Genomic DNA, 226,711 nt, shown 5'->3' on the forward strand with positions numbered 1-226,711 from the left:
CCGCGCCTTGCGGCGTCGTGATCGTCACCGCGTGGCCGGTGCGCGCGAGATGCGACACGACGCCCGCGCACGGCGCGACGAGCCGGCCCGCGAGCGGGTCGATGCCGATGCCGTCGCCGAACATCCCGCCGGAGAACACCGGATCGGGCACGTCGGCCAGTGCGACGATCGGCCCCGTCAACGGGCTGAGCAGGACGATCTGATCGTGGGTGGGGCTCTTCAACTGGGACTCCTCGGCGCGTCTCATCGGCTTTCTCGGCTATCAGTGCGTTTCGGTGACTTTGTTCAGGTGGCGCGGCGTATCGGGATTGCGGCCGCGCGCGACGGCGAGATCCGCCGCCATCACGTAGAACGAAAGAATGGCGGCGATCGGGTCGAGCGCCGGATGGGCGGACTGCGCGAGCGGCAGCACGGTGCCCTTTACGTCGGGCGTGCCGGGCGTGCCGGCGGGCGCCGCGAGCAGCACGGCGGCGCCGCGTGCGCGCATGTCGGCGGCGAGCTGCAGCAGCCCGGCCTGTTCCGGCCCGGGCGGCGCGAACACGAGCAGCGGATAGTCGCGGTCGATCAGCTCCATCGGGCCGTGGCGGACTTCGGCGCTCGAGAATGCCTCGGCCTGGATGCCGGACGTTTCCTTCAGCTTCAGCGCGGCTTCCTGCGCAATGGCGAGACCGAGGCCGCGGCCGATCACGATCATCCGCTCGACGCCCGCGAGCGCCGCGACGGCCGCCGACCAGTCGAGCCGGCCGGCCTGCGCGAGCACGTCGGGCAGGCCGCGCAATGCGGTGACGAGCGCGGCGTCGCGCTGCCAGTACGCGACGATCTGCGCGGACAGCGACAGCATCGCGATATAGCTCTTGGTCGCCGCGACCGACAATTCGGGGCCGGCCAGCAGCGGCAACTGGTGCTCGCACGCGTCGGCGAGCGGCGACGGCAGCACGTTCACGGCGGCGACCGTGCGCGCGCCGGCTTCGCGCAGCGCGGCCATCGTGTTGACGAGATCGGGGCTCTTGCCCGACTGGGAGAATGCGATCGCGAGCTGATCCTGCACCTTCAGCGGCGCCTGCTGCAGCGTCGCGACCGACATCGGCAGCGACGCGACCGGCACGCCGAGGCGGCTCATCGTCAGGCTCGCGAAATAGCTGGCGGCATGATCCGAGCTGCCGCGCGCGACCGTCAGCGCGACGGCCGGCGGGTGATCGAGCAATTGGCCGGCGAGCGCTTCGACGCGCGCGGTGTCGGCGAGTTGCGCGGCGACGACCTGGGCGGACTCGCGCGCTTCCTTAAGCATATTCGACAATCGATTCTCCTTCGACGTAGGTCGCGGTGAGGTTCAGGTCGCGATCGAACACCGCGAGGTCGGCCCATGCGCCGAGCTCGAGGCGGCCGCGATCGGCGATGCCGAGGTAGTCGGCCGCGTAGCGCGACATCCGGTTCGACACGTCGGCGATCGGCAGGCCGAGCGACACGAGGTTGCGTAGCGCCTGGTCCATCGTCAGCGTGCTGCCGGCGAGCGTGCCGTCGGCGAGCCGCACGCCGCCGAGGCATTTCGTCACGTGCTGGCTGCCGAGCCGGTATTCGCCGTCGGGCATGCCGGTGGCGGACGTGCTGTCGGTCACGACGTACAGGCGCGGAATCGCGCGCAGCGCGGCGCGAATCGCGCCCGGATGGACGTGCAGCAGATCGGGAATGATTTCCGCGTATTCGGCATGCGCGAGCGCCGCGCCGACGAGGCCCGGGTTGCGGTGATGCAGCGGCGACATCGCGTTGAACAGGTGCGTGAAACCGCACGCGCCGTGCTTGAGCGCGGCGACCGCGTCGTCGTAGGTCGCGAGCGAATGGCCGAGCTGCACGCGCACGCCGCGCGCGGCCATCTCGCCGATGATCTCGATGTGGCCCGCGATTTCCGGCGCGAGCGTGACGACGCGGATCGGCGCGATCGACAGGTACTTCAGCACTTCGTCGAGCACGGCCGACACGGCCGCGTCGGGCTGCGCGCCGAGCTTGCCGGGGTTGATGTACGGCCCCTCGAGATGCACGCCGAGCACCCGTGCGCCGCCCGGCGTGCGCGTGCGCGCGACGGTGCCGAGATTCGCGACGACCTCCATCAGCTCGTCGCGCGGCGCGGTCATCGTCGTCGCGAGCAGGCTCGTCGTGCCGAATTGCGCATGCGTGCGGGCGATCGTTTCGATCGCGTCGCCGCCTTCCATCACGTCGGCGCCGCCGCCGCCATGCACGTGCAGGTCGATGAAGCCGGGCAGGATGTACGGCGCGTCGTTCGTCGCGGGATCGACGGGCGTGCCGTCGAGCGTGGTGATGCGGCCGTTCTCGCTATCGAGCGAGCCGTGAATCCAGCCGTCGGGGGTGAGGATGTTGCCAGTCAGCATGACGTGTCTCTTGATGATCGGGTGACGCGGGCATCCGCGTCGCGATTGGCCAATTCGTTGCGATTCATTGCGCGCGATTGCGTTCCATCGCGATCGCGCGAGGTGCGCAGGCAGTCGCGCGCGTCAGCGTTTCAGTTCGGCGACGAAGTCGTAGTAGTCATCGCGGCAATACGTTTCGGTCACTTCGATCGCGCGCTGGTCGACGCCGTAGCCGATGCGCGTGATCACGAGGAGCGCCGAGCCCGGCTTCACCGCCATCCATTTCGCGATCGCGTGCGTCGCGTTGGCCGCGCGAAAGTGCTGCAGCGCGCGCACGACGGTCATGCCGCGCGCCTCGAGGTATTCGTACAGCGACGCGCCGAGCACCTGCGGATCGGGCACCACCGCGGCCGGCAGCGTCGAATGCTCGACCGCCATCACGATGCCGTCCGCGCGGCGCAGCCGTTCGAGCCGCGCGACCGTCGCGCCGGGCGCGAGGCCGAGATGCGTAAGCTCGTCGCGGCTCGCGGCGCGCAGCGTGCGCGACAGCCACACCGAATCGGGCACGAAGCCGCGCTGCCGCATCTTCGCGGTGAAGCCGACGAGACGCGACAGCGGATCGGCGACGCGCGGCGTGATGAAGCTGCCCGCGCCGCGCGCCCGCTTGATCAGGCCTTGCTCGACCAGCAGCGCGAGCGCACGACGCGCGGTGATCCGCGATACGCCGACCGACACCGACAGCAGCCGCTCCGACGGCAGCGCCTCGCCGGCCCGCCACGCGCCGGCGTGGATCGCGCTCGCCAGATTGCGGGCGAGCTGCAGATAGAGCGGCGTGTCGTCGAGGGGATCGGGCGCCAGTTCGGCCCAGCCGGTTTCCATGTGCCTCCGCGTGTCGGACGACGATCTCGGACCGTCAAAAGTGAATGCATTATATAACCACAATAATACCAGTCAACGAACTGGTATTAGCGCCGCGGAAACCGCCGAAAGCCTTGCACGGCAAGCGTTTTAGTAGCGGGAAAGCCTTTGTTTACAATGCGGTGCGGGATAGGGATTTACCCGAAGTGGTATGCAAGGGGACAGTTCGAAGGAGGGATTTGCTGCGTTTTTGGGCTGCGGGATCAGACCAGGATAGAACCACTTAGCGCGACTGGTATGCATCGCGCGGCGGGGGATGCGATCATGGCACCACACGTTACCGCTCACGCCGGACGAACGGGCCAGGATCGGAATGGAAGCGGCAGCGCCGAGGGTGGGGGCTGCCTATGCCGATTACTGATAACTCATCGTGAAAGTGGCAAGACCATTCGCACTGCCCGGCCCGACCTTTCCACCCTCGCCGGCATAACGGGCTTTCAGCGGGATATTCACCGTGCCGTTGCCATACTCGCCGACATACCATTGATTCGGGTTGCCCTCCGCGCTCGAATCCGCGCCATATCTGACCACGCTGCCGTCACTACGCAAGATCTGGATCCCGACTCCGGTAGCAGTGGAATCGCTCGAGAGAGAAAGCATGTCGGACCGGTTCCCCGGATTGGTGGCATCCGTCAACGTGATGTAGGTCAGCGCCTTGCCGGGCATCCCGTTGATATGTCCGGCTCCGCTACACATCAACCGGATATTGAACGGCACGGCGCTCGACGTCGCACCGCCTTCCAGGCTTCTGCCAAAAACGGTGCCCAGCGACGCCTGAATGACGGGTGTTTCGACCTTGCACGTCGGCGCGATAGGCCGGACGACGATGGGCCTCGCCAGCTTGATGTCAATGAGGCGCTGGCCATATTCCGGGATTCTTACGGCACCGACTTGCCCTACACTGCCAATAGACGTAATTGCACCGATCTTGATCAATTCGACCTTGACCATGAACTGGGTATACAACACCGCCGGCCTCAACTTCACCGAGACCGGCCAATACGCGCCGGATGAAATGTCAGCCACGGAAACCCGCGCGCCAATGCTGGGAACATTGGTGGTGTACACGTTAGGCTGGCCACCTGCTGTTCCTGACAGCTTCCCCCACGGATCAAATTGAAGAGTGAAACCGTACAACAGTTTCGTGCACCCCATCTCATGGTTCCCCGGCTGTGAGAACGCCGTGTATATCACTGTCCCGTTAGGCGAGTTGGGATCGACCTGAACGCTTCCGGGCAGGCCGTCAACAGCGAGGGTATAGAAGCCGTTCTGGTCACTCGGCAACATCACTCCATTCTTTTTGACATAACAGCCATTCACTACCGCAGCCTCGCTCGCGCTGGAAAAAATCGCCGTCGCACACAGGAGGCCGCCCGCCACGATTCTGCCAAGCTGCGGGAGCCGGCGCCCGAATATTCGTTTCGTCATCAACATTTCGCATTCCTTTACTTAAGTCGATACAGGCTGCAATTCTTGTCACGCCCCTCTGCCGCTGCATATTGGACACCGGCCGAACGCTCTCCAGCGGATTGGCCTTCCAGCGGCGAAATCACCGTCCGCACACCGCATTCGTGGTCGTCCAGGCCTTGTCGCCCGATGCGCCGCCCGATAGCGAAACGCTCATCCGGCACTGGCCGTTCGTGCCGTCGCCCCACTTCACGCGGAAGTCGCCGGCTTCGCCCTTCATGCTGCGCACGATGATGCGTCCCGCCTGCGCAACGGTGCCGACTTCCTGCCCCGTCGCATCGAACACCTGCGCGCCGAACGGCAACGGCTCGCCGTCGGCCGTCTTGCCGCGGATGATCACCGAGCGCCCGCCGCCTTCGGCCTTGAACTTGAGCCGTGTGACCGCGCCCGCCGTCGGCACCGTGTATTGCGCCGTCGATTTGAGTTCGACGCTCAGCGGCAAGCCCTTCGGATCGAGTTCGATGTCGTTTCGCGAAAACGGCTGCAGGCTCGTGACGACGGCGTGCCCCCAACGGTCGATACGCAGGCCGCTGCCGTTCAGTACACGGGCGCCGCGCGCGCCCTGCGCCTCGACGATCGCGACGGTTTCGCCCAGTTGCGGCGCAAACGCAACGCCGCCGCTGTAGGCCACGACGCCGCCCGACAGGCCCGCGCCGACCTGGCTGTAGCCCGTTCCCTTCGATGCGCTGCCGGTGACGGTGGCCAACGGCGACGCGTACGACACGTTGCCGCCCACGCTGGACGTCGCGCGCCCCGGGCCGCCGCTCGTGTTGCTGCCGTTCAGCCCGTAGCTGAACGCATCGTCGACGCCGAGCGAGCCGGATACCGATTCCTGCACCTGCACGCTGCCGTCGGAGTCGCGCTGCAGCATGGTCGACGAATACGGCGCGCGGGGGCCGCTGCCGAGCGGCACGTTGAGCGTCAGCATCATGCGGTTGTCCCACCGGCCCCGCGTCGCGTCGAGCTGGCGCACCAGCGACACGTTGTAATTCAGTTGCTTGAAGTTGTTGCTGTAGCCGGCCTGGAACTGCGTATCCCGGCCGCTCCGATTCCAGTAATCCTGCGTCGAGCCGGACACGTAGAACGAGCCATACCCGCGCGGCAAATTCTGCGTGACGGTAAGTTGCAGCCGCCCGCGCTGCACGCCGGTCGTCATCATGTGATCGTTCATGCCGCGCCCGGCGAGATCCCGCAACGTCACCGCGTCCCGCATGCTCAGGTAGCCGCTGCTCGAATAACGATAGGCCGCCATCGTGAGGTTCGTGTCGGTCGGCACGAGCAGCTTGCTGTAGGTGATTCGCACACTCTGTCCGCTGCGGCTCGGCAGGCCCTTCAGGCTCGCGTTCGCCTGCGTGATATCGAAGCCGAACGCGCCGAACGACGTGTTGAGCGCGACGCCGGCCAGGGCCGATATATAGCCTTCGCTTGCCTGCACGCCGCCATAACCGGTGATCGCGTTCGTGAAACCGTGGAGCAGCGTGCCTTCGAACATCCACGGCTTGCTGTTGAGCATCTGGCTCCGGTACTGACCCACCGTTGCGCTGAAGCGCGTGTTGCCGACCCGCAGCGCGTTGACGGGCGCTGCATAGGGCACGCTCGACACATGCTTGCTGCCGTCGGCTTCGGTGACCTCCACCTGAAGATCGCCGCCATAGCCGGTCGGATACAGGTCGTCGATCTCGAACGGCCCCGCCGCGACGTTGGTTTCATAGATGGTGTTGCCGTTCTGGCGGATCCTCACCAACGCGTTGCTCTTCGCAATGCCGTGAATCGTCGGTGCGTAGCCACGCTGCGAGGCCGGATACATCCGTTCGTCCGATTCGATCTGCACGCCGCGAAAGCCGACGCTATCGAACAGCTTGCCGTTCGTGAAGGCTTCGCCCACGACGAGCTGGCTTTTCAGTTTCGCGATCGAGCGCTTCACGTTGGTCTGCACGCTCTGATACTGGGTGCCGCCGCTGAACGAGTTGTACGATACGTTGCCGTCGTGCCGGAAACGCCACGGACCGACATTGAGCCCGGCCGTCAGCCCGACATACCCTTGCGTCGATGCCGTGCCCGCCGCCACCGAGCGGTACGCATTCGCGTTGTATTTCAAGATGGCGGCCGGCACGCCTTCGTCCCAGTAGCGTGGATCGACGTACTCGCGCGGGTTGCGCAGCATCGAAGCCTGCGGCACGCTGATGTCGAGCCGCAGCTCGCCGTTGTCGAACTGCGCGGTCGCGTCCGGCACCAGCTCCGGCAAGGTCAGGCACGCACTGGCGTCGGCAGGGCCGTCGATCTGCGCGGCCGCCTGCTCCGGCAGCCTGGACAGATCCACGCCCATGCGCTCGAGCAGCGCGCGATCGAAGCACGGTTGGACGTTATCGCTTCGGCTACCGATCTGCTTGAGCGTCACCTCCGAGCGGCCGAGCCAATGCTGGTTCACGTAGATATCCGCACGGTAGACACCGGGCGACGCGATGTTGCCCTTGCTGTAGCGGCTGACGTCGACGCGCGGCGCGCCGGGTCGCTGCAAGAATAAATCGTTGAATTCCACTTCCGCCACCTGCATGGCGGCGCCATTGCTCGCGTACGCGCCGGAGCACGAGAACAACGCGGATGCAACCAGGCTGAACGGGCGTAGCGCGGTGGAAAATGAATCTCGATTGCTTCTTTGCATAGCGAAGGCCAGTTGAAATCTCCGCGACAAAACACGCCTGGACCGCCTGCTGCGGTCTGGCAAATCGAGTACAAGCGGAGGAAATGGAAGGAGCGTGAAACCGCCGTGGCGCGGTATCAGTCGTCCGGCGTCAGTTCGTGGCAGACGTGTTGTCCGGCTTCAACGCCGCATCGCCTTCGACGGAACCGCCCCAGTCGTTCAGCACGCTGTAAAACACTTTCGCGTCCGGCGCCGCAGGAAGGTCGCTCTTCAACGGGAAAACCTTGTTGCTCATCGGGGCCACCATGCCGGCTTCGTTCGTCGGGATGGTCTTGCCGCCGGATCTCGCTTCGATCGCCGAGAACGACACGTAGTACGGTGTCGGATTGCGCGCTTCGAGAAACGGACGGCCGTCCTTGTGCGTCAGCCGCCAGCCAATTTGCCGGGGTGCATCGTTGGCCGAGCCCTTGAGCCCCGCGGGACGGTAGAACAACTTGATCCGGGTGCGGAACGCGAGTTGCAGCTTGTTCGTGTCGGCCTGATCCGCACCGGGCTTGGGCGGCACTTCCAGGACGTTGAGCCAGAACACCGACTCCCTGTCCTGCGGCTGCGGCTCGCCGGTGAACACGACACGCAGCGTCTGGCCCTTGCCGGGATCGATGCGGGCAATCGGCGGCGTGACCGTGAACGGGGCGTCGATCGCCGACGGCGCGGCCTTGATGTCGCCCGTATCGATCCATGACTGCACCAGCGCGGGAGACTTGCCATCGTCGTTCGACAGCTTGATCGTGGCCTCGGCCTCGTTCGCGTCGTATACCAGCCGGGTTCCGCCGACGACAACGGATGCCCGTGCATTCAAGGCGCCTGCGAGCCCCAACACGACGCATCCACCGACGATTAACCGTCTTAAGGATTGCTTAGTTTGCATGACCGTTATCAACTGTTTCAAATTGGTAAATAGCGCGGGAAAGATGAGACAGGAGATACCTGTCTCATCCTTAGAGATCGATAGACGGTGAAACTGCTCCGCGCTTATTCGTAGGCCATCGTGTACATGACCTGCGTGTTCGCCGGACCCGCGCCCGCCGCGCCGGTCGCGTAGTACTGAGCGTAGTACTGCAACGTTGCGCTGCCATCGACGATCGACACCTTCTTGTCGCCCTGCGATGCATCGTCGGCGCCCGCCTTGATCGGGGAATGGTCCGCGTTCAGCAGTTGAACCTGGACATTCTGGGCGGCGTCGGCGCCCTGGAGGATCAGCGTGCCGATCTCCTGGTTGGTCGTCGGGCCCGACTCGAAGAACGTGTGAACGACGCCCGTCTTCGTCGAGCAGTTGGTCAGTGCGATGGTGAACGGCGTGCGGCCCGACACCTGACCTGCGGCCGACAGCGTGCTGACGGACACCGACGGGAGCGTGACCGTGAAGTCCTTGCCGCCACCGTTGCCGCTAACCGTGCAGGTTTGCGCGGAAATGTTGCCCTTGAACGTGATGGTGCCGTCGGGCGCGGCTTGCGAAACGCCGGGCGCCGCAATCGCGGCGGCGAACGTCGCAATGGCAAGACTTGCGCGGGTAAGCTTCATAAACAGACCTCATTATGTTGATAACGTTAAAAAACGAAGGGGAATATGCACCTGCAAAACAGGCCGCGCGGATGTTTATTGCGATGGCCTGCCGCGCCGCGTATTTCCACGATTATTGTGGCAATTCATTCCTTTCAATTCCATTAGACGGGTACGAAATAATCACCATCAAATGACAAATTTAATTCACCATTTGCACCGCTGACACGAATGGGACAGGTACCAAATACTTCAATTCGAATTGAAATTAATATTAGACATTCTGGATATCTCGCTATCCTTATTAGTTATTGACTTGACGCCGACCGCAGCCGGCGTGGTCTGACACGCGGGCCGCGTACAGACCGTCGCGCGCCGCCGATGCGGGAGAAGGCCAGATGGGCATCGCACGGACATAAGGCGCGCGGCATGACTCGTCAATGGAAATCGCATCCGGCATCCGCGTTCCGCTCAGGAGCGGCGGCCGATTCGTCAGGTAATGCGCGACAGAATGCCGCGCCCCCCCCCTTATTCCAGCCGAAGTGCGTTTCGACGCAATAAGGAAGCGTAGACAATCGCGCCGAGCACGGCGGTGAACGTCGTCGGGATAGAGCCCGTTGAGCCGACTGGTATGGATCGTGCGATGAGCGGCGCGCGAGGGGCAGCCCGCGCCGGAGGAATCAATGGAATTCGCGGCTCGACGTGCGCAAGCCGCCGAGCAACGGCGTCAGATCCTCGAAATGCTGCGCGACGAGGTGCCTCACGTCGCTGACGACCTGCCACACGCCGGACGCCGCGAGCAGCCGCGAATCGAGCGTTTCGCGGCGCTGCCGCGCGAGCAGCTCGGGCCGGACGATCACGTTCACGCAGCCCGTTTCGTCCTCGAGCGTCATGAACATCACGCCTTTCGCGGTGCCCGGCATCTGCCGTGCGATCACGAGCCCGCACGCGCGCGCGAGCCGGCCGTCGGGACGATCGCGCAACTCAGCCGCGGACGACAGGCGCTGCGCGCGCAGCGCCGGCCGTAGCAGCGCGACCGGGTGGCGGTTCAGCGTGAGGCCGGTGGTGTGATAGTCGGCGAGGATGTCGTCGGCTTCCGACGGCGCGCCGAGCGCGGGCTGCTCCGCCTCGTCGATCGGCGCGGCGGCCAGCAGGTCGCGCTCCGGCGCCGCGGCGACGGCCTGCCACAACGCATCGCGGCGATGGCCGGCGAGCGTCGCGAGCGCGTTCGCGGCGGCGAGCGCTTCGAGATCGCGGCGTTCGAGCTGCGCGCGGCGGGCGAGGCTGTTCACGGTGTCGAACGGGCCGGCGGCGCGGGCGGCTTCGATGCGCCGCGCGGCGGCTTCGCCAAGGCCGCGCACGAGCGACAGGCCGAGCCGCACGGCCGGTTGGCCATGTGGAGGCGGCTGATCGGGCAGCGCCTCGAGCGACGCTTCCCAGCCGCTTTGCGTGACGTCGATCGGCAGCACCTTCACGCGATGGCGCTTCGCATCCTGCACGAGTTGCGACGGCGGATAGAAGCCCATCGGCTGGCTGTTCAGCAGCGCGGCGAGAAAGATCGCGGGCTCGTGGCATTTGAGCCAGCTGCTCGCGTACGCGAGCTTCGCGAAGCTGGCCGCGTGGCTTTCGGGGAAACCGTATTCGCCGAAGCCCTTGATCTGCTCGAAGATCTGTTCGGCGAATTCGCGCGTGTAGTTGCGTTCGAGCATCCCGCTGATGATCTTGTCCTGATATTTCTCGAGATTGCCCTTGCGCTTCCATGCGGCCATCGCGCGACGCAAGTCATCCGCTTCGCCAGGCGTAAAACCCGCGGCGACGATCGCGATCTGCATGACCTGCTCCTGGAAGATCGGCACACCCAGCGTGCGAACGAGCACTTCCTTGAGCGCGTCGCTCGGATACGTGACCTCGCCCTCCTCTTCGCCGGCGACGATCCTGCGCCGCTTCAGGTACGGATGCACCGCGCCGCCCTGGATCGGGCCGGGCCGCACGATCGATACCTGGACGACGAGATCGTAGTAGTTGCGCGGCTTCAGCCGCGGCAGCATCGACATCTGCGCGCGCGATTCGATCTGGAACACGCCGACCGTATCGGCACGGCAGATCATGTCGTAGGTTTCCTTGTCATCCTGCGGAATGTGTTTCAGCGTGAACGGTTCGCCGTCCGGTTCCGGCGGCCCGCGCCACGCGGTGCGCAGGTCGAACGCGCGATGCAGCGCCGACAGCATGCCGAGCGCGAGCACGTCGACCTTCATCAGCCCGAGCGCCTCGAGATCGTCCTTGTCCCACTGGATCACGCGCCGCCCGTCCATCGCCGCGTTCTCGACCGGCACGAGCCGCGTGAGCTTGCCGCGGCTGATCACGAAGCCGCCCGAATGCTGCGACAGGTGACGCGGAAAATTGAGCAAGCGCCCCGCCAGTTCGGCCCATGCCTTGATCATGGGCGTCGCCGGATCGAGCCCGGTCGACGCGAATTGCTGCAGCAGATCGCGGCTGCCGTCGAACCAGCGATGCCCCTTCGCGACCCGATCGACCAGCATCGGATCGACGCCGAGCGCCTTGCCGGTTTCGCGCAGCACGCCACGCGGGCGATACGTCGAGACGGCGGCCGCGAGCGCGGCGCGGTCGTGCCCGTATTTTTCGTAGATGTGCTGGATCACCTCTTCCCGACGCTGATGTTCGAAGTCGACGTCGATGTCGGGCGGCTCGCCGCGCTTCTCGCTGATGAAGCGCTCGAACAGCATCGTGCTCTGATCGGGATCGACCTCGGTGATGCCGAGGCAATAGCAGACGACCGAATTCGCGGCCGAGCCGCGGCCCTGGCACAGGATATTCTGGCTGCGTGCGTATTTGACGATGTCGTAGACGGTCAGGAAGAACGGTTCGTAGCTCAGCTTCGCAATCAGGTCGAGTTCATGGCGGATCAGCTTCTCTACCTTTTCCGGGATGCCGTTCGGATAACGCACGGCCGCGCCCGCCCGGGTTTCCTGTTCCAGATAGCGCGTCGGCGTGAGCCCCTTCGGCACGATCTCGTCGGGATATTCGTAGCGCAGCTTGCCGAGATCGAAATCGCACGCATCGAGCATCGCGCAGGTTTCACCAATCTCTTGCGGCGAAAACAGCTTCGCTATCCGTCCACGCGCACGCAGATGCTGCTCCGCATTCGGCGCGAGCGCATACCCGCACTCGGCCACCGGCATGCCGATGCGAATCGCCGTCATCACGTCCTGCAACGCCTTGCACGAACGCCGGTGCATCGTCACGTCGCCGAGCGCGACGATCCGCACGCCGCGCCGTTTGCCGGCCGCACGAATCTCGTCGCGCTGCGCGCCGTCGAGCGCACGCTGCAACTGCACGAGCCCGAGCCGCGCGCGCTCGCCGAACGTCGCGCGAAACCAGGCGACCTGCGCATCGAGCACGTCCGCCCGCACTGGATACGTCGGCACGAGGATCGCGAAGCAGTCGGGCATCCCGCGCAAGTGGGCAAACTCCGCCGGCGGCGCCGACAGCATCCGCGACGTCAGCGTGTAAGTGCCCTTCGGCGCCGCCATCCGCCGCCATGAAATCAGCTCGGAGAGATTGCCGTACCCGTCGCGGTTCTGCGCGAGCAGCACGAGCCCGAACGCACCGGGACCCGGATCGTGGCCGGGCGCGACTTCGTCCGGCGTGACGTCGAAATACGAACCGACGACGAGCGGCAGCCCTTTCGCCGTCGCGGCGACATGCATGCGCGGCGCGCCGGCGAGCGAACATTCGTCGGTGATCGCGATCCCGCGATAGCCGAGTTCCGCCGCGCGCTCGACCAGTTCTTCCGCATGCGACGCGCCATGCAGGAACGAAAAATTCGAGCGGCAGAACAACTCCGCGTAATCGGGCAGCAAACTGAATTCCGCAACCATCTCCGCTCACCCGAACAAACCGTGCAAAAACCAGCGCGGGGCCGCCTGACTGCTCGTCCGCTCCTTGAATACCCAGTAGCACGCGCCCTCTTCGTCCTGCGCGACGTGGTAATCGCGTGCGATCAACTGCCCGTCGAACCACCCGGCTTCGATTCGCTCGGCCGACGACATCATCCGGAGCGGCGTATGGAATACCGGCCGCTCGCCGCGCATCAGCAGCGGCAACGGTTCGGCCAGCAACCACGCGGGACGCGGCGGCGCAGCGGGCGGACCGGCGACCGGCTTGCCCGCTTGCGCATCGAGCGGCAGCCAGCGGTTCGCGGCCTCGGGCCGGTAATCGGCGACGGGTGCCGCGCGCAGCACGTTGTCCGCGCCGAGCCGCGCGACCAGCAGTTCGAGCAACCGCTCGCGGGTTTCCCGCGTACCGCCCGGCTCCGGGAAAAGATCGTCGGCCGGCGGCGCGACCGATTCGACGCGCGTGGCCTTCAGCCGCACCGCGATCACCGCGGCCGGCAACTCGACGCGCGCGAGCCGCTCGCCGAGCAGCCGCATGAAATGCACCTCGTCGCGCACGGGTGCGGCGAACGCGAGCGCGAGCGGCGTCGGCGGCACGGCCTGACGGCCGCGCTCGTGCTCGAGATCGAACGTCATCGCGGCCAGCGACAGTTGCCGCGCGGCCAGCCAGCCGCATAGCTGCACGACGAGCCGCCGCGCGGCGAACAGCACGGCTTCCGCGTATTCGACGCGCTCCGCCAATTCGAGCCGCACGTCGAATACCGGCGGCACCGCCATCCACGCAAGCGGCTCGACCGCTTCACCGTATGCACGATCGAGCGCGGCCAGCAGCGCGGGACCGCAGCGCCGCTGCAGCCCCGCGCGCGGCAGGCGGCGCAGATCGGCGAGCGTGCGGCAGCCGAGACCGTCGAACCAGCCCGCATATGGGCGCGCATCGGGCAGCAGCACACAGGGCAGCCGGTCGAGCGTGCGGACGAGCGAGGCCTGGCGCGCGACACGCCGCCGGATGCGGGCGCGCGCCGACGTGCGCGCGAGCAGCCACGCGCCGCGCCCGGTCGGCGCGGCGGACAGGCGCACCGCATAGCCGAGCGCCGCGAGCGTCGCCCGCACCTGGCGGCACAGCGACGGCAGGCCGCCGAACAGGCGCAGGCTCGGGCCGACGTCGACGATCAGCGTGGCTTCGTCGTCGAGCGCGACGCACGGCGAGAAGCGCAGCAACGCGAGCGCGACCGCGCGCAGCGCATCGGCTTCGCGGGCGGGATCGCGTTCGACGAGCTGCGTCGCGGGTGCGAGCGTGAGCACGCCGCCGCGCTTCATGCCCGCACGTACGCCCTGCCGGCGCGCGGCCGCATCGGCGATCAGCACGACACCCTGCTCAAGCACCGCACAGCCGGCCTCGCTGCCCTCGCCAGCCGCTGCATCAGACGGCGGCGGGACGCACACGTCGAGCGGCAGGCGCGGCAGATGGATGCCGAGCAAGACGCGCATAGCGGCTCTCCACGATGGGTGACGGCAAATCGAGCACGAGCGGCTCGCTGCGCGCGGGCCCGCGACGCTTGACGATGTCGAGCGACACGCCGCCCGGCACCGGATGCAGCGCGACGCGCAGCACGGCCGGCGACGGTTGCCGCGCGACCGACAGCGGACGCAGCATCACGAACAGCGTGTCGCCCGTGCGCGCAGCCGCGAGATGCAGACGCCGCAGCGCATCGGGCCGCGCGTCCTGCCAGAGCAGCAGCGCGCCGCAACAGCCGGTCTTGAGCGCCTGCTCGGCGGCCCACAGCGCATCGGTGCGGCTGCCTGCGCGCAGCCACAGCAGCGCGTCGGCCGGCACGCCGAGACTGGCGAGCGCGGTGGCATGCGGCGCCTGCGGCGGCGCGACGAGCGCAAGCGGCCGCCGCGCGCTGACGGTGCGGGCGAGCGCGGGCGCGAGCAGCCGCATCTCGCCGCGGCCGGGCTGCGCGGCCAGTAGTTCGACGAGACCGCCGACCGGCCAGCCGCCGCCCGGCAACTCGGCGGACAGCGGCGCGAAGCCCGTTTCGACCGTGCGGGGACCGCCGCGCGCGAGCTGCGAGCCGCGCCAGAGGGACGGATGAAGGGATTCGGGAGTAATGGAGGATGCGAGCATGACGCCACCCACAACTGTATGGATATACAGTATATGGCAATGCGTCCGCGTCGCACAGTACTGGTACGAAACCGGTTTTCGTCGGAAGAAACCGGGGAAAAGCCGGCGCGCCCGTCATGACCCGCCGCGCCGGTTCGGGCGCAACGCGCCAGCCGCGTTGATCGCTTTACGTTATGCTGTCCGCCGACCCGATCCACACCATCGGAGGAGACTTGAAACGAACGATTCGTGCAATCGCATGCGCGACGGTCGCGCTGGCACTGCCGGGAGCAGCCTTCGCGCTGACCGACGGCAACGCGCAATACGACGACTGCATGCTCAATGCGCTACGTGAGAGCCGCAACGGCGCCGCCGCGCAGCTGATCCAGCGCTCGTGCGACGCGCTGTACCGCAACAACGCGATGCTGCTGCCGCGCGAACGGCGCTTTCACGAATGCGTCGTGCAGTCGCTGCCGGGTGTGCGCGACAACTACGCAATCCAGCAGATCATGTCGATCTGCTCGCGGCGCGGGGAGATGTGAGCGGGCGCTGACCTCCGGGCGGCCGCCAAGCGGCCGCGCCAATGAAAAAGGCCTGCGCGATGTGAACTGCACCCCAAAAGTTGGACACCCGTCCAACCTTTGGGGTGTTTTTCATGACGAAGTACAACGAGCAGTTCAAGCAACGCATCGTTGACGAGTATTTTTCCGGTGGAATTGGCATCCAGTCCCTGGCTGCCCGGCACGGCGTGGGGCGTACGGTGATCCGGCGCTGGGTGGCAAGTTACAGGGAGCATGGCAACGCGGGGTTGCGCAAGAAACACGTTTGCTACGATGCTGAGTTCAAGCTATCGGTACTGCAGCGCATGTGGCGAGACGAGTTGTCATACGGCCAGGTGTCGGCCTTGTTCGACATTCGTGGCGCGGGCTGCGTCGCCGGCTGGGAGCGCCTGTATCATGAGGGCGGTATCGATGCACTGTCCCCTCGCCGACGAGGGCGCCCCCGAAAGATGGCCACTTCACTTCCGCCCAAACCCACTGAAACCGGCTCACCGGATGAACGCACACGCGAGGAATTGCTCAAGGAAAACGAGTATCTGCGTGCGGAGGTGGCCTACCTAAAAAAGCTCGATGCGCTGCTGGCGAAGAAGCAGGCAGCGCAAAAGAAAAAGCGCAAATAGTGCGCGAGCTTAGGCAACACCATCCGGTAGCGGCACTTCTGAAGGCGGCCGGTCTGGCGCGCAGCACGTTCTATTACCAACTCGGGACGCTGAACGTTGGCGATCGCCATGCCGATCTCAAGGCGAGGATCCGGGCGGTGTTCGACCATCACAAGGGCCGCTACGGCTATCGACGCGTCACGGCTGCGATTCGGCAAACCGGGCATCTCGTCAACCACAAGGCTGTGCAGCGGCTGATGCAGCAATTGCAGCTGAAGTCCCTGCTGCGCCCGAAGAAATATCGTTCGTGGCGAGGTGAGGTCGGCAAAGTCGCGCCCAACCTGTTGCAACGTCAGTTCAGCGCCACGCAGGCCAACCAGAAGTGGGTAACGGATGTGACGGAATTCAACGTCGGCGGGCAGAAGCTGTATCTGTCGCCGGTAATGGATCTGTACAACGGCGAGATCGTGGCCTACCAGATGGACCGACGCCCAAGCTTCGAGCTGGTCAGCAGCATGCTGAAGAAGGCATTGGCCAAACTCAAACGCACGGACAGACCGTTATTGCATTCGGACCAAGGCTGGCAATACCGAATGCCGGCGTTTTGTCGGCAATTGAAGCGACGCAAGCTGACTCAAAGCATGTCGCGCAAGGGGAACTGCCTCGACAATGCTGCGATGGAAAGCTTCTTCGGCACGCTCAAGTCCGAGTGCTACAAGGGACATCGCTTCACTTGCGTGGAGCATTTGCGCGACACGCTCGAGCGCTACATCCACTACTACAACCACGAACGCATCAAGCTCAAGTTGAAAGGGCTGAGTCCCGTGCAATACAGGACTCAGCCCTTGGGCGCCTAGCCTTTAACTGTCCAACTTTGCGGGGTCAGTTCAATGCAGGCCTTTTCGTTCAGCGGTCCACCCGGTGAGCGGCGTTCAGAACGACGCGACCATCGAGCCCTTGAACTGCTTCTTGATGAATTCCTTCACTTCCGGCGACCGGTACGCCTTCACCAGCTTCTTCACCCACGGCTGATCCTTGTCCTTCGCGCGCACGGCGATCAGGTTCGCGTACGGGCTCGTCAGCGCTTCGAGCGCAATCGCGTCCTTGGTCGGCTGCAGGTTCGCAGCCAGTGCGTAGTTCGTGTTGATCACGGCCGCGTCGACGTCCGACAGCACGCGCGGCAGTTGCGCGGCGTCGAGTTCGGAGATCTTCAGCTTCTTCGGGTTCTCGGCGATGTCGAGCACCGTCGCGTTGTTGCCGCCCGTGCCGGCGCCCGCCTTCAGCTTGATCACGCCTTGCGTCTGCAGCAGCAGCAGCGCGCGGTTCTCGTTCGACGGATCGTTCGGCACCGCGAGCTTCGCGCCCTGCGGCAGATCCTTCAGCGACTTGAACTTCTTCGAATACACGCCGATCGGCGAGATGTAGGTCAGGCCCGCGCTGACGAGCTTGTAACCGCGCTGCTTCACCTGGCTGTCGAGGTAAGGCTGATGCTGGAAGCTGTTCGCGTCCAGGTCGCCCGAATCGAGCGCCGCGTTCGGCTGCACGTAGTCGTTGAACTCGATGACCTTCACGTTCAGGCCTTCCTTCTCCTTCGCGACCTTCTGCACGACTTGCCACACTTGCGCATCCGGGCCGGCGACCGTGCCGACCTTGATCACCTTGTCTTCGGCGTGCGCGCCTGCCGACAGCGTCAGCGCGGCGCCGGTGGCCAGCACGGAAAATACCTTCAGGAGACTGCGACGCTTCATCTGTTTCTCGCTTTCTTGCTTGACTGAAATGGGGCGCGATACGGGTATGCCCGGACTCGCACGAAGGGGCAAATGGTGTCACAGGATCGGCGGGAAGTGAAATACATCCCGCTCATATGGGTATGCACCAGCGCAGTGCCGGCGACCGCTGCACGACTCGGCCGTTAGTTGCGTTCCTGCCGCGACGCATCCCCCTCACGCGGCATGCGTCACACCGCCGCCAGCCCGTCGCCCGCCTTCGCGCTACCGAATGCCGGTTCGGCGGCCGTGCCACGGCCGCCCTGCGACGACGGGCCGCCGGCATTGCCGACCCGGAACGCGCCGACCGCGTCGCGCAGCCGCGCGGCCTGTTCCTGCAGCGACGCGGCCGCCGCCGCGGCTTCCTCGACCAGCGCCGCGTTCTGCTGCGTCACCTGGTCCATCTGCGTGACCGCGCGGCCGACCTGCGTGATGCCGCTCGCCTGCTCCTCGGACGCGGCCGCGATCTCGCCCATGATGTCGGTCACGCGCGCGACCGCCTGCAGGATCTCGCCCATCGTCGTGCCGGCCTGGCCGACCAGCGCCGAGCCGTTGCGCACGCGCTCGACCGAATCGACGATCAGCGCGCGAATCTCCTTCGCGGCCGTCGCGCTGCGTTGCGCGAGCGAGCGCACCTCGCCCGCGACCACCGCGAAGCCGCGGCCCTGCTCGCCCGCGCGCGCGGCCTCGACCGCCGCGTTCAGCGCGAGGATGTTGGTCTGGAACGCAATGCCCTCGATCACGCCGATGATGTCGGCGATCTTGCGCGAGCTGTCGTCGATCTCGCCCATCGTGCCGATCACGCGGTTCACGACGTCGCTGCCCGTGCGCGCGATGTCCGACGCGTTGTTCGCGAGCCCGCTCGCCTGTCGCGCGTTGTCGGCGTTCTGCTTCACCGTCGCGGTCAGTTGCTCCATGCTCGCGGCCGTTTCCTCGAGTGACGCGGCCTGCTCCTCGGTGCGCTGCGACAGGTCGTCGTTGCCGGCCGAGATCTGGCGGCTCGCCGACGCGATCGATTCGGCCGACTGGCGAATCCCGCCGATCGTCGCCTGCAGCCGCGCCTGCATGTCGTGCATCGCGGCCATCATGCTCGTGCGGTCGCCCGCGCGCACCGGCACCGGCTGCGTGAGGTCGCCCCGCGCGATGCGCGCCGCGAGCGCGGCCGCTTCGTCCGGCTCGCCGCCGAGGCTGCCGCGCACGTTGCGGATGATCACCAGCATCGCCGCGCTGATCACGAGGCCGATCACGAACACCACGGCCAGGTGGCCGAGCAGCGTCCGGTAGTAGACGGTGTCGATGTCCTTCAGGAACACGCCGCTCGAGATGTTCCAGTCCCACGGCGCGAACCGCGTGACGTAGCTGATCTTCGGCACGGCCGTCTCGCTGTGCGGCAGCCGCCCGCGATACTCGGCGAACCCGCTGCCGGTCGCCTTCGCCGCGTTCAGGATCGTCACGAACAGCGGCTTGCCGTCCGGATCGAGATAGTCGCCGACCTGCGTGTTGACGAGCTTCGGCAGCGTCGGATGCATCAGCACGACCGGCTTCGAATCCATCACGAACACGTAGCCCGAATCGCCGTAGCGCATCGCGGCGAGGCTCGCGAGCGCGTCGCGCTTCGCGTCGGCCTCGGGCAGCGTGCCGCTCTGCGCGAGCGCGTGATAGGCCTTCACGATGCCCGCCGCCGAATCGACGAGATTCGCGATGCCGGCCTTGCGTTCGGCGAGCATCGTCGCGCGCGTCTCGTAGGCGCTCCATGCGCCGACGCCCAGAAGACCGATCCATACCAGCGCAAGCGCGAGCCACAGCTTGCGGTTCAAACTCATTCTGCTCATCTGCGTGCCTCTGTCGATGTCGATGCCTCCGGCGCGCGAACGGCCTGCCGCGCGCAAACGGTTGCTCTTTCATTTACGGCAACGAGGCTTACATCTTGAATACGCGTGGCCGCGGCGAACCGGCGTTCGACTGGCAGCGCCACCAGCCGCCCGCCGCCCGCCGCCCGCCACGCGGCTCGCCGGCGCGACAGCCCGCATCCGCTGTGCTAAAAAGACCGGCTGGCCGGTGCGCGGCGCGCCGGCATCATCCCAGGGCCATCCATGTACGTCATCGACATCCACTACACCGCGTCGCTCGAGCGCATCGACGACGCGCTCGAACGCCACCGCGCGTATCTGCAGCCGCAATTCGACAAGGGCATTTTCATCGCGGCGGGGCCGAAAGTGCCGCGCGAAGGCGGCGTGATCCTCGCGGCCCGCATCGATCGCGACGAACTCGACGCGATCCTCGAGACCGACCCGTTCGTCACCGAGGGGCTCGCCACCTATCGCGTGACGGAATTCCGGATCACGCGCGCCGCCTCCGGCTTCAACGTGCCGGCGCTGCCGTAACGCGGCTGCGGCGCGATACGCGCGCATGCCGACGCGCCGCCCGGCGGGAGCGCATGCACACGACGAAGATAGAGGGAAAGCGTGGCGGCGCGAACGGCCGTCACGCAAAACGCCGGGCCGGGCGCCCGGCGGCTGCCGATCAGTCGACCAGCAGCTTAAGATCGTGGACCCACGGGGCCGGGCCCTGGCCGTCGCGCACGAACAGGCGCAGCTTGCCGTCGCGGTCGAACACGTAGCTCGCGGCCGTGTGATCCATCGTGTAGCTGCCGGGCGTCTTGCCGGGCACCTTCGCGTAATACACGCGGAAATCCTTCGTGACCTTCTTCAGCGCCGCTTCGTCGGCCGGCCGCAGGCCGATGAACGACGGATCGAACGCGGGCACGTACTGGCCGAGCAACGCCGGCGTGTCGCGCTCCGGATCGACGGTGACGAACAGCACCTGCACGCGCTTCGCGGCATCGGGCCCGAGCTGCTTCAGCGCTTCGGACAATTCGGCCATCGTGGTCGGGCACACGTCCGGGCAGTGCGTATAGCCGAAGAACATCACGACGGCCTTGCCCTTGAAATCGGCGAGCGTGCGGACCTTGCCGGTCGTATCGGGCAGCGAAAAGTCGCTGCCGAACTGCGTGTTGCCGGTGATGTCGAGATTCTGGAATTTCGGCGCGTTGTCGCATCCGGCAAGCAGCAGCGCTGCCGCGAATGCGCACGCGAGCATCCAGCCTTGGCGCGCGCGGCGCCCGAACCGTGATGGGAGCATTGCGTTCAAACCGTGCGGTTACACGCCGAGCAGCGGGCGTGCATAGTGATCGACGAGCAGCGCGACGAACAGCAGCGACAGATAGACGATCGAGTAGCGGAAGGCCTTGCGGGCGAGTTCGTCCGAATAGTCGCGATGGATCTTCCACGCATACGCGAGGAACACCGCGCCGAGCAGCACCGCGCTCGTCAGGTAGACGGCGCCGCTCATGCCGGAAATGAACGGCATCATCGTGACCGCGAACAGGATCACCGTGTACAGCAGGATGTGCAGCCGCGTGAACTGCTCGCCGTGCGTGACGGGCAGCATCGGCAGCCCGGCGTTCTCGTAATCCTTGCGGCGATAGAGCGCCAGCACCCAGAAATGCGGCGGCGTCCATACGAAGATGATCAGCACGAGGATCCACGCGTCGCCCGGCACCGCGCCGGTGACGGCGGCCCAGCCGAGCGCCGGCGGCATCGCACCCGACGCGCCGCCGATCACGATGTTCTGCGGCGTCATCGGCTTGAGCAGCAGCGTGTAGACCACCGCGTAGCCGACGAACGTCGCGATCGTCAGCCACATCGTCAGCGGATTCGTGAACGTATAGAGCGTCCAGGCGCCGACGCTGCCGAGCACGGCCGAGAACAGCAGGATCTGCGGCGTCGTGATCTCGCCGCGCGCGGACGGACGCCACGCGGTGCGGCGCATCATCGCGTCGATCTTCTGTTCGACGAGGCAGTTGATCGCGAACGCGGCGCCGGCCAGCAGCCAGATGCCGACCGTGCCGCCGATCAGCACATGCCACGGCACCATGCCCGGCGTCGCGAGGAACATGCCGATCACCGCGCAGAACACCGCGAGCTGCGTGACGCGCGGCTTCGTCAGCGCCATGTACTGGGAAAAGCGGCTACCGGGCGATTGGGAGAGGGTGCTTTGCATGGGGGCGGTCACGCCGGGGCGGCGTCGCGCGCAGGCTGCGCGACACGGCCGGGGCGGCTTGAAAGGATGCGAAAGTTTAACATGACGACGAGCAGCAGCAGGATCGCGGCCCCGCCGTTGTGCGCGACGGCGACGGGCAGCGGCCACTGCAGCACGATGTTGGTCAGCCCCGTCACGAACTGCAGCAGGACGACCAGCAGCACGCCGTTCGCGGGCCGCCGCAGCGACTCGAAGCGGCGCATTTTCAGCGCGAACGCAACCAGGTACGCGACCACGACGAACGCGAACGTGCGGTGCGTCCAGTGGATCGCCACCAGCGCGTCCTGCGTGATCGCGTCGCCGTCCTTCGTCATCCCGAGCGCGCGCCACAGGTGGAAGCCGTGCTGGAAGTCCATCGGCGGAATCCACTGGCCGTTGCAGGTCGGGAAGTCGGTGCACGCGAGCACCGCGTAATTGGTGCTCACCCAGCCGCCGAGCGCGATCTGCACGACGAGCAGCACGAGCGCCGCGAGCGCGGCCGCGCGGTAACGCCCGGCCTCCGGGTCATGCGACGGCAGCGGCGTCTGCCGCGCCGCAAGCCAGCCGAGCGTGCCGAGCAGCGTGAGGCCGAGCAGCAGGTGGATCGTGACAATCACCGGCTGCAGCTTCATCGTGACCGTCCATGCGCCGAACGCGCCCTGCACGAGAATCAGCAGCAGCAGGCTCGTCGGCCACCACGGCGACACGTGCAGCGGGCGGCGGCGCAGCCGCGCGGCCCACGCGATCACCACCTGCGCGATGATCAGCACGCCGATCGCCATCGCGAAATAGCGGTGGATCATCTCGATCCACGCCTTCGTCATGCTGACGGGCCCCGTCGGCATCGCCTGATGCGCGGCCGTGATCGCCGCGTGCGCGATGAACGGCGACGACGTGCCGTAGCAGCCGGGCCAGTCGGGGCAGCCGAGGCCCGAATCGGTCAGCCGCGTGAAGCCGCCGAACATCACGAGGTCGAGGGTCAGGAACGTGGTGATCCACACGAGCTTGCGGAACTTGTCGTCGTCGGCCTTCACCCACACGTACGACAGCGGCAGCAGCGCGATGCACAGGCCGATCAGGCCGAGTTGCAGTAGATACGACATCGGAATGGTGCCTCGTTCTCTCGCCTTAACCGATGCTCGACCACTTCAGCAGCTTCGTCACGTCCGACTTGATCTTGCTGGGATTCGGGTCTTTCGGGAAACGCATCATCAGGTTGCCGTTCGGGTCGACCAGGTAGAGGTGGTCGCTGTCCTTCGTGCCGGCGTCGGCGGGCAGCCACGCGGCCACCGCGGCCGGATCGGCGACGAGCCGGCGCGTGTCCGGATACGCGTCCAGCACCTTCTGCGGCACCGCGCCCGCATCGCTGCGCAGCCACACCATCGTGATCCGGTGCCGCTCGCCCGCCTGCGTGACGCGGATCTGCCGCATGAAATAGAGCTTCTTCGCGCACGCGTCGTCGCACGCACTGCGGTCGGTCATCACGAACAGCCAGACGCCGCGCAGCGACGACAGCGGTACCGTCTTGCCGGTTTCGTCGGTCACCTGCAGATCGGCCGGGATCGGGCGCTGCGGCTCGATCAGCGTGCCGTAGTTCGTCGATCCGCCCTTCGGCTTGATCACGTAATAGGTGAAGTACGACGCGATCATCGGCGCGGCGCACACGAGCCCCAGTAGCACGAGCATCCAGCGGCCGCGCTTGCGGGCCGCCTGCGACATCGGCGCGGCGGCCGGACCCTGACGGGAAGATTGCATGGACAAATCAGACCTCTCGAAACGAACCCGCGGCGCCGGCGCCGCGTCCTGGCACGACGCTCACGCGCCGGCCGACTTCTTCGCCGCACGCCGCGCGGCGTACAGGCCGAAGCCGAGCGCGGCGGCCGCCATCGCCCACCACTGAAACATGTAACCGTAATTGCGCTCGACGCCGGTCGTCGCCGCCGGCCAGTCGCGCACGAGCTTGTCGCCGTCGTCGCTCGTCTGCTGGATCACGAACGGCTGCAGCGGCAGCCCGGTTTCCTTCGCATACGCGGCGACGTCGAGGTTCTGCCGGATCTTCTGGTGCGCGGCCGACCCGCCTTCGCCGAGCTCGAACGCGCGCGACGCGTCGGCGCGCGCGATGCCGACGATCTCGACGTCGCCCGCCGGCGTCGCGAACGGCTCGATCGCCGTGCGATCGGCGATGTTGCGCGGCAGCCAGCCGCGATTCACGAGCACGACGCCGCCGCCCGTGAGTTTAAGCGGCATCACGACGTAAAAGCCCGGCTGGTCGTTATACGGCCGATTGTCGAGGAACACCGCCTGCTCCGGCATGAAACGGCCCTTTGCCCGCACGCGATGAAACTCGATCGACGCGAGCGGAACCGGCTGCGCGCCGATGTCGACGGGCGCCGCCTGCTCATAGCGCGCGATGCTCGCCTGCAGCGCTTCCTTCTGGTGCGCGCGGTCGCGCTGCCAGAAACCGAGACGGATCGTGACGGCGACGACGACGAGGATCAGCAGCGCGGGCAGCCAGCGAATCTTCATCGTGCGGCCCGCCCGGCACATCCGCGAAAACGAAGTGCGATAATTATCCTCTTCCTTTCGAATTGCCGTCGTCCGGTTCGTGTCATGCACATCCTCGTTCCCATCGCCTTCGTCCTCATCATTGCCAGCATGGGCTCGGCGCTCTACTTCATGATGCACGACCGCGGCCACACGAAACGCATGGTCTGGTCGCTCGCCACCCGCGTCGGGCTGTCGGTGTCGCTGTTCCTGCTCATCCTGTTCGCGAACTGGATGGGCTGGATCCATTCGACCGGCCTGCCGATCGGGCGTTGATGCCGTTGCCGCCGTGGCACGCCGTGACCGCTGTGACATTTAGCCGCACGGCCGCGCCACCAAGCAAAAGCGCCGCCTGACTGAGTCGCGGCGGCGCCGGGGCCGTGTCGCTCGCGGCTTCGCCGCCGCGCCCACGACACCAATGAAAACGGCCCGCGCATCGCTGCGCGGGCCGTTTTTCCATTTACAGCCAGTAGACGACGACGTACAGGCCGAGCCAGACGACGTCGACGAAGTGCCAGTACCACGCGGCGCCTTCGAATGCGAAGTGATGATCGGGCTTGAAGTGGCCGCGGATCATCCGCACCAGCACCACCGCGAGCATCGTGCCGCCGAGGAACACGTGGAAGCCGTGGAAGCCGGTCAGCAGGAAGAACGTCGAACCGTACACGCCGGAGTTCAGCGTCAGGTTCAGCTCGTTGTACGCGTGGTAGTACTCGAAGCCCTGCAGGAACAGGAAGCAGATCCCGAACACGAGCGTCGCGGCCAGCCATGCGATCGCCTTCTTGCGATGATCGTCGCGCAGCGCGTGGTGCGAGATCGTCAGCGTCACGCCCGACGACAGCAGGAACGCGGTGTTCAGCGTCGGGACCGGCCACGGGCCCATCGTCTTGAAGTGACCGGCGAGCGCGGCGGGGCCTTCGTTCGGCCACACGGCGGAGAAGTCCGGCCAGATCAGCTTGTAGTCGAGGCTGCCGAGCTGGTGCAGCGCGATTTCACGCGCATAGAACAGCGCGCCGAAGAACGCGCCGAAGAACATGACTTCCGAGAAGATGAACCAGCTCATGCTCCAGCGGTACGACTTGTCGACGTTCTTGCCGTAATGACCGCCTTCCGATTCGGCGATCGCGTCGCCGAACCAGTGATACAGCGTGAAGAGCAACCACAGCAGGCCGAGCAGCGCCGTGAACGGCGCCCAGTCGTGACCGTTGATCCACAGCGCTACCGAGCCGAGCATGACCAGCAGGCCGATGGCCGCGCTGATCGGATGCTGCGACGGATGCGGCACGAAATAGTACGGGGTCTGGTTTTGACCGCTCATGCTTGATTCTCCACTTCAGTCCAATTTGTGTACCGGAAACCGCTCCGGCTTTATTTCTTGCGCGGCGAGACCGCCACCGCTCGTTCCTGCACGCCGCGCCGTGGCGCCGCGCACTGCATTCTGTCTGGCCCCGGGCCGCTAGCCGCGCGCCCTCAACCCACCACCGCACGCACGATCAGGATCAGCACGCCGATGAACACGCCGGCCGCGATCAACGCGACGATCAGCACGTGCAGCGGATTGAGCTGCGTCGCGTCGGCCTCCAGGTCGCGCCGCTTGCGCACCCCGAAGAACGACCACAGCACCGCTTTCAGCGCCTGACCGAACGTTCCGCTCCGCTTGGTTTCCGTCATCGCCCCGTCTCCGTCATGCGTCCGGCTTCGCCGTACCCTGCGCCGCCGCCGTACTGCGCTGCGCCGGGGCCGGCGTGGCCGGGGTATTCAGCTCGAAGAACGTGTACGACAGCGTGATCGTCTTCACGTCCTTCGGCAATTTCGGGTCGATCACGAACACCACCGGCATCTTGCGCGACTCGTTCGCGGTCAGCGTCTGCTGCGTGAAGCAAAAGCACTCGATCTTCTTGAAGAACTCCGTCGCCTGCTTCGGCGCGTAGCTCGGAATCGCCTGCGCGACGACCGGCCGGCCCTGCCCGTTCGTCACGTCGTACACGATCGTCGTCAGTTCGCCCGGGTGCACGTCGAGGCTGTTGTGCTCCGGCTTGAACCCGAGCGGCCCGCGTGCGTTCGCATCGAACTCGACCGACACCGTGCGGCTGTAGTCGACCTGCGAGTTCTTCACCTCGCGCTCGCTGACATCGCGCTGCACCAGGTTGTTGATGCCGGTGATCTGGCAGATCGCCCGATACATCGGAATCAGCGCGAAGCCGAAACCGAACATCAGCCCGGCCACGACGAAGAGCTTCACCAGCATCGAACGATTGAACGCGCGATCCACGGCGCCCTCTTCCGGCTTCGACATACGACGACTTCCTCGCTACTGCGTCAGTTGCTGCATCAGTGGGTGGACAGCCACCACTGCTTGATCACGACACCCACGAAAAAAACGGCGGCGATGACGAGCAGGGTGAGGCCGAGCCGCTTGTTGCCCGCGCGGATCTGCTCGGGCGTTCGTCTTTCTTGTGGATTCCGGGTCATCTGAAACTTCGCTGAAACTTCAGTTTCGCGCCCGCCGCGCCTGCCTGCGCGGCAGGCAGCGGCGGAGCGCTCGGTAAAACTTATTCGACGTGCGGCGGTTGCTCGAACGTGTGGAACGGAGCCGGGCTCGGCACCGTCCACTCGAGGCCCGTCGCGCCGTCCCACGGCTTGTCCGACGCCTTTTCCAGCTCGCCGCCGCCACGGTAGGCCGGCAGCGCGACCGCGAACAGGAAGTACACCTGCGCGAGGCCGAAGCCGAATGCGCCGATCGTCGCCACCTGGTTGAAGTCCGTGAACTGCGCCGGGTAGTCCGCATAGCGGCGCGGCATGCCCGCGAGACCGACGAAGTGCATCGGGAAGAACGTCAGGTTGAAGAAGATCATCGACGCCCAGAAGTGGATCTTGCCGCGCGTCTCGTTGTACATCCAGCCCGTCCACTTCGGCGCCCAGTAGTACCAGCCCGAGAACAGCGCGAACAGCGAGCCGGCCACCAGCACGTAGTGGAAGTGCGCGACCACGAAGTAGGTGCCGTGATACTGGATGTCGAGCGGCGCCATCGCGAGCATCAGGCCCGTCAGGCCGCCGAACGTGAACACGAACAGGAAGCCGATCGCGAACAGCATCGGGGTTTCGAACGTCATCGAGCCGCGCCACATCGTCGCGAGCCAGTTGAACACCTTCACGCCCGTCGGCACCGCGATCAGCATCGTCGCGTACATGAAGAACAGCTGGCCGGTGACCGGCATGCCCGTGGCGAACATGTGGTGCGCCCAGACCATGAACGACAGGATCGCGATCGACGCCGTCGCGTACACCATCGAGCTATAGCCGAACAGCGTCTTGCGTGCGAACGCCGGGATCACCTGCGACACGATCCCGAACGCCGGCAGAATCATGATGTACACCTCGGGGTGGCCGAAGAACCAGAAGATGTGCTGGTACATCACCGGGTCGCCGCCGCCTGCCGCGTTGAAGAACGACGTGCCGAAGTGGCGGTCGAACAGCACCATCGTGATCGCGCCCGCCAGAACCGGCATCACGGCGATCAGCAGGTACGCGGTGATCAGCCACGTCCACGCGAACATCGGCATCTTCATCAGCGTCATGCCCGGTGCGCGCATGTTCAGGATCGTCACGACGATGTTGATCCCGCCCATGATCGACGACGCGCCCATGATGTGGACCGCGAAGATCGCGAAGTCCATGCCCGGGCCCATCTGCGTCGACAGCGGCGCGTACAGCGTCCAGCCGGCGGCCGTCGCGCCGCCCGGCGCGAAGAACGAGCCGACCAGCAGCACCGCCGCGACCGGCAGCAGCCAGAAGCTGAAGTTGTTCATCCGCGCGAACGCCATGTCGGATGCGCCGATCTGCAGCGGAATCATCCAGTTCGCGAAGCCGACGAACGCCGGCATGATCGCGCCGAACACCATGATCAGGCCGTGCATCGTCGTGAGTTCGTTGAAGAACTCAGGACGCATGATCTGCAGGCCCGGCTCGAACAGCTCGGCACGGATGCCGAGCGCCATCACGCCGCCCGACAGGAACATGATGAACGAGAACAGCAGGTACAGCGTACCGATGTCCTTGTGGTTGGTGGCGAACAGCCAGCGACGCCAGCCGTGCGGGGCTTCGTGCGCGTGGTCGTCGTGCGCGTGGTCCGCGGCTACGTCGTGCCCGATGCTAGACATGAGAATCTCCTAATGCGAATACGTCGACTAACTCAGCGACACGTCAAGCCGCCGGGCCGATCTCGACACGCCGGGCTTCCTTCGCGTCAGCCCCGCCCGTGATCGTTTCCGGCTTTTTGAGAATGATGTGGTCTTCCGCCACGCCTGCTGCCTTCAGCGCATCGCGCACGGCCTGCGCCCGATGCTTCGCCAGTTCGGCGTTCGCGTCGGCCGAGCCCGTCTTGTCGGTGAAGCCCGACAGCGCGAGCTTCGCGTCCGGATGCGCCTTCGCATAGTCGGCCGCGGCGGCGATCGCCGCTTTCGCGTCGGCCGGCAGCACGCTCTTGCCCGTCTCGAAGTAGATCGTCGACAGCGCGGCCGATGCCGCTGCCGCCGGCTGCTCGGCGCCCGACGCGGCTTGCGCCGGCGCGGAAGCCGCTTCAGCCGGTGCCGCTGCCGGTGCCGCTGCCGCGCCCGCCGTGTCTTCCGGCAGCTTGCCGTTGCGTGCGTCGGCCACTTGCTTCGGCTGCAGCAGGTCGTTCTTGTGGTTGCCCCACGAGTTGCGTTCGTACGTGACGACCGAAGCGATGTCGAGGTCCGACAGCGACGCCCACGACGGCATCGCGCCCTTGCCGTGCAGCACGCGCTCGACGTGCGCGGCGATCGGGCCGTTCACGATCGGGCTGCCGTCCATCGCCGGGAATGCGCCGAGGCCCTTGCCGTTCACCTGGTGGCAGGCCGCGCAGTTCGCCTTGTAGACTTCCTCGCCGTGCGCGACGAGTTCGGCCATCGTGTAGACCTTGTTCGGATCGACCGCGGCGCTCGCCAGCTTGGCCTTCTGCGCGGTGACCCACTTCGCGTAATCGTCGTCCGACAGGACTTCGACCACGACCGGCATGTACGCGTGTTCCTTGCCGCACAGCTCGGTACAGAAGCCGCGGAACGTGCCGACCTTGTCGGCCTTGAACCACGTGTCGCGCACGAAGCCGGGGATCGCATCCTGCTTCACGCCGAACGCGGGCACGTACCACGAGTGGACGACGTCGTTCGCGGTCGTGATGATGCGGATCTTCTTGTTGACCGGCACGACGAGCGGGTTGTCGACTTCCTGCAGATAGGTGTCGGTGATCGGCTTCTTGCCCATCACTTCGTCGCGCGGGGTGGTCAGCGTCGACAGGAAGCCGATGCCCTCGCCCGGGCCCTTCACGTAGTCGTAGCCCCACTTCCACTGGTAGCCGGTGACCTTGATCGTGAGATCGGCGTTCGTCGTGTCCTTCATCGCGACGACGGCCTTCGTCGCCGGCAGCGCCATCAGCACGACGATGACGAACGGCACGATCGTCCAGATGATCTCGACGGTCGTGCTTTCATGGAAATTGGCGGCCTTGTGGCCCTTGGATTTGCGGTGCGCGAAGATCGAATAGAACATCACGCCGAACACGCCGACGAAGATCACCGTACACAGGATCAGCATCATCGTGTGGAGATCGTAGAGCTCCTCGGCGATCTTCGTGACAGGCGGCTGAAAGTTGATCTCGTTGACACGGGGGCCGCCCGGGCTATCACCGACCGCCAGGGCCGCACCGGCAAAGAGCAATCCGCTGCATGCCAGCACGCCCGCGAGGGCTCGCTTGATTGTTTTCATAGCATCCTTACCCAAAATTTCCATTCAAACCCTCCCCCGTCGCAAGCCGCCGGCCTGTTCCGGCCATTGGCCGCGCCTCGTCAGCCGCAGCGCCTGAGCGACGCACGCAGCTCGTCGGCGAACTGCGCACGCTTGTACTGCGCGAGATGCTGCCCGATCACGACGGTCTGCCCGCGCGACACCAGCCGAATCGGATCGCGTGGCGTCGCACCCGGCTCGACCCGCACCCAGCGCGGGTTGAATTCGATCTGCGTGAGCCGCTCCGCATCCATCCGCTCGATCACGAGCCGGTGCGGAAACAGCCTGATGCGCTCGTAGTCGACCGCATGGCGAGCGTAGATCGCGAATGCGACACCCACCGCCAGCAACTCGATCCCGGTGAAGGGCATGACGAGCCAGGCCCCTCTCCACATCAGCAACGCCGCGATCGCCAGCGAGAAGCCCGCGAGCGACGCGTAAAACAGCACGAACTGGCGCGGCGACACCGAACAGTTGCGTTTCATGAGCCAGTCTTCGAGGACTGGTTCGCTGTCCGCCGTCTCCGCCAAAACGTTCGCTGCTTCCATCGCCGCCTCACGCGAATGGCATGCGATGCATGCCTGCATCGGACTCGCCGGCCCGTATTGCGGGGACCCCGGGACGACAAGCTGACGCATTATAGGCGGGTTCAATGGCATCCACAAGCAAGCGCCTATCGCCCGCCAAGCCAAGCGCGACAAGCTTTCCGGCCGTTTTAGCCGCCAATTCGACCCCGCTTTGCACCGCTAATTTCGGACATAACAAAACCCCTCTTTACCGCTTTATCGATTCTTCGGGCGCCCCTTGCCGATGTCCTCGATGCGCACGATCCCGTGCCCTTCGGCGGTCGTGCGCGGCACGGCCTTCCACGCGTGGCCGTAGATCACCTCGAACGTCAGCGGGATCGTGCCGTCCTCGCGCCGGCGCGCGTCCAGCGCGTCGCCGAGCGCCGCGCGAAAGCGCCGCGCCGCGTGCGGCGGCGCCGTGCGCGCGAACGGATAGGCGCCCCAGCGGCGCACGTCGGCCAGCAGGGAATCGGCGGATTTGTACGTGACGGTCAGCACTTCCTGGTCCATCACGGGAATCTCGAAGCCGCTTTCGACGAGCATGTCGCCGAGGTCGTGCATGTCGACGAAATCGATCACGCGCGCGGCGGGCGGCGCGATGCCGAGCGCGGCTTCGGCGTCCGCGCAGGCCGCGCGCAGCTCGCGCAGCGTGTCCGGGCCGAGCGTGCTGAACATCAGCAGCCCGTTCACGCGCAGCACGCGCTGCCATTCGGGGAAGACGGTATCGGGACGCGAATGCCAGTGGAGCGCGAGATTCGACCAGATCAGGTCGAACGCGCCGCCGGGAAACGGCAGCGCCGCGAAATCGGCCTGCGCGACGCGCGGGCCGCGCTGGCCCAGCGCCCGGCCGAGCGAGGCCGGCAGCCAGCGGCGCCAGGTGGTCTGCTCGACCTCGCGCTGACCGGCCCGCGCGAGCATCGCGCCGGACAGGTCCACGCCGAACACCGGCGCCTCCGGAAAGCGCGCGCGCAGCGCCGGCAGGTCGTCGCCCGGGCCGCAGCCCGCATCGAGCACGGCCGCGGGGCTCACCTTGATGTATTCGAGGCGCTCGTTCATCCGCTGCGCGATCTCGCGCGGCAGGAACGCAACCGCATCGAACGTGGCGGCACGGCGGTCGAAGATCCGCCGCACGCGCCTGGCGTCATTGGCCGGACGGCCGGTTGAAGTCGAAGCTGGGGACATGTCGGGCACACTGGCGAAGAGCCCGAAGTATACTCGCTCGCCTCGCAAGCTTCATTGAGGCGGCATGCCAGGAGTGTTGCGATGGTCCGCGGTTCCGCCGGGCGCACGATGCGCGTCGTTTTGTCGCAGGTTCGAACGCTGGTCGTGCGCGTTGCCGCGGTCACGTTGCCGAATCGCTGCGCGTTGTGCGGCAATTTGTCACACACCGTGATTTGCGGCGCCTGCGATGCCGCGTACTGGAACGAAGCGCGGCTGCGCTGCGACGTGTGCGCGCTGCCGCTCGGCGTCGGGCAGGCACGATCGCCCGCTGGCACACGCATGGGCACCGGCCGCGCGGCCGCGTACCGGTGCGACGCATGCCGCACCGCGCCGCCGCCGTTCGATGCGACGCTCGCGCTCGCCGATTACCGCGCGCCGCTCGACGGGCTCGCGCGCGGCCTGAAGTTTCACGCGCGGCTCGCGCTCGGCGGCGAATTCGCGGCCCGCCTCGCACGGCTGGTCGACGATACGCGCGGCGCGAGCGGCTTCGACCTCGTCGCGCCGGTGCCGCTGTCGCACCGGCGGCTCGTCGCGCGCGGCTACAACCAGGCGTGGGCGATCGCGCGTCCGCTGGCGCGCCGGCTCGGCGTGCCAGCGGACGCGGCCCTGCTCGCACGCGTCGCCGACACCGCGCCGCAATCGCGGCTCGATCGGCGCGCACGGCACGACAACGTGATGGCGGCGTTCGCGGTGGCAGGCGGCGTCGCCGGCCGCCACGTCGCGCTCGTCGACGACGTGATGACGTCCGGCGCGACGCTCGCGGCGGCCGCCCAGGCGCTGAAGGCGGCGGGCGCCGTGCGCGTGACGAATCTGGTTGCGCTGCGCACCGCCAAGGATTAATTAGATGGAAAGGCCGGCCGCCCGCGCGCGGCCGTCACGAACCGGCCGGCCGGATGCACGCGCGTTGCGCCGCTCCGGCCACCCCAGCCAAACCGAAACATGTTCAACGTCGTCCTCGTCGCTCCCGAAATTCCGCCGAACACCGGCAACGTGATCCGCCTGTGCGCGAACACCGGCGCGCACCTGCACCTGATCGAGCCGCTCGGCTTCCCGCTCGACGACGCGCGGATGCGCCGCGCCGGCCTCGACTATCACGAGTATGCGCAGATGCGCGTGCACCGCGACTGGGACGCGTTCGTTGCCGCCGAAGCGCCCGATCCCGCGCGGATGTTCGCGTTCACGACGCGCGGCTCGGGCCGCTTCCACGATCGTGCGTTCCTGCCCGGCGACTGGTTCGTGTTCGGCTCGGAAACGCGCGGCCTGCCCGCCGAGCTGCTCGACCGCTTCCCGAACGAACAGCGCGTGCGCCTGCCGATGCGGCCGGACAACCGCAGCCTGAACCTGTCGAACACGGTCGCGGTGGTCGTGTTCGAGGCGTGGCGCCAGGCCGGCTTCGAAGGCGGCGCGTGACGCTCGCTGGCGCAATCCGCGGCGCGGAGCGCGTCAGGTTCGCGCGAGCCGCGCGCGGTACAGGTCGTAGATGTCGGGGGAAAAGCACGCGAACACCACGCGTGCGAGATTCGGCGCCTGCGCGAGCATCTCGGCGACGGTGCCGACCGCGATGTCGACGGCGGCTTCGGCCGGATAGCGGTAGACGCCGCAACTGATCGCGGGAAACGCGATCGACGTCGCGGCCACTTCTTCGGCCAGCTCGATCGCGCGCCGGTAGCACGACGCGAGCAGCTCGGCCTCGCCGCGCGCGCCGCCATACCAGACCGGCCCGACCGCGTGGATCACGTAGCGCGCCGGCAACCCGTGGCCGCGCGTGAGCTTCGCGTCGCCGGTGTCGCAGCCGCCGAGCGTGCGGCACTCGGCGAGCAGGCCGGGGCCGGCCGCGCGGTGGATCGCGCCGTCGACGCCGCCCCCGCCGAGCAGCGAGCCGTTCGCGGCGTTGACGATCGCATCGACGTCGAGCGTCGTGATGTCGACGAGCTGTGCATCGAGCGTTGTGGAATGGATCTGCAGCATGACAACCTCGCGGAACGCGGGAGACCGTTCAAGCGTAGTCCGCTTTGGCGCCGCGCGCCCGGCCCAACCGTGCCGGGCGATCCGGTCGCGCGCGACGCCGACCGCGCCTATTCGGCGCGCGCGTCGCGGCGCAGCAGGCCGCTCACGGCGTCGCGCGGCGCGATGCCGTCGAACAGCACGCCGCATACGGCTTCCGTGATCGGCATTTCGATCGACTGCGCGCGCGCGAGCGCCAGCACGGCCTGCGCGCAGCGCACGCCTTCGGCCACGTGGCCGAGCGCGCCGAGGATGTCGTTCAGCGTGCGGCCGGCCGCCAGTTGCAGGCCGACCGTGCGGTTGCGCGACAGGTCGCCCGTCGCGGTCAGGATCAGGTCGCCGAGGCCCGTGAGCCCCGTGAAGGTTTCCGCGCGGCCGCCGAGCGCCACGCCGAGCCGCGACATTTCGGCGAGGCCGCGCGTGATCAGCGCGGCGCGCGCGTTCAGCCCGAGGCCGAGGCCGTCGGAAATGCCGGTCGCGATCGCCAGCACGTTCTTCACCGCGCCGCCGACCTCGACGCCGACCACGTCGTCGCCCGTGTAGATCCGCATCGCGCCGTGATGGAACGCGGCGAGCGTGCGCTCGCGGCATTCGGCCGACGCGCTCGCGACCGTCAACGCGACGGGCAGCGACTGGCCGACCTCGCGCGCGAAACTCGGGCCCGACAGCACGCCGTTGCTCCGCTGTTCGGGCAGCTCGGCCGCGATCACCTGATGCGGCAGCAGATGCGTGTCGGCCTCGAAGCCCTTGCAGACCCAGACGATGTGCGCGGGCACGCAGCCTGCATCGCGCATCGCGCGACACAGCGTGCGCAGCCCGGCTACCGGCGCGGCGATCACGCACAGCGCGTCGTGAGCGGCGCCGTGCGCGAGCGCGGCGCCGAGATCGGCGTCGTAGCGCAGCGCATCAGGCAGCGCGATGCCGTCCAGATAACGGGAATTTTCGTGCCGGGCCTGCAGCCCGGCGATGAGCGCGGCGTCGCGCGCCCACAGAAGCGTATCGTGCCGCGCGGCCAGATGGCCCGCGAGCGCGGTGCCCCAGGCACCGGCGCCGAGAACGGCTACTTTCATACCCAGCACCGGTCCGGAGTGAAACGTCAGTTCAGCGTCGTGCCGTTCGGCGCACCGTTCGCGCCTGCCGCGGCGCCGGCCTGCTGCTGAAGCTGCGCGAGACGCTGCTCGTACAGCGCCTGGAAGTTGATTTCGGCCAGGTGGATCGGCGGGAAGCCGGCACGCGTGATCGCGTCGGCGATGTTCGAGCGCAGGTACGGGAACAGGATCGTCGGGCACGCGATGCCGACGAGCGGGTCGAGCTGTTCGTCCGGAATGTTGCGGATGTCGAAAATGCCGGCCTGCTTCGCTTCGATCAGGAACGCGACCTTGTCCTTCACCTTCGCGGTGACGGTACCCGACACGATGACTTCGAACACGCTTTCCGCGAGGCGGTCGGCCTTGACGTCGACTTCGACTTCAACCGACGGCATGTCCTGCTCGAGGAAGATCGCCGGCGAATTCGGCTGCTCGAGCGACATATCCTTCAGGTAGACGCGCTGGATGTTGAAGAACGGTTGGTTTTCGACGTCGGACATGGTGTTTCCCTAAAAGTGGTGACGGGGCGGCCCGGCTGTTCGCCGGCCGCCACGGATGTATCGTGCGCGCCCAAGCCGCGGCGCGGCCGGCGGCCATTCTGCCCTAATCAGGCCGCTTGCAGAAGCGGCACGAGGCCGCCTTCGCGGTCGAGCTTCGACAGATCGTCGTAACCGCCGACGTGCGTGTCGCCGATATAGATCTGCGGGACCGTGCGGCGCCCCGTGCGCGTCATCATTTCCTCGCGGCGGGCCGGATCGCGATCGATCAGCACCTTTTCGATCTGCTCGACGCCGCGCAGCTTCAGCAGGCGCTCGGCCTGCATGCAATACGGACACACCTGCGTGCTGTACATCAAAACCTTGTTCACTTCGCCACTCCTTGTTTGACGACCGGCATCCCGGCCTGCTGCCAGGCGGCCACGCCGCCTTCGAGCACGTGCACCTCGGCGTAGCCCGCCGCCTCGACCTCGCGCGCCGCCTTCTGCGACTGCTGGCCGTTCTGGCAGACGAGCAGCACCGGGGTGCTCTTGTTCTTCGCGACCTGCGCAATTTTCGCGCCGATCTCGCCCGCGGCGACCTGACGCGCCGACGGCAGATGGCCGGCCGCGAAATCGGACGGCGCGCGCAGGTCGATCACGACCGCGTTGCGACGATTGATGAGCTGCGTCGCCTCCGCGGCCGACAAGCCGCCGCGGCCGCGGCGCAGCGCCGGCCATGCAAGCAGGCCGCCGGAAACCAGCAGGATCGCGATAAGGGCCAGGTTCGTGTAATTGGTAAAGAACGTCACGGAATGTCGCCGGAAAAGAGAAATCGGATGAGGACAATCCCGCCATTATAAAATAACCGTCTTGCGCGATGGCGGGCCCGAACCGGGCGCCGCGCGACGCGCCCCGCTTCCCTCTCACTACCGACCGCAAGATCCATGTACAAACTCGTTCTCATCCGCCACGGCGAATCGACGTGGAACAAGGAAAACCGCTTCACCGGCTGGGTCGACGTCGACCTGACCGAACAGGGTCGCAACGAAGCCTACCAGGCCGGCGAATTGCTCAAGGAGGCCGGCTACACGTTCGACATCGCGTACACGTCGGTGCTCAAGCGCGCGATCCGCACGCTGTGGCACGTGCAGGACAAGATGGACCTGATGTACCTGCCGGTCGTCCACTCGTGGCGCCTGAACGAGCGCCACTACGGCGCGCTGTCGGGCCTGAACAAGGCGGAAACGGCCGCGAAGTTCGGCGACGAGCAGGTGCTCGTGTGGCGCCGCAGCTACGACACGCCGCCGCCCGCGCTCGAGCCGACCGACGAACGCGCGCCGTTCGGCGACCCGCGCTATGCGAAGGTGCCGCGCGAGCAGCTGCCGCTCACCGAATGCCTGAAGGACACGGTCGCGCGCGTGCTGCCGCTGTGGAACGAGTCGATCGCGCCCGCGGTGCGCGCCGGCAAGCAGGTGCTGATCGCCGCGCACGGCAACTCGCTGCGCGCGCTGATCAAGTACCTCGACGGCATCTCGGACAGCGACATCGTCGGCCTGAACATCCCGAACGGCGTGCCGCTCGTGTATGAACTCGACGAGAACCTGAAGCCGATCACGCACTATTACCTCGGCGACCAGGAAGCGATCGCGCAGGCGCAGGCCGCCGTCGCGAAACAGGGCAAGGCGGGCTGACGCCCGTCGCGGCGGGCGGCCCGCGTCCCGGTGCGGCCGTCCGTCCGCGGTTCGGGCCGCGGCCCGCACGCCGCGCGAACCTTCGCGGCCCTGCCGCGGTCGAATCCGCTTTCGAACTCCGCTGCGCGCCCGGCGGCGCCCTGCCGGGCCCTCAGCGGCCGTTGCGGCGCTTTTCGCGCCGTTCCACTGAGTTATCGGACGAACAGTTATACTTGTCCGCTACATCCCCGCTACCGCCACGCGCTTCCCGACCGCACCCGACTCTCTATGCGAATGAATTTGAAGAACATCGGCCTGATTGCCGCGGGCCTCGCCACGGGCGTATTCGCCACGCTGCAGGTTTCCGCATCGGCCGAGCAGACCGCCACGGCGCCGCTTCCCCTCGACCAGCTCCGCCTGTTCGCGGAAGTATTCGGGCAGATCAAGCGCGAGTACGTCGAGCCGGTCGACGACAAGAAGCTGCTGACGGCCGCGATCAAGGGCATGGTGTCGAGCCTCGATCCGCACTCGTCGTTCCTCGACAAGACCGACTATGACGAGCTACAGGAGCAGACGAAGGGCCGTTTCGCGGGTCTCGGCATCGAGATCTCGCAGGAAGACGGCCTCGTCAAGGTGATCTCGCCGATCGAGGACACCCCCGCGTTCCGCGCCGGCATCCGTCCGGGCGACCTGATCACGCGCATCAACGACAAGCCGGTGCGCGGCATGACGCTCGACAAGGCCGTCAAGCAGATGCGCGGCGAGCCGGGCACCAAGGTCACGCTGACGATCTTCCGCAAGAGCGACGACCGCACGTTCCCGGTCACGGTCACGCGCGCGATCATCAAGGTCCAGAGCGTGAAGATGAAGATGCTCGATCCGGGCTACGCGTATATCCGCATCACGAGCTTCCAGGAGCGCACGACGCCCGATCTCGCGCAGAAGCTGCAGGACATCGCGCGCCAGCAGCCGAACCTGAAGGGCCTGATCCTCGACCTGCGCAACAACGGCGGCGGGCTGCTGCAGAGCGCGGTCGGCGTGGCCGGCGCGTTCCTGCCGCCCGACTCGGTCGTCGTGTCGACCAACGGCCAGATCCCCGATTCGAAGCAGGTCTACCGCGACACGTACGACAACTATCGCCTGCCGTCCTTCGACGGCGATCCGCTGAAGAACCTGCCGCCCGTCTTCAAGACCGTGCCGATGATCGTGCTGACGAACGCATATTCGGCGTCCGCGTCGGAAATCGTCGCCGGTGCGCTGCAGGATTCGAAGCGCGCGCAGATCATGGGCAAGACGACGTTCGGCAAGGGTTCGGTGCAGACGGTGCGCCCGATGACGGCCGACACCGCGCTGCGCCTGACCACCGCGTACTACTACACGCCGAGCGGCCGTTCGATCCAGAACAAGGGCATCACGCCGGACGTGCCGGTCGATCAGTACGCGGACGGCGATCCGGACGACGTGCTCGTGACGCGCGAGGTCGACTACACGAACCACCTCGCGAACACGCAGGATCCGAACGAGAAGAAGGAACAGGAAGAGCGCGAGCAGCGCCGGATGGATCAGCTGCGCGTGCTCGAAGAGCAGAACGACAAGAAGACGCCGGAGCAGCGCCAGAAGGATCGCGATCGCAAGCCGATCGAGTTCGGCAGCGCCGACGACTTCATGATGCAGCAGGCGCTCAACAAGCTCGAAGGCAAGCCGGTCCAGGAATCGAAGTCGCTGCTCGCCGAGAGCACGACGAAGAGCCCGGCCGCGAAGGCTGCCGCGAGCGCGAAGGCATCGGGCGCGAGCGCCGCGAAGCCGGCTTCCGCACCGAAGCCCGCCTCCGCGCCGAAGTAAGCGCCGGCCGGCATCCGACGGGCCATCGCGGGAAGACCGCGATGGCCCGTTTTTCATGCGCGCCTAAAATAACGAACGTCCGCCCGCCTCGCCCACGACTGCCCATGAACGACGATCAACTCCTTCGCTACTCCCGCCACATCCTCGTCGACGAAATCGGCATCGAGGCGCAGCAGCGCTTTCTTGACGCGCATGCGATCGTCGTCGGCGCGGGCGGCCTCGGCTCGCCCGCCGCGATGTACCTCGCGGCGTCGGGGGTCGGCACGCTCACGCTCGTCGACGCCGACACGGTCGACCTCACGAACCTGCAGCGGCAGATCCTGCACGTGACGGCATCGGTCGGGCGCAGCAAGGTCGAGTCGGGGCGCGACGCGCTGGCGCAACTGAATCCCGAGGTGAAGGTGAACGCGGTCGCGGCGCGCGTCGACGATGCATGGCTCGACGCGCACGTGCCGCACGCGAGCGTCGTGCTCGACTGCACCGACAACTTCGCGACGCGGCACGCGATCAACCGTGCGTGCGTCGCGCACGGCGTGCCGCTCGTGTCGGGCGCCGCGCTGCGCTTCGACGGCCAGATCAGCACGTTCGACTTCCGCGACGCGGCCGCGCCCTGCTATGCGTGCGTGTTCCCGGAAGACCAGCCGTTCGAGGAAGTCGCGTGCTCGACGATGGGCGTGTTCGCGCCGACCGTCGGGATCATCGGCGCGATGCAGGCGGCCGAGGCGCTGCGCGTGATCGGCGGCATCGGCAAGACGCTCAACGGGCGGCTGATGATGCTCGATTCGCTGCGGATGGAATGGACGACGATGAAAATCGCGCGCCAGGCCGATTGCCCCGTGTGCGGCGGGCGGCACTGACGCGCGCATCACGCATGCGCCGGACCGCGCTTGCGTGACACTTCGCTACAATTCGCGGCCAGCGGCGGCTGAACGCCCAAGCGCGCCCAGGCTTGCCTAGGCGGCCGCGTCCGCGCGCGGCTCGGCGACCGACAGCCGCTGCAGCGCCGCCTGCACTTCTTCCGGCTCGAACGCGGCCAGCACGTCGGCCGTCGGCTTTTCGAGCGCCTTCAGGTGCGCGCGCAGGATCTCCTGCTTCACGACGAGCAACTGGCTCGGATGCATCGAGAACTCGGTGAGCCCCATCCCGAGCAACAGGCGCGTGAGCGCCGGATCGCCCGCCATCTCCCCGCACACCGACACCGACACGCCCGCGCGCTTGGCCTCGCGCAACGTGTAAGCGATCAGGTGCAGCACCGCCGGATGCAGCGGATCGTACAGGTGCGCGACCGCGTTGTCGGCGCGATCGATCGCGAGCGTGTACTGGATCAGGTCGTTCGTGCCGATCGACAGGAAATCGAAGCGCTTCAGGAACAGCGGCAGCGCGATCGCCGCGGCCGGGATCTCGATCATCGCGCCGATGCGCACGTTCGGATCGTACGCGAGCCCCGCGTCGTCGAGCTGGCGCTTCGCCTCGCGGATCAGGTCGAGCGTCTGGTCGATTTCCTGCGCGTGCGCGAGCATCGGGATCAGGATCTTCACCTGGCCGAACGCGGACGCGCGCAGGATCGCGCGCAACTGCGTGAGGAACATCTGCGGCTCGGACAGGCTCCAGCGGATCGCGCGCAGCCCGAGCGCCGGGTTCGGCGCCGTTTCGTAGCCTTCGTCGAGCGCCTCGAGCGGTTTATCGGCGCCGACGTCGATCGTGCGGATCGTCACCGGCATGCCCTTCATCCACTCGACGGCCCGCTTGTACGCGGCGAACTGCTCCTCCTCTTCCGGCATCTCCTTCTGATGCATGAACAGGAACTCGGAGCGGAACAGGCCGACGCCGACCGCGCCGGCCTCGACGGCCGCCTTCGCGTCGTCGGGCAGCTCGATGTTCGCGTACAGGTCGATCTTCGTGCCGCACAACGTTTGCGTCGGCGAGAACTTCAGGCGCTGCAGCTTGCGTTGCTCCAGCAGCTTCTCGGACTGGCGGTACGAATATTCCTCGAGGACGATCGGCGCCGGATCGACGATCACGATGCCCGCGTCGCCGTCGACGATGATCAGGTCGTCCTGGCGGATCAGCGCACTCGCATGCTGGACGCCGACCGCGGCCGGAATGCCGAGGCTGCGCGCGACGATCGCGGTGTGCGACGTGCGCCCGCCGAGATCGGTGACGAACGCCTGGAACGACTGCGTCTTGAACTGCATCATGTCGGCCGGCGCGATGTCGTGCGCGACGACGATCATCTCGTTCGTGCCGTTCCTGGCCGCGCCGTCGAGCGCCTGCGACGCCGACGGCGCACCGGCGAGCGCCTTCAGCACGCGCTCGACCACCTGCTCGATGTCGGCCTTGCGCTCTCGCAGGTATTCGTCCTCGATGTCGTCGAAATGGCGCGTGAGCAGCTCGAGCTGCTCGGTCAGCGCCCATTCGACGTTGTAGCGGCGCGTGCGGATCAAGTCGATGGTTTCCTGCACGAGCATCTCGTCGCTCAGGATCATCGTGTGAACGTCGATGAAAGCGCCGACTTCGCTCGGGGTGTCGTCGGTCAGGTCGGCGCGCAGCGCTCCGAGCTCGCGACGCACGACGTCGAGCGCCGTGCGGAATCGCTCGACTTCGGCGTCGATCTGGTTGGCCTCGATCAGGTAATGGGCGACGTCGAGCGCCGCAGGCGCGATCAGATACGCTCGCCCGATCGCGATACCTCGTGAGACGGGAATGCCATGCAGCGTGAAGGACACGCGCACCTCCTCTGTACAAGTAAAGCCGCGGCACACTGCTGCGATGCGCTTATGACCCCGGTTAGCGATTATAAATTCCGCGACTCCCTGCTGACTGCATGCACCGCAGCATTGCGCATTTCGCATCAATGCTTCCGACGAAAAAAATGCCGCGAAACCCGCGGCATTCTCAGTCGAAACGGCAACGATCGCGCGCGGCGATCACTGACCTTCGCCGAACTTGTCGGCGATCAGCTTCAGCAGCGCGTCCATCGCTTCCCGCTCGTCGGGCCCTTCGGTCTCGATCGTCACGGTGCTGCCGATACCGGCCGCCAGCATCATCACGCCCATGATGCTCTTCGCGTTGATCTTGCGCCCGTTGCGTGTCATCCAGACTTCCGACTGGAAGTTGCCGGCCAGTTGCGTGAGCTTGGCCGATGCGCGCGCATGGAGCCCCAATTTATTGACGATGGTGGTTTCTTGTTGAAGCATGATTCTCGGTCGGGTCGGTCGGGACCGCCGGCGGCGCGCGCCGGCGGGTCGGTCTAAAACGGAAAACGGATGCTCAGTGCGATTCGCTCGGGGTGCGCGGCTGCGGTTCGGGCGGAATCGGCGCGCACTGGCCGCAGCCGGTTTCCGTCGGCGGCGGCGGCGTGCCCGACGACACCTCGTGCACGCCCTTCGCGCCGCCGGACAGCGCCTTGTCGACCAGCTTGTCGAGCGGCACGGTGCGATAGCAGACGGCCCGCACGAGCATCGGCAGGTTCACGCCGGCCAGCACGCGCACGTTGTCGAGCTTCGCGAGCTGGCCCGCGATGTTCGCGGGCGTCGCGCCGTACATGTCGGTCAGCACCACGACGCCGTTGTCTTCGCGCAGCCGCGCGAGTTCCGCGTGCGCAAACGCCATCACCTGGGCCGGATCGCTGTCGGCCATCACGTCGATGCAGCCGATGCGGGCGGGCACGCCGCCGTAGATGTGCGCGATGCAGTCGCGCAGCGCGGTGGCGAGCGGGGCGTGCGCGATGATCAGGATCCCGGCCATGTCAGATCGCTCCCGGCCGCCCCTGGCGGGCCGATACCCCGCGGCGGGGCAATGAGCGTAGCGAGTGTGGGGAACGTTTCATGTTCAGCCTTGCAACAGTGTCGGCCCGACCGCCGGGCCTTCGGTGCGCCGATCACGGCACCGGGCAAGCGGGCATTGTAGCAGGCCGGTCAAGCGGCTCCGGCGACGGGGGACCTGCGCGGCCGCCGCCGGGGTTGCACGGGCGGCGGCCTACGCGGCCGCACGCTCCAGCGCGTCGATGAACATCGCGGCGACGTCGAAGCCCGTCTGCTCCATGATCTCGCGGAAGCACGTCGGGCTCGTGACGTTCACCTCGGTCAGCCAGTCGCCGATCGCGTCGAGGCCGACCAGCAGCAGCCCGCGCGACGCGAGCACGGGCCCGAGCGTCGCGGCGATCTCGCGATCGCGCTCCGTCAGCGGCTGCGCGACGCCGAGGCCGCCCGCGGCGAGATTGCCGCGCACCTCGCTGCCCTGCGGAATCCGCGCGAGCGAATACGGCACCGGCTCGCCGCCGATCAGCAGGATGCGCTTGTCGCCGGCCTTGATCTCGGGAATGAACTTCTGCGCCATCACCGAGCGCGTGCCGTCGTGGCTCAGCATCTCGACGATCGAGCCGAGGTTCATGCCGTCTGGCTTCACGCGGAACACGCCCATCCCGCCCATCCCGTCGAGCGGCTTCAGGATCACGTCGCCGTGCTCGGCGTGGAACGCGCGCAGCCGTTTCGCGTCGCGCGTGACGAGCGTCGGCGCGACGAACTGTGGAAACTCGCCGATCGCGAGCTTCTCCGAGTGATCGCGGATCGACTGCGCCTTGTTGAACACGCGTGCCCCCGCGCGCTCGGCCAGCTCGAGCAGCCACGTCGACGTCACGTATTCCATGTCGAACGGCGGATCCTTGCGCATCAGCACCGCGCCGAACGATTCGAGACGGCGCGCGTCGACCGGGCCCGCGTCGAACCAGGTGTCGCGATGCAGGTCGTCCAGTTCGCCGACGAACGCGATGCGCCGCACGTCGGCCTCGACCGCCGAGCCCGTCCACGCGAGGTGGCGCGGCTCGCACGCGTACACCGCATGCCCGCGCCGGGCGGCCTCCGCCATCATCGCGTAGGTCGAATCCTTGTAGATCTTGAAATGCTCGAGCGGGTCGGCGATAAAAAGAATGTCCATGCGGGTCCTGTACGTAGCGAAGGTCCGTTACACCTGGATGGCTTCGGGGTCGGTCTTTTCCAGTTCGATCGACGACGCGATCAGCGACAGCCGCGCGACGACGCCGTACATGTAGAAACGGTTCGGCGGCGCGGCGCCCGGCTTGGCGCCTGCATCCGGCAGCGCGGTGTGCTCGAAGCCGAGCGGCACGTAGTGCATGCCGGGCGCGTTCAGGTTCTGGTCGCGCTCGCGGCCGCCGTGCGTGCGGTAGAAGCCGCCGACCACGTAGCGGTCGATCATGTACACGACCGGCTCGGCCACTTCGTCGCCAACGCGCTCGAACGTGTAGACGCCTTCCTGCACGATCACGTCGCGCACCGCGAGGCCGGCCTTCGATTCGGCCATCTGCGCGCGCTCGGCCTTCGTCATGCGGCCGATCTCGGCCGCGTCGTGCACGGTCATCACGCCACGGCCCGCGGTGCCCGCGTCGGCCTTCACGACGACGTACGGCTTCTCGCTGATCCCGTATTCGCGATACTTGCGCGCGATCTTCTTCAGCACGCCGTCGATCGCGTCGGCGAGCGCCTGCTCGCCTTCATGCGCCTGCCAGTCGACGCCTTCCACATGCGCGAAATACGGATTCACCATCCACGGATCGACGCCGACCATCTTCGCGAACTTCTTCGCGACGTCGTCGTAGCACGCGAAGTGCGTCGACTTGCGGCGCACGGCCCAGCCCGCGTGCAGCGGCGGCAGCAGGTATTGCTCGTGCAGGTTTTCCAGCACGGCCGGGATGCCGGCCGACAGGTCGTTGTTCAGCAGGATCGAGCACGGGTCGAAATTCTTCAGGCCGAGGCGGCGCTGCGAACGCTCGAGCGGTTCGAGCACGATCTTCTGGCCGTCGGCCAGCGTGATCGGCGTCATGTCGGTGATGCCGGGGTCGAGCGAGCCGAAGCGCACGTTCAGGCCGGCCTGGCGCATGATCGTCGCGAGACGCGCGACGTTTTCCAGATAGAACGCGTTGCGGGTCGGCAACTCGGGAATCACGAGCAGATTCTTCGCGTCCGGGCAGATCTTCTCGATCGCGGCCATCGCGGCCTGCACGGCGAGCGGCAGCACTTCGGACGGCAGATTGTTGAATGCGCCGGGAAACAGGTTCGCATCGACGGGCGCCAGCTTGAAGCCGGCATTGCGCAGGTCCACCGAACAATAGAACGGAGGGGTGTGTTCCTGCCATTCGAGCCTGAACCAGCGTTCGATCGCAGGCGTCGCGTCGAGGATCTTCTGCTCGAGTTCGAGCAGCGGACCGTTCAACGCGGTAACGAGGTGGGGAACCATGAATCACTCGCGAGCGGGAGAATGAAGATTGTAGAGCAATTGCCTTGCCCATTTGGGGATTGTTCCCGGCTTCACAAGGATTATGGAGGCAGTTTTCGGCTATTGACCCGATAGAGTGAAGGGTTATCCGCTACGGCAGCCCGTGACAGGAGAAAAAAAGCCCGCCGGTGAGGCGGGCCGAAGTCGCTGCGCTCATTCGGAGCGGGCGCCGTCGTCGCGGCGGCCCGCCGTTGATTCGTGTGACTTATTCCACGTGCTCGCCGTGCAGGATCACGTCGAGACCTTCGCGCTCTTCCTCTTCGGTCACGCGCAGGCCGATGGTCAGGTCGATCAGCTTCAGCAGCACGAAGCTCAGCACGCCGCTGTAGACCAGCGTGATCAGCACGCCCTTCGCCTGCAGCAGCAGGCTGCCGTCGAAACCGCCGATGTCCTTGACCGCGAATACCCCGGTCAGCAGCGCGCCGAGAATCCCGCCGATGCCGTGCACGCCGAACGCGTCGAGCGAATCGTCGTAGCCGAGCTTCGACTTGAGCCAGGTGGCCGACCAGAAGCAGATCACGCCCGCCGCGATGCCGATCACGAGCGCGCCCGCCACGCCGACGAAGCCGGCTGCCGGCGTGATCGCCACGAGACCCGCGACCGCGCCCGACACGATGCCGAGCACCGACGGCTTGCCCTTCGCGATCCACTCGGCGAACATCCAGCCGAGCGCCGCGCAGGCGGTCGCGACTTGCGTCGTCAGCATCGCGAAGCCGGCACGGCCGTCGGCCGCGACCGCCGAACCCGCGTTGAAACCGAACCAGCCGACCCACAGCATCGAGCCGCCGATCATCGTCAGCACCAGGTTGTGCGGCGCCATCGATTCACGGCCGTAGCCGACGCGCTTGCCGAGCACCAGGCACGACACGAGGCCCGCGATACCGGCGTTGATGTGCACCACCGTGCCGCCCGCGAAGTCGAGCACGCCGTCGGACGACAGCCAGCCGGTCGGCTCCCACACCATGTGCGCGATCGGCACATAGACGATCAGCGACCAGAGCGTCATGAACACGAGCATCGCCGAGAACTTCATCCGGTCGGCGAACGCGCCGCAGATCAGCGCCGGCGTGATGATCGCGAACGTCATCTGGTAGACGAAGTAGACCGATTCCGGAATCGTCGACGCGAGGTGGCTGACCGTCAGCGTCGTCGCCTTGTCGCCCTTCACGTAGGCCATGCCGTGCAGGAACACGCGCGACAGGCCGCCGATGAAGCCGTTGCCCGGCGTGAACGCGAGACTGTAGCCGACCACCGTCCACAGCACCGTGATCAGCGCGGTGATCGCGAAGCTCTGCATCACGGTCGCGAGCACGTTCTTCTTGCGGACCATGCCCGCGTAGAACAGCGCGAGGCCGGGGATCGTCATGAACAGCACGAGCGCGGTGGACGTCAGCATCCACGCGGTGTCGCCCGCGCTGATCTTCGACGAATCGACCGAGAACGGAGCCGTCGGTGCGGCCGGGGCGGCCGGCGCGGACGCGGCGGCGGCAGCCGAAGCGTCGGCCGCGCCCGAAGCCGGTGCGGCGGCGGATGCGTCGGCGGCCGGTGCGGAAGCGGCCGGGGCAGCCGGAGCTGCGGCAGCCGATGCGTCGGAAGCGGTGGCGGCGGAAGCGGTGGCGGCGGGCGCGGAACCAGCCGCGGCGGACGCCGCGTCGTCCGCGAGCGCGGAGCCGACGCCGGCCGCGATCAGCGAGCCTGCCATCAGCAGGGACATCAGAAGTTTGCGCATCTTGGGTTTCCTCTTGTCGCTTGTCTTGTCTGTTCTGTTACAGCGCGTCGGCGCCCGTCTCCCCGGTGCGAATCCGGATCACCTGTTCGATCGGCGTGACGAAGATCTTGCCGTCGCCGATCTTGCCCGTGCGCGCCGCCCGCTCGATCGCTTCCACCGCCTGGTCGACGAGATCGTCGGAGACGGCCGCCTCGATCTTCATCTTCGGCAGGAAATCGACCACGTATTCGGCGCCGCGGTACAGCTCGGTGTGCCCCTTCTGGCGCCCGAACCCTTTCACCTCCGTCACCGTGATGCCCGAGACGCCAAGCGCCGACAGCGCCTCGCGCGTCTCATCGAGCTTGAACGGCTTGATGATTGCGGTAATGAGTTTCATGAAGTCCTCTCGCTGGGTTGTCCCGTCGAATGAGTTGGAATGTTGTAACGGACTCTTCTCAGCAACTCGCATGCCATGTTGGTCCGAACACCGTCTCGAAGGGCTCCGGAACGGGGTCGCATCGCGCGGTGTAAGGCGCCAAAGCCCGGCCGAATGGCCAACATGGGCCGGTTTGCTGGCGCGGCGAAAGGATCGTTGCTAGAGTGCACGCACGTCCCGGATCGCCGGGCCATTCACCCATGCGGGCGCCATGCCCGGAATTCGCGCCCCGCGCGCACCATTTCCGGTCATGCGTGCATCATGGGCACGTACGCAACTGAAGATGCACATTTTTTGTGCAAGGAAGGGGAATCACATGAAGCAACCCAGCGACGTTTTCAACGATCTGCAGTCGCGCGTCAGCGATTTGCTGAAAAACTCGCCGGCCAAGGACGTCGAGCGCAACGTGAAGGCCATGCTGTCGCAAGGCTTCTCGAAGCTCGATCTCGTCACGCGCGAGGAATTCGACACCCAGGCACAGGTGCTCGCCCGCACCCGCGTGCGCCTCGAGGAACTCGAAAAGCGCGTCGCGGAGCTCGAGCAGAAGCTCGCCGCCCCGCAGGCCTGACGCCCCACCCGGCCGCGAGGGCCGGGCGCGGGCCGCCACGTGCGGCCTGCGCCCGCCACCTTCCTCCACGCTTCGTCGCCCGTCGTTCTTCGCCGTACCCTCCGCTCTTCGCCGTTCATCGTTCTTCGCAGCATCCTCCGCTCTTCGCAGTTCGTCGTTCGCAACACCTCGTTCTTTCCCCGCGCCACGCCGGCAAGCGCGCACCGATTTCTCCGATTCCCGCGGCGTGCGGCCCCGAACGGCCGTCGTCCGCCCGTCATGCAGGAGCCTCGCCATGTCGCTCGCCGTGGTGCGCAGTCGCGCGCCCGCCTCCGGCCGCGCGCCGGACGTCACCGTCGAAGTCCATCTCGCCAACGGATTGCCGTCGTTCTCGATCGTCGGGCTGCCCGATCTCGAAGTCCGCGAAAGCCGCGAGCGCGTGCGCGCCGCGCTGCAGAACTGCGGATTCGAATTCCCGGTGCGCCGCATCACCGTCAATCTCGCGCCGGCCGATCTGCCGAAGGAATCGGGCCGTTTCGACCTGCCGATCGCGCTCGGCATCCTTGCCGCGAACGGCCAGATCCCGGCCGACGCGCTGGCCGGCCGCGAATTCGCGGGCGAGCTGTCGCTGACGGGCGCGCTGCGGCCGATGCGCGGCGCGTTCGCGATGGCCTGCGGCGCCGCGCGGGACTGGCGCGCGGCACAATCCGGCGCTGGCAGCGCCGGCGGCCCGGGCCTTGATTTCCCCGGCCCGCGCGATTGCACCGCGACATCGCGGCCGCCGGAGCTGTACCTGCCGCTCGACAGCGCCGCCGAGGCCGCGCTCGTGCCGGGCGTGACCGTATTCGGTGCACGCGACCTGCCCGCACTGTGCGCGCACCTCGCCGATGCGCCGGACGGACGGCTCGCGCCGGTCGCGGCGCCCTGCCTCGACGGCCTGGCGGCGCCGGCCGCCCCTGACCTCGCGGACGTCGTCGGGCAGCGGGGCGCCCGGCGCGCGCTCGAAGTCGCGGCCGCGGGCGGCCATCACATGCTGATGGTCGGGCCGCCCGGGGCCGGCAAGTCGATGCTGGCCGCGCGCCTCGCGGGGCTGCTGCCGCCGCTCACCGACGACGAGGCGCTGACCTCGGCCGCGCTGCTGTCCGCGAGCCGGCTCGGCTTCTCGCCCGCGCAGTGGCGCCGCCGGCCATTCCGCGCGCCGCACCACTCGTCGAGCGCCGCCGCGCTGGTGGGCGGCCGGAATCCGCCGCAGCCGGGCGAAATCACGCTCGCGCACCTCGGCGTGCTGTTTCTGGACGAACTGCCGGAATTCGACCGGCACGTGCTGGAAATGCTGCGCGAGCCGCTGGAAGCCGGCCGCATCACGATCTCGCGCGCGGCCCAGCAGGCCGACTTCCCCGCCGCGTGCCAGTTGATCGCCGCGATGAACCCGTGCCCGTGCGGCTGGCACGGCGATCCGTCCGGGCGCTGCCGCTGCTCGCCGGACGTGGCCGCCCGCTATCTGCGCAAGCTGTCGGGGCCGCTGCTCGATCGCATCGACATCCAGATCGACCTGCCCGCGCTGTCGCCGGCCGAGCTCGCGACGCGCGCGACGGCGCCCGGCGAGCCGAGCGCGGCGGTGGCCGCCCGGGTCGCGCAGGCACGTGCGCTGCAGCTCGAGCGGCAGGGCAAGACGAATCACATGCTGAGCGGCCGCGAAACCGACGACCTGTGCCGGCCGACCGACGAAGGCGAGCGGTTGCTGCGCGAGGCCGGCGAGCGCTTCGGCTGGTCGGCGCGCGCGTATTTCCGCGTGCTGAAAGTCGCGCGGACGATCGCCGACCTAGCCGGCGACCCGCTGCCGACGGCCGCGCAGATCGCCGAGGCGATCCGCTACCGGCGCGCGTTGACGGCGCTGTGAGCGCGCGAGGAGGACAAAATCAGGCTGTCAAGACTTGACTTATGCACAATTTCGCGAATCCGGCCCCGGATCGCGGCTCGCCGCGACCTTTGCCGGAGGGAATTCGTATCCCGTTGTTTTAATTGATTTTTCTCAAACGGCGAGCGGGCGGCCAAACGGGCCGGAAGGCCGTCCGGCGCGGCTTTGCGAGAAATGCGCGCCACTTTTCAACAAAGTTATCCACATGCGCTGTGGATAGTCGAAAAAACCCTCGCAAAATCCGGCGATTAGCGTCGAAAGCTGCGAATGAACTTTCAGTTGTCGCAGCGTGTCTGAGCGCCCTCGCCGGCCGTCGTCAATCGAGTTTGAACGAGCCGAAAAACTGGTCGAGCTGCTCCTGCGCGAGCGGCCCGTCGGCGATCACGACGGCCTGATACGCGTGCCGGCCGCGCGCGGCGAGCCGCGCGATGATCGTCTTGCGGGCACGATCGCCGCCGGCGGCCGCGCCCGCGATGCGTAGCTCGACCCCGTTCACCGCGCCGCCGGCCGCGAGCGGCACCGGCACCGCCGCCGTCCGCGGCGCGCCGTCGAGGTTGCGCGACAGCCCGGCGCGCAGGAATTCGAGCGCCGCGCGGCGCGTGTCGTCGCGATCGTCGGGCAGCGTCAGCGTGCCGACCGCGAATACCGCGCCGTCGACGTGCGCGGCCTGCATCCGCATCGGCATCGACGTGCCGCCGAGCACCACCGGCTGCTCCTCGACGGTCGGCTTCGCCGGCAGGTCGATCGTGTAGCCCGCATCGTTGTGCAGCGTGCGCCAGTCGTACGACGGCGAGCACGCGGCCAGGGCGGCGCTCAGGCAGGCCAGCGCGGCGAAGTGTCGCAGTGGACGAAAAAGGGGGCGCAACGAATCGATGAATTCCTTCGGCATGGCGTGGATCGCGGCAGGCAAAAAGGGCATTATCCGCCGAACCCGAAAACCGGGATGCGGGGACGCCGCCGGTGGGCGCGCCGCATTCGCGCTAAAATGAGCGCCGAATTTCGACGTCCTTTTGTCGACGTCGTTTGCATCGATCCGCGTCATCGACTCCGAGAGCACCAGATGAACACCACGCCTTCCACCCGCCGCAGTGCCGGCCCCGTGCGCTACCTCGTCGCGGCGGCCGTCGTCGCGGCGATCGCCGTCGCCGGCTTCTTCGCGTTCAACGGCAAGTCCAGCGTGCCGGACGCGACCTTCACGCTGCTGTCGGGCCAGAAGGTCTCGACCGCCGGCGACCTGAAGGGCAAGGTCTATCTCGTGAACTTCTGGGCGACAAGCTGCGCGACCTGCATGCAGGAAATGCCGCAGATGGTCGATACCTACAATCGCTTCAAGGGTCAGGGGCTGGAATTCGTCGCGGTCGCGATGAACTACGATCCGCCGATGTACGTCGCGAACTACGCGCAGACGCGCCAGTTGCCGTTCAAGGTCGCGCTCGACGACGGCAGCGTCGCGAAGCAGTTCGGCAACGTGCAGCTCACGCCGACGACCTTCGTCGTCGACAAGGACGGCAAGATCCTGAAGCGCTACGTCGGCGCGCCGCAATTCGCAGAACTCGACGCGCTGCTCAAGAAGGCGCTCGACGGCAACGCGGCCTGAGCGCCGCACGCCGCCCACCGCACGGCAGGACTTGCAGGGCCGCACACCGCGCCTTGCTCCGCAAAACGGACCGCACCGCGGTCCGTTTGCTTTTCAGCGCTCGGTTTCGCCTTTCGCCGACAGCCCGTAGCGCTTCATCTTCTCGTACAGCGTCGCCTTGCCGACATGCAGCCGGTCGGCCGTCGCCGCGACCGCGCCGCCCGTCTGGTTCAGCGCCTCGGCGATCACCGCGCGCTCGAACTGCTCGATGCGCTCCTTCAGCGTCTGGTCGTTGCCGGCGGCGTCGCCCGCGCCCGTTTCCTGCGGCATGTCGGCCACGCCGAGCACGAAGCGGTCGGCTGCGTTGCGCAGCTCGCGCACGTTGCCCGGCCAGTCGCGCTGCATCAGGCTCGCGCGCTGCCGGTCGGTCAGCACCGGCGCGGGCCGCCCGTAGCGCACGGCCGCGTCGAGCATGAAGTGCTCGAACAGCGGCACGATGTCCTCGCGGCGCTCGGCAAGCGGCGGCAGCGCGATCGTCACGACGTTGAGCCGGTACAGCAGGTCGCGCCGGAACGTGCCGGCCGCGACGAGCTCGCTCATGTCGCCCTTCGCGGCCGCGACCACGCGGCAGTTCACGCGGATCGGCTGGTTCGAGCCGAGCCGCTCCAGCACGCCGTCCTGCAGCACGCGCAAGAGCTTCACCTGCAGCGCGAGCGGCATGCTTTCGATTTCGTCGAGGAACAACGTGCCGCCGGACGCGTATTCGAGCTTGCCGACGCGCCGCTTCGCCGCGCCGGTGAACGCGCCGGGCTCGTAGCCGAACATCTCCGACTCGAACATCGGCTCGGGCAGCGCGCCGCAATTGACCGCGATGAACGGCTTGTCGCGGCGCGGCGACAGCTCGTGCAGGCTGCGCGCGATCAGCTCCTTGCCGGCGCCCGTGTCGCCGTTGATCAGCACCGACGCGTCGGTCGGCGCGATGTTCGCGATCAACTTGCGCACCTGCTCGATCGCCGGGCTGCGGCCGATGATGCGCGGCGCGACGACGTTCTGCCCGGCCAGCTCGCGCCGCAGCGCGTGGTTCTCGAGCACGAGCTCGCGGCGCTCGAGCGCGCGGCGTACCGTCTCGATCAGGCGCTCGGCCGCGAACGGCTTCTCGATGAAGTCGTACGCGCCGTCGCGCATCGCCTGCACGGCCATCGAGATGTCGCCGTGCCCGGTGACGAGGATCACCGGCACGTCGGGCACGCGCTCGCGGCACTGCGCGAGCACGTCGAGCCCGCTGGCACCCGGCAGCCGGATGTCGCTGACGATCGCGCCGGCGGTATCCGCGACGATCGCCTTCTCGGCCGCCTCGGCCGACTCGAAGCCGGCGACGTCGAAGCCCGCCAGTTGAAGGCTCTGCACGCTCGCCCGGCGCACGAGCGCATCGTCTTCGATATAGATCACTTGCAGCCGGTTGGCCATCTTGGTCACTTGCTCCTGACAGGCCGCGCGGCGCCCGCGCGGCTCTCGTTGATGCCGGTCGTCGCCGACCGGGCCTGCATCCTGCCGCCCGTCCAGGCTAATGCGAGCCCGCCGGCTCGGACACGGAGTCCGGATGATGCGTGCGGGCGCGCCGCAGCGTCAAGACGAACAGCGCGCCGCCCGACGGGGCATTGCGGGCGGTCAGCGCGCCGCCCGCGTCGCTGGCGATCGACGACGAGATCGCGAGGCCGAGCCCGAGCCCGCGCCCCATTTCCTTGGTCGTGAAGAACGGCTCGAACAGGCGCGGCAGCAAATCGGGCGCAATGCCGGAGCCGTTGTCGCGCACCTCGACCGCGAGCGTCGCGGCCGACACCGCGATCGTCACCTCGATGGCCGGCGCCGCGACGCCGGCCACCGCGTCGAGCGCGTTGCCGAGCAGATTGATCAGCACCTGTTCGAGGCGCAGGTCCTCGCAGCGCGCGACGAGTTCGGGATAGTCGCGCGCCAGATCGAGCGGCGCATCCCGCGCGGGCGACACGGTGGCATCCTGCAGCGTCAGCGTGAGCGCGACGCCGCGCAGGCGCTCGTCGAGCAACGACAGCACGCTGCGCAGCGCACGCACGACGAGCGCCTGCTCGTTGCGCGGCTTCGCGCGGCCGACGAACAGTTTCAACTGGTTGGTGATCTTGCCCATCCGCTCGGTGAGCGCGGCGATCGCCTCGAGATTCTCGCGCGCGGCGGCCTGCTCGCCGCGATCGAGCAGCACGCGCGTGTTGTCCGAGAAGCTGCGCAGCGCCGCGAGCGGCTGGTTCAGTTCATGCGTGATGCCGGCCGCCATCTGGCCGAGCGCGGCGAGCTTGCTCGCCTGGATCAGTTCGTCGTGCGCGGCGCGCAGCTCCTGCTCCGCGCGGATCCGGTCGCCGACTTCCTTCTGCAACTGCTCGTTCGCTTCAGACAAATCGGCCGTACGCTCCTCGACGCGCCGGTTCAGCTCCGCGTACGCCTGCTGCAGCAGCGCGCGGCCACGGATCATCTCGCGCACGCGGGCGCGGCGCATCCGCCAGTAGAACGCGAGCAGCGCGACCGACACGAAGCCGAAGCCGGTGACGATCGTCGCGTTGCGCGCGTCGGCATCGATCGGCGCGATCGGCGCGAGCGTGACGAGCAGCCAGTCGGGCTCGCCGATCCGGCGCTTGCTGGCGAGAAAGCGCGGCGCGCGCCGGCCGGCGCCGAGGCGCACGATTTCCGCATCGGCGCCGAGCGTCTGCTCGACGCGCAGCGGCAGCGGCGTGACCGGTTGCTGCGCGTACTGGCGCGTTTCGTAGATCGATGCGGCGACGGGCCCCGTGAGCGGGCGCAGCGTGTGGTACTTCCATGCGGGCACCGACGACAGGAACACGACGCCGTGATCGTCCGCGACGACGAGCGGCTCCGACGCATCGGCGCCCTGGAACCATTCGAGATTGAGCTTCACGACGACGACGCCCGCGATCCTGCCGTCGCGCCACACCGGCTGCGAGATGTAGTAGCCGGGGTCGCGCGAGATCGTGCCGATCCCGAAGAAGCGGCCGACCCGGCCGTTCATCGCATCGACGAAATACGGGCGGAAACGGTATTCGATCCCGACGAAGCTGTCGGGCGCGCGCCAGTTGCTGGCGGCGACGCACAGGCCGTCCGCGCCGATCACGTAGGTGACGGTCGCGTGCGCGTGCTCGTTGAGGTCTTCGAGATAGCGGTTGACGCGCGCGGTGTAGTCGGCGCGCTTCGGCTCGGCGAGCAGATCCTGCACGTACGGATGGCTGCCGAGCAGATAAGGCAGCGATTCGTAGCGGTCGAGCGTGCTCTTGAGCGCGTTGGTGGTGCGATCGACGCGCACCGCGGCATTGCGCTGCAGCTCGGCGACGCCGCGCTGCCAGGTGATCGTCCACGTCAGCGCGCACGCCGCGGCGAGCGCGGCGGCGAGCACGACGAGGATGAGCAGGCGGCGCGTCACGGTCGAGGCTTCCTGACGATGCGGATCGCCTATTGTGTCATAGGGCTCCGCATCGATGCCCGGGCCGCCGCGCGGCGCGCCGCCCGCGGGCGACACCGCCGCCTGCTCGCTCATGCCGTCAGACGCCGGCCGTCGTCTCGGTCGGCGCGACTTCGCCGCCGCCCTTCAGCGCCTGGCGCAGCTTGTTGCGGTCGAGCTCCTTCTCCCACGCCGACACGACGACGGTCGCCACGCCGTTGCCGACGATGTTGGTCAGCGCGCGGCATTCGCTCATGAAGCGGTCGATGCCGAGGATCAGCACCATGCCCGACAGCGGGATCGTCGGCACGACGGCCAGCGTCGCGGCGAGCGTGATGAAGCCCGCGCCCGTCACGCCGCTCGCGCCCTTCGACGTGAGCATCGCGACGGCCAGCAGCGTGAGCTGCTGCATCCACGTCAACTCGATGTTGGTCGCCTGCGCGATGAACAGCACGGCCATCGTCATGTAGATGTTGGTGCCGTCGAGGTTGAACGAATAGCCGGTCGGCACGACGAGGCCGACGACCGAACGCGAGCAGCCGGCCTTCTCGAGCTTTTCCATCAGCTGCGGCAGCGCGGCTTCCGACGAGCTCGTGCCGAGCACGATCAGCAGCTCTTCCTTGATGTACGACACGAAGCGGATGATCGAGAAGCCGGTGAAGCGCGCGATCGCGCCGAGCACGACGAGCACGAACACGAGCGACGTCAGGTAGAACGTGCCGATCAGCTTGAGCAGCGGCACCAGCGAGCCGACGCCGTACTTGCCGATCGTGAACGCCATCGCGCCGAACGCGCCGATCGGCGCCAGCTTCGTGACGATGTGCACGATGCCGAACAGCACGCGCGTCAGGCCGTCGATGAAGTCGGTCACGACCTTGCCGCGCTCGCCGAGGTGCGCGAGCACGCTGCCGAACAGCAGCGCGATCAGCAGGATCTGCAGGATTTCACCCTGCGCGAACGCATCGACCATCGTGTTCGGGATGATGTGCATCAGGAAGTCGACCGTCGACTGCCCGTGCGCCTTCGCCGCGTACGACGCGACGGCCTTGCCGTCGAGCGTCGCCGGATCGATGTTGAAGCCGACGCCCGGACGCAGCAGGTGCGTGGCCGCGAGGCCGAGCAGCAGCGCGAAGGTCGACACGATCTCGAAGTACAGCAGCGCCTTGCCGCCGACGCGGCCGACCTTCTTCATGTCCTCCATGCCGGCGATGCCGGTGACGACCGTACAGAAGATGATCGGGCCGATCACCATCTTGATCAGCTTGATGAAGCCGTCGCCGAGCGGTTTCATGTCGGTGGCGATCGACGGGTAGTAGTGGCCGAGGATCACGCCGACGATGATGGCGAAGATCACCTGCACATAGAGCACTTTGTAGAAGGGTTTCTTCTTCACGATGGTTCCTGCTGAAGTAGATGAGCCGGTGGAAACGGCGTCACGCGCGCAGGGATGAATGAGAACGGGGGGGCAATCCCCCCCGAAGGCATTCGCCCGCGCGGCTGCCGTGCCGCAACAAGCGATGCCTCAGGACATCCGGAGGGGGAGGAAGGCATTGGTCATCGGTTGTCTCCTTGCTTGCTGTAGTAGTTCGGCCGGGGGATGGCCGTGCGTTTTATATCGCAAGGTCGATGCCAGGTTTCCGGAACCCCTCAAGCCGTTGTTTTCATTGTATTTCTCATAATGCGGCAGGCAAGGAAATCCGGTATTCCGGATTTCCGGAAAATATCCGTCCGGCGATCCGGACGGATCCATCGTTTCATCGGACGAATCAGTGCTGCACGGCCCGGCTCGCGAGCACGCCCGTCTGCGCGTAGAACTCCTGCCGCGCGAACGCGTCGCGCTCGCGGCGCGCGCGCTCGCCGCGATCCAGGAGCGAGCCGACGACGATCCCGACGAACGCGAGCGGCACCGACACGAGCGCCGGATTGTCGAGGAACACCGCCGCATGCGCGTGGTGCAGCACGTCGACCCACACCGACTTCGACAGCACCGTGAGCGCGACCGCCGACACGAGGCCGAGGCCGCCGCCGAGCACCGCGCCGCTTGTGGTCATCCCGCGCCAGAAGATCGACATCGCGAGCACCGGGAAATTGGCGCTCGCGGCCACCGCCGCGACGAGCCCGACCATGAACGCGACGTTCACGTGCTCGAACAGGATCGACAGCGCGATCGCGACGGCCGACAGCCCGATCGTCGCCGCGCGCGAAATGCGCATCTCCAGCCGCTCGTCGGGCTTGCCGCGCGCCCACATCTGCGCATAGAGATCGTGCGAGATCGTGGTCGCACCGGCGAGCGTCAGCCCGGCGACCACCGCGAGGATCGTCGCGAACGTGACGGCCGCGATGAATCCGTAGAACCAGTTGCCGCCCACCGCCTGCGCGAGCTTCACCGCGACCATGTTCGAGCCGCCGAGCAGGTCGTGCGTCAGGTTGAACGTGCCGTTCGCGCCGAGCCGGAAGAATTCCGGATGCTGCGCGAGCAGCACGATCGCCGAGAAGCCGATCACGAAGGTCAGCAGGTAGAAGTAGCCGATGAAGCCGGTCGCGTACAGCACCGACTTGCGCGCCTCCTTCGCGTTCGGCACCGTGAAGAAGCGCATCAGGATGTGCGGGAAGCCGGCCGTGCCGAACATCAGCGCGATGCCGAGCGACAGCGCGTTGGCCGGGTCGCGGATCAGCTTGCCGGGCCCCATGATCGACAGCGCGCCCGGATGCACGGCCACCGCGCGGCGGAACATCGCGTCGATGCTGAAGCCGAATTCGCCGAGCGCGAGCCACGCGAGCAGCGTCGCGCCGGCGAGCAGCAGCACGGCCTTGATCACCTGCACCCAGGTGGTCGCGGTCATTCCGCCGAAGAATACGTAGACGACCATCAGCACGCCGACGATCAGCTCGGCCGTGCCGTACGACAGCCCGAACAGCAACTGGATCAGCTTGCCCGCGCCGACCATCTGCACGACGAGGTACAGCACGACGATCGTCAGCGCGTTCGCGGACGTCAGCAGCCGGATCGGCCGCTGCGCGAAGCGATACGCGACGACGTCGACGAACGTGAACCTGCCGAGGTTGCGCAGCGGCTCGGCGATCAGGAACATCACGAACGGCCAGCCGACCAGGAAGCCGATCGAGTAGATCAGCCCGTCGAAGCCGAACATGAACACCATCCCCGACAGCCCGAGGAACGACGCGGCCGACATGTAGTCGCCCGCGATCGCGAGCCCGTTCTGCAGCCCGGTGATGCCGCCGCCGGCCGTGTAGAAATCGCGCGTCGAGCGCGTGCGGCGCGCGGCCCAGCGCGTGAGCGCGAGCGTCGCGAACACGAACGCGAAGAACATCGCGATCGCGACCGGGTTCAGCTCGACTTTGTCTGGCATCGGGCCGGCGACGCCGGTCGCATGGGCGGTGGAGGCAACGAGAACGGCCAGCGCGACGGGCGCGCTCGAAATGAATCGCATGTCGGCCTCCGTCACGGACGCTGCAGGATCGCGTCGACGCGGCGGTCGAACGCACGGTTCGCGCGCAGCACGTAGCACGCGGTCAGGCCGATCGCGATCAGGATGATCGCGACGCCCGCGGCGATCCCGACCGTCGTCGTCGCGCCGCGGTACAGCGGCGCGGCGAGCACGTGCGGCGCGAGCGCGACGAGCAGGATGAAGCCGTAGTACGTGGCGATCATCAGCGCGGTGAGCGTGAAGCTGAAGCGGCGCCGTGCGCGCACGAGCTGCTGGTAGTCGCGGCGCGCCGTGACCGATTCGATGACGGAAAGCTCCATGTTGTCTCCTGTCGACCGGAGTTGGCGCTTTAGCGCTTACTCCGGTCCCATGCTTCGCGGTCGACCGGAGTTGGCGCTTTAGCGCTTACTCCAGTCCCATGCTTCGCGGTCGAACTGAGTTGGCGCTTCAGCGCCTACTCAGGTCCCCGCAGGGCAAGTCGCCTCGTCGTCGCGAGAGCTGTCTTGTGGATGATCGGCGCGTGATCGGCATCCGCCCGCGCCGTGGCGGCACATCAATGCGTTACACGACGCGATCCGCCCGCAGCCGCGCGACGTCCTCCGCCGACATCCCGAGCCAGCCGCCGAGCACCGCCTCCGTATCCGCGCCGAGCATCGGCGGCGCGCCGCGCACCGGCAGCCGCGCGCCGTCGAAGCGGTACGGCGGCGCGAGCACGTCGACGCCGCCCGCGACCGGATGCGGCTGCCGCGTGACGAGCCCGGCGCGGGTCGCGCGTTCGGACGTCAGCGCTTCGTGCAATCCGAGCACTTCGCCGCACGGAATGCCCGCCTCGGCGAGCGCCGCCAGCAGCGTCGCGCGCGACCGGCGCGCGAGTTCGCCACGAATCTCGGGCAGCAGGTCGGCGCGATTCTCCGAGCGGCCGAGGTTGGTCCTGTAGCGTTCGTCCGCCGCGAGATCGGGCCGCTCGATCGCATCGCAAAAGCGTGCGAACTGCGTGTTGTTGCCGACCGTGATCACGAGCGGGCCGTCGGCCGCGTCGAACACGCCGTACGGCACGATCGACGGATGCGCGTTGCCGTAGCGCGGCGGGTCCGCGCCCATCAGCAGCGCGTCGAGCCCGTAGTACGCGGTGATCATCAGCCCGCAGTCGAACAGCGCCATCTCGATGCGCCGCCCGCGCCCGGTCGCATGGCGTTCGTACAACGCGGCGAGGATCGCCTGCGCCGAATACATGCCGGTGAACAGGTCGACCGCCGCGACGCCGAACTTCAGCGGCGGCTGGCCGGCCTCGCCGTTCAGCGCCATCAGCCCGGCCTCGCCCTGCACGACGAGGTCGTAGCCGGGCCGCGCGGCCTCCGGGCCGGAGCGGTCGTAGCCGGAGATCGCGCAATGCACGAGCCGCGGATTCAGTTCGGCCAGCGCGTCGTAGCCGAGCCCGAGCTTCTCCGCGCCGCCGCACTTGAAGTTGTGGATCACCACGTCGGCCTGCGCGGCCAGCTCGCGCGCGATGCGCCGGCCGGCTTCCGTCTGCAGGTCGACGCAGATCGACCGCTTGCTGCGGTTCACGCTGTTGAAATAGGTGGTTTCGGTGTCGCCGATCCGCAGCCCCCAGTCGCGCGTATCGTCGCCGCGCGCCGGATGCTCGACCTTGATCACCTCCGCGCCGAAATCGGCGAGCACCATCGCGCACCACGGACCCGCGAGCACGCGCGAGAAATCGAGCACCTTCACGCCGGCCAGCGGCAGCGCGCGCGTGTCGTTCGTCATCCTTGTCTCCTCCATTCGCGTTTCGCCGCTTATTGTTTCGACAGCGCGATGTAGCGCGCGAGGTGGTGATCCTCGTCGCCGAGCTGGTGATCGATCATCACGAGACGCTTCGCGTAATGCGACAGCGGCAGCTCCCACGTCATCCCGATCCCGCCGTGCAGCTGAATGCTTTCCTCGGCGACGAGCGTGCCGATCCGGCCAACGCTGTACTTCGCCGCGGCGAGCGCGCGCTCGCGCACCACGCGCGGCGCATCGAGCTGCGCGGCCGCGTTGATCACGGCCGAGCGCGCCTGCTCGACTTCGAGCAGCAGATCGGCCATCCGGTGCTGCAGCGCCTGGAAGCTGCCGATCGGCATCCCGAACTGCTTGCGCGTGCGCAGGTAGTCGAGCGTGTGCGCCTTCGCGACGTCCATCGCGCCGAGCGCTTCCGCCGACAGCGCGAGCAGCCCGTAGCCGAGCACGCGCTCGAGCAACTCGGCGCCCGCTTCGCCGTCGAGCGCATCCAGCGCGCCGAGCGCGGCGTCGGCAGGCAACGCGACGCGCTCGAAGCGCACTTCGGCCGCGCGGCCGCCGTCGATCTTCCTGTAATCGCGCAGCGACACGCCCGGCGCATCGGCCGGCACGACGAACAGGCCGATGCCGGCCGCATCGTCGTCGCGCCCCGACACGCGCGCGCTGACGACGAAGAACGCCGCCTGCGCGGCCTGGTCGACGACGCCCTTCGCGCCCGTCAGCACCCAGCCGTCGCCCGCACGTTCGGCGCGTGTGCGCACGGTCGTCAGCTCGTAATGCGAGCCCGGTTCGTCGTGCGCGAACGCGGCGCTCGCGCTGCCGTCGATCAGCGCGGCGAGCCGCTCGCGATGCGCGTCGCCGCCGGCGAGCGCGAGCGCACGGCCCGCGAGCAGCGCGCCGAGGAACGGCTCGACGACGAGCCCGCGCCCGAGGCATTCGAACACCACGGCGATGTCGAAGCCCGCGCCGCCGAAGCCGCCGTCGGCTTCGGCGAACAGCGCGCCGACCGTACCGAGTTCGGCGAAGCGCCGCCACATCGCGCGGTCGAAGCCTTCAGCCGACTGCGCGATGCGGTCGCGCACCGGGAACGCGTACTGTTCGGCGATGAAGCGGTTCAACGTGTCCGCCAGCATCCGGCGGTCTTCTGTGTGCTGGAAATCCATCGTCGCGTCCCTCGTCACAGCCCGAGCATCATCTTCGCGATGATGTTCTTCTGGATCTCGTTCGAGCCGCCGAAGATCGACAGCTTCCGGTTGTTGAAATACTGCTGCGCGGCGCTCGCGGCTTCTTCAGGGCCGACCGGTTCGCCGTCGTAATCGGCATCGAGCGCTTCATCGACGAACGGCTGCGCATACGGCCCCATCGCGCGCCGCATCAGCGCGGCGATCTCCTGGCGGATCTGCGTGCCGCGAATCTTCAGCATCGAGCTTTCCGCACCCGGCACGCCGCCGCCCGCGACCGCAGCCAGCACGCGCAGGTTGGTCGTGCGCATGTTTTCCAGCTCGATCTCGACGCGTGCGACGCGCGCCGCGAAGAACGGATCGTCGGCGAGCGGCCGGCCGTTCTTCATGACCTTCGCGGCCACCGCGCGCAGCCGGTCGAGCGCGGCCGTCGAGAAGCCGATCCCCGCGATGTTGGTGCGCTCGTACGTGAGCAGGTATTTCGCGTAGGTCCAGCCGCGATTCTCCTCGCCGACCAGGTTCTCCACCGGCACGCGCACGTCGGTGAAGAACACCTCGTTCACCTCGTGCTCGCCGTCGAGCGTGATGATCGGGCGGACCTCGACGCCCGGCGTGTTCATGTCGATCAGCAGGAAGCTGATGCCTTCCTGCTTGCGCACGTCGGTCGCGGTGCGCACGAGGCAGAAGATCATGTTCGCGTAGTGGCCGAGCGTGGTCCATGTCTTCTGGCCGTTCACGACGTAGTGATCGCCGTGGCGTACCGCGGTGGTCTTCACCGACGCGAGATCGGACCCGGCGCCCGGCTCCGAGTAGCCCTGGCACCACCAGTCGGTGCCGTCGAGAATGCGCGGCAGCCAGTGACGCTTCTGCGCGTCGCTGCCGTACTTGATCAGCACGGGGCCGAGCATGTTCACGCCGAACGGCACGATGCGCGGCGCGCCGGCGAGCGCGCATTCGTTGTCGAACAGGAACTTCTGCGCGACGCTCCAGCCGGGGCCGCCGTATTCGCGCGGCCAGTGGCTCGCGAGCCAGCCGCGCGCGTTGAGGATGGCGTGCCATTCGCGCATGTCGTCGCGCGTCAAGTGCAGGCCGCCCTTCACCTTGCGCGCGATGCGCTCGGGCAGTTCGGCTTGCAGGAAGCGCTGCACTTCGGTGCGGAACGCTTCCTCTTCGGGAGTGAAATCGAGGTTCATCGTAGGTCCGTTGCGGATGCGGTGGGCGTTCAGTCGATGCGGTTCAGGCTCGCGAAATCCGCGCCGCGCGCGACGAGATCGACGAGCAGCGGCGACGGCTTCCAGAACAGCGGATCTTCCTTCGCGAACGCGCGGATATCGGCAAGCACGTTCGCGAGGCCGACCGTGTCCGCGTAGTGCATCGGGCCGCCGCGGTAACGCGGAAAACCGTAGCCGTACAGGAACACCGCGTCGACGTCGAGCGGGCGCAGCGCGATCTTCTCGTGCACGACGTTCGCGCCTTCGTTGATCATCGCGGCGAGGTAGCGGCGCAGGATTGCTTCATCGGTGAACGTGCGCGGCGTGACGCCCTTCTTCGCGCGCTCTTCCGCGACGATCGCCTCGACTTCCGGGTCGGGCGTGCCGACACGCGCGCCGTCCGGATACAGGTAGTAGCCGCGGCCGGTCTTCTGCCCGAACCAGCCGCGCTCGCACAGCCGGTCGGAAATCTCCACGTAGCGCGCGTTCGGATCGCGCGTCGCCGCGCGGCGCTTGCGGGTCGCCCAGCCGATGTCGCCGCCCGCGAGGTCGACCACCTGGAACGGACCCATCGGGAAGCCGAACCCGCGCACCGCGCGATCGATCTGGTACGGCGACGCGCCGTCTTCCATCAGATAGTCGGCCGCCGTCCGGTAGACGGCGAGGATCCGGTTGCCGATGAAGCCGTCGCACACGCCCGCGCGCACCGGCGTCTTCTTCAGTTGCTTGGCCAGCGCGAACGCGGTCGCGACGACGTCCGCGCTCACGCGCGCCGGCACGACGATCTCGAGCAGCTTCATCACGTTGGCCGGCGAGAAGAAATGCAGGCCGATCACGTCGGCCGGCCGGTCGATGCTCGCGGCGAGCGCGTCGATGTCGAGATACGACGTGTTGGTCGCGAGCACCGCGCCCGGCTTGCACACGCGGGCGAGTTCGGCGAACACCGCCTGCTTCACGGCCATGTCCTCGAATACGGCCTCGATCACGACGTCGGCCTGCGCGAGCGCGTCGTACGACGTGCTGCCCTTGAAGCGCGCGAGGCGCGCCGCGTGCGCGGCCGGCGTCATCCGCCCTTTCGCGACGAGGCCGTCGTACACCTTCTCGACGTGCGCCCGGCCGCGCGCGAGCGACGCTTCGTCGCGCTCGATCATCGTCACCGGCAGCCCGGCGTCGAGCGCCGCGACCGCGATGCCCGCGCCCATCGTGCCGCCGCCGACCACGCCGATCCGCTCGACCGGCCGTGCGCTCGCGTGCCGCGCCTCGGGCGCCTTCGCCGCCTCGCGTTCCGCGAAGAACGCATGAACGAGGCCCGCGCGCTGCGGGCTGTCGACGCACTGCAGGAACAGGCCGCGTTCGAGCTTCATCCCCGCGTCGAACGACTGCGTGAGCGCGGCCTCGACCGCGTCGACGATCTTCGCCGGCGAGAAAAGGCCACGCGACTTCTTCGGCAATTCCGCGCGCGCCGCATCGATCGCGGCCTGCGCGGCCGCGCGGTCGGCGAGGCCCTGCGCGTCGCGCGTGCGGCGCACCGGCGCGCCGAGCGACACGAGTTCCTGCGCATAGGCGAGCCCTTCGGCGAGCGTGTCGTCGCTGTGCGCGATGCGATCGACGAGGCCGAGCGCGAGCGCTTCCTCCGCGCTCGCATGGCGGCCCGTCAGCATCAGGTCGAGCGCGGCCTTCGCGCCGATCAGGCGCGGCGCGCGCTGCGTGCCGCCCGCGCCGGGCAGCAGGCCGAGCGTCACTTCGGGCAGCCCGAGCTTCGCACCGGGCACCGCGAGCCGGTAATGCGCGGCCAGCGCGACCTCGAGGCCGCCGCCGAGCGTCGCGCCGTGCAGCGCGACCACGACCGGCTTCGCGCCCGATTCGATCCGCTCGCACACGTCGGGCAGCGACGGCGGCACGGGCGGCTTGCCGAATTCGCGGATGTCGGCGCCCGCGATGAAGTTGCGGCCGGCGCCGACGATCAGCACCGCGCGGATCGCGTCGTCGGCCTGCGCGGCGTCGATCGCGTCGGCGAGGCCGCGCCGCACGTCGGCGGACAACGCGTTGACGGGCGGGTGATCGATCGTGACGACGAGCACCTTGTCGCGCCGTTCGCGCGTGACGGTGCCGGTGGCGGTGGCGGATGTTTCGGGGGAAGCGGGTGAATTCATCGTGTCTCCGGGTGCGGTGCGCCGGGCGGGCGGGACCGGCCGCCGGGTCGGCGGGCGACGCCGGTTCGCGAGCGGGGTCCCGCGCGGCGGGAAACGGTCCGGCGTGGTTGCCGGGCATGACTCGATTCTCGATTGATCGAGATTCATTGACAATTCCCGCGCGCCTTTACAAGCTGTCAAGTCCGACTTGACATTGAATGCTTTCGAACCGTTTCGGCCCGTTGTTTCGGCCCTTTAAGCGGGACGGATCAGGAGACCCCCGGATGGACCTGAACGCGCTGACGCTGCTCGTCGAGATCCTCGACGCGGGCAATCTCAGCAAGGCCGCGCAGCGGCTCAAGATGAGCCGGGCGAACGTCAGCTACCGGCTGAACCAGCTCGAACGCTCGATCGGCCAGCAGCTCGTGCGGCGCACGACGCGGCGCATCGAACCGACCGAGATCGGGCTCAAGCTGTACGAGCATGGCCGGCGCATCCGCAACGAATTGCTGGCCGCGCAGGAATCGGTGACGACGCTCGGGCAGGACCTGCAGGGCCGCGTGCGGCTGTCGGTGCCGAGCGGCTATGGGCAGATGGTGATGTCCGAGTGGCTGCTCGCGTTCAAGCGGCTGCATCCGGGCATCGTGCTCGACGTGGTGTTCGAGAATCGCGTGGAAGACCTGATGCGCGACGAAGTCGACATCGCGATCCGCGTGATGTCGGAGCCGCCGCAGAACCTCGTCGCGCGCGACATGGGCGCGGTGCGCTACGTCGCGTGCGCGTCGCCCGCGTTCGCGGCCGCGCACGGGATGCCCGCGACGCTCGGCGCGCTGGCCGCCGCGCCGGTCGTCACCGCGACGGTGCTCGGCCGGCAGTTGCGGATCGCCGCGTATCTCGGCGACGAGCGCCACGAGGTGCTGCTCGAACCGACGCTGATTTCGGAGAACTTCCTCTTCCTGCGCCAGGCGATCCTCGCGGGGATCGGCGTCGGCATCGTGCCCGACTACGTGATGCAGGACGACCTGCGGCACGGCACCGTCGTCACGTCGCTCGACGCATACCGGCTCAGTATCTTCGGCACGCACATGTACATGCTGTACATGCCGAACCGCCACCACACGCGCGCCACCGCCACGTTCATAGAGTTCATCCTCGAACAGGCCGGAAAGACCGGCCGGGGCGGGCCCGGCGCGATGCGTCAGGGTTTCCTGTCGGATGACAAGCCGCCGGGCGCACGGCGACAATAGCGCGCCGGGGCGGGCAGCGCCGTTGCGCCCGCGCCGACCTCAACGTCAACATCAACGCCGCCGTCTCGTTCGAATTCACTGCCGCCGAGGGTTCAATGTTCGACCGGATTCGTCCGCATTCGCGTCCCTGGACGCTCGCTGCCGCCGTCGCGCTCGTCACGTTCGGCGCCGGCTGCACGTCCCCGTCCGCGCCGTCGTCCAGCGCGGTGGTGCCCGTCGCCGCCGCATCGGGCGCGGCCGTGCCGCTGCCCGGCTTCCACGCGCCCGAGCTGTCGTCCGGCTGGACCGACAAGCCGGGCTGGACCTCGCAGCACTTCATGATCGCGGCCGCGAACCCGCTCGCGACGCAGGCCGGCTACGACATGCTGAAGGCGGGCGGCACCGCGATCGACGCGGCGATCGCGACGCAGATGGTGCTCGCGCTCGTCGAGCCGCAATCGTCGGGCATCGGCGGCGGCGCGTTCATGCTGTACTTCGACGGCAAGGCGACGCAGGCGTACGACGGCCGCGAAACCGCGCCGGCCGCCGCGACCGAGCGCCTCTTCTACGGGCCGACCGGCCAGCCGATGAGTTTCTACGAAGGCGTCGTCGGCGGACGCTCGGTCGGCACGCCGGGCGTGCTGCGCATGCTCGACGCCGCGCACCGCGCGCACGGCAAGCTGCCGTGGCGGCGGCTGTTCCAGCCGGCCATCCGGCTCGCCGAGCGCGGCTTCACGATCAGCCCGCGCCTGGCGATGCTGATCGCGAACGACAGGTACCTGAAGAACGATCCGGCGGCCCGCGCCTATTTCTACAACGCCGACGGCACGCCGAAGGCCGCCGGCACGGTGCTGAAGAACCCGGCGCTCGCGACCGTGCTGCGTCAGGTCGCCGACCGCGGCGCGAACGCGTTCTACAACGGCGCGATCGCGCGCGACATCGTCGCGAAGGTACGCAAGCACCCGAGCAACCCGGGGCTGCTGTCGCTGCAGGATCTCGCGCGCTACCAGGCGAAGGTGCGTGCGCCGCTGTGCGCCGACTACCGGCGCTCGGTCGTGTGCGGAATGCCGCCGCCGTCGTCGGGCGGCCTCGCGATCGCGCAGATGCTCGGCATGCTCGAGGCGATGCCCGACTGGCAGCAGATCGGCGCGCAGAAGCCGGTGCGCAACGAAGTCGGCTACGAGCCGACGCCGTTCGCCGCGCATCTGTTCAGCGAGGCCGGGCGCCTCGCGTATGCGGACCGCGCGCGCTACGTCGCCGATCCCGATTTCGTGCCGCTGCCGGGCGGCAACTGGGCGAGCCTCACCGACAAGGCCTATCTCGCGCAGCGTGCGCGGCTGATCGGCGACACCAGCATGGGCGTCGCGCAGGCCGGCACGCCGCAGGGCGCGACGCTCGCGCTGGCCGACGACCGCAGCCCCGAATTGCCGTCGACGTCCGACATCGCGATCGTCGACCGCTACGGGCAGGCGCTGTCGATGACGACCAGCATCGAGGATGCGTTCGGCTCGCGGCTGATGGTGCGCGGCTTCATGCTGAACAACCAGTTGACCGATTTCTCGTTCGTGTCGAGCGAGAACGGCCGGCCGGTCGCCAATCGCGTGCAGCCCGGCAAGCGGCCGCGCTCGGCGATGTCGCCGGAACTCGTGTTCGACAAGAAGACGAAGCAGGTGACGATGATCGTCGGCTCTGCCGGCGGCCCCGCGATCATCAATCACGTCGCGAAGACGCTGGTCGGCGTGCTCGACTGGGGCATGACGATGCAGCAGGCGATCGCGCTGCCGAACTTCGGGTCGATGAACGGGCCGACGCAGCTCGAACGCGGCCGCGTGTCGGACGCGCTCGCCGACGGGCTGAAGGGCCGCGGGCACGACGTGCAGGTCGTCGAGATGAACTCGGGGCTGCAGGGCATCCAGCGGCTGAACGTGCAGGGGCAGACGGTGTGGTTCGGCGGGGCCGATCCGCGGCGCGAAGGGGTCGCGATGGGGGATTGAGTGCGACAGGCAGCGGCGACGCGCGTGCGCCGCCGCTGCCTGCATGACGTCAACCCCTTCCCTTCCACGGCACCACGCGCCGCTCGACCCAGCGCATCGCGAGATCGAACAGCCACGCGATCGCGCCGATGATCAGGATGCCCATCACGACGATGTCGGTGCGCAGGAAGCTCGATGCGTTGAGCACCATCTGCCCGAGGCCGGCCGTCGCGGCGACCATCTCGGCCGCGACGAGCGTCGTCCAGCCGAACCCGATCGCGATCCGCAGCCCGGTGAGGATCTCCGGCAGCGCGGCGGGCAGCACCACGTGGCGCACGATCTGCGCGAAGCTGCCGCCGAGCGAATACGCGGCGTTGATCTGCTCGACCGTCGCCGCGCGCACGCCGGCGCGCGCGGCCATCGCGATCGGCGCGAAGCACGCGAGGAAGATCACGACGAGTTTCGCCGTCTCGTCGATGCCGAACCAGATCACGACGAGCGGCAGATAGGCGAGCGGCGGCAGCGGCCGATAGAACTCCAGCAGCGGATCGAGCACGCCGCGCGCGACGCGGCTCACGCCCATCAGGATGCCGGCCGGCACGCCGATCGCGGTTGCGAGCACGAACGCGCCGAACACGCGCGCGGCACTCCACAACAGATGGTCGGACAGCGGCAGGCCGCCCTGGATACGGCCGTGCCACGCGTCGACGAACGCGGTCCACACCGCTTCGGGCGCGGGCAGGAACAGCGGCGGCAGCCACTGCAGATGCGTCGCGACCCACCACAGCACGGCCAGCGCCGCGATCGTCGCCGTGCTGAGCGCGGCCGTTTTCCCTTGCCCCGGCAACCGGTAGCGGTGCGATGGGCGTGCGGGATGCGCCGCGTGGCGCCGCTGCGCCGCGCGCGCATCCCGTTCTTCGAAATCGGCGGGCGCGCGATCGGCCGCCCAGGAATCCTGCGTGCTCATGTCGTCCTGCCTGTGCAAAGTGCTGTTCCGGCCGCGCCCGACGGCCACGCCGTGTCGCGCGAGCTCGCTCATCACGCGGGCTCCGCGACCGCGTCGTCGCGATGCAGATACGCGATCAGCCGCTCGCGCCAGCCGATGAATTCCGGCGACGACTTCACCGCGCGCGCATCGCGCGATTCGACGTAACGCCGAGCGAACGGCAGCGCGAAGGTTTCTGCGATGCGGCCGGGGCCTGGCGTCATCACGACGAGACGCGTCGCGAGAAACAACGCCTCCTCCACGTCGTGCGTGATGAAGAACACCGTCTTGCCGGTGCGCGCCCACACGTCGAGCACGAGCGCCTGCATCGTGCCGCGCGTCATCGCATCGAGCGCGCCCATCGGCTCGTCCATCAGCAGCACGCGCGGGTCGCTCGCGAGCGCACGCGCGATGCCGACGCGCTGCTGCATCCCGCCCGACAGTTCGTACACGCGCGCATGCGCATGACGCTCGAGGCCGACGAGCGCGAGCATCTCGCGCGCCCGCGCTTCGCGCTCGGCCTTCGGCACGCGCGCGAAGCGCAGCCCGAGCGCGACGTTGTCGAGCACGTCGAGCCACGGCAGCAGCGCGTACTTCTGGAACACGACGCCGCGATCGGCGCCGGGGCCCGTGACCGGCACGCCGTCGACGCGCACGTCGCCCGTCGTCGGCGCGACGAAGCCGGCCATGCAGTTGAGCAGCGTCGTCTTTCCGCACCCGGATGCACCGAGCGCGACGACGAATTCACCGGCATCGATGCGCAGGTCGACGCGCGCGAGCGCCTGCGTCGTCGGCCTGCCGCGCTCGCCCGGGTAGGCGACCGATACCTGACGGACTTCCAGCGTGCTCATGATCGAAGGGCTCCGCGACGAGTGGGCTGAACGGCCGCGCTCAGCGCGCGGCCTTCTGCACGAACTGCGGATCGACGCCGACCGAATAGTCGGCGAGCACCGTCTGGATCGTGCCTTGCGATTTGAGGAACGTGGCCGTGGCCGCGAGCGACTTCGCGGCGCCCGATTGCGCGCCGCCGCCGAGCCACGTCGGCGAAGCCTGCTCGGCCGCCGTCGGGAACGCGTAGAGCGCGAGGCTGGCCGGCACGTCCTGCGCGTTCGCGCCGGACACCTTCGCGACCGCCGCGACCTGCGGCGAGCCGACCTTCCACGCCGCCGCATGCGCGCGGTAGTCGGCGTCCGCCGCCGCGAGCACCTTCACGAAACGCGTGACGAATTCGGGGTTCTCGCGCGCGAACTTGCGGCTCACGACGAAGCCGTCGAAGGTCGCCTTGCCACTTTCTTTCGCAACCTGGCCGGACGTCGTCAGCACGGTGCCCGACTGCTTGACCTTCGCGAGCACCGGATCCCAGATGTAGGTCGCGTCGATGTCGCCGCGCGTCCATGCGGCCGCGACTTCGGGCGGACGCAGGTTGACGATCTTCACGTCGTTCGGATTGACGCCCGCGGCCTGCAGCGCGACGAGCGTATGGAAATGCGACGTCGACACGAACGGCACGCCGATCTTCTTGCCCTTCAACGCCGCGATGCTCGTGACGCCCGAGCCGTTGCGCGCGACGAGCGCCTCGGCGTCGTTGATGTTGTCGAGCACCCAGAACAGCGAGATGTCGAGCCCCTGCGACAGGCCGGCCGCGATCGGGCTCGACCCGGCTTCCCCGAGCTGCACGGAGCCCGACGCGAGCGCGCGGATCACGTCGGCGCCGCTGTCGAGCTTGCGGAACGTGACCTTGTAGCCGGTCGCCTTTTCGACTTCACCGCTCGCCTGCGCGTAGCGCCACGGCACGACCATGTCCTGGTACGCGATCACGACCTCGCGCGATTCGGCGTGCGCCGCGCCGAGCGCGGCAAAGGCGGTCAGCGCAACGACGGCGCGGCGGATGAAGCTGAAACGGGACATGCGGCTCTCCTTCGGAATACGGGCATTGCTGCGGGAGAGCCGACTTTACGGGCTTTGCGCGCGGCGGGAGCGAACTTATCCTGCGAAGCTATCGATGCCGTTTCAGCTTTGCTTTTCATGCTCGACCGGATTGCGCGTCCGGTCGGGTAACGATTGCCGTGCGCAGGCACGGATAACCGCCGCGCCAACGAAAAAGCCCGCATCGCTGCGGGCTTTGTGAATTGCGGGACTTCTGCCGATGGACGCGAACGCGGCGCTCAGACCACCCCCGCCCCATGCGCCTGCAGATCGGCGTGATAGCTCGAGCGCACCATCGCGCCGACGGCCGCGTGCGTGAAGCCCATCTTGTACGCCTCTTCCTCGTACATCTTGAACGTATCGGGATGCACGTAAGCCCGCACCGGCAGGTGGTGCTCGGACGGCTGCAGGTACTGGCCGATCGTCAGCATGTCGACGTCGTGCGCGCGCAGGTCGCGCATCACCTGCAGGATTTCCTCTTCGGTCTCGCCGAGGCCGACCATCAGGCCCGACTTCGTCGCGACGTCCGGATGCAGCGCCTTGAAGTCCTTCAGCAGCTTCAGCGAGTGCGCGTAGTCCGAACCCGGGCGCGCTTCCTTGTACAGGCGCGGCACCGTTTCGAGGTTGTGGTTCATCACGTCGGGCGGCGCGGCGTTCAGGATCGAGATCGCGCGGTCGAGACGGCCGCGGAAATCCGGCGTCAGGATCTCGATGCGCGTGTCGGGCGACTGCTCGCGCACTTCGCGGATGCATTCGACGAAGTGGGCGGCGCCGCCGTCGCGCAGGTCGTCGCGGTCGACGCTCGTGATCACCACGTACTTGAGCTTCAGCGCGGCGATCGTGCGCGCGAGGTTCTTCGGTTCGTCCGCGTCGAGCGGATCGGGACGGCCGTGGCCGACGTCGCAGAACGGGCAGCGGCGCGTGCACTTGTCGCCCATGATCATGAACGTCGCGGTGCCCTTGCCGAAGCATTCGCCGATGTTCGGGCAGCTCGCTTCCTCGCACACGGTGTGCAGGTTGTGCTCGCGCAGGATCGTCTTGATCTCGTTGAAGCGCGAACTGCCGGTGGCCGCCTTCACGCGGATCCACTCGGGCTTCTTCAGCTTCTCGATCGGAATGACCTTGATCGGGATGCGCGCCGTCTTCGCCTGCGCCTTCTGCTTGGCGGTCGGATCGTAGGCCGGGGTCGCGGCCGAATCGGCCGGTGCGGGAGAAGCGGTAACGTCAGTCATTCGATTGTTCCAGTGCGTGCGGCTTGTCGGCGGCCGCGGGTGCGCCGTCGAGGTTGGCGATCAGACGCCCCACCAGCGTGTGGGCGACGTCGTTCCAGTCGGCGGCAACCTCGAGGCTCGCCATGTCGACGGTTTCCAGTCCGGCATAGCCGCACGGATTGATCGCAAGAAACGGGCGCAGATCCATCTTCACGTTCAGGCTCAGCCCGTGATAGCTGCAGCCGTTGCGGATCTTCAGGCCGAGCGCGGCGATTTTCGCGCCCTCGTGCACGCCGGATGCCACGTAGATCCCCGGCGCGCCCGCCTTGCGGACCGAAGCGAGATTATACGCCGCGAGGGTTTCGATCACGGCCTCCTCGATCTTCGTCACGAGCGTGCGCACCATCAGCTTGCGCCGGCGCAAGTCCAGCAGCAGGTAGACGACGATCTGGCCGGGGCCGTGGTAGGTGATTTGCCCGCCGCGGTCGACCTTCACGAGCGGCACACCGCTGTCGGCCACCAACAGGTGCGCGGGGTCGCCGGCCTGGCCGAGCGTGTAGACGGGCGGATGCTCGACCACCCAGATCTCGTCGCCGGTGTCGGCCGTGCGCGTGTCGGTGAACGCGCGCATCGCGTCGAAGCTCGCTTCGTACGCCTCGCGGCCCCGCCACCGCACGGTGACCGGCTGGGCCGGCTGATCCGGGGCTCCGGCGGGCGATGCGGAAACGGCGACAGGCGTGGACACGATGGAAACCGGCGAAACGGACATGGGCGGTAGTTTACCGAAAACCCGTGGGTCTCGCCGGCCTGGGCAGGGGGACGGATCGCCGGTATCCGTCGGATGAAACGAGGGTCAGACGGTGCGCCAGCCGTCGTGGAACAGCGCGCTCACGCGTTCGCGCAGCCGGGTCAGCCCGCCGAGCGCGACCTCCCGCGGCGGCCGCGACACCGAGAACGCGACGCACGCGCCCTGGCGGCCTTCCGCGCTGAGCCACAGCCGTTCGCCGCGGCGCAGCTTGAGCGTCTCGCCGTCGGCCAGGAAGTAGTCGTCGACGTCGTTGCTGCGCGTCGCCCAGACCGGCCCGCACTGGACGGTCAGCCGCGTGCTGCGTTGCACCTTCATCGGCACGGTTTCGCCCGGGGGAATTTCGAACGTGATGCTTGAAGAGATTTCTTGCATGATCGACTCCGCCAATAAGTGCTTCGATGGCTACAATCGTAGTCATTCAAAGGCGTCCGACCAAACGACCAATTTTCACGACGATGTGAGGAAAATTAGCAAATGGACCTCCGCCAGCTCCCGGCGCTGAACGCGATTCGCGCGTTCGAGGCCGCCGCCCGCCACGAGAACTTCTCGCGCGCCGCCGACGAGCTGTTCGTCACGCACGGCGCGGTCAGCCACCAGGTGCGCGCGCTCGAGGAGGAGCTCGGCGTGCAGCTCTTCACCCGCAACGGCAAGCGGCTGTGCCTGACCGACGCCGGCATGCGCTACGCGCAGCAGGTCCGCACCGCGCTGATGGTGATCGCCGACGCGACGCGCGACGTGCGCGCGAGCGACCGCGACCGGCGGCTGGTGGTGTCGATGCTGTCGTCGTTCGCCGCGCGCTTCATCACGCCGCGCATCGGCACGTTCATCGAACGGCATCCGGAAATCGACGTCGAGCTGCAGTCGACCAACTCGCTCACCGATTTCGCGCGCGACGACGTCGATCTCGCGATCCGCTTCGGCTTCGGCAGCTATCCGGGGCTCCACGTGGAGCCGCTGTTCGAGGAGGTGTTCTTTCCGGCGTGCGCGCCGACGCTGAACGGCGGCAAGCTGCCGCAGACGCCCGCCGATCTCGTGCACTACCCGCTGCTGCGCTCGGACGACGAACTGTGGCGGCCGTGGTTCGACGCGGCCGGGCTCGATACGTTGACCGAGCCGAAACGCGGGATCCTGTACCAGGATTCGTCGAACCTGCTGCTGGCCGCGATCGAGGGCCAGGGCATCGCGCTGGTGCGCCGCTCGCTCGCGGTGCACGACCTGCTCGACGGGCGCATCGTGCGCCTGTTCGACATCGACGGGCCGAGCCCGTGGCACTATTTTTTCGTGTGTCCGCCGCCGCTGCTGAACACGCCGCGCGTGCAGGCGTTCCGGACCTGGCTGTTCGAGGAAGTGGCCGAATTCAAGCGGCTGTGCGACGAGCTGGACGCGCGGCGCGCGGCGGGGAAATGCCCCGCCGAGTGCGCGCTGGAGGGAGGATGGAAAGGGATCAGCGGCCGTTTGCGCTGATCCCGGACGCCGGAACGGACGCTTAAAGGACGACCTTGACCATCGGATGGCCGGTCAGCGCGCGGTAGATGTTGTCGAGCTGTTCCTGGCTCGTCGCGCGCACGGTGATCGTGAGGCCCGTGTAATTGCCGCCGCTCGATGCGCGCTCCTCGATCTTCTCCACGTCGATCTCGTTGTCGTGAACGGCGACGACCTTGAAGATCGTGTCCTTGAACTCGGGGTGCGCCTTGCCCATGATCTTGATCGGGAAATCGCACGGAAACTCCAGCAGCGACTCCTTCCGGGTCTCGATCGCGCCGGTCACCTCGACGGTTTTGGTCGGTTCGCTCATCACTTTCTCCGGGTTAGGTCAAACTGTTCAAACTCGCGTGCCTTCGCACGCTGGTACGCGTCGTACAACGCCGCGAACACGGGCCCCGGCTTGCCGCCCTGCACGGGCAGATCGTCGAGCGACGTGACAGGCAGGATTTCCTTCGTGGCCGACGTGATCATGATTTCGTCCGCCGAGCGCAGCTCGACCTCGCTGATCTCGCGCGCGACGAACCGGATCCCGCATTCCTCGGCCAACTGCTCGACGAGCGCGTAGCGGATCCCTTCGAGGATCCTGTTGCTGCGCGGCGGCGCGAACAGTTCGCCGTTCTTCACGATCCACACGTTCGACGACGACCCTTCGGTCACGTTGTCGTCGCGCAGCTGGATCGTCTCGAACGCATCGCGTTCGGCCGCATGCTGCGCCATCAATACGTTGCCGAGCAGCGAGATCGACTTGATGTCGCAATGCAGCCAGCGGCGATCCTCGGCCGTCACGCAGCGCACGCCCTTCGCGCGCTCCTCCGCCGACGGCAGCCGCAGCGGGCTCGTCATCGCGAACACCGTCGGCACCGCGTTCGCCGGGAACGCGTGGCCGCGCTTCGCGACGCCGCGCGTGACCTGCAGGTAGACGAGCGCGTTGCCGTCGCCGAGGCCTTCGGCGTTCGCCGCGACCAGCCGCTCGATCAGCGCGCGCCAGCCCGCCGCGTCGTGCGGGTTGTCGATGCCGATCTTCTTCAGGCTGCGCGCGAGCCGGTCCAGATGCTGCTCGATCCGGAACGGCACGTGCGCGCCGTCGTGCGCATAAACGGGGACGACTTCATACACGCCGTCGCCGAAGATGAATCCGCGGTCGAGCACCGGCACACGGGCTTCGGACAGCGGCACCAGTTCCTCCTGCGACGAGACGCTGAGGTAGACGATCGGTTCGAATTCGGCTTGGCTCATGGCTATGTCAGATGGGGATGAAGTCGTGAAAACAAAGGCCCGTCGCGCTTACTTCTTCTTGCTGAACATCAGCAGGATCGAGTCCCAGATACGACCGAAGATACCCGCTTCCGGCACGGCCTGCAGCGCGACGACCGGGAATTCGGACAGCGTCTTGCCGTCGGCGACGATCTTCACGGTGCCGACCTGCTGGCCTTGCGCGAGCGGCGCGATCAGCGGCGCGTTGACGTCCACTTCGGTCTTGACCTTGTCGCCGAGGCCGCGCGGCACGGTCGCCCACTGGTCGCTCTTCATGCCGACCTGCACGGTGTTGTCCTTGCCCTTGTAGATGCGCGGCGTCGAGATCGCCTGGCCGCCCTTGAACAGGCGCACCGAATCGAACGCGCTGTAGCCGTAGTTCAGCATCTTCATGCTGTCCTGCGTGCGGTCGCTTTCCTTCTGCTCGCCCATCATCACCGACACGAGGCGGCGCTGGCCGTCGACGCCCGGAATCGCGCGCTTGGCCGATGCGATCAGGCAGTAGCCGGCCGCCTGCGTGTGGCCCGTCTTCAGGCCGTCGACCGTCGGGTCGAGCCACAGCAGCCGGTTGCGGTTGCCCTGGCGGATGTTGTTGTACTTGAATTCCTTCTCCGAGAAGATGCCGTAGTACTGCGGAAAATCGCGGATCAGGTGCGCGGACAGCTTCGCGAGGTCGCCGGCCGTCGTGTAGTGGTTCGGATCGGGCATGCCGTTCACGTCGGCGAAGTGCGTGCCCTTCATGCCGAGGCGCTGCGCCTCGTCGTTCATCAGCGTGACGAACTGCCCTTCGCTGCCGCCGACGAGTTCGGCCAGCGCGATCGCGGCATCGTTGCCCGACTGGATGATCATCCCGTACACGAGGTCGTGCACGGACACCGGCTTGTTCGCCTCGATGAACATGCGCGACTCGTCGCGGCCGACGCGGCGCACGGCCTCGCTCGGCGTGACGATCTGCTCCATCGAGATCTTCTTCTTGTCGAGCGCCTCGAACACGAGGTACGCCGTCATCAGCTTCGTCAGCGACGCCGGCTCGACGCGTTCGTCCGCATTGCCCGATGCGAGCACCGTGTTGCTCGTCGCGTCGACGAGCACCCACGAGCGCGCGTTCACGCCCGGCGGCGGCACCGCGCCCGGCATGTAGGTCGCGGGCGCGCCGGTGAACTGCTCGGCGGCCGGCGCCGAATGCGCGGCCTTGGCCTTGGCGGCCGGCTTCGCCTCGGCGACGACGATCGTCGAGGCGAGCGCGACGGGCAGCATCACGCCGAGCGCGACGTTGCGCGCGGCGGTGCCGAAGGCGATGGAGGAAGCGAGGGACTTGAGGCCTTGGGAAGACAGACGCATGATCGATTCAGGCTGATGGCAGAAAGTGCGGTGCGAAACGCGCAGGGTTGAACGGCAAGGCGGCGGGCGTGTCGGGCGCTCGCCCGACACCGTCGGGCGACGCGAAACGCGCCGGTTGGACTCGTGCGGGCGCGTTCGGTTCGCGGCCGTCGCGAGCGGGCGGACAGGCGGCAAAACGAGCGCCGCATGGGCCCAGCCGGGCCGCGGGCAACGCGGAAGCGGCCATTATACGTGGCCGCGAACGGCGTTTTCGCGAACCGGGCGGCAGGCGCCCGGCTATCGGCTGCGAAAGCATGACACGGGAATGCAGCGGGCAGGCATGCGCGAAGCCGCGCGAAAGGCGGGCGCAGGCGGCGTGCCAGTCGCGTTGCGCGGCCCCAGAGCCGGCACCGCGCCGCGCAGTGCGGCGCGATGTCGCGCGAGGTTGCGCGCGGCAAGGAGTGCGCACCGACCGGATGCGCCGGTACGTGATACGGGCACCGGGCTCAGGCCGGCGCCCGCATGCGGGCTAGCGCCACGCGTCGACGATGATGCGCTTCAGCACGTGCAGCTTGCGATGAAGGAAATGCTCGGCGCCGGGAATCACGACGACCGGCAGCTCCTGCGGCCGCGCCCAGTCGTACACCGACGCGATCGGCACCGTGTCGTCGGTCTCGCCGTGGATCACGAGCGTGTTCTCGGGCACGTCGGCCACCTGCCAGCGGCTCGCGGCCGTGCCGACGAACACCATCCGCTCGATCGTCTCGCCCGCGTCGCGCAGGCGCTTCGCGACGTGCGACAGCACGAAGGTGCCGAACGAGAAACCCGCGAGCACGAGCGGCAGATCCGCATACGCGGGCTGCGCGCGCATGTGCGCGAGCACCGCGAGCAGGTCGTCGGCCTCGCCCGTGCCGTTGTCGTGCACGCCTTCGGTCGCGCCGACGCCGCGGAAGTTCGACCGGTAGACGACGTAGTTCAGCTGCACGAGCGTGCGCGCCAGTGTTTGCGCGACCTTGTTGTCCATCGTGCCGCCGAACAGCGGATGCGGATGCGCGACGAGCGCGATGCCGCGCGGCGCGGCGCCGCCCTCGCGCACGGCGTCGGGCAGGTCGACCGCGATTTCGATCTGGCCGACCGGGCCCGCGATCAGCGATTTCTGCGTATGAACGTTCATTGCGCCGGCCCGCTCAGATCTTCAGGCGGTCGACGACCTTGCCGTCGCGCAGGTGCGACTCGACGATCTCGTCGATGTCGGCCTGGTCGACGTACGTGTACCACGTGCCTTCCGGATACACGACCATCACCGGCCCTTCCTCGCAGCGGTCGAGGCAGCCGGCCTTGTTGATGCGGACCTTGCCGGGCCCCGCGAGACCGAGCTCCTTCACGCGCTTTTTCGCGTATTCCTGCATGGTCTGCGCATTGCATTGCGCGCAGCTCGGACGCTCGGCGCCCGGATCGCGCTGGTTCAGGCAGAAGAAGACGTGGTGCTGGTAGTAGGAATCCATGGTGATGACGAGCGGCCCGGCGCGAGGCCGTGCGCAAAGAGGGGCGATGAATTGCCGTTGCGCGACGCGGCAACGGAGGATGCGGACGATTATAGCGACCGGCGCACGCGGCTGCCCGCGGCGCGGCCGCCGCCGGCTGCCGCGTCAGCGGCGCAGCGCGGCCGGCAGCCACGCGTGCTCGACGCGCTGGCCGAGCCAGATCAGCGCCGCGTAGGGCCAGATCCACGCGAGCCAGCGCGCGAGGCTGTTGAAGTGCACGTAGCGGCCCTGCCGCCAGCCCGACAGCGTGAAGTCGAAGAACGGGTTGACCGGCAGCAGGTTCACGAGCGCGACGCCGGCCAAGAGCGCGAGCGCCGCGAGCATCGCGCGCCACGTTGCCGGCACGCGCAACGCGACGAGCGCCGCCGCGAAACCGAGCTCGATGCCGAGCCGCGCGCCGGGCGTCGCCCACACGACGACGAGGCCGGTGGCCGACTGCATGAACGTCGCGGCCGCCTTCAGCACGAGCGTGGCGACCACCAGCGCGACGAGCAGCCGGATGCGCGGCGCGCGCGGGCGCATCGCGAGCGACGCGATCGCCAGCGCCGCGAACAGCATCAGCCCGCCGAGCACGGCTTCCCACGCGGAATCGGACAGCCAGCCGTCGACCCGCTCGGGCCATTCGCTGACGTGCCACGCGGCCGGCAGCCACGCGAGCAGCGCGTCCTGCATCGACGCGTCGGCGCGCTCCCACAACGCGGCCGGCCAGTCGCCGATGCCGAACAGGAACGGCGACGGAAACACGATCGCGAACGGCCACAGCGCGGCGAGCAGCAGCGGCGTCGAACCGTCGGCCTCGAGCCACGCGAAGCGCAGCCGGCGCAGCACGCCGCGGTCGAGCAGCGCGCCGGTGGCCGGCGCGGCGAGCGCCGCGCCCAGCAGCGCGCCGAGCGCGTTGGCGCCGAGATCGAGATTCGATGCGACGCGCGTCGGCAGGTAGGTCTGCAGCGCTTCCATCGCGCCCGACAGCAGCACGCCGAGCGCGCCCGCGATCAGCGTCGCGGCCACGCCCCGCCAGCGCGGGTGCAGCGCCAGCACGCCGAGCGCGCCGAACGGCAGATAGCCGAGCACGTTCGTGACCACGTCGAACGCCGTCACGTAGCGCTGCATCGGCGCGAGCAGGTAATCGAACGGACCGATGCCGAGCGACACCCAGCCATCGAACGGATACAGCGACGCATAGACGATCAGCGCCGCGTAAGCGGCAAACGCCTGCCGCGCGAGCGGCGACGCGCGATGCGTGCCCGGCACGTTCATCGCGGATGCAATCGCGGATGCAATCGCGGCTGCGCGTCGGGCGTCACGGCGTGCCCGCGTACGCCTGCACGCCGACCCACGCGGCGATCTGCGACACGAGTTCGTCGCTGGCCGCGGCGAGCGCACGCGCGCCGCCGGCCGCGTCGGGCGTGCTCGACGGCGCGCGCGCGACGAACGTGCGCTGGCCGAGCACCTTGCCGTCGAGCGTCAGCGTCGCGCGCGCGGTCACCGCGCCGTGGCTTTGCGACTGCCCGTCGAAGACCTGCTCGAATTCGCTCAGGTCGACCTTGAGGGTCGGCGCGCGCACGCCGTCGACGCCTTCGAGCACCGTGCCGCGCGACGACAGCGCGCCGCGCAGGCGCTGCGTGAGCAGTTGCGCGGGCGGCGCGGTCCAGCGGCTGTCGCGATAGACGGCCACGTGCTGCGCATCGGCATAGGCGAGGCGGTACGCGAACTTGTCGGAATCGAGCGCGTCGGGCGCGGCGACGTCGAGCACCTTCAGCGCGGGGCCCGAACCGGTGGTCGCCACCGACGACGCAGGCCCCAGGTCGTAGCGGATGTTCGACAGCACCGCGCTGTTGCCGGCGCGAGCGTCAGTACGGCAAGCGCGGCCGCTGCCGGGCGCAGCGCGCGGTCAAGGATTCGTGGCATGGCGTATTCCTGCGTAAGGTTTCCGGTTTCGATGGGCGTCAGTGCCCGGCCGTCGCACCCGGCCAGACGAAGCCCGCTTCGCCCGGCCCGGGCGCCGCGCCGGGCGATCCGAACAACAGACTGCGCGGGTTGCGGCCGAGTTCACCGGCGACGTCCTTCAATTGCCGCGACGCGTCGCCGACGCTGTCGGCCAGCGCATTGAAGCGCGGCAGCGTGTCGTACTGCACGCGCGCGTTGAGGCCGTTCAGCGCGACGCCGACCTGCTCGGCGGCCGTGCCGGCCTTGTTCAGGTTCGACACGAGCGGCCCGTTCGGCTGCAGCAGCGTGTTCGCCGACGCCATCGCGCGGTTCACCTCGTGCATCGTCTCCGGCAGCGCGGTGACGGCCGGGCCGAGCTGCTTCGTCAGCGTCGCGGCGCCGTCGGCCGCGTGCTGCAGGCTTTCGGCGGTCGCACGCAGCTGCTCGCGCATCTCGGGCGACATCAGCGCGTTCGCGCTCTTCGCGGCCAGTTCGAGCTGCCGCAGCAGCACGTCGCCGCGTTCCTGGATCTGGTCGAACAGGCTCGGCCGCATCGGGATCTGCGCGATGGCCTTCGGCGACGACGGCAGCGGCGACAGATCGCGCCCCGTATCCTCCAACTGCACGAACGCGATGCCGGTCACGCCCTGGAAGCCGAGACTGCCGTAGGTCGACTGCGTGATCGGCGCGTCGTGATCGACGAGGATGCGGATCCGGATCTGGCCCGGATGCGTGCGGTCGAAGCCGATCGACTGCACCTTGCCGACGTCGAGGCCGCGAAAGCGCACGGCCGCGTCCGGAAAGAGCCCCGTCACGTTGGTGCGCGCGAGCAGGTCGTACGGCACGCGCACGGTGCGGTCGACGTTGAACCAGAACACGGTGCCCGCGATCGCGAGCGTCAGCGCGATCGTGAACAGGCCGGCCCAGAACGCATGTGATTTGTTTTCCATTCGCGGGTTCCTTGCTTCTACAGCTCGACGCTCGACAGCGCCGGTTCGAGGGCCGCCTTCGGCAGCTTCGCGCGCCGCTCGGGCGGCAGCGCCTGCAATGCGCGGCGCCCGCGCAGCCCCAGGAAATATTCGTGGATGAACGGATGGTCGACGTTCGCGGCCTCCTCGACGGGCGCCGCGACCAGCACCTTGCGGTCGGCCAGCACCGCGACGCGCGTCGACAGCGCGACCATCGTGTCGAGGTCGTGCGTCACCATCACGACGGTCAGCCCGAGCGTGCGGTGCAGCGTCGCGATCAGCTCGACGAATTCGTCCGACGCCTGCGGATCGAGGCCGGCCGTCGGCTCGTCGAGAAACAGCAGCTCGGGCTCCAGCGCGATCGCGCGCGCGATGCCGACGCGCTTCACCATCCCGCCCGACAGCGCGGCCGGCATCTTCGACGCGTGCTTGCACGGCAGCCCGACCATCTCGAGCTTCAGCATCACGATGTCGTGCAGCAGATCCGGCGGCACGCGGCCGAGCTCGCGCAGCGGCTGCGCGACGTTGTCGAACACCGTCATCGACGAGAACAGCGCGCCCTGCTGGAACAGCATCCCCGAGCGCGTGCGCATCATCCGCGCGCTTGCGTCGTCGATCGTCGCCGTATCCTCGCCGAACACCTTGATCGTGCCCGACGTCGGCCGTTCGAGGCCGAGGATCTGCCGCACGAGCGTCGTCTTGCCGGAGCCCGAGCCGCCGACGATCGACACGATCTCGCCGCGCCGCACGTCGAAGTCGAGCTTCTGGTGAATGATGTTGCGCCCGTAGCGCTTGGTCAGGTTGCGCACCTCGATCACGAGATCGCCGGCATCGACGGCCGTGCCCGGCCGGGGGCCGACCGACCCGGCGCCGATGGCCGCGGCATGCGCGGTCGTATCGTTCGATGCGTTCATCCAAGCCCCACGTTCTGGAACAGGATCGCGAACACCGCGTCGGCGAGGATCACGACCGTGATCGACGACACGACCGACGTGGTCGTGCCTTCGCCGAGGCTCTGCGAGTTCGCCTTGATCCGGAAGCCGAAATGGCACGCGACCAGCGCGATCAGCATGCCGAACACGACGCCCTTGCCGACGCCGATGTACAGGTTCGCGATCGGCACGACGCCCGGCAGCGAACGCACGAAATAGTTGATGTCGATGCCGAGCACGATCTTCGCGGCAAGCGCGCCGCCCGTCAGCGCGATGATGTTGGTCCACATCACGAGCAGCGGCATCGCGACGCCGAGCGCGAGCACGCGCGGCAGGATCAGCCGCAGCCCGTGCGGGATGCCCATCACGCGCATCGCGTCGAGCTCTTCCGTCACGCGCATCACGCCGATCTGCGCGGTGATCGCGGAGCCCGAGCGGCCCGCGACGAGGATCGCCGACAGCACGGGGCCGAGTTCGCGGATCACCGACAGCCCGAGAATGTTCACGATGTAGCGGTTCGCACCGAACATCTGCAGCTGCTGCGCCGACAGGTAGCTGAGCACGATGCCGATCAGGAACGCGACGAGCGCGGTGATCGGCAGCGCCTGCGCGCCGGCGCTGTAGATGTTCGCCGAGGTTTCCTTCCACGGCATCGTCTTCGGGCGGCGCAGCACCGACAGCGCGTCGAGGATCACGAGGCCGAACATCGCGATGCCGCCCTGCAGGTGTTCGCCGAACGCGAAGATCGCCTGGCCGAGCCGCGTGACGGGATCGACGCGCACCACGCGCTCGGGCGCCTCGCGCGCGCTGTCGAGCCGCTCGATGCGCTCGAAGATCGTGCGCTGCGTGGCGCTCAGCGCGACGCCCGCCGGCAGCTTGCGGCCCCACACGCGCCACAGCGCCTGGCCGCCGACGTGGTCGAGCCGCTCGATGCCGGACAGATCCCATTCGATGACGCGCCCGGCGGCGATGCTCGCGATGCGGCGCGCCACGGCGCCGCGGTTGCGCGCGAGCGAGAGCGCGGTCCACTGGCCGGTCAGGCGCACCGTCTGGCCCTGGCCGCCGGCGTCGACCGACAGGCCGGGAGGGGTCTCGAAGTCCAAGGGCAGGTTGTTTGCAAAAGGATGACAGCGGCCATTGTAGCGAACCGCCCGGCGCCGCGACGTGAGGATGTGGGCGGGGCACCGGGCTCGGGGCGCCGCCGGGGCGCCGGGCCGGAGCCGGGGCGGCTGGGCCGTGCCCCGACGCCGCCGAGCGTCGCGGGGCCTGTTCATGCCAATAACGGGCCTGGGCCCGTGGCCGGTATCGCGACCTTTCATTGTTCCGTCACGTTTCCTTTCGATACTCTCACGCGCCGCACGTCAGGCCGTCGGCGCGCCGCGCCGCCATTCGTGCGTACCTCGCGTTTGATAAAACAGAACACCGAACAGGACATCCGATGCGTCTCCCCCCGCTTTCCTGCCGCCACGTACCGGCCGCCGCCGCGCTCGCCAGCCTCGCCTTCGTCCTCGCCGGCTGCGGCGGCGACGACGTCACCGCCACGCCGCCGTCGCAGGCCGAGGCCCAAGCGCCCGTCGGCACGACGGCCACGCTTGCGCTGCTCGAGACGACCGACCTGCACACCAACGTGCTGTCGTACGACTATTTCAAACTCGCCGCCGACAATTCGCTCGGCTTCGAGCGCGTGGCGACGCTGATCGCGCAGGCGCGCAAGCAGTACCCGAACACGCTGCTGCTCGACAATGGCGACACGATCCAGGGCACCGCGCTGTCGGACTACCAGGCGCTCGTGAAGCCGGTCGGCTGCGACCAGACGCTCGCGATCTACAAGGTGATGAACGCCGCGAAATTCGACGGCGGCGGGATCGGCAACCACGAGTTCAACTACGGGCTGCCGTACCTGTCGCAGGTGACCGGCAACACGTTCGAGATCGACGGCCTGCCGGCGCCGGCCCAGCAGAAGAAGTGCGCGGGCCCGAATTTCCCGCAGGTGCTCGCGAACGTGATCAGCGCGAAGACCAACGCGCCGCTGTTCGCGCCGTACACGATCCTGACGCGCACGGTGACGGCCACGACGCCGGACGGCAAGACGGTCAGCGCGCCCGTGAAGATCGGCATCATCGGCTTCACGCCGCCCGCGATCATGAACTGGGACAAGCGCTGGCTCGACGGCAAGGTCTACACGACCGGGCTGAAGGAAGCGGCCGAGAAGTACATTCCGGAAATGCGCGCGAAGGGCGCCGATCTCGTCGTCGCGATCTCGCACGGCGGCCTCGACAATTCCGCGTACTCGCCGACGATGGAAAACGGCAGCTGGTGGCTGTCGAAGGTACCGGGCATCGACGCGATGCTGATCGGCCACTCGCACCAGGTGTTCCCGGACCCGAACAGCACCGTGTCGCAGTTCAACCTGCCGGGCGTCGACAAGGTCAAGGGCACCGTCAACGGCGTGCCGACCGTGATGGCCAACTACTGGGGCAAGCACCTCGGCGTGATCAAGCTCGGCCTGAAGTTCGATGGCAAGACGTGGGCCGTCGACCAGTCGCAGACGACCGTCGAGGCGCGGCCGATCCAGAACGCCGACAAGAGCTACGTCGCGGCCGACCCGTCGGTCTCGGCCGCGATCGCGGCCGAGCACCAGGCGACGATCGACTACGTGAAGACGCCGATCGGCTCGACCGACTACCGGATGAACACGTACTTCGCGGACGTCGGCGATCCGGGCGCGATCCAGATCGTCAACGAGGCGCAGGCCGACTACGTGAAGACCTACGTGCAGGCGAACCTGCCGCAGTACGCGTCGCTGCCGGTGCTGTCGGTCAGCGCGCCGTTCAAGAGCGGCTTCGGCGGCGGCACCGACTACACCGACGTCGCGCCGGGCGCGCTCGCGATCAACAACGCGGCCGATCTGTACCTGTATCCGAACACCGTGTACGCGGTGAAGGTGAGCGGCGCCGACGTGAAGAACTGGCTCGAGACGGCCGCGAAGCGCTTCAACCGGATCGACCCGACGCAGGCGACCGTGCAGCCGCTCGTCAGCACCTTCCCCGGCTACAACTTCGACATGTTCACGTCGGCCGATCTCGCGTATGAAATCGACGTCACGCAGCCGGTCGGCAGCCGGATCAGGAACCTGACGTACAAGGGCGCGGCGATCGATCCGAACGCGCAGTTCATCGTCGCGACCAACAACTACCGCGCGAGCGGCGGCGGCAACTTCCCGGGCCTCGACGGCAGCAAGACGATCTTCGCGTCGCCCGACGCGAACCGCGACGTGCTGATTGCGTTCATCAAGAAGCGCGGCGCGATCACGCGCGCGGCCGACGGCGCGCAGCGCAGCTGGCGCTTCACGAAGCTCGCGAGCTCGGTCGCGCACGTGCGGTTCGCGTCCGCGCCGAACCGCCTCGGCGACGCGGCGGCGGCCGGCCTGACCGGCATCACGCAGGTCGCGGCCGACGACGGCTCGGGCAAGAACCTCGCGACCTACGAAATCGACCTCACGCAATGAGACACGCGATGCAACCGATCCGGACGATGCGACCCGCCGAAACCGGCCTCGCAGCCGCCGCGCGGCGCGTGCTGCGCGCGAAACTCCCGCCGGCCGCGCTGCTCGCGGCGGCGGCCGTGACCGTCGCGGCCGTCGTCGCGGCCGCCGGCCTGCGCGGCGCCGGCCCCGCGCCGAGCGCCGCGCAGCTCGACGAATGGCAGGCGATGGTCACGCAGGCGACCGAGCCGCATGCACTGGCCCAATTGCGCACGCTCGCGCGCCGCGGCTCGGGCGCCGCGCAGGCGGCGCTCGGCATCGCGCTCGTCGATGCGCACGAACCGGGACTGCGCGACGAGGGGCGCGGCTGGCTGGAAACGGCCGCGGCGGCCGACGGCCGGGCCGACGCGCCGGCTGCGCGGCGCGCGCGGCTCGCGCTCGGCAAGGCGTTGCTGCTCGGCAGCGGCGACTTCCCGAAAGACTATGCACGCGCCCGCGCGCTGCTCGGCGCGGCGGCCGAACAGGGCGACCCGGCCGCCGCGTATTACCTCGGGCTGATCTACCGCAGCGGCTACGGCATCGCGGCCGACCCGGTGCAGGCCGCGCACTGGTTCGACGTCGCGTCGCGCGCGGACATTCCGGCTGCCGACTTCATGCTCGCGAACGCGTACCGCGACGGCAGCGGGGTGCCGCGCGACGACGCGCGCGCACTCGCGCTGTATCGCCGGGCCGCCGAGCACGAGCTACCGGAAGCCGTGCAGACGCTCGCGATGGCCTATCGCAACGGCGAACTCGGGCTTCGGCCCGACGCGGGCGAATTCCACGCGCAGTGGATCGAGACCGCGCATGCGCTGAAGCATCCGGTCGTCGCGCCGTGACGCGATAGTCCTTCGGCTCGCGCTTGCCGTGGCGCGAGTCATCCGCATGATCTAACGCCCCGCTCATCGATCGCCGTCACGCGGAATCGGTTGCGGGGCCCGGGCGAGCGCACCTCAATCCCGTTCCCGCATTTTTCCTTCCCGGTTTCTCCCCCAGACGCAACCACACCAGCCGCCGATTACCGAGACCACAGCCACGGATACCAACCAGCCGAAAAAAAACAGGTTGGCGACTCTCGGGTGCGTATCGAACAGACTGCCCCTTCCGTGAAGAATCAAAACGCCGAACAAATACAACCCACCCCAACAAACGAGTGTGGTCACGGCCGAGCCGGCAATTGCACCGATGGTAAATCCCAATAGTTTCATTTGATCGGAAAAAACAGGATTCTTTTCGAAACACGAAAATCGGACCAAAATCCAGGAATCACGATATTCCAGCGGATTCGAATTCCAGTACCGAATCCCGTGAGTTTTTCGCCATTCCATAGATCAATGTGCCCACCGCTTGCATTTGCATCTGCCTCGCCCTCGCGAGTCCAGTAGCCGTCAAACATGATGATGCCTGTTCGTCCTTCGACCCTATCCCTCCAATTGGTGCCGGTGACGTTTTCCGCCTTCCCCAGCCCTGCAAATGGTTGCAGCCTCAACCACTCGCCGAGCTCGTTGGCGCGCGTGGCAGTTGCTCGCCCGTTCAACAGGATACGCCCGATGCTCGACTGACCGCCAAGCGGCTTGACCAGTTTCGACGAAAAGGACTTCATTTCTATGCCGACCCGGTGAAGCGCGACGCTCAACCGAATGGCGCATTGATTGGTATAAGCGGGATTCTTATAAGGATTGCCCGACGGATACGCGGCCCACAGTTCCTTGAATGTTACTGCCCTGAGTTGCACACCCTTGATCGAATCAGGCGTCGTGTTCGTTGTTACGGTTGTCGGTCTGTTTGGCATGGCGGCCAGTCCTCGTGGGCAAGCGCATCCTCACCCCAATATACTTGGTAACTTCCGGAGATCTCGGTATGAATGCGCGGCAACCGACCGTTGGTATCGACGCGGCCCGCGATCGTCCGCCCATCGGCCATTTCTATCAAATACGGATAATTCTGAGATAGCGTAGTGCCGATGCAGGCGCGCACCTGTTCGTCATAGATGGGAGCAGTGCGAGATCGTGGTGCGGTATCTTCTCTTTCGTCGATCTCCCCCATTCGCAGTTTCTTCTCGGCGCCGGCTGCATCTCGTGACGTCAGAATCATCTTCATGCCACGCTCGGCATAGAAGACGGGGGGCGGACTACATCCGCATACGTTGACATCGCCACTCAATGCCCACTGCCGACCATTGGGCCCCGTACCCGACAAACGCGGACCTTCCGGCGCGATGAACCCTTCCTGTTTGCAAGCCGCGCAGTAGGTTTTCATGTAAAGCGTGGCGATCTGTACACGTGGGGGTGGACTGGAACACGTGACGAACTCCAGTCCTTCCGTAATCACGGCGTTACCGCCCCGGTCGCCTTTGGCAAGGAAATAGCGAATCATGCCGGCCAGCCACGGAACGTCCGGCCCGAACGCTTCTCGTCCGTAGCGGAATGAACCGCTGCCGACGCGATGACTGCCTTCTTGCCGTCCACGACAAGCCGACCACTCTGCGCGGCAAGCCGGCAAATAACCATGAAAGAAAATGCTGGTGACGCTTGACCGTTGCTCATCTGGATTCCTCGTCGTCAATGGCTGGAATCCAAAATGCCCAATCCGCACGAGGCAATCAATCAGACGTATTCGAAATCGCAATCAATTAATGTGGGTCGACTATATGTTTTCAACACGAACAAGAGCCGGGCGACTTCACCTATCGTGACGATGCCCTTCCGCGTGAGAACGCGATACCTTCGCCTGGCGGCGACGCAATTCGAGCGGACCTGTCGCGACGATCCGGACAAGCGCCTCGACACACGCCTGCCTGCTTGCCAACTCCCACCGCCCCCTGTCGCTACAATAGGCGCCATGAACGCCCCCACCTCCTCCGACACGCCCGAATCCGGCGACGCGCACATCGCGCGCAACCGGCTCGAGGCGCACCTGGATGCCGCGCCGCGCGCGTGGCCGCTCGACATCGTCGCCGCCACCGGCTCGACCAACGCCGACGTCGCGGCCCGGCTCAAGGCGCTGCCGCGCGGCCCGAACGCGTTGCCCGCGCCGCTCGTGCGCGTCGCGTTCGAGCAGACGGCCGGCCGCGGCCGGCAGGGCCGCCCGTGGTTCGCGCAGCCCGGCAATGCGCTGCTGTGCTCGGTCGGCTGCATCGTGCCGCGCGCCGTCGATGCGCTCGGCGGCCTCAGCATCGCGATCGGCGTCGCGCTCGCCGAAGGGCTGGCCACGCTGCCGCTCGACGCCCGCATGCGCGTCGCGCTCAAATGGCCGAACGACCTGCTGCTGACGGCCGCCGACGACGGCGCGCCGCGCATCGTCGGCAAGCTCGCCGGGATCCTGATCGAAACCGTCTGGACCACCGCCGACGCCACCGCCGTCGTGATCGGCTTCGGCATCAACGTGCGCGGCGCGCAAGCCGTGGCCGCGCAGGTCGACGCGCTGCGCGCGCGCGAAGCGACGCTCGCAAGCGGGCTGCCGCCCGCCGCGCTGTCGATCGCGTGCGCGTCGGCGAACCTCACCGATACGCTCGCCGCGTCGCTGAACGCGCTCACGCCCGCGCTCGCGCAATTCGGCGCCGACGGCCTCGCGCCGTTCCTGCCGCGCTGGCACGCGCTGCACGCATACGCGGGCCGCGAAGTCGTGCTGCTCGAACAGGGCGTCGAACGCGCACGCGGCATCGCGACGGGCATCGACGCGACCGGCCAGTTGCTGCTCGACACACCGAACGGCGTGCAAACGATCGCGGCCGGCGACGTGTCGTTGCGCGAAGCGCAATGAGCGAACCGTACCTGCTGATCGACGCCGGCAACAGCCGGATCAAATGGGCGCTCGCCGACGCGCGGCGCACGCTCGTCGACACGGGCGCGTTCGGCCACACGCGCGACGGCGGCGCCGATCCCGACTGGTCGCGCGTGGCGAGGCCGCGCGGCGCCTGGATCTCGAACGTCGCGGGCGCCGACGTGGCCGCACGGATCGACGCGCTGCTCGACGCACGCTGGCCGGGCCTGCCGCGCACGACGATCCGCTCGCGGCCCGCGCAATGCGGCGTGACGAACGGCTATACGACGCCCGAACAGCTCGGCAGCGACCGCTGGGCCGGCCTGATCGGCGCGCACGCGGCGTTTCCGGGCGAGCATCTGCTGATCGCGACGTTCGGCACCGCGACGACGCTCGAGGCACTGCGCGCGGACGGCCGGTTCACCGGCGGGCTGATCGCGCCGGGCTGGGCGCTGATGATGCGCGCGCTCGGCACGCACACCGCGCAGTTGCCGACGCTGACCACCGATATCGCAAGCGGGCTGCTCGCGGGCGCGCAGGCCGAGCCGTTCCAGGTCGATACGCCGCGCTCGCTGTCGGCCGGCTGCCTGTACGCGCAGGCCGGCCTCATCGAACGCGCATGGCGCGATCTCGCCGATGCCTGGCAGGCGCCCGTCCGGCTCGTGCTGGCAGGCGGTGCGGCGGACGACGTCGCGCGTGCATTGACGGTCGCGCATACGCGGCATGACGCGCTGATCCTGTCCGGGCTCGCGCTGATCGCAGCCGATGCGGGCGACCCGGCAACGGCGCCGGATTGACGCGCGCGTGCCGGCGCGCGGCGGCGCGGGCCGATGCAAGCCCAGGCGGGCCCGCGTCACGCCGACGATGCAATACGCGCGACGCCGCGCCTGCGGCCCGCACGAACGGTCAGGTCAACGGAAACCATGAAAAAAGCCGGCCCTTCGGCCGGCTCGACTGAACGACGTGAACCACGTCAATGACGACAAGGAGTTTCGACGATGCTGCGCTGGCTGATCGCTGTTCTCTTTCTCGCCAACATGCTCGCGTTCGTGGTGGCGCGCGGCGTGTTCGGGCCGCTGCCGGCGGCCGGCCCGCGCGAACCCGGCGTGCTGTCGCGGCAGGTGCGGCCCGACGCATTGCGCGTGACACCGCTCATGCGCGCGACCGACCAGCCCGTGGTCGGCGGCCCGATCGCGGCGCCGGCCGTCACGACCGCGCCGCTCGCGGCATCGGCCCCGTGACGGCGCCGCGCCGCGCTCAGGACTGTTGCGCGCGCACCTTCTTCAGCAACGCGGTGGTCGAGCGATCGTGCTCGAACGGAATCGCCAGCGCCCGGCCGCCCCAGCCGCGCACGAGCGCCGATTCCGGCAGCGCGTCCATGTCGTAATCGCCGCCCTTCACGAGGATGTCCGGACGGACGGCCTCGATCAGCGACACGGGCGTCTTTTCCCCGAACGTCACGACCCAGTCGACGCTTTCCAGCGCCGCGAGCAATGCCGCGCGATCCTCTTCGCGGTTGATCGGCCGGTCGTCGCCCTTGCCGAGCATGCGCACCGACGCATCGCTGTTCACGCCGACGATCAGGCACGCGCCGAGCGCTTTCGCATCGGCGAGATACGTGACGTGACCGCGATGCAGGATGTCGAACACGCCGTTGGTGAACACGACGGGCGACGGCAGCGACGCACGCAGCGCGACGAGGGCGTCACGGGTGATCAGCTTGCGTTCGAAGGTGGCGGACATGATGGCGACAGGACGGGTTGAACCACGGCGCGCGCGACGGCAGCGCCAGATAAAAAGCCCGCCGGACCGGCCGGGCGGGCTTCACGCAACACACGCGACACCGGCCGCGAGCCGGGCGCGAATCGGGCACGACGCGCGCCGGCGCCGGCACCTGCCGGCCTCAGGCCGGCTGCGCGGCCGACGACGGGCCGCTTTCGGCCTGCAGGCGGCTGGTGACTTCCTTGCGGTAGCGGTTCAGCTCCTGCGCGGTGGCGAACGTGCGCTCGAACAGGATCGACAGGTTGTGCAGGATCCGCTCGACCACCTTCTTCTCCCACTCGCCGTCGAAGCGGATCTGCTCGTCGAGCCAGCGCTCGAGCCATTCCGGATCCGGCAGGCGCGATTGCACGGTGTCGCGCGGGAACAGCGCCTGGTTCACGTGCAGGTTGGTCGGGTGCAGCGGCTTCTCGGTGCGGCGCGCCGACGCCATCAGCACGCCGATCTTCGCGAAGGCCGCACGTGCGACGTCGCCGCAGTTGTTCAGCGCCTTCTTCATGTAGCGCAGGTACGCGCCGCCATGACGCGCCTCGTCGCGCGAAATCGTTTCGTAGATCTGCTTGATGACGGGCTCGGTGTGCCAGTCGGCCGCGCAGCGGTACCAGTGGTTCAAACGGATCTCGCCGCAGAAGTGCAGCATCAGCGTCTCGAGCGGCGGCGCAGGATCGAACTGGAAACGCACCGCGTGCAGTTCCTCCTCGGTCGGCACCAGCTCCGGCTTGAAGCGGCGCAGGTATTCCATCAGCACGAGCGAATGCTTCTGCTCCTCGAAGAACCACACGCTCATGAACGCGGAAAAGTCGCTGTCGTGCTGGTTGTCGCGCAGGAACATTTCCGTCGCGGGCAGCGCCGACCATTCGGTGATCGCGTTCATCTTGATCGTCTTCGCCTGCTCGTCGGTGAGCAGCGAAGCGTCGAACTTGTCCCACGGAATGTCCTTCTCCATGTCCCAGCGGACAGCTTCGAGCGACCTGTAAAGTTCCGGATAAAGCATGGTGTTCATGATGGTCCCACCCCTGTTCTGCGCAATGCGACTTCTCTAAACGTGACTGTTGCCGCGCAAGCGCGCCACGCGCGCTTTTTGCAGCCAAGACTCTAATTTTACGCGGGAAACCGGCCCGCCGGACGCTGATTCCTCGTCCGGCTGCCGGGCGGCCGCGTCGCCGCCGTTGGGCATGCCGCAACCCGCTCCGTTCGGACGGAGCCGGCCGCGCTTGCCTGAGTGGGGGGCCGGCGCTGGCCGGCTCGTTGGCGCGCCCGTCCCCTGCCCCAGGCGGGTTCCCCGAAAGGTCCCGTGCGGATGCCGGATCGGCGGGCTGCTCGATATGGTGTATACGGCGGCGGCCATGATAGCACGCGTGCATGACGCTTCCGAGACGCCGGCCCGATCGCGCGCCGCCAACCGGGATGCGGCGATCGGTCGCGGCCGGCCGTCGCGAAAACGCAACCTTGCATTGCGCCTGCGCGTGTCAGACCCGTATTTCGTCGGTCGCGAGGCCGTCTTCGGGCGGCGTGCCGGCCGCCGGCGCGCTGCTGCCGTCCGCCTGCGCGATCCAGCCGGCGAGCGTCTCGCGCTGCGCGCGGCCGTCGCGGTAGCCGAGCTCGATCAGCTCGCGCGTGAAGGCTTCCTCGAACAGCAGGTAGCTGGCGAACGACGCGCCGGCCGGCTGGCTGCCGCCGATCGCGCCGAGCAGCCCGCGCATCGTCGCCGGCATCTGCTTCAGGTGCTTCGCGGCAATCAGCTCGATGCGCTCGGACGGCGCGATCGCGAGCACGTCGACGTGCCGCCAGCCGCTGTCGATCTCGACCTGGTGCGGCAAGTGCTCGATCATCCGGTTGATGTGCTCGATCCGTTCGATGTCCGAGCCGATCGAGTCGAGGAACACGCTCGCGAGCACCTGCTGGCCGATCTGCGCGGGCGTCGGGTAGCCACGCGCCCGGCCCGCGCCGTTCGCGGCCGGAATCTCGGGCCGCGGGTCGGCAGCGCCCACGACGACGATCCGGTCCGCGCCGAAGTGGATCGCCGGCGACAGCGGCGCGATCTGCCGGATCGAGCCGTCGCCGAAGTACTCGACCTGTCCGTCGAGCACGAGCGGCACGGCGGGAAACACGAACGGAATGGCCGACGACGCGAGCAGGTGCGACGCCGACAGATCGACGAGCCGCGCGGTGCGCTGCGCGCGCCGCCACGCCTGGATCGGCTCGGCTGCCTGGTAGAACGTGAGGTGCCGGCCACTCGAATAGCTGAGCGCGGTGACCGCGAGCGCGTGCAGCAGGCGCGCCTCGAGCATCTGCTCGATCCGGTGGAAGCTCAGCTCGCGCTGCAGCAGGTGCGCGAGCGGCGTGTTGTCGAGCAGCCCGCGCGGCGAGCGGCGGGCCGCCCAGCCGAACGTCATCGTCGCGAGCCAGCGCGCGCCGGCGCCCGCGATGCCGAGCCAGTCGGTGCGATACACGTAATCGGCGCGCAACGGCTCCCAGAATTCGAGCAGGCGCCGCACGCCATGGGAAAAGTCGTCCGCGTGGCTCGCGATCGACGTCGCGTTGATCGCGCCGGCCGACGAACCGCACACGACCGTGAACGGCACCGTGTGCCGCTGCGGATCGGCCTCGCGCGCGATCTCGGCCAGCGCCTTCAGCACGCCGACCTGGTATGCGGCGCGCGCGCCGCCTCCCATCAGAACGAGCGCGAGTCGCATGATCGACCTGCTACCTGCGCCGCATCACGTCGAGCGCTTCGGCGGACGCGTTTCGGGCGACGAAGCGGCCGCCGCGCGCGCCGCGGCCGAACCGGACGGCTTCGCGGCGCGCTTGGCCGCGGGCTTGCGCGGCGCGGCCGCGGCGGGCTTCGCGACGGGTTCCGGCGCGGCGGCGGGCTCGGGCGACGCGGCGCCCGGCGCCGCAGGCTGCATGCCCGGCTGCGCCATCGCGAGGCTCGCGAGTTGGTTGAATTGCGTCTGCAGCAGGTTCCACCAGCCGGCCGGATCGAACGGCTGCTGCGCGGGGTCGCCTTCCGGCGCATCCGCCGCCGGAGCCGCTGCATCCGGTGCGGGCGCGGCCTCGCCCGCCGAGGTTTTCGCGGCCTGCGCGGCGGCGACCGCCGCGTCCTCGGCCGCCGACATCGAGCTCTGCGCGAACGCGCCGAACGCGCGCAGCGTCGCGAGCGTCGCGCGCTGCACCTCGAGCGCCTGGATCGCGGACTGCAGCATCCCGAGATTGAGCTTCAGCCACTGCTCGACCGCGCGCAGATCGGTGATCCGCTTGTCGAGCTCCTCGACGCTCGTGAGCGGCGACATCATGTCGGACATGCTCGACAGCGACGGCGGCAGCCCGTGCGCGGCGCCCGGAAACGGCGCCATCCCGCCGAACGGCGACATCCGGATCATGTCCCACATCCGGTCCATCATGTCGGCGGGCTGGAACCCGGCAAAGCCGGCGAAAGGGTTGGCGCCGGAGGCATCGGTCGTCATACGGGCATCCTGGTTGACTGGGGGAGCGAGGCGGCCGTGCGTCGCGCGGCCGCCCATGATTCGATCATAGCGCGCGCGTCAGAACGGCGCGTCGCCGGGAAACGCGGGCGGGCGCCGCTCGCGCAGCGAGCGGATGCCTTCCTGCACGTCGGGCCCCGAAAAGCCCATGAATTCGAGCGCGAGCGACGTATCGAAGGTCGGCCCGGCCGTGCGCAGCCAGTTGTTCAGCGCGTACTTGGTCCAGCGGATCGCCGACTGCGAACCGTGCGCGAGCCGTTCGGCCACGTCGTACGCCTTCGGCAGCAGGTCGGCGGGCTCGACCGCGAGCGAGACCAGCCCGATCCGTTCGGCCTCCTCGCCGCTCACGGGCTCGCACAGCATCAGGTAGTACTTCGCCTTCGCCATCCCGCACAGCAGCGGCCACACGATCGCCGCGTGGTCGCCGGCCGCGACGCCGAGCCGCGTGTGGCCGTCGATGATGCGCGCATCCTTCGCGGCGATCGAGATGTCGGCGAGCAGCCCGGCGACGAGCCCCGCGCCGACGGCCGGGCCATGCATCGCCGACACGATCGGCTTGCTGCAATTGATCACGTTGTAGACGAGGTCGCGCGCCTCGCGCCACACGCGGGCGCGCACGTCGAAATCGTTCGCCATGTCCTCGACGAGCGCGAGATCGCCGCCCGCCGAAAAACCCTTGCCTTCGCCGCGGATCACGGCGACGCGCGTGTCGGGATCGCGATCGACGTCGCGCCAGATGTCGGCGAGCTCGCGATGCATGCGCGCGTTCGCGGTCGCGAGGCCGCTGCGGTTCGCCCCGTCGCCGCTCATCACGATATCGAGCACGCCATGATCGCGGCGCGTCACCTTCAGTGCTTCGTAACCGCCGTACGCGGCGAGATCGGCCATCTGCTGCTCCTTGTTCGAGGCGCTCGAACGCTTGAATCGAGTGTAGCCAAGCCCGCGCGGTCAAACATCGGGCGAAACCCGGCGCGCGGGCCGAGGCCGGGTGCCGCCGCCGCGTTGCCTATGCCGCGCCGTCGGGTGGGGAAACCGACTGCTCGATCGCGCCGAAGATCGACTTGCCGGCCGCATCGAACATCTCGATGCGCACGGTATCGCCGTAACGCATGAATTCGGTCTGCGGCGCGCCGTGCTCGATCGTCTCGAGGCAGCGCTTCTCGGCGATGCAGCAGTAGCCGCGCTTCGCATCCTTGTTCGATACCGTACCGGAGCCGACGATCGAGCCGGCACGCAGGTTGCGCGTCTTCGCCGCGTGCGCGATCAGCTGGCCGAAGTGGAACACCATGTCGGTGCCCGCATCGGGCTGCCCCACCTTCTTGCCGTTCCAGTGGACGATCATCGGGCGGTGCACGCGGCCCTCGCGCCATTCGTCGCCGAGCTCGTCCGGCGTGACGGCGACCGGCGCGAACGCGGTGGCGGGCTTGCTCTGGAAGAAGCCGAAGCCCTTCGCGAGTTCGGCCGGAATCAGGTTGCGCAGCGACACGTCGTTCGCGAGCGTGACGAGCCGCACGGCCTTCAGCGCGGCGTCGGGCGACGCGCTCATCGGCACGTCGCCGGTGATCACCGCGACTTCGGCCTCGAAATCGATGCCCCATTCCTCGGACGGGCACACGACGTCGTCGCGCGGCCCCAGGAAATCGTCGCTGCCGCCCTGATACATCAGCGGATCGGTCCAGAACTCGGGCGGCATCTCCGCGCCGCGCGCGCGGCGCACGAGCTCGACGTGGTTCACGTACGCGGAGCCGTCGGCCCACTGGAACGCGCGCGGCAGCGGCGCCATGCAGTTGGCCGGATCGAACGCGAACGCGTTGCGCGCGCGGCCGTGGTTCAGTGCGTCGTACAGGTCGCGCAGTTGCGGCGCGTAGAACGCCCAGTCGTCGAGGACGCGCTGCAACGTCGGCGCGACCGCATCGGCGATCGCCGCGGTGTGCAGGTCGCGCGACACGACGATCAGCTGGCCGTCGCGCGTGCCGTCCTTCAGCGAAGCAAGTTTCATAGGGAGGATCTGCCGTTGTAGTGACGATGGAGGGAATCTATTTTACGATGGTGAATCCATGCGGCGCGCCCCGATCGCGCGCGCCGTTTTCACCCCGTTTCCTGCCGCATTTTCGCGCACCCGTTGCCCATGCCCGCCAGCCCGCTTCCCGACGACGATCTCACCGACTCCGATACCGACGACACCGCGTCCGGCGAACACGGCGAGAAGGTCCGTTCCGGCATCCAGTCGATCGAGGTCGGCTTCCGCCTGCTCGACGTGCTGACGAGCGAGCCGCGCGCGATGATGCTGCGCGATCTCGCGCAGCGCGCGGGCATGAGCCCGGCGAAGGCGCACCGCTACCTGGTCAGCTTCTCGCGGCTCGGCGTCGTGTCGCAGGATCCCGTCTCGGGCCGCTACGAGCTCGGCGGCTTCGCGCTGCAGATGGGCCTCGCGCGGCTCGCGCGCGTCGACGGCGTGAAGCTCGCGCGGATCGCGCTGACCGAATTCCGCGACCGCCTCGACCAGACGGTCGGCATCGCGGTATGGGGCAACCAGGGGCCGACGATCGTGCACTGGATGGAATCGAGCCATCCGGCGAAGGCGTCGCTGAAGCTCGGCGACGTGATGCCGCTGCTCGGCTCCGCGACGGGCCTGCTGTTCGCCGCGTACCTGCCGCGCAGCAAGACCGCCGCGATGCTCGAGCGCGAACTCGCCGATACGCGCCGCTCGCCGCACCACGGCGGCCCGCGCACGCTCGACGAAGTCGACGCCGTGCTCGCCGACGTGCGCCGGCACGAGGCCGCGCGCGTCGAGGGGATGCTGCTGCCGACGATCCACGCGTTCTGCATGCCGGTGTTCGACGCGGTCGGCGAACTCGCGCTCGCGATCGTCGCGCTCGGCCAGGAAGGCTCGTTCGACATCGCGTGGGGCGGCGAGATCGACACGGCGCTGCGCGCGTGCGCGCGGAAACTGTCTTACGAACTCGGCTATAGTCCCGACGCACGCGACGCCTGACGCCTCCGGCTCACCCCACGTCACGCGTCGCGAACGCGCGGCGCATCCGGCGGTCCGATTCCTGTGGCGCGCGCCGCGCGCCCGACGTCACGCACGCGCCCCGACCCCGTTCCGATGCCCATGCAGCCTGCCGACCTTCGCCCGAGTTACGCCCCGCCCCGCCGCTGGCTGCGCGTGGGCGTCGCGCTCGTCGCCGTGCTGGTGCTGCACGCGCTCGCGGGGTTCTGGCTGATGCGCAACCGCGAATCGTTCACGCCGCCGCCGCCCGCCGACATCCCCGTGCAGATCGAACTGCTGAAACCGCGGCCGATCGAACGCCAGCCTGCGCCGCCAGAGTCGAAGCCGGTCGAACGTCCGGCCGCACCCGCCGCGCCGAAGGCGGCCCCGCCGAAACCCGCGCCGCCGGACGAACCGGTCCTCACGTCGACGCAGACGGCCGAGCACGGCGAACCGCCCGCTGCCGCCGCGTCCGCCGCGAGCGGCGTACCGGGCGCGTCGGGCGCGCACGCCGCGCCGGCCGCCGGCGCCAGCGCCGCGACGCCGGGGCCTGCCGCGAGCGGCGTGAAGTTCGCCGCGCCGCCGTCCGGCGACCTGCAGTACGACACGTTCTACAACGGCATGCAGAACATGATCGGCACGATCCGCTGGCGCACCGACGGGCACACCTACGACCTGTCGGTGTCGATGCCCGTGCCGTTCGTCGGCCCGTTCGCCTATCGCAGCGAAGGCCGCATCGATGCATTCGGCGTCGCGCCCGACCGTTACGTCGAGAAGCGGGGCAAGCGGCCGGAGGACATCGCGATCTTCAACCGCGAGATCCGGCAGGTCGTGTTCACGCGCACGCCGAACAACGCGCCGCTGCCCGATGGCGTGCAGGACCGCTTCAGCATGCTGATGCAGTTGTCGGGGCTCGTGCGCGGCAATCCTTCCGCGTACAAGCCGGGCGTCACGCAGCAGTTCTTCGTGATCGACAACAACAGCGGCGAGACCTGGCCGATCACCGTGATCGGCGACGAGCAGGTGCAGACGCAGGCCGGCATCATCGCCGCGCGGCACTTCATGCGCCTGCCGCGCCGCGACGGCGACACGCGCCGCATCGACATGTGGCTCGCGCCGTCGCTCGGCTGGCTGCCCGCGCGGCTCGTGCAGACCGAGCCGAACGGCGCGCAGATCGAGCTGCTGTGGCACGGCCGCCTCGCCGCACCGGACGTGCCTGCGGATGCAGCACCGCCCGGCGGCGCAACGAGCGCGCCCGACGCCGCACCGGCGCCCGATGTGCCGGCCGCGCCGCCCGCGCAAGCGGCGCCGTCCACGCCCGCTGCAACCGTGCAACCACCGGCCTCCTCGGTTGTCACACAGTAAAAAACATGCACGAATCGGCAATTTCGACCGATTACAGTTTTCCCGGAAATGGCCGATGACACTCTTTAACAACTATTTCAGTCCACCGGCTCACAATGAGAAACGTTTGATAGACATCGGCTTCTAACCGATACACCCCACGCGAACGGGAGGAACGGGGTGTGCAGCGCAAGCCCCTTGAAACCGGCAAGGCTTGCCCCACCTAGGGGACAACAAGGCCAGATGCCACTGCGAAGAGGAGTGCCGCCATGCAAATGATCTACAACAGCCCCAACTACTGCGTCGTCGAATTTGCGCCGCAGGCCGGCCATCACCTGATGAATGCCGGCGGATATGAAATCGTCGACAAGAACGCGCAGCGCGAGATCTTCATCGACGGCGAACTTGCCGAACGATTCCGCGCGCACGTGAAGCAGTTGATCGAGGATGAACCGTCGCTCGACGAGGTCGACGAATTCCTCGGACAATTCGACAGCCTGATGATGATGCCCGTCGTGCTGCACTGACGACTCGCGGCCCGGCGCGCCACGCGGCCGGGCCATTCGCCGCGCATCGACGCGGCGCCGCGTGCACTCCGATCCTGCCCCCGTCCGGCTCGCCGGCGGGGGCTTTCATTTGGCGGCCGCCCGGCCGGCGCGGCCAGGGCGGCGACCGCTTGACGCACCGGCTACAATGACGGTTTTCCGTCTTCGCCGGTCTTCCGCCCATGTCTGCGACTCCTCTCGCCGCTTCCGTCCCGCTCGACGCGCGCTACACGCGCGGCGCCGCCCTGCCCGCGCTGCTCAAATCGCGCATCCTGATCCTCGACGGCGCGATGGGCACGATGATCCAGCGCTACAAGCTCGACGAGGCCGCGTATCGCGGCGAGCGCTTCAAGGATTTCCCGCGCGACATCAAGGGCAACAACGAGCTGCTGTCGCTCACGCAGCCGCAGATCATCCGCGAGATCCACGACCAGTACTTCGCGGCCGGCGCCGACATCGTCGAAACCAACACGTTCGGCGCGACGACCGTCGCGCAGGCCGACTACGGGATGGAAGATCTCGTCGTCGAGATGAACGTCGAATCGGCGAAGCTCGCACGCGAATCGGCCGCGAAATACGCGACGCCGGACAAGCCGCGCTTCGTCGCGGGCGCGATCGGGCCGACGCCGAAGACGGCCAGCATCTCGCCGGACGTCAACGATCCGGGCGCCCGCAACGTCACGTTCGACGAGCTGCGCACCGCGTACTACCAGCAGGCGAAGGCGCTGCTCGACGGCGGCGTCGACCTGTTCCTCGTCGAGACGATCTTCGACACGCTGAACGCGAAGGCCGCCCTGTTCGCGCTCGACGAGCTGTTCGAGGACACCGGCGAGCGCCTGCCGATCATGATCTCGGGCACCGTCACCGATGCGTCGGGCCGGATCCTGTCGGGCCAGACCGTCGAGGCGTTCTGGAATTCGCTGCGTCACGCGAAGCCGCTCACGTTCGGCCTGAACTGCGCGCTCGGCGCGGCGCTGATGCGTCCATACATCGCCGAGCTCGCGAAGCTGTGCGACACCTACGTGTCGTGCTACCCGAACGCGGGCCTGCCGAACCCGATGAGCGACACCGGTTTCGACGAAACGCCGGACGTCACGTCGGGCCTGCTGAAGGAATTCGCGCAGGCCGGGCTCGTGAACCTCGCGGGCGGCTGCTGCGGCACGACGCCCGAGCACATCGCCGAGATCGCGAAGGCGCTCGCCGACGTGAAGCCGCGCCGCTGGCCGAACCAGTACAGCGACAACGCCTGACCCGCCTGCCCCACGTCCTTCATCACCAAATTCGCACCGCCATGACCGATCACATGATGCGCCTTGCCGGCCTCGAGCCGTTCAACGTCACGCCCGGGACGCTCTTCATCAACGTCGGCGAACGCACCAACGTCACCGGCTCGAAGGCGTTCGCACGGATGATCCTCAACGGCCAGTTCGACGAGGCGCTCGCCGTCGCGCGCCAGCAGGTCGAGAACGGCGCGCAGGTGATCGACGTCAACATGGACGAGGCGATGCTCGATTCGAAGGCGGCGATGGTGCGCTTCCTGAACCTGATCGCATCCGAGCCGGACATCGCGCGCGTGCCGATCATGATCGACTCGTCGAAGTGGGACGTGATCGAAGCCGGCCTCAAGTGCGTGCAGGGCAAGGCGATCGTGAACTCGATCTCGCTGAAGGAAGGCGAGGACGCGTTCCGCCACCACGCGAACCTGATCCGCCGCTACGGCGCGGCCGCGGTCGTGATGGCGTTCGACGAGACCGGCCAGGCCGATACGTACGAGCGCAAGACCGAGATCTGCAAGCGCTCGTACGACTTCCTCGTGAACGAAGTCGGCTTCCCGCCGGAGGACATCATCTTCGACCCGAACATCTTCGCGGTCGCGACGGGCATCGAGGAGCACAACAACTACGCGGTCGACTTCATCGAGGCGACGCGCTGGATCAAGCAGAACCTGCCGTACGCGAAGGTGAGCGGCGGCGTGTCGAACGTGTCGTTCTCGTTCCGCGGCAACGACCCGGTGCGCGAGGCGATCCACACCGTGTTCCTGTATCACGCGATCCAGGCCGGGATGGACATGGGCATCGTGAACGCGGGCCAGCTCGGCGTGTACGCCGATCTCGACGCGGAGCTGCGCGAACGCGTCGAGGACGTGATCCTGAACCGCCGTGCGGATTCCACCGATCGCCTGCTCGAGATCGCCGACAAGTTCAAGACCGGCGCCGCGAAGAAGGAAGAGAACCTCGAATGGCGCAACCAGCCAGTCGAGAAGCGCCTCGCGCACGCGCTCGTGCACGGCATCACGACCTTCATCGTCGAGGATACCGAAGAAGCGCGCGCGAAGATCGCCGCGGCCGGCGGCCGTCCGATCAACGTGATCGAAGGGCCGCTGATGGACGGGATGAACGTCGTCGGCGACCTGTTCGGCCAGGGCAAGATGTTCCTGCCGCAGGTGGTGAAATCGGCGCGCGTGATGAAGCAGGCGGTCGCGCACCTGATCCCGTTCATCGAGGAAGAAAAGCGCCTGCTCGCGGAAGCGGGCGGCGACGTGCGCGCGAAGGGCAAGATCGTGATCGCGACCGTGAAGGGCGACGTGCACGACATCGGCAAGAACATCGTGTCGGTCGTGCTCCAGTGCAACAACTTCGAAGTGGTCAACATGGGCGTGATGGTCCCGTGCAACGAGATCCTCGCGAAGGCGAAGGTCGAAGGCGCGGACATCATCGGGCTGTCGGGCCTCATCACGCCGAGCCTCGAGGAAATGGCGTACGTCGCGTCCGAAATGCAGCGCGACGACTACTTCCGCGTGAAGAAGATTCCGCTGCTGATCGGCGGCGCGACGACGTCGCGCGTGCACACGGCCGTGAAGATCGCGCCGCACTACGAAGGCCCGGTCGTCTACGTGCCCGATGCGTCGCGCTCGGTGTCGGTCGCGTCGAACCTGCTGTCCGACGAAGGCGCGGCGAAGTATCTCGACGAGCTGAAGTCCGACTACGAACGCATTCGCGACCAGCACGCGAACCGCAAGGCGCAGCCGATGGTCACGCTCGCCGAGGCGCGCGCGAACAAGACCAAGGTGGACTGGGCCGGCTACCAGCCGGTGAAGCCGAAGTTCATCGGCCGCCGCGTGTTCAGGAACTACGACCTGAACGAGCTCGCGAACTACATCGACTGGGGCCCGTTCTTCCAGACCTGGGATCTCGCCGGCCCGTACCCGGCGATTTTGAATGACGAGATCGTCGGCGAATCGGCGCGGCGCGTGTTCTCCGACGCCAAGTCGATGCTCGCGCGCCTGATCCAGGGGCGCTGGCTGACCGCGAACGGCGTGATCGCGCTGCTGCCGGCGAACACCGTCAACGACGACGACATCGAGATCTACAGCGACGAGTCGCGCTCCGAGGTGCTGCTCACGTGGCGCAACCTGCGCCAGCAGAGCGTGCGCCCGGTGGTCGACGGCGTGATGCGGCCGAACCGCTCGCTCGCCGATTTCATCGCGCCGAAAGAGTCGGGCGTCACCGACTACATCGGGATGTTCGCGGTGACGGCCGGCCTCGGCGTCGACGTGAAGGAAAAGCAGTTCGAAGCCGATCACGACGACTACAGCGCGATCATGCTCAAGGCGCTCGCCGACCGCTTCGCGGAAGCGTTCGCCGAAGCGATGCACGCGCGCGTGCGACGCGAGCTGTGGGGCTATGCGAGCGGCGAGACGCTCGACAACGACGCGCTGATCGCCGAGAAATACGCGGGCATCCGCCCGGCGCCCGGCTACCCGGCCTGCCCCGACCACCTCGTGAAGCGCGACATGTTCGACGTGCTGCACGCGGACGAGATCGGCATGAGCGTGACCGACTCGCTGGCGATGCTGCCGGCGGCGAGCGTGTCGGGCTTCTACCTCGCGCATCCGGACAGCCGTTACTTCTCGGTCGGTAAGATCGGGCAGGATCAACTCGAGGACTATGCACGGCGCATGGCGCTGTCGCTCGACGACGCACGCCGCGCGCTCGCGCCGCAGTTGTAATCGAGCCGCGGCGCGCAGCCGCGACTTACCGTTACGCGCCCCGATCTCGGGGCGCGTTGTCTACCCCACCACTTATTCAGGATAACTAATCTCAATATTCGTCGATCAACGCTGCAATCTCTCGACCCGACACTCGCCCAGCCATGCCTTCCTTCGAGATCAGGATCACCGAAACACCGATCGACGCCGCCACCCCGTTCCCGCCCACCCGCTATCGCGGCGAAAGCTGGGACCTGAGCCACTTGCGCCCGTTGACGTTCACCTGCGATCTGGAAACCGGCTTCGACGTGACGGTTCTGGTCCTGTTCTCCTGTCACTGCTTCACACGCAGCCTCAAATGGGACGGGCGGACCCGCGACACCATTCCAGACGACGAGATCTACGACGACGGCCGCGAGACACGTGTGCTCTGCGCGGACCGGTATCGCGCGTCACGGCAGCTGTTGCGCGGCATGATCGTCGGGCTGGCGACGCGGCGGATCGTTGTCGCGGATGAACGGCAGCCCAATTTCGTGACGGTGGAAGAGGTCGCGTCAGACGGCACGCAGCGCGTGTATGCCGTGTTCTTCGAGGTGGCGAAGGACCGGATCAGGAAACGCCGGCTCATCCTGCGCGTGCAGTCGGCCTACGTGCTGGATGGCGGACTCACCCGACGCCAGCGGGAAGCCCGGAAAGTCGCGTTGCGCACGTTGCTGCGCGCAAGCCTGGAAGGCCGCAAGATCCGGGCGTAGAAAAACCAACGGCCGCCTTTCGGCAGCCGTCGCATGCGGGATTCTCTTTCCGTCTTTCGACGAAATACCCACTCCAGGTGGGACCCGGTTGCCCGGGCGGCGCTATGTTTTCGCACCCGCTTTCACATAGTCTTGCATTGAATTATAAGGAATTTCACCTATCGGTCAAGGCAGGCCCGCACTGCCGCCCCATTTCGTCGCGCCCGCCTTCTGCCCCGTCGCCATTTCATCAGACAAAATAAAAAGCCCGCTCGAAAGCGGGCTTTTTCCTGTCTGGCCGACCGTTCGATCCGCCCGGCAAGGAAGAAGGAAGCTCAGAAGCCCCAGTGCACGTCGGCTTGGCCAGCCTTCGCTTCGCGCAGCATCGTCAGGAACGGCGCGACGCGCTGCGCCAGGCTCGGCGGCACTTCGTGGTGCGCGTGGTCGGCTTCGTCCTCGTGGAAATGGCCGGCGTGCTCGGCGCGCTCCTGCTTCGCCTGCGCGACCGCGCCTTCCAGCTTGGCGATCGCGTGGTCCAGTTCGTCGTGCGTAATGACGCCGCGCTCGCCCAGCTGCTTGCCGACGAGACCCAGCACATACACGGCGAAATCCTTCAGCACGTCGAGATCCTGTGCCGCCTTGCTCTTGAACGTAATCATGACAATTCCCTTTTCATCTTGTTGTGCCTGCGCGGCGAGGTTGGGGAACGCCGGCAGACCGGCGTCCGGCCTCGCGGACGCGGGCCGCCTGAGCGGCATATTAGCACCTGTTAAAATTCTGCGATCCCTGAAACGCGCGCTTAAAAAGCGCGCCGGCGGGCCGGCATTTCCGGCCGCCACCAACGAAGCCTTCTACCAGCATGCTGCCAGCACACAAACAGACCCTCGAAGCCCTGCTCGCGGATAGCGTCAAGCAGGTCGCACACGCGCTGAAAGGCGCCGACGCAGCATTCGTCGCCCCGACCATCACGCTGGAGCGCCCGAAGGTCGCCGCGCACGGCGACGTCGCGTGCAACGTCGCGATGCAGCTCGCGAAGCCGCTCGGCACGAACCCGCGCCAGCTCGCCGAACGGATCGTCGCCGCGCTCACCGCGCAGCCGGCCGCGCAAGGCCTCGTCGAAGCCGCCGAGATCGCCGGCCCCGGCTTCATCAACCTGCGCCTGTCGGCCGCCGCGAAGCAGGCGGTGATCGCCGCCGTGTTCGAGCAGGGCCGCGCGTTCGGCACGTCGGATCGCGAGAAAGGCAAGCGGGTGCTGCTCGAATTCGTATCGGCCAACCCGACCGGCCCGCTGCACGTCGGCCACGGCCGCCAGGCCGCGCTCGGCGACGTGCTTGCGAACGTGATCGCGAGCCAGGGCTATGCGGTGCACCGCGAGTTCTACTACAACGACGCGGGCGTGCAGATCGGCAACCTCGCGATCTCGACGCAGGCGCGCGCCCGCGGCCTGAAGCCGGGCGACGCGGGCTGGCCGGAAGCCGCGTACAACGGCGAGTACATCGCCGACATCGCGCGCGACTACCTGAACGGCGAAACGGTCGCCGCATCGGACGGCGAGCCGGTCAAGGGCGCGGGCGACGTCGAGGATCTCGACGCGATCCGCAAGTTCGCGGTCACGTACCTGCGTCGCGAGCAGGACATGGACCTGCAGGCGTTCGGCGTGAAGTTCGACCAGTACTACCTCGAGTCGTCGCTGTACAGCGAGGGCCGCGTCGAGAAGACGGTCGACGCGCTGGTCAAGGCCGGCATGACCTACGAGCAGGACGGCGCGCTGTGGCTGCGCACGACCGACGAAGGCGACGACAAGGATCGCGTGATGCGCAAGTCGGACGGCACGTACACGTACTTCGTGCCGGACGTCGCATACCACGTGACGAAATGGGAGCGCGGCTTCACGAAGGTGATCAACATCCAGGGTTCGGACCACCACGGCACGATCGCGCGCGTGCGCGCCGGCCTGCAGGGGCTGCACATCGGGATCCCGAAGGGCTATCCCGACTACGTGCTGCACAAGATGGTCACCGTGATGCGCGACGGCCAGGAAGTGAAGATCTCGAAGCGCGCGGGCAGCTACGTGACGGTGCGCGACCTGATCGAATGGTCGGGCGGCGCGGCGGCGGGCCAGGAAGCAGCCCCCGACCTGATCGACGAAGCAACCATCACGCGCGGCCGCGACGCGGTGCGCTTCTTCCTGATCTCGCGCAAGGCCGATACCGAGTTCGTGTTCGACATCGATCTCGCGCTGAAACAGAACGACGAAAACCCGGTCTATTACGTCCAGTACGCGCATGCGCGGATCTGCTCGGTGCTCAACGAACTGAAGTCGCGCTACAACGTCGACGTCGCGCAACTGCCGGGCGCCGACCTGTCGCAGTTGACGAGCGCGCAGGCGGCATCGCTGATGCAGAAGCTGGCCGAGTATCCGGACATGCTCACGCACGCGGCGAACGAGCTGGCGCCGCACGCGGTCGCGTTCTACCTGCGCGATCTCGCTGGCGAATTCCACTCGTTCTACAATGCGGAGCGCGTGCTGGTCGACGACGAAGCGCCGCGCAATGCGCGCGCCGCGCTGCTCGCCGCGACCCGGCAGGTGCTCGAGAACGGCCTGACGGTGCTCGGCGTGTCCGCCCCCGCCAAGATGTAAGGATGTCCGCGCGGCCCGAACCGGGCCGCGACTGGCTGCGGCAACGCCCGCCGTCGGATTGCCCGCCGTCGGGCGCCCGTCGCAGCCCTCTCACGATTCTTTTTGCAGGTGACTCAAGCAATGGCACAACCACGCCGAACTTCGAAGCAATCGAAACAAGCCGGAGGGACATTTCTTGGAATCGTACTGGGCCTGATCGTCGGCCTCGCGATCGCCGTGGTGGTGGCGCTCTACATCACGCGTTCGCCGTCGCCGTTCGTGTCGAAGGTCGCGCCGCCGCAGGCCGACAACGGCGCGAGCCAGCCGCAGCAGTTCGACCCGAACCGTGCGCTGCAGGGCAAGACGCCCGGCCAGCCGGTGCCGCAGGCCGCGCAATCCGCACCGCCGAACACCGCGCCCGGCCAGGCCGCGAACCAGACTCAGGGCGGCGGCCTGCTGCCCGAGCCGCAGATCGTCGAAGTGCCGCCGTCGGGCAACGCGAACGGCGCCACCGGCTCGAGCAACGCCACCGCGTCGAACAATCCGTCGTCGGGCAACGGCGTCGCCGTCGCACCGAAGCCGGCCGACACCACGCCGCCGCCGAAGAAGACGCAACAGGCGCAGCAACAGCAGCAAGGCGGCGAGGACGACCTCGCGCGCTTCGCCGCGCAGAAGCAGGCGCAGCAGGCCGCCGCGCAAAAGCAGCAGCAACAGCAGCAGGCCGCGAACACGCCGAAGCCGACGTCGTCGGCCGCCGCCGCGGCGGCAGCGGCGAAGCCGCCGACCGCGAACGACGCGAACACCGGCTACTTCCTGCAGGTCGGCGCGTACAAGACGGAAGGCGATGCCGAACAGCAGCGTGCGCGCCTCGGCTTCCAGGGCTTCGAGTCGAAGGTGTCGAAGCGCGACGTCAGCGGCGTGACCTATTTCCGCGTGCGCGTCGGCCCATTCTCGAAGTTCGAGGATATGAACTCGGCCCGTCAGCGCCTGTCCGATGCAGGTGTCGACACGGCGGTGATCCGCTTCACGAAGCAGTAAGCCACCCGGCCGCGCCCACGCAGAACCCGTTACGTTCCGTAACCCGAGCAACCGATTCGACGTTCACAACATGAAAAAACTGCTTAGCACGCTCCTTCTGTCCCTGGGCCTGGCCGCCGGCCTCGCCCAGGCTTCGCCCGCCGCGCCGGCCGCCGGCAAGGACTTCGAGGTGATGAAGTCGCCGCAGCCGGTGTCGGCGCCGGCCGGCAAGGTCGAGGTGATCGAGTTCTTCTGGTACGGCTGCCCGCACTGCTACGAATTCGAGCCGACGATCGAGGCCTGGGTGAAGAAGCAGGGCAACAACATCGACTTCAAGCGCGTGCCGGTCGCCTTCCGTGACGATTTCCTCCCGCACTCGAAGCTGTTCTACGCGGTGTCCGCGCTCGGCATTTCCGAGAAGGTCACGCCGGCGATCTTCAACGCGATCCACAAGCAGAAGAACTACCTGCTGACGCCGCAGGCGCAGGCCGACTTCCTGGCGACGCAGGGCGTCGACAAGAAGAAGTTCATGGACGCGTACAACTCGTTCAGCGTGCAGGGCGAGGTGAACCAGTCGGCCAAGCTGCTGAAGGACTACGCGATCGACGGCGTGCCGACGGTCGTCGTCCAGGGCAAGTACAAGACGGGCCCCGCTTACACGAACAGCATCCCGGGTACCGCCCAGGTGCTCGACTTCCTCGTGAAGCAGGTTCAGGACAAGAAGCTCTGATCCCCGCCCGCGCGCCGGCATGACTACTCCGCTGAAGGTCTTCATCACCGGCGCGTCGAGCGGCCTCGGCCTCGCGATGGCCGAGGAATACGCCCGCCAGGGCGCCACGCTCGCGCTCGTCGCGCGCCGCACCGATGCACTCGATGCGTTCGCGCGGCGGTTCCCGAAGCTGTCCATCTCCGTCTATTCCGCCGACGTGCGCGACGCCGATGCGCTGGCCACCGCCGCCGCGTCGTTCATCGCCGCGCACGGCTGCCCCGACGTCGTGATCGCGAACGCGGGCATCAGCCAGGGCGCCGTCACGGGCCAGGGCGACCTCGCGACGTTCCGCGACGTGATGGACATCAACTACTACGGGATGGTCGCGACGTTCGAGCCGTTCGTCGGCCCGATGACGGCCGCGCGCCACGGCACGCTGGTCGGCGTCGCGAGCGTCGCCGGCGTGCGCGGGCTGCCCGGCTCCGGCGCGTACAGCGCGTCGAAATCGGCCGCGATCAAGTATCTCGAATCGCTGCGCGTCGAGTTGCGCCCGGCCGGCGTCGGCGTCGTGACGATCGCGCCCGGCTACATTCGCACGCCGATGACCGCGCACAACCCGTACCGGATGCCGTTCCTGATGGACGCCGACCGCTTCGCCGCGCGCGCGGCGCGGGCGATCGCCCGGCAGCACGCGTTCCGCGTGATTCCGTGGCAGATGGGCGTCGTCGCGAAGGTGCTGCACGTGCTGCCGCGCTGGCTGTACGACCGCCTGTTCGAGAAGGCGCCGCGCAAGCCGAAGGCCGGCGCGCACTAAGTGCGCCGTGGATCCGGCGAGCGCCTCGCCGGGTCGCTGTCGGGCCTTGGCCCGGTCTGCCTCGCCATACCGCGCGAATCCGCGCGGGCCTCTACCTTCGTGTCGCGCCACATACCGCGCACCGCTGCCGCGATCCTGTCCGTTCCGTCGCTCGCGCCGCGCATTCGCATTCGCATTCGCAGCCGCCCGCCTCGCCCCTCGCCTTCCGCGCCGCGCTCGCCCTCTCCGCACGGCCGCATCAACACCCGTTCCGTCGCCATCGCAGCCGTTTTTCGGTCAATTCGTCGCGTTCCGGCGCCTTTTTCCACGCGTCGCGCGCTTTGACGGTATCCTATTCGCCAGCCGCGCCGGCCCTGCCCGCTGCCGGGCCGCGCCCGCCTCCGTCATCCAGCGAAAAACACAAGCAACGTGGGAGATCCTATGCACGTCAAGCTATTCGCCGCGGCCGCCGTGGCCGCGGCCCTTGCCGCTCCCGGCCTCGCCGCCGCCAAGCCGCTCACCGTCTGCACGGAATCGAGCCCGGACGGCTTCGACGTCGTGCAGTACAACTCGCTCGTCACGACCAACGCGTCGGCCGACGTGATCTTCAACACGCTCGTGTCCTACGACGAAGCCGCGAAGAAGGTCGTGCCCGCGCTCGCGGACAAATGGGAAGCAAGCGCCGACGGCCTCACGTACACGTTCCACCTGCGCCCGAACGTCGCGTTCCAGACCACCGACTACTTCAAGCCGGGCCGCCCGCTGAACGCCGACGACGTCGTGTTCACGTTCACGCGGATGCTCGACGATGCGAATCCGTGGCACAAGGTGGCCGGCGCGAGCGGCTTCCCGCATGCGCAGTCGATGGGCCTCGTGAAGCTCGTGAAATCGGTGACGAAGGTCGACGACAGCACGGTGAAGTTCGTGCTGAACGAGCCGAACGCGACGTTCGTGCCGATCCTGACGATGGGCTTCGCGTCGATCTACTCGGCCGAGTACGCGGACCAGTTGCTCAAGGCCGGCAAGCAGGCCGACCTGAACGCGAAGCCGGTCGGCACCGGCCCGTTCGTGCTGAAGAGCTATACGAAGGACGCACTGATCCGCTACGACGTGAACCCGACCTACTGGGGCGCGAAGCCGAAGGTCGATCGATTGATCTACGCGATCACGCCCGATGCATCGGTGCGCATGCAGAAGGTGAAGGCCGGCGAATGCCAGATCGCGCTGTCGCCGAAGCCGCAAGACGTGCTCGCCGCGAAGGGCGACAGCGCGCTGAAGGTCGTGCAGACGCCTGCGTTCATGACCGCGTTCGTCGCGCTGAACACGCAGAAGAAGCCGCTCGACAACGACAAGGTGCGCGAGGCGCTGAATCTCGCGTTCGACCGCGCGACCTACCTGAAGGTCGTGTTCGACAACACCGCGACGGCCGCGAACAATCCGTATCCGCCGAACACGTGGAGCTACGCGAAGGACATCGCGCCGTATGCGTACGATCCCGCGAAGGCGAAGCAGCTGCTCGCGCAGGCCGGCTTCCCGAACGGCTTCTCGACGACGATCTGGACGCGCCCGACCGGCAGCGTGCTGAACCCGAATCCGAAAGCCGGCGCCGAACTGCTGCAGGCCGACCTCGCGAAGATCGGCGTGAAAGCGGAAGTGAAAGTGATCGAATGGGGCGAACTGATCAAGCAGGCGAAGCTCGGCCAGCATGACATGCTGTTCATGGGCTGGGCCGGCGACAACGGCGATCCGGACAACTACCTGTCGCCGCTGTTCAGCTGCAACGCGGTGAAGTCGGGCATCAACTTCGCGCGCTTCTGCGATGCGCAGCTCGACAAGCTGATCGCCGACGGCAAGGCGACCGCCGACCAGGCCAAGCGCGCGAAGCTGTACGAAAGCGCGCAGAAGATCATCCACGACCAGGCGCTGTGGATTCCGCTCGGCTACCCGACCGCGGCCGCGCTGACGCGCACGAACGTGAGCGGCTATCACGTGAGTCCGTTCGGACGGCAGAACTTCGCGACGGTCGCGGTGCAGTAACCTCGCGTGGCGCGCAAGCGACGGCGCACATGCCGCTCGCTTGCGGCCCGCGCGCCGCGCTTGCTACACTGCGCGCTCATTCCTCATACCGGACGCCGGCCAAAGTGAACAACTAAGCCTTCCCGAAATGTTTTCGCCGCCCGTGCCACGCACGCCGCGCGCGAAGGTCTTCACGCATTTTTGGAGGTGCTTATGGCTGCAGCCACGCCCACCGGCGCGCTCGTCGCGCTTCATCACGTTTCCTTCCGCTTCGACGACGGCGTCACGCTGTTCGATTCGCTCGACCTGTCCATCGATCGCACGCCGACCGGCATCGTCGGCCGCAACGGCGTCGGCAAGAGCGTGCTCGCGCAACTGATCGCGGGCCGCCGCGCGCCGAGTGCGGGGACGGTCGAGCGACATGCGCAGGTCGTCTACGTCGCGCAGCAGCACGACCACGACGCCACGGCCGCCCCGCGATCCGTCGCGCAGATCGCCGCGCTCGATGCGCCGCTCGGCGCGCTCGCGCGTCTCGCGGACGGCCGCGCGGCGCCGCACGACTTCGACCTGATCGGCGATCGCTGGGATCTCGCGGAGCGGCTGCGCGCGGCGCTCGACGCGGCCGGCCTGCACGATGTCCGCGCCGACACGCCCGCGCACACGTTGAGCGGCGGCCAGCTCGCGCGCGTCGCGTTGATCGGCGCGCTGCTGTCCGGCGCCGGCCTGCTCGTGCTCGACGAACCGACCAATCATCTCGACGCACCGGGCCGCGCGTGGCTGCGCACGGCGCTCGACGGCTGGCGCGGCGGCGTGGTCATCGTGAGCCACGACCGTGCGCTGCTCGCCGGCGTGCAGCGCATCGTCGAGCTGACGCCGCACGGCGCGCGCTCGTACGGCGGCAACTACGCGCTCTACCGTGCGCAGCGCGACGCGCAACAGGAAGCCGCGCACGCGGCGCTCGACCATGTGCGCAGCGAGCGCGAGCGCGTGCGGCGCAGGCTCGAACAGGAACACGACACGATCCAGCGCCATGCGGCCGCGTCGCTGCGCGACGCGAAGACGGCCAACCTGTCGTCGATGGCGCGCCAGCGCCGCAAGGGCGCCGCGCGCGCCATCATGGGGACGGTCCGGCGTCATCAGAGCGACTTCAAGGCGACGCTCGACACGCGCGTGCAGGAAGCGGCCGCGCGCGTCGAGACCGACGCGCCCGTACTGGTGTCGCTGCCGGGCACGGAGGTCAGCGCGCGCCGCCAGCTGTTCACGCTCGAACGCGCGCAACTGCCGTGGCGCGTCGCGGGCGACGCCGACGCGATCACGTGGTCGGCCAGCGGCGCCGTGCGCATCGCGCTGACGGGCCCGAACGGCTGCGGCAAGTCGACGTTGCTGAGGATGCTCGCGGGCGAGCTGGCGCCGCGCTCAGGCACTTGCACGACGCACGTGAGCGCCGCGTATCTCGACCAGCGGCTCGCACTGCTCGACCCGGAGCGCTCGATCGTCGAGCAACTCGGGCTGCTCGATACGCCGCTCGCCGAAGGCGACCTGCGCAGCCGTCTCGCGCTGCTGCAGCTCGACGCGACACGTGCGACGCAACCGGCGCGGCAACTGAGCGGCGGCGAACGGTTGAAGGCCGCGCTCGCGTGCGCGTTGTGGCGCGGCACGCCCGCGCAACTGCTGCTGCTCGACGAGCCGACCAATCACCTCGATCTCGAATCGGTGCGTGCGATCGAAGCCGCGCTGGCGGGTTTCCCGGGCGCGCTCGTGGTCGCGTCGCACGACGCCGCGTTTCTCGCGGCGCTCGAACCGACGCACACGATGCAGTGGCATCCCGACGGATGGCGTTACGAACCCGTCGCGTAACGATGACGAAGCGCGCTCAGCTGGCGGCGCGGAACCGCAGCACGCCGTCGTCACCCTGCTCGCGCACGAGTTCGCCCGCGAGCCACAGCAGGTTCAGATGCGCGAGCGCTTCGCCGAGCGCGAACGTCATCTGGTGGATGTCGAGCTCCCGGCGGCGGAACATGATCGGCACGATGTCGGCCGCGCTCATCGGCTTTTCCGCGCACGCGACGCGCACTTCGGCCAGGCGCGCATCGTGGTGTTCGCGCAGTTGCGCGATGCGCGTGCGCACGCCGCGGAACGGCTTGCCGTGCGACGGCAGCACGAGCGTGTCGGGCGACATCGTCTCGTAGCGGCCGAGCGATTCCAGGTACAGCGCGAGCGGGTTCGCTTCGGGCTCGAGGTCGAACACCGACACGTTCGTCGAGATGCGCGGCAGCACCATGTCGCCGGAAATCAGCACGCCGTCGGCTTCGCTGTGGAGCGCGCAATGTTCAGGCGAATGGCCGTAGCCGGTGACGACGCGCCACGTGCGCGCGCCGATCGTCACCGCGTCGCCTTCGCGCAGGCGCCGGTAACGCGGCGGCACGGCCGGCACCAGATCCGAGTAGTAGCTGCGGCGGTTGCGCAGCTTGTCGAGCGCGGCCGGATCGGTCAGGCCGTGGCGCGCGAAGTGATCAGCGGCGGCCGCGCCGCCCGCGTTCGACCCGTTGCCGGCCGCCATCAGGCAACCGAACAGGTATTCGCCGAGCGTCATCCACAGCCGCACGTTCCAGCGGCCCTTGTCGCCGCCTTCGCACAGCCAGTTCGCGAGGCCGAAGTGATCGGGGTGACAGTGCGTGACGAGCACGCGCAGCACGGGCAGGCCGTCGAGCTGCGTGTCGAAGATGTGCTCCCAGTGCGTGCGGATCGCGTCCGACGCGATCCCGCAATCGACGACCGTCCAGCCGGCCTGCCCGTCGATCTCGTCGCGCAGCAGCCAGAGATTGATGTGATCGAGCGAGAACGGCAGCGGCATGCGCAGCCAGCGCACGCCGGGCGCGACCTCGAACGTGTCGCCCGCGGCGGGCAGCGTATCGGCGAAGGGGTAGTCGAGTTGGTGTTCCAGGGCATTCATCGGTGGGGCGTCTCGTCGTTATCGGTGCGAAGGCGCGCCGGCGGCACGGCGCGGCGGGCGGTGCGTCGATTCTATCGCCGTCGCGCGAAACACGTGCCCGGCCCCTGCCGACGCGCCAAAAAAAGTTCGTGTCAGAATCGGTTCCGTACCCGTATCTTTACGCGAAGATGCGTCGAACGGCGCCCAACGGCGACCAACACGCCGATAGACGACCATTCGCGCATCACCGCGAAAGTCATTGAAACGCCGACTTGGGCGCTAAAATGGCGAGTGCTTACAGCCCCTTGAACGAGCCTGCACGCGATGAATCACTTCCCCAAACTGCTGTCGTCGCAGATCGGTTTCGACGTCGCGCAAACGATGCTCGAATACTTCGATCGCCATTACCGGATCTTCCGCGAAGCGGCGGTCGATGCGAAGACGCTGTTCGAGCGCGGCGACTGGCACGGGCTGCAGCGGCTCGCGCGCGAGCGGATCACGTCGTACGACGATCGCGTGAAGGAATGCGTCGAGGTGCTGGAAGACGAATACGACGCGGAGAACATCGACGACGAAGTGTGGCAGCAGATCAAGCTGCACTACATCGGCCTGCTCACGTCGCACCGCCAGCCGGAGTGCGCGGAAACCTTCTTCAATTCGGTGTGCTGCAAGATCCTGCACCGCTCGTATTTCAGCAACGATTTCATCTTCGTGCGCCCGGCGATCTCGACCGAGTATCTGGAGAACGACGAGCCGGCCGCGAAACCGACGTACCGCGCGTACTATCCGGGCACCGACGGGCTCGCGGCCACGCTCGAGCGCATCGTCACGAATTTCCAGCTCGAGCCGGCGTTCGAGGATCTCACGCGCGACATCGGCTGCGTGATGCAGGCGATCGACGATGAATTCGGCCACTTCGACGAAGCGCCGAATTTCCAGATCCACGTGCTGTCGTCGCTGTTCTTCCGCAACAAGAGCGCGTACATCGTCGGCCGCATCATCAACGCCGACCGCGTGCTGCCGTTCGCGGTGCCGATCCGCCACGTGCGCCCGGGCGTGCTCGCGCTCGATACCGTGCTGCTGCGCCGCGAGCAGCTGCAGATCATCTTCAGCTTCTCGCATTCGTACTTCCTCGTCGACATGGGCGTGCCGTCCGCGTACGTGGAGTTCCTCTGCACGATCATGCCGGGCAAGCCGAAGGCCGAGATCTACACGTCGGTCGGGCTGCAGAAGCAGGGCAAGAACCTGTTCTACCGCGACCTGCTGCACCATCTGTCGCATTCGAGCGACCGCTTCATCATCGCGCCCGGGATCAAGGGCCTCGTGATGCTCGTGTTCACGCTGCCGTCGTTCCCGTACGTGTTCAAGATCATCAAGGATCAATTCCCGCCGCCGAAGGAAACGACGCGCGCGCAGATCATGGAGAAGTACCAGCTCGTGAAGCGCCACGACCGCCTCGGGCGAATGGCCGACACGCTCGAGTATTCGAGCGTCGCGCTGCCGCTCGCGCGGCTCGATCATGCGCTCGTGCGTGAACTCGAGAAGGAAGTGCCGTCGCTGCTCGAGTACGAGGACGACAAGCTCGTGATCAAGCACCTGTACATCGAGCGCCGGATGACGCCGCTGAACCTGTACCTGCAGAACGGCAGCGACGCGGACGTCGAGCATGGCGTGAAGGAATACGGCAACGCGGTGAAGGAGCTGATGAAGGCGAACATCTTCCCCGGCGACATGCTGTACAAGAACTTCGGCGTCACGCGCCACGGCCGCGTCGTGTTCTACGACTACGACGAGATCGAGTACCTGACCGACTGCAACGTGCGGCGCGTGCCGCCGCCGCGCAACGAGGAAGACGAGCTGTCCGGCGAACCGTGGTATACCGTCGGCCCGCACGACATCTTTCCGGAGACCTACGGGCCGTTCCTGCTCGGCGACCCGCGCGTGCGCAGCGTCTTCATGAAGCATCACGCGGACTTTTTCGATCCGGCGCTGTGGCAGGCGAGCAAGGACAAGCTGATGCAGGGCGAATTGCCCGATTTTTATCCGTACGATGCGGCCCTGCGCTTTAGCGTGCGCTACCCTGCGCGCTTCGGCGCGACGGGCCTCGACGACGGCGCGGGCGACGCACAGCGCGCCGCCTGACGCCGGCAACACCGAATCCGATATCGACCGATTTCCGCCAACGGAAGCCACACCGATGACTACTCAAGACAATCCGCTTTCACATCTGTTCGACAACAACGATGCCTGGGTCAAGCGCCAGCTCGCCGACGATCCCGATTTCTTCGCACGACTCGCCGACCAGCAGGCGCCGGAATATCTGTGGATCGGCTGCTCGGATTCGCGCGTGCCGGCGAACCAGATCATCGGCCTGCCGCCGGGCGAAGTGTTCGTGCACCGCAACATCGCGAACGTGGTCGTGCACAGCGATCTGAACTGCCTGTCGGTGATCCAGTTCGCGGTCGACATCCTGCGCGTCAAGCACATCATGGTCGTCGGCCACTACGGCTGCTCGGGCGTGAACGCGGCGCTGCACAACCGCCGTGTCGGCCTCGCGGACAACTGGCTGCATCACGTGCAGGACGTACGCGAGCGCCATGCGGCGCTGCTCGACGAATGGCCGGTCGGCGAAGCGCGTTACCGTCGCCTGATCGAGCTGAATGCGATCGAACAGGTCGTCAACGTGTGCCGCACGACGATCGTCAACGACGCGTGGGCGCGCGGCCAGTCGCTCACCGTGCACGGGCTCGTGTACGGCGTGCATGACGGCCGGATGCGCAACCTCGGGATGGCCGTGTCGAACTTCGACGCGCTCGACTCGACTTACCGGCGCTGCGTGGCCGCGCTCACCGCCGGCGGCGAGCATGCGCCGGACAACGACATGGTCGCGGCGGACGCCGCCCGGCTCGAAAGCGTCGCGCAGGCGGTCGCCGCGACGCTCAAGCCGTGCGACGACGCGCAGCAGTAACGCGCCAGCCGCCGGGCGGCGGCTGCGACGCGGCCGCGGCACGCGTCGAACGGATCTGACAACGGCACTGCCTCGGTGGCGCCACCGCAAGGAGCGACAGGCATGAAAACCGTATTGATCGTCGGCGCATCGCGCGGCCTCGGCCGCGAATTCGTCCGGCAATACCGGCGCGACGGCTGGAACGTGATCGCCACCGCGCGCGACGCGGCGTCGCTCGATGCGCTGCGCGCGCTCGGCGCGCAGCCGCATGCGCTCGACATCGCGCAGCCCGAGCAGATCGCGGCGCTCGGCTGGAAGCTCGACGGCGAGCGGCTCGATGCGGCCGTGCTCGTGTCCGGCGTGTACGGGCCGCGCACCGAGGGCGTCGAGACGATCACCGCCGAGGATTTCGACGCGGTGATGCACACGAACGTGCGCGGGCCGATGCAGCTGCTGCCGATCCTGCTGCCGCTCGTCGAGGACGCGCGCGGCGTGCTGGCCGTCGTGTCGAGCCGGATGGGCAGCATCGCCGAGGCGACCGGCACGACCGGCTGGCTGTACCGCGCGAGCAAGGCCGCGCTGAACGACGCGCTGCGCATCGCTTCGCTGCAGACGCGCCATGCCGCGTGCATTTCGCTGCATCCCGGCTGGGTGCGCACCGACATGGGCGGCGCGCAGGCCGCGATCGACCCGGAAACGAGCGTGACCGGCATGCGTCGCGTGATCGCCGAATCGGGTTCCGACGTGTCCCAGGCGAACGGCCGGTTCTTCCAGTACGACGGCGTCGAGCTGAGCTGGTGAGCGGCACCGGCAACCGATCGTTGTTAATTCACATTTCGCATGATTTTGAACCGACCTGACGCGTGCCCGTGCGGCGGCGCGTCTCCCGCGCCCGCCCGCAAAGCCCCGGCGCCGCGCTACGCGGCCTGCTGCGGCCGTTTCATCGACGGCGGCGAGGCCGCCGCCACCGCACTCGAATTGATGCGTTCGCGGTATAGCGCGTACGTGCTCGGCGCGACCGATTACCTGCGCGCGACGTGGGCCGCGCGCACCTGCCCGCCCGATCTCGACACCGACCCGGAAGCACCGGACGCGCCGCGCTGGCTCGGCCTCGCGGTCAAACGCCACGTGCCGCTCGACGAGCGGCACGCGGAGGTCGAATTCGTGGCGCGCTACAAGGTTGGCGGGCGCGCTTACCGGCTCCACGAGACGAGTCGTTTCGAGCGCGACGAGCACGGTTTCTGGCGCTATGTCGACGGCGAAGTAAGTGAACGCTGACAAATAGTTGCCATGTCAGACGCCGGGTAATTCCCGCATTGCACAACCTGATTTTGTCGGGCTACGATGGCCTCGGATTGGTCATGTTGCGTGGCAGGGCTTACGGATGGCGTTCAGCAAGGTATTGGTGGGATGGATGGCGGCCTGTGCGCTGTCGGCCGCTCAGGCCGGTACGCTGCCGGGCGCCGCTACGGGGGCGGGCGCCAGCGGATCGCTCGCGCACGCCGAGCGCTTCGACTACGCCGACGCGAACCTGCCGCAGGTCGCCGCCGACCTCAACGAACAGATCCTGCGCATTCCGGCCGATGCTTCGGGCGCCGTCACGCTCGAGGCGACGCTCTTCAAGCCGAACGGCCCCGGCCCGTTCCCGCTCGTCGTCTTCAACCACGGTAAAAATACCGGCGATCTCCATCTGCAGCCGCGCAGCCGGCCGCTCGCGTTCGCGCGCGAATTCGTGCGGCGCGGCTATGCGGTGATCGCGCCGAATCGCCAGGGCTTCGCCGGTTCGGACGGCACGTACCGGCAGGAAGGCTGCAACGTCGGCAAGAACGGGCTCGCGCAGGCCGCCGACGTCGACGCGACGGTGCGCTACATGTCGCGCCAGCCGTACGTCGATGCGTCGCGCATCGTCGTCGCCGGCACGTCGCATGGCGGGCTCGTGTCGGTCGCATACGGCACCGAAGCGGCAGCCGGCGTGCGCGGCATCATCAACTTCTCCGGCGGGCTGCGCCAGGACCTGTGCGACGGCTGGCAGCGCAACCTCGTCGACGCGTTCGACCAATACGGCGCGCATACGGCCGTGCGGTCGCTGTGGCTGTACGGCGACAACGATTCGGTATGGACGCCCGCGCTCGTCGCGCAGATGCACGATGCGTACGTGTCGCACGGCACGCAAGCCCGCTTCATCGATTTCGGCCGCTACAAGGACGACGCGCACCGGCTGATCGTCGATCGCGACGGCGTGCCCGTGTGGTGGCCGGCCGTGAACGCATTCCTCGCCGAACTGAACCTGCCGACCGCGGTGCGCTATGCGGTCGCGAACCCGCACGAGCCGAAGGCCAGCGGCTATGCGTCGATCGATGCGGTCAACGCGGTGCCGTACGTCGACGAAGCCGGCCGCGAAGGCTACCGCCGCTTCCTGAGCCAGCATCCGAGCCGCGCGTTCGCGGTGTCGTCGGAAGGCGCGTGGTCGTGGGCCGAAGGCGGCGACGACCCGATGGCGCTCGCGCTCGACAACTGCGCGAAGCAGGGCGCGGGCGCGTGCCGGCTGTACGCGGTCAACGACCGCGTCGTGTGGAACGCGAGCCCGACGCAGACGGCCGACAACGGCGACGATCACATCCGCGACACCGATACGCGCGCGCTGGCTTCGCGCTGACGCGCGGCTGTCGTTCTTCCCGCCTCGCACGCCCAGTCCTTTCAAGGTCATCGCGGCACGCCCCCGCCTGCTCGTCAAATCGAGCACTCACCGCGTAATGCTCGTTTTTACGCGCAATCGGCTTGAATTCGAGCTGGCATGATCTATCATGATCGTTATTTCGATCATAATCGACTTAACGATCGATTTTACGAGCATGAAGGTCAATCAAGCTGCGGCCGCCAGCCCCACCGTTCTCGCGGAAGCCGCGCGTGTCGGAAAAGCGCTCGCCCGTCTGCGCATCTCGCGGCGCATCCAGCAGAGCGAGGCGGCCACCCGGGCCGGGCTTTCACGCAATACCGCCTATCGCATCGAGAAAGGCGATCCTGGCGTCGCGCTGGGACAGTGGCTGCGGTATCTCGACGCGATTGCACCGGAAACGACCCTGCTGGAACTGCTCTCCGGAACAGACCCGTCGCTCAAGGCACAGGCGGCCCGCGAACGCAGTCGACGCGTACGATCTCTCACGGACAACGAACTCAAGGATCTTGATTTCTGATGGTCGCCGTCGTCAAAAGACTCGCCGTGTTTGCCTATCTCGACGATGACTGGGCACCCGCGGGCCTGCTTCAAATGACCGAAGACGGTGCGGATCTACAGGCATCGAGCTTCGCGTACGGGTTGCGCTATATCGATCGGCCCAACGCCATCGAAATCGACCCGGTGAGCCTGAGTCTGGCGAGAAAGAACGAGACACGCGGCAAGATGAACTTCCCGGCGGGCGGGTTGACGCAGTTCGGCGGGATTCGCGACGCCGCGCCCGATGCATGGGGACGGCGTGTCATCGAAGCCAAACTCAAAGTCCGGGCCAACACACTGCCCGAATCCACCTATCTCCTCCACGCGGGCAGTCAGCGGATTGGTGCGCTCGATATCCGGGCGAATCTGGACACCCCTCCAGGCCCGCAAGCCGGCAATGGCCTGCACAGGCTCGAATATCTGATCGATTCGGCAGCGCGCATCGAGGAAGGCGAGCCCGTGCCGGCCGAACTCGAAGCCATCTTCGTACAGGGCAGCGGTCTCGGCGGCGCCCGGCCAAAGGCTACGGTGCGGGACGAAAACGGCGTGCTTTGGCTGGCCAAATTCCCGAGTCGTAGCGACCGGCTGAACGTGACGGTCATCGAAGAGGCCACGCTTCGTCTTGCGGCCCTGTGCGGCATTCGGGTCCCACCTACCCGCATCGTCGACGTCGGCGGCCGACAAGTCATGTTGATCCGCCGATTCGACCGGTACTGGACTCACCCCGAATTCGACGCCCTTCGAGGGGACGACGCGCTCTATCTGCCTCCCCGTGCCGGGGCAACCGAGCGAAGAGTGCCCTTCGCGAGCGCATTGACGCTGGTCGGCTATTCCGAGATGGAATCGATGGAGAAAAGTTATCAGGACGTGGCTCACGCGATCCGGCAGCACGGGCACGTGGACGCAATTCGAGCCGACAACCGGGAACTGTTCAAGCGGATGGTCTTTAACATCCTCGTGAGCAACGACGATGACCATTTGCGCAACCACGGATTCATTCGCGACCCGCGTCTCCCCGGCTGGCGTCTCAGCCCGTTATACGACGTTCTGCCCCGGCCGAGCAGTGCACACGAGCGCTATCTCCACCTCGGCATCGGCCCGCAGGGGCGGCTCGCCACCCTGGATAACGCGTTCAATGCCCGGGATGCATTCGGCCTTTCGAAATCGGACGCCGGACTCGCGATTGCTGAAGTCTGGCAACCGACACGCGAATGGAAGACGTGTTTCGAAGAGCATGGCGTGCCTGACAAGGAAGTCGACAAGATTGCGCCGGCGTTCCGTCACATCGACCACGTGGCCGACGCGGCACTTCGCAAAGCATTGCCCTGAACCTGCCCGCTCGATTTCGCTCAATGGTCCGGCATTGCACCACCCGGTCGATCGACCCTGCGCGCAGCAAGTTCGCCCCTTGTCGCCGCCAACACCGCACCATCATCCTTCCCCATATTTCGCCACCCGGCCGCCCCCCGCCCCCGCCCCGCGATTTTTTTCTGTCGGGGGGTGTCACTCGACCGTCGTCATCTGCGTGCATTTCGGCCGATCCGCCGCGTTCCGTTCCGAGCAACCCCGAACTGCGCCGAACTCCCGCCCAGCAAGGCTGTGCGGCGTTTGTAACCGCTAGTGCAACGTCCGGCGGAACACGCTAATCTCTGCGCGTTTCGTATCCCGCCGCGCGGCGCCCGTCGATACAGCGCGGCCGTTTTACCCCCGGAGTCGCCTTGAGTACGCCAGCCACCGACGACTGGGTCGCGCGCAGCCTGCGCGCGGTCTGGCACCCCTGCACCCAGATGAAGCATCACGAGCGCCTGCCGCTCGTCCCCGTCGCGCGCGGCGCGGGCGTGTGGCTGGTCGACCGTGACGGCCGCCGCTACTTCGACGCGATCAGCTCGTGGTGGGTCAACCTGTTCGGCCATGCGAACCCGGACATCAACGCGGCGCTGAAGGACCAGCTCGACACGCTCGAGCACGCGATGCTCGCCGGCTGCACGCACGAACCGGCGATCGAGCTCGCCGAACGGCTGCACGCGCTGACCGCCCGCACGCTCGGCCATGCGTTCTTCGCGTCGGACGGCGCGTCGGCCGTCGAGATCGCGCTGAAGATGAGCTTCCACGCGTGGCGCAACCGCGGCCGCGCGAACAAGCAGGAATTCGTCTGCGTCGCGAACAGCTATCACGGCGAGACGATCGGCGCGCTCGGCGTGACCGACGTCGCGCTGTTCAAGGATGCGTACGACCCACTGATCCGCCACGCTCACGTGGTCGCGTCGCCCGATGCGCGCGGCGCGCTGCCGGGCGAGACGGCCGCCGACGTCGCGGGCCGCGCGCTCGTGGACGTGCGGCGCCTGTTCGTCGAACGCGGCGACCGGATCGCCGCGCTGATCGTCGAGCCGCTCGTGCAATGCGCGGCCGGCATGGCCATGCACGATCCGTCGTACGTGCGCGGGCTGCGCGCACTGTGCGACGAATTCGGCGTGCACCTGATCGCCGACGAGATCGCGGTGGGCTGCGGCCGCACGGGCACCTTCTTCGCGTGCGAACAGGCGGGCGTCTGGCCCGATTTCATGTGCCTGTCGAAAGGGATCAGCGGCGGCTACCTGCCGCTGTCGCTGGTGCTCACGCGCGACGACGTGTTCGCGGCGTTCTACGACGACGACACGACGCGCGGCTTCCTGCACTCGCATTCGTACACGGGCAACCCGCTCGCGTGCCGCGCGGCGCTCGCGACGCTCGACCTGTTCGCGCGCGACGACGTGCTCGCGAGCAACGCCCGCAAATCGGCGACGCTGCGCGCGGCGCTCGCACCGCTGGGCGCCCATCCGCACGTACGCCACCTACGCGAGCGCGGCACGCTGTTCGCGTTCGACGCCGCGCTCGACGGCGACGCGGCGCGTGGCTTCTCGCGGCGCTTCTTCGAGCGCGCGCTCGAACGTGAACTGCTGCTGCGCCCGATCGGCACGACCGTGTACCTGATGCCGCCGTACGTGATGAGCGACGACGACATCGCGTGGCTCGCGCGGCGCACGCGCGACACGCTCGACGCCACGCTGGAGGATCTCGGCCGATGAGCCTGCTCGACACCCTGCAACGCGGCCTCGCCGACCTCGACGCACAAGGGCTGCGCCGCGTGCGCCGCATCGCCGACACCGCGTGCGACGCGCGCATGACCGTGAACGGCCGCGAGATCGTCGGCTTCGCGAGCAACGACTACCTCGGCCTCGCCGCGCATCCGGCGCTCGTCGCCGCGTTCGCGGAAGGCGCGCAGCGCTACGGCTCCGGCAGCGGCGGCTCGCACCTGCTCGGCGGCCATTCGCGCGCGCACGCCCGGCTCGAGGACGAACTCGCGGGCTTCGCGGGCGGCTTCTCCGATGCGCCGCGCGCGCTGTATTTCAGCACCGGCTACATGGCGAACCTCGCGGCGATGACCGCGCTCGCCGGCAAGGGCGCGACGATCTTCTCCGACGCGCTGAACCATGCGTCGCTGATCGACGGCATGCGGCTGTCGCGCGCGAACGTGCAGGTCTATCCGCACGCCGATACCGCCGCGCTCGCCGCGCTGCTCGACGCATCGGATGCGGAAACGAAGCTGATCGTCAGCGACACCGTGTTCAGCATGGACGGCGACATTGCGCCGCTCGCCGAACTCGTCGCGCTGGCGGAACGCCACGGCGCGTGGCTCGTCGTCGACGACGCGCACGGCTTCGGCGTGCTCGGCCCGCAGGGTCGCGGCGCGCTCGCGGCCGCCGCGCTGCGTTCGCCGCATCTCGTGTACGTCGGCACGCTCGGCAAGGCGGCCGGCGTCGCCGGCGCGTTCGTGATCGCGCACGAAACCGTGATCGAATGGCTGATCCAGCGCGCGCGCAGCTACATCTTCACGACGGCCGCGCCGCCGGCCGTCGCGCACGCGGTATCGGCGAGCCTGAAGGTGATCGCGGGCGACGAAGGCGACGCGCGCCGCGCGCACCTCGCCGCGCTGATCGAACGCACGCGCGCGCTGCTGCGCAACACGCGCTGGCAGCCGGTCGATTCGCACACGGCCGTGCAGCCGCTCGTGATCGGCAGCAACGACGCGACGCTCGCCGCGATGCGCGCGCTCGACGCGCACGGCCTGTGGGTGCCCGCGATCCGGCCGCCGACGGTGCCGGCCGGCACGTCGCGGCTGCGCGTGTCGCTGTCGGCCGCGCATTCGTTCGACGATCTCGCCAGGCTCGAAGCCGCGTTGATCCAGGCCAGCGAGGAGGCCCCAGCATGACCGCCCCGCTCTCCGTCTTCGTGACCGGCACCGACACCGAAATCGGCAAGACCTTCGTGTCGGCCGCGATGCTGCACGGCTTCGCGCGGCACGGGCTGCGCGCGGCCGCGCTGAAGCCGGTCGCGGCCGGCGCGTACGAACGCGACGGCGTGTGGCGCAACGAGGACGCCGACCAGCTCGACGCCGCCGCGAACGTCGTGCTGCCGCCCGAGCTGCGCACGCCGTTCCTGCTGAAAGCGCCGGCCGCGCCGCATATCGTCGCCGCGCGCGAAGGCGTGACGCTCGACCTCGACACGATCGTCGCGTGCCATCGCGAAGCGCTGACGCGCGCGGACGTGGTCGTCGTCGAAGGCGTCGGCGGCTTTCGCGTGCCGCTGAACGACACGCAGGACACCGCCGATCTCGCGGTCGCGCTCGGCCTGCCCGTCGTGCTCGTCGTCGGCGTCCGGCTCGGCTGCATCAGCCACGCGCTGCTGACGGCCGATGCGATTCGCCAGCGCGGCCTCACGCTCGCGGGCTGGGTCGCGAACCACGTCGACCCGGCGATGTCGTTCGCCGACGAGAACGTCGCGACGATTGGCGACTGGCTCGCGCGCGAGCACCGCGCGCCGCTGATCGGCCGCATCGCGCACCTGACGCCGGCCGCCCCCGAATCCGCCGCGGCGATGCTCGACATCGCCGCGCTCGTCGAGTCGCTGCGCGCCGCGCGGCCTTGACCCAACCGATCCCCCAATCCCGCCCAGGACAGGAAAAAGAAATGACCCAAGCCCAGACCGCCGCCGTGCAACCCGACGCGATCCCCGTGGCCGCTCCGGCGCCGCAGCGCTGGCGCGTCGCCGACGTCGTCGCGCTGTTCGAGCTGCCGTTCAACGACCTGATGTTCCGCGCGCAGCAGGTGCATCGCGAGCACTTCGACGCGAACGCGGTGCAACTCTCGACGCTGCTGTCGATCAAGACGGGCGGCTGCGAGGAAGATTGCGGCTACTGCTCGCAGTCGTCGCATCACGACACGGGCCTGAAGGCCGAGAAGCTGATGGACGTCGACGCGGTGCTCGACGCCGCGCGCGCGGCGAAGGCGAACGGCGCGAGCCGCTTCTGCATGGGCGCCGCGTGGCGCAATCCGAAGGAGCGCCACATGCCGGCGCTGACCGAGATGGTGCGCGGCGTGAAGGAGCTCGGCCTCGAGACCTGCATGACGCTCGGCATGCTGGAAGACGAGCAGGCCCGGCAGCTCGCCGACGCGGGCCTCGACTACTACAACCACAACCTCGACACGTCGCCGGAGTTCTACGGCCAGGTGATCTCGACGCGCACGTACCAGGACCGCCTCGACACGCTCGACCGCGTGCGCGACGCGGGCATCAACGTGTGCTGCGGCGGCATCATCGGGATGGGCGAGTCGCGCCGCGAACGCGCGGGGCTGATCTCGCAGCTCGCGAATCTGAACCCGTATCCGGAATCGGTGCCGATCAACAACCTCGTCGCGATCGAAGGCACGCCGCTCGAAGGCACCGCGCCGCTCGACCCGTTCGAGTTCGTGCGCACGATCGCGGTCGCGCGCATCACGATGCCGAAGGCCGTCGTGCGCCTGTCGGCCGGCCGCGAGCAGCTCGACGACGCGATGCAGGCGATGTGCTTCCTCGCCGGCGCGAACTCGATGTTCTACGGCGACCAGTTGCTGACGACCAGCAATCCGCAGACGCAGCGCGACCGCGCGCTGTTCGAGCGCCTCGGCATCCGCGCGAGCCAGGCCGACGCGCTGGCGGAACACGCGTAAGCGGTAGCGGCCGGCGCGCCGCGCCCGCCAAGGAGAAAGCCGGGGCATGCCCCGGCTTTTTTCATCCGATCGTCTGCACCGGGTCGCCCCGCGTGTCTCGAATCGAGAGTCTTCTCGCCGCGCCAACGCGCAGCTTCGGCAGGCGCATCACACGTGCGACGCCGCGCCGTCGAGCGCCGCGCGCACGCGCTCGACGCGCTGCCCGTCGACGGGTGCCAGCACCTCGCCGCGCGGCCGCACGCCCGAGCCGAAATGCACCGCGCGCACGCCGGTGGCGCGAACGAAATCGCCGACCGCATCGATCGTGAGCCCCGAACCGGCCAGCACCGTGCAGGTCGTGCCTGCCGCCTGCCGCACGAGCCGCGTGATCGTCGCGGCCGCGTCGAGCACCGACGGATGGCCGCCCGACGTCAGCACGGACGTGACGGCCGGCACGCGCAGCAGCGCATCGAACGCGGCGTTCAGGTCGCGCGCGACGTCGAACGCACGGTGGAACGTGAGCGCGCGCCCGTCCGCGGCGGCCGCGACGCGGGCCAGCGCGCCGAGATCGATGTCGCCGCGCGCGTCGAGCGCGCCGAACACGACGCCGTTCGCGCCGGCCGCGACGGCCGCACGCACGTCGCGCTCGATCGCGCGCATGTCGTCGGCGTCATAGACGAACGAGCGGCTGTGCGGACGCACGATCACGTTGACGGGAATCGGCACGGCGGCCACGACGGCCTCGATCAGGCCGACGCTCGGCGTCAGCCCGCCTTCGGTGATCGCGGTCACGAGTTCGAGGCGGTCGGCGCCCGCGCGGGCGGCGGTCCTTGCATCGCCGACGGTCGTGGCGATCACTTCGAGGAGGACGGAAGAAGCGGCGGGTCGGTTCATGGCGGCTCGCGAATCGTCAGGACAATTCGCGCATCCTAGCCGAGCCGCGTGACGGACGCCAGCGTGCCGGCGGCCGCGTACTTCCGCCGCGTATTTCAGCCGCGCCGCACGCGCCACACGCCGACGCGCGCGGACACCACCGTCACCGCCGTGGCGGGCACGAACCGGAACGGCGCGGCCGCTCGCCGCGTGCGAGCCGCACCTCGCTACGCGACTTGCGCATCCTCGTCGATCCAGTCGATGTCGCCGCACAGCACGCGCTGCGCGTCGCCGACGCGCACGGCCACCGACAGCGTCACGCACGGCTGCGCCTCGTTGATCGACAGGTACGGCCGCGTGACCTGCACGCGCCCCGGTTCGGCGATCGCCGAGCGGAAATACGGCCGGCGCAGCCAGTTCGCGCCCTGCGCGTCGGCCAGCGGCGAAAAGCGCGCCTCGGCCAGCGCGCGATCGGCGCGCAGCACGACGTTGCGGCCCGACTGCCGGCCGTGCGCATCGAGCAGGAAGCAGCGCGCGGCCGCGTCAAGCGCGAGGAAGTTCCAGCACACCTCGTCGAGCGGCTCGCCGGCTTCGAGGCGCTCGGCGGCCCGTTCGAACGCGCGCAGGTACGGTGCGAGCCGCTGCGCGTCGCGCCGCTCGCGCGCTTCGGTCTGCTGACGATAGCGCTCGGTCAGCTCGCCGATGCAGCCGGTCGCGGTCGCGCTGTCGGGCAGCCCCGGTGCCGGGCGGCCGAAGTAGTAGCCCTGCACGAAATCGGCCTCGCACGACAGCGCGATCTGCGCTTCGTGCTCGGTCTCGATCCCTTCGACGAGCACCAGCTTGCCGGCCTCGTGCAACAGCGTCACGAGCCCGTGCAGGATCGCGGTGAGCCCTGTACGGTGCGCCGCGTGCGACAGCATGATCCGGTCGAGCTTCACGATGTCCGGGTTCAATTGCCAGATCCGCTCGAGATTCGAGTGGCCCGCGCCGAAATCGTCGAGCGCGATCAGGAAGCCGTGCGTGCGGAACTCGCGCACGGCCTCCGCGAGCCGCTCGACGTCGTCCGCGCGCTGTTCGAGCACTTCGAGCACGATGCGCCGCGGTGGCATGCCGAGCCGCTTCAGGTTCGCGAGCAGCGCGGCCGCCTGGAACGGATCGGTGAGCACGCCCGGGTGGACGTTGAGAAACAGCCACTCGCGCTCGGCGCCGAGCAGCGCGAAGTTCTCCAGATGCAGCGCCTGCGCGAGCCGGTCGAGTTGCAGCAGTTCGCCCTGGCGCGCGGCTTCGCCGAACACGTCGAGCGGCGACACGGCGCGGTCGAGCGCATCGTGCGCGCGCAGCAGCGCCTCGTAGCCGACCGCGCGCTGGTGCGACAGGCTGAATATCGGCTGGAACACGGTCGTGAGCGTCAGGTCGCGGTGCTGCGTCGCGAGCCGTTCGAAGCCGGAGCTCATCTCCCGCTCGAACCGGTACGGCGACGCGGCGGCCGGACGCTCCTGTTGCACGATCGTCATGCCTTCCTCCTGGTGGTGCAGTCGAACGCGACGTCCGGCGTCATGGACGACGACCGGGACGGCGCGCGCAATGTCATGGTTGGACCCTCGGTTGCCCGACACGTGCCGGGCGGCTGCCCACCTTCAAGCAAGCTCCGTGCAAGGCGTGCGGAACCCATGCGCCGCATGGCCGCGCCGCGCCGCCGCACCATCGTGGCGCGCCATTCGCGCACCGTTTCCGTGCGCACGCACCGGCCGCTCGAACGCATTGGTTACGTCGGCACGCTACACTCCGTACGATCGTTTCATTCCCCGCATCCGCCGTCTCGATGGAAATCGTCTTCACCGTCCTCATTCTGCTGCTGACCGTCGCGCTATCCGGCGCCGTCACGCGCATCCTCCCGTTGCAACTGCCGCTGCCGCTGATGCAGATCGCGTTCGGCGCGATGCTCGCGTGGCCGAAGCTGAACCTGCACGTCACGTTCGACCCCGAGATCTTCATGCTGCTGTTCATCCCGCCGCTGCTGTTCGCGGACGGCTGGCGGATTCCGAAGCGCGAGCTTTACCTGCAGCGCCGCGCGATCCTGATGCTCGCGTTCGGGCTCGTGTTCATGACGGTACTCGCGGTCGGCTACTTCGCACACTGGCTGATTCCCGAGTTGCCGCTGCCGATCGCGTTCGCGCTCGCGGCCGTGCTGTCGCCGACCGACGCGGTCGCGCTGTCGGGCATCGCCGGCAAGGGTCGCATTCCACCGCAACTGATGCACATTCTCGAAGGCGAGGCGCTGATGAACGACGCGTCGGGCCTCGTCGCACTGAAGTTCGCGATCGCGGCCGCGCTGACGGGCGTGTTCTCGCTGCGCGCCGCGTCGGTTACGTTCGTGATCGTCGCGGCCGGCGGGCTCGCGACGGGGGCGATCGTCGCGTGGTTGTTCAGCGCGCTGTCGACGCGCTTCCTGAACGCCGAGCAGGAAGGCGACCCGGCGCCCGGCATCGTGATGACGCTGCTGGTGCCGTTCGCGGCCTACCTGTTCGCCGAGCATCTCGACCTGTCGGGCGTGCTCGCGGCCGTGTCGGCCGGGATGATGATGAACTACACGAGCTTCTCCCGCAAAAGCACCGTCGCGTCGCGCGTGCGTGCCGAAAGCACGTGGGCGATGATCGAGTTCGTGTTCAACGGCATGGTGTTCATCATGCTCGGGCTGCAGTTGCCGCACATCATCGGCCGCGCGCTCGTTGACGCGCACCACACGAGCGACGTGCTGGTCGGCCGCATGATCTTCAACGTGGGCGCGATGATGCTCGCGCTGTACGCGATCCGCTTCCTGTGGGTGTGGCTGCTGCGCTGGTTCGCAAGCCGCCGCGCCGCGCGTCGCGGCCTCGCCGGCACGATGGCCGGCGTGCGCACGATCGCGGTGATGACGGTGGGCGGCGTGCGCGGCGCGGTCACGCTCGCCGGCGTGCTGTCGATCCCGGTCGCGCTGTCCGACGGCGCACCGCTGCCGGGCCGCGACACCGCGATCTTCATCGCGTCGTCCGTGATCCTCGGCTCGCTGATCGTCGCGGTGATCGGCCTGCCGCTGCTGCTGCGCGGCGTGCGCTCGTCGCGCAACCCGCTCGGCGACGAGGAGCGCATCGCTCGCTCGGCCGCCGCGCAGGCCGCGATCCGCGCGATCGATTCGTCGCACGATGCCATTTCGGCCGAGCTCGACGAATCGGGCGCGGCCCGCTGCGCCGACATCTCCGCACGCGTGATGGACCAATATCGCCGCCGGCTCGCCGCGCTCGCCGACGACGGCCCCACGCCGCGCGCGGAAGCGAAGCAGGCCGAAACGATGGAATTGCAGATGCGGATCGCGGCCGTGCGCGCGGAACGCTCGGCGCTGTACCGGCTGCGCAGCGACAGCAAGATTTCCGACGAAACGCTGACGAAGCTGCTTCGCGAGATCGATCTGTCGGAAACCGCGCTGTCGACGCGCAAGAAAGGCATTCTTTGAAGGATCGACCGCGGCCCGCGCGCAGCCGCCGACGGGCATAAAAAAACGGCGACGCACCCGCGTCGCCGTTTTCACGTCCGCTCACGCTCGCGTTACTTCGCGACGACGACCGGAATCCCCTTCAGCATCCCCGCGCCCTTCATCTCGTCGAGCGCATGCTGCACGGCCGCGCTCGTCGCCGCGTCGATGCCGAGCTGCAACGCGAGCTCGCGTTCAGCGCGCTTCACGCCGGCCAGATTGCGCACCTTCACGTGACCGAAGCCGCGCACGCGGGCGTGCAGGTCGGCCAGTTGCACGACCTGCGCGGCATTGCCGGCCGTCATCGCGGCGAACGCACGCGTGAGCGTGGTCTCGTAGTCGTCGGCCAGCGCGCGCTCCATCTTCCGCTCGACCGTGCGGCCGAACGGATCGAGCCACGTGCCGCGCAGGCCGCGCACGCGCGCCAGCATGCCGAGCACCGGCCACATCCACTGGCCGAACACGCGCTTCTTCGGCGTGCTGCCGTCGCTGCCGGCCTTCGCGACCGCGGGCGGCGCCAGGTTGAACTTCACGCGGTACGTCTGGCCCGGCACGCCTTCGAACTGCGCTTCGAGCGCCGTGCGGAACGCGTCGTCCGCGTACAGCCGCGCGACTTCGTATTCGTCCTTCACCGCGAGCAGCCGATAGAACGTCGTCGCGACCGCGCGCGTCAGCGTGTCGTCGCCCTTCGCCTGCGCCGCGGTCACCAGCGCGCGGTAGCGCTCGACGTAGCGCGCGCCGCCGTAAGCGTCGAGACGCGCTTCGCGATCGGCGATCAGCTCGGCGAGCGTCTCCGGCGCGGCGTGCGCGGCCACCGCATGACGCGCGTTCCACAACGCGTCGAGACCGGCCGCATCGCCGGCCGCCATCCGGCCGATCGAGAACGCGAGCTTGTTCATCGGCACCGCGACGTTGTTCAGCTCGATCGCGCGCATCATCGCGGCGAGCGACACCGGCACGAGGCCGAGCTGCCACGCGTAGCCGAGCATCAGGATGTTCGCGCCGATCGAGTCGCCGAGGAACTTCGCGGCGAGCGCCTGCGCGTCGCAGCTCGACAGGTAGCCGTCGCCGGCCGCGTGATGCATCTTCTCGAGCAGCGCGTCCGCATGCAGGTTCGCGTCGGGGTTCTGCACGAACGATGCATTCGGGATCCGGTGCGTGTTGACGACGATCCGCGTGCGCGCGTGGCGCACCGTCTGCAGCGCCTCCGCGCTCGCCCCGACGACCATGTCGCACGCGAGCAGCACGTCGGCCTGCTGCGTGTCGATGCGCACCTGGTTCAGCCAGCGGTCGCTCGACGCGATCCGCACGAACGACAGCACCGAGCCGCCCTTCTGCGCGAAGCCCATGAAGTCGAGCACCGATGCGCTCTTGCCTTCGAGGTGCGCGGCCATGCTGATCAGCGCGCCGACCGTCACGACGCCGGTGCCGCCGACGCCCGTCACGAGCATGTCGAACGGCGCCGCGTCGAGGTGCGTCGCCGGCACCGGCAGCGCGTCGACGCGCGCGGCAAGCGCCGCTTCGTCGAACGCGGCGCCGGCCGCCTTCTTCAGCGCCGCGCCTTCGACCGTCACGAAACTCGGGCAGAAGCCGTTCACGCACGAATAGTCCTTGTTGCACGACGACTGGTCGATGCGGCGCTTGCGGCCGAGCGGCGTCTCGAGCGGCTCGACCGACAGGCAGTTCGACTGCACGCCGCAGTCGCCGCAGCCTTCGCACACCGCGTCGTTGATGAACAGGCGCTTGTCCGGGTCGGGGAATTCGCCTTTCTTGCGGCGGCGGCGCTTCTCGGCCGCGCAGGTCTGGTCGTAGATCAGCACGGTGACGCCCGGCGTCTCGCGCAATTCGCGCTGCACCGTATCGAGTTCGCTGCGGTGATGGAACGTCGTGCCGGTCGGGAATTGCCCGTGATGACCGTCGTACTTCTCCGGCTCGTCGGACACGACGACGAAGCGCGACACGCCTTCGGCCTCGACCTGCCGCGCGATCTGCGGCACCGAGATGCTGCCGTCGACCGGCTGGCCGCCCGTCATCGCGACCGCGTCGTTGTAGAGGATCTTGTACGTGATGTTCGCCTTCGCGGCGACGGCCTGGCGGATCGCGAGGATGCCCGAGTGGAAGTAGGTGCCGTCGCCGAGGTTCTGGAACACGTGCTTCGTGTGGGTGAACATCGCGTGCGCGGCCCAATCGACGCCCTCGCCGCCCATCTGGATCAGGCCGGTGGTATCGCGCTCCATCCACGACGCCATGAAGTGGCAGCCGATGCCGGCCTGCGCGATCGAGCCTTCGGGCACCTTCGTCGACGTGTTGTGCGGGCAGCCCGAGCAGAAGTACGGCGTGCGCTTCACCGCGTCGGCCTCGTTCGACAGGATCCGCGGCGCAACGAGATCGACGACGCGCTCGCGCCGGTCGAGCGCCGGCTTGTGCTGCGCGAGCCAGTCGGCGAACACCGGCAGGATGCGCGACGGACGCAGTTCGCCGAGCTCGGACAGCAGGCACGCGCCGGCGGCGTCGTGCTTGCCGAGCACGCGCGGGCGCGCGCCTTCGGTGCGGTTGTACAGGTGGTCCTTGATCTGCTGTTCGATGACCGGGCCCTTCTCCTCGATCACGAGCACTTCGGCGAGCCCGTCGACGAAGGTCTCGATGCGCGTCATTTCGAGCGGATACGACAGGCCGACCTTGTAGATCCGCACGCCGGCCGCGTCGAGATCGGCCACCGTCAGGTCGAGCCGGCGCAGCGCTTCCATCAGGTCGAGGTGCGCCTTGCCGCAGGTGACGATGCCGACGTTCGCGTGCGTGCTCGGCGCGATCCACTTGTCGATGCTGTTGGCGCGCGCGAAATGGCGGACCGCGTCGAGCTTCGCCGCGAGACGCGCCTCGATCGTCAGGCTCGGCAGGTCGGGCCAGCGGTTGTGCAGGCCGCCCGCCGGCGGCGTGAAGCCTTCCGGCGCCGGCCAGCGCGTCTGCAACGCATCGAGGTCGACGGTGGAGCCCGATTCGACCGTTTCCGAAATCGCCTTGAAGCCGACCCACGCACCCGAATAGCGCGACAGCGCCCAGCCATACAGGCCGAATTCGAGCATGTCGGCGATGTTCGACGGGTTCACGACCGGCATGTGCCACGCCATCATCGCGAAATCGCTCTGGTGCGGCATCGACGACGACACGCAGCCATGGTCGTCGCCCGCGACGACCAGCACGCCGCCATGCGGCGACGAACCGTATGCGTTGCCGTGCTTGAGCGCGTCGCCCGCGCGATCGACGCCCGGCCCCTTGCCGTACCACATCGCATACACGCCGTCGACCGTGCGCTCGGGGTCGGCCTCGACCCGCTGCGTGCCGAGCACGGCCGTGCCGCCGAGTTCCTCGTTGATCGCCGGCAGGAAGCGCACGCCGCTGGCGTCGAGCAGTTTCTTCGCCTTCCACAATTGCTGGTCGACCATGCCGAGCGGCGAGCCGCGATAGCCGCTGACGAAGCCGGCCGTGTCGAGGCCCTGCTCGGTGTCGACCGTGCGCTGCATCAACAGCAGGCGGATCAGCGCCTGCGTGCCGGTCAGGAAGATCCGGCCGCGCGTCGCGGTCAGGTTGTCGGTCAGGCGGTAGTCGGACAGGGCAGGCGTGCCGTCGACGGGCAGGCGGGCGGTCATGGGGGGAAGTCTCCGGATGGTGCTGTTCTGGGCCGTGCGCGGCGGGGCGCCGGGTGACGCATGAGTGCGGCAGCGAATGGCTCTATTTTTTCGCGCGCGGCCGAGAATGTTTTTCCTCATCTTGCTCGGACCGGCGCACGGCGAGAAAAACCGCGCAGGTTTTTGCCGGGATTTGAGAGAGTTTTCGCGCGGGGTGGCGGGTGGCGGTCCGGGGTTGGGCGGGATGGGGGAGCGCTTGCGTCGACATCGCGGGTGACGAGCGGGACGCCGGCCGCGGGCCCGGCGGCGCTCGCTCGGGGCCCGTGCGACAAGGGTTTGGGCCGGGAAACGACGGCGCGCTCACCGATGGAATGCACAGCGTTTGGAGTGAGTGAGGGCGCGGGATGTCCACAATGCCGGGACTGTCGGCCGAGCGGGTGATCGCGCTCACCGTTCGATCGCACAGGGTTTCGAGTCGCGTCGGGCGCCGGATGTCCACACCTCGATCTGTCCGCCGCTCATGCGGACGGCGACGCTCACCGTCGAAATCCACAGCGCGACGAGTCGATGCCGGCAGGAGATATCCACACCGCCGGATGCCTGCGTCGCCGCCGCGACGTTGGCGCTCAGCTCCCTGATGCACAGGCGCGCGAGTCGGCTCGGCGGCAGGATATCCACATGTCCGTCCCTTCGTGCGTGCCTCGTGTGCCGTGGGGTAGTCGAACGAGAGGTCGGTACGGGTGTGGATATCACCCACCCGCAGACACTCAAAGCCCTGTGAATTTCGACGGTGAGTGATGGCACGCGCTCGAACGACGGTGCCGATTCGGGGGTGGGCAGCCCGATCCGCGACGACTCCAAACGCTGTGAATTCCAATGGTGAGCATCGACAGCGCACGAACAACGGCGCCGATTCAGGCGTGGACCGCCCGCGCCACGACGACTCCAAACACTGTGAATTTCAATGGTGAGCGACGGCGCGCGTTCGAACAAGGGGGCCAATTCGGGCGTGGATTGCCCGATCCGCGACGACTCCAAACACTGTGAATTTCAACGGTGAGCGACGGCGCGCGTTCGAACAAGGGGGCCAATCCGGGCGTGGATTGCCCGATCCGCGACGACTCCAAACACTGTGAATTTCAACGGTGAGCGACGGCACGCGTTCGAACATGGGTACCCATTCGGGTGTGGACAGCTCGCCCCGAGACAACCCTGAACACTGTGAATTTCGGTGGTGAGTGACGGCAAACGATTAGACGAGTGCGCCGGCTCGGGTGCGAATCGCTCGACCCTGCGACGACACCGAACACTGTGAGTTCCAGCGGTGAGCGAGGCACGACGATCGAACCACAGCGCCGATCCGAGTGTGGACAACCGCGCCCGAGGCCAGTCGAGACGCTGTGAAATTCAACGGTGAGCATGGACCTCCGGTCGCACGAAGGCGGCGCCTCGGCGCGAACAGCCGCGCCCCCCCCGCCCACGCTGCGCTCCGTGGACCGGGATCCGCACAGACGCGGCCGCGCCGCATGCGCGCGCCCCCTCACCGCTGAAATACACAGCAGGTCGACTGGCTTCGGCGACCGGCTATCCGCATCGGTGCACGAACTCGAACGGAACGCGCGATCGCATGTGCGGTTAGAATGCGCAACCGCTCGAAGCGGTGCCGAAGATCACGAACGGACACGCCATTCGGTCGCCCCTCCGACGCTCACCATTGAAATACACAGCGTTGCGAGTGAATTCGGCCACGAGATATCCACACCGCGATACGCATCCAGATCTATCGCCGACCCGCGCGTGCCGTTAGAATGCGCGGCGCCCCCGCATTCCCGCGCGACGCGCGCTCGACGCCCGGAAATCCGCACCAGGCAAGCCTCACCCGCAATCGGTCGCCGACACTCACCCTTCAAAAGCACAGCATTTTTCGTCGTTCAGGGCGCGGTTGTCCACACCCTGCATCGCGCTCACCGATGGAAAGCACAGCGTGGCGAGTGATTCGGGGCCGGGATATCCACAACCGACGCCGCGCAGGAATGTGCGGCCAGCGCATCGGCAACGTCGGCTCATGCGTCTGCCCTCGATCGGTGTCGAATGCCGGGAAGTCCTGCCAATGCTGGCTCCAGCCATACACTCACCGTTCGCATCCACAGCGTTCAGAGTGGTCGGCGGGCCGGTTGTCCACATTCACCTCCCCGCTGAAGAGGCCGTCAGCCATCGTCACTCGGTAATCGATCGAATGATCTGCGCCGGATTTCCACCGACCGGCGTATCCGGCGGAACCTCCCGCATCACGACCGAACCCGCGCCGACCACGGCGTTCTCGCCGACCGTCGCGCCGCCGCCGATCGTCGCACCGGTCCGTTCGCATGTCGTCCGGCCGGGCTGGCCGGCGTAAGCTTCGGCGCTACTTCGACGGCAAGTCGGATACGGCGTTGCGCAGTTGCTCAACGCGTGCGCCGTTGAGTGCCGCGACACAGGCCAAGCGCCCCATCTCGTGGGCGTTACCCGCTCCGCCGCCGCTCAGCGAAGCGGAGAATTCACATTGAGCCGCGCGATACTTTGCGAATTCCTTGTTCGATGCCGCCAAAGCCACCTCGGATGCATGAATATATTTATTACCCTCGTCCCATTTCTTTATGACAGCGAGCGCGTCGTCTTCGGCCTTTTTTAAATACTCTCGACTTTCACTGGCCTTCTTCGCAAGACAATCCTTCATTCCAACCTGAGAATAAGCACCGCACTGCTCGTACAGCCCCTTCTCGGTATTGATGGTGTTGTCAGATGCGGCGATCGAGAGTAACGAAAACGATAGCGCAAGCCCAAATCCGATACTTCTTATTGCACGCATGAAGTCTCCTGTCCCTTTCGCACGATGCCCCATGCAAAATCTAGTTTCCTTGCATAGTTCGGATCTCGACGCATTGAATTGTAACGTAACGCCACTGATGTCGCAGAGAACGGCCGCCATCCTGTAATGACACGTTGAATCGACGCCTTCTGATACTTTAAGACTTGCCCTGGTCGCAACACCGTGATCATCGGATTCAGTTTCTTCAGCACGTCGGTTGTGCTGCCATGTACTTTCGCGATTTTGTCGAAGCTATCGCCCGGCTTGACTGTGACGTCATACACCCTAGCGTCTGCATTAGGCACACTACGGTGCTCAAAGATTGCCATGCGCATCAGCAGATAGCCGATTCCTGCCCTGAGATTATGCGCAGGGTTCGTTCTCGCCGATCCCACAGTCAGTTGCGCTCTCCACGCGGAAGGCAGAATCAAGTCGCCGCCTTCTTCGCCCGAAAGAAACGACGTCAAACCCGGGTCACCCGATACGCCAATCTGCAATGGTTTGATCTTCCACTCCGAGCTATTTGCCCCGGTTTCAACCCACAGCATTGCCTTGATCAGAAGCCAATCCAGCGGCCTGTAGCCGGCAGCGCCTGACAAATGTCGATTGTATTCGCTCACTGCCATCTGAATTTCGCAATCCCATATATCCCATTTGACATCGCCAACAGCCGCGCCAATACCATCCTGCCATTTTTCGAAGCCGCTCTTCGCTGGCTCTTGAACCGGCATATTTTCACCCTCCGATTGAATTGGTTATGTTGTTCGCGTCCAGCACAAGACAGGTAGTTGCATACGCGTTCGACCCATACCCGACACGTCAGCACCGAAATAAAACGCTAGAAACGATGCACGGTCGCCGTTTGTATTTCAATTTTCGAGATAGCTTTTAAACAACAGAACGACAGCGAGAAAGCACTCAAAGCCAGATAGACGCGAAAAAAAAGTTGCAAAACGTCAACAGCCGTTGCCCGGTAGCGATACCCAAGCGGCGCGCGTTCCACCGAACGCGTCGCACACTCGGTCACATAACGAACGACACATTCGGCGAACCGACTCGACTACACTGGACCGTCACCGCATATAGGGCGCACGCGATGAAGCTCTACTACTGGCCGACGACCGGGCATTCCGGGCGCTGTGGATGCTCGAGGAAATAGGCGTGGGGTACGAACTGGTGCCGATCGACTTGCGCTCGCACGAACAGGGCAGCGACGCGTTCGTGCAGGTCAACCCGATGGCCAAGCTGCCCGCGCTCGACGACGGCGGCGCCCGGTTCGCCGAATCGGGCGCCGTGCTGCTCCATCTCGCCGACCGTTGCCCGCGCGCCGGGCTCGGCGTCGCGCCCGACGATCCGCTGCGCGGCCGTTTCCTCCAGTGGATGTTCTTCACGCCGACCTGCCTCGAACCGGCGATGGTCGAGAAATTCACCGGCGCGTCGGGGAATCCGGTCGCGTTCGGCTGGGGCAACATCGCGCGCGTGCAGTGCGCCCTCGCGCAGGCGCTCGCCCACGGCCGCCGGCTCGTCGGCGAGCGCTTCACCGCGGCCGACCTGCTGCTCGCGAGCACTCTGAAGATCGCGTTCGACGCGCATCTGCTGCCGCACGAAGGCGTGCTCGGCGACTACGTCGCGCGCGCCGAGGACCGCGACGCGTTCCGCCGCGCGGTCGCGATCGAACAGCGCGAAGCGTCACGCCCGCTGCACTTGAGACGCGCAACGGGGCGGCGCCCGGCCAACGTCGATCACGCCTGTGCGCCCGGCCCCGGCGCACCCGCGTCGATCACCACGCCCGGCGAACCGCGCTCGTCGGTATCGGCGTCGATCGGCACGACGTCGTGAAAATGCGTGTAATCGATGTGCGTGATGCCGTCCTCGTCGTGCATCAGGTCGACGTAGCGGTGATGCCAGCGGATGTCGCCATGCACCCACACATGGCGCGCCTGCATGACCTGGGCGGTCGTCTCGTCCGATCCCTCGATCGTGATCAGCAATTGCGCATCTCGCGCGGCGAGCGATTCGGGCGTCTCGCCGAACAGCGCGCTCGACTCGTCGATCACGTGCATCAGGTTCCAGCCGAGCAGGAAGATCGGATGCTCGTTGCGCACGAGCGGCAGGTCGTGAATCTTGCGCAGCGAGTAGCCCTCGTGCGTGCCTTCGACGCGCATCAGCCGCAGTTTCGCCTGCGCCTCGGCAATCACGTTCTGGCGGGCATTCGCGGCGCGCACCATCAGCGTCATCCGGCCGTTCAGCGGCCGCACGATCGCGTGGCGCGCGAACAGGATCTTCGCTTGCGGCCGAGAAAACCGCGCGAACACGAGCCCCGTGGCCAGCGCGATGCTCGACATCCCGACGAAGATCTCGAACGTCGCGACGAGGTGCGCATAAACGGTCTGCGGATGCATGTCGCCGTAGCCGACGGTCGCGAGCGTCTCGACGCTGAAGAAGAACGCGCCGCCGAAGCCGGCCGGCGACTGGTTCGCGATCGGCGCCTGGCCGAGCAGGTAGAGCGCCGCGAAGCCGCTGTTGAGCAGCAGGAACAGCACCGCGAGCGACAGGAAGAACACGGGCCAGCTCACCGTCAGCGCGCGGTGATAGAAGTCGCGCCAGCCGAGCGGCGGCATCCCGTACGCGATCACCAGGCGGGTGCCCGACCAGATCTTGCGGCCACGGCCGCGGGAGGCTGGGGAGGACGAATCGACGTTCATCGCGCGGCGCCGGTTGCAGGAAGGCGATGAGCGTAGCACGCGCGGCGGCGGCCGGGAATGCGGACCGGTTCGGCACGGCAATCCGCCGCGTCGTCATAAAAAAACCGGCCGCACATGCGGCCGGCTGCGTCGTCATGCGAGCCCGCGCGTGGCGCGCGCCGCGCTCACTTGCGGTCGACGATTACCTGGTCGAACGTGCCGCCGTCGGCGAAATGGGTCTTCTGCGCGTTCGCCCAGCTGCCGAAAACCTGCTCGACGCTGAACGTCTTCAGCGCCTTGAACTCGGCCGCATGCTTCTGCAGCACGGCCGCGTCGCGCGGGCGCAGATGATGCTGCGCGATGATCTCCTGCGCTTGCGGCGTGTACAGGTAGTCGAGATACGCCTGCGCGACCTTGCGCGTGCCTTTCTTGTCGACCACCTTGTCGACGACGGCGACGGGCGGCTCCGCGAGGATGCTCGCCGACGGATACACGGCGTCGAACTGCGCGCCCGACGCGCCCGTGTCCATCAGCGCGACCTCGTTCTCGAACGTGACGAGCACGTCGCCGATGCCGCGCTGCGTGAACGTCGTCGTCGCGCCGCGGCCACCCGAGTCGAGCACCGGCACATTGCGGAAGATCGCCTTCTCGAAGTCGAGCGCCTGCTGGTCGGTCGCGCCCTTCTGCTTCTGGAAGCCCCACGCGGCGAGATACGCGTAGCGGCCGTTGCCCGACGTCTTCGGGTTCGCGATGATCACCTGCACGCCCGGCTTCGCGAGATCGCTCCAGTCCTTGATCGCCTTCGGGTTGCCCTTGCGCACGAGGAACACCATCGTCGTCGAGTACGGCGAGCTGTTGTCGGGGAAGCGCGCGCGCCAGTCCTTCGGCAGCAGTTGGCCGCGCTCGGCGAGCAGGTCGATGTCGTTCGGCTGGTTCATCGTCACGACGTCGGCCTGCAGCCCCTGCAGCACCGACAGCGCCTGCGCGCTCGACGCGCCGTGCGACTGCTTGATTGTGACCGTCTCGCCCGTCTTCTGCTTGTAGGCGGCGGCAAAGCTCGCGTTGATGTCCTTGTACAGCTCGCGCGTCACGTCGTACGACACGTTCAGGATCGACGTGTCCGCGTGCGCGGCGGTCGCCGCCACGACCAGCGCCGCCGTCGCGCCCGTGTGCAGCCAGCGGCCGATCCCCTTGATGCTTGCCATCGTGATATGCCCCGTTTCCAGTGGTGGTGAATGTGCGTGACCGTACGTGTACGTGCTGTCATCGAAACGTAAGCGGGCATTCTAGCGGCCGGCCGCAGCGCGCCTTCCAATCAGTCGTGGAAAGCAAATCTCGAATTCTGCTAAACGGCGGCCGCGGCTCGCGCGCGCCGCCGCTCCGGTGTTAAGATCGCCGCTCAGCCCATTCACGGTTCATCCATGTCCGCTACCCTGCGCTCGCCCTCGATCCTCGCCGCCGTCGCGGCAGGTGCGCGCGCGGCCGGGCTGAAACTGAAAAAACGACTCCTCGACTGACGGGGACGTCGCGTCCCGTCAGGCGAATGCCGGACGGGATGCCCGCAGGTCGTTTCTTTCTCCTTGCATGCACGCCTCGCTCCGGCACGCCGCCGGCGGAACGGTTCCTTCCCACTCCGTTTCCACCATGAGGCTTTGCATGAACACACGTTTCGAAGGTATCTGGCTGCCGATCATCACGCCGTTCCACCGCGGCGAGGTCGACCATGCGGCGCTCGCGCGGCTCGCGCGCCACTATGCGGGCGCCGGCATCGCGGGTTTCGTCGCGGGGGCGACGACCGGTGAAGGCGTGCTGCTCGACGCGCGCGAACAGGACGCGGTGTTCGCGACGCTGCGCGACGCGGCCCCCGGGCTGCCGATCGTCGTCGGGCTGACCGCGAGCGCGACGCACTTCGCGGCCGCCCGCGCGCGCGAACTCGCGGCGCTGCGCCCCGACGGGCTGCTCGTCACGCCGCCCGTCTACGTGCGGCCGACGCAGGACGGCATCCGCCGCCATGTCGAAGCGATCGTCGACGCGGCCGACCTGCCGGTGCTCGTCTACAACATCCCGTACCGCACGGGCGTGAACGTCGAACTGGACACGCTGCAGGCGCTCGCGCGCGACTCGCGCGTCGCCGGCATCAAGGAATGCGGCGGCACGCTCGACCGGATGAGCCGGCTCGTGCACGACACGCCGCTCGCGATCCTGTCCGGCGACGACAACCAGAACTTCGCGGCGATGTGCGCGGGCGCGCACGGCGCGATCGCGAGCAGCGCGCACGTGCTGCCCGAATGGCACGTGCGGATTCACGCGTGGCTGCGCGACGGGCGGCTCGCCGACGCGCGGCGCCTGTCGGTCGCGCTGCAGCCGCTCGTCGCGGCGCTGTTCGCGGAACCGAACCCGGCGCCGGTGAAGGCCGTGCTCGCCGCGCAAGGATGGTGCGAGGACGGGTTGCGGCTGCCGTTCGTGCCGGCGAGCGAGGGATTGCGGGCGCGACTGGCAGCCATTTCCGCGGAACTGCATGAAATCGAGCCGGACATCGCCGTCGCATGAACCGCAACGCTACGTGACGTGCAGGCGACCGATGGATCGCGCACCGACAGATTGCTTCAAACTGTCAAAACGAGAGACAGGTCATACCGTGCAAGATGAGCGTCGGCCGTCACGAGCTGAAGCGGCTCGAGCCGCGCCTGGGCAACCAGCAAACGATCGAAGGGATCACGATGGTGATGCGGCAAATCGCGGACCGCGGCCCCATGCGCCGCCCGAACCGGCAGCTCGCGGATCCCGCTCGGCCCGATCGCCCGCATCAGCTCGCCGACGTCGATATCGAGCTTGCCCAGTCCGGCCTTGATGGCAGCCTCCCAGATACTTGCGCTGCTGACGAAACGCTCGTCGGCGGCCGAGATCACGCTGCGCGCTCGTGCGCTGAGCTTGGGGTCATTCGTCACGATCCACAAAAATATGTGCGTATCGAGCAACAGCCGCATCAGCGCCCTTCGAATGCATCCAGCAAGCCATCGGGCAGCGGGGCATCGAAGTCGTCCGCGATCCACGCCTGCCCTTGCAGGACACCGAACCGAATGGGCGGATTGACGGGCACGGGGCAATCGGCTGACGGCCCGCCGTCGCGGATCGAGGCTTCCGCCCTTTGCGCCGGATCGACCGCCCTGGCGCCCGGTGTATTTGCGTTTTGCATGATGACCTCCGTTTCAAGTGATCATCACTGTAGTCAGGTTTGCCCGATCGATCCATTCGGCCGATCGGCAGAGGGACGACCGAACCGCGGCCCGCGACGGCAATCGAGCGTTTCATCACGCCGCCACCGCCCCCTCCGTCGCCCCCCGCACCGCCTGCGTGACGATCCGCGCGAGCCGATCGACCGTCGGCGTCGCCGACGACGTACGCCGCAGCAGGATCAGCGGCAGGCTCGGCAGCGCCGGCAGCCCGCACGACGCCGCATCGAGCCCGCGCACCGACGCGGGCAGCCCGTAATGCGAGCGCACCGTGAGCCCGAGACCGGCCGCCGCGGCCGCCCATAGCCCGGCCAGGCTCGGCGTCGTGAACGCGACGCGCCACGGCACGCCCGCGCGGTCCAGCGCATCGGTCGCCGCGCCGAAGAACCGGCACGGCCGGTCGAACACGACGAGCGGCAACGGCTCGCCCGCCGCGCGCACGGCGCGATCGCGCGTTTCGTCGCCGCCGCTCGCACCGCCCCGCGCGCCCGCGTCCCCGCCGCCATCCGGCACGCCGAGACCACCGCCCGCCGCGCCGATCCACTGCATCGGCACGTGCGCGATCGCTTCGCTGTCGATCCCCGCCCGCGACACGAGCGCCGCCGACGCCGGATCGCCCCATACGAGCGCCAGATCGAGCTGGTTCGCATCGAGCCGGTCGAGCAGATCGGCGTTGCGCGCCACGCGCGCCTCGATCTTCACCTTCGGATGCGCGCGCGCGAAGCGCCCGAGCACGTCGGGCAGGATCGCTTCACCGAAATCCTCCTGCAACCCGACCCGTACCCAGCCGTCGAGATTCACGCCGCGCACGGCCGCGGCCGCCTCGTCGTTCAGCTCGATCATCCGCCGCGCGTAGCGCAGCATCGCGTCGCCGGCGTCGGTCAGCGCGAGCCCGCGCCCGGCCTTCACGAACAGCGGCGTGCCGGCCTGCTCCTCCAGCTTGCGGATCTGCGCGCTCACCGCCGACGACGAGCGCGCGACGCGATCGGCCGCCTTCGCGAAACTGCCGAGATCCACGCCCGCGACGAGGCTGCGCAACGCCGCGACGTCGAAGTTGGGCCGCGCGAGCGCGGCATCGGCGCCCGCGACGGCCTCGCCGCCATCGCGCGAAGTGTCTTGTCCGACCATCTCAACCATCCTGATTTATCGAACGATTCATCAAAAACTTTCCGATTTTCAGGATGAATGTAGGCCGCCAGACTGTGGACGTCAACTTCGAACCGGGCCTGCCGTCATGGACACCTCGTGCATCGCTTCCCCCTCTTCGCCTGCCCGCGACGGGCGCGGGCCAGCCCATCGCTGGCGCGTGCTGGCCGCCGGCGTCGCCGCGAACATGAGCTTTTCGGCCGCCGCGGCCGGCATCCCGACCACGGCCGTGTGGATGCGCGCCGCGTATCACCTCGACAACGGCGCGCTCGGCCTCGTGCTGGGCGCGCTCGGGTTCGGCGTCGCGCTGTCCGAGCTGCCGTGGGGAATCGCCGCCGACCGCTTCGGCGACCGCCGCGTGCTGCTGACCGGGCTCGTCGCGACGGCCGCGATGCTCGCGCTGATGATGTGCACGATCGCGCCGACCGCGCACGCGGTGCCGCCGCTGATGCGGGTCGTCGCGGCTATGTGCTGCGTCGGCCTGCTCGGCGGCAGCGTGAACGGCTCGAGCGGACGTGCGGTGATGCGCTGGTTCGGCGAGCGCGAGCGCGGGCTCGCGATGAGCATCCGCCAGACGGCCGTGCCGCTCGGCGGCGGCCTCGGCGCGGCGCTGCTGCCGTCGCTTGCGTCGCATGCGGGCTTCGCCGCGGTGTACGGCGCGCTGATGCTGCTGTGCGCCGGCTCGGCCGCGTTGACGTGGCGCTGGCTGCACGAGCCGCCCGATGCGCCGGCTGCGACGCCCGTCACCGCAGGCCGTCCCCTCGCGCCGCCATCGCCGGCCGCACCGATGCGCAGCCCGCTCGCGAGCGGCCGCGTGTGGCGCATCGTGCTCGGCATCGGCGCGCTGTGCGCCCCGCAGTTCGCGGTGCTTACGTTCGCGACCGTGTTCCTGCACGATTTCGGCCTGCTCGGCCTCGCCGGCATCAGCGCGGCAATGGTCGCGCTGCAGGTCGGCGCAATGGTGATGCGCGTGTGGAGCGGCCGCCATACCGACCGGTACGGCAACCGGCGTGCGTACCTGCGCGGGTCGGTGTGCGTCGCGGCCGGATCGTTCGCGCTGCTCGCGGCCGCGACGGCCGGCAGCCCGCACGTGCCGCTCGCGGCGATCGTCGCGATTCTCGTGTTCGCGGGCATCTGCGTATCGGCGTGGCACGGCGTCGCGTACACCGAGCTCGCAACGCTCGCGGGTGCGAACCACGCCGGCACCGCGCTCGGGATGGCGAATACGGTCGTGTATCTCGGCCTGTTCGCGACGCCGCTCGCGATTCCGCCGCTGCTGGCCGTCAGTTCGTGGAGCGTGGTGTGGCTCGCGACCGCGCTGATCGCCGCCGCGACCTACCCGCTGTTCGCGCGATAGCGGGCCGACGCGGCGACGTTCGCGGCAGCGTGCGCGAGACGGTCAGAACTTGTACACGGCCGACAGCATCGCCGAACGGCCGTCGCCGAACTCGACGGCCGACGATCGCGACTCGCTTCCCAACACCTGCCGCACGCGCTCGACATACGCGCGGTCGAACAGGTTGTCGATATTCAGCTGGAAACGCAGCCGGCGGTTCACTTCGTAGCCGGCCATCAGGTTGTGCACCCAATACGCGCCGAGCTGGCTGCCGCCTTCGGACGTCACGTTGCGCCGGCCGACGAAGTGCGAGCCGTAGCCGATCGTCCAGCCTGCCGGCAGCCGATAGGTCGTCCACAGGTTGAGCGCGTGCCGCGGCGTGTTGCCGAGCGCCTGCCCATCGCGGCGCGGCGTGGCCGGCGAACTGAGCGTGACGCTCGCCAGGTACGTGTAATTCGCGAACACGTCCCACTGCGGCGTCACCTTGCCGGCCGCGCCGAGCTCGATGCCGCGCACGCGCTGCCGGCCCACGAGCGCGTAGCTGCCGTCGGCCATGCGCTCGCGCGCGTTTTTCTTCTCGGTCTGGAACAGCGCGCCGTTCAGCGCGATGCCGGCCAGCCCTTCCCATTTCGTGCCGAGCTCGAAGCTCTCGTTTTTTTCGGGCGCGAGCGACTCGGTCGCCGCGTTGAGGCCCGAGCCGTTGCTCACGAGAAATTCGGCGGACGGATTGAACGACGTGCCGTACGAGAAATACACGCGGCCGTTCTCCGTCGGCTTGAACACGAGCCCCGCGCGCGTGCTCAGATGGCGGTCGCTGTTCGCCGCGCGCTCGGTCGGCTTGCCGGCCGGCGTGCTTTCGGCCCAGCCGTCGATCCAGTCGTGACGCAGCCCGACGTCGATGTCCCAGTAGCGGCCGAGCGAGAGCGTGTCGAACGCGTACAGCGCCTTCACGATGAGCTCGGTATCGCTGCGCGCGCTGTTCTCGCGCTTCGCGGGGCCGAGCCACACGCCGGGCGGCGCGGTGAGCGCGAAACCGTTGGCCGGATAGAAACGGTTGAGCCCGTAGGAATACGTGGTGCGACCGTACGTTTCCCGCGAAATTTCGAAGCCCGTGACGAGCGTGTGCCCGATGCCGAACGTCGCGAATTCGCTCGTGACGTTGGTCTGGTTCGCCCACATCGCCGTCGACGCATCGCGGCCGTAGCCCTGCGGCCCGGCCGGCTTGTAGCGCCCCGGCGGCAGCCCTTGCAGATTCACGTGCGACGCGGACACCACCGTATCGCGATTCAGGTGCGTGTAGCGGCTCAGGTTCTGCACCTTCAGGTGCGGCGACACGTCGTGCTCGGCCTTGACGGTGAACGTGTCGGACATGATGCGTTCGCGATCGAGATTGCGCCAGCCGAAGTAGCTGTCGCGCGACACGCCGGCCAGCACCTGCCCGTCGCGCGCGGGCAGCCCGTAGTCGGGCAGGTTGTTGTCGTACTGATGGAAATAGCCGAGCGTGACGCGCGTCGGCGTGCCGAGGCCGAACGCGAGCGACGGCGCGACGCCCCAGCGCCGCTTGCGGATGTCGTCGCGGCCCGGCACGTCGTTGATGTGCGCCATCGCGTTCAGGCGGAACGCGGCCTTGCCGTCGGCGCCGGGCAGCGGCTGGTTCGTATCGAGCGTCACGCGGCGGTAGTCGGACGTGCCGAGCACCGCGCCGGCTTCGGTCAACGCGCCGGCCTTCGGCGTCTTGCTGACCAGGTTCACCGAGCCGCCCGTGGTGCCGGCGCCGCCGAACACCGAGTTCGGCCCCTTGATCACCTCCACCGCGTCGATGTTGAAAAGGTCGCTGCGATTGTTCTGCGCGCTGTCGCGCAGCCCGTCGAGCTGCATGTTCGCGTTCGCGCCGAAACCGCGGATATTGAAACTGTCGCCCGAGCCCCCGCCGCCCTCGCCCGCGTTGAACGTGATGCCGGCGACGTTCGACAGCGCTTCGCGCAGGCTCAGCGCCTGCTGTTCGTCCAGCACCGCGCGCGGCACGACGGTGATCGTCTGCGGCACGTCGAGCAGCGGCGTCGCATATTTGGCCGAGCCCGACCGATCGACGCGCGAGCCTGCGTCGTGCGCGCCGCGAACGAAGATCGGATCGAGGTGCGGCGCCTGCCCCGGCTCGCCTTCTTCCGCGCACGCCGGCGCGGCCGCACAGGCGATCATCGCGAACGCGACGGACGCGGTCGCGCGACGCGGCGGCGTCGCGCTCGACAAAATGCAACTGCTCATGCTCACTCCATTCCATTGATGATAATGATTCTCATTTAAATGGAATGGCGTCGACGCCGCAATTGGACACGTCCGAACTTCGCGGTCCGAACGAACGCGCGACCGAAACGCCGGAGCAGCGCGTCGCGCGTCGGCCGCTCAGGTCGCTTGCGCGGCCTCGCGCGCCAGCGCGCGCCGCGCGGCCGGCCGTTCGGCCTCGCGCTGCGCATGCGCGGTCCATGCGGGATGCCGCGTCATGTCGAGCCCGATCGCGACGCCCCAGCGATACAGCACGAGCAGGAACGGATCGACGATCGAATGCGCGCCCGGCTCGGCCCACGTGCGGCCGTCGGCCAGCAGGGCTTCGATCGACGCGTTCGCGGCCTCGATCGTGCTGCGCCCATGCGCGCTGATCGCGCCGTGCAGCGCCGGATCGTCGATGAAACGGCCCGGCCGCCACAGCGCGCCGTAGCCGACGCCGTGCACCCAGCCGACCAGCCAGGCGAGCCATTCGTGGCAGCGCGCCTCGCGCAGCGGATCGTCGAGCGGCAGCAATTGCGCGTCCGGATAGCGGCGCGCGAGATACGTGAGGATCGCCGGCGTTTCGGTCAGCACGCGCGGCTCGCCCGGAATCGCGAGCACGGGCACGCGCGCCTTCGCGTTGATCGCGAGGTAGCGCGCTTCGAGGTTCTGCCGCTGCTTCACGGAGACGATCTCGACGTCGAACGGCGCGCCGGTTTCCTCCAGCGCGATGTGAGCGGCGAGCGAGCAGGCGCCCGGCGAAAGATAGAGACGATAGGGGTTCATGGCGGTGGGGCCGACGGGGCTGTGGAAGACGGAACCGAGTGTAGGAACGCATGCCGGCACGCAGCAAACGATGAATTGTCGTGCTCAAGCATTAGTGTTACTAATACCCGCATGCGACGCATCCATCTCCCTCCGCTGCAGACGCTGCGCGCGTTCGAAGCCGCCGTGCGGCTGCAGAGCTTCACGCGCGCGGCGGACGAGCTCGCGCTCACGCAAGGCGCGGTCAGCCAGCACATCCGCGCGCTCGAGGCGCAGCTCGGCTATCCGCTGTTCACGCGCGAACGCAACGGCGCGACGCCGACGCACGCCGCGCACGCGCTCGCGCTGCAGGTGCGCCAGGGCCTGAGCGTGCTCGAACGCGCGTTCGAGCCGGCGCTGGCGGTGCGCCGCCGCCCGCGCACCTGCGACGCGACGCTGAACGTGAGCGTGCTGCCGAGCGTCGCCGAGCGCTGGCTCGCGCCGCGCCTGCCGCGTTTCTCGGCCGCGCATCCGCACATCTCGATCGTGCTGCATCCGGACGTGGCGCTCGCGCCGCTGCGCAAGCGCGACCGCATCGACGTCGCGCTGCGCTACGGGCCCGGCACGTGGCCCGGTGTGGTCGCCGAGAAGCTGATGAACGAGACGATCTTTCCGGTCGCGAGCCCCGCGTACCGCAATCGCGACGGCGTCGCCCCGCGCGCGCCGGCCGATCTCGTGCGCGCGACGCTGCTGCGCCATCCCGCGCAACCGTGGGAACCGTGGTTCCAGGCCGCGCGGCTCGACCTTACCGAATCCGCGCGCGCACCGCGCTTCACCGATGCGAACGCGCTGATCGCCGCGGCGCTGCAAGGCCGCGGCGTCGCGCTCGCGCGCCGCTCGCTGATCGAGCCCGAACTCGCGAGCGGCACGCTCGTGCGTGTGTCGAGCGTGCGCATCACCGACGTGTATGCGCACTACGTCGTGTGGCGCCCCGGCCATCCCCGCGAAGCGGCGATCCGCACGTGGCTCGACTGGCTGCGCAGCGAAGTGCGGCGCAGGACGCCGCGGCGCTGACGCCGGCGCTCACGCGCGCACCGGCATCGCCACCTTGTCGAGCGTGATCGGCAGATCGCGCACGCGCACGCCGGTCGCGTGATAGACCGCGTTGGCTATCGCGGCCGGCACGCCGGTGATCCCGATCTCGCCGATGCCGCGAATGCCGAGCGGATTGAAATGCGTGTCGCTTTCGTCGACGAATCTCACGTCGAGCTCGCCGATGTCCGCGTTGACGGGCACGTGGTATTCGGCGAGATTCGCGTTCGTGAAGCGGCCGTGCCGCACGTCGAGATGCGAGCCTTCCTCGAGCGCGGTGCCGAGCCCCCACACCATCCCGCCGATCAACTGGCTGCGCGCGGTCTTCGCGTTGAGCAGGCTGCCGACGCTGTAGACGCCGACGATGCGCGGTACGCGAATCGTGCCGAGCTCGGCGTCCACGTGCACTTCGGCAAACACCGCGCCGAACGAATGGGACGCATAGCGCGACTTCTCGTCGCCGGGCTTCGCCGTCGCCTGCGCGTCGATCGGCTGGCCGCCCGCCCGCGCGATCACCGCCGCGGCCGGATCGCGCCGCGACGGCTCGCCGCGATGCACGACCCAGCCGTTGTCGACCGTCACGTCGTCGGCCGCGGCGCCGTGCAGCGGCGAGCCGGGATCGGCGATCGCCAGCGCGATCAGCTTCGCACGCGCCTGCAGCGCGGCCTCGCGCACGGCGGGCGCCACGCTCGCGGCCGACTGCGAGCCGCCCGATACCGGCGCGCGCGGCAGGCTGGAATCGCCGAGCGCGAAGCGCACGTTCCGCGGCGCGAAACCGAGCGCGTCGGCCGCGACCTGCGTCATCACCGTGTAGGTGCCGGTGCCGATGTCCTGCGTGCCCGACGCGACTTCGGCCGTGCCGTCCGGCAGGATGCGCGCACGCGCGGACGCTTCGCTGCGGTTCGCCGGATACGTGGCGGCCGCCATCCCGAGACCGATCAGCGTGTCGCCGTCGCGCATCGTGCGCGGCGTATCAGTGCGCCTCGACCAGCCGAAGCGCCGCGCGCCGACCTCGTAGCACGCGCGCAGCTCGTTGCTCGACCACGGCTTGCCGTCCTGCGGATCGACCTCCGCGTAATTCGCGAGCCGCAGCGCGACCGGGTCCATGCCGAGTTGCCATGCGAGCTCGTCCATCGCCGATTCCAGCGCGAACGAGCCGGACGCCTCGCCGGGCGCGCGCATGAACGTCGGCGTGCCGACGTTCAGCGACACGATCCGGTGCGTGGTCGCGTGGTTCGGCACCGCGTACATGATCCGCGACGGCATCCCGCACATCTCCATCCAGTCCTCGAACGTCGACGTGGTGGCGATCGTGTCGTGGCGCATCGCGGTCAGTTTGCCGTCGCGACGGGCGGCCAGCACGACGCGCTGTTCGGTGAACGGCCGCCCGCCGACCGGGCCGAACATCTGCGGCCGCGTCAGCGCTAGCCGGACCGGGCGCCCCACCTGCTTCGCCGCCATCGCGCACAACGACACGTGCGACCACGACGAACCCTTGCAGCCGAAGCCGCCGCCGAGGAACGGCGAAATCACGCGCACGTGTTCCGGCGCGATGCCGAACACGGCGGCCACGGCCGTGCTCGCGCCCGACACGCCTTGCGTCGCATCGTGCAGCGTGAGCGTCGGGCCGTCCCAGCGCGCCATCGTCGCGTGCGGCTCGATCGGGTTGTGGTGCTGCATCGGCGTCGTATAGGTTGCGTCGACGCACACCGCGCCTTCGCGCAAGCCGGCATCGACGTCGCCGCGCTGCGTGTCCATCGCGCGGCCCTGCTGCTTCGGCGGCACGCGCGCGCCGCGCTTCGCGTGCGCGAAATCCACCACGGCATCGCCCGCGCGATAGCGCACCTGCACGGCATGCGCGGCGTCGGTCGCCTGCTCGAGCGTTTCGGCCACGACGACCGCGACGGGTTCGTTGCTGTAGCGCACCGTGTCGTCCTGCAACAGCGTGAGCCGGCGCCCCGCGGGCGGCGACAGCGGCGGCCGGCCGCCGTTGGGCAGCCGCATCGCGTTCTCGTGCGTGATCACGAGCAGCACGCCGGGCATCGCGCGCGCACGCGCCGTGTCGATCGACTCGATGCGGCCGGATGCGATCGTGCTCGTCACGAGCACCGCGTGCGCGAGCCGCGTATCGGGGAACTCGGCCGCGTAGTGCGCGCCGCCCGTCACCTTCAGTCCGCCGTCGACGCGGTCGAGCGGCTGTCCGGTCAGCGTGTTCATGCGGTACCTCCGGTCGGTCCGGCGGCGGTCTTCACCGCACGCACGATCGCGCGCTGCGCGAGCGCGACCTTGAAGCCGTTGCCATCGAGCGGCGTTGCGTCGCGCAGCGCGAGCGATGCCGCTTCATTCAGCGCGGCATCGCTCAACGCGTGCCCGGCGAGATGCTGCTCCGCGACCGTCGCGCGCAACGGCTTGTGCGCGACGCCGCCGAGCGCGATCCGCGCATCGGCGATGCGCGGGCCGTCCATCCGCAGCGCGGCCGCGACCGACACCAGCGCGAACGCGTAGCTCGCGCGATCGCGCACTTTCAGATAGTGCGCATGGTCGGCGAAGCGCGGCGGCGGCAAGTCCACCGCGGTGATCAGCTCGCCCGGTTCGAGCGTCGTGTCGAGATCGGGACGATCGCCCGGCAAGCGGTGGAACGACGCGATCGGAATCTGCCGCGCGCCGCGCGGGCCGCTCACCTGCACGACGGCGTCGAGCGCGGCGAGCGCGACGCTCATGTCCGACGGGTTCACCGCCACGCACTGCGGGCTCGCGCCGAGGATCGCGTGCATCCGGTTGTGGCCGCCGATCGCCGCGCAGCCGCTGCCCGGCTCGCGCTTGTTGCACTGCGCGAACGCGGGATCGTAGAAATACGGGCAGCGCGTGCGCTGCATCAGGTTGCCGCCGACGGTCGCCATGTTGCGCAATTGCGCGGACGCGCCGGCGAGCAGCGCCTGAGACAGCAGCGGATAGTCGGCGCGCAGGCGCGGATGATCGGCCGCATCGCTGTTGCGCACGAGCGCGCCGATGCGCAAGCCGCCGCCGGGCAGCGCATCGACCGCGTCGAGGCCCGCGATGCGCGTGATGTCGATGAGCGCGACGGGCCGCGCGACGCCGCCCTTCATCAGGTCCAGCAGGTTCGTGCCGCCGCCGATGAAGGCCGTGCCGGGCCGCTGCGCCGCGCGCACGGCGCCGGCGACGTCCATCGCGCGTTCGTAGGAGATCGCTTCCATTGCCGTGCCCTCCGCCGCTAGCCGTGCGCCGCATGCGCGGCGCGCACGGCGGCGACGATGTTCGGGTACGCGCCGCAGCGGCACAGGTTGCCGCTCATGCGCTCGCGGATCTCGTCGTCCGACAGATGCGCGGGGCGGCGCCGCACGTCGTCGGTGGCGGCGCTGCCGGCGCCCGCCGCGAACTCGTCGAGCAGCGCGGTCGCCGAGCAGAGCTGGCCGGACGTGCAATAGCCGCACTGGAACGCATCGTGTTCGACGAACGCGCGCTGCACCGGGCTCAGCTCGCCGCCGCGCGCCAGCCCTTCGACGGTCGTGATCCGCTCGCCTTCGTGCATCACCGCGAGCGTCAGGCATGCGTTGATGCGCCGCCCGTCGACGAGCACCGTGCACGCGCCGCACTGCCCGCGATCGCAGCCCTTCTTCGTGCCCGTGAGGCCGGCGTATTCGCGCAGCGCGTCGAGCAGCGTGACGCGCGGTTCGAGCTGCAGCGTGTACGCACGCCCGTTGATGTCGAGATGCACGGGCTGCGCCGGCACCGAATCGCGGCGGGGCGCGGCCAGCGCGGCTGCCGCGTGCGGCGACTGCGGATGAACGTGCGAGGCGGCGCTGACGGTCGCGGCAGCCGCCGCGGATTGCAGGAAGCGGCGCCGCGCGGCGCTGGGCGGCGTATCGTGCGGCGACGGCGGCGCCGCTGACTGGCCGGGCCCGCGCGGCGCCGCGGCGGCGTCGCGCGCCGGCTCGGCGGACGGAGAATCGGATCGATCGCTGGACATGACTTCTGCTCGCTCCATGGTTGATGGACGCGGATGTGCCGCCCGCGCCCGGAGGGCGGCGCGGGCGGCACGCGCATCGCGCAACGAGCAATTCCCGTGCCGCGAAACGGAGGGAGCAGCGCCCATGTGCAATGCCGGCCCCGCCTCGTGGCGCGCACCGGGCGGCAAACGGGCCGGGGCGTCGGTGACTGCGCGTCCATGACGCCGCGCTGGCGCACGGCTGGCCGTTCGCTGACGAAGCGGCAATAACGCCCGGATTTTTCGACGTGACCGGCAACGCATCGGTCACAAATTGCCGGCCGCATGTGCCGTGCCGCGCATGGCGTCCGCGTCGCCACGGCCGGGCCGCGGCGTTGCGCGCCGTGTAAATGCGCGCAGCATCCGCGTTCGCTCGAAAATTCCGCCATGCACGCCGCGGCCGATTACCGCGAAGGCAGCCGGTCAGCGTGACGAAAACATGTCGCGACCCCGCCGGAATCGCAAACGATTCACCGAAACGTCGCATCGCGGCGGCATACTCGAAAACGTTTCCCGATCAGCCTGCCAGGAGAGAAGTCATGCGTCGCGTTTTCGTCGCCGTCGTTCTGTGTGCCGCCGTGTTCGTCGCCGCCTGCAGCGACGACGCACCGCACGACGCCAACGCGACCGACGCCGCCGCGCCGCAGGCCGGCGCATCGAACGGCGCCGCCAGTGCGTTCAACAGCGACGCGAGCGCGAACGCCGCCGCGTCCGATGCCGCGCCGCTCGCGCCGCCCGTCGTGCACTACCCGCCCGATGACGACGACGATGCGAAGCCCGCCACGAACGCGGCCGCGTCGAGCGCCGCCGCGTCGATGCCGGGCTGATCCCGCTGTCGCCTGACAGAAGTCGGTACCGCTCGGGGAGAGCGGTGCGCGCTCGCGTCGCGCCGCCACCGGCATGACGACACGGTGGATGGCGGCGTGAACGGCACGGTGCCGCGCCGCTTCGCGGGCCGTATCGAGCATGGCCGCGCCGCTGTTCGGCCCCGGCCGCCGCCGGGCCCGTTTCCGCGCCGTAGGCGCGACAGCCACCGCGCGGCCTGCGCGTCAGACCGCGTGCGCGAGCGCGCGGTCGACGCGCGCGGCCTCGAAGCCGTCGTCCGCGTCGCGAAAGCGCAGCGGCGCCGCGCAATGCACGAGCGTGTCGATGAAGTACTTCGCGCGCGGCCACGGCCCGAAGCCGGCCGCCGTGTTGATGTGCCCGGCGTCGCCGAGGTTCACGAACGCGCTGCCCAGGCGCTGCGCGAGCGCGCGCGCATCGGCGAGCGGCATCCACGGATCGGTCTCGCTGCCGATCACGATCGACGGCACCGCGAGCCGGCGCGCGTCGAACGGTCCGGCAAACGTGAATTTCTTCGGGCTGGCCGGCGCGACGAACAGCACGCCCGCCACATCGCCCACGTGCGGCCACTGCGCGAGCGCATGCGCGGTCGCGAGGCAGCCGAAGCTGTGCGCGGCGAGCACGAACGGGCCGCGCTCGCGATCGAGCAGCGCGCGCACCGATTGCGCCCAGCCCGCGAGATCGGGCGCGTCCCAGTCGTGCTGCTCGACGCGCAACGAGCGCGGGAACTGCCGCTCGAGCCACGTCTGCCAGTGGGCGCCTTCGCTGCCGTGCAGGCCCGGAACAGTGACGAGCCGCGGCGGCCACGCCGATTTGCTGCATGCGCGCATGATTGCCCTCGCTTGCTTGAACACGAGGTTCGATTGTGGCGTCGGGTACGCGGCGGCCGAACCAATATTTTGTGCTTTGCTTTTGCGCGGGGCGATGACCGCCGGCGGCCCGGCCACCGCGCGACGACGGCCCGCATCGGCCGCACGCTCCGTGCGGCGGCGCAATGTGCGGCGAAACCGTAGAATGTGGGCTTCCCGTCAGCTTCACACGGAACCGGGCCCCGCGCCGACGCGCCGGGCCGTCCGTCAGGAGACGCCCGATGTCCGCCATGTCCGCCGGCGCGCCGCGCCCGGCTCCGCTCACCGTTCCCGTGACGCGCCTCGCCGGCGCGCGCGCCCTCGCGCAATGAAGATCCTGTTCCATTCACCGCATCAGGAAGCCGACGCATGGCGCGACGAGATCGCGCGGGCGCTGCCGGAAGCCGAACTGCGCGCGTGGCAGCCGGGCGATACGGCCGCCGCCGACTACGCGCTCGTGTGGCGCGCGCCGCGCGCGTTCTTCACGCCGCGCGACGGCCTGCGCGCGATCTTCAACCTCGGCGCGGGCGTCGATGCGCTGCTCGCGCTCGAGCACGCCCATCCGGGCACGCTGCCCGCGCACGTGCCGCTGGTGCGGCTCGAAGATTCGGGCATGGCGCGGCAGATGGTCGAATACGTGACGCACGCGGTGCTGCGCTACCTGCGCCGCTTCGACGAATACGACCTGCTCCAGCGCGAACGCCGCTGGCAGCCGCTCGAACCGCACGCGCGCGCAAGCTTCACCGTCGCCGTCCTCGGGCTCGGCGTGCTCGGCGCGCAGGTCGCCCGCGCGCTCGCCGCACTCGGCCTGCCGGTGCGCGGCTATAGCCGCAGCGTGAAGCAGCTCGACGGCGTCACCACGTTCGCCAGCGACGGCGCGTTCGACGCATGCATCGACGGCGCGAAAGTGCTCGTCAATCTGCTGCCGAGCACGCGCGACACCGACGGCATCCTGTCGGCGCACGCATTCGCGCGGCTCGCGCGCGGCGCATACGTCGTCAACGTCGCGCGCGGCGCGCATCTCGTCGAAGCCGACCTGCTCGATGCGCTCGCGAGCGGCCAGGTCGCCGCGGCCACGCTCGACGTGTTCCAGCACGAACCGCTGCCGGACGACCATCCGTTCTGGCGCGCGCCGCGCGTCACGATCACGCCGCACAGCTCGGCCGAGACGCTGCGCGCGGAAGCCGTCGAGCAGATCGCCGGCAAGATCCGCGCGTTCGAGCGCGGCGCGCCCGTCAGCGGCATCGTCGACTACGCACGCGGCTACTGAATTCCGCCACAAAGAGAAACCAGGAGACAACCATGACGTTCCCCACCGCCGTCAAGATCGTCGAAGTCGGCCCGCGCGACGGCCTGCAGAACGAGAAGACCTTCGTGCCGACCGACGTGAAGATCGCGCTCGTCGACCGGCTGTCGCGCGCCGGTTTTCGCAACGTCGAGTCCGCGTCGTTCGTGTCGCCGAAATGGGTGCCGCAGATGGCCGACGGCGCCGACGTGATGGCCGGCATCGAGCGCCGCGCGGGCACCGTGTACTCGGTGCTCACGCCGAACCTGAAGGGCTTCGAGCATGCGCTCGCCGCGCGCGCGGACGAAGTCGTGATCTTCGGCGCGGCGAGCGAGGCGTTCTCGCAGCGGAACATCAACTGCAGCATCGCCGAGAGCATCGCGCGCTTCGAGCCCGTCGCGAAGGCCGCGAAGGATGCGGGCCTGCGGCTGCGCGGCAGCGTGTCGTGCGCGCTCGGCTGCCCGTATCAGGGCGAGGTGCCGGTGGCGTCGGTGGTCGACGTCGTCGAGCGGTTCGCCGCGCTCGGCTGCGACGAGATCGACATCGCCGACACGATCGGCGTCGGCACGCCGAAGCGCACGCGCGAAGTGCTCGCGGCGGTGACGCGCGTGTTCCCGCGCGAACGCCTGTCGGGCCATTTCCACGATACCTACGGCCAAGCGCTCGCGAACATCTACGCGGCGCTGTTCGAAGGAATCGAGATCTTCCACGCGTCGGTCGCGGGCCTCGGCGGCTGCCCGTACGCGAAGGGCGCGACCGGCAACGTCGCGACCGAGGACGTGCTGTACCTGATGCAGGGCCTCGGCATCGAGACCGGCATCGATCTCGCGCAGGTCGTCGCCGCCGGCGACTTCATCTCCAACGCGATCGGCCGCGCGAACGTGTCGCGCGCCGGTCGTGCACTGCTCGCCAAGGCGCAGAGCGCGGCCGACGCCGCGAACTGCGCCTGATCGCGCCACTCCACGGATTCTCCAACATGACGACACCCGCTTCATTCGATTCCCTGCCCGATTCCGCGCGCCGCGTCGCGCTGCTGCTGCGCGAGCGCGGCCATGCGAAAGGCATCGTGATGCTCGCCGAAACCGGCAAGACGTCGGCCGAGGCCGCGGCCGGGCTCGGCTGCTCGGTCGCGCAGATCGCGAAGTCGATCCTGTTTCGCCGGCAGGCCGACGACGCGCCCGTGCTCGTCGTCGCGAGCGGCGTCAACCGCGTCGACGAAAGGAAGGTCGCCGCGCAAGTCGGCCCGGTTGGCCGCGCCGATGCGAAGTTCGTGCGCGACAACACCGGCTACGCGATCGGCGGCGTCTGCCCGATCGGCCATCTGGTCGAACCCGTCACGCTGATCGACGCCGACCTGCTCGCGCTCGACAGCCTGTGGGCCGCCGCCGGCCATCCGCACGCGGTGTTCAACCTGTCGCCGCACGAGCTCGTGTCGCTGACGGGCGCGCCCGTCGCGGACGTCGCGTTGCGGGAGCCCGCATGAGCGACGTGACGATGCCGGTCGCCACGGTCGCGTCGCCGTGCACCGACGTCTGCCGGATCGATCCGCGCACCGACTGGTGCGCGGGCTGCCTGCGCACGCGCGGCGAGATCAAGGGATGGCGTGAGTCGGACGACGACGCGAGACGCGCGCTGCTCGCGCAGCTCGACGCGCGGCGGCGCCTGATCGCGGGCAGCGAGACATAAAAAAAAGCCGTTCAGCCTCACGGGCGAACGGCGTCGAGATCGGAATCCTGTGAACGTGATCAACGTCACAGCCCGCATCATACGAGCGACGCGGCCGCATCGCATCGGGTGTTTCCCTACAACTTCCTGCCGCGCCTTTCGCGGCTGCACGCGACGCCCTCTCGCGCGCAATCGCCGTTCCCGACACGCGTAGTCGGCGCGCCGCGGCGCGACCGCGCAGCCGCGCCGAATCGTCCGACCGTATCAGTTACCGACCGCCTCGCGACGCGCGGGCACGATGCGCCAGCCGAGGTTCACGCCGGCCGCCGCGAGCAGGATCAGCAGCGCGCCGAACATCTGCGTCCACGCGAGCGTCTGCCCGAACGCGATGCGATCGACGGCGATCGCGACGACCGGATAGACGAACGACAGCGCGCCCGTCATCGCGGTCGGCAGCTTCTGCACCGCGCCGTACAGCAACACGTACATCAGCCCCGTGTTGACGATGCCGAGCACGATCAGGTCGGCCCATTGCCCGGCCGTCGCCGGCAACGTGTCGAAGTGCGCGAACGGCGCGAGCAGCACGATGCCGAGGCCGACCTGCAGCAACGCGAGCAGATGCGGCGGCGTGCCCTTCAGGTGCTTCGTGATGATCGACGAGATCGCATACAGGAACGCCGCGCCGAGCGACAGCGCGACGCCTTCCAGATATGCGCCGGGCACCGCGAGCACGGCCGGCTCGACGCGCACCACGAATACGAGCCCCGCGAACGCGAGCACGAGCCACGCGACCGTCGACGCGGTGATCCGCTCGCGGAACACGATCGCGCCGAGCGCGACCAGCATGAACGGCTGCGTGTTGTAGACGGCGGTCGCCATCGAGATCGACGCACGCGAATAGGCGGCGAAAAGCAGCAGCCAGTTCGCGACGATCGCGAGGCTGCCGAGCGTCACGAGCACGAGCATCCGCGGCGAGAACAGCGAGCGGCGCAGGAAGCCGAACGCCGCGCAGACGATCGCGAGCGTCGCCGTGCCGAATACGCAGCGGAAGAACACGACATTGGTCAGCGGCTGCTGCGACGACATCACGAGCCAGCCGATCGTGCCGGACATCAGCATCGCGACGATCATCTCGGCGGCGCCGCGGCGAATTTCATTCGTGGCCATCATGGATTCCGTTGAAGAGAGGGGATGACTTCGATTCTAGAAACTTGCCTTCGCCACAACCACGGCTAAACTGAAGCGAATCAGCCGATTCACCTTCGAAACCAAAGCAATCATGCCGAAACGCCTTTCCCCGCCCGCCGTCGCGTCGCTCGACGCGACCGACCGCGCGATCGTCGCCGCGCTGGCCGACGACGCACGCATCGCGACCAGCGAACTCGCCCGGCAGATCGGTCTGTCGGCGCCCGCCACCGCCGACCGCGTGCGGCGGCTCGAGGCGCAAGGCGTGATCGCCGCATTCACCGTCGAGCTCGACCCGCGCGCGCTCGGCTATACGCTGCAGGCGATCGTCCGCGTGAAGCCGCTGCCGGGCCAGTTGCATCTGGTCGAGGAGTTGCTGCGGCGGATTCCGGAATTCGTCGAATGCGACAAGGTCACCGGCGACGACTGCTTCATCTGCCGGCTCTACCTGCGCACGATCGAGCACCTCGACGACATCCTGTCGAAGGTGACGGAGCGCGCGGAGACGAGCACCGCGATCGTGAAATCGACGCCCGTGCCGCGCCGCCTGCCGCCGCTCGTCGAAGACGACCACGCGCGCCGCTAAGCCGCTGGCGGCGCACACCGCCGAGCCGCTGGCGGCGCAGACCGCCGAGCCGCCGGCGGCGCACACCACTGAACCGCGGGCGGCACGCCCGCACGCACCGTCACGCGGCTGGGTCGCGCGCCTCGAAGAACGCGAGCAGTTCGTCGATCAGCGCGGCCGGCGCCTCTTCCGCAATGTAGTGCCCGCAGTCGAGCGCGCGGCCGCTGACGTCGCGCGCGACGCGCCGCCATTCGTCGAGCGGATCGAAGCAGCGGCCGACGACCCCGTGCTCGCCCCACAGCACGCGCAGCGGGCACGCGACCTTGTTGCCGCGTTCGAGGTCCGCACGGTCGTGCTCGAGATCGATCGTCGCCGACGCGCGGTAGTCCTCGCACATCGCATGCACGGCGCCCGGCTGCGCGAGCGCCGCCCGGTACGCGTCGAGCGCCTCGGGCGCGAACGGCGCGAGCCCGGCCGACCGGTTGCCCATCACGCGTTCGATGTACGCATCGGTGTGCCCGCCGATCAGCGTCTCGGGCAGCGGCTCGGGCTGGATCAGGAAGAACCAGTGGAAATACGCGGTCGCGAACGCGCGATCGGTTTTCTCGTACATCGCGAGCGTCGGCGCGATGTCGAGCAGCATCATCCGCTCGACGGCATCCGCGTGATCGAGCGCGAGCCGGTGCGCGACCCGCGCGCCGCGATCGTGCGCGCACACATGGAAATGCTCGAAGCCGAAGTGCCGCATCACGGCGACCTGGTCCGCCGCCATCGCCCGTTTCGAATACGGCGCGTGCCGCGCGTCGCTCGGCGGCCGGCCCGATGCGCCGTAGCCGCGCAGGTCGGTGGCGATCACCGTGAAGTGATTCGCGAGCGTCGCGGCAACGCGATGCCAGATCATGTGGGTCTGCGGATGGCCGTGCAGCAACAGCAGCGGCGGCCCCGCGCCTCCTTTGACACCGAAGATGTCGGTGTCCTGCACCGTCACGCGAAACGATGCAAACGCGTCAAACGACATGGTTTGTTTCTCGTTGGTTTGTTATGGCGGCTATTTTAAAAGTGCCGGCGCGTCTTCACAGCGAGGTCACCGCCCGAAACCGTAGAAAGAGAACACTCACTCGATTGCCGGCCCACCGCGCCTTTTGCTAAGCTCGCGTAGAATCGCACGACCGTTCGTATTAATATGACCGAATGCGTTCCGCGGCTACACTCGAATCACCGTTCGACCGCCACGCCCCCGGAGACTGGAGACATCACATGGCATTGCCCACCGTCCTGCAGAACCTGACGCTCCCCGTCATCGCGTCGCCGATGTTCATCGTCAGCTACCCCGAACTCGTGCTCGCGCAATGCAAGGCGGGCATCGTCGGTTCGTTCCCCGCGCTCAATGCGCGCCCGGCCGAACTGCTCGACGAGTGGCTCACGCAAATCCAGTCGGAACTCGCCGAGCACAAGGCGAAACATCCCGACGCGGTGATCGGCCCGATCGCGGTCAACCAGATCGTCCACCAGTCGAATGCACGGCTCGAGCACGACGTGCGCGTGTGCGTCGAGCACAAGGTCCCGATCTTCATCACGAGCCTGCGCGCGCCGGCGCGCGAGATCGTCGATGCGGTGCACGGCTACGGCGGCATCGTGCTGCACGACGTGATCAACCTGCGCCACGCGCAGAAGGCGCTCGAAGCGGGCGTCGACGGGCTGATCCTCGTCGCGGCCGGCGCCGGCGGCCACGCGGGCACGACGTCGCCGTTCGCGCTGGTCGGCGAAGTCCGCAAGATCTTCGACGGCCCGATCGTGCTGTCCGGCTCGATCGCGAACGGCGGCTCGATCCTCGCCGCGCAGGCGATGGGCGCCGACTTCGCGTACATGGGCACGCGCTTCATCGCGACGCAGGAAGCGCACGCGATCGACGACTACAAGCACGCGATCCTGAACGCGAAATCGTCGGACATCATCTACACGAACCTCTTCACGGGCGTGCACGGCAACTACATCCGCGAGAGCATCGAGAAGGCCGGCCTCGATCCGGACGCGCTGCCGGAATCCGACAAGACCAAGATGAATTTCGGCAGCGACAAGACCAAGGCGTGGAAGGACATCTGGGGCGCCGGCCAGGGCGTCGGCCTGATGGACGATCTGCCGAGCGTGGCTGCGCTCGTCGAGCGGCTCAAGCGCGAGTACGACGACGCGAAGGCGCGGCTCGGCATCCCGCGCTGACGGATGCGGCGGCCGTGGTGGCCGCCATCGGCCGCCATCGGCGCGAGATCGTCGCCCCAACGAAAAAAGCGCGAACCGCAGCGGTTCGCGCTTTTTTATTGCCCCGCCGCGGCGGAACGACGCGGCTCAGCCCGCGCGCTTCATCCGCGTGATCGGCAGCACGCGCAGACGCGATTCGATCGACGGGCACAGCGACTGCCCTTCGAAACGCGCGGCGAGGAAGTCGACGAACGAGCGCACCTTCGCGGACACGTGACGACGGCTCGCGTACACCGCATAGATCGGCGCCTCGTGCGGCGGCACCGAATCGAGCAGCACCGGCACGAGCCGGCCCGCTTCGATGTCGTCGCCGACCACTTCGGTGCCGAGCAGCGCGATGCCCGCGCCGGCGAGCACGGCCGCGCGCAGCCCTTCGAGATGGTTCACGATCAGGTTGCCGTTCAGGCTCACGCGCGACGCGGCGGCCGCGTCGATCACCAGCGAATCGAGCATCGTCGAATTCGAATCGCGCCGCAGGTAGTTGTGATCCGCGAGATCGGCGATCGTCCGGGGCGTGCCGTGCTTCTCCAGATATGCGGGCGACGCGACCAGCAGGATGTGCGCGGTCGCGATCTGGCGCGCGACCAGCGACGACGATTTCAATCCGTTCGGCGCCGCGCGCACCGCGACGTCGTAGCCTTCCTCGATCAGGTCGACCACGCGATCGGACAGCGTCATGTCGACGGTCACGTCCGGGAACCGGCCCGCATAATCGGTGACGGCCTGCATCACGTGCCGCAGCCCGAACGCGGACAGCGACGTCACGCGCAGCCGGCCCTGCGGCACCACGCTCGCGGCGCCGACGGCCTGCCCGGCCTCGTCGAGTTCGGACAGCGCCTGCACGAGGCGCTCGTAGTATTCGCGTCCCGCCTCGGTCGGCGCGACGCGTCGTGTCGTGCGATGCAGCAGCCGCGCGCCGAGCTGCTGCTCGAGGTGCATCACGTGCTTGCTCGCCATCGCCGCCGACATCTGCATGCGCTCCGCCGCGCCGACGAAGCTGCCCACTTCGACGACGTAGCGAAACACATTCATGCTGACGAGGGTATCCATCGAACTAGCTCGCAATCCCGGGAAATCGACCAATTACGAGATAGGGTAACAAAGGCGGGGAAACAGAAAGGTCAAGAAAGGCAAAACGGCGCCGCGGGTGGCGGCGCCGCTTCGGACTGAAAATGACGGGCAGGAAAACATGCAGCCGAAACGCGCGATTGACGCGCGGCCGGCGCACCGATCGCGCGTGCGCGTCAGAACTTCGCGCGGATGCCGGCGCCGAACGTGTTGCCGGTCGACAGGCCGCTGATGTGATCGTTCATGTAGGCCGCGTAGACGTCGGTGCGCTTGGACAGCGGATAGTCGTAGCCGACGGCCCAGGTCTGGCGCGTCTGGTCGAGGCCGCCTGCGTCGCGCGAGTACGCATACGACGCCATCGCGTTGCCCACGCCGATCGGCACCGACACGCCGCCCTGCGCGGTGTTCACGTGCCAGCTGCCCGCGACTTGGTCGTTCTTCGTATACATGTACTGGCCGAACAGCTTCACGAGCTTCAGGTCGTAGGTGGCGCCGACCAGCGCGATGCCCTGGCTCTTCATGCCGGTCACGAGCGCGCTCAAGTCCTGCGGGCCGTTGTTGAAGTTCACGTACTGATACACGGCGGTCGCCGCGAACGGGCCGTTCGCGTAGTTGAACTGCGCGCTCCACTTCTTCGAACGGTTGTCGCCGGCCTGGTTGCCGAGCGCGTACATCGCGCCGAAGTTCAGGCCCCCGAACGAAGGCGACGTGTAACCCAGCGCGTTGTTCCAGCCCGAATCGCCCACCGCGCCCTGATCGCTCGGATAGGTCGGGAACGTGCCGAGGCCGAGGAACACGTGATACACCATCGGCGAGAAGGTGTACGAGTCGTAGAACGGGTTGAACAGGATCGTCGACAGGAACAGGTGCGTCGTCAGGCGGCCCGCCGTCACCGTGCCGTACGGCGAGCTGATGCCGACGTATGCGTTGCGCGCGAAGAACGTGTCGCCCTGGAAGCGGCCGTACTGGCCGTTCTGCGCACGGAAGAAGCTCTCCAGCGTGAAGATCGCCTTGTAGCCGCTGCCGAGATCCTCGGCGCCGTGCAGGCCCCAGTACGACGTCGACATGCCGCCGCCCGACACGTTCCACGCGCGATCGCTGCCCGGGAACTTGGTGGCGCCGACCCATTCGTCAACCTGCCCGTAGAGCGAGACGCTCGACTGCGCATGGACGGGTGCGGCAGCCGCCACGCAGGCGGCTGCGGCGATCAGCTTGACGGACGTGCGCGACGCACGGCGGGCGAATGCTTTCATGGGATCTCCAGGTTTTGTCGAATAGTCGATAAGTGGCGCGAGCGTTGTTGTATGGAGCCGAGTGCTTGCGTCGTATGGGGCGCAGCCATCTTTACGGATCATTCGTCCGGTCAAAATTGCGCACGCTTATTGCGGGTATAGCGTCGGCATTAACTTCGCGGCAGGTATCCATGGCCGCACGCACGGCGGCGGCCCGGCACGAACGCGGTCGCACGGGCGGGCGGCGGCGCGGCATGGCGTGCCGGGCGCGAAAGATAGCGCAATGCGGCGGGAAAATCAGCGGGAATCTGCGCGCGACTGTGGCGAATTCGCATCAGCCGGCAGGGGGACGAGCGCCGGTGCGCTCAGTTTCGGTAGAACGGGGAGAAAAACGGCGAGTGCGCAGGCTCTTCCTGCGAGCGGGGCGGCGGCATCGGGCGGCCGCCGCGCTCCTCGTTGTAGCGCGCGACGTCGGCGCGGATCGAGCCGGCTCGCAGCGGGACGTTGCCGCCGCCCGGCGGGCGCGGCATCTGGCGGACTTCGGCGTTGATCGGCCGATACGGGCTTTGCGCGGCGTAATGGCCGTACGACGGTGTCGGGCGCAGCCCCCAGCGGGAGCCGGCGCCGCTCACGCCGCCGGGACGCACGCCGGCAGACGGCGGCACGCGACGCCACACCGGCGCGCCGCCGGCGGGCTGACCGTACGCGCGCATGTCGCCGCCGCCGAAGCCGTGGCTGCCGAACCCGTGACCGCCGTGGGGAGGCTGGGCGAGCGCGAGCGGCATCAGCAGCGTGCCGAGCACGCCTGCCACCCATCGTCCGATCTTCCGTTTCACCCGTTCCGTCATCGTTCCGTGCCCATCGACGCCCGCCGTCGGCTCCTTTCGGCCGACCCAAGGCTTTCAGCAGTAATTTATGAGCGGGGGGAAAGCGTGTCGAGCCAAAAAGTGTTATGTCGCCGGCATCGGTGTAACACCATGTTACTGCTAGGTTTTTTCACTTCCGGGCGCGATCGCGACGGAACGTTCTTCCGCGGTTTTGGCCGCCGCCGCGACTCGTACGGCGGCCGCCGTTGCATGCCACCGATTCATCAATCGATTCGCACAATGAATTTGTGTAGTGAATCATCAACCGGGACAATAACGCCATCCGCGCGCGCGACGCGCGCCTTCGTCGTTTCCGAATCGAGTTCCCGATGGCCCGTCCCCGTTTTCTTCCCGACAACTTCACGCTCGCGCTCGTCGGCACCGTCGTGCTCGCGAGCCTCGTGCCGTGCCGCGGCCCGGCCGCCCATGCGTTCAACTGGGCGACCAACATCGCCGTCGGCCTGCTGTTTTTCCTGCATGGCGCCAAACTGTCGCGCGAAGCCGTCGTCGCGGGCGCGACGCACTGGCGGCTGCACGCGCTCGTGCTGCTCAGCACGTTCGCGCTGTTCCCGCTGCTCGGCCTCGCGCTGAAACCCGTGCTGCAGCCGCTCGTCACGCCGACGCTGTACGCGGGCGTGCTGTTCCTCTGCACGCTGCCGTCGACGGTCCAGTCGTCGATCGCGTTCACGTCGATCGCGAAGGGCAACGTGCCGGCCGCCGTGTGCGCGGCCTCCGCGTCGAGCCTGCTCGGGATCTTCGTCACACCGGCGCTCGTCGGGCTGATGATCACGTCGCAGTCGGCCGCGGCCGCGTCGCCGTGGAGCACCGTCGGCAGCATCGTGATGCAACTGCTCGTGCCGTTCATCGCCGGGCAGTTGCTGCGGCCCGTGATCGGTGGCTGGATCGACCGCAATCGCGGCGTGCTGCGCTTCGTCGACCAGGGCTCCATCCTGCTGGTCGTCTACGTCGCGTTCAGCGAGGCCGTCAACGAGGGGCTGTGGCACCAGATTCCGCCGCGCGCGCTCGGCGGCCTGCTCGTCGTCAACCTCGTGCTGCTCGCGATCGCGCTGCTGCTGACCGCATTCGTCAGCAAGCGGCTCGGCTTCAACCGTGCCGACCAGATCACGATCATCTTCTGCGGATCGAAGAAGAGCCTCGCGGCCGGCGTGCCGATGGCGAAGGTGATCTTCTCGGCGAACGCGGTCGGCGCGATCGTGCTGCCGCTGATGCTGTTTCACCAGATCCAGCTGATGGCGTGCGCGGCGCTCGCGCAGCGCTGGGGCGCGCGCGACACGAGCGGCGAGCACGACGAGGGCGCCGCGACGGCCGCATCCGGCGCGCTGAGCGCGGGCAAGCGCTGACGCGCCCGGGGGCGCGATGGCCGCCGCGGGCGGCTTTCCGCTTTCCGCTTTCCGCTTTCCGCTTTCCGCTTTCCGCCTACCGCTCATCGCCCCCCGTTTTCGGTCCCTCGCCACTTCCGGCCACGCCCCGACGCGCATCCGGCGCGATGCACCGGCAACGCCGGTCATGTCACGAAATCTTCATTCAATTCTCCGCGCGCGATGCCGTTAAGCCGGACGTCCCGTCGATTCGGCTGCCCTCGCCCATGCCCGCGCCCCACTCCGGTTCCGCCGCCACCCGCACCTCGCGCCTGATCGCGGATCGCGCGCTCGCCGCCGTCTTCCAGCCGATCGTCGACCTCGGGTCGGGGACGGTCGTCGGTTACGAAGGGCTGATTCGCGGCCCGCGCGGCACCGACCTCGAGCCGCCCGCCGCGCTGTTCGCGCAGGCCGCGCGCGAAGGCGAAACCATCGCGCTCGAACGGGCGGCCGCGCTCGCCTGCCTCGACGCGTTCGCGGCGCTCGGCTGCGATGGCAAGCTGTTCCTCAATTTCAGCGCGGGCACCATCCTCACGCTCGCCAGCGAACGCGAGCGCGCATGCCAGTTCCTCGGCCGCGCGCACATCGGCGCCGAACGCATCGTGATCGAGCTCACCGAGCAGAACGCGATTCCCGATCTCGCGGACATCGGGCCGGCGGTCGCGTCGCTGCGCGACGCCGGCATCCAGTTCGCGCTCGACGACTACGGCACCGCGAACGCGAGCATGAACCTGTGGCTGCGCCTGCACCCGGACCTCGTGAAGATCGACCGCTTCTTCATCCACGACATCGCGCGCGACCCGCTCAAGTTCGAGGCCGTGAAGGCGATGCAGCACTTCGCGCAGGCGAGCGGCGCGAAGCTGATCGCGGAAGGCATCGAGAACGAATGCGACCTGATCGTCGTGCGCGACATGGGCATCTGCTGCGTGCAGGGCTTCCTGCTCGGCCGGCCGAACGCGCAGCCGTCGCGGGTGGTCGCGCCGGCCGCGCGCGACGCGATCCGCGCGCCGCACATCGCGGTGTTTCCCGGCATGACGCGCGCGGTGCGGCCGGCCGGCACGATCGCCGGGAAGATGCTCGTGCCCGCCCCGGCGCTGCCGCGCGACGCGACCAGCAACGACGTGCTCGACCTGTTCAACCGGATGCCCGACCTGCACGCGGTCGCGCTCGTCGAGCGCGGGCGGCCCGTCGCGCTCGTCAATCGCCGCGGCTTCATCGACCGTTTCGCGCTGCCGTATCACCGCGAGGTGTTCGGGAAGAAGCCGTGCCTGCAGTTCGCGAACGATGCGCCGCTGATGATCGACAACGCGACGACCTTCGAGCAGCTCGCGCTGCTGCTCGCGAGCCACGACCAGCGCTATCTCGCGGACGGCTTCGTGATCACCGAACACGGCCGCTATGTCGGGCTCGGCACCGGCGAGAGCCTGGTGCGCACGGTGACCGAAATGCGCATCGAGGCCGCGCGCTACGCGAATCCGCTGACCTTCCTTCCCGGCAACATCCCGATCAGCGCGCACATCGACCGCCTGCTCCAGCGCGACGCCGGCTTTCATGCGTGCTACGTCGACCTGAACCAGTTCAAGCCGTTCAACGACCAGTACGGCTACTGGCAAGGCGACGAAGTGCTGAAGTTCGCCGCGACCGTGCTGGCCGCCGTATGCGACCCGCAGCGCGACTTTCTCGGCCATGTCGGCGGCGACGATTTCCTGGTGCTGTTCCAGCGCGACGACTGGCGCGAGCGCGCCGCCGACGCGATCGCGCGCTTCAACGACGGCGCGCGGCTCTTCTACACGCAGGCCGACCGGCAGGCGGGCGGGCTGCATGGCGAGGACCGCCACGGCAACCCGGCGTTCTTCGGCTTCGTGACGATGGCGATCGGCGCGGTGGGCGTGCCGGCCGGCGCGCACGGCGCGAAACGCTACGGCAGCGACGAGATCGCGTCGGTCGCCGCGCTCGCGAAGCGGCGGGCGAAGCAGCAGCCGGACGGGCTCGCGGTCGTCGATCTCGATGCCGGCCGCGCCGCGCTGCGGCATCGCGGCGAACCGCCGGCCGTGGCGGTGGCGGCCGGCTGAACGACGGACGGTCGCCCGCGACGCACGGAAAACCGGCGCACCATGCGAGGGGGCCGATGCCCGGCCGCTGCAACGTTCGGCTGTCGCGCAACGGCCTCTCATCGTCATCGGTCACGGCCACGGCCACGGCGCCTCCACGCTCGCACGGGCGCGCGATCCGACTGCCCATTTTGCGGCGCTGCGTCGGCACCGCCGGACACCCGCACGCCCACCTTGCCTTTTTCGCGTTTTGTTTAGTATTTTTAGTAACGGTGTTTTCGCAGATTAGCGCTTAAAAATCCGCTATTTGCGGGTATTCCCCGGTTATCCGGCCCGAATTCCGCAATGCGTTTTACTATACAATCGCCTCCACCCTAAACAAACCGGACCCCGAACGATGGGTACGACCATTCGCGATGTGGCGCGGGCGGCTGAGGTTTCGATCGGCACCGTCTCCCGCGCGCTGAAAAACCAGCCCGGCCTGTCCGAAGCCACGCGCGCGCGCATCGTCGGGATCGCGCAGCAGCTCGGCTACGATCCCGCCCAGTTGCGGCCGCGCATCCGCCGGCTCACGTTCCTGCTGCACCGGCAGCACAACCGCTTTCCCGCGAGCCCGTTCTTCTCGCACGTGCTGCACGGCGTCGAGGACGCGTGCCGCGAGCGCGGCATCGTGCCGACGCTGCTCACGGTCGGCCCGAACGACGACGTGCTGCGCCAGATGCGCCCGCACGCGCCCGACGCGATCGCGGTGGCCGGCTTCATCGAGCCCGAGACGATCGAGGCGCTCGCCGCCACCGGCCGGCCGCTCGTGCTGATCGACCTGTGGGCGCCCGGGCTGCGCTCGGTCAACATCGACAACGCGACCGGCGCGGCGCTCGCGATGCGCCACCTGCTCGCCACCGGCCGCTCGCGGATCGCCTTCATCGGCGGCTCGGCCGCGCACTACAGCATCGCGCAGCGCGCGATCGGCTATCGGCGCGCGTTCTTCGAAGCCGGGCGGCTGTTCGATCCCGCGTACGAAGTGACGATCGACGCCGGGCTCGACCCCGACACGGGCGCCGCGCGTGCGATGGAGCAACTGCTCGACGCGCCGGGCCCGCGGCCCGAAGCCGTGTTCGCGTACAACGACGCAGCCGCGCTGGCCGCGCAGCGCGTGTGCATCGCGCGCGGGCTGCGGATTCCGGACGACATCGCGATCGTCGGCTTCGACGACATCCCGGCCGCCGCGCACGCGAGCCCGCCGCTCACGACGCTCGCGGTCGACAAGGAAGCGCTGGGCCGCCGCGGCGTCGAGCTGCTGCTCGCCGAAGCGCCCGAGCGCACCGAGATTTCCCTGCCCGTCGAGCTGATCGTGCGGGCCAGCAGCCAGCCCGCCGGCTCCCCGGCACTCGATACCGCCACGGTCCAAGAATCATGAACATGCCTCCGGTCCAACCCCGCGCCGCCGCGCCGGCCGGCCACGCGCCAGCCGCACCGTTCGTCGCGAGCTTCCGCGATCCGTCGTTCCTGCTGTCGCACGTCGAAGACACGCTGCGCTTCTACGCGGCCAACGCATTCGACCCGACGGGCGGCTTCTACCACTACTTCCGCGACGACGGCAGCATCTACAACCGCACGTCGCGCCATCTCGTCAGCAGTTGCCGGTTCGTCTTCAACTACGCGATGGCGTACCGGCATTTCGGCGATCCGCGCCACCTGGAATACGCGCGCCACGGGCTGCGCTTCCTGCGCGACGCGCACTGGGACGACGCGCTGCAGGGCTACGACTGGGAGCTCGACTGGCGCGACGGCGCGAAGCGCGCGACGCTCGACGGCACGCGCCACTGCTACGGCCTCGCGTTCGTGCTGCTCGCGGCCGCCCACGCGACGATGGCCGGCATCGACGAAGCGCGCCCGCTGATCGCGGCCACCTACGAGCTCGCCGAGCACCGCTTCTGGGATGCGGCCGCGGGCCTCTATGCGGACGACGCGACGCCGAACTGGAACGTATCGACGTATCGCGGCCAGAACGCGAACATGCACATGACGGAAGCGCTGCTCGCCGCCTACGAGGCGACCGGCCACCTCACGTACCTCGATCGCGCGGAAAAGCTCGCCACCCACATCACGCAGCGCCAGGCCGCGCTGTCGGGCGGGCTCGTGTGGGAGCACTACCATGCGGACTGGTCGGTCGACTGGGACTACAACAAGGAAGACAGCTCGAACATCTTCCGCCCGTGGGGCTTCCAGCCCGGGCACCAGACCGAATGGGCGAAGCTGCTGCTGATCCTCGAGCGGCACCGCCCGCTCGACTGGCTCGTGCCGCGCGCGACCCAGCTGTTCGACGCGGCGCTCACGCACGCATGGGACGCCGATCACGGCGGCCTCTGCTATGGCTTCGGCCCGGACTTCACGATCTGCGACCACAACAAGTATTTCTGGGTGCAGGCGGAGACCTTCGCGGCGGCCGCGATGCTCGGCGCGCGCACCGGCAGCGAGCGTTTCTGGGACTGGTACGACGAGATCTGGCGCTACAGCTGGGCGCACTTCGTCGATCACCGCTACGGCGCGTGGTACCGGATCCTCACCTGCGACAACCGCAAGTACAGCGACGAGAAAAGCCCGGCCGGCAAGACCGACTATCACACGATGGGCGCCTGCTACGACGTGCTCGCGACCCTCGCGCGCGCGCAACGCAGCGAGCCGACGCAATGAGCGGCGGCACGTTTCCGGCTTTCGTGTCGGCGGGCGACATCCTGACCGACATGGTGCGCGCGGGCGACGCGCAGTGGACGTCGGTGCCGGGCGGCGCCGGCTGGAACGTCGCGCGCGCGGTCGCGCGGCTCGGCGTGCCGAGCGCGCTTGCGGGCGCGATCGGCGAAGACTGCTTCTCCGACGTGCTGTGGCGCGCGAGCGAAGCGGCCGGCCTCGACCTGCGCTTCCTGCAGCGCGTCGCGCGGCCGCCGCTGCTCGCGATCGTCCACGAGACGCGCCCGCCCGCGTACTTCTTCATCGGCGAAGCGAGCGCGGATCTCGCGTTCGATCCGGCACGGCTGCCGGCCGGCTGGACCGATCACGTGAAATGGGCGCATTTCGGCTGCATCAGCCTCGTGCGCGAACCGCTCGCGAGCACGCTGGCCGCGCTCGCGGCCGACCTGCATGCGCGCGGCGTGAAGATCAGCTTCGACCCGAACGTGCGGAACCTGATGACGGCCGCGTACCGGCCGACGCTGGAGAAGATGGCCGCCCTCGCCGACCTGATCAAGGTGTCCGACGAAGACCTGCGGCACCTGTTCGGCGGCGACGGCCCCGACGCGATCGCGGCGGTGCGCGCGCTGAACCCGCGGGCGGCCGTGCTCGTCACGCGCGGCGCGCAGGCGGCCACGCTCCATGCGGACGGCGACGTGCACGAAGCCAGCCCGCCGCGCGTCGAGGTGGCCGACACCGTCGGCGCGGGCGACGCGTCGATCGGCGGCCTGCTGTTCAGCCTGATGGCCGCGCCGCGGCGCGGCTGGCGCGAGCATCTCGCGTTCGCGGTGGCGGCCGGCGCCGCCGCGTGCCGGCATACGGGCGCGCACGCCCCGACGCTCGACGAGGTCGTCGCGCTGCTTGAAGGGTGAAGGCACGCTGAAGAGGCGAAGAAGGAACGGTGGCCGGCCGCCGATCGGTCACCGATAAACCGCATTCACCATGCTGCGCCGCAGTGCTACGATGAAGCGTCCTATTGCGGGAGAGGCACGATGGACACGAACACGTTCACCAAAGGCATCTACACGGCCAAGGCGCATACGCACCGCTCGGACAACGGCGAGTTTCAGGGCTACGTGATCCTGGCGCGGGACGACGGCGACGAGACGGAAAACATGCGCTACGACGTCCACACGACGAGTTCGAGCGAGGAAGAAGCGTTCGAGGAAGCCAAGGCGCTCGCGCACCGGATCCTCGGCGAGATCGAGCTGTGACGCGCAGCACCCTCACGCGCGCGCCGCGGTGCGACCGCGACGCGCCGTCCCGCTCGATTCAGAGCAGCCGCGCCACCATCGATACCAGCATCGTCAGCACCAGCGTCGACATGAACGGGAACGGGTAGCGCCGCCCGCCGAGCGTCAGCGTGACGTCGCCCGGCATCCGCCCGATGCCGAGCTTGCCGAGCCACGGCCAGCAGCGCGTGAGGATCATCACCGCGATGAACGTCGTCAATAGCCAGCGCAGCATGCCTGAGGCCCGTTTACATGGGGAACGTACATGTGTCGCGCCCGTCAGAGCGCGTGCGAACGGTCGCCGCGCGCGAACGCGTCGAGCGTGCCGTCGATCCCGCGCGAAAACGCGATCACCTTGAACAGCTCGCCCATCTCGGCCTCCGAGATCAGCTTCTGCACCGCGTTCGCGGCCGGCAGGAACGCGTGGACGTCGGACGGATCGATCGCGGCCAGCGCGTCGGTGATGCCCGCGTTCAACAGGAAGCGCGCCTGCGACGTGTAGCCGAGCAGATCGGCGCCGGTCGCGACGCCCGCGTCGTAGATGCCGGTGAATTCGACGTGCGCGGTGATGTCCTGCAGGCCCGGGTACACGAACGGGTCGTCGTGCGCGTGGTGGCGGTAGTGGCACATCAGCGTGCCGCGGTCGCGCTGCGGGTGGTAGTACTCGTGCGCGGGGAAACCGTAGTCGACCAGCAGCACCGCGCCGCGCGCGAGCATCGTGCAGACGGTGCGCGTGAACGCCAGCGCGGCCTCGTGCGTTTCGGTCACGTAGCCGTCGCCGACGTCCAGCCCCGTGAGCACCGCCGGCAACGCGGCCGCGCCGACCGGCCGGTCGTCGAACACGAACGCCTGCCGCGCGTCGAGCGCGACGCCGCGCTCGCGCCACGCGCCGTCCGCCTTCGCGAAGAGGCGCACCGGCATCGCGTCGAGCACCTCGTTGCCGACCACGACACCCTCGAACCGCTCGGGCAGCGCGTCGAGCCAGCGCACCTTCGCGGCCCGCGCCGGCACCGCGGCTTCGATCGTGTCGCGCTGCCGTTCGCGCAGTTCGCCGGACAGGTCGACGATCAGGTATTCGTCGAGTTCGACGCCCGGCGCGTCGAGCGCCGCGAGCAGCCCGGCCGCGAGCTTGCCCGTGCCGGCGCCGAACTCCATCACGCGGCGCGTGCCGCTCGCCGCCAGTGCTTCGGCGACCGGATTCGCGAGCGTCTGCGCGAATAGCGGCGACAGCTCGGGCGCGGTGACGAAGTCGCTGCCGTCGTCGGCGCGACGCCCGAACTTGCGCGCGCCGCCGCTGTAATAACCGAGGCCCGGCGCATACAGCGCGCGCTCCATGAAGCGGTCGAACGGCAGCCAGCCGCCGGCCGTCGCGATCTCGTCGCGCAGTTGCGCGGCGAGGGTTTCGGACTGCGCGAGCGCGTCAGGGCCGGGAGCAGGTAAACTAGCGGGTTCGTGAGCTTTCGGGTTCATCCCGGCATTGTAAATGACCGTTTCAGCCGATACGTCGACCCCACGCGTGGTGCTCGTCACGGGCGCCCTGGGCAGCGCGGCCGACGCCGCGTCGATCGGCCGTGCGCTCGCGACGGGTTTCGCCCGCCGCGGCTGGGACGTCGCGCTGCAGCGCGGCCACGGCGCGCCGCGCGCGGCCGCCGACGCGCTCGTCGCCGAAGTCGCGGCGCTCGGCCGCCGCGCGGCCGTGCTCGACGCCGATCTGGCCCTGGAAGCCGATGCCGCGGGCCTCGTCGCCGCGTGCGGCGAAGCGCTCGGCCGGCCCGCGTGCGCGGTGTTCGTCAGCGCCAGCGCCGGCGCCGACGACGCGCACACGGTGGACGGCGCGTCGCTCGCTGCTGCGCTCGCACGCAACGTGACGGCGCCGCTCGCTGTGGCGCGCGCACTCGCCGACGCGACGCCCGACGCCGCGCGCGACGACGAAACGCTGCGCGCGTGCGCGATCCACGTACTGGATCAGGCCCTGTTTCACCCGGCACCGGCGCAACTGTCGCACGCGCTGATGCAGGCCGCACTGAACCGCGCGACGTCGGCGCTCGCGCTGGCGCTCGCGCCGAAGGTGCGGGTCGCGGCGCTGGTGCGCGGCCACGCGCCGCACGCGGACGACATCGCGGCGGCCGCCTGCTATCTCGCGAGCGCGCCCGGCGTCACCGGCGCGACACTGACCGTCGACGGCGGCGAGCACCTGGTGCCGCCGGCCGCCGGCCCGAATGAATGAACCGCGCGGGCGCGGCCTGAGAGCCGCCGCCCGCGCCGCTTTGCGTGCGCGCACGCCAATTTGACTGGGACGACCATGTTTTCCGCTCTCCTGCACCCCCGCCTCGCGGATTGCCGCAGGCTCTACCTGCGCGACTACGAGGTGCACATCAACATCGGGGCCTTCGAACACGAGAAGCGCGGCGAACAACGCGTCGTCATCAACATCGACCTGTTCGTGCCGCTCGCGCTGTCCACCCCCGTCGACGACCGGCTGCACGAAGTCGTCGACTACGACCTGATGAAGCAGAGCGTCGCGCAGTGCCTGGCGCGCGGCCACATCCACCTGCAGGAAACGCTGTGCGATTCGATCGCCGCGCACCTGCTGGCGCACGACACCGTGCGCGCGGTACGCGTCCGTACCGAGAAACCGGACGCCTATCCGGACTGCGACGCCGTCGGCGTCGAAGTCTTTCGCATCAAGGACGAGGAGCGCGCATGAACGCCCCCCACATGAACGACACGGCGGCCGACGCCGCCACGCTGGACGACGCCGCCGCGTCGGCCGGCCGCCCCGCGCTCACGCGCCGCGAGCAGAAGGAAGCGTACGAGAACAACAAGCTGTTCAAGCGGATCGTGCGCCAGGTCGGCCAGGCGATCGGCGACTACAACATGATCGAGAACGGCGACAAGGTGATGGTGTGCCTGTCGGGCGGCAAGGACAGCTACGCGATGCTCGACGTGCTGCTGCGCCTGCGCGAGCGCGCGCCGATCGACTTCGACATCGTCGCGGTGAACCTCGACCAGAAGCAGCCGGGCTTCCCCGAGCACGTGCTGCCCGAATACCTGACGCAGGTCGGCGTGCCGTTCCACATCGAGAACCAGGACACCTACAGCATCGTCAAGCGGCTCGTGCCGGAAGGCAAGACGACCTGCTCGCTGTGCTCGCGGCTGCGCCGCGGGATCCTGTACCGCGTGGCCGGCGAGCTCGGCGCGACCAAGATCGCGCTCGGCCATCACCGCGACGACATCGTGCAGACGCTGCTACTGAACATGTTCTACGGCGGCAAGCTGAAGGGGATGCCGCCGAAGCTGCAGTCGGACGACGGCAGGAACATCGTGATCCGCCCGCTCGCGTACGTGAAGGAAACCGATCTCGAGAAATACGCGGAATTGCGCGAATTCCCGATCATCCCGTGCAACCTGTGCGGCAGCCAGCCGAACCTGAAGCGCGCGGAAATGAAGGCGCTGATCCGCGACTGGGACAAGCGCTTCCCGGGCCGCGTCGACAACATGTTCAACGCGCTCGCGAAGGTCGTGCCGTCGCACCTGATGGACACGACGCTGTATCCGTTCCAGTCGCTGCGCGCGACGGGCGAGGCCGACCCGCAAGGCGACATCGCGTTCGACGAGGAACCGTGCGCGTCGGGTGACGAGTCGGCGGCTTCGGGCGCCGCCCGGCCGATCTCGATCGTCCAGTTCGACGACCTGTAAGCAGGGGCGGAACACCCGCCGGAACCGGGCGCCGGCAGCCCTTTCCGGCGCCGTCGCCCCGCCGCGACAGGCCCGGAGCGCCAGGGGCCGCATGCTAAAATGGACGGCTTCAAACTCCTCTGACAAGCTGGCGCCATGAATATCGTGATTTTGGCGGCAGGCACCGGCAAGCGCATGCGCTCCGCGCTGCCGAAAGTGCTTCACCCCCTGGCCGGCAGGCCGCTCCTCTCCCACGTCATCGACACCGCACGCACGCTGCAGCCGTCCCGGCTGGTCGTCGTCGTCGGCCACGGCGCCGAGCAGGTCCAGACCGCCGTCGCCGCGCCCGACGTCCAGTTCGCGGTGCAGGCCGAACAGCTCGGCACCGGCCACGCGGTGCGCCAGGCGCTGCCGCTGCTCGATCCCGCGCAACCGACGCTCGTGCTGTACGGCGACGTGCCGCTCACGCGCGCGTCGACGCTGCGCCGTCTCGTCGATGCCGCGCACGACGGCCGCTACGGGATCCTGACCGTCACGCTCGACGACCCGACCGGCTACGGCCGGATCGTGCGCGACGCGGCCGGCTTCGTCACGCGCATCGTCGAGCAGAAGGATGCGTCGCCGGACGAGCTGAAGATCGCCGAGATCAACACCGGCATCATCGTCACGCCCACCGCCCAGCTGTCGATGTGGCTCGGCGCGCTGAAGAACGAAAACGCGCAGGGCGAGTACTACCTGACCGACGTCGTCGAACTCGCGATCGAGGCCGGCTTCGAGGTCGTCACGTCGCAGCCCGACGACGAATGGGAAACGCTCGGCGTGAACAGCAAGGCGCAGCTCGCGGAGCTCGAACGCATTCACCAGCGCAACGTGGCCGATGCGCTGCTCGTCGACGGCGTCACGCTCGCCGATCCGGCGCGCCTCGACGTGCGCGGCGCGCTGCGCTGCGGCCGCGACGTATCGATCGACGTGAACTGCGTGTTCGAAGGCAACGTGACGCTCGCCGACGACGTGACGATCGGCGCGAACTGCGTGATCCGCAACGCATCGATCGGCACGGGCACGCGCATCGACGCGTTCACGCACATCGACGGCGCCGAACTCGGCGCGCACACCGTGATCGGCCCGTACGCGCGGCTGCGCCCGGGCGCGCAGCTCGCGGACGAAGCGCACGTCGGCAACTTCGTCGAGGTAAAGAACGCGGTGATCGGCCATGGCTCGAAGGCGAACCACCTCACGTACATCGGCGACGCCGACATCGGCGCGCGCGTGAACATCGGCGCGGGCACGATCACCTGCAACTACGACGGCGCGAACAAGTTCCGCACCGTGATCGAGGACGACGTGTTCGTCGGCTCCGACACGCAGCTCGTCGCGCCCGTGCGCGTCGGCCGCGGCGTGACGATCGCGGCCGGCACGACGATCTGGAAGGACGTCGCCGAAGGCGTCCTCGCATTGAACGAGAAGACGCAGACCGCGAAGAGCGGCTACGTCCGCCCGGTCAAGAAAAAGAGCTGAACCTTTTGCGGGCGCCCGCGCGGCGCCCGCTTCGACTGACAGGATTGACCATTCATGTGCGGCATTGTCGGCGCAGTTGCGCAACGTAATATCGTTCCGGTGCTGATCGAAGGATTGCGGCGCCTCGAATACCGTGGTTACGACTCGTGCGGCGTCGCCGTGCTCGAGCCGGGCGCGCCGAAGCGCGCGCGCAGCGTCGAGCGCGTCGCCGATCTCGATGCGCAGGTGCGCGAGACGCACCTCGAAGGCTCGACCGGCGTCGCGCACACGCGCTGGGCTACGCACGGCGCGCCCGTCACGCACAACGCACACCCGATCTTCTCGTCGAACGCGCTCGCGCTCGTGCACAACGGCATCATCGAGAACTTCGAGACGCTGCGCGAAACGCTGCGCGCGAAGGGCTACGAATTCGTGTCGCAGACCGACACCGAAGTGATCGCGCACCTCGTGCACAGCCTGTACCGCGGCAACCTGTTCGACGCGGTGCGCGAAGCCGTTCACCAGCTGCACGGCGCGTATGCGATCGCCGTGATCCACAAGGACCAGCCGCACACCGTCGTCGGCGCGCGCCAGGGTTCGCCGCTCGTCGTCGGTCACGGCGACGGCGAGAACTTCCTCGCGTCCGATGCGCTCGCGCTCGCGGGCAGCACCGACCGCTTCACGTTCCTCGAGGAAGGCGACGTGTGCGAGCTGTCGCTCGACGGCGTGACGATCGTCGATCGCCACGGCGCCACCGTGCAGCGCGAGATCCGCGTGGTCAGCGCGTACGGCGGCGCGGTCGAGCTCGGGCCCTATCGTCACTTCATGCAGAAGGAAATCTTCGAGCAGCCGCGCGCGATCGGCGACACCGTGCCGCAGACGGAAGCCTTCGACGCGACGCTGTTCGGCGAAGCTGCCCCCGCCGCGTTCGCCGAGATCGACAGCCTGCTGATCCTCGCGTGCGGCACGAGCTACTACTCGGGCCTCACCGCGAAGTACTGGCTCGAATCGATCGCGAAGATCCCGACCCAGGTCGAGATCGCCAGCGAATACCGCTACCGCGAGTCGGTACCGAACCCGCGCCAGCTCGTGCTCGTGATCTCGCAATCGGGCGAGACGGCCGATACGCTCGCGGCGCTCAAGCATGCGCAGTCGCTCGGCCATACGCATACGCTCGCGGTGTGCAACGTCGCGACGAGCGCGATGGTGCGCCTGACCGAGATGCAGTTCCTGACGCACGCGGGCACCGAGATCGGCGTCGCGTCGACGAAGGCGTTCACCACGCAGCTCGTCGCGCTGTTCGTGCTGGCCGCGACGCTCGGCAAGCTGCGCGGGCACGTGGACGCCGCGCAGGAAGCGCAATTCGTGAAGGAGCTGCGCCACCTGCCGGCCGCGCTGAACAGCGTGCTCGCGCTCGAGCCGCAGATCATCGCGTGGTCGGAGGAATTCGCGCGCAAGGAAAACGCGCTGTTCCTCGGCCGCGGGCTGCACTACCCGATCGCGCTCGAAGGCGCGCTGAAGCTGAAGGAAATCTCGTACATCCACGCCGAAGCCTATCCGGCCGGCGAACTGAAGCACGGGCCGCTCGCGCTCGTCACCGAAGCGATGCCGGTGGTCACGGTCGCGCCGAACGACACGCTGCTCGAGAAGCTGAAGTCGAACATGCAGGAAGTGCGCGCACGCGGCGGCGAGCTGTACGTGTTCGCCGATGCCGACACGCAGATCGTCAACGACGACGGCCTGCACGTGATCCGGATGCCGGAACACTACGGCCAGTTGTCGCCGATCCTGCACGTCGTGCCGCTGCAACTGCTCGCGTATCACACCGCGTGCGCGCGCGGCACCGACGTCGACAAGCCGCGCAACCTCGCGAAATCGGTGACGGTGGAGTAATGCCGCGCGACGGGATGGCCCCTCGCCGGGCCGTCCCCGCCGCGTGCGCGCGCAAGGCAGGCCATTCGGCCAGGTCGAAATATGTACCACGTAGTGGTATATAATCCGGTGCTGACTCGACCGGCTCGACATGCCTGCTTCCGTACGACGCGTGTTCAAGACGAAGGGGTTTCACCAGGCAGCCGGGAAAGCGGGAATCGCCGATGGCGAGCTCTGCCGCGCGGTGCGGGAACTGGCCCGCGGCCAGGGCGTCGATCCCGGCGGCAATGTCTGGAAGAGGCGCCTCGGAAAGCGCGCCGCGGACGTAGGTCGACACACCGACAGCGACATCGCGACGCCGGTCGCACTGAAAGCGCTTGTGGAGATTTGCAATGGCCAAGGGTCGATTCAAGAGCGACGCAACGGAGGCGATCCACAGCGCCGCGTCGGGGCTTTATCGCGCCAACCTGCTCGACAAGAAGACGATGCGGGAATACGACGATCTCTGCATCGAAGCCGCGCCGCAGTTCGATCCGGAAGCGATCGCCCGCATCCGCAAGTCGGTCAACGTCAGCCAGAGCGTGTTCGCGCTCTACCTGAACACGACGACGTCGACGATCCGCCAATGGGAACAGGGCGACAAGCGGCCGAGCGGCATCGCCGCGCGCATGCTCCAGATCGTCGAAAAACACGGGCTCGAGGTGTTCTCCTGAGCCGGCTTCCCCGACTGCCCATGCACGGCCCGGCCGCACGCGCGCCGCAACGAATATGACGGAGAGACAATGGTAAGACTGTTTGGATGCGGATTGCTGGCGCTGACGTTCGCGTCGACGAGTTGGGCCGCCGAGCACTATGTCGAGGTCTGGAACCCGCCCGAGGCGCGGCAACCCGCGGCTCGCACGCCGGCTGCGCGCCCGGGCGCCGACGCGCGTACCGGCAAGAGCGCGGAGAAGCACGCGAGCGCCACGCCGAAAGCCGCCGCGAAACCGCACAAGCGCCGCGTCGCGCAGGCCGTGAAAGCCGGCCCGCACCGCCCGGCCGCCACCGCGACCGACACGCCGGCCGCCCCGCCGCGCCCCGTGGCGCAACCCGCGCCGGGGCATCTCACGGTGATGCAGCCGGGCGCACCGGACGCGACGCATGCGCTCACGTTCTCCGACATCCCGCGTCAATACACGCCGGACGGCAACGTGCTGCAGGTCGGCACGCACGGCCGCTCCGCGGAGGTGACTCGATAATGGAAGCGCAGACCTACCACGGCTACCAGATCTGGGGCCACGCGATCCTGCAGCAGGACGAGATCATGCAGCCCGAGCGCTTCGCGGCGAGCGGCACGATCACCCAGAACAACCGGCTGGTCGAGGCGTCGGGCGTGCTCGGCGTATTCGACACCGAAGACGACGCGCGCGATGCAGGACTCGAATGGGCGCGCGCGTGGATCGACAACCACAGCTGACCGAACGCAAGCGCGCATCCACGGCCGTCACCGATGAGGCCGCGCAGGTGCGGCGCGCACCGCAAATGAAGAAGGGGCGTCCGCGACGCCCCTTCTTTCATTCGAACCCCTCGACTCACGCCGCGGCGTGCGGCGGCCTCACCGTCTCCCGCGGCCGGCCGACGAGCCGTGCCAGTACGACGATCGCCACCAGCGTCGCGACGTACACGGCGATCTGGATACCCGCCGGGCGCGCGGTATAGCCGACGAGCGTATGCAGCGCCTTGCCGACGATGCTCGATTCCTTGAGCAGCCACGACGTGTCCCACACCGCATCGCCCCACGACGGCACGAGGCCCGCGGCCAGCAGGAAGCCGACGCACTGGCTTGCCATGCCCGCCGCCAGCAACACGATCAACCCGTTCGTGACGGAGAACAGGCGCTTGAGCGGAATCTGCAGCAGGCCCGCATACATCGCATAGCCGAGGCCCGCGCCGCCGAGCACGCCGAGCAGCCCGCCCGCGATCATCTGCGGCGTCTGCCCCGGGTCTCCCGCCGCGATCCCGTACAGGAACAGCACGGCCTCGGAACCCTCGCGCAGCACCGCGACGCCGACCACGATCGCGAGCCCGGTCAGCGGCCGGCGGCCGGCCGCGACCGCGCGGCCGACCTCGCCCATGTGCAGCGCCATTTCGCGGCCGTGCCGGCTCATCCAGATGCAGTGCCACGCGAGCATCAGCGTCGCGACGAACATCACGCCCGCGTTGAAGACCTCCTGCCCCATGCCGGACGCCCATTGCGAGATCACGTCGGCGAACGCCGCGATCAGGCCGGCGCCGACCACGCCGCCGACCAGCCCGCCGCCCACCCACCAGCCGCGCCGCGGCACGCCCTTCGTGGCGGCCATCACGATCGAGACCACCAGCGCGGCCTCGAGCACTTCACGAAAGACGATCAGGGCAGTGGACAGCATGTCGGTATCGGCTTACTTGACGGTCAGGTGCGTCTTCGACTGCGCTTCGTGATACTCGTCGTGGAACTCGTAGGTCCCGGCCTTCAGCGGCCCGACGAGGATCTCGACCGACTTGCCGGCCGGCACGACCTTCTCCGCCTTGAAGTCGTCGCTCTCGAATTCGGCGGGCGTCGCGTCGAGATTCTTCACGACGAATTTCACCTTCTTGCCGGCAGGAATCGTCACGCCGTCCGGCGAAAACTTGTGGTCCTTCAGCGTGAGGTTGACGACGTCGTCGGCAGCGAAGGCGGACGTGGCCGACGCGCCCAGCAGGGCCAATGCGAAACCGATAGCGAAACGGGTCATGTGCGTAATGGTTTGAAATATGGAAGGGAATCGATACTAAGATCGATTCGCATTTTCACCTCGAAGTACCCTTACTCGCGGCATGGAGATCGTGCACCATCGATGCGACGCGCGCGTTGCCGCGCAAGGCTCTGCCGGGTTTTGCCGGCAATGCACGGCCGTCAATCGGGAAAGATTCGGACTGACGCCCGCATGCAAATGCCCATTCGTCAGACCTCAGCATTACAAATGGCTGATGGGATGCACACCGCCGTATGCGGCGCACTTGACCTTCCCACCATGGCAAGCTTCATGCTGAACGTACTCGTCAACCACCAACCCGGAGAACACACGATGGAATTCGAAGTCCAGGACATGACCTGCGGCGGTTGCGCCAACGCGATCACGCGCGCGGTGACGGCCGCCGATCCCGCCGCGAAGCTCGACATCGACGTCGCGGCGAAGATCGTCAAGGTCGAGTCGGCGCAAGGCGCCGAACGCGTGCGGTCGATCATCGAAGCCGCCGGCTTCCATCCCGCGCTGCGCAGCGCGTAACGCGCTCGCGATCGCCGGCGCACCGCCGAACGGCGAGGCGCCGGCGGCCGGCCACACGTCAGCGCAGCCGGATCAGCGTCGACTTCAGTTCGGTGTACTTCTCGAGCGCGTGCAGCGACTTGTCGCGGCCGTTGCCCGACTGCTTGTAGCCGCCGAACGGGAAGTTCATGTCGCCGCCCTCGTCATAGCAGTTCACCCACACGGTGCCCGCGCGCAGCCGGCGCGACACGTCGTGCGCGGTCGTCAGGTTCGACGTCCATACGGCCGCGGCCAGCCCGTATTCGGTGTCGTTCGCGATCCTGACGGCCTCGTCGACGTCGTCGAACACGATCACCGACAGCACGGGCCCGAAGATCTCCTCGCGCGCGATCTTCGCATCGGGCTTCACCTCGAACACCGTCGGCTCGACGTAGAAGCCGCCCGTTTCCGCATGCACGCGTGCGCCGCCGGTCACGAGCCGGCCTTCGCCGCGCCCCGCCTCGATGTAACCGAGCACGCGCTCGAGCTGGATGCCGTCGACGATCGCGCCCATCGACACCGACGGATCGAGCGGATTGCCCGGCACGTACGCGCGCGCGGCCGCGACGAGCTTCTCGATGAACGCATCCTTGATGTCGCGATGCACGAGCAGCCGGGAGCCCGCCGTGCACATCTCGCCCATGTTGTAGAAGATCGCGCCGGCCGCCGTCTGCGCCGCGCGGTCGAGATCGGGGCAGTCGGGCAGCACGATGTTCGGCGACTTGCCGCCGAGCTCCAGCCACGCGCGCTTCAGGTTCGACTGCGCCGCATACTGCATGATCAGCTTGCCGACCGCCGTCGAGCCCGTGAACGCGATGCAGTCGACGTCGCGATGCAGCGCGAGCAGCTTGCCCGGCTCGCCCGCGCCCGGCACCACGTTGAACACGCCGGCCGGCATGCCGGCCTCGAACGCGAGCTGCGCGACGCGGATCGCGGTCAGCGGCGATTTCTCCGACGGCTTCAGCACGACGCTGTTGCCGGCCGCGAGCGCGGGGCCGAATTTCCATGCGGCCATCAGGATCGGGAAATTCCACGGCACGACGGCGGCCACCACGCCGACCGGCTCGCGCGTGACGAGGCCGACGAGATGGTGATCGGCCGGCGCGACCTCGCCGCCGACCTTGTCGATCGCCTCGGCGAACCATTCGACGCAGTACGCGGCGCCCGGCACGTCGACCGTCGTCGTGTCGCCGATCGGCTTGCCCGCGTCGAGCGTCTCGAGCAGCGACAGCTCGTCGAGATGCGCGCGCATCAGTGCGGCCCAGCGCAGCAGCACGGCCTTGCGCTCACGCGGGTTCAGGCCGGCCCACACGCCCGCGTCGAACGCGCGGCGCGCGGCCGCGACGGCGGCGTTCACGTCCGCTTCGCCGCAATCGGCGACCTTCGCCAGCACGCGGCCGTCGATCGGGCTCACGCAGTCGAAGGTCCTGCCGCCGTGCGCGTCGCGCGGCGCGCCATCGATGAATGCGCGCCCTTCGATCTCGAGCGACGCCGCCTTGCGTTGCCAGTCAGCCAAAGTCAACTTGTTCATCAGGATACCTCAATGTTGTGGCATTCGCGATGCGGCACGCCGCGCGCGTGGCACGCGGCCGGCCTGCAGCGAATGCGGTGACGCGCGGTCAGAAGGTCGCCGGCGAATTGGCCGAGACGACCTCGCAGATCAGTTCCGCGCTGGGATTGCGAAAACGATGCGGCAAACGGCTTTCGAAGTAGTAGCCGTCTCCGGGGTCGAGCAGCCACGTCGCGCCGTCGACGGTCAGCTCGAGCCGGCCCGACACGACGACGCCGCCCTCGTGCCCCGCGTGCACCAGCATCTCGGGGCCCGTGTCGGCCAGCGGCTGATAGGTCTCGCGCAGGATGCACATGTTGCGGTCCTTCACGTTCGCGCCGACGAGCTGAAACGCGAGCGACTCGTTGCCGAGGTTCGGCATCTCGTCGCGACGCGACACGATCGCGCGCGATTCGACGAGCTCGAACGTGAAGAACTCGGCGAGACTCATCGGAATGCATTCGAGCAGTTTCTTCAGCGAGCCGACCGACGGGCTCACGCGCCCCTGTTCGATCAGCGAGATCGTGCCGTTGGTGACGCCGGCGCGTTTCGCGAGTTCGCGCTGCGACAGGCCATGCTTGTTGCGCACGAAACGCAGGCGCTCGGCGACTTCGGTGGACATCGATTCGGTTTCGGACACGATAAGTGCGATGACAAAGTGAAACGACGCATGGGACAGCCGTTGAATATTCTAATCACTTTATGACGCACATCAGCGGGGAAAACCCTGAAAGGCGTTCGAAATAATGGACGGCGCGCCGACTATTCCCTTTACGAATCTTTTATTCATACTGCTCGGGAAAGCCCTGATGCAGGACCATTAAAAAACATTTGACGCCGTTATTGGCTCGTATATGCTGGCTCTCAGGTCGGCGTCAAAGCGGCATCGCAATGCAGCAATCGATGCCCGTCAATGTTGAATGACGCAGGGCCGGCGCCTCGATTATTTTAAACGCCCCGCGCGTCGAAACGATCAGGTGTTCAATACTTTCAACAAACCAGTCGAGTGTAATCGTGAGAGTCCGTGGCCCTCTGGTGAGGTGGGATCGAGGCGATGTGCGAAGTTTGCGCAGCGCCGGTCCCGCTTCCGACGGCAGTTGCGGCTGGCATAGTCCTCGCCTGCTTCACCTGTCGATCTACACCATCCTGTCCCGTCGTTCCGTTCGGCGCCACAACGCCGTTTCCGCACGCGCATTCGTCGCCGTCGATACCGACGAAGTGGCGTCGCTGCTGCCGTAGCGCCTCTCCTTTCTTTACGCCGTTCGTTTCGTCCGCCGATTCGCCAACCGCATCGTCCATGCGGTGACGGAACGCGTGCGCGCACGCGTTGCCGCGTCGCGCATCGCGTATCGCGTATCGCGTATCGCGTATCGCAATGAAACGAACGACGGCCTGACCGTCGCGCGCAGCGCGGATCGCCACGCCATCCCGTTGCGCCCATTCACCAGCGGCCGTGCGCCTCGCGCCCGGCTGCGGGGTCGTGTCGCGCCCGCGTTTTGCCGCATTCGGCTCGATGCACGTCACGTCCCTACGGATTACTGATTGACGTCATGGAAAGGAAACCTCTCGTCGGCATCACCGCCGACCTCACCCAGATCGGCGCCCACGCGTCGCATACGGTCGGCGACAAGTACGTCGCCGCGATCGTCGACGGCGCGCAGGCGCTCGCGATGGTGCTGCCGGCCCTCGGCGAGCGCCAGTCGACCGACGACGTGCTCGACGCGGTCGACGGGCTGCTGTTTACCGGCAGCTACTCGAACGTCGAGCCGCATCTGTATGGCGGCGAACCGAGTGCGCCGGGCACGAAGCACGACCCGGCGCGCGACGCGACGACGCTGCCGCTGCTGCGTGCGGCCATCGTCGCGGGCGTGCCCGTGCTCGCCGTATGCCGCGGCTTCCAGGAGCTGAACGTCGTCTTCGGCGGCACGCTGCACCAGCACGTGCACGACGTGCCCGGCCTCGCTGATCATCGCGAGGACGACGACGCGCCGCTGGACACGCAATACGGCCCCGCGCACGTCGTGCGCCTGACGCCCGGCGGCAAGCTGCATGCGCTCGCCGGCGGCCGCGACGAAGTGCACGTGAACTCGCTGCACAAGCAGGGTATCGCGCGGCTCGGCGCGGGCCTCGCGATCGAGGCCGTCGCACCGGACGGCCTGATCGAGGCCGTGAGCGTCGCCGACGCGCCGGCATTCGCGCTCGCCGTGCAGTGGCATCCGGAATGGCGGCACGCGCAGAACCCGCTGTCGAGCGCGATCTTCCGCGCGTTCGGCGATGCCTGCCGCGCCCGCCGCGCCGCCCGTGCGCGGGCCATGGCCGCCGCCGCGCTCGCCTGAGCGCGCCCACCAGACAACGAGAACAGACATGCAAGACATCGAAGGCTTTCTGAAGCAGCACCGGATCACCGAGATCGAAGCGATCATTCCCGACATGGCCGGCATCGCGCGCGGCAAGATCACGCCGCGCAACAAGTTCACGTCCGGCGAATCGATGCGCCTGCCGCAGGCCGTGATGGTGCAGACCGTCACCGGCGACTATCCGGAAGACGGATCGCTCACCGGCGTGACCGACCCCGACATGGTGTGCGTGCCCGACACGTCGACGATCCGCCTGATCCCGTGGGCCGTCGACCCGACCGCGCAGGTGATCCACGACTGCGTGCATTTCGACGGCTCGCCGGTCGAGATCTCGCCGCGCTACGTACTGCGCCGCGTGCTCGACCTGTACAAGGCGAAGGGCTGGAAGCCCGTCGTCGCACCCGAGCTGGAGTTCTACCTGGTCGACATGAACAAGGACCCCGACCTGCCGCTGCGCCCGCCGGTGGGGCGCACGGGCCGCCCGGAAACGGGCCGCCAGTCGTATTCGATCGAGGCCGTCAACGAGTTCGACCCGCTGTTCGAGGACATCTACGAGTACTGCGAAGCACAGAACCTCGACATCGACACGCTGATCCACGAAGTCGGCGCCGCGCAGATGGAGATCAACTTCATGCACGGCGACGCGCTGTCGCTCGCCGACCAGGTGTTCCTGTTCAAGCGCACCGTGCGCGAGGCCGCGCTGCGTCACAACATGTACGCGACGTTCATGGCCAAGCCGATGGAAGATGAACCGGGCTCGGCGATGCACGTGCACCAGAGCATCGTCGACGAGGAAACGGGCCAGAACCTGTTCACGTCGCAGGAGACGGGCGGCGCGACGTCGATGTTCTACAACTACCTCGCGGGGCTGCAGAAGTACACGCCGGCGCTGATGCCGATCTTCGCGCCGTACATCAACTCGTATCGCCGCCTGTCGCGCTTCATGGCCGCGCCGATCAACGTGCAGTGGGGCTACGACAACCGCACGGTGGGGTTCCGCATTCCGCATTCGGGCCCGGCCGCGCGCCGCATCGAAAACCGCATCCCGGGCGTGGACTGCAACCCGTACCTCGCGCTCGCCGCGACGCTCGCGGCCGGCTACCTCGGCATGACGCAGCGCCTGGAGCCGACCGAGCCGCTGGTGAGCGACGGCTACAGCCTGCCGTACCAGTTGCCGCGCAACCTCGAGGAAGGGCTGACGCTGATGGCCGCGTGCGAGCCGCTCGGCGAGATCCTCGGGCCCAAGTTCCTGAAGGCGTATTTCGCGCTGAAGGAAACCGAATACGAAGCGTTCTTCCGCGTGATCAGCTCGTGGGAACGCCGCCATCTGCTGCTGCACGTTTAAGCGCGCACGACCGCATACGGAATCACGGAGGAAAACATGACTTACCGCAACGAATCTGCCTGGATCCAGCCGGCCGCGCCGAGCGCCGCGGCCGCCGCGCCGCGCGCGACGCAGGCACGCACGACCGCCGAATACCGCGCGCTCGACGCCGCGCACCACATCCACCCGTTCTCGGACATGGGCGCGCTCAACCGTGCCGGCAGCCGCGTGATCGTGAAGGCCGACGGCGTCTACCTGTGGGACTCGGACGGCAACAAGATCATCGACGGGATGGCCGGCCTCTGGTGCGTGAACGTCGGCTACGGCCGCAAGGAACTCGCCGACGCCGCGTATCGCCAGATCCAGGAACTGCCGTTCTACAACACGTTCTTCAAGACCACGCATCCGCCGATCATCGAGCTTTCCGCGATGCTCGCGGAAGTGACACCGGCCGGCTTCAACCACTTCTTCTATTGCAACAGCGGCTCGGAAGGCAACGACACCGTGCTGCGCCTCGTGCACCAATATTGGCGCGTGCAGGGCAAGCCGCAGAAGAAATACGTGATCTCGCGCAGGAACGGCTATCACGGCTCGACGATCGCGGGCGGCACGCTCGGCGGGATGGGCTACATGCACGAGCAGATGCCGTCGAAGGTCGAGCACATCGTGCATATCGACCAGCCGTATTTCTTCGGCGAAGCGCAAGCCGGCGAGACGCCCGAAGCGTTCGGCCTCGCGCGCGCGCGGCAGCTCGAAGCGAAGATTCTCGAACTCGGCGCGGACAACGTCGCGGCGTTCATCGGCGAGCCGTTCCAGGGCGCGGGCGGCGTGATCTTCCCGCCGTCGACGTACTGGCCGGAAATCCAGCGGATCTGCCGCAAGTACGACATCCTGCTGGTGGCCGACGAGGTGATCGGCGGGTTCGGGCGCACCGGCGAATGGTTCGCGCATCAGCACTTCGGCTTCGAGCCGGACCTGATCACGATGGCGAAGGGCCTGACGTCGGGCTACGTACCGATGGGCGCGGTGGGCATCCACGAGCGCGTCGCGCGCCCGATCATCGACAACGGCGAATTCAACCACGGCCTCACGTATTCGGGCCACCCGGTGGCGGCGGCCGTCGCGGTCGCGAACCTGAAGCTGCTGCGCGACGAAGGGATCGTCGAGCGCGTGAAGACCGACACGGGCCCCTACTTCCAGGCGCTGATGCGCGAAACCTTCGCACGTCATCCGATCGTCGGCGAAGTGCACGGCCACGGGATGGTCACGAGCCTGCAACTGGCCGAAGCGCCGGCCGAACGCCGCCGCTTCGCGAACGGCGGCGACGTCGGCACGATCTGCCGCGACTTCTGCTTCAACGGCAACCTGATCATGCGCGCGACCGGCGACCGGATGCTGCTGTCGCCGCCGCTCGTGATCTCGCGCCAGGAAATCGACGAGCTCGTGTCGAAGGCGAAGAAGGCCGTCGACGCCACCGCCCAGCAACTGGGTATTTCGTAACGGTTTTGCCTACAGGCGTGCGGCGGGCGCCGCACGCCGCCATCATCCAGGGGAATTCCACCATGCGTGCCTGCTTACTTCGCCAAGCCTGTTCCATCGCGGCCCTTGCCGCAGTGGCCGCGTTCACGTCGGTCGCCAGCCCGTCGGCCCATGCCGAGGACCTGAACGTCTACAACTGGTCCGACTACATCGCGCCGGACACGATCCCGAACTTCCAGAAGCAGACGGGTATCCACGTCAAGTACGACAACTACGACAGCGACGACACGCTTCAGGCGAAGCTGCTGGCCGGCAGCTCGGGCTACGACATCGTCGTGCCGACGTCGAACTACATGGCCAAGCAGATCCAGGCCGGCGTGTACCAGAAGCTCGACAAGTCGAAGATCCCGAACCTCGCGAATCTCGACCCGCTGCTGATGAAGATGATCGCCGACGCCGACCCCGGCAACCAGTACGGCGTGCCCTGGGCGTACGGCACGGACGGCATCGGCTACAACGCTCAGGCGGTGAAGAAGGCGCTCGGCGACAAGGCGCCGGTCGACAGCTGGGCGCTGGTGTTCGACCCGGCCAACATGGAAAAGCTGAAGAGCTGCGGCGTGTCGTTCCTCGACCAGGCCGTGGACGTGTTCGCCGCCACGCTGCAGTACATGGGCAAGGATCCGAACAGCAAGAACCCGGCCGATTACCAGGCTGCGTTCGAGGTCCTGAAGAAAGTCCGCCCGTACATCACCCAGTTCAATTCGTCCGGCTACATCAACGACCTCGCGAACAACGACGTGTGCGTCGTGCTCGGCTGGTCGGGCGACGTCGGCATCGCGCACCGCCGCTCGGCCGAGGCGAAGCGCTCGTACGACATCAAGTTCGCGAACCCGAAGGAAGGCGGCCTGCTGTGGTTCGACGTGATGGTGGTCCCGAAGGATGCGCCGCACCCCGAAGCCGCGATGAAGTGGATCAACTACGTTTCCGACCCGAAGGTCAACGCGGCGATCACCAACACGGTGTTCTACCCGACCGCGAACAAGGCCGCACACCCGTTCGTCACGCCGGCCGTCGCGCAGGACCCGACCGTCTACCCGCCCGAAGACGTGCTGAAGAAGATGGTGCTGATGAAGCCGATGCCGGCCGACATCCTGCGCCTCGAGAACCGTCTGTGGGCGCAGTTGAAGACGGGCCACTGACCGCCATGCATCGCGGCGGCGCAGGCATCGCGGTACGCCTGCGCGCCTGAGATCCGCGGACGTCCGTCCGCCCGCGCGCCCCGCGCGCTGTTCCATCCGGCACGAGCCGTTGCTCGCGAGTCGCGTTGCGCGCCTCGCGCGGGGACGCTCACGCCTGCAATCCGTGAAGAACGAATGGTGACTCCCATGCAATCGATACCCTCTTCCGCTGCCGCACGCCAGACCCAACCGGCCGCCGCGCCCCGTACGCAGAACGATGCATTCGTGCGCATCGAAAACGTCGTGAAGAAATTCGGCGACAGCACGGCCGTCGACAACGTGAACCTGACGATCGCGAAGAACGAGCTGTTCGCGCTGCTCGGCAGCTCGGGCTGCGGCAAGTCCACGCTGCTGCGCATGCTCGCCGGGCTGGAAACGGCCACCTCGGGCAAGATCTTCGTCGACGGCGAGGATCTCGCGTCGCTGCCGCCGTACCGCCGCCCGGTCAACATGATGTTCCAGTCGTACGCGCTGTTCCCGCACATGACGGTCGAGTCGAACGTCGCGTTCGGCCTGAAGCAGGAAGGCACGCCGAAGAACGAGATCAGGGAGCGCGTGGCCGATGCGCTCGCGCTCGTGCAGATGAGCAAGTACGCGAAGCGCAAGCCGCATCAGCTGTCGGGCGGCCAGCAGCAGCGCGTCGCGCTCGCGCGTTCGCTGGTCAAGCGCCCGAAGCTGCTGCTGCTCGACGAGCCGATGTCCGCGCTCGACAAGAAGATCCGCCAGAAGACCCAGCTCGAACTCGTGAACATCATCGAGAAGGTCGACGTGACCTGCGTGATGGTCACGCACGATCAGGAAGAAGCGATGACGATGGCGAGCCGCCTCGCGGTGATGAGCGAAGGCAAGATCGTGCAGATCGGCTCGCCCGGCGAGGTCTACGAATACCCGAACAGCCGCTTCTCGGCCGAATTCATCGGCTCGACGAACCTGTTCGAAGGGCGCGTGGTCGAGGACGAGCCCGATCACATCTTCGTCGAGAGCGACGACCTCGAAACCCGCATGTACGTGAGCCACGGCGTGACCGGCCCGCTCGGGATGCCGGTCGGCATCTCGGTGCGTCCGGAGCGCATTCACGTGTCGCGCGAGAAGCCGGGCTCGAAGCACAACTGGGCGCGCGGCGTCGTCACCGACATCGCGTACATGGGCAGCTATTCGCTGTATCACGTGCGCCTGCCGAGCGGCAAGACGGTGGTGTCGAACCTGTCGAGCTCGCACCTGATGAACGACGGCGCGCCGGCGTGGAACGACGACGTGTTCGTGTCGTGGTCGCCGGCCAGCGGCGTCGTGCTGACGCAGTGAGGACGCCGCGATGAGAACCTCCGCTTCCACGCCTTCCGCGCCGGTGTCGACCGGCGCCGCGCGCACCGGCGCGGGCCGCGCCCGCCCGGGCCGCTTCGCCGCGCTGTCGCGCTTGCTTCCGTCGGGCCGCACCGTCGCGATCGGCGTGCCGTTCCTGTGGCTGGCCGTGTTCTTCGCGCTGCCGTTCGTGCTGGTGCTGAAGATCAGCTTCGCCGACCAGGTGATGGGCATCCCGCCGTACACGTCGCTCGTCGAGATCAAGGACGGCGTCGTGCACTTCGCGCTGCAACTGTCGCACTACGCGTTCCTGCTGCAGGACGACCTGTACATCGCGACCTACCTCAGCTCGCTGAAGATGGCCGCCGTGTCGACGGTGCTGTGCCTGCTGATCGGTTACCCGATGGCGTACTACATCGCGCGCTCGGAGCCGAACCGCCGCAACGTGCTGATGATGGCCGTGATGCTGCCGTTCTGGACGTCGTTCCTGATCCGCGTGTACGCATGGATCGGCATCCTGAAGGACGACGGCCTGCTGAACCACACGCTGATCGCGCTCGGCATCATCCACACGCCGCTGCGGCTCTATCACACCGATGCGGGCGTCTACATCGGGATGGTCTATTCGTACCTGCCGTTCATGGTGATGCCGCTCTACGCGCACCTCGTGAAGATGGACCTGACGCTGCTCGAGGCCGCGTACGACCTCGGTGCGAAGCCGTGGGTCGCGTTCACGCGCATCACGCTGCCGCTGTCGAAGAACGGGATCATCGCCGGCAGCCTGCTGGTGTTCATCCCGGCGGTGGGCGAGTACGTGATCCCGGAGCTGCTCGGCGGCGCCGACACGCTGATGATCGGCCGCGTGATGTGGGATGAATTCTTCAACAACATGGACTGGCCGATGGCGTCCGCGGTGACGGTCGCGATGGTGCTGCTGTTACTGGTGCCGATGGCGCTGTTCCAGTACTACCAGGTCAAGGAACTGGGAGACGCGAAATGATCAAGCCGAACAAACCGCTGTCGACGGGCGTGCTCGCCTTCGGCTTCCTGTTCCTGTACATCCCGATCATCAGCCTCGTCGTGTACTCGTTCAACGAATCGAAGCTGGTGACGGTGTGGTCGGGCTTCTCGCTGAAATGGTACGCGGCGCTGCTGGACGACGACGAGCTGCTCAACTCCGCGTGGCTGTCGCTGAAGATCGGTCTCCTGACGGCCACCGCGTCGGTCGTGATCGGCACGTGGGCGGGCTTCGTGCTCGCGCGCTTCGGCCGTTTCAAGGGCTTCACGCTGTACACGGGGATGATCAACGCGCCGCTGGTGATTCCGGAGGTGATCCAGGGAATCTCGCTGCTGTTGCTGTTCGTCGCGCTCGAGCAGATGTTCGGCTGGCCGAAGGGGCGCGGGATGGTGACGATCTGGATCGGCCACGTGATGTTGTGCGTGTCGTACGTGGCGATCATCGTGCAGTCGCGCGTGAAGGAGATGAACAAGTCGCTCGAGGAGGCCGCGCTGGATCTCGGCGCGACGCCGCTGAAGGTGTTCTTCGTGGTGACGCTGCCGCTGATCTCGCAAGCGCTGCTGTCGGGGTGGCTGCTGTCGTTCACGCTGTCGATCGACGATCTGGTGCTGTCGGCGTTCCTGTCCGGGCCCGGCTCGACGACGCTGCCGCTGGTGGTGTTCTCGCGCGTGCGGCTGGGCTTGAACCCCGAGATGAATGCGCTGGCGACGCTGTTCATCACGGCCGTGACGATCGGCGTGATCGTCGTGAACCGGATGATGATCGCGCGCGAGCGGCGCCGGATGGCCGACTTGAAGGCGGCGTTCGCGGCGGCCTGACGGCCCGCCGCCCGCTTCGACGATAACAAGCACTGCAGACAAGCAACACGCGCTGCCCCAGGGGGGGCGCGCGATTCGATCCCGATTTGACAGGCGCACGACTAGGAGAATCCGCAATGAAGAAGAAACTGATCTGCCTGCTGGTGGCCGGCGCGTTGCCGGGCGTCGCGCTGGCCGGTTCGACATCCGCCGAAATCAAGGCGCTGCAGGCGCAGGTCGCGGCGCTGCAGAAACAGATGAAGGCAATGCAGGCGCAGCTCGCCGCGAAGCCGGGCGGCGCGGCGGCCGTCGCGGCGTCCGGCGCGAGCGGCGGCATGGCCGGCGGCGGCAGCGCCGTCGCGGTCGCGGCCGATCCGGGCTCGCCGGATTACGGCCGCGCGCGCGCCATGCTGACCAACGACGAGGTCAGCGAAATGAAGCAGCAGATCGCGAACCAGCAGTTGAAGGTCGACTCGCTGACCGACGCGGCCAACACCGGCCCGCTCGCCGGCCTGTCGGTCACCGGCTACATCGATCCGACCTACGTCTACAACCGCGCGGCCGGCACGTCGTCGTTCCTGTTCGCGAACCACGAGAACGCGTACAACTATTTCAACAGCACGTTCGGCGATCTCTACCTCGACATCAAGAAGACGTTCGGCGTCGGCCCGATGGCGCCGTCGGCCGAGATCACGCTGATGCCGAACCGCGGCAACGGCATCACGCTGCTGCAGAACTCGCGCGGCTCGATCACCGACAACCTGCTGAACACGGCGGTCGTCAACGTGCCGATCACCGCGTCGACCACGCTGGTGGCCGGCCTGATCCCGAGCTTCGGCGGCTACGAGGTGCAGCAGTCGAACCAGATGCTCACGCTCACGCACAACCTGCTGTACGATTTCTCCGATCCGGGCAGCTACGTCGGTGTCGGCGCGAACTACACGAAGGGCGCCTGGGCGTGGAAGTTCTTCCTCGGCAACGAGCAGTACCGCACGTACGGTTCGGTCACGCAGACGGGCACCAACGCGCTCGGCGATCCGATCACCACCAGCAACAAGGTGCCGACCTTCACCGCGCGCGCGGACTACACGTGGTCGAGCGCGCTCGACATCGGCGGCTCGTTCAACATCGGGCGGCAGACGCTGGCGAGCGCGATCGACGATCAGGGCAACGTCCACTACGGCCCGGGCGGCGCGGCGCCGAGCGGCTACGGTTCGTTCTTCTTCGGCGAACTCGACGCGACCTACACGCTCGCCGACGTCCAGTACAACGCCGAAGTCGACTACGGCCGGCAGCAGCATGCGGCGTTCAACGGCGGGCTCGCGCAGTGGTACGGGCTGTCGCTGCTCGCGCACCGCAAGTTCAACGCGCCGGTGGTCGGCCGCATGGGCGTGACGCTGCGCTACGACCTGCTCGCGAACTCGAAGAACGGCGGCGGCGGCGGCGGCATCGCGCTGAACGGCAACGGGATGGACCCGAGCAACGGCTTCGGCGTCGACGCGGACTGCCTCGCGATGTCGAAGGCCGGCGGCGGCCTGGGCTTCGAGTGCAAGGGCGCGGTGCGCCAGGACGTCGCGCTCGACCTGCTGTTCTATCCGACCCAGCAGATCACCGTGAAGGTCGAATACCGGCACGACTGGGCGAACAACAAGGTGTTCCTGCGCAACGACGGATCGTACGGCAAGTCCAACGACCTGCTCGCGACGCAGTTCATCTATTCGTTCTGATGCGGCACGCGCGGGGCGCCGTGCCGCACGCACGGCGTCCCGCGCCGTTTTTTGGGTGGCCGCGCGCAGCGCGCGGCCTTGTCGAGGGAGTCGGTTTCATGACGCAGTCTTTCACCCGCCGCGCCGATGCGCTCGCGCGCGACTCGTACTACGAAGCAACCGCCGCGCGGCCCGCGGCGGACGATCCGACGCTCGAAGCGGCGATCGACGTCGACGTGTGCGTGATCGGCGCCGGCTTCGCGGGCCTGTCGACGGCGCTCGACTGTCGCGCGCGCGGGCTGTCCGTCGCCGTGATCGATGCGCACCGGCCCGGCTGGGGCGCATCGGGCCGCAACGGCGGCCAGGCGATCACGGGCTTCGCGAAAGACGAAGCGATCGAGCGGCAGCTCGGCGCCGACGGCGCACGCGCCGCGTGGTCGCTGTCGCTCGACGGCGTCGCGCTGATCGCCGAGCGCATCGCGCGCTACGGAATCGACTGCGACTTCACGCGCGGCTACCTGACGGTCGCGACGAAGCCGCGCCGCATCGACGACCTGCGTGCGTGGATGAACGCCGCGACGTCGCGCTGGGGCCATCCGTCGCTCGCGTGGCTCGATACCGGTGAGATCCAGGCGCGCATTGCATCGACGCGCTATCTGGCCGGCGTGCACGATCCGCTGTCGGGCCATCTGCATCCGCTCAAGTACTGCCTCGGGCTCGCCGATGCCGCGCGCCGCGAGGGCGTCGCGCTGTATGCGCACACGCCCGCGCTCGACGTCGTGCGCGGCGCGCGGCCCGTCGTGCGCACGCCGTCGGGCGAGGTGCGCTGCCGCTTCGTCGTGTCGTGCTGCAACGCGGGCCCCGGCGGCGTGCTGCCGGCGGCGACCGCCGCGCGCATCGCGCCGATCGCGTCGTACATCATCGCGACCGAGCCGCTCGGCCGCGCGCGCGCCGACGCGCTGATCGCCCGACGCGAAGCCGTGTGCGACAACAATTTCTTCCTCGACTACTTCCGCCTGTCGGCCGACCACCGGATGCTGTTCGGCGGCCGCGCGAATTCGGCCGGCGCATCGCCCGCCGCGCTCGCCGAAGCGATCCGGCAGCGCATGGTCGGCGTGTTCCCGCAGCTCGGCGGCGTGCGCGTCGAGCACGCGTGGGGCGGCTTCGTCGACGTCACGCGCAACCGCGCGCCGGATTTCGGCGCGATCGATCCGAACTTCTTCTACGTCCAGGGCTTCAGCGGGCACGGCGTCGCGCTCTCCGGCATCGCCGGGCGCGCGGTCGCGGGTGCGATCGCGGGCGACACGCGCGCGTTCGACCTGTTCGCGCGCCTGCGTCACCGGCGCTTTCCCGGCGGCGACGCATGGCGGCAGCCCGCGCTCGAGCTCGGCATGCTGTACCACCGCGTACGCGAGCTGTTCTGAGCCCTTTCACTCCGCGCTTCCTATCATGCAGACATTCGCCAACCAGCCGCACGTCGCGTCGTACTACGCGGCGACCGCCAACGATACGACCCGCCACGCGCCGCTCGCCGGCACGACCGACGCCGACGTGTGCGTGATCGGCGCGGGCCTCACGGGCCTGTCCGCCGCGCTCAACCTCGCCGAGCGCGGCCATTCGGTGACCGTGCTCGAAGCGTCGCGGGTCGGATGGGCGGCGAGCGGCCGCAACGGCGGCCAGTTGATCGGCGGCTTCGCGTGCGACATCGACACGTTCGCGCGATTCATGCCGGAAGGCGACGTGAAGCGCATCTGGGACATGGGGCTCGAAACGCTGTCGCTCGTGAAGTCGCGCATCGCGCGGCACGGCATCGACTGCGCGCTGATGCCCGGCTACCTGACCGCGGCCAACACCGAGCGCGACGCCGATGCGCTGAAGCGGTGGCGCGACGAAGCCGCGAAGCGCTTCGGCTACGACCGCTTCCACTTCGTCGAAGCCGACGCGCTCGGCGACTACGTGCAGTCCGAACGCTATCGCGGCGGCCTGTACGACCCGGACAGCGGCCACCTCCATCCGCTGAACTACACGCTCGGCCTCGCGCGGGCGGCAACCGAAGCCGGCGTGCGCATTCACGAGGACAGCTGCGTGACGCGCGTGCGCGACGTGTCCGGCGGCCACGTCGTCGAGACGAGCGGCGGCAACGTGCGTGCGCGCTTCGTCGTGCTCGCGTGCAATACGTACGTCGGCACGCTCGCGCCCGCGCTGGCGAGGAAGATCATGCCGGTCGGCACCTACGTGATCGCGACCGAGCCGCTCGGCCAGGCGCGCGCCGACGCGCTGATGCCCGCGCGCGCGGCGATCTGCGACAGCCGCTTCGTGCTCGACTATTTCCGGCCGGCGCCGGACACGCGGCTCGTGTGGGGCGGCAAGGTCAGCTATTCGACGCGCGAGCCGCGCGATCTCGCCGCGGCGATGCGCGCGGACATGCTGAAGACGTTCCCGCAGCTCGCGGACGTGAAGGTCGATTATGCGTGGGGCGGCTTCGTCGACATCACGATGAACCGTGCGCCGCATTTCGGCCGCATCACGCCGACGACGTACTTCGCGCAGGGGTTTTCAGGGCACGGCGTGAACACGACCGCGCTTGCGGGCAAGCTGATCGCCGAAGCGATCGACGGACAGGCGAGCCGCTTCGACCTGTTCGACAAGATCCGGCATCGCGACTTCCCCGGCGGCGAGGCGCTGCGCACGCCGGCACTGGTGCTCGCGATGAGCTGGTACCGGCTGCTGGATGCGTTCGGCGTGCATTGAGCGTGATTGCGCGGCACTGCATTGCGATACGGCCGTGAGCGCGAAAACGCGGCAAACACACCGCGCGCGCACATGGTGCAGCCGTTCGGCTGGATTGCATGCTGTCGGCACGGCGGGCGCATGAAGCGCCCGCGCGCCCTGCGCCGCTCAGTCCGTGCCGTACTTCGGCGAATGCGGACCGTACAGCAGCCCGTTCGGCGGACCGGCCGACAGCAGTCGCGTGCTGGTGTACGCCGCAACGTCGTGGCTCTGGTCCATCAGCGTGTTCGCGATCTGCTTGACCGCGGCCACCACGAGCATGCCGATCAGGCTGCCGCCGCCGTTGTTGTTGCCTTCGTCGCTGCTCGCGCTCGCGCGGCCCTGCCACAGCACGTCGCCGGTACGCAGGTCGACGAGCTTCGCCGATGCCGACACGACCGTCGCGCTCGCGAGAACCCGGTAGACGGTGCCGTACTGCGACACCTTCGAATACAGCGCGGCGTCCGCGCCGAAGATCTCGCGCAGCTTCGCGGGCGATGTCTCCTGGATCTCGGCCGGGTTGGTCAGGCCGTTCTGCTTGAACGTCTCGTCCATCACGGCGACCGGCACGACGTAATAGCCGGACTCGGCGAGCGGCAGCGTCATTTGCGACAGCAGCCCGTAGGTCGCGCCCACGTCGGACGTCTCGTTGAGCGGCGGCAGCACGAGGATCGAGCGCGGCTGGCTCTTCTTGAACGCCGTGTAGTCGGGCCGTTTCACCGGTTGCGCGCACGCGCTCAGCAGCGCGACGAGCGACAGCACGGACAGCAGCTTGAATGAGAGTGTCTTGAACATGGCGGGTGCGTCGCTCACTGTTTGGCGGTGGTCGGATCGGCGTTCTTCTGGCCGGCGACCGTCTGGTCGACCGCCTTCTGGCCGGCCGCCTTCGGGTCAGCGGCCTTCGGCGCACCGGTTTTCTTCTTCAGCAGGAAATCCATGTAGGTCGCGGACTCCGGAAACAGCTGTTTCTCGGCCTGCAGTTCCTGTTCGGCCTGCTGCTCGCTGCCGATGCTCGCGTACAGCATCCCCAGATGCGCGTGGAAGCCCGGCGGCGGCGTATGGCCCTTGCCGCGAATCTCCTGCAGCGCTTTTTCGAGCGCGTCGATCTGCTCCTGCGGCGACTTCTGCCCCTTGAAGTATTCGTACACTTGCGGCTGATAGCCGGTCCACTGATAGAGCGGCGGCGTGGAGCTCGCGCAGCCGGCGAGCAGCAAGGCGGCGGCCGTCGCCGGCAGCCAGTTACCCCGTTTCATGGTCTTTTCTCTTGTGATGTCGTGTTGAATCGGTCGAGCGCGGCGCCGGCCCCGGCGCCCGCTGCGGCGGGTTGCGACGCTTACTGCGCGACCTTCAATGCGCCGGCGTCGACCTGCTCCGCCAGATGGTTCACGGCTTCCTGGATCGCGAGATCCAGCACCTTGCCGTTGAGCGTCGAGTCGTAGCCGGCCGTGCCGCCGAAGCCGATCACCTCGCGGTTCGACAGGCTGAACTCGCCCGCGCCCTGGCTCGATGCGACGACTTCCGACGTGGTCGTGTCGACGATGTTCAGGTTGACCTTCGCGTACGCGACCTGCGTCTTGCCGCGGCCGAGAATGCCGAACAGCTGATGATCGCCGACGTCCTTGCGGCCGAACTCGGTCACGTCGCCGGTGACGACGTAGTTCGCTCCCTTCACGGCCTGCGCCTTCTTCATGAAGCCCGCTTCCTGCTTGATCTCGTCGAGGTTCTCGCGATCGAGCACGTTGAAGCGGCGGCTCTGCTGCAGGCGCGTGACGAGGATCGTCTTCGCCTGTCCGCCGAGGCGGTCGATGCCGTCGGAGAAGATGCCGCGCATGTAGCTCGAACGGTTGTCGAACTTGCCGACGGCAATCGCGACGGGCTTGCCCGCGTACGGCTTCTGCGCGCTGCTGACGGCCGGCACGTCGAGCGTGCGCGACGATTCGGTCGCGCAGCCGGACAGCGCCGCGACGACCGCGGCCGCCACGAGGACGGTGCGTCGTGTCTGAATGTTCACTGCTGGTCTCCTTGCGTGGAAAGATGGCCCGGAACGGGCATGCCGGCTCACAGGCTGACTGAAGAGCCGGCGGTTGATGCGGTGATCGAAACGGCCTGGGCGTGCTTCGGCGCGCGCGACTTCATCGCCCGGACGGCGACGGAGAGGGCGGCATGCGAAGAGAAAATGCGCGCAACGGATCGGTCGCGGCAAGATGCGAACGCGCGGCGCATGAATCGGCGCTCCCACGTGCGCCCGCTACGCGATGATTCTGGTTACTGCGCTGTTGTTCGCGCATGATCGGCCCCGTATATGATTTTTGTCGATCATACCAAGCCTGATTATTGAGACGGTATTTCTTGAGAAGAATGGACGTGCTTTCCGAATCGTCGGCCAGCGCGTGATATACGACGCGCCGACCGAGCATGGGCGAAACGCGCACGGCGGCCCCGCGAGCCGGCGCGCCGGTGCGTCCCGGCGCGTGTTCACGCCCTAGTCGGCCACCTTCTGCCGCATCGTCACGAATTCCTCGGCCGCGGTCGGATGAATGCCGATCGTGTCGTCGAACTGCGCCTTCGTCGCGCCCGCGCGAATCGCGATCGCGATGCCCTGGATGATCTCGCCCGCATCGCGGCCGACCATGTGCGCGCCGACCACGCGCTGGCTGTCGCGCGCGACGACGAGCTTCATCAGCGTGCGCTCGTCACGGCCCGACAGCGTGTGACGCAGCGCCTTGAACGACGTGCGGTAGATATCGACGTCGCCGTGCGCGTGACGCGCATCGGCCTCGGTCAGGCCGACCGTCGCGACCTCCGGCTGGCTGAACACGGCCGACGGCACGTATGCGTGGTCGACCGCCACGCGCGAGCCGCCGAACAGCGTGCGCGCGAGCAAGCCGGCGTCGCGCGTCGCGACCGGCGTGAGCTGCGGCCGCGACGTGACGTCGCCGATCGCGTGGACCGACGGCACCGACGTCGCCGAATACGCATCGACGGCGATCGCGCCGCGCGCATCGAGCAGGATGCCCGCCTGCTCGAGCCCGATCCCGTCGACGTTCGGCACGCGCCCCGTCGCATAGAGCACCTGATCGTACGGCCCGTGCCGCGCGTCGCCGACGCGCACGAACAGCGTGCCGTCGCTCGCGCGCTCGATCGATTCGATCACCGCGCGCGGGTGAATCGTGACGCCCTGCTTCGTCATCTCGTCGGTCAGGAACTGGCGCACGTCGTCGTCGAAGCCGCGGAGGATTTTTTCGCCGCGATAGAACACGTCGACGTGACTGCCGAAACCGTTGAAGATGCCCGCGAACTCGACCGCGATATAGCCGCCGCCGACCACCGCGATGCGCTTGGGGCACGTCGCGAGCGACAGCGCCTCGCGCGACGTGATCGCGTGTTCGATGCCGGGCCGCGGCGGCAGCACCGGACGCGAGCCGGTCGCGATCGCGATGTGGCGCGCACGGATCGTGCGCGCACCGACCGCGACCGTGTGCGCATCGACGAGCGTCGCGCGGCCGGCGTGCATGTCAACGCCGGATTGCCGCAGCAGGCTGATGTAGATGTCGCTCAAGCGGTTGATCTCGCGATCCTTCGCGGCGATCAGCGCGGGCCAGTCGAGCGTGCCGGCGCCGAAAGTCCAGCCGAAGCCCTTCGCGTCGTCGACTTCGTGCGGGTAGTGCGACGCGTAGACGAGCAGCTTCTTCGGGATGCAGCCGCGCAGCACGCAGGTGCCGCCGATCTGCTCTTCTTCCGCTATGCCGACGCGTGCGCCGTATGACGCGGACACGCGCGCGAGCCTCACGCCGCCCGAGCCGGCGCCGATGACGAACAGGTCGTAGTCGAAATCCATCGCATTCCCTCATCGCAGTTCGGATGGGGGCACGATAGCAAGATTCGGGGATTCGTGCGGCGCATGGCGCGCGCCCGATAAAAAACGGCGAGAGACGATGCCTCTCGCCGGTCAAACCGGCTGGCGGTTGTGCCATGCGTCACCGATCGACCGCATGCCCGACCTGCCGGTTGCGCGGCACCGGCCGGCCCGGGCGCGCGAAGGGCGCGCCCGCGGCCGGACCGGCCGCCATGCTCATGCCTGCGACGTGTCGCTGCCGTCCGTCGCCTGCGTATCGTCTGCCTGCCGCGGCTGCTCGTCCTTCTTCTCGAGCATGCCTTCGATCGCCTCGGCGCCCTTGAAGCCGGCGACGGCCGCGGCCGCCTTGGTCAGCAGGCCCGCATCCGGGTCCAGCTTTTCCACGCCTTCGACGGCGGCCACTGCGCCGGCGATTTCACCCACGACGTTCAGGATACCCATCGTCATCCCCTTTCAAGAAAATCGTGAGCGCATCGTCCCACGAAAGAAACCGGCGAACCGCGTTTGTCATCGCCGGATACACAAGTTACGCACCGGGCCGGCCGCGCTCGCGGAGCGCGATCGGAACGACGCACGCGCACGCCGGACGGCATGCCGCGCGCGATGCACGCAGCGTAGCGGAAAGCCCGCGCGCGGACTGTAAAAGTGTGTTCTGGATTGCCGACGGATCGCTTACGGCGCGGGACCGCCGCAATGGAGCGTTCGCCGAATAGTCGAACGCGCGCATGAAGGTCGCGCGACGAAAAAAAAGAGGCTCCGCGGAGCCTCTTCGATGCACGCCGGACGAAGCCGGCGCATGCATTTTCCGACGTTCGTCAGAAGATATTGCGCAGGCCGATCGCGATGCCGGTCTGGTTGCTACGGCCAGGCAGCTCGACGTTCGCCGCGCCGTTCGTCTTGTTGAAGTCGACGGTGCCGTAGATTTCGGTGCGCTTGCTCAGCGCGTACTCGGCGATGCCGACGATCGCGTAGCGGTTGCCGCTCGCGAGCGTGCCGTTCGTGGTCATCGCATTGCGCATGTGGTCGTAGTAGAACGCGCCCGTCAGCGTCAGCGGCGCGCTGACCTGCCAGCTCACGCCCGCGAACGGACCGTCGTCGATGCGGCCCGTGCCCTTCGCGACCGGGATCGACTGCTGCGCGAGCAGGCTGTCGACGAAGCCCGTGTCGTCCTTCGAGCGCAGGTAGCCCGCGTAGATCTTCGCCTTGCTGAACGCGTACACGACGTTCGCGTGGTAGATCGTCTGCTTGCGCGCCGAGTTGTCGCTGTTCTGCTGCGCGCCGGCCGCGATGCTGAGCGGGCCCATCACGTACGACAGCGACACGCCCCATGCATTGCCCTTGCCGAGCGAGCCCGGAATCTGGCCCGAGAAGCCGCCGGCGCCAGTCGATTCGTAGTTGGTGCCGGTCGAGTACATCGCCTTCGCGGTCAGGCCCGCGAACTTGCCCGTGTACTTGATCTGGTTGTCCGCATACAGGCCGCCGCCGAGGGCGACCGGCAGCCACGCGTTTTCGAGGTAGTTGCCGACGGTCAGGGGATCGTAGGTGTCCGCCAGCAGGTCGAACAGCGGCGTCTTCTGGCGGCCGAGGGTCACCGTGCCGTACGGGCTCTGCAGGCCGACGTACGCCGCGCGGTTGAACAGGCGGCCGCTGTCGGCGAATGCGCCGTTCTGCAGGTTCACGCCGCTCTCGAGGTTGAACACGGCCTTCAGGCCGCCGCCGAGGTCTTCCGTGCCGTAGATGCCGAAGCGGCTGTTCGTGATCGCGCCGTTGCTCATCGACAGCAGGCCGTCGTTCTTGGCGTTGGCGTTGGTCAGGTAACGAATGCTGGCGTCGGCGACGCCCCACAGCGTGACCGAGCTTTGTGCTGCTGCGTACTGGCTGGCGAAGGCCAGCGCCGCGCCCCCTGCGATAGCGGCGAGTCGGGTGGTCTGCTTCATGAGCGTTCCTTTTTTAGGTGTCTCCATTCGTGACCGGCCGCGTGCGCAGCCGGGTGGCGATCGCACACGTTCATGGCGCGCGCGATGTGGGCTGAATCATAAGACGAGTGCGAACGCTGAAAGAAATTGAAATACGCGGCAAGCGCGCGATTGTCGTCCGGGAGCAACGTTTCCCGCGCGGGGCCTGGCTCGCGCGGTGGGTGGACGGGAGGTGGCGGTGCGCGGCGGCGCCGGCGGGCGAGTACGGCACTGCGAGGCTCGACGATGGTGCGGTGCGGTCACGCGGATTGCGGCGAAAGAGCCGGCGAAATCGTTGCGCTTGCTGCCGCTTGCTGTCCGCTGCTTGCCGATTGCCGCCCGCCGCCGCCGCCTGCTGCCTGCTGCCTGCTGCCTGTCGCCCGCCGCTTACCGTCAGGCCGTTTGCGTCGCCCCGTCGCTGCCGGTGCCCGCGTCGCCGTCACCGTCCTCGCTACCCGCACTGCCGTTCCCCGCGCGCCGCCACGCCCGCCGCACGATCTCCGCGAACGCACCGACGAGCAGCAGCACCGCGCCCCACAGCGCGATGTCCGGCACGAGCCGCGTCACGAGGCCGCCGACCACCGCGCCGGCCAGGAAACAGAAACTGATCGTCGCGAGCAGCGCCGAGTCGTGCAATGCGCCGGCGTCGTAGCGCGGGATCAGCCCGACGAACAGCTTCTGCGCGGCACGCCGCAGATTGCCGGTCGTCATCACCGACGTGTACGACAGTTCCTCGAGATGCGTGAACGACAGCGTCTGCAACGTCGCGACGAACGAGATGCCCGGAATCAGCCATGCGCTCGACGCACCGACGAGGCCGCTCGCGGCGACGCCGAGAAACGCGATCTCGACGATCAGGCTCACGAACGCCGTCTGGCGCATCCAGCCGCGCCGCGCGGCGAGGCCGAACAGATGCGCGACGAATACCGCGAGCACGAAGCCGCCGAGCGGCGGCACGTGGTGCAGCGCGGCGGCCCATTCGCCGGCCGACAGGTTGATGCCGAGCAGCGCGACGTTGCCGGTCATCGTGTTCGCGAACACGTGGCCGTGGCCGACGTAGGTGTACGCGTCGAGATAGCCGCCGGACAGCGTCAGCAATGCGGCGACAGTGAGATTGCGGCTGGCGCCGTCGAGATCCATCGATCCTCCGTGGTGTGCGCGGCGGGCGGCGCGAATGTCGGTCGTGCCGGCAGGCGCGGCGCGCCGCCGGCACTGCGCGGCCGGGCTTCGCCGCCTGCCGTGCGCCAATATAACGTGCGCCACGGGGCGCCGCGCGTCGCACTAGCCACTGAACCGTCGCGTACAACGGCCGGCGACGTGCGACACGCCAGTCACTGCCCGATGCCCGTGAGCCCGATCAACGCGCCGCCCGCGAGCAGCCACAGCGGATGAATGCGCGTGCGCCACGCCAGCACCGCGCATGCGGCCGTGATGCCCCACTGGATCGCGGTGCGGTTCGACGCGTCGGAAATCAGCACCGCGCTTGCCGCGACGAGTCCGACCGTCACCGGCATCATCCCCTGCTGCACGTAGCGGCGCCACGGCCGGTCGCGAAAGCGCTCCCACGCATGCAGCGCGAGCACGGTGACGATCGACGACGGCCCGAACTTCGCGAGCGACGCGACCAGCAGCCCGGCCCAGCCGGCCACGTGCCAGCCGACCAGCGACACGATCATCATGTTCGGCCCCGGCGCCGCCTGGGCCAGCGCGAACAGCGCGGTGAACTCGTGCGCGCTCATCCAGTGATGCACGTCGACGACCTGCCGCTGCATCTCCGGCAGGATCGTGTTGCCGCCGCCGAACGCGAGCAGCGACAACTGGCTGAAGATCGTCGCGATGGCGATCAGCGTGTCGCTCATGGCCGGCGCTCCTGTTGCCCGTGGGGCGAATCGTGCGAATCGTGCGTGCCCCGCGCGGCAGCCGGCGCCGGCCGCGGCGTGCCGGCCGCGCGGCGGCGCGACGCGAGCCAGATGCTGACGGGCGTCAGCACCAGCATCGTGGTCAGGAGCGGCATGCGCAGCACCGCGATCGCCACGAACGCGAGCCCCGCGATCGCGGCCGCCGCGCGCGGCGCCTGAAGCAGCGGCTTCGCGACCTTCACGGCCATCGCGACGAGCAGGCCGGCCGCCGCGGCCGCGAGCCCGGCGAACAGGTGCTGCACGCGCGGATCGTTCTGCGTCTTCGCGTACAGCACGCCGAGCGCGACGACGACGAGCGTCGGGCCGGCGATCAGCCCGAGAATGCCGGCGAACGCGCCGGCCACGCCGCGAAAGCGCATGCCGACGGCGACCGACAGGTTGATCACGTTGCCGCCCGGCAGGAACTGGCAGAGGCCGAGCAGATCGGTGAATTCGTCGGCGGAGAGCCACTTGCGCTCGTCGACGATCGTGCGCCGCGCGAACGGCAACGCGCCGCCGAACGACATCAGGCCGAGCGACAGGAAACCGGTGAACAGCTCGGTGAGACCGACGCTGCGGGGGGACGCGGCAGGCGGCGGCGAGGCCGGCGGGAAGGCGGATTGCATGGGGCTCCTCATCAAGCGGTGAACCGAGGTTACCGCCGTTCGGGATGCCGTCAAAACGATTTTATCGGCGCGTCCTTGTGATCTAGAATCACAAGCATGGCACGCGATCTCCCACCCTTTTCCGCGCTTCGGGCCTTTGAAGCCGCGGCACGACATGAAAGCTTCAGCGCCGCGGGCGACGAACTGCATGTGACCCACGGTGCCATCAGCCGGCAGATCGCCGGGTTCGAGGCATGGCTCGGCAAGCCGGTGTTCCATCGCCACGGCAAGCGCGTGAAGCTCACCGACGAAGGCCGCCGCTACCTGGACACCGTGCGCGCGGCGTTCGACAGCATCGCGCACGCGACCGAACAGTTGCGCAGCACCGGCGCGGCGCGCGTGCTGCGCATCAATGCGCTGCCGACCTTCGCGATGAAATGGCTGCTGCCGCGCCTGTCGCGGTTCCAGCGCGACGTGCCGAACGTCGAGCTGAAGCTGTCGACGTCGAACGCGCCGCTCGACACGCTGAACGGCTTCGACGTCGCGATCCGCCGCGGCCCCGGCCACTGGCCGAATTGCACGAGCGGCCACTTCCTCGACGAAAGCGTGATCCCGGTGTGCAGCCCCGCGCTGCTCAAGCGCGCGCCGATTACGCGCGCGGACGATCTCGCGCGGCACGTGCTGCTGCATTCGGATACGCGGCCGGAAGGCTGGCGCGACTGGTTCGCGGCGGCCGGCGTGACGATGAAGGGGCGCAAGCGGCAGTCGTTCGACCACTTCTACCTGGCGCTGCAGGCGGCCGTCGACGGGCTCGGCGTCGCGCTCGGCCCGTTGCCGCTGATCGACGACGAGCTCGCCAGCGGGCGCCTCGTGATGCCGCTGCCCGGCCCGCGCATCGCGACGCGCAGCTACTGGTGGATCGCGCCGGGCGCGCCGGCCGACGATCCGCTCGTCGCGCAGTTCTGTGCGTGGCTCGCCGCGCAGTCGAATGTGAACGCATGATGCGCGGTGCCGCCGACACCTGACCGAAACGGCCGCGCGCACGTTGCACGAATGAAACCGATCGGCCTGCGGCGCGTGCGATTCCCCAGCGGAATCGCGGCCGCGTGCGCCGTGAGCCGCCCCCGTCATCCCGCCATCGCCCGCCCGCCGGGCCCGCCGCCGGCCAGCCCGCGCCGCGCCGTGTTGCACGACTGAAACATTTGCGCGCGCACACCGTCGCCGACGGCCCCACGCGGTCCTCCCTGCCCCTGTTTGCGCGGCTCTGCGCGCGTTGGCCCGTTGCTTGCTGATGCAGCGGTGCAGACAACGACACTGCACGGGCCGGCGGCTCGATGCAGGCGACGAACAATCATCAAGCGGGTCGGGGAAATCATGTCGAATCTCATATCGGCCGTCACACGGCTGCTGTCCTGCATCACTGCTCCTGTCACGCATCCGCTGATGCCGGCGGCGCGGCTTCGCACCGTCGCCGTCCGATGCGCGCACACGGCCCACACCGTTACCCGAAGTCACGACGCGCCGATCCGATAGGCGAACCCCGGAAATCCCTCGCCGCGCGCATGCGCGCCGCGCCGAGTCGTGCCGCTCGCCAGGGCGGCGCCGCCCGCGTGCCGACGCGCACGCGAGCGGCAACGGCCACGGCTCGCGCGGTACGCGCTGCAGCAGCGGCCGGCTGCCCGGCCGCGCGCCCGATTCCGCACGACGACACAAAGGAGGTGCCCGCCCAGCAAGCGACCCGATTCCGACACGACCAGAAGACGCATCGCGCGCTGACGATCGAGATCCCGTCCCGAACGGCTCGACGCACCGGCCGCACATTCCAGCTCTCAAGGGAGAACTGCATCATGAAGCACTCCGTACTGACCCACGCGGCGCTTGCCGCATCGCTCGCCTGCACGGCCCTCTCGGCATCGGCCGGACAGACCACCACGACGTTCGGCGTATCCGCCACCGTCAACGCAACGTGCCTGATCGACTCGGCCGGCGCGCTGACTTTCCCCGCCTACACACCGGGAACCGGCGATCAATCGGCGCAGTCCGCGATCACGGTTCGCTGCACGAACGGGACGAACTTCAACATCGGCCTGAATGCGGGCACGACGTCCGGCGCCACGGTCGCCAACCGCATCATGACGAGCGGCTCGAACCAGCTCAACTACTCGCTGTACCAGGATTCGAACCGCACGGTCGTGTGGGGCAACACGCCGCCGAGCGATACCGTCAACGGCACCGGCCAGGGGATGGCGATGGCGCAGGCGATCACCAAGACCGTGTACGGCAAGGTGCCGGACCAGCCCAATGCGGTGCCGGGCAGCTATGCGGACACGGTGACGGTCACCGTCACGTTTTAGTGCCGCGCGGAGGGCGTGCGGCAGCGCAGATGCGCGCCCTCCCGACCGGCAGACGTCGAACATCCAGCAGCGCCCCCCTGGAGGTGGATCCGTGATGAAACCGAACGTGTACAAACTCGCGACCTGGCTCGCGGCCGTGACGCTCGCCGCCGCCTCCGCCGACAGCCGGGCCACCGACTTCACCGTGTCGCCCGTGCGCGTCGAGCTGTCGGCCGCGCAACGCAGCGTCGCGCTGACGGTGCGCAACGAATCGCCCGACCAGCCCGTGATCGTCCAGCTGCGCACCGTTGCGTGGTCGCAGAACGCGGGCGACGACGTCTATGCGTCGACCGGCGACCTGATCGCCGCGCCGCCGATCTTCACGATCGCGCCCGGCAGTGCGCAGGTCGTGCGCGTCGGCCTGCGGCATCCGCCCGCCGCTGACCGCGAAACCAGCTACCGGCTGTATCTGCAGGAGATTCCGCCCGCGCCGAAGCCAGGTTTCACCGGCGTGCAGATCGCGCTGGAAATGAGCCTGCCGATCTTCGTGAAGCCGGCCGTCGACACCGCCCCGCGGCTGCGCTGGAGCGCGGAGCCGCGCCCGGGCGGCTCGGGCACGCTCGCGTTGCGCGTGACCAACGACGGCACCGCGCATGCGCAGGTGGCGAACCTCGCGCTGCTCGCGCCGGGCAGCGATCGCCCCGTCGCCACGCATGCGGAATTCGCGTACGTGCTGCCCGGCCAGTCGCGCGAACTGACGTTCAAGCCCGGTGCCGGAACCGCGCCGGCCGTTGCCTCCGGCATGCACCTGATCGGCTACTCCGATGCGGGCGACATCGATACGACGCTCGCGCCGAACGCGCGCTGACGCGGCGCTGCTGATCGCGATTCTCATGAGCGCGCAGACCCCACACGCACAAGAGCGTCTCGTCGCGGCACCGGCCGCCGCGGCCGCGCAGGCGTCGCATGGCGCGGCGGGCGGCCCGGCCGAGCTGCTGTACCAGGTCGACATCAACCGCCAGGGCCTCGACGAAACCGCGTTGCTGATCAAGGCGGCCGACGGCGCGTTCTACGTGTCGGCCGACGACCTGAAGCGCTGGCGGCTCAGGCGGCCGGACGTCGCGCCGCTGGCCGGCAACGACACGCCGTACTACCCGCTGAACGCGATCGCGGGCCTCACATACACCGTCGACGAGCAGAATCTGACGATGGCGATCAGCGCTCCGGCCCAGGCATTCGTCGGCGCGACCTTCGACGAGACCGAGCGGCACCGCGCGTCGGCCGTCGAGCCGGGCATCGGCGGCTTCTTCAACTACGACCTGCTTGCCGAACAGGCCGCGGGCCAGACGCACGGCTCCGGGCTGTTCGAGCTTGGCTTCTTCAACCGCTTCGGCGTGGGCGTCGGCACGTTTCTCGCGGACGAAGCGGGCCCGACGCGGCGCCTCACGCGCCTCGAAACCACGTGGACGACCGATCGGCCCGGCCATCTCGCGAGCCTGCGCATCGGCGACGCGATCAGCCGCGCGGGCATGTGGGGCCGCGCGGTCCGCTTCGGCGGCATCCAGTACGCGACCAATTTCGCGACGCAGCCGGGGCTCGTCACGATCCCGCTGCAGGGCGTGAGCGGGCAGGCCGTGCTGCCTTCGACGGTCGACGTCTACGTCAACAACGCGCTGACGTCGACGCGCGAGGTCGCCCCCGGCCCGTTCGCGATCAACAACGTGCCGGTGGTGACCGGCCAGGGCGACGTGCGGGTCGTGGTGCGCGACGTGATGGGTCGCGAGCAGGTGATCACGCAATCGTTCTACGCAAGCGCGAATCTGCTGAAGCGGGGGATGCAGGATTTCTCGTACGAGATCGGCAAGGAGCGGCGCGATTTCGGCCTCGCGAGCAACGACTACGGGCGCTGGTTCGCCAGCGCGACGCACCGGATCGGCATGACCGACCGGTTCACCGGCGAGATCCACGCGGAAGCCGAAGCGTCGCGGCAAAACGTCGGCGTCGGCGGCGTGGTGCTGGCCGGGCCGCTCGGCGTCCTCAACGCGGCGGCGGCGGCGAGCCGCAGCGCCGATGGCGCGGGCGCGCTGGCGACGATCGGCGCCGAGAGCCAGGCCGGCCTCGTGGAGATCGGCGCGCACGCGCAATGGGCGACCCCGCATTTCGCGCAGATCGGGCTCGAGCCGGGCAGGCTCGCGCCGAAGCTGCTGACGAGCGTCAACGTCGGCCTCGGGATGGGCCGCTTCGGCTCGCTCGGGCTCGCGCACGTGTTCCTCGACGATCGCGACGGCTACAAGACCCAGTTGCTGTCGCTCAGCTACAGCGCGCAGCTCGGTCGCTTCGGCTTCGCCAACGTCAGCGTCAGCAAGCCGCTGAGCGGCGCTGGCGCGACGATCGTCGGCGTCGCGTGGACGATTCCGGTCGACAACCGCACGAGCGCATCGGTCACGATGACGCACCAGCAGGGCCGCACCGAAATGCTCGCGCAACTGCAGCGCAGCCTGCCGGTCGGCGAAGGTTTCGGCTACGCGCTGCAGGCCGGCAACGATACGCAGGACGCGAGCGCGACGCTGCAGACGCGCACCGGCACCTACAGCGTCGAGGCGGCGGCGTATCGCGGCCGCGCCGGCGTGCGCGCCAACGTCGCGGGCGGCGTCGCGTTCGTCGACGGCACCGCGCGCCTGTCGCGGCAGATCACCGACAGCTTCGCGCTGGTCAAGGTGCCGGGCTTCGCCAACGTCGGCATCCTCGCGGACAACCAGCTCGTCGCGCACACGGACGCGAGCGGCGTCGCGCTGCTGCCGCGGCTGCGCGCGTATGAAAACAACCCGATTTCGATCGAGCAGGCCGACTTGCCGTTCGACGCGACGATCGGCACGCTGAAGCTCGACGCGGTGCCCTACTTCCGCAGCGGCATGGCGCTCGTGTTCCCGATCACGCGCTCGCGCGGCGCGATGCTCACGCTCGATCTCGCGGACGGCGCGCACCTGCCGGCCGGCGCGATCGTCACGATCGACGGGCGGAAGGACGCGTTTCCAGTCGGCCGCGACGGCGTCGTGTACGTCACCGGACTGTCGGAGCAGAACCGCCTGCATGCGGCGTGGCGCGACCGGCAGTGCGACGTGACCGTGCGCTTTCCCGCCGGTGACGATCCGCTGCCGGACCTCGGCACCCATCTTTGCAAGGGAGTCACACCATGAGACATCGCAAGCATGCCGGGCGGCCGGTCCGGCTCCCGCGCGTCCGCGCGACGGCCGCGACCTCCGCGGCGTCCGCCGCGTTCGCGTTGTTCGCCGCCGGCGCCGCGCTGATGGCCGCGCCGGCCGCGCGCGCGGCGACGACGTGCACGATGGCGGCACCGTCGTCGATGGTGTTCGGCACGTACGACACCATCAACGCGGCGACGTCGGCCGTCACCGTTTCGGTGAACTGCACCGGCAGCGGCAACGCGACGCCGACGGTCACGGCGAGCGCGGGCGGCGGCACGTTCGCGAACCGGCTGATGACGCGCACCGGCGACACGCAGACGCTCGGCTACAACCTGTATCTCGACAGCGCGCACACGTCGGTCTGGGGAGACGGCACGAGCGGCACGTCGACGATTTCATGGGGCAAGATCACGGGCGCCGGCGCATTCAGCGCGACCGTGTACGGGCTGATCCGCGGCGGCCAGAACGCCGTGCCGGGCAGCTACGCGGACCACAACATCACGATCCTGTTCAACTACTAGGCGAGCCAACGGCGCGTGCGTCGCGCATGCCGCCATCGACCACCATCACGGACTCGGACAACGGGGGCAGACATGAATCGAACCCAGACAGCGAGCGCCGCCGCAGCGCGGCGCGCCCGCGGACGGACCGGTGCGGCGCCACTCGGGGCGCCACTCGCGCCACGCGGTGCGGGCCGCGCGCGCGGGCTGCTGGCCGCACTGGCCGCGCTCTCGATCGCGCTCGTCGGCGCGGCGCCCGGCCCGAGCGCCGCGAAGCAGGCCAGCCGCCCCGTGCAGGTCGGGGCAACGGTCCAGGCGTATGCGCGGCTGAACGCGAGCAATCCGGCGAAGCTCGTGATCGCGAACAAGGACACGAGCATCGGCTACCTGGCCGTGCCGAACGCGAACAACCCGTCGGGGACGACCCTCGCGGTCCAGACCAACGACCGGGCCGGTTATACGGTGCGCGTACAGGTTGCCGCCGCGAGCCTGTCGCAGTTCAGTTCGATCGAGATCAGCGGCTTCGGCGGCAAGGTGGTGCTGCCGGGAACGGGCGGCACGATCAACGTGCCGTATACGGCGCTGAACACGACGTTCACGCTGACCTATCGGTTCGTGTTCGCGCCGAAGGCGAAGGACGGGACCTTTGCGTGGCCGCTCACGTTTTCGGTGCAGCCGAATCCGTGACGGCCGATGCGCCGGCCTCCCCCGCGCCTCACACCACCGGCCCCGGCTCCTTCTCCTTGCGCAGGATCGCGTACAGGATGATCGCGCCGAACGTCGCGGTGCCGATCCCGCCGAGCCCGAAGCCGCCGATCTTCAGCGAGAAGTCGCCGGCGCCGAGCACCAGCGTGACGGCCGCGACGATCAGGTTGCGGTTGTCGGAGAAGTCGACCTTGTTGACGACCCAGATCCGCGCGCCCGTCACCGCGATCAGCCCGAACACCACGATCGACACGCCGCCGAGCACGGGGCCCGGGATCGTCTGGATCACCGCGCCGAACTTCGGCGAGAAGCCGAGCCCGATCGCGATCAGCGCGGCAACCGCGAACACCAGCGTCGAATAGATCCGCGTGACGGCCATCACGCCGATGTTCTCCGCATAGGTGGTCACGCCCGTGCCGCCGACGCTGCCCGACACGATCGTCGCGAGCCCGTCGCCGATGAACGCGCGGCCGACGTAGCGGTCGAGGTTGGTGCCCGTCATCGCGCTGACGGCCTTGATGTGGCCGAGGTTCTCCGCGACCAGGATCACCGCGATCGGCGCGAGCATCAGCATCGCGTGCGGATCGAACACCGGCGCGCGGAAGCCCGGCACGCCGAACCACGCGGCATGCGCGACGATCGCGAAATCGATCGGCTTGCCGAGGCCCATCCCGTTGGTCGCGATCGCGTAGATCAGGTAGGCGATCGCGAGCCCGACGAGGATCAGCAGGCGCTGCACCGTCCCGCGCGCGAACACCGCGACGCCGCCGACGCACAGCACCGTGACGAGCGCCATCACCGAGTCGAAGGTCGAGCCCGACACGCCCTTGACCGCGATCGGCGCGAGGTTCAGCCCGATCACCGCGACCACCGCGCCGGTCACGACGGGCGGCATCAGCGTCTCGATCCAGCGCGTGCCGATCGCCTGCACGAGCGCGCCGAGCGCCACGTACACGACGCCGCACGCGACGATCCCGCCGAGCGCGACCGGAATGTTCGGGTTCGGGCCGCTGCCGCCGTAGCCCGTCACCGCGATCACGAGGCCGATGAACGCGAAGCTCGAGCCGAGGTAGCTCGGCACGCGCCCGCCGACCAGCACGAAGAACAGCAGCGTGCCGATGCCCGACATGAAGATGCACAGGTTCGGGTCGAAGCCCATCAGCAGCGGCGCGAGCACGGTCGAACCAAACATCGCGACGACGTGCTGCACGCCCATCGCGACCATCTGCGGCCACGCGAGGCGTTCGTCGGGGCCGACCACGCGCGAGGCCGCGCCGGTCGGTTGGACCCGCCAGCGCGGGAAGTAGGAATCGGACATGGGGAAAGCGCTCCTGTCGGTCGTCGGTCGTCGGTCGCCGGCTGCCAGGGATGCGCCGGTCTGGAATCTGGCGCGAGTTTACGGAGCGGAAATGGGGCTGGCAAGCGAACCGGCAGGCGGGGCCGGCAAGCGGAACGGCCAGGTGCCGGAGCGGCAGGTCGCGCCAGAGAACCGGTGCGCGGGCGCGCGGCCCGGTGAAGCGCCCGTCCGCGCCCGACGCGCGGGGCGGCGGCGCGCGCCGGCCGCGAAGTAAGCATGCGCCCACATCGCAGCCGGCGCCGCGTACGTCACGGATTGATGTACTGGAACAGCGACATGTTCTGCAACTGCACGTAGGCCTTCTGCGCGCCGGTCAGCGCGTTCTGCACCTGCAGGTACTGGCTGATCGTCGTCACCATGTTGGTGCTCGTCAGATCCGACAGGTTGCTGCTCGTCTGCAGCGCCGCGGACTGGTTGACGGCCTGCATCGCCTTGACTTCCTGCTCGCGGCCGCCGACCGACGCCTGGATCGTCGTGACGTTGCGCATCGTGTTGCCGAGCTTGGTCGAGCCCGTCATCAGCGCATTCGTCAGCGCGGCGCTCGCCACCGGGTTGCCGGTCACGGGCTTGTTCAGCGCCGAAATCATCGCGTCGAGTGTCGAGAATATGTCGGCGCCGCCGCTCGCCTGCGGCGCCGGGTCGACCGCGAACGTGTCGCCGACGGCCGGCGTGCCCGACACCGCCACCGTCATGCCGTTGCCGAGCGAGATCGCCGAGCCGGCCGAATAGGCCTGCGCCGGCGTGGTGCTCGGCGGGCTGACCGAGTTGTCGGTCACCGTGTAGGTCGGCGCGGCGGGCGTGCCGCCGAACGTGATCGCGAACTGATGGCCGTTCGTCGCGGCCGCCGGGTTCGTCACGGCCACCGTGCCGATCGTGGCGGTGCCCGCATTGGCGGCGCCCGCCGACGGCACGGGCGTGCTGCCGATCGCCGGCACCGACATGAAGACGGCCGCCCCCGTGTCGCTCTGCGACACGGTGCTCGAATCGGCGATCTGCACGTCGCGCGTGCCGGTGTCGCCGACATACGCCACGCTGCCGTTCGGCGCGGCCTTGAACGGCGGCGCGGAATTGTTCGTGCCGGCGAACAGGTAGGTGCCGGCGCCGTCGTTGGTGTTCGCGAGCGTCAGCAACTGGTCGCGGTAGCCCTGCAGCTGCGTCGCCAGCGCCGCCCGGTTGCTGTCGGACAGCGAGCCGTCGCCCGCCCGCACGAGCAGCGTCTGCGCGCTCGTGAGCACGCCGCTCACGTTCTGCAGCGCCTGGTCCTCGGCCTGCAGCGACGCGAGCGCCGTGGTCTGGTTGGTCGCGTACTGCGACAGCGTCGCCGACGTCATCGACAACTGCACGGCCTGCGCCGCACCGACCGGATTGTCCGCCGCCGTCTGCAGGCTCACGCCGCTCGCGATCTGCTGGTACAGCTGCGCAAGCTGGGCCTGCTGGTCGTTCATCTGCGTGACGTTCAGCTGGAAATACTGGGCGCTGGAGATCCGCATCGTTTCTATCCTCTCGAATCCGGTCAGTTGAACAGGCCAAGGACGGTCTGGAACAGCGTCGCCGCCGTCTGAATCACCTTCGCGTTCGCCTGGTAAAGCTGCTGGTACTGCATCAGGTTGGCCGCTTCCTCGTTCTGGTTCACGCCCGACACCGACTGCTGTGCCTGCGTGATCTGACCGACCAGCGCGGTCTGCGCGGTGCTCGACGATTTCAGCTGCGTCGCCGTGTTGCCGATGCCGTTGACGTAGGTCGCGTACGCGCCCGTGAGGGTCGTCGTGCCGCCGCCGAGCGCCTTCGCATTGACGAGTTGCGACAGCGCCCGTGCATTGGAGCCGTCGCTGGTGCCGCCGGCGTACGGCCCGATCGTGAACGAATCGCCGGTCGCCGGCGCGCCGGACAGCGACACGCTCACGCCGTTGAGTGCGCCCGCGGCCGTCCCCGACATCGTCATCGTCGCGCCGGACGCCGGGTCGTACGGGACGGTGTCCGTCGGATTCACGATGGTCACCGTCGTCGGCGGCGTCGTCCCGACCGTCACCGTCGTGCCGACCGGGAAGCCCGTCAGCGTCTTTGCCGTCGCGTCGAAGGTCAGCTTGGTCGTCGGCACCTGATAGCCCGAGGTCACGCCGCCCAGCGTGATCTTGCCCGTGCCCGTGTTGGTGCTCGCCGCCGACGTGACGGCCGGCGACGCGGCCGCGATCGCCGAGAAGCTCGTCGTCGCAAGGCCGAAGCCGTTCAGCGCGCCGCGCGTCGGCAGCACGGTGAACTTGTCGCCCGGCTGCATCTGCGTGCCGGTCGCGGCCGAGAAGTTCAGCCCGCCGAGCGAAACCGGCATCGGGCCCGCCTTCTGGTCGACCACCGCGCCGCTCGCGCGGTCGGTCAGCGTGTAATTCGCGCCGTCGAACGAGAGCGTATAGTCGCTCGTCGTCGGCCGCGACGCGTTCGCGAACGACACCGACAGCGACGCGTTGCCGGTATTCCCCTGGGTCGCGTACACGGTCGGCGACGGCACGTTGAACAGGTTGCCGCCCGGATTGCCCGACAGGTCGATGCCGAGCGCGTTCTGCGCGTTGACCTGCGCGGCGAAGCTGGTCGCGATCGCGCCGAGCTGCGCCTGCGCGGGGTCGAGTGTCTGGCTGCGGAATGCGAGCAGGCCGCCGAGCGTGCCGCCCGACAGCGACGAATCGGGCAACGCCTGGTTCGGCCCCTGCGGGTTCGCGCCGGCGATGCCCTGCGACACGACGGTCAGCTCGCTCGGATCCGACGGCGACGAGACGGTCGCGAGCTGGTAGCTCTTGTCGGCGACGACGAGCGGCTGGCCGCCCGCGAGGAACAAGCTGTAGCCGCCCTCGTTGCGCACGACCTGGACGCCGGCGAGGCTCGACAGGTTCGACACGGCGAGGTCGCGCTGGTCCATCAGCTGGTTCGGCGGCTGGCCCTGGCTGCTCGCCGCCGAGATCTGCTGGTTCAGCTCGGCGATCTGAGCGGTGTACGTGTTGATCTGCGACACCGTGCTGGTGAGCTGGGTGTTCACGCTCTGGCGCAGCGCGTCGTACTGCTGGCCGGCCGCGTTGATCTGGTTGGCCAGCGTCTGCGCGTTGCTGATCGCGGTTTGCCGCACGGACGGGTCGGACGCGTTGTTCGCGACGTTCTGCAGGCCGGTGAAGTAGCTCGTGATCGCGGTCGAGATGCCGGCCGTCGGGCTACCGATGTAGTTGTTCAGCTGCGCGACGAGCGTGTACCAGGTCGACAGCGCGCTGCCCTGCGTCTGCGCGGTGTTCAACTGGTCGCTCAGGTACTGGCTGTACTGCCGCTGCACGGTGACGGTGTTCACGCCTTGCGGCATGTAGCCGCTGCCCGTGTACTGGCCGCTCGCTTCGGCATACACGGGCCGCTCGACCGAATAGCCGGGCGTCGCGGCGTTGCTGATGTTGTTGCCGGTCGTCGTGAGGCCCCAGAGCGCGGCATTCAGGCCGCTGACGCCGAGGTTCATGAGTGTGTTGGACATGCGCGATCCTGATGAGCCGGCCGCGCGTTGCGGCCGCCGGGTTGCGTGACTCCCGGTATAACGGCCGCGGATCGAAAAAATTGAGGAAAAAATGCACGCGCGGCGCACGAGCGTGCGTCGCCGTCGGAAGCGGCCGGCACGAGGCGCCGGCGCCGCCGCGTGGGCCGCCCGTGGGGGCCGCCCGCTGGGGCGCGTCAGGCCCGCACGAGCGAGCGGCGCTTCATTTCGAGCTGCGTGATCAGCCGCTGCAGCGTGTTCTCCGCGCTGCCCGGCAGCGACATGTAGCGGAAGCCGAGCTGGTAGCGCCGCGCGCCGTTCGGCATCTGCGTCGAACGCTGCGACACGAGCTGCAGGTCGAGCGACAGCTTGCCGTGGCCCGTCAGCTCGAGCTCGACGTCCGGCAGCAGCGTGCCGACCTCGAGCGCCTCGACGCGCTCGTCGGCCGTACGCAGCCCCACGCCGCCGAGCGACAGGTTGTGCACCTCGAACAGGAAGCTTTCGCCGTCCGGCAGCTTGCCGCGGCACAGGAACGGATCGACGATCGGCGCGTCGACGCGGAAATATTCGCGGCGCTGGATGCAGACCAGCACGTCGGGGAAATCGGCGACGAACGCGGGCAGCCCCTCGTAGCGCGTCTCGCGCGGCGTGCCCGTGGTGAATTCGACGCGCACGCCCTCCGGCGCGGCCGCGAACGTGCAGTGCGACGCGCCCAGGATGCCGGCGTTCTGCTCGGACAGCGCGCCCCAGTCGAACGTGAACGTCCGCGCGCCGACGTCGACCTCGAGCAAACGCGTGACGAGCTGGCCGCCCGGGTACTGGACGGTCAGGAAATCGCCGCGATTCACCAGGTTGCGCAGCTGCACGCCGATTTCCAGCGGATTGCGGCGGGCATAGTCGGGCCCGGAGTGGCCTGCATCCAGGCTGGGGTCCGTCGACGTTTCGATATTCATGGCTAGCCGGTCTTTCTTGTCATGGGCGCCCGGGGCAACCGGTGCGCAATAAAACCGGGCCAGAACGGGGGCCCGGTCGCAGGTCTCTCACACTTAGCGGCAGTGCTGACCGAAAGTTTAGATCGAAACGGCCATTTATTTGTCGCAAACGTTGAAACCGCGCGCGGCAAGGTGCCGGGCGCGGTCCGAAGGGGTCGATCGGTGGCGGGCGGGCCGTCAGCCGATCTGCTGCATGATCGAGATCAGCTTCTTCGCGTAATTCGGGTCGGTCGCGTAGCCGGCCTTCTGCATCCCGTGCGCGAAGCCTTCGACGCTGCGGCTCGCGCTGAGCACGCCCGCGTAGCGCGGGTTGTTCTTCAGCAGGTTCGCGTAGTCGGTCATCGCGTGCTCGTACGAGTCGTACGCGCGGAACTTCGCGACCACGCGGCGCGGCGTGCCGTTCACGTATTCGGTGGTCAGCGCCGACACGGTGCGGCCGGTCCAGCCCTTGTTCGCCTTGATGCCGAACACGTTGTAGCTGGTCGAGCCGTCCGTCGCGCGGATCTCGCGCTTGCCCCAGCCCGATTCGAGCGCGGCCTGGCCGACGATGAACCGCGCCGGGATGCCGGTCGTCGCGCTGGCCGCCTGCGCGGGGCCCGCGAGCCGGTCGACGAACGCGTCCGCGTCGCGCACGCCGCTCGCGCCCTTGAGCGGCGGCGTCAGCGCGCTGCCGGCCGAATAGCCGCGCGCGCCGGCAAGGCCGCCGTTGTTCGCCGCGTTCGCATAGGCCTTCGCCATCGCGTTCATCGCGGCGAGGCCGCCTTCGTTGCCGGCCGTGCCGAGGCCGCCCGCGCCCATGCCGCCCATGCCGCCCGCGCCAACGTCCGCCGCGCCGCCGCCGGCGCCGACGCCCGCGTTGCGCAGCAACTGCTTCATCAGCGCGTCGGCCACGCCGATCCCGCGCGTCGACATCTGCTGCGCGAGCTGCTGGTCGAGCATCGACGTGTACATCTTCGACGTGTGCGAATCGAGCAAGCCGCCGTCGGGCGTTGCGTCGCGCATGCTCTTGAGCATCATCTGCGTGAACATCGCGTCGAACTGGCCGGCGACGGCCTTCGCGCCGGCCTGCGGCGACTGCTTCGCCTGCGCGCGCAGCGCATCGAAACCCTGCACGTCGAGCGCGAAGCGCTGCGTGAGGTCGTTTGCGTTGGGGAGCGTGGCTGCCATTTAAATCACCTCCAGGTCGGCGCGCAGCGCGCCGGCCGCCTTCATCGCCTGCAGGATCGACATCAGGTCCGCGGGCGTCGCGCCGAGCGTGTTCAGCGCCTTCACGACGTCGGCGAGATTCGCGCCGGCCGTCACCATCTTCAGCGCGCCGTTGTCCTGCTTCAACTGGATCTGCGACTGCTGCGCGACCACCGTCTGCCCGTTCGAGAACGGCCCCGGCTGCGACACCACCGGCTGCGTGTTGACGACCACCGACAGGTTGCCGTGCGCGACCGCGCAGCTTTGCAGCGTGACCATCTGGTTCATCACGATCGAGCCGGTGCGCGCGTTCAGGATCACCTTGGCCGCGGCCTTGTCCGGGCTCACGTCGAGGTTCTGCAGCCGCGCCATGAACGCGACCTGCTGCGCGGAATCGGCCGGCGCCGCGAGCTGGATCGTGCGGCCGTCGAGCGCCGTCGCGGTGCCCGGGCCGAAGCTCGCGTTGACTGCGGACACGATGCGCTGCGCGGTGCCGTAGTCCATGTCGTTCAGTTGCAGTTGCAGCACGCCGTTCATCTGCGCGACCGCGTTCGGCACCGCGCGCTCGACGATCGCGCCGCCGACGATCCGGCCGGCCGCGAGCTGGTTCACCTGCACGCGGCTGCCGTTCGCGCTGGCGCCCGCGCCGCCGACCGCCATGTTGCCCTGCGCGAGCGCGTACACCTGGCCGTCCGCGCCTTTCAGCGGCGTGAGCAGCAGCGTGCCGCCGCGCAGGCTCTTCGCGTTGCCGAGCGACGACACGGTGACGTCGAGCGCCTCGCCGGGCCGCGCGAACGGCGGCAGCGTGGCCGTCACCATCACGGCCGCGACGTTCTTCAGCTGCATGTTGTTCAGCGACGACGGGCCGCCGTTGGCCGAACCGTTGTTGATCGAGATGCCGAGGTTCGCGAGCATGTTCGCGAGCGTCTGCGTCGTGAACGGCGTCTGCATCGTCTGGTCGCCCGTGCCGTCGAGGCCGACGACGAGGCCATAGCCGATCAGCGGGTTGTCGCGCACGCCCTGGATCTGCGCGAGATCCTTCAGGCGTTCCGCGTGCGCGGGCGCGGCGCCGAGCACGCACGCGGCGGCCACCGCCGCGAACGCGACGGCGAGCCGCGCGGCCGTGTGCGCGCGGGCCGACAGGCGGCTGAACAGGGTCGTTCGCATCGTCATCACCACGGCGCGATGTTGAGGAAGAAGCGCTGCAGCCAGCCCATCGTCTCGGCTTCGTTGATGTAGCCCTTCGACGAGTATTCGATCTTCGCGTCGGCGACCTGCGTCGAATAGACGGAGTTCGCGCCCGAGATCGTGTTCGGGTTGACGACCCCCGAGAAGCGCACGAATTCGTTGCCCTGGTTGATCAGCATCTGCTTTTCGCCGCTCACCACGAGGTTGCCGTTCGGCAGCACGCCCGTGACGGTCACCGTGATCGTGCCGTTGAACGTGTTCGCCGCGCTCGCGCCGCCGGTGGCCGCGAACTTGTTCGCGCCGGTCGCCGACAGGTTCGCCTTCGCGAACAGCCCGCCGAGAAAGCCGGCCGTCGGCACGTTGAAATCGGTGTTGCCCTGCCGGTTCGTGTTCGCGCCCGACGACTTGGTCGCGTTGATGTTCTCCGCGATCATGATCGTCAGGATGTCGCCGACGTTGCGCGGGCGCTGATCCTCGAACAGCGGCCGCCCCGCGAAGCCGGGGTTGTAGATCGAGCCGGGCGCCTGCATCGACATCGGCATCGGCGGCTGCGCCGTCATCGGCTGCTGGATGATCGGGTCGCGCGGAATCTGCGCGCAACCGGCGAGCGCCGCCACCACGACCGCGCAGGCGGCGCGGACGGTGGCTGACGAGGGGAGGCGAACCTGCTTCATGGCGACGACGGGACTTCCGGTTAGCTCTTCATCTGCGTGACGGTCTGCAGCATCTGGTCGGACGTCGTCACGGCCTTGCTGTTGATCTCGTAGGCACGCTGCGTCTGGATCATGTTGACGAGTTCCTGCACGACGTTCACGTTCGACGCCTCGACGTAGCCCTGGTTGAGCACGCCCGCGCCGTTCAGCCCCGGCTGCGACACGTTCGGCGCGCCCGACGACGTCGTTTCCGCGAACAGGTTCTCGCCCTTCGCCTCGAGGCCGGCCGGGTTGATGAAGGTCGCGATCTGCAGCGAACCGATCTGCACCGCGTTGCTCGAGCCCGGCTGCGTGACCGACACGACGCCGTCCTTGCCGATCGTCAGCGACTGCGCGTTCTGCGGCACGGTGATCGCCGGCAGCACCTGGTAGCCGCTCGACGTGACGAGCTGGCCCTGCGCGTTGGTCTGGAACGAGCCGTCGCGCGTGTACGCGTTGGTGCCGTCCGGCATCAGCACCTGGAAGAAGCCCGCGCCGTTGATCGCGACGTCCTTCGAGTTGCCGGTCTGCGTGAGGCCGCCCTGCGTGTACAGGCGCTCGGTCGCGACCTGCTGCACGCCGGTGCCGAGCTGCAGGCCGGACGGCAGCTCGGTCTGCTGCGTCGAATTCGCGCCGGGCTGGCGGATGGTCTGGTACAGCAGATCCTCGAACACCGCGCGCGACGCCTTGAAGCCGTTCGTGCTGGTGTTCGCGAGGTTGTTCGAGATCACGTCCATCTGCGCCTGCTGCGCATTCATGCCGGTGGCGGCGATGTAGAGCGAACGGTTCATTTGAATCTTCTCCTGATAGCGAGGGCCGTGCCGCTCAGCTGAAATTGAGCAGCTGGTTCGCCGTCTGCTCGTTCTGGTCGGCCGTCTGGATCAGCTTCGACTGAAGCTGGAACGCGCGCGCGTTGTCGATCATCGCGACCATCGCGGTCACCGGGTTCACGTTGCTGCCTTCGAGCGAATTCGGCGTGACGACCACGTTCGGGTCGACGTCGGCCGGATTGCCGTCGGCGGTGCGGAACAGCCCGTCGTTGCCGCGCGTGAGCGTGGCCGGGTCGGGATTGACGAGCTTCATCTGGTCGACGATCGCGACGGCGGTGGGCGGGTCGCCCGGCATCAGCGCGGACACCGTGCCGTCCTTGCCGATCGTCACTTCCGCGTTCGGCGGCACCGAGATCGGGCCGCCGTTGCCGATCACCGGCAGGTTGCTCGCGTTCACGAGCTGGCCGTTCTCGTCGACGTGCAGGTTGCCGGCGCGCGTGTACGCCTCGCTGCCGTCGGCCGTCTGCACCGACAGCCAGCCGGCGCCCTGCACGGCCACGTCGAGCGGGTTGCCGGTGCGCGTGATCGGACCCGGCGCGTAATCGGCGCCGGGCGTGGACGCCAGCACGTAGGTGCGCGTCGTCGTCGGGTCGATGTTGCTGCCGTCGCCGAAATTCATCGGCACCGCGCGATACGTCGCGAGCTGCGCGCGAAAGCCCGTCGTCGACGCGTTCGCGAGGTTGTTCGCGACCACCGCCTGCTGGTCGAGCGACTGCGACGCGCCCGTCATCGCCGTATAGATCAGTCGGTCCATGGCTGCCGGTTATCCGCGCTTACAGGTTGATGAGCGTCTGGTCGACGGTCTGCTGCGTCTTGATCGTCTGCGCGTTCGCCTGGTAGTTGCGCTGCGCGGTGATCAGGTTGACGAGCTGCGCCGTCAGATCGACGTTCGAGTTCTCGAGCGCGCTGCCCTGCAGCGTGCCGTGGTTCGTGCTGCCCGGCGCCGACACCTGCGGCACGCCCGACGCCGACGATTCGGCGTACTGGTTGCCGCCGAGGTTCACCAGCCCGTTCGGGTTGTTGAAGTTCGCGATCGCGATCTGGCCCAGCACGGCGGTCTGGCCGTTCGAGTAGTTGCCGGTCAGCTTGCCGTCGGCGCCGATCGTGTAGGTCGTCAGCGTGCCGCTCGCGTAGCCGTCCTGCGCGAGGTTGTTCACGCCGTTCTTGCCGCCGTACTGCGTCGTGCCGGTCAGGTTGAGCGTCAGTTGTTGCGGCGTCGTGGAGCCGTCGGTGGTCGGCACCGTGAAGTCGAACTGGCCGAGCGACGTGGTCGGCGTGGTCGAGCCCGGCAGCGTCGTGCTCTTGATCGCGCCCGACGAATCGAAGGTGATCGTGCCGAGGTCGGTCGGGGTCGCGGCGCCCTGCACGTTCGCATACGCTTCCCACGTGCCGGCCGCCGACTTCACGAAGTACATGTTCACCGCTTGCGAGCCGCCGAGCGAGTCGTACACCTGGATCGACGTCGAATAGTTGTACGTCGTGTTGTCGTTCGGGTCGAACGGCGTCTTGGCCGGCACCTTGTCCTGCGAGTTCAGGTTGAACTGGCCGGTGATCTTGGTCGTCGCGGTCGGCGCGATGTTGCTGGTCGGCGCCTGCAGCGGCACGGTCTGCGCGGTGTTGATCACGCCGCCGCCGTTGGCCGCGTAGCCCATCAGGTTACGGCCCTGCGAGTCGATGATGAAGCCGTTCTTGTCGCGCTGGAACGTGCCGTCGCGCGAGTACGTCGTCACGCCGTTGTTCGACATCTGGAAGAAGCCGTTGCCGTTGATCGCGACGTCGAGCGACGAGTTCGTCGTGTTGATCGTGCCCTGCCCGAAGTTCTGCTGCACCGCGTTCAGCGACGTGCCGATGCCGATCTGCGTGTTGACCGACGTCGCGACCGAGTTCGCGTACATGTCGGCGAATTGCGCGGTGCTCGACTTGAAGCCGACCGTGTTCGCGTTCGCGATGTTGTTGCCGATCACGTCGAGCGCGTTCGATGCGCCGGCGAGGCCGCTCAGACCCTGTTGATAACCCATTTCGGTCTCCGTTAGGAAAAAGCTCGATCAATCAGTTGGTGGTGGTGTCGCCGGACGAGGACGACTTCGTGTTCGGGAAGATCGACGCAACCTGGGTGAGCCCCACCGTCGTGCCGTTCGACAGCACGAGCCCGGCGGTGCCGTCCGCCTGCTTGATCACGCTCTGCACCGTCGCGGCCGCGAGCACGGTCGGCGCATACGTCTTGCCGTCGCTGCCCGTGTACTGCGCGCTCACGGTGTAGGTGCCGTCGGGCAGCGCGTTGCCGGCCGCGTCCGTCGGCGTCCAGTTGAACGGCACGGTGCCGGCCGACTGCTTGCCCGCGTCGATCGTGTTGACGACGGCGCCCGTCTTGTCCTTCACGGTGATCGTCAGGTTCGACACGTCGTTCGCGAGCGACACGCCGAACGGCGACGCCGCGCCGCTCTTCACGCCGACGCTGTTGCCCGGCGCGAGCACGTTGGTGCCGATCAGCAGCGCAGCCTGCGTCTGCTGGCCGGCCGCGAGCTGCGACGACAGCGACGTGAGCGACGTGTTCAACTGCGCGATGCCGCTCACCGTGTTGATCTGCGCGAGCTGCGACGTCATCT

General features: G+C 68.2%; 207 protein-coding genes and 4 pseudogenes (2 of these 211 cut by a window edge). 88 read left to right on the top strand and 123 right to left on the bottom strand.

The window, feature by feature from the left end; genetic code table 11:
- From ptsP (CFB35_RS14820) to imuA, 11 genes are all read right to left on the bottom strand, one after another.
- A protein-coding gene (ptsP, locus tag CFB35_RS14820) for a phosphoenolpyruvate--protein phosphotransferase (protein WP_089465167.1) crosses the window boundary here: on the bottom strand, window positions 1-247 show its 5' end (the start). 2,336 nt of this gene lie to the left of the window's left edge; the window shows 247 of its 2,583 coding nt (coding positions 1-247); its start codon is at window positions 245-247; the stop codon falls past the left edge of the window.
- Window positions 248-262: 15 nt separating this feature from the next.
- A complete protein-coding gene (locus CFB35_RS14825) occupies window positions 263-1,288 on the bottom strand; it encodes an SIS domain-containing protein (RefSeq protein ID WP_089465168.1) in 1,026 nt (341 codons plus the stop codon).
- Entirely contained in the window at window positions 1,281-2,384 is a 1,104-nt protein-coding gene (gene nagA / locus CFB35_RS14830; RefSeq protein WP_059575606.1) for an N-acetylglucosamine-6-phosphate deacetylase, read from the bottom strand. The genes CFB35_RS14825 and nagA overlap by 8 nt, the downstream gene beginning before the upstream one ends.
- Window positions 2,385-2,507: 123 nt before the next feature.
- Window positions 2,508-3,242 carry a GntR family transcriptional regulator gene (locus tag CFB35_RS14835; RefSeq protein ID WP_059575605.1) on the bottom strand — a complete coding sequence of 245 codons (735 nt, stop codon included), beginning with the start codon at window positions 3,240-3,242 and terminating at the stop codon, window positions 2,508-2,510.
- A 393-nt stretch (window positions 3,243-3,635) separates the two neighbouring features.
- Entirely contained in the window at window positions 3,636-4,715 is a 1,080-nt protein-coding gene (locus CFB35_RS14840) for a fimbrial protein (RefSeq protein WP_060008979.1), read from the bottom strand.
- A gap of 115 nt (window positions 4,716-4,830) precedes the next feature.
- A complete protein-coding gene (locus CFB35_RS14845; protein ID WP_089465296.1) occupies window positions 4,831-7,302 on the bottom strand; it encodes a fimbria/pilus outer membrane usher protein in 2,472 nt (823 codons plus the stop codon).
- Window positions 7,303-7,540: 238 nt separating this feature from the next.
- Window positions 7,541-8,317, bottom strand: coding sequence for a fimbria/pilus periplasmic chaperone (locus CFB35_RS14850; RefSeq protein ID WP_060008973.1), 777 nt, complete (start codon window positions 8,315-8,317; stop codon window positions 7,541-7,543).
- Between the two features lie 104 nt (window positions 8,318-8,421).
- Window positions 8,422-8,970, bottom strand: coding sequence for a fimbrial protein (locus CFB35_RS14855; RefSeq protein WP_060008970.1), 549 nt, complete (start codon window positions 8,968-8,970; stop codon window positions 8,422-8,424).
- Between the two features lie 659 nt (window positions 8,971-9,629).
- Window positions 9,630-12,848 carry an error-prone DNA polymerase gene (locus CFB35_RS14860; RefSeq protein WP_089465169.1) on the bottom strand — a complete coding sequence of 1,073 codons (3,219 nt, stop codon included), beginning with the start codon at window positions 12,846-12,848 and terminating at the stop codon, window positions 9,630-9,632.
- Window positions 12,849-12,854: 6 nt separating this feature from the next.
- Window positions 12,855-14,351: a DNA polymerase Y family protein gene (locus CFB35_RS14865; RefSeq protein ID WP_089465170.1), complete on the bottom strand. Its 1,497-nt coding sequence runs from the start codon at window positions 14,349-14,351 to the stop codon at window positions 12,855-12,857.
- On the bottom strand, window positions 14,284-14,991 hold the full coding sequence (imuA, locus tag CFB35_RS14870) for a translesion DNA synthesis-associated protein ImuA (protein WP_059575600.1): 708 nt from the start codon (window positions 14,989-14,991) through the stop codon (window positions 14,284-14,286). Before imuA ends, CFB35_RS14865 begins: the two co-directional genes overlap by 68 nt.
- A gap of 212 nt (window positions 14,992-15,203) precedes the next feature.
- Between imuA and CFB35_RS14875 the strand changes: the two genes are divergently transcribed.
- A complete protein-coding gene (locus tag CFB35_RS14875; protein ID WP_063892418.1) occupies window positions 15,204-15,512 on the top strand; it encodes a VF_A0006 family four-cysteine protein in 309 nt (102 codons plus the stop codon).
- Window positions 15,513-15,625: 113 nt separating this feature from the next.
- A protein-coding gene (locus CFB35_RS14880; RefSeq protein ID WP_089465000.1) for an IS3 family transposase occupies window positions 15,626-16,986 on the top strand; the annotation gives its coding sequence in 2 pieces (ribosomal slippage) (window positions 15,626-16,088 and window positions 16,088-16,986; 1,362 coding nt in all).
- Window positions 16,987-17,061: 75 nt separating this feature from the next.
- On the opposite strand, the gene CFB35_RS14885 is transcribed toward CFB35_RS14880, so the two are convergent.
- Together CFB35_RS14885 and CFB35_RS14890 are read right to left on the bottom strand one after the other, a co-directional pair.
- A complete protein-coding gene (locus tag CFB35_RS14885) occupies window positions 17,062-17,877 on the bottom strand; it encodes a MetQ/NlpA family ABC transporter substrate-binding protein (protein WP_089465171.1) in 816 nt (271 codons plus the stop codon).
- Between the two features lie 209 nt (window positions 17,878-18,086).
- Window positions 18,087-19,727 carry a methyl-accepting chemotaxis protein gene (locus CFB35_RS14890; protein WP_089465172.1) on the bottom strand — a complete coding sequence of 547 codons (1,641 nt, stop codon included), beginning with the start codon at window positions 19,725-19,727 and terminating at the stop codon, window positions 18,087-18,089.
- 261 nt (window positions 19,728-19,988) lie between these two features.
- Here CFB35_RS14890 and CFB35_RS14895 point away from each other — a divergent pair, with 261 nt between their 5' ends.
- Entirely contained in the window at window positions 19,989-20,279 is a 291-nt protein-coding gene (locus CFB35_RS14895) for a YciI family protein (RefSeq protein WP_006477740.1), read from the top strand.
- A 139-nt stretch (window positions 20,280-20,418) separates the two neighbouring features.
- On the opposite strand, the gene CFB35_RS14900 is transcribed toward CFB35_RS14895, so the two are convergent.
- Genes CFB35_RS14900 through CFB35_RS14920 form a run of 5 tightly spaced genes read right to left on the bottom strand, consistent with a single transcriptional unit; the run spans window position 20,419 to window position 24,501 of the window.
- A complete protein-coding gene (locus tag CFB35_RS14900; RefSeq protein WP_059576142.1) occupies window positions 20,419-21,036 on the bottom strand; it encodes an SCO family protein in 618 nt (205 codons plus the stop codon).
- Between the two features lie 18 nt (window positions 21,037-21,054).
- Window positions 21,055-21,957, bottom strand: a complete 903-nt coding sequence (gene cyoE, locus CFB35_RS14905; RefSeq protein ID WP_059576139.1) for a heme o synthase — start codon at window positions 21,955-21,957, stop codon at window positions 21,055-21,057.
- 8 nt (window positions 21,958-21,965) lie between these two features.
- Entirely contained in the window at window positions 21,966-23,078 is a 1,113-nt protein-coding gene (locus CFB35_RS14910) for a heme A synthase (RefSeq protein WP_059576136.1), read from the bottom strand.
- 25 nt (window positions 23,079-23,103) lie between these two features.
- Window positions 23,104-23,730 carry a hypothetical protein gene (locus tag CFB35_RS14915; RefSeq protein WP_059576133.1) on the bottom strand — a complete coding sequence of 209 codons (627 nt, stop codon included), beginning with the start codon at window positions 23,728-23,730 and terminating at the stop codon, window positions 23,104-23,106.
- Between the two features lie 60 nt (window positions 23,731-23,790).
- Entirely contained in the window at window positions 23,791-24,501 is a 711-nt protein-coding gene (locus CFB35_RS14920; RefSeq protein WP_059642790.1) for an SURF1 family protein, read from the bottom strand.
- Between the two features lie 84 nt (window positions 24,502-24,585).
- Here CFB35_RS14920 and CFB35_RS14925 point away from each other — a divergent pair, with 84 nt between their 5' ends.
- On the top strand, window positions 24,586-24,795 hold the full coding sequence (locus CFB35_RS14925; RefSeq protein ID WP_006477735.1) for a twin transmembrane helix small protein: 210 nt from the start codon (window positions 24,586-24,588) through the stop codon (window positions 24,793-24,795).
- A 184-nt stretch (window positions 24,796-24,979) separates the two neighbouring features.
- On the opposite strand, the gene CFB35_RS14930 is transcribed toward CFB35_RS14925, so the two are convergent.
- The 8 genes from CFB35_RS14930 to CFB35_RS14965 form a co-directional block, all read right to left on the bottom strand.
- Complete coding sequence (locus CFB35_RS14930) at window positions 24,980-25,837, bottom strand: cytochrome c oxidase subunit 3 (RefSeq protein WP_006486364.1); 858 nt, start codon at window positions 25,835-25,837, stop codon at window positions 24,980-24,982.
- A 152-nt stretch (window positions 25,838-25,989) separates the two neighbouring features.
- Entirely contained in the window at window positions 25,990-26,190 is a 201-nt protein-coding gene (locus CFB35_RS14935; RefSeq protein ID WP_059642688.1) for a DUF2970 domain-containing protein, read from the bottom strand.
- Between the two features lie 13 nt (window positions 26,191-26,203).
- Window positions 26,204-26,815, bottom strand: coding sequence for a cytochrome c oxidase assembly protein (locus CFB35_RS14940; protein WP_089465173.1), 612 nt, complete (start codon window positions 26,813-26,815; stop codon window positions 26,204-26,206).
- A gap of 35 nt (window positions 26,816-26,850) precedes the next feature.
- Complete coding sequence (locus CFB35_RS34975; protein ID WP_006486385.1) at window positions 26,851-26,991, bottom strand: cytochrome oxidase small assembly protein; 141 nt, start codon at window positions 26,989-26,991, stop codon at window positions 26,851-26,853.
- Between the two features lie 80 nt (window positions 26,992-27,071).
- A complete protein-coding gene (ctaD, locus tag CFB35_RS14950) occupies window positions 27,072-28,679 on the bottom strand; it encodes a cytochrome c oxidase subunit I (RefSeq protein WP_006477731.1) in 1,608 nt (535 codons plus the stop codon).
- Between the two features lie 43 nt (window positions 28,680-28,722).
- Window positions 28,723-30,327: a cytochrome c oxidase subunit II gene (gene coxB / locus CFB35_RS14955; protein ID WP_089465174.1), complete on the bottom strand. Its 1,605-nt coding sequence runs from the start codon at window positions 30,325-30,327 to the stop codon at window positions 28,723-28,725.
- Window positions 30,328-30,383: 56 nt separating this feature from the next.
- Window positions 30,384-30,908 carry a DUF2244 domain-containing protein gene (locus tag CFB35_RS14960; RefSeq protein WP_059576125.1) on the bottom strand — a complete coding sequence of 175 codons (525 nt, stop codon included), beginning with the start codon at window positions 30,906-30,908 and terminating at the stop codon, window positions 30,384-30,386.
- 195 nt (window positions 30,909-31,103) lie between these two features.
- Window positions 31,104-32,069, bottom strand: coding sequence for a methyltransferase domain-containing protein (locus CFB35_RS14965; protein WP_089465175.1), 966 nt, complete (start codon window positions 32,067-32,069; stop codon window positions 31,104-31,106).
- A gap of 81 nt (window positions 32,070-32,150) precedes the next feature.
- Here CFB35_RS14965 and CFB35_RS14970 point away from each other — a divergent pair, with 81 nt between their 5' ends.
- Both CFB35_RS14970 and trmL read left to right on the top strand, forming a co-directional pair.
- Entirely contained in the window at window positions 32,151-32,948 is a 798-nt protein-coding gene (locus CFB35_RS14970; protein ID WP_089465176.1) for a ComF family protein, read from the top strand.
- Window positions 32,949-33,047: 99 nt separating this feature from the next.
- Window positions 33,048-33,518, top strand: a complete 471-nt coding sequence (gene trmL, locus CFB35_RS14975; protein ID WP_060966618.1) for a tRNA (uridine(34)/cytosine(34)/5-carboxymethylaminomethyluridine(34)-2'-O)-methyltransferase TrmL — start codon at window positions 33,048-33,050, stop codon at window positions 33,516-33,518.
- A gap of 33 nt (window positions 33,519-33,551) precedes the next feature.
- Here the strand turns inward: trmL and CFB35_RS14980 are convergent, their stop codons facing one another.
- From CFB35_RS14980 to CFB35_RS15000, 5 genes are all read right to left on the bottom strand, one after another.
- Window positions 33,552-34,076, bottom strand: a complete 525-nt coding sequence (locus CFB35_RS14980) for an O-acetyl-ADP-ribose deacetylase (protein ID WP_060312476.1) — start codon at window positions 34,074-34,076, stop codon at window positions 33,552-33,554.
- 107 nt (window positions 34,077-34,183) lie between these two features.
- Window positions 34,184-35,182, bottom strand: coding sequence for an NAD(P)H-dependent glycerol-3-phosphate dehydrogenase (locus tag CFB35_RS14985; RefSeq protein WP_059576111.1), 999 nt, complete (start codon window positions 35,180-35,182; stop codon window positions 34,184-34,186).
- 26 nt (window positions 35,183-35,208) lie between these two features.
- A complete protein-coding gene (gene secB, locus CFB35_RS14990) occupies window positions 35,209-35,700 on the bottom strand; it encodes a protein-export chaperone SecB (protein WP_059576108.1) in 492 nt (163 codons plus the stop codon).
- A gap of 107 nt (window positions 35,701-35,807) precedes the next feature.
- Window positions 35,808-36,068: a glutaredoxin 3 gene (gene grxC / locus CFB35_RS14995; protein ID WP_006477722.1), complete on the bottom strand. Its 261-nt coding sequence runs from the start codon at window positions 36,066-36,068 to the stop codon at window positions 35,808-35,810.
- Complete coding sequence (locus CFB35_RS15000; RefSeq protein ID WP_040142128.1) at window positions 36,065-36,487, bottom strand: rhodanese-like domain-containing protein; 423 nt, start codon at window positions 36,485-36,487, stop codon at window positions 36,065-36,067. Before CFB35_RS15000 ends, grxC begins: the two co-directional genes overlap by 4 nt.
- Before the next feature lie 135 nt (window positions 36,488-36,622).
- Between CFB35_RS15000 and gpmA the strand changes: the two genes are divergently transcribed.
- From gpmA to CFB35_RS15015, 3 genes are all read left to right on the top strand, one after another.
- Window positions 36,623-37,369: a 2,3-diphosphoglycerate-dependent phosphoglycerate mutase gene (gpmA, locus tag CFB35_RS15005; RefSeq protein ID WP_060966616.1), complete on the top strand. Its 747-nt coding sequence runs from the start codon at window positions 36,623-36,625 to the stop codon at window positions 37,367-37,369.
- Between the two features lie 267 nt (window positions 37,370-37,636).
- Window positions 37,637-39,190: a S41 family peptidase gene (locus CFB35_RS15010; RefSeq protein WP_060966615.1), complete on the top strand. Its 1,554-nt coding sequence runs from the start codon at window positions 37,637-37,639 to the stop codon at window positions 39,188-39,190.
- A 104-nt stretch (window positions 39,191-39,294) separates the two neighbouring features.
- Window positions 39,295-40,047, top strand: a complete 753-nt coding sequence (locus tag CFB35_RS15015; RefSeq protein WP_060312475.1) for a molybdopterin-synthase adenylyltransferase MoeB — start codon at window positions 39,295-39,297, stop codon at window positions 40,045-40,047.
- 96 nt (window positions 40,048-40,143) lie between these two features.
- Here the strand turns inward: CFB35_RS15015 and ptsP (CFB35_RS15020) are convergent, their stop codons facing one another.
- The 7 genes from ptsP (CFB35_RS15020) to CFB35_RS15050 form a co-directional block, all read right to left on the bottom strand.
- Complete coding sequence (ptsP, locus tag CFB35_RS15020; RefSeq protein ID WP_059576166.1) at window positions 40,144-41,916, bottom strand: phosphoenolpyruvate--protein phosphotransferase; 1,773 nt, start codon at window positions 41,914-41,916, stop codon at window positions 40,144-40,146.
- Between the two features lie 201 nt (window positions 41,917-42,117).
- Window positions 42,118-42,387: an HPr family phosphocarrier protein gene (locus CFB35_RS15025; RefSeq protein ID WP_006477716.1), complete on the bottom strand. Its 270-nt coding sequence runs from the start codon at window positions 42,385-42,387 to the stop codon at window positions 42,118-42,120.
- A gap of 73 nt (window positions 42,388-42,460) precedes the next feature.
- The gene (locus CFB35_RS15030; RefSeq protein ID WP_059576100.1) at window positions 42,461-42,937 is read right to left on the bottom strand and encodes a PTS sugar transporter subunit IIA; all 477 of its coding nucleotides are present in this window, start codon (window positions 42,935-42,937) and stop codon (window positions 42,461-42,463) included.
- 231 nt (window positions 42,938-43,168) lie between these two features.
- Window positions 43,169-44,125, bottom strand: a complete 957-nt coding sequence (gene gshB / locus CFB35_RS15035) for a glutathione synthase (RefSeq protein WP_059642711.1) — start codon at window positions 44,123-44,125, stop codon at window positions 43,169-43,171.
- A 27-nt stretch (window positions 44,126-44,152) separates the two neighbouring features.
- Window positions 44,153-45,442, bottom strand: coding sequence for a glutamate--cysteine ligase (gene gshA, locus CFB35_RS15040; RefSeq protein WP_059576095.1), 1,290 nt, complete (start codon window positions 45,440-45,442; stop codon window positions 44,153-44,155).
- Between the two features lie 244 nt (window positions 45,443-45,686).
- Window positions 45,687-47,210, bottom strand: coding sequence for an ammonium transporter (locus CFB35_RS15045; protein ID WP_089465177.1), 1,524 nt, complete (start codon window positions 47,208-47,210; stop codon window positions 45,687-45,689).
- Between the two features lie 37 nt (window positions 47,211-47,247).
- On the bottom strand, window positions 47,248-47,586 hold the full coding sequence (locus CFB35_RS15050) for a P-II family nitrogen regulator (RefSeq protein ID WP_006398175.1): 339 nt from the start codon (window positions 47,584-47,586) through the stop codon (window positions 47,248-47,250).
- 355 nt (window positions 47,587-47,941) lie between these two features.
- On the opposite strand from CFB35_RS15050, the gene CFB35_RS15055 reads away from it, so the two are divergent.
- On the top strand, window positions 47,942-48,193 hold the full coding sequence (locus tag CFB35_RS15055) for an accessory factor UbiK family protein (RefSeq protein WP_006489451.1): 252 nt from the start codon (window positions 47,942-47,944) through the stop codon (window positions 48,191-48,193).
- Between the two features lie 274 nt (window positions 48,194-48,467).
- Window positions 48,468-50,072, top strand: coding sequence for a YifB family Mg chelatase-like AAA ATPase (locus CFB35_RS15060; protein ID WP_089465178.1), 1,605 nt, complete (start codon window positions 48,468-48,470; stop codon window positions 50,070-50,072).
- Between the two features lie 334 nt (window positions 50,073-50,406).
- Here CFB35_RS15060 and CFB35_RS15070 read toward each other — a convergent pair whose 3' ends face one another.
- Entirely contained in the window at window positions 50,407-50,979 is a 573-nt protein-coding gene (locus CFB35_RS15070) for a hypothetical protein (RefSeq protein ID WP_089465180.1), read from the bottom strand.
- A gap of 171 nt (window positions 50,980-51,150) precedes the next feature.
- On the opposite strand from CFB35_RS15070, the gene CFB35_RS15075 reads away from it, so the two are divergent.
- The gene (locus tag CFB35_RS15075; RefSeq protein WP_059576053.1) at window positions 51,151-51,687 is read left to right on the top strand and encodes a peroxiredoxin; all 537 of its coding nucleotides are present in this window, start codon (window positions 51,151-51,153) and stop codon (window positions 51,685-51,687) included.
- Between the two features lie 93 nt (window positions 51,688-51,780).
- On the opposite strand, the gene CFB35_RS15080 is transcribed toward CFB35_RS15075, so the two are convergent.
- From CFB35_RS15080 to CFB35_RS15120, 9 genes are all read right to left on the bottom strand, one after another.
- Entirely contained in the window at window positions 51,781-53,133 is a 1,353-nt protein-coding gene (locus tag CFB35_RS15080) for a sigma-54 dependent transcriptional regulator (protein WP_060966609.1), read from the bottom strand.
- A 97-nt stretch (window positions 53,134-53,230) separates the two neighbouring features.
- Window positions 53,231-55,240, bottom strand: coding sequence for an ATP-binding protein (locus tag CFB35_RS15085; RefSeq protein ID WP_059642724.1), 2,010 nt, complete (start codon window positions 55,238-55,240; stop codon window positions 53,231-53,233).
- A gap of 4 nt (window positions 55,241-55,244) precedes the next feature.
- Window positions 55,245-56,537, bottom strand: coding sequence for a dicarboxylate/amino acid:cation symporter (locus CFB35_RS15090; protein WP_059576044.1), 1,293 nt, complete (start codon window positions 56,535-56,537; stop codon window positions 55,245-55,247).
- Window positions 56,538-56,910: 373 nt separating this feature from the next.
- Window positions 56,911-58,596 (bottom strand): cation acetate symporter, encoded by a 1,686-nt coding sequence (locus CFB35_RS15095; protein ID WP_089465297.1) that lies wholly within the window; start codon window positions 58,594-58,596, stop codon window positions 56,911-56,913.
- 11 nt (window positions 58,597-58,607) lie between these two features.
- Window positions 58,608-58,913, bottom strand: coding sequence for a DUF485 domain-containing protein (locus CFB35_RS15100; RefSeq protein ID WP_059576041.1), 306 nt, complete (start codon window positions 58,911-58,913; stop codon window positions 58,608-58,610).
- Between the two features lie 241 nt (window positions 58,914-59,154).
- Window positions 59,155-60,360 carry a CaiB/BaiF CoA-transferase family protein gene (locus tag CFB35_RS15105; protein ID WP_089465181.1) on the bottom strand — a complete coding sequence of 402 codons (1,206 nt, stop codon included), beginning with the start codon at window positions 60,358-60,360 and terminating at the stop codon, window positions 59,155-59,157.
- Between the two features lie 29 nt (window positions 60,361-60,389).
- The gene (locus CFB35_RS15110; RefSeq protein WP_089465298.1) at window positions 60,390-61,535 is read right to left on the bottom strand and encodes an acyl-CoA dehydrogenase family protein; all 1,146 of its coding nucleotides are present in this window, start codon (window positions 61,533-61,535) and stop codon (window positions 60,390-60,392) included.
- 14 nt (window positions 61,536-61,549) lie between these two features.
- Window positions 61,550-62,746: an acyl-CoA dehydrogenase family protein gene (locus CFB35_RS15115; protein WP_060966607.1), complete on the bottom strand. Its 1,197-nt coding sequence runs from the start codon at window positions 62,744-62,746 to the stop codon at window positions 61,550-61,552.
- Window positions 62,747-62,775: 29 nt separating this feature from the next.
- The gene (locus CFB35_RS15120) at window positions 62,776-64,917 is read right to left on the bottom strand and encodes a 3-hydroxyacyl-CoA dehydrogenase NAD-binding domain-containing protein (RefSeq protein WP_059576032.1); all 2,142 of its coding nucleotides are present in this window, start codon (window positions 64,915-64,917) and stop codon (window positions 62,776-62,778) included.
- Between the two features lie 263 nt (window positions 64,918-65,180).
- Here CFB35_RS15120 and CFB35_RS15125 point away from each other — a divergent pair, with 263 nt between their 5' ends.
- Window positions 65,181-66,143: a LysR family transcriptional regulator gene (locus CFB35_RS15125; RefSeq protein WP_059576029.1), complete on the top strand. Its 963-nt coding sequence runs from the start codon at window positions 65,181-65,183 to the stop codon at window positions 66,141-66,143.
- 95 nt (window positions 66,144-66,238) lie between these two features.
- Window positions 66,239-68,116, top strand: coding sequence for a gamma-glutamyltransferase (gene ggt / locus CFB35_RS15130; protein ID WP_059576025.1), 1,878 nt, complete (start codon window positions 66,239-66,241; stop codon window positions 68,114-68,116).
- A gap of 49 nt (window positions 68,117-68,165) precedes the next feature.
- On the opposite strand, the gene CFB35_RS15135 is transcribed toward ggt, so the two are convergent.
- The 6 genes from CFB35_RS15135 to CFB35_RS15160 form a co-directional block, all read right to left on the bottom strand.
- Entirely contained in the window at window positions 68,166-69,134 is a 969-nt protein-coding gene (locus CFB35_RS15135) for an ABC transporter permease subunit (protein ID WP_059576022.1), read from the bottom strand.
- Window positions 69,134-69,931, bottom strand: coding sequence for a taurine ABC transporter ATP-binding protein (locus CFB35_RS15140; protein ID WP_059576019.1), 798 nt, complete (start codon window positions 69,929-69,931; stop codon window positions 69,134-69,136). The genes CFB35_RS15135 and CFB35_RS15140 overlap by 1 nt, the downstream gene beginning before the upstream one ends.
- 40 nt (window positions 69,932-69,971) lie before the next feature.
- Window positions 69,972-70,988, bottom strand: a complete 1,017-nt coding sequence (gene tauA / locus CFB35_RS15145; protein ID WP_059576016.1) for a taurine ABC transporter substrate-binding protein — start codon at window positions 70,986-70,988, stop codon at window positions 69,972-69,974.
- A gap of 257 nt (window positions 70,989-71,245) precedes the next feature.
- Entirely contained in the window at window positions 71,246-72,238 is a 993-nt protein-coding gene (gene lipA, locus CFB35_RS15150) for a lipoyl synthase (RefSeq protein WP_059576014.1), read from the bottom strand.
- Entirely contained in the window at window positions 72,231-72,986 is a 756-nt protein-coding gene (lipB, locus tag CFB35_RS15155) for a lipoyl(octanoyl) transferase LipB (protein WP_059576011.1), read from the bottom strand. The genes lipA and lipB overlap by 8 nt, the downstream gene beginning before the upstream one ends.
- An 84-nt stretch (window positions 72,987-73,070) precedes the next feature.
- Window positions 73,071-73,397, bottom strand: coding sequence for a DUF2917 domain-containing protein (locus CFB35_RS15160; RefSeq protein WP_059576155.1), 327 nt, complete (start codon window positions 73,395-73,397; stop codon window positions 73,071-73,073).
- Window positions 73,398-73,499: 102 nt separating this feature from the next.
- On the opposite strand from CFB35_RS15160, the gene CFB35_RS15165 reads away from it, so the two are divergent.
- Window positions 73,500-74,489, top strand: a complete 990-nt coding sequence (locus CFB35_RS15165; RefSeq protein ID WP_059576008.1) for a transcriptional regulator GcvA — start codon at window positions 73,500-73,502, stop codon at window positions 74,487-74,489.
- A gap of 22 nt (window positions 74,490-74,511) precedes the next feature.
- Here CFB35_RS15165 and CFB35_RS15170 read toward each other — a convergent pair whose 3' ends face one another.
- From CFB35_RS15170 to CFB35_RS15215, 10 genes and pseudogenes are all read right to left on the bottom strand, one after another.
- Complete coding sequence (locus tag CFB35_RS15170) at window positions 74,512-74,820, bottom strand: YbeD family protein (RefSeq protein WP_011546305.1); 309 nt, start codon at window positions 74,818-74,820, stop codon at window positions 74,512-74,514.
- Window positions 74,820-75,746, bottom strand: a complete 927-nt coding sequence (locus CFB35_RS15175) for a D-amino acid aminotransferase (protein ID WP_059576005.1) — start codon at window positions 75,744-75,746, stop codon at window positions 74,820-74,822. The genes CFB35_RS15170 and CFB35_RS15175 overlap by 1 nt, the downstream gene beginning before the upstream one ends.
- Before the next feature lie 48 nt (window positions 75,747-75,794).
- Window positions 75,795-77,105 carry a D-alanyl-D-alanine carboxypeptidase family protein gene (locus tag CFB35_RS15180; RefSeq protein WP_089465182.1) on the bottom strand — a complete coding sequence of 437 codons (1,311 nt, stop codon included), beginning with the start codon at window positions 77,103-77,105 and terminating at the stop codon, window positions 75,795-75,797.
- Window positions 77,106-77,613: 508 nt separating this feature from the next.
- Window positions 77,614-78,258, bottom strand: a complete 645-nt coding sequence (locus CFB35_RS15185) for an alpha/beta hydrolase (protein ID WP_012329296.1) — start codon at window positions 78,256-78,258, stop codon at window positions 77,614-77,616.
- 13 nt (window positions 78,259-78,271) lie between these two features.
- Complete coding sequence (locus CFB35_RS15190; RefSeq protein ID WP_027785549.1) at window positions 78,272-78,589, bottom strand: ferredoxin; 318 nt, start codon at window positions 78,587-78,589, stop codon at window positions 78,272-78,274.
- A gap of 144 nt (window positions 78,590-78,733) precedes the next feature.
- The gene (locus CFB35_RS15195) at window positions 78,734-79,885 is read right to left on the bottom strand and encodes a VanZ family protein (RefSeq protein ID WP_059576002.1); all 1,152 of its coding nucleotides are present in this window, start codon (window positions 79,883-79,885) and stop codon (window positions 78,734-78,736) included.
- A 43-nt stretch (window positions 79,886-79,928) separates the two neighbouring features.
- Window positions 79,929-80,536 (bottom strand): annotated as a pseudogene (locus CFB35_RS15200) (ABC-type transport auxiliary lipoprotein family protein).
- A 38-nt stretch (window positions 80,537-80,574) separates the two neighbouring features.
- Window positions 80,575-81,504: an MlaD family protein gene (locus CFB35_RS15205; protein ID WP_059575996.1), complete on the bottom strand. Its 930-nt coding sequence runs from the start codon at window positions 81,502-81,504 to the stop codon at window positions 80,575-80,577.
- A 17-nt stretch (window positions 81,505-81,521) separates the two neighbouring features.
- Window positions 81,522-82,436, bottom strand: a complete 915-nt coding sequence (locus tag CFB35_RS15210; RefSeq protein WP_059575994.1) for an ABC transporter ATP-binding protein — start codon at window positions 82,434-82,436, stop codon at window positions 81,522-81,524.
- A complete protein-coding gene (locus CFB35_RS15215) occupies window positions 82,433-83,557 on the bottom strand; it encodes an ABC transporter permease (RefSeq protein ID WP_059575991.1) in 1,125 nt (374 codons plus the stop codon). The genes CFB35_RS15210 and CFB35_RS15215 overlap by 4 nt, the downstream gene beginning before the upstream one ends.
- Before the next feature lie 335 nt (window positions 83,558-83,892).
- On the opposite strand from CFB35_RS15215, the gene CFB35_RS15220 reads away from it, so the two are divergent.
- Complete coding sequence (locus CFB35_RS15220) at window positions 83,893-85,962, top strand: bifunctional 2',3'-cyclic-nucleotide 2'-phosphodiesterase/3'-nucleotidase (RefSeq protein WP_059575988.1); 2,070 nt, start codon at window positions 83,893-83,895, stop codon at window positions 85,960-85,962.
- Between the two features lie 8 nt (window positions 85,963-85,970).
- The gene (locus CFB35_RS15225; RefSeq protein ID WP_059575985.1) at window positions 85,971-86,816 is read left to right on the top strand and encodes a tetratricopeptide repeat protein; all 846 of its coding nucleotides are present in this window, start codon (window positions 85,971-85,973) and stop codon (window positions 86,814-86,816) included.
- 365 nt (window positions 86,817-87,181) lie between these two features.
- Here the strand turns inward: CFB35_RS15225 and CFB35_RS15230 are convergent, their stop codons facing one another.
- Together CFB35_RS15230 and CFB35_RS35350 are read right to left on the bottom strand one after the other, a co-directional pair.
- The gene (locus tag CFB35_RS15230) at window positions 87,182-87,769 is read right to left on the bottom strand and encodes a type VI secretion system amidase effector protein Tae4 (RefSeq protein ID WP_081066517.1); all 588 of its coding nucleotides are present in this window, start codon (window positions 87,767-87,769) and stop codon (window positions 87,182-87,184) included.
- Entirely contained in the window at window positions 87,745-88,542 is a 798-nt protein-coding gene (locus CFB35_RS35350) for a hypothetical protein (protein ID WP_226094040.1), read from the bottom strand. Before CFB35_RS35350 ends, CFB35_RS15230 begins: the two co-directional genes overlap by 25 nt.
- 276 nt (window positions 88,543-88,818) lie before the next feature.
- Here CFB35_RS35350 and CFB35_RS15240 point away from each other — a divergent pair, with 276 nt between their 5' ends.
- From CFB35_RS15240 to CFB35_RS15250, 3 genes are all read left to right on the top strand, one after another.
- A complete protein-coding gene (locus tag CFB35_RS15240; RefSeq protein WP_059575984.1) occupies window positions 88,819-89,739 on the top strand; it encodes a biotin--[acetyl-CoA-carboxylase] ligase in 921 nt (306 codons plus the stop codon).
- Entirely contained in the window at window positions 89,736-90,536 is an 801-nt protein-coding gene (locus tag CFB35_RS15245) for a type III pantothenate kinase (RefSeq protein WP_089465183.1), read from the top strand. Before CFB35_RS15240 ends, CFB35_RS15245 begins: the two co-directional genes overlap by 4 nt.
- A gap of 201 nt (window positions 90,537-90,737) precedes the next feature.
- The gene (locus CFB35_RS15250; RefSeq protein WP_059575981.1) at window positions 90,738-90,980 is read left to right on the top strand and encodes a hypothetical protein; all 243 of its coding nucleotides are present in this window, start codon (window positions 90,738-90,740) and stop codon (window positions 90,978-90,980) included.
- Window positions 90,981-90,996: 16 nt separating this feature from the next.
- On the opposite strand, the gene rfaE2 is transcribed toward CFB35_RS15250, so the two are convergent.
- From rfaE2 to CFB35_RS15285, 6 genes are all read right to left on the bottom strand, one after another.
- Entirely contained in the window at window positions 90,997-91,482 is a 486-nt protein-coding gene (gene rfaE2, locus CFB35_RS15255; RefSeq protein ID WP_012329309.1) for a D-glycero-beta-D-manno-heptose 1-phosphate adenylyltransferase, read from the bottom strand.
- Window positions 91,483-91,642: 160 nt separating this feature from the next.
- Window positions 91,643-92,521: a ferritin gene (locus CFB35_RS15260; RefSeq protein WP_060966598.1), complete on the bottom strand. Its 879-nt coding sequence runs from the start codon at window positions 92,519-92,521 to the stop codon at window positions 91,643-91,645.
- A 466-nt stretch (window positions 92,522-92,987) separates the two neighbouring features.
- The gene (locus CFB35_RS15270; RefSeq protein ID WP_059585380.1) at window positions 92,988-94,214 is read right to left on the bottom strand and encodes a patatin-like phospholipase family protein; all 1,227 of its coding nucleotides are present in this window, start codon (window positions 94,212-94,214) and stop codon (window positions 92,988-92,990) included.
- Between the two features lie 24 nt (window positions 94,215-94,238).
- Window positions 94,239-94,985, bottom strand: a complete 747-nt coding sequence (locus CFB35_RS15275) for a PhaM family polyhydroxyalkanoate granule multifunctional regulatory protein (RefSeq protein ID WP_059585381.1) — start codon at window positions 94,983-94,985, stop codon at window positions 94,239-94,241.
- 78 nt (window positions 94,986-95,063) lie between these two features.
- Window positions 95,064-95,891 carry an enoyl-CoA hydratase/isomerase family protein gene (locus tag CFB35_RS15280; protein WP_059585382.1) on the bottom strand — a complete coding sequence of 276 codons (828 nt, stop codon included), beginning with the start codon at window positions 95,889-95,891 and terminating at the stop codon, window positions 95,064-95,066.
- 118 nt (window positions 95,892-96,009) lie between these two features.
- Window positions 96,010-97,002, bottom strand: coding sequence for a fumarylacetoacetate hydrolase family protein (locus tag CFB35_RS15285; RefSeq protein ID WP_059585383.1), 993 nt, complete (start codon window positions 97,000-97,002; stop codon window positions 96,010-96,012).
- Between the two features lie 129 nt (window positions 97,003-97,131).
- Here CFB35_RS15285 and CFB35_RS15290 point away from each other — a divergent pair, with 129 nt between their 5' ends.
- From CFB35_RS15290 to CFB35_RS15320, 6 genes are all read left to right on the top strand, one after another.
- A complete protein-coding gene (locus CFB35_RS15290; RefSeq protein WP_059585384.1) occupies window positions 97,132-97,998 on the top strand; it encodes an IclR family transcriptional regulator in 867 nt (288 codons plus the stop codon).
- Between the two features lie 114 nt (window positions 97,999-98,112).
- Window positions 98,113-99,360 carry a DUF3108 domain-containing protein gene (locus CFB35_RS15295; RefSeq protein WP_089465299.1) on the top strand — a complete coding sequence of 416 codons (1,248 nt, stop codon included), beginning with the start codon at window positions 98,113-98,115 and terminating at the stop codon, window positions 99,358-99,360.
- Between the two features lie 248 nt (window positions 99,361-99,608).
- On the top strand, window positions 99,609-99,866 hold the full coding sequence (locus CFB35_RS15305) for a DUF3567 domain-containing protein (protein ID WP_006477667.1): 258 nt from the start codon (window positions 99,609-99,611) through the stop codon (window positions 99,864-99,866).
- Between the two features lie 200 nt (window positions 99,867-100,066).
- Window positions 100,067-101,134 carry a homocysteine S-methyltransferase family protein gene (locus tag CFB35_RS15310; protein ID WP_089465184.1) on the top strand — a complete coding sequence of 356 codons (1,068 nt, stop codon included), beginning with the start codon at window positions 100,067-100,069 and terminating at the stop codon, window positions 101,132-101,134.
- A gap of 41 nt (window positions 101,135-101,175) precedes the next feature.
- Window positions 101,176-103,893: a methionine synthase gene (metH, locus tag CFB35_RS15315; RefSeq protein WP_179231745.1), complete on the top strand. Its 2,718-nt coding sequence runs from the start codon at window positions 101,176-101,178 to the stop codon at window positions 103,891-103,893.
- Window positions 103,894-104,036: 143 nt separating this feature from the next.
- Window positions 104,037-104,624, top strand: a complete 588-nt coding sequence (locus CFB35_RS15320; RefSeq protein WP_089465185.1) for a hypothetical protein — start codon at window positions 104,037-104,039, stop codon at window positions 104,622-104,624.
- Window positions 104,625-104,938: 314 nt separating this feature from the next.
- Here CFB35_RS15320 and CFB35_RS15325 read toward each other — a convergent pair whose 3' ends face one another.
- The gene (locus tag CFB35_RS15325) at window positions 104,939-105,262 is read right to left on the bottom strand and encodes a DUF1840 domain-containing protein (protein ID WP_006489103.1); all 324 of its coding nucleotides are present in this window, start codon (window positions 105,260-105,262) and stop codon (window positions 104,939-104,941) included.
- 200 nt (window positions 105,263-105,462) lie between these two features.
- On the opposite strand from CFB35_RS15325, the gene argS reads away from it, so the two are divergent.
- The 6 genes from argS to CFB35_RS15360 all read left to right on the top strand — a co-directional run bounded on the left by argS (window position 105,463) and on the right by CFB35_RS15360 (window position 113,615).
- Window positions 105,463-107,244 (top strand): arginine--tRNA ligase, encoded by a 1,782-nt coding sequence (gene argS, locus CFB35_RS15330; RefSeq protein WP_059585387.1) that lies wholly within the window; start codon window positions 105,463-105,465, stop codon window positions 107,242-107,244.
- Between the two features lie 120 nt (window positions 107,245-107,364).
- Window positions 107,365-108,261, top strand: coding sequence for an SPOR domain-containing protein (locus CFB35_RS15335; RefSeq protein ID WP_059585388.1), 897 nt, complete (start codon window positions 107,365-107,367; stop codon window positions 108,259-108,261).
- Window positions 108,262-108,331: 70 nt separating this feature from the next.
- On the top strand, window positions 108,332-108,970 hold the full coding sequence (locus tag CFB35_RS15340) for a thiol:disulfide interchange protein DsbA/DsbL (protein WP_011694426.1): 639 nt from the start codon (window positions 108,332-108,334) through the stop codon (window positions 108,968-108,970).
- 19 nt (window positions 108,971-108,989) lie between these two features.
- Window positions 108,990-109,763 carry an SDR family oxidoreductase gene (locus CFB35_RS15345; protein ID WP_059585389.1) on the top strand — a complete coding sequence of 258 codons (774 nt, stop codon included), beginning with the start codon at window positions 108,990-108,992 and terminating at the stop codon, window positions 109,761-109,763.
- 420 nt (window positions 109,764-110,183) lie between these two features.
- A complete protein-coding gene (locus CFB35_RS15355; RefSeq protein ID WP_059585391.1) occupies window positions 110,184-111,779 on the top strand; it encodes an ABC transporter substrate-binding protein in 1,596 nt (531 codons plus the stop codon).
- A gap of 192 nt (window positions 111,780-111,971) precedes the next feature.
- Window positions 111,972-113,615 carry an ABC-F family ATP-binding cassette domain-containing protein gene (locus tag CFB35_RS15360; RefSeq protein ID WP_059585392.1) on the top strand — a complete coding sequence of 548 codons (1,644 nt, stop codon included), beginning with the start codon at window positions 111,972-111,974 and terminating at the stop codon, window positions 113,613-113,615.
- 16 nt (window positions 113,616-113,631) lie between these two features.
- On the opposite strand, the gene CFB35_RS15365 is transcribed toward CFB35_RS15360, so the two are convergent.
- Window positions 113,632-114,711 (bottom strand): MBL fold metallo-hydrolase, encoded by a 1,080-nt coding sequence (locus CFB35_RS15365; protein WP_059585393.1) that lies wholly within the window; start codon window positions 114,709-114,711, stop codon window positions 113,632-113,634.
- 303 nt (window positions 114,712-115,014) lie between these two features.
- Here CFB35_RS15365 and aceK point away from each other — a divergent pair, with 303 nt between their 5' ends.
- The 11 genes from aceK (at window position 115,015) to bioB (ending at window position 126,877) form a co-directional block, all read left to right on the top strand.
- Complete coding sequence (aceK, locus tag CFB35_RS15375) at window positions 115,015-116,832, top strand: bifunctional isocitrate dehydrogenase kinase/phosphatase (RefSeq protein ID WP_059585394.1); 1,818 nt, start codon at window positions 115,015-115,017, stop codon at window positions 116,830-116,832.
- A gap of 55 nt (window positions 116,833-116,887) precedes the next feature.
- Window positions 116,888-117,658 carry a carbonate dehydratase gene (gene can, locus CFB35_RS15380; RefSeq protein ID WP_059585395.1) on the top strand — a complete coding sequence of 257 codons (771 nt, stop codon included), beginning with the start codon at window positions 116,888-116,890 and terminating at the stop codon, window positions 117,656-117,658.
- 102 nt (window positions 117,659-117,760) lie between these two features.
- Entirely contained in the window at window positions 117,761-118,438 is a 678-nt protein-coding gene (locus CFB35_RS15385; protein WP_059585396.1) for an SDR family oxidoreductase, read from the top strand.
- 39 nt (window positions 118,439-118,477) lie between these two features.
- Entirely contained in the window at window positions 118,478-118,915 is a 438-nt protein-coding gene (locus CFB35_RS15390) for a YchJ family protein (RefSeq protein WP_059585397.1), read from the top strand.
- A 106-nt stretch (window positions 118,916-119,021) separates the two neighbouring features.
- Window positions 119,022-120,293, top strand: coding sequence for a dienelactone hydrolase family protein (locus CFB35_RS15395; protein ID WP_059585398.1), 1,272 nt, complete (start codon window positions 119,022-119,024; stop codon window positions 120,291-120,293).
- Window positions 120,294-120,441: 148 nt separating this feature from the next.
- On the top strand, window positions 120,442-120,831 hold the full coding sequence (locus CFB35_RS15400; RefSeq protein WP_226094041.1) for a helix-turn-helix domain-containing protein: 390 nt from the start codon (window positions 120,442-120,444) through the stop codon (window positions 120,829-120,831).
- Window positions 120,831-122,180 (top strand): type II toxin-antitoxin system HipA family toxin, encoded by a 1,350-nt coding sequence (locus CFB35_RS15405; protein WP_059585399.1) that lies wholly within the window; start codon window positions 120,831-120,833, stop codon window positions 122,178-122,180. Before CFB35_RS15400 ends, CFB35_RS15405 begins: the two co-directional genes overlap by 1 nt.
- A gap of 389 nt (window positions 122,181-122,569) precedes the next feature.
- Window positions 122,570-123,916 (top strand): adenosylmethionine--8-amino-7-oxononanoate transaminase, encoded by a 1,347-nt coding sequence (gene bioA / locus CFB35_RS15415; RefSeq protein WP_089465187.1) that lies wholly within the window; start codon window positions 122,570-122,572, stop codon window positions 123,914-123,916.
- Window positions 123,913-125,100 carry an 8-amino-7-oxononanoate synthase gene (gene bioF / locus CFB35_RS15420; protein ID WP_089465188.1) on the top strand — a complete coding sequence of 396 codons (1,188 nt, stop codon included), beginning with the start codon at window positions 123,913-123,915 and terminating at the stop codon, window positions 125,098-125,100. Before bioA ends, bioF begins: the two co-directional genes overlap by 4 nt.
- On the top strand, window positions 125,097-125,816 hold the full coding sequence (gene bioD, locus CFB35_RS15425; RefSeq protein ID WP_059585402.1) for a dethiobiotin synthase: 720 nt from the start codon (window positions 125,097-125,099) through the stop codon (window positions 125,814-125,816). Before bioF ends, bioD begins: the two co-directional genes overlap by 4 nt.
- A 41-nt stretch (window positions 125,817-125,857) precedes the next feature.
- Window positions 125,858-126,877: a biotin synthase BioB gene (bioB, locus tag CFB35_RS15430; protein ID WP_059585403.1), complete on the top strand. Its 1,020-nt coding sequence runs from the start codon at window positions 125,858-125,860 to the stop codon at window positions 126,875-126,877.
- A gap of 147 nt (window positions 126,878-127,024) precedes the next feature.
- Here the strand turns inward: bioB and CFB35_RS15435 are convergent, their stop codons facing one another.
- Window positions 127,025-127,750, bottom strand: a complete 726-nt coding sequence (locus tag CFB35_RS15435; RefSeq protein WP_089465189.1) for a copper homeostasis protein CutC — start codon at window positions 127,748-127,750, stop codon at window positions 127,025-127,027.
- Window positions 127,751-127,956: 206 nt separating this feature from the next.
- Window positions 127,957-129,243 (bottom strand): EAL domain-containing protein, encoded by a 1,287-nt coding sequence (locus tag CFB35_RS15440; RefSeq protein WP_059585406.1) that lies wholly within the window; start codon window positions 129,241-129,243, stop codon window positions 127,957-127,959.
- A gap of 308 nt (window positions 129,244-129,551) precedes the next feature.
- Between CFB35_RS15440 and CFB35_RS15445 the strand changes: the two genes are divergently transcribed.
- Window positions 129,552-131,219, top strand: a complete 1,668-nt coding sequence (locus CFB35_RS15445) for a Na+/H+ antiporter (protein ID WP_060010340.1) — start codon at window positions 129,552-129,554, stop codon at window positions 131,217-131,219.
- Between the two features lie 92 nt (window positions 131,220-131,311).
- Here CFB35_RS15445 and CFB35_RS15450 read toward each other — a convergent pair whose 3' ends face one another.
- The 5 genes and pseudogenes from CFB35_RS15450 to CFB35_RS15465 form a co-directional block, all read right to left on the bottom strand.
- The gene (locus CFB35_RS15450; RefSeq protein ID WP_060010343.1) at window positions 131,312-134,884 is read right to left on the bottom strand and encodes an indolepyruvate ferredoxin oxidoreductase family protein; all 3,573 of its coding nucleotides are present in this window, start codon (window positions 134,882-134,884) and stop codon (window positions 131,312-131,314) included.
- A gap of 426 nt (window positions 134,885-135,310) precedes the next feature.
- Complete coding sequence (locus tag CFB35_RS34355; RefSeq protein WP_124659232.1) at window positions 135,311-135,541, bottom strand: hypothetical protein; 231 nt, start codon at window positions 135,539-135,541, stop codon at window positions 135,311-135,313.
- Window positions 135,542-137,080: 1,539 nt separating this feature from the next.
- Window positions 137,081-137,218 (bottom strand): annotated as a pseudogene (locus CFB35_RS15455) (sugar O-acetyltransferase); the annotation flags it as partial.
- Window positions 137,219-137,267: 49 nt separating this feature from the next.
- The gene (locus tag CFB35_RS15460; RefSeq protein ID WP_081066457.1) at window positions 137,268-137,711 is read right to left on the bottom strand and encodes a lysozyme inhibitor LprI family protein; all 444 of its coding nucleotides are present in this window, start codon (window positions 137,709-137,711) and stop codon (window positions 137,268-137,270) included.
- Entirely contained in the window at window positions 137,699-138,442 is a 744-nt protein-coding gene (locus CFB35_RS15465) for a LysM domain-containing protein (RefSeq protein ID WP_081066458.1), read from the bottom strand. Before CFB35_RS15465 ends, CFB35_RS15460 begins: the two co-directional genes overlap by 13 nt.
- A gap of 365 nt (window positions 138,443-138,807) precedes the next feature.
- Here CFB35_RS15465 and CFB35_RS15470 point away from each other — a divergent pair.
- A pseudogene (locus CFB35_RS15470) lies at window positions 138,808-139,415 on the top strand (glutathione S-transferase family protein); the annotation flags it as partial.
- A 38-nt stretch (window positions 139,416-139,453) separates the two neighbouring features.
- Here CFB35_RS15470 and CFB35_RS15475 read toward each other — a convergent pair.
- Both CFB35_RS15475 and CFB35_RS15480 read right to left on the bottom strand, forming a co-directional pair.
- On the bottom strand, window positions 139,454-140,416 hold the full coding sequence (locus CFB35_RS15475) for an ion channel (protein WP_089465190.1): 963 nt from the start codon (window positions 140,414-140,416) through the stop codon (window positions 139,454-139,456).
- A 164-nt stretch (window positions 140,417-140,580) separates the two neighbouring features.
- Entirely contained in the window at window positions 140,581-141,600 is a 1,020-nt protein-coding gene (locus tag CFB35_RS15480; RefSeq protein ID WP_059583175.1) for a sulfate ABC transporter substrate-binding protein, read from the bottom strand.
- A 451-nt stretch (window positions 141,601-142,051) separates the two neighbouring features.
- Between CFB35_RS15480 and dapA the strand changes: the two genes are divergently transcribed.
- On the top strand, window positions 142,052-142,945 hold the full coding sequence (dapA, locus tag CFB35_RS15490) for a 4-hydroxy-tetrahydrodipicolinate synthase (protein WP_059583177.1): 894 nt from the start codon (window positions 142,052-142,054) through the stop codon (window positions 142,943-142,945).
- Between the two features lie 56 nt (window positions 142,946-143,001).
- Here dapA and CFB35_RS15495 read toward each other — a convergent pair whose 3' ends face one another.
- The 3 genes from CFB35_RS15495 to CFB35_RS15505 all read right to left on the bottom strand — a co-directional run bounded on the left by CFB35_RS15495 (window position 143,002) and on the right by CFB35_RS15505 (window position 144,756).
- The gene (locus CFB35_RS15495) at window positions 143,002-143,382 is read right to left on the bottom strand and encodes a type II toxin-antitoxin system VapC family toxin (protein WP_059583178.1); all 381 of its coding nucleotides are present in this window, start codon (window positions 143,380-143,382) and stop codon (window positions 143,002-143,004) included.
- Window positions 143,382-143,591 carry a hypothetical protein gene (locus CFB35_RS15500; RefSeq protein WP_089465191.1) on the bottom strand — a complete coding sequence of 70 codons (210 nt, stop codon included), beginning with the start codon at window positions 143,589-143,591 and terminating at the stop codon, window positions 143,382-143,384. The genes CFB35_RS15495 and CFB35_RS15500 overlap by 1 nt, the downstream gene beginning before the upstream one ends.
- Before the next feature lie 115 nt (window positions 143,592-143,706).
- Window positions 143,707-144,756 (bottom strand): LysR substrate-binding domain-containing protein, encoded by a 1,050-nt coding sequence (locus CFB35_RS15505; protein ID WP_089465192.1) that lies wholly within the window; start codon window positions 144,754-144,756, stop codon window positions 143,707-143,709.
- Between the two features lie 106 nt (window positions 144,757-144,862).
- Here CFB35_RS15505 and CFB35_RS15510 point away from each other — a divergent pair, with 106 nt between their 5' ends.
- Window positions 144,863-146,131 carry an MFS transporter gene (locus CFB35_RS15510; protein ID WP_089465193.1) on the top strand — a complete coding sequence of 423 codons (1,269 nt, stop codon included), beginning with the start codon at window positions 144,863-144,865 and terminating at the stop codon, window positions 146,129-146,131.
- 42 nt (window positions 146,132-146,173) lie between these two features.
- On the opposite strand, the gene CFB35_RS15515 is transcribed toward CFB35_RS15510, so the two are convergent.
- Window positions 146,174-148,375: a TonB-dependent siderophore receptor gene (locus CFB35_RS15515; protein WP_060966578.1), complete on the bottom strand. Its 2,202-nt coding sequence runs from the start codon at window positions 148,373-148,375 to the stop codon at window positions 146,174-146,176.
- A gap of 138 nt (window positions 148,376-148,513) precedes the next feature.
- Window positions 148,514-149,161, bottom strand: a complete 648-nt coding sequence (locus CFB35_RS15520; protein WP_089465194.1) for a glutathione S-transferase family protein — start codon at window positions 149,159-149,161, stop codon at window positions 148,514-148,516.
- A 111-nt stretch (window positions 149,162-149,272) separates the two neighbouring features.
- Between CFB35_RS15520 and CFB35_RS15525 the strand changes: the two genes are divergently transcribed.
- Window positions 149,273-150,193, top strand: a complete 921-nt coding sequence (locus CFB35_RS15525) for a LysR substrate-binding domain-containing protein (protein ID WP_089465195.1) — start codon at window positions 149,273-149,275, stop codon at window positions 150,191-150,193.
- 9 nt (window positions 150,194-150,202) lie between these two features.
- On the opposite strand, the gene CFB35_RS15530 is transcribed toward CFB35_RS15525, so the two are convergent.
- From CFB35_RS15530 to CFB35_RS15540, 3 genes are read right to left on the bottom strand one after another with little or no spacing between them, the layout of a single operon-like run.
- The gene (locus tag CFB35_RS15530; RefSeq protein WP_089465196.1) at window positions 150,203-152,428 is read right to left on the bottom strand and encodes a xanthine dehydrogenase family protein molybdopterin-binding subunit; all 2,226 of its coding nucleotides are present in this window, start codon (window positions 152,426-152,428) and stop codon (window positions 150,203-150,205) included.
- Complete coding sequence (locus tag CFB35_RS15535; RefSeq protein WP_089465197.1) at window positions 152,425-153,426, bottom strand: xanthine dehydrogenase family protein subunit M; 1,002 nt, start codon at window positions 153,424-153,426, stop codon at window positions 152,425-152,427. Before CFB35_RS15535 ends, CFB35_RS15530 begins: the two co-directional genes overlap by 4 nt.
- 17 nt (window positions 153,427-153,443) lie before the next feature.
- Window positions 153,444-154,199 carry a (2Fe-2S)-binding protein gene (locus CFB35_RS15540; RefSeq protein ID WP_089465198.1) on the bottom strand — a complete coding sequence of 252 codons (756 nt, stop codon included), beginning with the start codon at window positions 154,197-154,199 and terminating at the stop codon, window positions 153,444-153,446.
- 557 nt (window positions 154,200-154,756) lie between these two features.
- On the opposite strand from CFB35_RS15540, the gene CFB35_RS15550 reads away from it, so the two are divergent.
- The gene (locus CFB35_RS15550) at window positions 154,757-155,044 is read left to right on the top strand and encodes a hypothetical protein (RefSeq protein ID WP_059641276.1); all 288 of its coding nucleotides are present in this window, start codon (window positions 154,757-154,759) and stop codon (window positions 155,042-155,044) included.
- A 222-nt stretch (window positions 155,045-155,266) separates the two neighbouring features.
- On the opposite strand, the gene CFB35_RS15555 is transcribed toward CFB35_RS15550, so the two are convergent.
- On the bottom strand, window positions 155,267-155,890 hold the full coding sequence (locus CFB35_RS15555) for an alpha/beta hydrolase (RefSeq protein ID WP_089465199.1): 624 nt from the start codon (window positions 155,888-155,890) through the stop codon (window positions 155,267-155,269).
- A 346-nt stretch (window positions 155,891-156,236) separates the two neighbouring features.
- On the opposite strand from CFB35_RS15555, the gene CFB35_RS15560 reads away from it, so the two are divergent.
- Genes CFB35_RS15560 through CFB35_RS15575 form a run of 4 tightly spaced genes read left to right on the top strand, consistent with a single transcriptional unit; the run spans window position 156,237 to window position 158,879 of the window.
- Window positions 156,237-157,178: a glyoxylate/hydroxypyruvate reductase A gene (locus CFB35_RS15560; RefSeq protein WP_089465200.1), complete on the top strand. Its 942-nt coding sequence runs from the start codon at window positions 156,237-156,239 to the stop codon at window positions 157,176-157,178.
- A 32-nt stretch (window positions 157,179-157,210) separates the two neighbouring features.
- Window positions 157,211-158,143, top strand: coding sequence for a hydroxymethylglutaryl-CoA lyase (locus tag CFB35_RS15565; protein WP_089465201.1), 933 nt, complete (start codon window positions 157,211-157,213; stop codon window positions 158,141-158,143).
- Between the two features lie 26 nt (window positions 158,144-158,169).
- Entirely contained in the window at window positions 158,170-158,676 is a 507-nt protein-coding gene (locus CFB35_RS15570) for a YbaK/EbsC family protein (protein ID WP_059641268.1), read from the top strand.
- Window positions 158,673-158,879 (top strand): DUF1289 domain-containing protein, encoded by a 207-nt coding sequence (locus CFB35_RS15575; RefSeq protein ID WP_089465202.1) that lies wholly within the window; start codon window positions 158,673-158,675, stop codon window positions 158,877-158,879. The genes CFB35_RS15570 and CFB35_RS15575 overlap by 4 nt, the downstream gene beginning before the upstream one ends.
- A gap of 243 nt (window positions 158,880-159,122) precedes the next feature.
- On the opposite strand, the gene CFB35_RS15580 is transcribed toward CFB35_RS15575, so the two are convergent.
- Window positions 159,123-160,025 (bottom strand): DMT family transporter, encoded by a 903-nt coding sequence (locus tag CFB35_RS15580; protein WP_059576451.1) that lies wholly within the window; start codon window positions 160,023-160,025, stop codon window positions 159,123-159,125.
- A gap of 112 nt (window positions 160,026-160,137) precedes the next feature.
- On the opposite strand from CFB35_RS15580, the gene CFB35_RS15585 reads away from it, so the two are divergent.
- Window positions 160,138-160,629, top strand: coding sequence for an Lrp/AsnC family transcriptional regulator (locus tag CFB35_RS15585; RefSeq protein WP_059576448.1), 492 nt, complete (start codon window positions 160,138-160,140; stop codon window positions 160,627-160,629).
- A 100-nt stretch (window positions 160,630-160,729) separates the two neighbouring features.
- On the opposite strand, the gene CFB35_RS15590 is transcribed toward CFB35_RS15585, so the two are convergent.
- The gene (locus tag CFB35_RS15590; protein ID WP_089465203.1) at window positions 160,730-161,626 is read right to left on the bottom strand and encodes an alpha/beta fold hydrolase; all 897 of its coding nucleotides are present in this window, start codon (window positions 161,624-161,626) and stop codon (window positions 160,730-160,732) included.
- A 239-nt stretch (window positions 161,627-161,865) separates the two neighbouring features.
- Here CFB35_RS15590 and CFB35_RS15595 point away from each other — a divergent pair, with 239 nt between their 5' ends.
- Complete coding sequence (locus CFB35_RS15595; protein ID WP_059576442.1) at window positions 161,866-162,825, top strand: nitronate monooxygenase family protein; 960 nt, start codon at window positions 161,866-161,868, stop codon at window positions 162,823-162,825.
- A 126-nt stretch (window positions 162,826-162,951) separates the two neighbouring features.
- Here the strand turns inward: CFB35_RS15595 and CFB35_RS15600 are convergent, their stop codons facing one another.
- The 3 genes from CFB35_RS15600 to CFB35_RS15610 form a co-directional block, all read right to left on the bottom strand.
- Window positions 162,952-163,914: a LysR family transcriptional regulator gene (locus CFB35_RS15600; RefSeq protein WP_060966567.1), complete on the bottom strand. Its 963-nt coding sequence runs from the start codon at window positions 163,912-163,914 to the stop codon at window positions 162,952-162,954.
- Between the two features lie 194 nt (window positions 163,915-164,108).
- Window positions 164,109-165,185 carry a porin gene (locus CFB35_RS15605; RefSeq protein WP_089465204.1) on the bottom strand — a complete coding sequence of 359 codons (1,077 nt, stop codon included), beginning with the start codon at window positions 165,183-165,185 and terminating at the stop codon, window positions 164,109-164,111.
- A gap of 344 nt (window positions 165,186-165,529) precedes the next feature.
- On the bottom strand, window positions 165,530-166,012 hold the full coding sequence (locus tag CFB35_RS15610; protein WP_060317111.1) for a hypothetical protein: 483 nt from the start codon (window positions 166,010-166,012) through the stop codon (window positions 165,530-165,532).
- 347 nt (window positions 166,013-166,359) lie between these two features.
- Here CFB35_RS15610 and CFB35_RS15615 point away from each other — a divergent pair, with 347 nt between their 5' ends.
- The 6 genes from CFB35_RS15615 (at window position 166,360) to CFB35_RS15640 (ending at window position 173,401) form a co-directional block, all read left to right on the top strand.
- Window positions 166,360-167,391 (top strand): bile acid:sodium symporter family protein, encoded by a 1,032-nt coding sequence (locus CFB35_RS15615; protein WP_089465205.1) that lies wholly within the window; start codon window positions 166,360-166,362, stop codon window positions 167,389-167,391.
- A gap of 245 nt (window positions 167,392-167,636) precedes the next feature.
- Window positions 167,637-169,481, top strand: a complete 1,845-nt coding sequence (locus CFB35_RS15620) for a phosphodiesterase (RefSeq protein WP_089465206.1) — start codon at window positions 167,637-167,639, stop codon at window positions 169,479-169,481.
- 376 nt (window positions 169,482-169,857) lie between these two features.
- A complete protein-coding gene (locus CFB35_RS15625) occupies window positions 169,858-170,877 on the top strand; it encodes a LacI family DNA-binding transcriptional regulator (RefSeq protein ID WP_059576424.1) in 1,020 nt (339 codons plus the stop codon).
- A complete protein-coding gene (locus tag CFB35_RS15630; protein ID WP_089465207.1) occupies window positions 170,874-172,154 on the top strand; it encodes an AGE family epimerase/isomerase in 1,281 nt (426 codons plus the stop codon). The genes CFB35_RS15625 and CFB35_RS15630 overlap by 4 nt, the downstream gene beginning before the upstream one ends.
- Window positions 172,151-173,059, top strand: a complete 909-nt coding sequence (locus CFB35_RS15635) for a carbohydrate kinase (RefSeq protein WP_059641250.1) — start codon at window positions 172,151-172,153, stop codon at window positions 173,057-173,059. Before CFB35_RS15630 ends, CFB35_RS15635 begins: the two co-directional genes overlap by 4 nt.
- Window positions 173,060-173,179: 120 nt before the next feature.
- Window positions 173,180-173,401 carry a hypothetical protein gene (locus tag CFB35_RS15640; RefSeq protein WP_059576415.1) on the top strand — a complete coding sequence of 74 codons (222 nt, stop codon included), beginning with the start codon at window positions 173,180-173,182 and terminating at the stop codon, window positions 173,399-173,401.
- Window positions 173,402-173,459: 58 nt separating this feature from the next.
- Here the strand turns inward: CFB35_RS15640 and CFB35_RS15645 are convergent, their stop codons facing one another.
- Both CFB35_RS15645 and CFB35_RS15650 read right to left on the bottom strand, forming a co-directional pair.
- Complete coding sequence (locus tag CFB35_RS15645; protein WP_011546377.1) at window positions 173,460-173,654, bottom strand: DUF2905 domain-containing protein; 195 nt, start codon at window positions 173,652-173,654, stop codon at window positions 173,460-173,462.
- A 44-nt stretch (window positions 173,655-173,698) separates the two neighbouring features.
- A complete protein-coding gene (locus tag CFB35_RS15650) occupies window positions 173,699-174,889 on the bottom strand; it encodes a class I SAM-dependent methyltransferase (protein WP_089465208.1) in 1,191 nt (396 codons plus the stop codon).
- A gap of 13 nt (window positions 174,890-174,902) precedes the next feature.
- Here CFB35_RS15650 and CFB35_RS15655 point away from each other — a divergent pair, with 13 nt between their 5' ends.
- From CFB35_RS15655 to CFB35_RS15695, 9 genes and pseudogenes are all read left to right on the top strand, one after another.
- Window positions 174,903-175,646: an SDR family oxidoreductase gene (locus CFB35_RS15655; protein WP_089465209.1), complete on the top strand. Its 744-nt coding sequence runs from the start codon at window positions 174,903-174,905 to the stop codon at window positions 175,644-175,646.
- Between the two features lie 75 nt (window positions 175,647-175,721).
- Window positions 175,722-176,126, top strand: coding sequence for a dihydroneopterin aldolase (locus CFB35_RS15660; RefSeq protein WP_059576406.1), 405 nt, complete (start codon window positions 175,722-175,724; stop codon window positions 176,124-176,126).
- Entirely contained in the window at window positions 176,123-177,118 is a 996-nt protein-coding gene (gene ttcA, locus CFB35_RS15665) for a tRNA 2-thiocytidine(32) synthetase TtcA (RefSeq protein WP_089465210.1), read from the top strand. The genes CFB35_RS15660 and ttcA overlap by 4 nt, the downstream gene beginning before the upstream one ends.
- A 135-nt stretch (window positions 177,119-177,253) precedes the next feature.
- The gene (glmU, locus tag CFB35_RS15670) at window positions 177,254-178,615 is read left to right on the top strand and encodes a bifunctional UDP-N-acetylglucosamine diphosphorylase/glucosamine-1-phosphate N-acetyltransferase GlmU (RefSeq protein WP_089465211.1); all 1,362 of its coding nucleotides are present in this window, start codon (window positions 177,254-177,256) and stop codon (window positions 178,613-178,615) included.
- 54 nt (window positions 178,616-178,669) lie between these two features.
- The gene (gene glmS / locus CFB35_RS15675) at window positions 178,670-180,487 is read left to right on the top strand and encodes a glutamine--fructose-6-phosphate transaminase (isomerizing) (protein WP_089465212.1); all 1,818 of its coding nucleotides are present in this window, start codon (window positions 178,670-178,672) and stop codon (window positions 180,485-180,487) included.
- Window positions 180,488-180,617: 130 nt separating this feature from the next.
- Window positions 180,618-180,863: pseudogene (locus CFB35_RS15680) on the top strand (type II toxin-antitoxin system RelE/ParE family toxin); the annotation flags it as partial.
- Window positions 180,859-181,179 carry a DNA-binding transcriptional regulator gene (locus CFB35_RS15685; RefSeq protein ID WP_059576393.1) on the top strand — a complete coding sequence of 107 codons (321 nt, stop codon included), beginning with the start codon at window positions 180,859-180,861 and terminating at the stop codon, window positions 181,177-181,179. The pseudogene CFB35_RS15680 and the gene CFB35_RS15685, both read left to right, overlap by 5 nt.
- 69 nt (window positions 181,180-181,248) lie before the next feature.
- The gene (locus CFB35_RS15690; RefSeq protein ID WP_089465213.1) at window positions 181,249-181,704 is read left to right on the top strand and encodes a hypothetical protein; all 456 of its coding nucleotides are present in this window, start codon (window positions 181,249-181,251) and stop codon (window positions 181,702-181,704) included.
- Window positions 181,704-181,922 (top strand): hypothetical protein, encoded by a 219-nt coding sequence (locus tag CFB35_RS15695; protein WP_006477594.1) that lies wholly within the window; start codon window positions 181,704-181,706, stop codon window positions 181,920-181,922. Before CFB35_RS15690 ends, CFB35_RS15695 begins: the two co-directional genes overlap by 1 nt.
- A gap of 115 nt (window positions 181,923-182,037) precedes the next feature.
- Here CFB35_RS15695 and CFB35_RS15700 read toward each other — a convergent pair whose 3' ends face one another.
- Entirely contained in the window at window positions 182,038-182,874 is an 837-nt protein-coding gene (locus CFB35_RS15700; protein ID WP_059576386.1) for an FTR1 family protein, read from the bottom strand.
- A gap of 12 nt (window positions 182,875-182,886) precedes the next feature.
- Window positions 182,887-183,219 carry a cupredoxin domain-containing protein gene (locus tag CFB35_RS15705; RefSeq protein ID WP_006488047.1) on the bottom strand — a complete coding sequence of 111 codons (333 nt, stop codon included), beginning with the start codon at window positions 183,217-183,219 and terminating at the stop codon, window positions 182,887-182,889.
- Between the two features lie 333 nt (window positions 183,220-183,552).
- Between CFB35_RS15705 and CFB35_RS15715 the strand changes: the two genes are divergently transcribed.
- On the top strand, window positions 183,553-183,753 hold the full coding sequence (locus CFB35_RS15715) for a heavy-metal-associated domain-containing protein (protein WP_059576472.1): 201 nt from the start codon (window positions 183,553-183,555) through the stop codon (window positions 183,751-183,753).
- 58 nt (window positions 183,754-183,811) lie between these two features.
- Here CFB35_RS15715 and CFB35_RS15720 read toward each other — a convergent pair whose 3' ends face one another.
- Together CFB35_RS15720 and CFB35_RS15725 are read right to left on the bottom strand one after the other, a co-directional pair.
- Window positions 183,812-185,302, bottom strand: coding sequence for an aldehyde dehydrogenase (locus CFB35_RS15720; protein WP_059641229.1), 1,491 nt, complete (start codon window positions 185,300-185,302; stop codon window positions 183,812-183,814).
- 88 nt (window positions 185,303-185,390) lie between these two features.
- Window positions 185,391-185,942, bottom strand: coding sequence for a cupin domain-containing protein (locus CFB35_RS15725; protein ID WP_059641368.1), 552 nt, complete (start codon window positions 185,940-185,942; stop codon window positions 185,391-185,393).
- Between the two features lie 434 nt (window positions 185,943-186,376).
- Here CFB35_RS15725 and CFB35_RS35355 point away from each other — a divergent pair, with 434 nt between their 5' ends.
- The 11 genes from CFB35_RS35355 (at window position 186,377) to CFB35_RS15785 (ending at window position 199,289) form a co-directional block, all read left to right on the top strand.
- Window positions 186,377-186,559, top strand: a complete 183-nt coding sequence (locus CFB35_RS35355) for a hypothetical protein (RefSeq protein WP_059576381.1) — start codon at window positions 186,377-186,379, stop codon at window positions 186,557-186,559.
- Between the two features lie 311 nt (window positions 186,560-186,870).
- Entirely contained in the window at window positions 186,871-187,656 is a 786-nt protein-coding gene (locus CFB35_RS15740) for a gamma-glutamyl-gamma-aminobutyrate hydrolase family protein (RefSeq protein WP_060966558.1), read from the top strand.
- A gap of 28 nt (window positions 187,657-187,684) precedes the next feature.
- Window positions 187,685-189,022, top strand: a complete 1,338-nt coding sequence (locus CFB35_RS15745) for a glutamine synthetase family protein (RefSeq protein WP_059576368.1) — start codon at window positions 187,685-187,687, stop codon at window positions 189,020-189,022.
- Window positions 189,023-189,058: 36 nt separating this feature from the next.
- The gene (locus CFB35_RS15750) at window positions 189,059-190,501 is read left to right on the top strand and encodes an aspartate aminotransferase family protein (RefSeq protein WP_089465215.1); all 1,443 of its coding nucleotides are present in this window, start codon (window positions 189,059-189,061) and stop codon (window positions 190,499-190,501) included.
- A 62-nt stretch (window positions 190,502-190,563) separates the two neighbouring features.
- Window positions 190,564-191,679: a polyamine ABC transporter substrate-binding protein gene (locus tag CFB35_RS15755; RefSeq protein WP_089465216.1), complete on the top strand. Its 1,116-nt coding sequence runs from the start codon at window positions 190,564-190,566 to the stop codon at window positions 191,677-191,679.
- A gap of 186 nt (window positions 191,680-191,865) precedes the next feature.
- Entirely contained in the window at window positions 191,866-193,020 is a 1,155-nt protein-coding gene (locus tag CFB35_RS15760; RefSeq protein WP_012329376.1) for an ABC transporter ATP-binding protein, read from the top strand.
- 10 nt (window positions 193,021-193,030) lie between these two features.
- A complete protein-coding gene (locus CFB35_RS15765; protein ID WP_089465217.1) occupies window positions 193,031-194,017 on the top strand; it encodes an ABC transporter permease subunit in 987 nt (328 codons plus the stop codon).
- Window positions 194,014-194,853, top strand: coding sequence for an ABC transporter permease subunit (locus CFB35_RS15770; protein ID WP_059583866.1), 840 nt, complete (start codon window positions 194,014-194,016; stop codon window positions 194,851-194,853). The genes CFB35_RS15765 and CFB35_RS15770 overlap by 4 nt, the downstream gene beginning before the upstream one ends.
- Before the next feature lie 116 nt (window positions 194,854-194,969).
- Entirely contained in the window at window positions 194,970-196,559 is a 1,590-nt protein-coding gene (locus CFB35_RS15775; protein WP_089465218.1) for a DUF3138 family protein, read from the top strand.
- Between the two features lie 98 nt (window positions 196,560-196,657).
- Window positions 196,658-197,962: an FAD-binding oxidoreductase gene (locus CFB35_RS15780; protein WP_089465301.1), complete on the top strand. Its 1,305-nt coding sequence runs from the start codon at window positions 196,658-196,660 to the stop codon at window positions 197,960-197,962.
- Between the two features lie 25 nt (window positions 197,963-197,987).
- Window positions 197,988-199,289 carry an FAD-binding oxidoreductase gene (locus CFB35_RS15785; protein ID WP_059583870.1) on the top strand — a complete coding sequence of 434 codons (1,302 nt, stop codon included), beginning with the start codon at window positions 197,988-197,990 and terminating at the stop codon, window positions 199,287-199,289.
- 147 nt (window positions 199,290-199,436) lie between these two features.
- On the opposite strand, the gene CFB35_RS15790 is transcribed toward CFB35_RS15785, so the two are convergent.
- The 9 genes from CFB35_RS15790 to CFB35_RS15835 all read right to left on the bottom strand — a co-directional run bounded on the left by CFB35_RS15790 (window position 199,437) and on the right by CFB35_RS15835 (window position 207,642).
- On the bottom strand, window positions 199,437-200,102 hold the full coding sequence (locus CFB35_RS15790) for a DUF799 domain-containing protein (protein ID WP_059583871.1): 666 nt from the start codon (window positions 200,100-200,102) through the stop codon (window positions 199,437-199,439).
- A gap of 14 nt (window positions 200,103-200,116) precedes the next feature.
- Complete coding sequence (locus tag CFB35_RS15795) at window positions 200,117-200,560, bottom strand: DUF4810 domain-containing protein (protein ID WP_059583873.1); 444 nt, start codon at window positions 200,558-200,560, stop codon at window positions 200,117-200,119.
- 80 nt (window positions 200,561-200,640) lie between these two features.
- Complete coding sequence (locus CFB35_RS15800) at window positions 200,641-201,312, bottom strand: CsgG/HfaB family protein (RefSeq protein ID WP_185716591.1); 672 nt, start codon at window positions 201,310-201,312, stop codon at window positions 200,641-200,643.
- Between the two features lie 477 nt (window positions 201,313-201,789).
- Complete coding sequence (gor, locus tag CFB35_RS15805) at window positions 201,790-203,145, bottom strand: glutathione-disulfide reductase (RefSeq protein ID WP_089465219.1); 1,356 nt, start codon at window positions 203,143-203,145, stop codon at window positions 201,790-201,792.
- A gap of 234 nt (window positions 203,146-203,379) precedes the next feature.
- Window positions 203,380-203,604, bottom strand: a complete 225-nt coding sequence (locus tag CFB35_RS15810; protein WP_060966962.1) for a hypothetical protein — start codon at window positions 203,602-203,604, stop codon at window positions 203,380-203,382.
- Window positions 203,605-203,978: 374 nt separating this feature from the next.
- Window positions 203,979-205,100: a porin gene (locus CFB35_RS15815; protein ID WP_059642415.1), complete on the bottom strand. Its 1,122-nt coding sequence runs from the start codon at window positions 205,098-205,100 to the stop codon at window positions 203,979-203,981.
- Between the two features lie 411 nt (window positions 205,101-205,511).
- Window positions 205,512-206,258 carry a YoaK family protein gene (locus tag CFB35_RS15820; protein ID WP_089465220.1) on the bottom strand — a complete coding sequence of 249 codons (747 nt, stop codon included), beginning with the start codon at window positions 206,256-206,258 and terminating at the stop codon, window positions 205,512-205,514.
- 191 nt (window positions 206,259-206,449) lie between these two features.
- The gene (locus CFB35_RS15830) at window positions 206,450-206,977 is read right to left on the bottom strand and encodes a chromate transporter (RefSeq protein WP_059583880.1); all 528 of its coding nucleotides are present in this window, start codon (window positions 206,975-206,977) and stop codon (window positions 206,450-206,452) included.
- Window positions 206,974-207,642, bottom strand: coding sequence for a chromate transporter (locus CFB35_RS15835; RefSeq protein ID WP_089465221.1), 669 nt, complete (start codon window positions 207,640-207,642; stop codon window positions 206,974-206,976). The genes CFB35_RS15830 and CFB35_RS15835 overlap by 4 nt, the downstream gene beginning before the upstream one ends.
- Before the next feature lie 96 nt (window positions 207,643-207,738).
- Here CFB35_RS15835 and CFB35_RS15840 point away from each other — a divergent pair, with 96 nt between their 5' ends.
- The 6 genes from CFB35_RS15840 (at window position 207,739) to CFB35_RS15865 (ending at window position 214,347) form a co-directional block, all read left to right on the top strand.
- Window positions 207,739-208,623, top strand: a complete 885-nt coding sequence (locus CFB35_RS15840) for a transcriptional regulator GcvA (RefSeq protein ID WP_059583884.1) — start codon at window positions 207,739-207,741, stop codon at window positions 208,621-208,623.
- 845 nt (window positions 208,624-209,468) lie between these two features.
- Window positions 209,469-209,975 (top strand): spore coat U domain-containing protein, encoded by a 507-nt coding sequence (locus CFB35_RS15845; protein ID WP_059583886.1) that lies wholly within the window; start codon window positions 209,469-209,471, stop codon window positions 209,973-209,975.
- Window positions 209,976-210,069: 94 nt separating this feature from the next.
- On the top strand, window positions 210,070-210,822 hold the full coding sequence (locus CFB35_RS15850) for a molecular chaperone (RefSeq protein WP_059583888.1): 753 nt from the start codon (window positions 210,070-210,072) through the stop codon (window positions 210,820-210,822).
- Window positions 210,823-210,847: 25 nt separating this feature from the next.
- Window positions 210,848-213,151, top strand: coding sequence for a fimbria/pilus outer membrane usher protein (locus CFB35_RS15855; protein ID WP_226233606.1), 2,304 nt, complete (start codon window positions 210,848-210,850; stop codon window positions 213,149-213,151).
- Window positions 213,148-213,681 (top strand): spore coat U domain-containing protein, encoded by a 534-nt coding sequence (locus CFB35_RS15860; RefSeq protein WP_256939977.1) that lies wholly within the window; start codon window positions 213,148-213,150, stop codon window positions 213,679-213,681. Before CFB35_RS15855 ends, CFB35_RS15860 begins: the two co-directional genes overlap by 4 nt.
- Window positions 213,682-213,753: 72 nt before the next feature.
- Window positions 213,754-214,347 (top strand): hypothetical protein, encoded by a 594-nt coding sequence (locus CFB35_RS15865; protein ID WP_089465222.1) that lies wholly within the window; start codon window positions 213,754-213,756, stop codon window positions 214,345-214,347.
- Between the two features lie 28 nt (window positions 214,348-214,375).
- On the opposite strand, the gene CFB35_RS15870 is transcribed toward CFB35_RS15865, so the two are convergent.
- From CFB35_RS15870 to flgD, 11 genes are all read right to left on the bottom strand, one after another.
- A complete protein-coding gene (locus CFB35_RS15870; protein ID WP_089465223.1) occupies window positions 214,376-215,683 on the bottom strand; it encodes a solute carrier family 23 protein in 1,308 nt (435 codons plus the stop codon).
- Window positions 215,684-215,970: 287 nt separating this feature from the next.
- Complete coding sequence (flgL, locus tag CFB35_RS15875) at window positions 215,971-217,212, bottom strand: flagellar hook-associated protein FlgL (RefSeq protein ID WP_059583893.1); 1,242 nt, start codon at window positions 217,210-217,212, stop codon at window positions 215,971-215,973.
- A gap of 23 nt (window positions 217,213-217,235) precedes the next feature.
- The gene (gene flgK / locus CFB35_RS15880) at window positions 217,236-219,221 is read right to left on the bottom strand and encodes a flagellar hook-associated protein FlgK (RefSeq protein ID WP_059583895.1); all 1,986 of its coding nucleotides are present in this window, start codon (window positions 219,219-219,221) and stop codon (window positions 217,236-217,238) included.
- A gap of 194 nt (window positions 219,222-219,415) precedes the next feature.
- Window positions 219,416-220,171: a flagellar brake protein gene (locus CFB35_RS15885; protein WP_089465224.1), complete on the bottom strand. Its 756-nt coding sequence runs from the start codon at window positions 220,169-220,171 to the stop codon at window positions 219,416-219,418.
- Between the two features lie 216 nt (window positions 220,172-220,387).
- Entirely contained in the window at window positions 220,388-221,377 is a 990-nt protein-coding gene (gene flgJ, locus CFB35_RS15890; RefSeq protein ID WP_089465225.1) for a flagellar assembly peptidoglycan hydrolase FlgJ, read from the bottom strand.
- Window positions 221,378-222,562: a flagellar basal body P-ring protein FlgI gene (locus CFB35_RS15895; RefSeq protein WP_059584032.1), complete on the bottom strand. Its 1,185-nt coding sequence runs from the start codon at window positions 222,560-222,562 to the stop codon at window positions 221,378-221,380.
- 5 nt (window positions 222,563-222,567) lie between these two features.
- Complete coding sequence (gene flgH, locus CFB35_RS15900) at window positions 222,568-223,257, bottom strand: flagellar basal body L-ring protein FlgH (protein ID WP_089465226.1); 690 nt, start codon at window positions 223,255-223,257, stop codon at window positions 222,568-222,570.
- A 20-nt stretch (window positions 223,258-223,277) separates the two neighbouring features.
- A complete protein-coding gene (flgG, locus tag CFB35_RS15905) occupies window positions 223,278-224,066 on the bottom strand; it encodes a flagellar basal-body rod protein FlgG (protein WP_006485706.1) in 789 nt (262 codons plus the stop codon).
- A 34-nt stretch (window positions 224,067-224,100) separates the two neighbouring features.
- Window positions 224,101-224,859: a flagellar basal-body rod protein FlgF gene (gene flgF, locus CFB35_RS15910; protein WP_059583901.1), complete on the bottom strand. Its 759-nt coding sequence runs from the start codon at window positions 224,857-224,859 to the stop codon at window positions 224,101-224,103.
- Window positions 224,860-224,878: 19 nt separating this feature from the next.
- The gene (gene flgE / locus CFB35_RS15915; protein WP_059583903.1) at window positions 224,879-226,123 is read right to left on the bottom strand and encodes a flagellar hook protein FlgE; all 1,245 of its coding nucleotides are present in this window, start codon (window positions 226,121-226,123) and stop codon (window positions 224,879-224,881) included.
- Window positions 226,124-226,154: 31 nt separating this feature from the next.
- Window positions 226,155-226,711, bottom strand: the 3' portion of a protein-coding gene (gene flgD, locus CFB35_RS15920) for a flagellar hook assembly protein FlgD (RefSeq protein WP_059583904.1). Its footprint extends 190 nt past the window's final position; 557 of the gene's 747 nt are visible here — the last part of the coding sequence; its start codon lies beyond the right edge, outside the window; its stop codon occupies window positions 226,155-226,157.

The organism is Burkholderia sp. AU16482 (assembly GCF_002223285.1).
GTDB lineage: Bacteria > Pseudomonadota > Gammaproteobacteria > Burkholderiales > Burkholderiaceae > Burkholderia > Burkholderia semiarida.

Bases quoted from the DNA above. Each gene is read 5' to 3' on its own strand.
- CFB35_RS14825 (WP_089465168.1), bottom strand. From the start codon at position 1,288: ATGCTTAAGGAAGCGCGCGAGTCCGCCCAGGTCGTCGCCGCGCAACTC.
- nagA (WP_059575606.1), bottom strand. From the start codon at position 2,384: ATGCTGACTGGCAACATCCTCACCCCCGACGGCTGGATTCACGGCTCG.
- CFB35_RS14835 (WP_059575605.1), bottom strand. From the start codon at position 3,242: ATGGAAACCGGCTGGGCCGAACTGGCGCCCGATCCCCTCGACGACACG.
- CFB35_RS14840 (WP_060008979.1), bottom strand. From the start codon at position 4,715: ATGTTGATGACGAAACGAATATTCGGGCGCCGGCTCCCGCAGCTTGGC.
- CFB35_RS14845 (WP_089465296.1), bottom strand. From the start codon at position 7,302: ATGCAGGTGGCGGAAGTGGAATTCAACGATTTATTCTTGCAGCGACCC.
- CFB35_RS14850 (WP_060008973.1), bottom strand. From the start codon at position 8,317: ATGCAAACTAAGCAATCCTTAAGACGGTTAATCGTCGGTGGATGCGTC.
- CFB35_RS14855 (WP_060008970.1), bottom strand. From the start codon at position 8,970: ATGAAGCTTACCCGCGCAAGTCTTGCCATTGCGACGTTCGCCGCCGCG.
- CFB35_RS14860 (WP_089465169.1), bottom strand. From the start codon at position 12,848: ATGGTTGCGGAATTCAGTTTGCTGCCCGATTACGCGGAGTTGTTCTGC.
- CFB35_RS14865 (WP_089465170.1), bottom strand. From the start codon at position 14,351: ATGCGCGTCTTGCTCGGCATCCATCTGCCGCGCCTGCCGCTCGACGTG.
- imuA (WP_059575600.1), bottom strand. From the start codon at position 14,991: ATGCTCGCATCCTCCATTACTCCCGAATCCCTTCATCCGTCCCTCTGG.
- CFB35_RS14885 (WP_089465171.1), bottom strand. From the start codon at position 17,877: ATGAAGCGTCGCAGTCTCCTGAAGGTATTTTCCGTGCTGGCCACCGGC.
- CFB35_RS14890 (WP_089465172.1), bottom strand. From the start codon at position 19,727: ATGAGCAGAATGAGTTTGAACCGCAAGCTGTGGCTCGCGCTTGCGCTG.
- CFB35_RS14895 (WP_006477740.1), top strand. From the start codon at position 19,989: ATGTACGTCATCGACATCCACTACACCGCGTCGCTCGAGCGCATCGAC.
- CFB35_RS14900 (WP_059576142.1), bottom strand. From the start codon at position 21,036: ATGCTCCCATCACGGTTCGGGCGCCGCGCGCGCCAAGGCTGGATGCTC.
- cyoE (WP_059576139.1), bottom strand. From the start codon at position 21,957: ATGCAAAGCACCCTCTCCCAATCGCCCGGTAGCCGCTTTTCCCAGTAC.
- CFB35_RS14910 (WP_059576136.1), bottom strand. From the start codon at position 23,078: ATGTCGTATCTACTGCAACTCGGCCTGATCGGCCTGTGCATCGCGCTG.
- CFB35_RS14915 (WP_059576133.1), bottom strand. From the start codon at position 23,730: ATGCAATCTTCCCGTCAGGGTCCGGCCGCCGCGCCGATGTCGCAGGCG.
- CFB35_RS14920 (WP_059642790.1), bottom strand. From the start codon at position 24,501: ATGAAGATTCGCTGGCTGCCCGCGCTGCTGATCCTCGTCGTCGTCGCC.
- CFB35_RS14925 (WP_006477735.1), top strand. From the start codon at position 24,586: ATGCACATCCTCGTTCCCATCGCCTTCGTCCTCATCATTGCCAGCATG.
- CFB35_RS14930 (WP_006486364.1), bottom strand. From the start codon at position 25,837: ATGAGCGGTCAAAACCAGACCCCGTACTATTTCGTGCCGCATCCGTCG.
- CFB35_RS14935 (WP_059642688.1), bottom strand. From the start codon at position 26,190: ATGACGGAAACCAAGCGGAGCGGAACGTTCGGTCAGGCGCTGAAAGCG.
- CFB35_RS14940 (WP_089465173.1), bottom strand. From the start codon at position 26,815: ATGTCGAAGCCGGAAGAGGGCGCCGTGGATCGCGCGTTCAATCGTTCG.
- CFB35_RS34975 (WP_006486385.1), bottom strand. From the start codon at position 26,991: ATGACCCGGAATCCACAAGAAAGACGAACGCCCGAGCAGATCCGCGCG.
- ctaD (WP_006477731.1), bottom strand. From the start codon at position 28,679: ATGTCTAGCATCGGGCACGACGTAGCCGCGGACCACGCGCACGACGAC.
- coxB (WP_089465174.1), bottom strand. From the start codon at position 30,327: ATGGAAATTTTGGGTAAGGATGCTATGAAAACAATCAAGCGAGCCCTC.
- CFB35_RS14960 (WP_059576125.1), bottom strand. From the start codon at position 30,908: ATGCAGGCATGCATCGCATGCCATTCGCGTGAGGCGGCGATGGAAGCA.
- CFB35_RS14965 (WP_089465175.1), bottom strand. From the start codon at position 32,069: ATGTCCCCAGCTTCGACTTCAACCGGCCGTCCGGCCAATGACGCCAGG.
- CFB35_RS14970 (WP_089465176.1), top strand. From the start codon at position 32,151: ATGGTCCGCGGTTCCGCCGGGCGCACGATGCGCGTCGTTTTGTCGCAG.
- trmL (WP_060966618.1), top strand. From the start codon at position 33,048: ATGTTCAACGTCGTCCTCGTCGCTCCCGAAATTCCGCCGAACACCGGC.
- CFB35_RS14980 (WP_060312476.1), bottom strand. From the start codon at position 34,076: ATGCTGCAGATCCATTCCACAACGCTCGATGCACAGCTCGTCGACATC.
- CFB35_RS14985 (WP_059576111.1), bottom strand. From the start codon at position 35,182: ATGAAAGTAGCCGTTCTCGGCGCCGGTGCCTGGGGCACCGCGCTCGCG.
- secB (WP_059576108.1), bottom strand. From the start codon at position 35,700: ATGTCCGACGTCGAAAACCAACCGTTCTTCAACATCCAGCGCGTCTAC.
- gpmA (WP_060966616.1), top strand. From the start codon at position 36,623: ATGTACAAACTCGTTCTCATCCGCCACGGCGAATCGACGTGGAACAAG.
- CFB35_RS15010 (WP_060966615.1), top strand. From the start codon at position 37,637: ATGCGAATGAATTTGAAGAACATCGGCCTGATTGCCGCGGGCCTCGCC.
- CFB35_RS15015 (WP_060312475.1), top strand. From the start codon at position 39,295: ATGAACGACGATCAACTCCTTCGCTACTCCCGCCACATCCTCGTCGAC.
- CFB35_RS15025 (WP_006477716.1), bottom strand. From the start codon at position 42,387: ATGCTTCAACAAGAAACCACCATCGTCAATAAATTGGGGCTCCATGCG.
- CFB35_RS15030 (WP_059576100.1), bottom strand. From the start codon at position 42,937: ATGGCCGGGATCCTGATCATCGCGCACGCCCCGCTCGCCACCGCGCTG.
- gshB (WP_059642711.1), bottom strand. From the start codon at position 44,125: ATGGACATTCTTTTTATCGCCGACCCGCTCGAGCATTTCAAGATCTAC.
- gshA (WP_059576095.1), bottom strand. From the start codon at position 45,442: ATGGTTCCCCACCTCGTTACCGCGTTGAACGGTCCGCTGCTCGAACTC.
- CFB35_RS15045 (WP_089465177.1), bottom strand. From the start codon at position 47,210: ATGCGCAAACTTCTGATGTCCCTGCTGATGGCAGGCTCGCTGATCGCG.
- CFB35_RS15050 (WP_006398175.1), bottom strand. From the start codon at position 47,586: ATGAAACTCATTACCGCAATCATCAAGCCGTTCAAGCTCGATGAGACG.
- CFB35_RS15055 (WP_006489451.1), top strand. From the start codon at position 47,942: ATGAAGCAACCCAGCGACGTTTTCAACGATCTGCAGTCGCGCGTCAGC.
- CFB35_RS15060 (WP_089465178.1), top strand. From the start codon at position 48,468: ATGTCGCTCGCCGTGGTGCGCAGTCGCGCGCCCGCCTCCGGCCGCGCG.
- CFB35_RS15070 (WP_089465180.1), bottom strand. From the start codon at position 50,979: ATGCCGAAGGAATTCATCGATTCGTTGCGCCCCCTTTTTCGTCCACTG.
- CFB35_RS15075 (WP_059576053.1), top strand. From the start codon at position 51,151: ATGAACACCACGCCTTCCACCCGCCGCAGTGCCGGCCCCGTGCGCTAC.
- CFB35_RS15080 (WP_060966609.1), bottom strand. From the start codon at position 53,133: ATGGCCAACCGGCTGCAAGTGATCTATATCGAAGACGATGCGCTCGTG.
- CFB35_RS15085 (WP_059642724.1), bottom strand. From the start codon at position 55,240: ATGAGCGAGCAGGCGGCGGTGTCGCCCGCGGGCGGCGCGCCGCGCGGC.
- CFB35_RS15095 (WP_089465297.1), bottom strand. From the start codon at position 58,596: ATGCGATTCATTTCGAGCGCGCCCGTCGCGCTGGCCGTTCTCGTTGCC.
- CFB35_RS15100 (WP_059576041.1), bottom strand. From the start codon at position 58,913: ATGGAGCTTTCCGTCATCGAATCGGTCACGGCGCGCCGCGACTACCAG.
- CFB35_RS15105 (WP_089465181.1), bottom strand. From the start codon at position 60,360: ATGACGAACGACACGCGCGCGCTGCCGCTGGCCGGCGTGAAGGTGCTC.
- CFB35_RS15110 (WP_089465298.1), bottom strand. From the start codon at position 61,535: ATGGATTTCCAGCACACAGAAGACCGCCGGATGCTGGCGGACACGTTG.
- CFB35_RS15115 (WP_060966607.1), bottom strand. From the start codon at position 62,746: ATGAACCTCGATTTCACTCCCGAAGAGGAAGCGTTCCGCACCGAAGTG.
- CFB35_RS15120 (WP_059576032.1), bottom strand. From the start codon at position 64,917: ATGAATTCACCCGCTTCCCCCGAAACATCCGCCACCGCCACCGGCACC.
- CFB35_RS15125 (WP_059576029.1), top strand. From the start codon at position 65,181: ATGGACCTGAACGCGCTGACGCTGCTCGTCGAGATCCTCGACGCGGGC.
- ggt (WP_059576025.1), top strand. From the start codon at position 66,239: ATGTTCGACCGGATTCGTCCGCATTCGCGTCCCTGGACGCTCGCTGCC.
- CFB35_RS15135 (WP_059576022.1), bottom strand. From the start codon at position 69,134: ATGAGCGAGCTCGCGCGACACGGCGTGGCCGTCGGGCGCGGCCGGAAC.
- CFB35_RS15140 (WP_059576019.1), bottom strand. From the start codon at position 69,931: ATGAGCACGCTGGAAGTCCGTCAGGTATCGGTCGCCTACCCGGGCGAG.
- tauA (WP_059576016.1), bottom strand. From the start codon at position 70,988: ATGTCCCGTTTCAGCTTCATCCGCCGCGCCGTCGTTGCGCTGACCGCC.
- lipA (WP_059576014.1), bottom strand. From the start codon at position 72,238: ATGACTGACGTTACCGCTTCTCCCGCACCGGCCGATTCGGCCGCGACC.
- lipB (WP_059576011.1), bottom strand. From the start codon at position 72,986: ATGTCCGTTTCGCCGGTTTCCATCGTGTCCACGCCTGTCGCCGTTTCC.
- CFB35_RS15160 (WP_059576155.1), bottom strand. From the start codon at position 73,397: ATGCAAGAAATCTCTTCAAGCATCACGTTCGAAATTCCCCCGGGCGAA.
- CFB35_RS15165 (WP_059576008.1), top strand. From the start codon at position 73,500: ATGGACCTCCGCCAGCTCCCGGCGCTGAACGCGATTCGCGCGTTCGAG.
- CFB35_RS15170 (WP_011546305.1), bottom strand. From the start codon at position 74,820: ATGAGCGAACCGACCAAAACCGTCGAGGTGACCGGCGCGATCGAGACC.
- CFB35_RS15175 (WP_059576005.1), bottom strand. From the start codon at position 75,746: ATGAGCCAAGCCGAATTCGAACCGATCGTCTACCTCAGCGTCTCGTCG.
- CFB35_RS15180 (WP_089465182.1), bottom strand. From the start codon at position 77,105: ATGCGTCTGTCTTCCCAAGGCCTCAAGTCCCTCGCTTCCTCCATCGCC.
- CFB35_RS15185 (WP_012329296.1), bottom strand. From the start codon at position 78,258: ATGAACGTTCATACGCAGAAATCGCTGATCGCGGGCCCGGTCGGCCAG.
- CFB35_RS15190 (WP_027785549.1), bottom strand. From the start codon at position 78,589: ATGGATTCCTACTACCAGCACCACGTCTTCTTCTGCCTGAACCAGCGC.
- CFB35_RS15195 (WP_059576002.1), bottom strand. From the start codon at position 79,885: ATGAACGTGCCGGGCACGCATCGCGCGTCGCCGCTCGCGCGGCAGGCG.
- CFB35_RS15205 (WP_059575996.1), bottom strand. From the start codon at position 81,504: ATGGAAAACAAATCACATGCGTTCTGGGCCGGCCTGTTCACGATCGCG.
- CFB35_RS15210 (WP_059575994.1), bottom strand. From the start codon at position 82,436: ATGAACGCATCGAACGATACGACCGCGCATGCCGCGGCCATCGGCGCC.
- CFB35_RS15220 (WP_059575988.1), top strand. From the start codon at position 83,893: ATGCGTCTCCCCCCGCTTTCCTGCCGCCACGTACCGGCCGCCGCCGCG.
- CFB35_RS15225 (WP_059575985.1), top strand. From the start codon at position 85,971: ATGCAACCGATCCGGACGATGCGACCCGCCGAAACCGGCCTCGCAGCC.
- CFB35_RS15230 (WP_081066517.1), bottom strand. From the start codon at position 87,769: ATGCCAAACAGACCGACAACCGTAACAACGAACACGACGCCTGATTCG.
- CFB35_RS15240 (WP_059575984.1), top strand. From the start codon at position 88,819: ATGAACGCCCCCACCTCCTCCGACACGCCCGAATCCGGCGACGCGCAC.
- CFB35_RS15245 (WP_089465183.1), top strand. From the start codon at position 89,736: ATGAGCGAACCGTACCTGCTGATCGACGCCGGCAACAGCCGGATCAAA.
- CFB35_RS15250 (WP_059575981.1), top strand. From the start codon at position 90,738: ATGCTGCGCTGGCTGATCGCTGTTCTCTTTCTCGCCAACATGCTCGCG.
- rfaE2 (WP_012329309.1), bottom strand. From the start codon at position 91,482: ATGTCCGCCACCTTCGAACGCAAGCTGATCACCCGTGACGCCCTCGTC.
- CFB35_RS15260 (WP_060966598.1), bottom strand. From the start codon at position 92,521: ATGAACACCATGCTTTATCCGGAACTTTACAGGTCGCTCGAAGCTGTC.
- CFB35_RS15270 (WP_059585380.1), bottom strand. From the start codon at position 94,214: ATGCGACTCGCGCTCGTTCTGATGGGAGGCGGCGCGCGCGCCGCATAC.
- CFB35_RS15275 (WP_059585381.1), bottom strand. From the start codon at position 94,985: ATGACGACCGATGCCTCCGGCGCCAACCCTTTCGCCGGCTTTGCCGGG.
- CFB35_RS15280 (WP_059585382.1), bottom strand. From the start codon at position 95,891: ATGGCCGATCTCGCCGCGTACGGCGGTTACGAAGCACTGAAGGTGACG.
- CFB35_RS15285 (WP_059585383.1), bottom strand. From the start codon at position 97,002: ATGAAACTTGCTTCGCTGAAGGACGGCACGCGCGACGGCCAGCTGATC.
- CFB35_RS15290 (WP_059585384.1), top strand. From the start codon at position 97,132: ATGCCCGCCAGCCCGCTTCCCGACGACGATCTCACCGACTCCGATACC.
- CFB35_RS15295 (WP_089465299.1), top strand. From the start codon at position 98,113: ATGCCCATGCAGCCTGCCGACCTTCGCCCGAGTTACGCCCCGCCCCGC.
- CFB35_RS15305 (WP_006477667.1), top strand. From the start codon at position 99,609: ATGCAAATGATCTACAACAGCCCCAACTACTGCGTCGTCGAATTTGCG.
- CFB35_RS15310 (WP_089465184.1), top strand. From the start codon at position 100,067: ATGTCTGCGACTCCTCTCGCCGCTTCCGTCCCGCTCGACGCGCGCTAC.
- metH (WP_179231745.1), top strand. From the start codon at position 101,176: ATGACCGATCACATGATGCGCCTTGCCGGCCTCGAGCCGTTCAACGTC.
- CFB35_RS15320 (WP_089465185.1), top strand. From the start codon at position 104,037: ATGCCTTCCTTCGAGATCAGGATCACCGAAACACCGATCGACGCCGCC.
- CFB35_RS15325 (WP_006489103.1), bottom strand. From the start codon at position 105,262: ATGATTACGTTCAAGAGCAAGGCGGCACAGGATCTCGACGTGCTGAAG.
- argS (WP_059585387.1), top strand. From the start codon at position 105,463: ATGCTGCCAGCACACAAACAGACCCTCGAAGCCCTGCTCGCGGATAGC.
- CFB35_RS15335 (WP_059585388.1), top strand. From the start codon at position 107,365: ATGGCACAACCACGCCGAACTTCGAAGCAATCGAAACAAGCCGGAGGG.
- CFB35_RS15340 (WP_011694426.1), top strand. From the start codon at position 108,332: ATGAAAAAACTGCTTAGCACGCTCCTTCTGTCCCTGGGCCTGGCCGCC.
- CFB35_RS15345 (WP_059585389.1), top strand. From the start codon at position 108,990: ATGACTACTCCGCTGAAGGTCTTCATCACCGGCGCGTCGAGCGGCCTC.
- CFB35_RS15355 (WP_059585391.1), top strand. From the start codon at position 110,184: ATGCACGTCAAGCTATTCGCCGCGGCCGCCGTGGCCGCGGCCCTTGCC.
- CFB35_RS15360 (WP_059585392.1), top strand. From the start codon at position 111,972: ATGGCTGCAGCCACGCCCACCGGCGCGCTCGTCGCGCTTCATCACGTT.
- CFB35_RS15365 (WP_059585393.1), bottom strand. From the start codon at position 114,711: ATGAATGCCCTGGAACACCAACTCGACTACCCCTTCGCCGATACGCTG.
- aceK (WP_059585394.1), top strand. From the start codon at position 115,015: ATGAATCACTTCCCCAAACTGCTGTCGTCGCAGATCGGTTTCGACGTC.
- can (WP_059585395.1), top strand. From the start codon at position 116,888: ATGACTACTCAAGACAATCCGCTTTCACATCTGTTCGACAACAACGAT.
- CFB35_RS15385 (WP_059585396.1), top strand. From the start codon at position 117,761: ATGAAAACCGTATTGATCGTCGGCGCATCGCGCGGCCTCGGCCGCGAA.
- CFB35_RS15390 (WP_059585397.1), top strand. From the start codon at position 118,478: ATGATTTTGAACCGACCTGACGCGTGCCCGTGCGGCGGCGCGTCTCCC.
- CFB35_RS15395 (WP_059585398.1), top strand. From the start codon at position 119,022: ATGGCGTTCAGCAAGGTATTGGTGGGATGGATGGCGGCCTGTGCGCTG.
- CFB35_RS15400 (WP_226094041.1), top strand. From the start codon at position 120,442: ATGATCGTTATTTCGATCATAATCGACTTAACGATCGATTTTACGAGC.
- CFB35_RS15405 (WP_059585399.1), top strand. From the start codon at position 120,831: ATGGTCGCCGTCGTCAAAAGACTCGCCGTGTTTGCCTATCTCGACGAT.
- bioF (WP_089465188.1), top strand. From the start codon at position 123,913: ATGAGCCTGCTCGACACCCTGCAACGCGGCCTCGCCGACCTCGACGCA.
- bioD (WP_059585402.1), top strand. From the start codon at position 125,097: ATGACCGCCCCGCTCTCCGTCTTCGTGACCGGCACCGACACCGAAATC.
- bioB (WP_059585403.1), top strand. From the start codon at position 125,858: ATGACCCAAGCCCAGACCGCCGCCGTGCAACCCGACGCGATCCCCGTG.
- CFB35_RS15435 (WP_089465189.1), bottom strand. From the start codon at position 127,750: ATGAACCGACCCGCCGCTTCTTCCGTCCTCCTCGAAGTGATCGCCACG.
- CFB35_RS15440 (WP_059585406.1), bottom strand. From the start codon at position 129,243: ATGACGATCGTGCAACAGGAGCGTCCGGCCGCCGCGTCGCCGTACCGG.
- CFB35_RS15445 (WP_060010340.1), top strand. From the start codon at position 129,552: ATGGAAATCGTCTTCACCGTCCTCATTCTGCTGCTGACCGTCGCGCTA.
- CFB35_RS15450 (WP_060010343.1), bottom strand. From the start codon at position 134,884: ATGACCGCCCGCCTGCCCGTCGACGGCACGCCTGCCCTGTCCGACTAC.
- CFB35_RS15460 (WP_081066457.1), bottom strand. From the start codon at position 137,711: ATGCGTGCAATAAGAAGTATCGGATTTGGGCTTGCGCTATCGTTTTCG.
- CFB35_RS15465 (WP_081066458.1), bottom strand. From the start codon at position 138,442: ATGCCGGTTCAAGAGCCAGCGAAGAGCGGCTTCGAAAAATGGCAGGAT.
- CFB35_RS15475 (WP_089465190.1), bottom strand. From the start codon at position 140,416: ATGAACGTCGATTCGTCCTCCCCAGCCTCCCGCGGCCGTGGCCGCAAG.
- CFB35_RS15480 (WP_059583175.1), bottom strand. From the start codon at position 141,600: ATGGCAAGCATCAAGGGGATCGGCCGCTGGCTGCACACGGGCGCGACG.
- dapA (WP_059583177.1), top strand. From the start codon at position 142,052: ATGAACACACGTTTCGAAGGTATCTGGCTGCCGATCATCACGCCGTTC.
- CFB35_RS15495 (WP_059583178.1), bottom strand. From the start codon at position 143,382: ATGCGGCTGTTGCTCGATACGCACATATTTTTGTGGATCGTGACGAAT.
- CFB35_RS15500 (WP_089465191.1), bottom strand. From the start codon at position 143,591: ATGCAAAACGCAAATACACCGGGCGCCAGGGCGGTCGATCCGGCGCAA.
- CFB35_RS15505 (WP_089465192.1), bottom strand. From the start codon at position 144,756: ATGGTCGGACAAGACACTTCGCGCGATGGCGGCGAGGCCGTCGCGGGC.
- CFB35_RS15510 (WP_089465193.1), top strand. From the start codon at position 144,863: ATGGACACCTCGTGCATCGCTTCCCCCTCTTCGCCTGCCCGCGACGGG.
- CFB35_RS15515 (WP_060966578.1), bottom strand. From the start codon at position 148,375: ATGAGCAGTTGCATTTTGTCGAGCGCGACGCCGCCGCGTCGCGCGACC.
- CFB35_RS15520 (WP_089465194.1), bottom strand. From the start codon at position 149,161: ATGAACCCCTATCGTCTCTATCTTTCGCCGGGCGCCTGCTCGCTCGCC.
- CFB35_RS15525 (WP_089465195.1), top strand. From the start codon at position 149,273: ATGCGACGCATCCATCTCCCTCCGCTGCAGACGCTGCGCGCGTTCGAA.
- CFB35_RS15530 (WP_089465196.1), bottom strand. From the start codon at position 152,428: ATGAACACGCTGACCGGACAGCCGCTCGACCGCGTCGACGGCGGACTG.
- CFB35_RS15535 (WP_089465197.1), bottom strand. From the start codon at position 153,426: ATGGAAGCGATCTCCTACGAACGCGCGATGGACGTCGCCGGCGCCGTG.
- CFB35_RS15540 (WP_089465198.1), bottom strand. From the start codon at position 154,199: ATGTCCAGCGATCGATCCGATTCTCCGTCCGCCGAGCCGGCGCGCGAC.
- CFB35_RS15550 (WP_059641276.1), top strand. From the start codon at position 154,757: ATGCGTCGCGTTTTCGTCGCCGTCGTTCTGTGTGCCGCCGTGTTCGTC.
- CFB35_RS15555 (WP_089465199.1), bottom strand. From the start codon at position 155,890: ATGCGCGCATGCAGCAAATCGGCGTGGCCGCCGCGGCTCGTCACTGTT.
- CFB35_RS15560 (WP_089465200.1), top strand. From the start codon at position 156,237: ATGAAGATCCTGTTCCATTCACCGCATCAGGAAGCCGACGCATGGCGC.
- CFB35_RS15565 (WP_089465201.1), top strand. From the start codon at position 157,211: ATGACGTTCCCCACCGCCGTCAAGATCGTCGAAGTCGGCCCGCGCGAC.
- CFB35_RS15570 (WP_059641268.1), top strand. From the start codon at position 158,170: ATGACGACACCCGCTTCATTCGATTCCCTGCCCGATTCCGCGCGCCGC.
- CFB35_RS15575 (WP_089465202.1), top strand. From the start codon at position 158,673: ATGAGCGACGTGACGATGCCGGTCGCCACGGTCGCGTCGCCGTGCACC.
- CFB35_RS15580 (WP_059576451.1), bottom strand. From the start codon at position 160,025: ATGGCCACGAATGAAATTCGCCGCGGCGCCGCCGAGATGATCGTCGCG.
- CFB35_RS15585 (WP_059576448.1), top strand. From the start codon at position 160,138: ATGCCGAAACGCCTTTCCCCGCCCGCCGTCGCGTCGCTCGACGCGACC.
- CFB35_RS15590 (WP_089465203.1), bottom strand. From the start codon at position 161,626: ATGTCGTTTGACGCGTTTGCATCGTTTCGCGTGACGGTGCAGGACACC.
- CFB35_RS15595 (WP_059576442.1), top strand. From the start codon at position 161,866: ATGGCATTGCCCACCGTCCTGCAGAACCTGACGCTCCCCGTCATCGCG.
- CFB35_RS15600 (WP_060966567.1), bottom strand. From the start codon at position 163,914: ATGGATACCCTCGTCAGCATGAATGTGTTTCGCTACGTCGTCGAAGTG.
- CFB35_RS15605 (WP_089465204.1), bottom strand. From the start codon at position 165,185: ATGAAAGCATTCGCCCGCCGTGCGTCGCGCACGTCCGTCAAGCTGATC.
- CFB35_RS15610 (WP_060317111.1), bottom strand. From the start codon at position 166,012: ATGACGGAACGGGTGAAACGGAAGATCGGACGATGGGTGGCAGGCGTG.
- CFB35_RS15615 (WP_089465205.1), top strand. From the start codon at position 166,360: ATGGCCCGTCCCCGTTTTCTTCCCGACAACTTCACGCTCGCGCTCGTC.
- CFB35_RS15620 (WP_089465206.1), top strand. From the start codon at position 167,637: ATGCCCGCGCCCCACTCCGGTTCCGCCGCCACCCGCACCTCGCGCCTG.
- CFB35_RS15625 (WP_059576424.1), top strand. From the start codon at position 169,858: ATGGGTACGACCATTCGCGATGTGGCGCGGGCGGCTGAGGTTTCGATC.
- CFB35_RS15630 (WP_089465207.1), top strand. From the start codon at position 170,874: ATGAACATGCCTCCGGTCCAACCCCGCGCCGCCGCGCCGGCCGGCCAC.
- CFB35_RS15635 (WP_059641250.1), top strand. From the start codon at position 172,151: ATGAGCGGCGGCACGTTTCCGGCTTTCGTGTCGGCGGGCGACATCCTG.
- CFB35_RS15640 (WP_059576415.1), top strand. From the start codon at position 173,180: ATGGACACGAACACGTTCACCAAAGGCATCTACACGGCCAAGGCGCAT.
- CFB35_RS15645 (WP_011546377.1), bottom strand. From the start codon at position 173,654: ATGCTGCGCTGGCTATTGACGACGTTCATCGCGGTGATGATCCTCACG.
- CFB35_RS15650 (WP_089465208.1), bottom strand. From the start codon at position 174,889: ATGAACCCGAAAGCTCACGAACCCGCTAGTTTACCTGCTCCCGGCCCT.
- CFB35_RS15655 (WP_089465209.1), top strand. From the start codon at position 174,903: ATGACCGTTTCAGCCGATACGTCGACCCCACGCGTGGTGCTCGTCACG.
- CFB35_RS15660 (WP_059576406.1), top strand. From the start codon at position 175,722: ATGTTTTCCGCTCTCCTGCACCCCCGCCTCGCGGATTGCCGCAGGCTC.
- ttcA (WP_089465210.1), top strand. From the start codon at position 176,123: ATGAACGCCCCCCACATGAACGACACGGCGGCCGACGCCGCCACGCTG.
- glmU (WP_089465211.1), top strand. From the start codon at position 177,254: ATGAATATCGTGATTTTGGCGGCAGGCACCGGCAAGCGCATGCGCTCC.
- glmS (WP_089465212.1), top strand. From the start codon at position 178,670: ATGTGCGGCATTGTCGGCGCAGTTGCGCAACGTAATATCGTTCCGGTG.
- CFB35_RS15685 (WP_059576393.1), top strand. From the start codon at position 180,859: ATGGCCAAGGGTCGATTCAAGAGCGACGCAACGGAGGCGATCCACAGC.
- CFB35_RS15690 (WP_089465213.1), top strand. From the start codon at position 181,249: ATGGTAAGACTGTTTGGATGCGGATTGCTGGCGCTGACGTTCGCGTCG.
- CFB35_RS15695 (WP_006477594.1), top strand. From the start codon at position 181,704: ATGGAAGCGCAGACCTACCACGGCTACCAGATCTGGGGCCACGCGATC.
- CFB35_RS15700 (WP_059576386.1), bottom strand. From the start codon at position 182,874: ATGCTGTCCACTGCCCTGATCGTCTTTCGTGAAGTGCTCGAGGCCGCG.
- CFB35_RS15705 (WP_006488047.1), bottom strand. From the start codon at position 183,219: ATGACCCGTTTCGCTATCGGTTTCGCATTGGCCCTGCTGGGCGCGTCG.
- CFB35_RS15715 (WP_059576472.1), top strand. From the start codon at position 183,553: ATGGAATTCGAAGTCCAGGACATGACCTGCGGCGGTTGCGCCAACGCG.
- CFB35_RS15720 (WP_059641229.1), bottom strand. From the start codon at position 185,302: ATGAACAAGTTGACTTTGGCTGACTGGCAACGCAAGGCGGCGTCGCTC.
- CFB35_RS15725 (WP_059641368.1), bottom strand. From the start codon at position 185,942: ATGTCCACCGAAGTCGCCGAGCGCCTGCGTTTCGTGCGCAACAAGCAT.
- CFB35_RS15740 (WP_060966558.1), top strand. From the start codon at position 186,871: ATGGAAAGGAAACCTCTCGTCGGCATCACCGCCGACCTCACCCAGATC.
- CFB35_RS15745 (WP_059576368.1), top strand. From the start codon at position 187,685: ATGCAAGACATCGAAGGCTTTCTGAAGCAGCACCGGATCACCGAGATC.
- CFB35_RS15750 (WP_089465215.1), top strand. From the start codon at position 189,059: ATGACTTACCGCAACGAATCTGCCTGGATCCAGCCGGCCGCGCCGAGC.
- CFB35_RS15755 (WP_089465216.1), top strand. From the start codon at position 190,564: ATGCGTGCCTGCTTACTTCGCCAAGCCTGTTCCATCGCGGCCCTTGCC.
- CFB35_RS15760 (WP_012329376.1), top strand. From the start codon at position 191,866: ATGCAATCGATACCCTCTTCCGCTGCCGCACGCCAGACCCAACCGGCC.
- CFB35_RS15765 (WP_089465217.1), top strand. From the start codon at position 193,031: ATGAGAACCTCCGCTTCCACGCCTTCCGCGCCGGTGTCGACCGGCGCC.
- CFB35_RS15770 (WP_059583866.1), top strand. From the start codon at position 194,014: ATGATCAAGCCGAACAAACCGCTGTCGACGGGCGTGCTCGCCTTCGGC.
- CFB35_RS15775 (WP_089465218.1), top strand. From the start codon at position 194,970: ATGAAGAAGAAACTGATCTGCCTGCTGGTGGCCGGCGCGTTGCCGGGC.
- CFB35_RS15780 (WP_089465301.1), top strand. From the start codon at position 196,658: ATGACGCAGTCTTTCACCCGCCGCGCCGATGCGCTCGCGCGCGACTCG.
- CFB35_RS15785 (WP_059583870.1), top strand. From the start codon at position 197,988: ATGCAGACATTCGCCAACCAGCCGCACGTCGCGTCGTACTACGCGGCG.
- CFB35_RS15790 (WP_059583871.1), bottom strand. From the start codon at position 200,102: ATGTTCAAGACACTCTCATTCAAGCTGCTGTCCGTGCTGTCGCTCGTC.
- CFB35_RS15795 (WP_059583873.1), bottom strand. From the start codon at position 200,560: ATGAAACGGGGTAACTGGCTGCCGGCGACGGCCGCCGCCTTGCTGCTC.
- gor (WP_089465219.1), bottom strand. From the start codon at position 203,145: ATGGATTTCGACTACGACCTGTTCGTCATCGGCGCCGGCTCGGGCGGC.
- CFB35_RS15810 (WP_060966962.1), bottom strand. From the start codon at position 203,604: ATGGGTATCCTGAACGTCGTGGGTGAAATCGCCGGCGCAGTGGCCGCC.
- CFB35_RS15815 (WP_059642415.1), bottom strand. From the start codon at position 205,100: ATGAAGCAGACCACCCGACTCGCCGCTATCGCAGGGGGCGCGGCGCTG.
- CFB35_RS15820 (WP_089465220.1), bottom strand. From the start codon at position 206,258: ATGGATCTCGACGGCGCCAGCCGCAATCTCACTGTCGCCGCATTGCTG.
- CFB35_RS15830 (WP_059583880.1), bottom strand. From the start codon at position 206,977: ATGAGCGACACGCTGATCGCCATCGCGACGATCTTCAGCCAGTTGTCG.
- CFB35_RS15835 (WP_089465221.1), bottom strand. From the start codon at position 207,642: ATGCAATCCGCCTTCCCGCCGGCCTCGCCGCCGCCTGCCGCGTCCCCC.
- CFB35_RS15840 (WP_059583884.1), top strand. From the start codon at position 207,739: ATGGCACGCGATCTCCCACCCTTTTCCGCGCTTCGGGCCTTTGAAGCC.
- CFB35_RS15845 (WP_059583886.1), top strand. From the start codon at position 209,469: ATGAAGCACTCCGTACTGACCCACGCGGCGCTTGCCGCATCGCTCGCC.
- CFB35_RS15850 (WP_059583888.1), top strand. From the start codon at position 210,070: ATGAAACCGAACGTGTACAAACTCGCGACCTGGCTCGCGGCCGTGACG.
- CFB35_RS15855 (WP_226233606.1), top strand. From the start codon at position 210,848: ATGAGCGCGCAGACCCCACACGCACAAGAGCGTCTCGTCGCGGCACCG.
- CFB35_RS15860 (WP_256939977.1), top strand. From the start codon at position 213,148: ATGAGACATCGCAAGCATGCCGGGCGGCCGGTCCGGCTCCCGCGCGTC.
- CFB35_RS15865 (WP_089465222.1), top strand. From the start codon at position 213,754: ATGAATCGAACCCAGACAGCGAGCGCCGCCGCAGCGCGGCGCGCCCGC.
- CFB35_RS15870 (WP_089465223.1), bottom strand. From the start codon at position 215,683: ATGTCCGATTCCTACTTCCCGCGCTGGCGGGTCCAACCGACCGGCGCG.
- flgL (WP_059583893.1), bottom strand. From the start codon at position 217,212: ATGCGGATCTCCAGCGCCCAGTATTTCCAGCTGAACGTCACGCAGATG.
- flgK (WP_059583895.1), bottom strand. From the start codon at position 219,221: ATGTCCAACACACTCATGAACCTCGGCGTCAGCGGCCTGAATGCCGCG.
- CFB35_RS15885 (WP_089465224.1), bottom strand. From the start codon at position 220,171: ATGAATATCGAAACGTCGACGGACCCCAGCCTGGATGCAGGCCACTCC.
- flgJ (WP_089465225.1), bottom strand. From the start codon at position 221,377: ATGGCAGCCACGCTCCCCAACGCAAACGACCTCACGCAGCGCTTCGCG.
- CFB35_RS15895 (WP_059584032.1), bottom strand. From the start codon at position 222,562: ATGCGAACGACCCTGTTCAGCCGCCTGTCGGCCCGCGCGCACACGGCC.
- flgH (WP_089465226.1), bottom strand. From the start codon at position 223,257: ATGAAGCAGGTTCGCCTCCCCTCGTCAGCCACCGTCCGCGCCGCCTGC.
- flgG (WP_006485706.1), bottom strand. From the start codon at position 224,066: ATGAACCGTTCGCTCTACATCGCCGCCACCGGCATGAATGCGCAGCAG.
- flgF (WP_059583901.1), bottom strand. From the start codon at position 224,859: ATGGACCGACTGATCTATACGGCGATGACGGGCGCGTCGCAGTCGCTC.
- flgE (WP_059583903.1), bottom strand. From the start codon at position 226,123: ATGGGTTATCAACAGGGTCTGAGCGGCCTCGCCGGCGCATCGAACGCG.